Source organism: uncultured Pseudosulfitobacter sp., from assembly GCF_963976325.1.
In the GTDB taxonomy this organism is placed as follows: domain Bacteria; phylum Pseudomonadota; class Alphaproteobacteria; order Rhodobacterales; family Rhodobacteraceae; genus Pseudosulfitobacter.
Genome location: NZ_CAXBJW010000003.1, coordinates 225,453 through 403,219 on the forward strand (window position 1 = coordinate 225,453; position 177,767 = coordinate 403,219).

Consider the following 177,767-nt stretch of genomic DNA (forward strand, 5'->3'; position numbering starts at 1 on the left):
GCAGGCATCGACAAATCCGAAGTCAGCGAGACCATTCTGGGTCAGGTCCTGACCGCAGCCCAGGGGCAGAACCCCGCCCGTCAGGCGCACATCAACGCCGGTCTGCCGATTGAAAGCGCCGCGTGGAGCATCAACCAGGTGTGCGGCTCGGGTCTGCGCGCCATCGCTTTGGCCGCCCAGCACATCCAGCTTGGCGATGCCGACATCGTGGCAGCCGGCGGTCAGGAAAACATGTCGATGAGCCCCCACGCCGCGAACCTGCGCATGGGTCACAAGATGGGTGACATGCAATACATCGACACCATGATCCGCGACGGTCTGTGGGATGCATTCAACGGCTATCACATGGGCCAGACCGCTGAAAACGTTGCCGAAAAATGGCAGATCAGCCGTGACCAGCAGGACGAATTTGCCGTTGCTTCGCAAAACAAGGCGGAAGCCGCGCAGAAGGCTGGCAAATTCCAGGACGAAATCACGCCCTTCACCGTCAAGGGTCGCAAGGCCGACATCGTGGTGGACAGCGATGAATACATCCGCCACGGCGCGACCATCGACGCGATGCAAAAACTGCGCCCCGCCTTTACCAAGGATGGATCGGTCACCGCCGCCAACGCCTCGGGCCTGAACGACGGGGCTGCCGGCGCCCTGCTGATGTCCGCCGACAACGCCGAAAAGCGCGGGATCGAACCGTTGGCGCGAATCGTTTCTTACGCGACCGTCGGTCTGGACCCGTCGATCATGGGCGCGGGTCCGATCTTTGCCTCGCGCAAGGCGCTGGAGAAGGCCGGCTGGAAAGCCGAAGACCTGGACCTGGTCGAAGCCAATGAAGCTTTTGCCGCACAGGCCTGCGCCGTGAACAAGGACATGGGTTGGGACCCGTCGATCGTGAACGTCAACGGCGGCGCCATCGCCATCGGCCACCCCATCGGCGCCTCGGGCGCGCGCATCCTGAACACGCTGGTCTTTGAAATGAAGCGTCGCGGCGCCAAGAAAGGCCTTGCCACGCTGTGCATCGGCGGCGGCATGGGCGTTGCCATGTGTATTGAACGCCCTTAATTTCACCTAAGCCACGTAATATAGTTGCGGGCGCGGTACGAAATTAGTAACAAGATTTCGCGGCACATCAGTGTCGCGGAATCCAAAGGCCGCACACATGTCGATCAATCCATATCAAAACGATCAGATCGACATCACGTCTGCGCGCAGCGTGGCAGGGATGCAGGCCTTTGGCGCCGCATCTGCGCAAATCACAAAACTTGCCTTATCCCACCAAATTTTATGCAATAATCGCAGTGACAAACCCTTGTCATATATAATGCGATAAATGCATGGACGCCGTTGGCGGATACACGCAAAGATAGAATAAAGCCCATCAGGAGGAGAGACCCATGGCCAGAGTTGCACTTGTTACCGGAGGATCGCGCGGAATTGGCGCGGCCATTTCGCAGGCGTTGAAAGATGCAGGTTATAGCGTGGCCGCGACCTATGCGGGCAACGACGAAGCCGCGGCAAAATTCACCGATGAAACCGGCATCAAGACCTACAAATGGAACGTTGCCGACTATGACCAAAGCAAAGCGGGCATCGCGCAGGTCGAAGCCGACCTTGGCCCCGTTGATGTCGTGGTGGCCAACGCAGGCATCACCCGCGACGCGCCGTTCCACAAAATGACCCCCGAGCAATGGAACGAGGTGGTCGGCACCAACCTGACCGGCGTTTTCAACACCGTGCACCCCGTCTGGCCCGGTATGCGGGAACGCAAGTTTGGCCGCGTGATCGTCATCAGCTCGATCAATGGTCAAAAGGGGCAATTCGCCCAAGTGAACTATGCCGCGACCAAAGCCGGCGATCTGGGCATCGTCAAATCGCTGGCGCAAGAGGGCGCGCGCGCGGGCATCACGGCCAACGCCATCTGCCCCGGATACATCGGAACCGATATGGTCATGGCGGTCCCGGAAAAGGTACGCGAATCGATCATCGCGCAGATCCCAACCGGCCGTCTGGGCGAACCCGAAGAAATCGCGCGTTGCGTTGTGTTTCTGGCTTCGGAAGATTCGGGCTTTATCAACGGCTCGACCATCTCGGCCAACGGCGGTCAATTTTTCGTCTGATCCTGTCTTCGCAATTGTGACATCCGGCGCGCCCCCCAACGGCGCGCCGTTTTTCGTTTTGAACCCTTAAAAAAAATCCTGCAGCATCACTAGACGACCGGTCTATTACTTCCTATCTGTCCCCTATGACAGAGCCAACCAAATCAGAAAAAACCCGCAAGCACATCCTGACCAAGGGGCGCGAACTGGTCTTGCACGGCGGTTTCAGCGGCGTGGGACTGTCGCAGATCCTGGCTGCCAGCGGCGTACCAAAGGGGTCGTTCTACTATTACTTCACCTCGAAAGAGCACTTTGGCTGCGCCCTGCTGCAAGACTATGTCGACGACTATCTGGCGCGCATCGACACACTGATCAGCACCCCCGGAACCGCAGGCGCCAAGCTGGACGCGTTCTGGTCTGCTTGGCTGGACTGTGACAACACCTGCGGCATCGCGTCGGGCTGTCTGGTGGTCAAGCTGGCCGCCGAAATCGCGGACCTGTCCGACGACATGCGGATCATTCTGGACCGTGGCGTGGATCAATTGACAACGCGCCTTGCCGCATTGCTGCGTGCCGGGACGACCGACGGTTCGGTCCGTCCGCAACCTGATCCCGATGCGACAGCCCGCGTGTTGTATGCGCAATGGCTGGGCGCCGCGATCCTGTCGAAGCTGTCACAAACCGACACCGCCCTGCGCGACGCCTTGCGCGACACCACACGCAGGCTTTCCCCAGAACACACTGAAACCTAAGGAATACATCATGCAAGCTGCCATCCACGACACCTTTGGCGAACCCGCCGACGTGCTTGAAACCAAAACGACCGACACCCCCGAACCCGCCGCAGGCGAAGTGCGGATCAAAACGTTGCTGTCCCCGATCCACAACCACGATCTGTGGACCATTCGCGGCAATTACGGTTACAAACCGGACCTGCCCGGCGCGATCGGCGGGTCCGAGGCCATCGGCACCATCGACGCGGTTGGTGACGGCGTAGACTCGCAAATGATCGGCCAGCGCGTGACCGTCGCGGGCGTTCACGGCACTTGGGCTGAATATTTCATCGCCTCCGCCGCCAGTGTGCTGCCCCTGCCGGATACAATCCCCGACACGCTGGGCGCACAACTGATCGCCATGCCGTTCAGCGCCATTTCCCTGCTGGAAATGTTGCAGGCGCAAAAAGGCGACTGGATCATTCAGACCGCAGCTAACGGGGCTGTGGGCAAGATCATGACCGTTCTGGCCAAGGCGCGCGGAATTAATCTGGTGAATCTGGTGCGCCGCGACGCCGCCGTGGCCGAGTTGACGGACATGGGCATCGACAATGTGCTGTCCACCTCGGACGACAACTGGAAAGCCAAGGCGCGGGCGCTGGTTGGCAAAGCCGGTGCGGTGTCTGCGATTGATTCTGTCGGTGGCGACCTGGCCGCCGATCTGACCGATCTGCTGGGCGCGAATGGCGAACTGGTCGTCTTTGGCACGGCCACGGGCACACCGCTTGCGCTGTCTTCGGGCACGTTGATCATGAAACAGATCACGGTCAAAGGGTTCTGGGGCGCAAAAGTCAGCGACGATATGGACCCTGCCCTGCGCACCCGCCTGATCACCGAACTGGTCACGCTGGCCGCCCAAGGCACGCTGACGCTGGAGGACGGCGGCGTTTACGGGTTGGACCAAGTGACCGACGCGATGAATGCCGCGTTGACCCCCGGTCGCGCGGGCAAGGTAATGCTGCGTCCCTAAAACGGCGCGACAACTGGCAGGCGGCCCGTTCAGGGCCGCCACCCTCAAGCCGCGCCCCCAACTGTTTGCTTGCCACATTTCGCAAAACCGCTCATTGACGGGTCTCATCCCTGTCTGACGGAGCCACCCGAATGACCACATTGCGCGCCACCGCGATCGGCTTTGTCGCTGTCCTGCTTTGGGCGCTGCTGGCGTTGCTGACAGTCGGGTCAGCCCCCATTCCCCCGCTGCAATTGAACGCCATCTGTTTCGGCATTGGCGGCATTCTGGGTCTGGTCTGGAGCGCATCGACCGGCGGTTTGCACCGGCTGCGCGCGGTGCCGCTGCGGGTCTACCTGTTCGGCACATTCGGGCTGTTCGGCTATCACGCGCTGTATTTCTCGGCGCTGCGTCTGGCCCCCGCAGCCGAGGCCGGGCTGATTGCCTATTTGTGGCCCCTGCTGATCGTGGTGTTTTCAGGATTGTTGCCCGGTGAGCGGTTGCGCGCAGGGCATATCATTGGCGCGGTCACCGGATTTCTGGGCGCGGCGTTGATCATTTCCGGCGGCAGCACAGGGTTTCAGGCCGCCTATCTGCCGGGATACGGGCTGGCGCTGGTCTGTGCGCTGTTCTGGTCGGGGTATTCGATCGGCTCGCGCAGTTTTGGCACCATCCCGACCGACAGCGTGGCCATATTCTGTCTGGCCAGCACCATGCTGTCAGTGCCGCTGCATCTGGCGTTCGAGGTCACCCAATGGCCCGCCGACGCGACTGGCTGGATCAGCACGGTTGCACTGGGCCTGGGCCCTGTGGGGCTGGCATTTTACGTGTGGGACATTGGTGTGAAACGGGGCGACATTCAGATGCTGGGCACCGCGTCTTATGCGGCACCTTTGCTGTCAACGCTGGTTTTGGTGATCGCGGGCGTAACCCAAGCCAGTTGGTCACTGGCAGCGGCGGCCGTTCTGGTCACCGGCGGCGCTGTCATCGCAGCGCGCGCCAGCTTTCGCTAGGGCTATGTCAGACTGACAAGCGCGTGATTTGCTCTTTCAGGCGAAGTTTCTGCTTTTTCAGCTCGGCCACTTTCAACGTGTCCGCCCCCGGTGCGCGCAGTTCCTTTTCCACTGCTTCACTCAGGTTTTCGTGCTTTTTCTTCAACTCAGTCAGGTGTGCGCTCAGGCTCATGCAATCCTCCATTCGTTCAAGTACAACCACAGCAGAACATGATTTTACATTTCTGTCACGCTGCATCCGCATCATAGACTTGTGATGGGTAAACCACTGGTTAAAATTCCAGCGCCGCCCCATCGCGCAGAACCGCTTTTATTTCAGGGGTGTAGCTTTCCGCATCTCGCAAATGGCTTTCGCCGCGGTGCAGAAGTCGTGGAAAATGCAAGCGAAATTCTGCCCGTCCGCCCCTGCGTGCGCGGATTATGCACAATTCGGGGGCGCGTCCGGGGCGTGCTGAAAACGGCAGCACTTCGACGCTGCCCATCACAGGGCGAATCCCGGCCAGAATGTCGGGCAGCCGTGCCATGCGGTGAATGAAATGTGCAAAACCACGATACCGCAGCCGTTTGGCAGCCACCTGCACCCAATCTTCCAGCGCCGTATCCTCGCCCAATGCGCCTTCGCGCCCTGCATAGGGCGACGGGCGGCTGGCGGTGCGGTCAAAAAAGGGCGGATTGGCAATCACATGATCAAAGCTGCGCTCTTTCAGCGGCATCGGCAGGTTTGTCAGATCGGCACAGGTCACGTCCAGCCCGTTGCGCACCGCCAGTTCCGCGTAATAGGGCTGGCGTTCGACCCCGTGCAGGTCAAGCCCGGGCACCCGCGCGCCCAGACACAGCGCCGCAGCCCCCGCGCCACAGCCCAGATCCAGAACCGTTTGCCCGGAACGGGCCGGAACGCTGGCTGCCAGCAACACCGGGTCCAGCCCTGCGCGATAGCCGGTGCGCGGCTGCCACAGCATCACCTGCCCGCCCAAAAAGGCGTCATGGGTCAGCGCAGCCCCTTCGGTCACCGGCCCAGCGGAATGTCGTTGTCGCGCATCACCCGGGTGGCCGCGTCGTGATCATCGGCCCGCACCATCAGACGGCGTGGGAAAATCCCGATGCCGCCTTCAAGCACGCTCATGTTTACGTCCAATTCAAAGCAGTCTATATCCTCGCCCGACAGTAGGGCCGAGGCAAAGGCGATGATCGTCGGGTCGTTGCTGCGCAAAAGTTCTTTCATGATCACGGATGTAAGAGAAGGCGGCCCTTAATGTACAGGGGCCATCGGGGGCAAGATGGACAGCATCGAAAAGACGTTAAAGCCGCATGACCGACTGGCCGCACGGCTGGCCGATGACATGGACGCGGTGAACACGCTGATCCGCACCAAGATGGCGTCGGAACATGCACCGCGCATTCCCGAGGTCACGGCGCACCTGGTGGGGGCTGGTGGCAAGCGTTTGCGCCCCATGCTGACACTCGCGGCGGCGCATTTGTGCGGCTACACGGGGCCGTATCATGTGCACCTTGCCGCCACTGTCGAATTCATCCACACCGCCACGCTGCTGCATGACGACGTGGTCGACGAAAGCGAACAGCGCCGGGGCCGTCCCACGGCCAACTTGTTGTGGGACAACACCTCCAGCGTGCTGGTCGGCGATTACCTGTTCGCGCGGTCCTTCCAGTTGATGACCGAATGCGGCTCGATGGAGGTGATGCGCATCCTGTCCAACGCCGCCGCCACCATCGCCGAAGGCGAAGTGCTGCAACTGACCGCCGCACAGGACCTTGCGACGGACGAGGCAGTCTATCTGCAAGTCGTGCGCGGCAAGACCGCCGCGCTGTTTTCGGCGGCGATGGAAGTGGGCGGCGTGATTGCCGATGCCGACGCCGCAACCGTCAAGGCGCTGTATGACTACGGCGACGCGCTTGGCGTGGCGTTTCAGATCGTTGACGACCTGCTGGACTATCAGGGCCAATCCGAGGCAACCGGCAAGAACATCGGCGACGATTTCCGCGAACGCAAGCTGACCCTGCCGGTGATCAAGGCCGTGGCCAAAGCAACCGCCGACGAACGCGCATTCTGGGAGCGGACCATCGAAAAGGGCAAGCAGGATGACGGTGACCTGGACCACGCGCTGGCGCTGTTGAACAAACACGGCACATTGACCGAAACGCGCGCGGATGCGCTGCACTGGGCCAACCGCGCCAAGGCATCACTGGCCGCCCTGCCCGATCACGACATCAAGGACATGCTGGTTGATCTGGCAGACTTCGTGGTCGACCGGATCAGCTAAGGGGATACGGTGCGGCCTTGGCCTGCATCGTTCCCAACCGTCCCGCCCGCACCCACCACTGGGGCCGCGCCGCCGAGAGCTTTTGCGCGGCATCAACAGCTGCCTGCGCCGTGGCGAACACCCCGAAACAAGTCGCCCCCGAACCCGACATGCGCGCCAGCAGGCAATCAGGCAATGCGGACAGGGCTGCACAGACCTGCGTGATCTGCGGGGCAAGTGCCTCGGCCGCCGATTGCAGATCATTGCGCTGCGTCGCCAGCCAGTCACATAGGGCAGCGGCATCGGCAAAGGCGGGCAAGCGGTCCGGCATCGGCGCATTGTCCTTGCGCGTCAAAGCGCTGAATATCTGCGGCGTGGACACGGCGACGCGCGGATTGGCCAACACAACATGCAATTCGGGCACCCCGTCCAGCGGTAACACCACCTCGCCAATGCCCTGCATCCGCGCGGCCTGCGACGGCACACAGACCGGAATATCAGCCCCCAGTGCAAGCAGTCGCGCCGCGTCCGCGTCCCGCTTGGCCATGTGGCACAAACCACGCCAGACCGCCGCTGCATCCGCCGAGCCGCCACCGATGCCAGAAGCGACAGGCAGTTCTTTGGTCAGGGTCATTGCCGCAGCCATATCAGGGAACAGCCGCGCCACGCGCAGCACAAGATTGTCGTCGCCCGCAGGCACATGATGCCCCTCGGGGCCATCCACCCGCAACGACCACGCCGACGCAGGGCGCATGTGCACCACGTCGCCCACATCGGCAAACATCACCAGAGAGTCCAGCAGATGATAGCCATCGGCCCGCTGGCCGGTCACGTGCAGAGTGAGGTTGATCTTGGCGGGTGCAAATATCCGCAAGCCAGTCATAGAAGCAATCTCAGCGGTCAACGGCCACCTTGAGAGGCGGCGCACCTTCTTCGGCCAGAACCTTGTCCAGCCCGACCTCAAGCTTGCGGCGCATACGGTCGGGGTCGGCCTCGCTGTTCACTTCCTTCGGGTCGACAAAGGACAGCGCGCGGCGCCACTGGAACCGCGCCTCGCGTTTGCGGCCCACGGCCCACAGCGTGTCGCCCAGATGGTCGTTCACCACCGCATCGACCGGCACCAGTTGGGCCGCGCGTTCCATGTGAACGACCGCCTCTTCGTAACGGCCAAGGCGGTACAGAACCCATCCCAGACTGTCGATGATATAGCCGCTGTCAGGGCTGGCGGCGACCGCCTGTTCGATCATCGACAGCGCCTCGTCCAGATTGACCTGCTGTTCCACCATCGAATAACCCAGATAGTTCAGCACCTGCGGCTGACCGGGGTTCAGCGCCAGCGCATGACGAAAATCGGCCTCGGCCTCTGTCCACTGGCCCAGCCGTTCATGTGAAATGGCGCGGGCGTACAACAAAAACCACTCGGCCCGCGCACCTTCGGGCGTCAGCTCAAGCGCGCGGTCATAGGCGGCGATAGACTCAGCAAACTGGTCCTGCTGGCGCAGCACGTCGCCCAAGGTGGAAAAGACCACCGGCAGGTCGGGATAGCTGCGCGCCAGTTGCTCAAGCACCTCGATGGCCGCATCCGGCTTGTCCGCGCGACGCAAGGCTGCGGCGCGGCCCAGTTCAGCGGCGTGAAAGGCCGGATCGCTGGCCGGCACTTCCTTGTAAACCGCGATGGCCAGATCGTATTGGTCCAGCTCTTCCAACAGTTCGGCATTCAGCAGCAACGCATCGACGTGGTTGGGCCGCAGGTAGCGGGCCAGACGGCCATAAAGCAGCGTATAGTCCGCCGATGCCTCGCTGCGCAGGGCGCCCGCCAGCGAATAGAACACCTCGGCCAGACCATCGCGGGCCGATGTGACATGGGTAAACGGCAGGGTCTCACCGGCTTCCAATGCGGTGATGACCTGTTCCAGCTCGGGGTCCAGACTGCCGCCGAATGCCTCTTGCAGGCTGGTCACGGCATCGGCGTTGCGATCCAGCTGGCTTAGCACCTCGGCGCGCGCCATGGCACCGCGCCGGGTGCGCACCATCGTGCCGCTGTCGGTGCCCGCAAAAATCGCCTCGGCCGCCTGATAATCGCCGCTCATCGCCAGCGCCATGGCCTTGTGATACAGCGCAAAGCCTTTCAGCCCCTGTTCGCGCGATACCTTGTCAAAGCTGGCAAGCGCCGCCTTCATGTCGCCTGCGCCCACATGGGCCCATCCCACCAGCAGCCCGTCAACCAGCGGGCCGATCCCCTGGGTGTCCATGTCGCGGTCCAGCAGCGCATCGTAATCCTCGCGCTGCGCCATATCCGCAATCACCGCCATATGCGCGGCCTGACTGCGCAGACCGGCCTGCTCCATGTTCAGGGCGATCGGCAGCGCCTGCAACACATCGCCCAGCATCAGATGCGCCAGCGTCGCGTCTTCCATCAGGGTTGCGTTTTCCGCGTCGTGCAGCAGCGCCATGTCGTAATAGCGCGCCGCCGTACCAAAATCGTTCAGATACGAAGCCTGCCGCGCCGCCAGATAGGGCCCCGCCACATCCTGCGCCGCCAGCGGCCCCGTCAGTGTCCAGATCAGGGCCGTGGCTACGGTGCTTTTCAGAAGGGTACGGATCACGCGACTGCCTCGTCTTATTTCGTTTGCAATAAGGCTAGCAGGTCTGCACGCGGGCGCAATGGGCCTGCCTGTGCGCTGGTAAACAAACCTGTGAGGTCTGGCAGCAATCTGCGCAAGATGGGCGCAACGCAGCAAACACGCTTGTCAAATCGCACGACATCTGAACACTTAGCAAAATGGCTAAGTATGAACCCCATCTCGATCATATTTTCTCGGCGCTGGCCGACCCCACGCGACGTGCCATTCTGGACCGTCTGTCGCGCGGACCTGCCACCACCAGCGAACTGGCAGCACCCCATGACATGGCGATGCCGTCATTTCTGGGGCATCTGGCCAAGCTTGAAACCGCAGGGCTGGTCAACTCGACCAAGTCCGGGCGGGTGCGCACCTATGCCCGCGCGGACACTGCATTTGTACCCGTGCAAAACTGGCTGGGCCGCCAATCCGACCTGTGGACCCGCCGCTTGGACGAACTTGACAGCTATGCAACCCAACTCGCAAAGGACCGCAACAATGGAACTTGATCCCGCCACCGACCTGACCTTTACCCGCAAGATCGACGTGCCCCCCGCCGTGCTGTGGGACTGCTGGACGACGCCCGAACATGTCAAAGCCTTCTTTGTCCCCAGACCGCACACCGTCACCGATTGCGAGATCGACCTGCGCGTGGGCGGGCGGTTCAACACCACCTTTGACGTGGACGGGAACACCATGACCAACACCGGCGTTTACCTTGAGCTGGTACCGCACCGCAAACTGGTGTTCACCGATACCTACAGCGAAGGCTGGAAGCCCAGCGCCGATCCGTTCATGACTGCCATCATTGAATTCGAAGACGACGGCGCGGATGGCACGATCTACACCGCCACCGTGCGCCACAGATCGTCAGAGGCACGCCAGTCGCATGAAAACATGGGGTTCTTTGTCGGCTGGGGCATGGCCGCCGACCAGCTTGCCGCCCATGCCAAAACCCTGTGAACGCAAAAAGGCGGGCCTGCGCCCGCCTTTCCACCTGCCACGAACGGCATCTTACATATTCGGATAGTTCGGCCCGTCCCCGCCCTGCGGCGTGGTCCAGTTGATGTTCTGGCTGGGGTCTTTGATGTCGCAGGTCTTGCAGTGCACGCAGTTCTGGAAGTTGATGACAAAGCGAGGGTCCTTGCCGTCTTCTGTCACGAACTCGTACACACCCGCGGGGCAATACCGCGCCGATGGGCCTGCATAAACCGGCAGGTTGCGGTCCACCGGAATGCTGGGATCTTTCAGCTTCAGGTGCGCAGGCTGGCTTTCCTCGTGGTTGGTAAAGCTGAACGCCACGTTGGTCAGCCGGTCGAACGACAGCTTGCCGTCTGGCTTGGGGTAGCTGATCTCTTTGTGCTTCTCCGCAGGCTCGGTCGCATCCGCATCGGATTTGTCGTGCCCCAGCGTGCCCAGCAACGAAAAGCCCAGCGTGTTGCACCACATATCGAACCCGCCCAGCGCCAGCGACGCGGTCAGGCCGTATTTCGACCACAACGGCTTGACGTTGCGCACTTTTTTCAGGTCCTTGCCAATTGCCCCGCCGCGCACGTCGTCCTCGTAGGCGGTCAGCTCGTCACCGGACCGGTCCGCCTTGATCGCGTCAAACGCAGCCTCGGCCGCCGCCTTGCCTGACAGCATGGCGTTGTGGTTGCCCTTGATGCGCGGCACGTTGACCATGCCCACCGAACAGCCCAGCAGCGCCACACCGGGTGCCACCATCTTGGGCATCGACTGATAGCCGCCTTCGGTGATCGCCCGCGCGCCGTAAGCCACGCGTTTGCCGCCTTTCAGCAGCTCGGCCACCATCGGGTGATGTTTGAACTGCTGGAATTCCATGTAGGGGAACACATAGGGGTTCTTGTAACCCAGGTGGACCACGAACCCGACATAGACCTGATTGTTATCAAGGTGATAGATGAACGAACCGCCACCCGCCTTGCTGCCCAATGGCCAGCCCATCGTATGCGTGACGGTGCCCTCTTTGTGCTTGGCGGGGTCGATTTCCCAGATCTCTTTCATGCCAAGACCGAATTTCTGCGGCTCTTTGCCCGCCGACAGGTCGTATTTCGCAATGACCTCTTTCGACAGCGATCCGCGCACGCCTTCGCCTAAGAACACGTATTTGCCCAGCAGTTCCATGCCCGGCTCGTATCCGTCGCCCTTGGTGCCATCGGCAGAAATGCCGAATTCACCGGCAACCACGCCTTTGACTTCGCCATTCTCGCCGTACACCAGCTCGGAACAGGCCATGCCGGGGAACACTTCCACGCCCAGTTCTTCGGCTTGCTCGGCCATCCAGCGGCAGACGTTGCCCATCGACACGATATAGTTGCCGTGGTTGTTCATCAGCGGCGGCATGGGAAAGTTCGGGATGCGCACCTGGCCCGCTTCGCCCAGCATGTAAAAGTTGTCTTCCTTGACCGGAATGGTGACCGGCGCGCCCTTTTCCTTCCAGTCGGGGATCAGCGCATCCAGCCCGCAGGGGTCCAGAACCGCACCCGACAGGATATGCGCGCCCACTTCCGAACCTTTTTCCAACACGACGACAGTCAGGTCGGCGTCCAGTTGTTTCAGACGGATCGCCGCCGAAAGGCCAGCAGGCCCGGCCCCGACGATGACCACATCATATTCCATCGCTTCGCGTTCTGTATCGGCCATGCTCGGCGGCTCCTTGTATAAAAGCGCGTGCAAACACCGCAACGCGCAACAATCTTTCGCGCTTGGCTAAACCACGGCGGCAGTCAATGCAATGGAAACACCGCGTCAGCAGGGCTGTGAAGCGTCGGTTTTTCGCCCCGCACAGTGCTGCGGCAACACCCCTTAGCCTTCGGGCCGGTCGCCCATCAAATACCGCGGACCGGTGCCGTTTTCGCGCGCACGGTCACCGGGGTTATAAAGCGCACAACTGTCCAGGCTCAGGCATCCGCAGCCGATGCAACTGTCCAGCGTATCACGCATGCGCACCAGCGTGTCGATGCGCGCATCCAGCGCCGCGCGAAACCCGGTGCTGATGCGCGCCCAATCCGCCTTGGTCGGCACGCGGCCCTTGGGCAGCAGGTCCAGCTCGGCCCGAATCTGCGGCAGGGTAAACCCGAACTGCTGGGCGATCATCACGAACGACAACCGCCGGATATCGGCCCGCTCGAACCGGCGCTGCCCGCCCGCATTGCGCCAGGGATCAATCAACCCCTGCGCCTCGTAATAGCGGATCGCAGACACCGCCAGCCCCGTCCGTTCCGCCAGATCACCAATGCTCAAGCCATCTTTTGCCATGTCAAAAATCCCTTGACCTAAAGTTAGGTTTAGCAATTACAGTACAGAAACAGACATCAAATCAAAAGGAAAATCCACACATGCCCGCACACCTCGAACACGCCAATTTCACCGTCTCCGACCCCGCCGCCACCGCTGCATGGATGTGCGACCTGTTTGGCTGGCACATCCGCTGGCAAGGTGACGCCATTTCAGGCGGCCGCAGCATCCATGTCGGCACGGATGCCCACTATCTTGCGCTTTATACCGCCGACGCCGTCGAAAAGCCGCGGCAATCCAACTACACCACCATCGGTGGCCTGAACCACATTGCCGTCACCACCGACGACCTTGATGCGCTGGAAACCCGGATCAAGGCGCACGGTTTTGCCACCAAGAACCACGCCGACTATGAACCGGGCCGCCGCTTTTACTTCCACGACGCCGACGGCATCGAATACGAAGTGGTGCAATACGACTGACCCCTTCATCTTGCCCGATAAACTCCGGGGGAGCGCCGCAAGGCGCGGGGGCAGCGCCCCCAACCACCCCGTTCCAAAGACACAGCATCGGCGACATTCGCCGCCCGCTAAGCCACCCGCCCCTTGCAATCCCCCGCCGCAATAGGTCAGGTAGCATCCAACATTGACCGGCGGCCACTTTGGCCGCCCTAATCTGCTGGACGTGACCTATGGAAAAGATTCCGATGACCCGCAAGGGTCACCAAGCCCTTGAGACCGAACTCAAGCACCTGAAATCCGTCGAGCGTCCCGCCATCATCAAGGCCATCGCCGAAGCACGCGAGCATGGCGACCTGTCGGAAAACGCCGAATACCATTCCGCCAAGGAAAAGCAGTCCTTCATCGAAGGCCGCATCAAAGAGCTGGAAGGCGCGATTTCGCTTGCCGATGTCATCGACCCCACCAAGATGAAAGGCGGCATCAAGTTCGGCGCCACCGTAACCCTGGTCGACGAAGACACCGACGAAGAGAAAACCTATCAGATCGTCGGCGAATACGAGGCCAACATCGAAGCGGGCCTGCTGAACATCAAATCCCCCATCGCCCGCGCCCTGATCGGCAAGGAAGAAGGCGACAGCGTCGAGGTGCACACCCCCGGCGGCGGCAAATCCTATGAAGTGCTGAAAATCGCGTTCATCTGATCGGAATCCCAGACATGTCCGACACGTCGTCCAGCGCAACAAACGCCAATCAGACCAAGGCCGGCCTTGGGTCGTCGTCGCAAGCGCGCCCGACGCCTCTGGGCATCTATGACCGCCCCCGCGCCGAAGGCATCACGGGGATCGAGATCATCGCCATTGCCCTTTCGGTGCTGTGGTTGCTGGGCGCGAGCGTGTTTTTCATGACCACTTCGTCGGGGTCCGAAGGGCAGGACGGTGGCAATCGCGGCCTGATGTTCCTGATGACCATGCTGGCGATCTTCATGCCCGTGGGCATGATCTGGGTCGCCGCCACCGCCGCCAAGGCCAGCCGCGTCATGCGCGAAGAAAGCCAGCGGTTGCAGGCGGCCATCGACGCCATCCGCCAGGCGTATATCGCGCAGCAACAGGGCCGCGACAATTCGATCGAACCGTCGGTCGCACGCAAGCTGGATGAAATCGCCGCCGCCGCCAAGAAGACCGAAACCACGCTGGCCACATTCCACACCCGCCGCGACGCAGTGCAGCCGGCCCGCCACGCGCCGCCACCCATGGCCCCGCAGGCCGCCGACGACCAGCCCAAGCTGGCCCTTGGCACCACGTCAGAGGAAACCGCGCCGCCCCTCGCCCGCGAGGATTTCATCCGCGCCCTGAACTTCCCCGAAACCGCCGAGGACTCTGCCGGATTTTCTGCCCTGCGCCGCGCGCTCAAGGACCGGCCAACCGCCCAGATGATCCAGGCCGCCCAGGACATCCTGACCCTGCTCAGCCAGGACGGAATCTACATGGACGACCTGCGCCCCGACCGCGCCCGTCCCGAAATCTGGCGCAGCTTTGCCCAAGGCGCCCGTGGCCGCAGTGTCGCGGCACTGGGTGGCGTACGGGACCGCTCGTCGCTGGCGTTGACCGCTGGCCGGATGAAACAAGACCCGATTTTCCGCGACACCGCGCACCATTTCCTGCGCCGCTTTGACCGCAGCTTTGCCGCCTTCGAGGCCGAAGCCGACGACGCGGATATTTCGGCACTGGCCGACACCCGAACCGCGCGGGCGTTCATGCTGCTGGGCCGCGTGGCGGGGACGTTTGACTAGGGGTTGCCACCTAATCCCCCCGCAACTGCGCGCCATGCGCCTCGATCACGCTTACCAGATGATCCGCCACCACCCGCACCCGCTGAGACGCCATCAGATCGCTGTGCATCACCAGCCATATGTCCTGATCCACGCCCAGCTCCACCGGCACCCGCTGTAATCCGGCATCTTGTGCCAGAAAATGCGGCAGCACCGCCAACCCCAACCCCGCCTGCGCCGCGCTCAGTTGCGAGGCCAGTGTCGCGGTGACCACCACCGGTGCGGTGTCGCGAAAACTGCGGGCCAGCCATTGCGCAGCGGGCAGATCGCCGAACCGGTCCGCCCAGCCGATATAACTGTCCCCCTCGAACCCCACACCGTCGCCACGCTGCGTCATGTAATCGGCAGACCCGTACAGACCAAACCCCAGCGTCCCGATCCGCCGCACCGTCAGATGCCCCCGCGTGGGCCGCACCATGCGCACCGCAAGGTCCGCATCGCGTTTGTGCAGGTTGACCGAGGCCACATCCGTCGACACCTCGACCGTCAGCCCTGGATGCGCCGCCAGCAGCGGGCCCAGCGACGGGATCAGCAGCGGGTTCGCCAGGTTTTCAGCCGTGGCCACCCGCACATGCCCGCGCACCCCGCGCCCTGCATCAGCGGCGCTGCGAAAACCGTCCATCGCGGCCTCCAACGCTTCGGCGCGGGGCAACAGGGCGGCGCCTTCGTCGGTCAGCTGGTATCCGGTCTGCGCCCGCGCAAACAACGGCACGCCCAGCGCATCCTCCAACCGCTCGATCCGCCGCGAGACTGTCGCCACCCCCGCGCCCAACACCCCCGCAGCACCGGTCAACGTGCCGGTCCGCGCCACCGCCAGAAAGGCGGGCGTGTCGTTCCAGTTCAGCGCATCTTCCATTTTTCGAAAACAGCCTTCTGATCTTCTCTATATTCTTCCAATACCAGAATACGCATCTTGTCCTCATCCCTCAATCAAAAGGACAGATCATGCACCGCCGCCACCTGACCCCCGATTTCTCTGTCTCCGCCCTTGGCCTTGGCTGCATGGGGATGAGCGAATTTTACGGCCCCCGCGACGACACCCAGTCGCTGGCCGTACTGGACCGCGCCGCGGATCTGGGTGTGACGTTTTTCGACACTGCCGACACATATGGCCCCCATCACAACGAGGAACTGCTGGGCCAGTTCCTGCGTACCCGCAAACCGCAGGCCGAGATTGCCACCAAATTCGGCATCGTCCGCAACCCCGGCGAATACCGCCGCGAGATCGACAACAGCCCCGCCTATGTCCGCCGCGCCTGCGAGGCGTCGTTGAAACGGCTGGGAGTTGAGCGGATCGACCTGTATTACGTCCACCGCATCAACCCCGCCCAGCCCATCGAGGACGTGATGCACGCCCTGTCCGATCTGGTGACCGAGGGCAAGATCGCCTATATCGGCCTGTGCGAAGTCAGCGCGCCCACCCTGCGCCGCGCCCATGCGGTGCACCCTGTCACAGCCGTGCAAACCGAATATTCACTGTGGACCCGCGAGGTCGAGGCAGACGTGCTGCCCACCTGCGCCGAACTGGGCATCGGTTTTGTGCCCTATTCACCGCTGGGGCGCGGGTTCCTGACCGGGGCCTTTGACAAACAGACCACATTCGGCGACGGCGACTTTCGCGCCAACTTGCCACGGTTTTCCGCCGACAACATGGCCAGCAACACCAGCATCGTTGACTGTGTCCGCCAGATGGCCGCTGCCAAAGGGTGCACACCTGCGCAAATCGCGCTGGCATGGTTGCTGTCCAAAGGCGACCACATCGTCCCGATCCCCGGCACCAAGCGGCTGAAATACCTGGAAGAAAACGTGGCCGCTGCCGACATCACCCTGACATCGGACGAACAAGACACCCTGAACCGCGCCATCGCCGCACTGGACGTCGCAGGCGACCGCTATACCGCCGAAGGCATGAAAGGACTGAACGCATGACAAACCCGCGCACCGACCGCACCATCGCATTGCTTGAAACGTTGGAAACAGGCGCCGCCGCCAAGGTGCAGGCCAACCTGAACAGCATGGCACCTGACCTCTTCGACACGCTGCTGGGCTTCGGTCTGGCCGACGTGCTGGACCGTCCCGGTATCGACCTGCGCACCCGCGAAATGCTGACCGTTGCCGCGCTGACCGCCATCGGCACGGCCCCCGAACAGCTTGAATTCCACATCCGCGCCGCCCTGAACACCGGTGTCACGCGGGATGAAATCGTGGAAATCCTGTTGCAAATGGCGGTCTATGCCGGTGTGCCCGCCTGCATCAACGGTGTGGCCGCCGCGCGCAAGGCATTCGCGGCGCACGGCATCTGATCACAGCCCGAAGCCACCCCAAGGGATAAACCGCACCGGATCGCCGCGCTTGACCACCAGCGGGCCGTCGGGCAACTCCACCAGCCCCTCGGCCCAGCTTAGCCCGCTGATCCGGCCCGATCCTTCGGACCGGAACACTTCGACCACGCCGTCGCGTATCCGCGCCCGCAGATATTCGCGGCGGCCGGGTTTTTTGGATTTCTCGAACCCTGCGGGCACCGTGAACCCTTGGGGTTTGTGCCAGCCTGCGCCTGCCAGCAGCCCCAGCGCCGGGGCCGCAAAGACCAGCGTGCAGACCATTGCCGCAACCGGATTGCCCGGCAGACCAAACACCGGCGTGCCCTTCCACATGCCCAACGCCAGGGGTCGCCCCGGCTTGACCGCGATCCGCCACAGCGCCATTGCGCCTGCGTCACGCAACAGGGCCGAAACGTGGTCCTCGTCCCCTGCCGATGCGCCACCGCTGGTCAGGATCGCATCCACCTGTGCACCATCCAGCGCCGCCGCCAAGGCCGCACGGTCATCGCCCACACGGCCAAGGTCCACCGCCCGATGCCCCAGCCGCTTTAGCAGCCCCAGCAGCATGGGGCGGTTGGCGTCGTAAATCTGCGTCTCGCCTGCGTCACTGCCCGCCTCGGCCAGCTCGTCACCCGTGGAAAGCACACCGACCCGCAAGGAAGCGAACACGTCGACCGCGCGCACGCCCACCGCTGCCAGCAGCGCCAGATCGGCGGGGGTCAAACGGCGGCCTTGGGGCAGGATCTCATCGCCTGCCGCCACGTCCTCGCCCGCGCGTCGGCTGTTCGCGCCTTGCTTCACCGGCCCGTTGAACGCGATGCGCCCGCCGTCAACGGTCACGTCCTCTTGCAACACCACCGTATCGACGCCCGCAGGCAAGGCCGCGCCCGTCAGCACCCGCACCGCATGGCCCGCAGGCACCGCGCCGTCAAAATCGCCCCCCGCCGCCGCGCGCCCTGCCACCAGCGGCAGCACATGCTCGCCCGTGTCGCGCGCCCCTGCAAAGCCATAGCCGTCGACAGCGGTGTTCGGACGCGGCGGGTTGGACCGCTTTGCCATTACAGGTTCGGCCAGCACGCGCCCTAATACCTGCTGAACCGGCACCGTTTCGACCCGCGCCACCGGCGTCAGACGCTCTTGCAGCAAGGCCAATGCGTCATCCACCGGCGTCCACGCCACGCCCGGAGGAAGTGCAAAACAGTCGTTGGACAACGGCGGCGGCACGGGGCCATTCGTCAGCGCACCCCGCAAGGCATCCTCGTGTCCCAGCCCGAAAATCCAGCCTTCTTCGCTGTCGCCATCGGCCAGCATCGTGGCCAACTGATCCGCAGAAAGCGCCGACAAAGCCTGCGCCAGAACCCGCACCTGCGCGGCATCCTTGATCTCGTCCGGCTGCACCCGCGCCGCGATCTCGGGCGCAATCAGCGATGGCCAGACCTCGACGAGCGCAATCCCTGCGTCCAGCGGCTGAAACGGCCAGACCGCCAGATGGTCACCAAACCGCCGCCGCAACCGCGCCAGCACCGGCAGGCCCATCAGCGCCTGCGACCCAACCGACCCTGCCCCGCTAAGCTGCCAGACAGAGAATGCGCCCTTTGCGCGCTCTTCGGCCTGCCGCCGCTGGGCAAAGGGGTTTTCGTACCCCGCCTTGGTGCGCGGCAAACCGTCAATCTCGCGTTTCAACCCATTGCCCCAGAACGGCCCATTGCCGCCCAGCACCACATTGATCGCCCCCGCCACGTCAAAACGGTTGTTGGCCTTGGGGGCATCTTCGATCCGCTCGGCCAACCAATCCCACAAGGCCAGCGGATCATCCGTGCCCGCCACGGCCCGCGCAAAGCCGCGCGGATAGCCAAAAGGAAAATCGAACCCGACCATCACCCGCCGACCGGCCGCGCGTTCGATTTGCAAAGTGTCGGCAATCCACGCCTCGGCCACCTGACGGTTGCGCAAGTAAACAGGTGTTTCGGTCACCCCCCCCCGCACCACGCAGGCCCATATCGCATCGGCCTTGGGCGTCGCGCCACGGTCGTTGCCCCCAGACCAGTCCACCACGATCACCGTGTCGAACATCACAAGCCCACCTGCGCCAGAATGAAATCGGCAATCGCGCCTGTGTCATCCAGATCGAACACCGGCACGGCCACGTCCACCGCACTGTCACTGGCCACCGCCCGCACCGTGGGATCGTCGGGCGCGATCAGCGGATTGCCCGTCTCGGCCCTGTGCGCCTCGACCTTGGGGTGCGCGTCGCGTTTGTATCCCTCGACCAGCACCAGATCGACCGGCGACAGCTTTTCCAGCAGTGCCGACAGCGGCAATTCATCCGCGCCGCGCATTTCGTGCATCAGGGCGAACCGGTTGCGGGACGCCAACAGCACCTCGGAGGCGCCGGCCACACGGTGCCGGTGGCTGTCCTTGCCCGGATGATCCACATCAAAGGAATGGTGCGCATGTTTCACCGTGCTGACGGTGAACCCGCGCCCGGTGATTTCAGTCACCAGCCGTTCCATCAGCCCGGTCTTGCCCGCATTCTTCCAGCCGACAACGCCAAAAATCCTCATAACATCGCCTCGGCCTGTGCCAGATCATCCGGCGTGTTGACGTTGAAAAACGGATCACCCGCGTCCGGAAACTCCGCCAGCCGCCCGTCGTGGCGGTCTGTCCAGATCACAACCTTGCGCAGCCCGTCCTGCAAAGCGGCGCGCAGGTCATCGCGCAGGGCTACGGGCCACAGCCCGAACGTCGGATGCCGGATCAGCCCGGCGGTCATCGAGCGCGTGTCCGCATCGCCGCGCGGCGTCGCGGCCAGCGCCAGCGGGGCGGCCATGCCTTCGGAGGCCATCAGCAAACGCGGCACCAGATCGCAGGGAAAGAACGGCGTGTCGGCGGCCACGGTCACGATCGCATCGGCCCCCAGTTCCGCCGCCCAGTCCAGCCCGGCGAGTACGCCCGCCAACGGCCCCGCGAACCCTTCCACACTGTCCGCCACCACCGGCAGGCCAAAGCCCGCAAACCGCGACGCATCGCCATTGGCATTCAGCGCCAGCCCCGCCACCTGCGGCTCCAGGCGCGCAATCACCCGCGCCAGCAGGCTCTGCCCGCCCAACGGCAACAGCGCCTTGTCGCCGCCGCCCATCCGCGTGGCCAGACCACCGGCAAGGATGACGCCCAGGGGTTGCTTCATGCCCCGCCCCCCTTGCGGCCCGACTTGCGCGGCTCGTCCTGCACAGCAGCCGGATCAGCATCACGGATCAGACGATCCTCGCCCGCAAGACAGACAAACCGCTGCCCCCGCATCCGACCGATCAGGGTCAGCCCGACCTGCTGCGCGATCTCGACGCCCCAGGCGGTAAAGCCCGAGCGGGACGCCAGCACCGGAATGCCCATCATCGCGGTCTTAATCACCATTTCGGACGTTAAACGCCCCGTTGTGTACAAGATTTTGTCGTCGGGGCTGACGCCCTCGTCCAGCATCCAGCCTGCGATCTTGTCCACCGCGTTGTGCCGCCCCACGTCTTCCATATAGACCAGCGGACGGTCCTGATGGCACAGCACCGTGCCGTGAATCGCACCTGCTTCCAGATACAGCGACGGCGTGCGGTTGATCGCAGCACTCAGCGCATACAGCCAAGAAGTGCGCACCGGCGTTGCAGGCAGCACAACATCGTCCAACCCTTCCATCATGTCGCCAAAGACGGTGCCCACGGCGCAACCGCTGGTGCGGGTTTTCTTTTTCAGCTTGTCCTCGTGGTTGGTCTGGCGCGCCGTGCGCACCACCACCACTTGCAATTCGTCGTCGTAATCGACGCCGGTGATCACATCATCGTCGCCCAGCATCCGCTGGTTGCGCAAAAACCCCAGCGCCAGATATTCGGGATAGTCGCCAATGGTCATGGCAGTGACGATTTCCTGCGCGTTCAGATAGATGGTCAGGGGCCGCTCCTCGACCACCGACAAATCGACCTGCGCGCCGGTCTGGTCCCGCCCCGTCACGCTGCGCGTCAGACCGGCACGTGCGGGCATGGGCGCTATCAGATAGCTGCCTGAATTGTCTTGCGTCGCCAATTGCATCCCCTGTCTTTGCCCGATAACCCTAGACCAACACTAAGGTTTCACAATGTCCACCACCACACCCAAAACGGCCTTTTGGCGCGGCGTCCGCGACAGTGCGCCCTTTACACTTGTTGCGGCTCCCTTTGCGTTGCTCTTTGGCGTGATCGCCACCGAGGCGGGGCTGAACCTGTTCGAGGTCATGACCTTTTCGCTGGCGGTGATTGCGGGGGCGGCGCAGTTCACCGCGCTGCAACTGATGCAGGAAAATGCACCGACGGTTGTCGTCATCATCTCGGCGCTGGCGGTGAACCTGCGGGTGGCGATGTATTCCGCCGCCCTGACCCCCTATCTGGGCCGCGCGCCGATGTGGCAACGGGCGTTTGCCGCCTACCTTCTGGTCGACCAAAGCTATGCGCTGAGCCATCAGAAGTTCGAGGCCGAGCCGGCCATGACCGTGCCCGAACGCATGGGCTATTACATGGGCACCTGCCTGTTGGTGATGTCGGTCTGGTATGGTGCCAGTCTTGCGGGTGCCATCATCGGCAGCGCGCTGCCGCCGCAGATCCCGATTGATTTCGCCCTGCCCATTGCCTTTCTGGCCATGGTGGCCCCCGCCCTGCGCACCCTGCCCCATGTCATCGCGGCGTTTACTGCCGTCGTGGTCAGCCTTTTTGCCGCCGCTGTGCCGTGGTCGCTGGGGCTGATCATCGCGGGGGCGGCCGGCATGATCGCCGGCGCGCAGGCCGAACTGTGGATGGAGCGGCGCAGATGAGCACCCTGACCCTGTGGATCGTCATCATATCGCTGGGCGTGGGCAGCTTCTTGTTGCGCTTTTCGTTTCTGGGGTTGGTCGGTGACCGGCCCCTGCCGCCCTGGCTGCTGCGCCATCTGCGCTATACCGCGGTGGCCATCCTGCCCGCGATGGTGACACCGCTGGTGGCCTTTTCCAACGACGCAGGCACCGGACCCGAGCCGGGGCGGCTGTTGGCGGCGCTGGTGGCTGTGGTGATCGGGGCAAAAACCAAGAACGTGCTGGCGGCCATCGGGTCGGGGGCCGCCGTGCTGACGCTGTATATTCTGATTATGGGCTAAAAGGCGGGCGGCTTTGTCACCGCCCCGCTGCGCGATGCACGGACGTCAGCTTTCAGGTCGGCACGCTGAGCTGACCCGAATCTTGCGCAATAACCATTCAAGTTCCGAAGAGCGCAGGAAACGGGTCGCTCGAAGATACAAGAAAGCCTTAGTCGATCATATTCCAATGATTGAAAGGCAAACCATGGAACTCAATAACAAAACCTTCATCGTCACCGGAGCCAGCAGCGGAATTGGGGCGGCAGCCGCTCTTTTACTCGCCGCCAAAGGGGCCAACGTCGTTCTTGGGGCTCGACGACAAGCTGAACTTGATCAGCTTGCTGGGCAGATCAAGCAAAGCAGCGGAAAGGCTGTTTGTCTTTCCGGCGACGTCAGCGACGAGATGTATGCTCAGGCTCTTGTGAACTGCGCAAAGGACGAATTCGGTGGACTTGACGGAGCGTTCAACAATGCGGGGACGACGGGAGAACTGGGTCCGGTGCCTGATATGCAATCCGACAATTGGCACAAGGTCATCGGTGTAAACCTGAGCAGCGGCTTTTACGCCGCCAAATACCAAATCCCCTTGTTGCGTGAAAACGGTGGTGGTTCCATCGTTTTCACGTCCTCCTTTGTAGGACACACTGTTGGATTGCCTGGCATGGCTGCCTATGCAGCCGCCAAGGCGGGGCTGATTGGTATGACCCAAGTGCTTGCTGTAGAACACGGCGCAGAGAACATTCGGGTCAATGCGCTTCTGCCAGGCGGCACAATGACCGCCATGGCAGGAGATGATCCCGGCTTTCACGAGGTCGTGCGCGGCCTTCATGCGTTAAAACGGATGGCCGAGCCGTCAGAAATTGCGCAAGTCGCAGTATTCTTGCTTTCCGAGAGCGCATCCTTTGTGACCGGTAGCGCCATAGTCGCTGACGGTGGAAACTCGATTAACAAATTTTAGGCATAGCAGAGCGGACGTTGACCGTCTAAGTGTCAAAGGTCCACTTCGCCCCCCTTAGCAGACCTTTGACCCAAACCGCATCGAAGGTCCGGTTTGGGCCAATATTGCGTGACGCGGCCCGTTGATAGGATTCAGAAAACCCGGTGCATCGCGTCAAAGGTACGCGGCGCTCGACACCTGCCAATCAGATCAAAGCTGGATTTTGGCCACGCCGTCGACAATGTCGCCTTCGTCGTTTTCGTAGTATTTGTCAGTCACAACACCGGGCAGCGTGCCGAACTGATCCATCAGGTTGGCGGGAAACCATGTCGACTTGATGCCCTGAAATCCGGGCACCTGCGTCAGAATATCGGTGGTCGCCTGTGCACAGCGCGCGTCACCGACGTTGCCATAGCCCCGCACCAGTTGCAGCACCCGCTCGGCCTGTTCGGCGGTCACGGGGACCGTCTGGCTGACCACGTGATAGGTGCTGCGCGCGTGGGCGCCCTTGTAGCTTTGCAGAACCGCAGGCGTGATGCCGTACAACACATCGCCGTTTTCAGGCACACGCGGGTGTTTGTACGATCCTGCCGGGTCAAAGATCACACGCTGTGACCCGTTGACGACCAGCGCCGAATGCGCGCCACTGCCCGACCGGTTGCTGACCACCGTCAACAGCGTCAGCGAAGGCGCGGAAGGGTCACGGTAGGCCGCAGCGGTGATCACCTCGGCAGGCGAATCGTTGGCTGGTTTCACCGCACAGCCCGCCAGCCCTGCAATCAGCGACAAGGCAATCAGGATCGAACGCATACAGTCAGTCTCCGGTGATCTTCGTCACGAAAGTCAAAGGCTTAGGAAATGAAAATCGCCATCAGAACCAGCACCGCGAGAATCACGATAACGCTCCATTTGGTCCATGCCATGAAGCCGTTAAACGTGGCTTCTTGCACTTTTGTGTCCATCTCACCGTGTTTATGGTCTGCCATCGGTCAGGCTCCTGTTTGTCTGGGTTGATCCACTTTGGCCGCTGGTTACTGCATTTGCGCAGCCCTGTCACGGTGTCAATGACGCGCAGGGCGCATTCACCTCAGCCTTGCTCGGGGCCTTCGTCCAACGCCTGGGCCAGCCGGAAACCGATGCGGTTGGGGGCCTCTTGCTCGACCGCCTTGGGCAAGGCCCGCAGCAGGACGTTCAGTTGGGTCACATGCTGGATCAACTGCGTGCGCGCGCCCGTCGGGTCCGATCCGTAAAAGGTGATGACGTCCGGGTCAAAATACCCCATCCCCTCGATCCGCAGCACACCTGCGTCGCCCCCGGCAAAGCCCATGGCAACCTCGTGTTCGTTGTCCAGTTGTGCCTCGAAATTCTTGATATACAGCGCCAGCCGCTCGTACGCCCATTGCGCCGGGCTTTTCTGGCTGGCCGGTTTTCCGGTCATGCCCTTGGGCACCGGCTGGTCCTTGGCATTGGACGCCTTGGGGTCGCTGTGCACCTCGTACAGACGTGGCATCACGTCGGCCTCGATCGCCTCGGCGGTCGTTCTGATCTGGTCGTCCATTGTCACCCCTTACGCCTTTTGAAAGACCCAAGCCCCGTCGTCGCGCAAGCTGCGCGTGGCCAGTCCCGTCTGGTAAAGGTGCGACAAATGCGCAAAAGCTTCAACCATCGCCAACCCGTATTCGCCCTCACCGATCTTGCGCTTGAACAACGGCGCATAGCATTCGGTGGCCGATTTGGGTGTGTCGATATACTCCAGCAGCCGTTTCAACGCACCGTGGTGGTTGTCGATCAACTGGCGCATCCGTGTGGGCAGGCCGGTAAAAGGCAGCTTGTGCCCGCCCAGAACCAGCTGATCCGCCCGCGCCAGTGGCTCCAGCCGCTCGCAGGCTTCCAGCCATTCGCCAATCGGGTCGGCCATCGGTTCGGTCGCATGAACGCCAACGTTGGGGCTGATCGACGACAGGATCTGATCGCCAGACAGCACCAGATTGTCGTCACGGCTCCAGAATGTCGCGTGTTCCGGCGCGTGGCCGTTGCCCATGTGAATGTCCCATGTGCGCCCGCCGATGCGGATCGTCTGGTCCTGCTGGATGCGGGTATAGCCCAGCGGCATCGGGGCCACGATATCGGCAAAATTGAACGGACGCTCGGCGGCGCGTTTCTCGTACAGCTCCGGGTCCATCCCGGCGCTGCGATAAAACGCCAGCGTTTCGGGCAAGGGCGTTGCCTGTTCGTCCAGAACCAGCATCCGCGCCATCAGCCATGCGGTGCGCGTGGTGACCAGTTCGGCCCCGAATTCCGCCTGAAACCAACCCGCCAGCCCGATATGGTCGGGGTGGTGGTGCGTGACAATCACGCGGCCCACCGGCTTGCCGCCCATCGGCCCTGCCATCATCTCTTGCCACAACCTGCGAGTCTTGCCGGTGTCAAAGCCGGTGTCGATCACCGTCCAGCTATCGCCATCATCCAGCGCATAAATGTTGACGTGGTCCAGCTTCATCGGCAGCGGCAGACGAAACCACAACACGCCCTCGGCCACTTCGACGGCGGTGCCGTGTTCGGGTGGTTCGGGCCAGGGGTATCTCAGCCCTTGGGGTGCACCATCGGCCATCAGGCGGCCAACTCGTCAGCGCTCAACGCCATCAGCGCCTTGGCACCGGCCTGCGCATGTACCAGCAGCCCTTCATGCTCGGGCAGCAGACGCTGGATGTAGAAACGCGCCAGCTTTTCGCGCGGCCCGCCCACGGCGTCCGCCAAAGCGGCTTTCAGATGCAAATGCCCGCCCAGCACCCGCGCAAAGGCGCGCAGGTAAGGGACCGCACCGGCAAATCGGTCTTCCATGTCCTTTTGCTGCACCAGCCATTCGGTCGCCTCGCGCAGGTTCTCAGACGCCTGCCAGACGGCCTCGCCCATGCGCGGGAACCGCTCGCGGGCAGCCTCGGCCTGTTCCTCGATGGCGTCGATCAGGGCGTGCGCCGCTTCGCCGCCGTCCATCATCTTGCGTGCCACAAGGTCCATCGCCTGAATGCCGTTGGTGCCCTCGTAGATCGAGGTCACCCGCACATCGCGGTAAAACTGCGCTGCGCCGGTTTCTTCGATAAAGCCCATGCCGCCGTGCACCTGCACGCCCTGCTGGGCCACGTCGATCCCCACGTCGGTGCCGAATGCCTTGGCGATGGGCGTCAGGAACGCCGCGCGCGCTTTCCATTCAGGTTCGCCCGTGGCGGTGTGCATGTCGATGGCCACGGCGCACGACAGCGCAATGGCCCGCGCGGCGAACACGTCCGCTTTCATCGACGCCAGCATCCGGCGCACATCGGCGTGGTCGACAATGCTGCCCGTCGGGCCTTGGGTCTTGCCCTGCTTGCGGTCCAGCGCATAGGCCAGCGCGTGCTGGAATGCGCCCTCGGCGATGCCGACCCCTTGGGTGCCGACGCCCAGTCGCGCGTTGTTCATCATGGTGAACATCGCCGCCATGCCACCCTGTTCGGGGCCAACCAGCCAACCCCGCGCGCCGTCATATTGCATCACGCAGGTGGGCGAGCCGTGCAGGCCCAGCTTGTGTTCCAGGCTGACCACCTTCAGGCTGTTGGCCTTGCCGGGGTTGCCGTCGGCATCGGGGATGTATTTCGGCACCAGAAACAGGCTGATCCCCTTGGTTCCCGCCGGTGCGCCCGGCAGACGTGCCAGCACCAGATGGCAGACGTTGGCGGCAAAGTCGTTGTCGCCCCAGGTGATGTAGATCTTTTGCCCGGTCACGCTGAACGACCCGTCACCATTGTCCTCGGCCTTGGTCGACAGCGCACCCACGTCCGATCCCGCCTGCGGTTCGGTCAGGTTCATGGTGCCGGTCCATTCGCCGCTGATCAGCTTGGGCAGATAGGTTTCCTTCAGCGCGTCACTGGCATGATGTTCCAGCGCCTCGATCTGGCCCTGCCCCATCAGCGGCGCCAGTTGCAGCGCCAGACAGGACGCGCTCATCATGTCGTTCACGGCTGTGTTCAGCGCCATCGGCAGCCCCATGCCGCCATGCTCGGGGTCTGCGGTGATCCCGATCCAGCCGCCATCGGCAATTGCCTTGAACCCTTCGGCAAACCCGGGCGAGGTCCGCACAACACCGTTTTCCAGATGCGCAGGGGTCAGATCGCCGTTGCGTTGCAGCGGGGCCATGACCTCTTCGCACATCTTGCCCGCCTCGGTCAGGATCGCGGCGGTCACATCACTGCTAGCCTCTTCGAACCGATCGGTGGCACGCACCTGGTCCAGTCCAACCACGTGATCGAACAGAAAAGTGAAATCATCAACAGGGGCGCGGTAGGGCATGGGTAACCTCCTCAGAATAGCGCCACACCCTTGGCAAGGCCCTGAGCAGTCTTTATGCGGGCGACGGGGGCAGCTTTGCGCGGTAACATGGGCTTTCCCGCCCCTCTAAGGCAACACCAACGCGGCGTCACGCACGGATCACATGAACCAGACCGAAACCCTTCATTTGCACCCTGATGCAACAGGTCTAGCCCGGGCTGCCGCCTTGCTGGCCGATGGGGCCCAGGTCGCCTTTCCCACCGAAACGGTCTATGGGCTGGGCGCCGACGCGCGCAACGGGCAGGCGGTGGCAGGGATCTATGCCGCCAAGGGCCGCCCCAGCTTCAACCCGCTGATCGTGCATGTACCGGATGTGGCAACCGCCAAAACCTTTGTGCAGTGGACCGACACCGCCGACCGTCTGGCGGCCGCCTTCTGGCCCGGCGCCCTGACGCTGGTGCTGCCGCTGGCTGCGGGGCACGGCCTGTCGTTGCTGGTCACCGCGGGTCTGGACACCGTGGCGATCCGCGTGCCGCATCATCCAACGGCACAGGCGTTGCTGCGCGCCGCGCAGATGCCTGTCGCCGCGCCATCCGCCAATGTCTCGGGCCGCATCAGCCCCACCATCGCACAACACGTTCTGGACGGCCTGTCGGGCCGCATCGCTGCCGTGCTGGACGACGGCCCCTGCCCCGTCGGCGTGGAAAGCACCATCCTGTCGCTGGCAGGCACCCCCACGCTGTTGCGCCCCGGCGGCCTGCCGGTCGAGGCCATCGAGGCGGCCTTGGGCCACCCCGTCAGCCGCGACGCAGGCGACGCCATCACCGCCCCCGGGCAACTCGCCTCGCACTATGCACCCGGGGCCACGGTCCGCCTGAACGCCACCAGCGCCCACACGGGTGAGGTCCTGCTGGGCTTTGGCAAGATCGCGGGTGATCTGACCCTCAGCGCCGCGGGCGACCTTGCCGAAGCCGCCGCCAGCCTGTTCGATGCGCTGCACCAGCTTGACCGCACCGGCAAACCCATCGCCGTGGCACCGATCCCGCAGACCGGTCTGGGTGCCGCCATCAACGACCGGCTGAAACGCGCCGCCGCCCCGCGCTGACGCACTTCATCTTGCCCGATAAACTCCGGGGGCGCGCCGCAAGGCGCGGGGGCAGAGCCCCTAAAGCACCGCTGCAAACTGGGTGCACACCTGCGTCTCGAACGCCGACGGCGCGTCTTTGTCCCCCGCCAGATAGCGCTGCAAATGGAACCGGAACGCCGCGTCCAGCATCAGATAGCACGCCTGCGCCCTCACCTGATCCGCAGGCTGGTCCAACCGGTCCAGCAAACGCATTACCAGCGCAATCATCGCCGCTTCGATTTCGAAGACCACCTCTTCGAATGCCGGATCGAACATCGCCTGCGACCGCACGTCATACCACAGCCGGTGCGTTTCGGCGTCGCGGCGGATCGACAGGGCCAACCCCTTGATAAACCGCTCGACCAGCTTGTCGGGCGCATCGCCGGTCTGCACGATCGCATCCATCTGCGCCACGAACCCTACTTTGTAGCGGCGCACGCAAAAGCCGATCAGATCGACCTTGTCCTCGAAATAGTAGTGCAGCGTGCCCACCGCGACCCCCGACATCGCCGCGATGTCGCGCAGGCTGGTGCGCGCATAGCCAAGCTGTTTCAGCGCGGTGATCGCGTTGTCGGCCAGCTCTTGCTTCTTGCGCGCCCGCTTGGCGGATTTTGCATCCGCCTGTTGGCTCAGTCGTTCGATTTTATCAAGCTTGGTCAATACCCTGGCCTACCATCCGGTCAGCCCCGCAAGGCGTTTATGAAGATTGCGGGCAGCTTAAACCAGCTTGGCCGGTGTTGAAAGCGGGTCAGCAGCTTGCCCACCACATGTTGACGGCGGTTCGTCACGAACCACGGCGGGCGTGGCAGCAGTGTCATGCCACCCGACAACAGGTTGCGCGGAAAGGGCCGCCATGGCGCACGGATCACCACCCGCTCGGGCTTGTCGAACATGAAGGTATTGTGCACAAATCCGATCCCGCTCGACACGTCCTGCAAGCTATGCCCCGGAAACGCGCCCCACGGGCACGCTGTCGAAAGAAAGGCCAACCCTGTCCACGCGTTGATCGCGATGGTGCCATAGTGCAGCTCGGCGATGATGCTCTCGAACCGCTTGCGCCCGATCTGCCGGATCGTGGCCGGGTGGATCAGGATGTTGGCCCCCAGCGTGCCTGTCAGCGTTTCATTGGCGTAACGCACCGCTTCGATCAGATAGGCCGCCGGATCGCGGCCCGCAATCTCGTGTGTGGACAAGGCAGGGGCAAAAACCTCGTTGCGGGCAAACCAGCCATCCCCATCCGCAGGTGCCACGATGCACGCAGGTGCGCTGCCACGGTCGAACTGCTCGGCCCCGGGCGCATGATCCCCGAACGATTGCATCCGGTCCTCTGCGCCCGGATAATACGCCTGACGCGCGTCCAGTCCCGCCATCACATCGCGCAGATTGCCCAGCAGCTTGCCCTTTTGCGGCCAGTCGGCGGGCAGGATCAGCATCTGGCACGCAACGCAGTTAAAACCCGAGTTGTGCAGTTTCTGCGTCGCCAAATGCTCTGCCTGAAACTGCAAATCCGCATCGCTCCAGTGCCCCGGCACCACAATCGTCGGACACACCGCGCCCAGCTCTGACGTAATCGGTTTGTCGATCTTTGGCGTTCCGGCGCGCTTGTTGTCCGCACCTTCCTGCCCCGCGCCCCAGACGATCATGTCATGCGACGCAGCGGCACCGGTAATGTGAATTTCGTCCACCTGCGGATGCGTGCACAGATAGCCCCCCACCTCGGCCCCGCCGCGCACAATGCGCAGCGCGTCACGGTCGATCAGCGGTTTCAGCGCGGCCTCAAGGTATTCCGTCAGATAGTCGTTCACCGGATTCATCTTCAGGATAACCACCTGATGTTCGACAAACAGCTTTTGAAAGGCATCCAGCGGCGCGATGGAGGCGATGTTGCCCGCACCCAGCACCAGCGCCACCTTGCCCTCCCGCTGCCCAGGCGGGGTGTCATAGGCCTGTGCCGTGTGCTGCGCCAGGTTGGCCGCAGTCACGTCGGGCTGCATCCAGACATCTGCCGTCACACCCGACAACAGCAATCTGTCCCAGATCGAATGCGGCATCACACGCACCGCCAGTTGCCCGTTCGCCGTCTGCCGTGTCGGAAGCGCCGCCAGAAACGCCTTGCCCTCCATCTGCGACAAGGTCTGGATCAACCCGTTGCAGGCCGACATCACCGCATAAGGCCCCGAGGTCCATTCCTCGCCCACCAAGGCCGAACCTGACGGGATCAGTTTGTGCCGCGCCGCCGTTTCGGCCCAGCCTTCGGACACCTCAAGCAGCCGGTCCTTGATCTCGGACAGGATCGCGATGCGCTCGGCGTTGGGGGTGCGCGCCCATGCGTTCCTGGACGTGGACAAAACCCCCAGCGCCGCATCAAGGCCGCTGAAATCGGGGGCAATCTTTTGCGTGATCTGGTTCATGCGCCTGCGCCCTCCAGCAGTCCGGCGTCAAAGCACTTCAGCGACTGGCGCGTCATCGGTCTAAGCATCCTCATCCTTTTCATTGCGCAGCCACCGCGGCGGTCATGTCGCCCTTGATCATCTCGGCCGCGCGTTCCGCGATCATGATGGTGGGGGCATTGGTGTTGCCGCCGATCAGGTCCGGCATCACCGACGCATCAACAACCCGCAACCCGTCAATGCCGTGCACACGCAGTTGCGGATCGACCACCGCCATGTCGTCGATGCCCATCTTGCAGGTGCCGACGGGGTGATAAATCGTATCGGCACGGGCGCGAATGTGGGTTTCCCATTCGGCATCGGTCATGTTGTCGGTCACGCCGAACAGCTCTTTGTGGCAGTAGTTCTTCATCGCCGGCGCTTGCAGGATTTCACGCGCCATCTTGGCGCCCTTGATCAGCAGCTCCAGGTCGCGCCGGTCGGACAGAAACTTGGGGTCGATCCCCGGCGCCGCCATCGGATCGGCGCTTTGCAAAAACACCTCGCCCCGGCCATGCGGGCGCAGCACACAGACGTGCAGGCTGTAGCCATAGCCCAGATGCAGCTTGCGCGCGTGGTCGTCGACGATGGAAATGACAAAATGCAACTGGATGTCGGGCCGGTCCAGCGCCGGATCGGTTTTCAGAAACCCCGCCCCTTCGGCAAAGGGCGTGGCGATCATGCCGGTGCCATCCTTGCGCCATTTCAGGATATGCTTGGTCAGCCCGATGGTGCCCGCCAGACCGATGCCAAAGTTGTCGGTGTCCTTGGATTTGCAAGCAAGGATGAAATCCAGGTGGTCTTGCAGGTTCTTGCCCACGCCGGGCAGGTCGTGCAGCACCGTAATTCCGTGACGGCGGATTTCCTGTTCCGGCCCGATCCCCGACAGCATCAACAACTGCGGCGAGTTGAAGACGCCCCCCGCCAGCAGCACCTCGCGGGTCGCGCGCACCTCGTGATCCTGACCCTTTTGCCGGTACGCAACCCCGACCGCGCGCTTGCCTTCCATCACGATCTTGGTCGCATGGGCGCCGGTGATCACCGTCAGATTGCTGCGGCTTTTCTGGACAGGGTGCAAATATGCCGCCGCCGCTGAACACCGCTCGCCATTGCGGGCCTTGTCGTGGAACTGGGTGACTTGGTACAAGCCCACACCCTCGTTGTCGCCGGTGTTGAAATCGGCCACCTCGCGGTGCTGGCGTTCGGTCGCCGCCTGAACAAAGGCACGGGTGATCGGGCGGGGCGATTTCTGGTTCGACACCTGCAAGGGCCCGGATGCGCCGTGATGGTCATCGGCCCCGTCTTCGTTGTTTTCCGATTTCTGGAAATACGGCAGGCAATCGTCCCAGCCCCAGCCCTCACACCCTTGCGCGGCCCAACCGTCGTAGTCCGACTTGTGCCCGCGAATGTACAGCATCGCGTTGATCGCGCTGGAACCGCCCAGCGCCTTGCCGCGCGGCTGATACCCGCGCCGTCCGTTCAGGCCCGGCTGCGGTGTCGTCTTAAAGGCCCAGTTGGAAATCTTGCCATGCCCCGGCAGCATCCCGACAACCGCCGCAGGGGCGCGGATCAGCATGTGATCGCCCTGCCCGCCTGCCTCAAGCAGACACACGGTAACGTGGCTGTCCTCACTCAATCGCGCGGCAAGTGTCGATCCCGCCGACCCTCCGCCCACAATGACATAGTCGAACGACTTTTGCGTCGGCATGATAATCTCCTCCCTGAAACGGCGCCTCCCAGTGCCGGTCAGAAAATTGGACGATTAATCTGGACATATGTCCAGTAAAATTTTGAGGGTTATTTAAGCCATTGATAATAAACTATATATTTTGAATGAATGGAGCCGACTCTGTTCTCTCTCACAGATCAAGACAGGTGTTTGGCCCGGCAACAGTAAAACCGCGCTTTACCGCCGCCACCACATCCACACCCCCAAAAGCATCAAAACAGCCCCAAGGATGAAGGTCGGCAGAAAAATCTGCAACGCTTCGAAATCGCTCCAGTTCAAGGAAAATCCGCCGCAGCCGGTCGGGTTCATTCCGCAGCCGAACCCGTTCAGGTAAACCCAACCGGCAAAGGTCACGCCAAAGACGACCAAACCTGTGATAAAGACGATCAAAGCTTTCATGGGCACATCAGTGCATCACGGTCAGACCCGTTGCAACGGTTTTGCGCCGCACCCCCCGGATCAGGCCCGTCCCGCCGTCCCCGACAGGCCCAACGGATCAACGCCCAGCGATTTCAGCGCGCTTTGCCATTTCTCGGAACTGTTGCCAAAGACAAGGTCACTACGGGCGTCGCAGGTCAGCCAGCCGTTCGCCAGAATCTCCTGCTCTAGCTGCCCCGGCCCCCAACCGGCATAGCCCAGCATCATCAGCGACTGCGCCGGACCCGCGCCGCGCCCGATGTCTTCCAGAATGTCCTGCGTGGCGGTCATGCCAAAACTGTCGCCGATCTTCAGCGTCTGCAACTGCGAGGTGTAATCCCCCGAATGCAGCACGAACCCGCGCGAGCTTTCGACAGGTCCGCCGAAGTGCACCGGCATCTGGCGCACGTCCGGTGTGACCTCGATGTCAAACTGTTCCAGAACCTCGCCCAGCGCCAGATCCTGCGCAGGCTTGTTCACGATCAGCCCCATTGCGCCCTTGGCGGAATGTTCGCACAGGAAAACCACCGAATGATCGAACCGCATGTCCCCCATACCCGGCATCGCCAGCAGCAGCTTGCCCGTCAGTTCCATGCCTTGATCCGTCATTGCCATCCCGCTGTTGTGCCAAAGTTCAACTCCAGAATGGGCATAGCGCCGCCTGCGTGCAAGGGGCAGCGCCGGCATCGGGCGAAACAAAGGCTGATGAAAACGTGACTTGGCAATGTTGCGCGCACAGGTCAAATAACGGGCATGTTCCACATCCGCGCATTCCTCGCAGCCCTCGTGCTGGCCCCGCTGGTCGCCCTTTTGGGCGTGGCACCTGTTACGGCTGAAGAATCCCCCATCTCGGGTCAGGTTATCCAGGGCTGGACCTTGCCCGACGGACGCATGGTGGCGGGGCTGGACCTGACGCTGAAACCCGGTTGGAAAACCTATTGGCGCGCACCCGGCGACGCGGGCATCCCACCGCAGTTCGACTGGTCGCGCGCGCGCAACGTCGGCAGCGTGTCGATCACATGGCCCACGCCGCATGTGTTCCACCAGAACGGAATGCGCTCGATCGGGTACAAGGATCACGTGGTGATCCCCCTGCACATCCAGCCCAAGGCACCGGGCCGCCCCGTGCGCCTGCGCGGCGAAATGGACCTGGGCGTGTGTTCGGACATCTGCATTCCGCACCGGCTCGACTTTGACACCACTCTGGATGCGGCCCCCGTCAAACCCGTGCCAACCCTTGCCGCCGCATTGGCCCAAGCCCCCTTTTCGCGCCGTGAAGCAGGCGTGATCGCCGCAACGTGCACCCTGCGGCCCCTGGACGACGGCATGGAAGTCACCGTGCGCGTGCAGGTCCCCTCGTCCGGCGGCACCGAGGTCGCAGTGATCGAGCCGAACATCCCCGACGTCTGGACCTCCGAGGCGCAGACCACGAGGAACGGCAACGTCCTAAGCGCCACGGCGCAGATGATGCACAACACGGGCCGCCCCTTTGCCGTCAACCGCAGTGCCATGCGCATCACCATTCTGGGCAGCAAACACGCGGTCGATATTCAAGGGTGCACTGCGGGGTAGCGGCAACGCCCGCACCTCACGCCAACTGTTCACGGTTAGCCGCGGCTTTCGAAACCAATACGCTCGGCGTCCATCGCCCTGCGCCATTCCGTCCTTAGAATATCCATGCGGCGCGGAATTTTCTCTTCCAAAACCTCGGCATCAGTCATCCGCTCGGTTCTGAAGTACCGAAACCCCGCGCGCAGTTCGCACCACGCGGCCACGATCCGACCCTCATCCCGATACCCCAGCAGGATCGGCCAGATGATGCGACGGGTGATGGCCCCATTGGCATCCCTGTACCCAATCCGAACCTTCGACCGGCTTTGGATGGCCCGACGCATTTCACCTGCCCCGAACACTTCTGGTGAACTGGATACGGGCGCGACACTGGTCGGTGGCGCAACGAAAGACATCTGCGCGTGCTCGGGTGACACCGCTGCGATCTTGGCAATCAGCTTTTCAGCCGCGCGGGCAAGCTCGGGTTCCGCACGGGTCTGCACCCATTGCGCTCCAAGAACGGCGGCGGCAATCTCGTTTGGCGTCAACATCAAGGGCGGCATGTGGAAACCCGGCTCCAGAACATAGCCAACACCCGCTTCCCCGTGAATGGGCACCCCTTGTGCAATCAGTGTCGTAACATCCCGATAGACCGTACGCTTCACCACACCCAGTTCGGTGGCAATTCGGGCCGCCGAGATCGGGTTTTGCGAGGATCTGATGATCTCGATGATTTCAAACAGCCGGTCGCCGCGCCTCATGTGTCCCTCCTTCCAGATATCTCCAGCCTACACAGACTATGCTGACAACACGTTGTCAGCATAGGTCCGGTATAGCGATGAAAATCATGTTCAAGACAGGAGATTGATATGAAGATCAAAGGAAGCTGCGTGTGCGGGGCAGTGCAATTTGCAATCGATGGCAGGCCCAGCGCGATGGGCACCTGCCATTGTTCGCGCTGTCGCAAGCTGGGCACATCCACGATCGTTTTCGTTCAACGCGAACAGTTCCACCTGCTGCGCGGCGAAAGCCAGATCAGAACGCTGAAACCGACTGAACAGTTTTCTTATGTTCGGTCATTTTGTGGCCAATGCGGCACGTCGCTGGGCGAACCCATGTCACCCCAAGACAGCTTTCCAATCAACGCCCAATGCCTTGATGACGATCCTGGCGTTCGCAACGAGATGCATGAATTTGTGAGCGACAAACCGTGCTGGGCAGCGAGTCTTCATTCCGAAGACACAGCGTAAGCTAAAAAATGCAACTGTCTCGGCGTCGCCACTGCGTTGCGCCCAGACATCCCCAAACCTCAGCCAACCCGCCGCGCGCGTGCCATCTGATAGCCCACCGCCGCCAGCACATAGACCGCCGCCACGGCCCCCAGCAGCCCCACGACAAACAGCACCAGTGCCGCCGCGCCGGGCGACGCCGCCGCCAGCGACGGCGATAGACCAGCCACCACAGGCCACATCGCGCCCGTCACCAGAACCGGCCCCACGGTCACCGCACCCCAGACCAGCACCGCCAGCCACAGCGGCACCAGCACCAACCGCAGCCCCCGCGCCCGCACCCCACGCCGCATCGCGCGCACTTGCCGTGCCACGTCATGCTGTGCCGCCATCAGCGCAGGCACCACCAGCAGCACCAGAAACATGCCGAAACCCAAACCATAGACCAACGTGATCACCGTGGGCTTCAGAAACTGCGCCTGTTGCGATGTCTCGTACAACAGCGGCGCCATGCCCAGCACCGTGGTCAGGGTGGTCAGCATCACCGGTCGCAACCGGTCTGCGGTGCCGTCGATGATCGACGGGATCAGCCCGCGTTCGGCGGCATATTCGTCGATGGTGGTCACCAGAACGATGGAATCGTTGATGATGATCCCCGTCATCCCCAACAGGCCGACCACGGTGAAAATGCTCATCGGCACGCCCCAGACGTTGTGACCATAGATCACCCCGACCAACCCGAAGGGGATCACCGCCATCACCACGACGGGCCGCGTCCAGCTTGCGAAAATCCAAGCCAGCACCAGATAAATCCCCGTCAGGCACAGGATCAGCCCGGTCAGCGCCTCGCTCAGGAATGTGTCTTCCTGTTCGCTCAGCCCCGCCAGCCGGAAATCGACCTGCCGTTCCGATGCGATGCGCGGCAGGATCTCGGTTTCCAGCGCCCGCCCGATTTCGGCAGCGCGGGCTGGGTCGTCTTCGGAAATGTCGCCGGTGACCGAAATCAGCCGGATGCCGTTTTCGCGGCGCACGGTGGAAAAGCCGGTGCGCCGCTCCACGCTGACAATATCAGCCAACGGCACATAGGTGCCCGCTGTGGTGCGCAATTGCGTCCGCTCCAGAAAATCCGCCGTCAGCTCGTCCTCGGGCAACTCGACCCGGATCGCGGCACTGCGCGGCCCGTCGGGATAGGTCGCCGCCTCGATCCCGTTCAGCCGGTTGCGCAGCACCCGCCCCAACGTGTCGATGGTAAAGCCCAAGACCTGCCCCTGCGCCGTCAGGTCCAGGATCAGCTCTTCCTTGTCATAGGCCAGGTTGTCCTCGACCGCGCTCACCTCGGGGTATTGCAGCATAGCACGTTTCAGATCCTCGGACGCCGCCTTGAGCACATCGGTGCTGGCGCCATAAAACTGCACGTCCAGCGCATCGCCCCCCGGCCCCGACCGCCAACCGCGAAAGCTGACGGTTTCGGCCAGCGGATGCGGCACCACCATATCTTGCAGCTCTGACACAAAGGCAGAGGACGAATAGGGCCGCAGATCGGCGTCGATCAGTTCGATCGAGATACCGCCCAACTGGTCGGCATCCTTGGTGTCAGCCCCCGCCAGCGCCCGCCCTGCGTTGCCGCCGATCTCGGCGATCACATAGGCGATGGGGTTGCGGCCATACCGTTCCTCGTAAGACGCGCCCAAGGCTTCGGTCGCCCGTTGCATTTCGCGCATCATCTCCAGGCTGTCGGCACGGGTGGCCCCTTCGGCCATGGCAAAGTTGCCGGTCACCGACCCTTGCTCGGGCGCGTTGAAGAACCGCCACTGCACTTTGCCGTCGATGAACAAGGCAACCTGGCTGGCCAGCACCACCAGCACCCCCGCCAGCACAACATAGCGGGCAAAGACCACGGCGGCCATGAACGGGCGAAACAACCGGTCGCGCAACCATTCAAAGCCACGGTTGACGATCTTGGACGGCAGGTCGATGCCCGCGCTGCCGATGCGTTGCACAACCGCCGCTTTGGCCCGGCGCGGCAACAGCACGAACACCACCGCACATCCCGCCAGCGTATAGGCCGCGACGCGCAAACCGTCCCAGACGATCGACGCCCACAGCCCGTCTTCGGGCCGCGTGATCCACGCCCACAGCAGGATCGCACCGCCACCGATGAACACCGCGCCGGTCAGCAGACCAACCGCCAGCTTGGCCAGACTGAACCGCGACTGTCCGTCAGGCCGGATGGCATGGGACATATGGTGCGGCAGGATCAGGAAACATTCGATCAGCGACGCCAGCAGCACCACGATCACCGTATAGGGAATGTCGCGGATCAGATCGCCAAAGCGTCCGCCCACGGCCACCAGCCCGAAAAACGCAATCACCGTGGTCAGCGTGGCCGCCACCACCGGCATCGCCATGCGCCGCGCCGCGGTTTCCGCCGCGACCACCGGGGATTCGCCGTAATGGCGGGCCCTGTGGTCCGCATGTTCGCCCACCACAATCGCGTCATCTACCACGATCCCCAACGTGATGATCAACCCGAACAACGAGATCATGTTGACCGTCAGCCCGCCCACATACATCAGCGCAATCGCCGCCATCATCGCCACAGGTATCCCCGCCGCGACCCATATCGCGGTGCGCGCGTTCAGGAACAGGAACAGCAGCGCCACCACCATGCCCAGCCCCATCAGCCCGTTGTCGATCAGAATATCCAGCCGCGCGGAAATCTCCTCGGCGCGGGTGCGGATCAATGTGACGCTGACCGCAGGCGGCAACGTCGCCTCCAGCGCTTCGGCCACGGTCTCGACACTGTGCTGCACTGCGATGGCGTCGCCCGTTTCAGTACGGTCCACGCGGATCGACACGGCCGGATTTGGCCCCACGAAATAACCGCGCGACCGGTCCACGCCGCTTTGCTCGACCCGCGCCACATCGCCCACGGTCAGCTTCGAACCATCAGGATTCGACCGCAGCACAATGCCGCTGATCTGCTGGGCGCTGCGCTTTTCGGTGCCTGTGCGCACCCGCGCATTGGCCCCCGTCACATCGCCCGCCGGATTGGCGTCGACCTCGGCGGCAATGGCCGCAGCGATGTCGGCCATGCTGACATCATAGGCAATCAGCCGTTCCGAGGGCACTTCGACCAGAACCTGCGGTGCGGCCACGCCGCGAATGGTGGTGCGTGTGACCCCTTCGGCAAACAACCGCGCCACCAGCTCGTCCGCAAACAGGCCCAACTGTTGCGGTGACACGGGGCCAGTGATGACCACATCGGTCACCCGATCCCGCCACGCGCCGCGCCGCACAACCGGATCGTCGGCCTCGTCCGGCAAGGTGGTCACGGCGTCCACCGCTGTTTGCACGTCATCCGTCGCGCGGCCCATGTCCCAACCCGGTTCGAACTCCAGCGAGATCGTCCCGCGCCCTTCCGACGACGTGGCGGTTGACCCCGCCACGCCCTCGACCGCCAGCAACACCGGCTCAAGCGGTTGCACGATGCCTGCATCCACATCTTCGGCACCGGCACCGGACCACGTGACGATCACCGTGACATTATCGACAATCACATCGGGCAGCGATTGCGCACGCATGTTCGGCATCGCCACGATCCCCGCCGTCAGCATCAGCACCAGCAGAAGGTTCGCCAGCGTCCGGTGACGGGTGAAATAGCTTAGAATGCCGCCAGCGGCGCGGGGGATCTCGCGGGCCATGCTCAGCCGCCCATCCGGCTTTCGATGCGTTCAACCATCTGCGCGGGCACCTGTGGCTCGGCCAGTTGCGCCAGAACGCGGGCCTTGGCGTCTTGCGGCATCCGGTCGTTGGCCTCGACAAAGGCCACCAGACGCGCGCGGCGCTCTTCGCTCAGCTCCAGCATCTCGGGCACGGCAGGGGCGGCCTGTTCGCGGCCGATACGCAGCGGGGTCACGGCAATGCCCGCGCCCAGCAGGGGTGAACGCGCCTCGACCACCTCGCGGCCTTCCAGCCCGTTGCCACGCACCAGCACCGTATCGCCCTGACGACGCAACAGCGTGACGCTGACGGTGTCCAGCCTGTTGCCCTCGCCCAGCACCAGCACCGTATTGTCCGCGCCCAGCGCCGAAGACGGCAGGCGGATCACGTTTTGCAACTCCGGCTCTTCCACCGCGACCGTCACAAAATCACCTGGCTTGAACCCACGCGCATTGTCCAATCGGGCAAAGACCAGCCGCCCGGTTTGTGCCTCGCCCGCCTCGACGCTGGCGCGGCTGATCACGCCGGTGGCTTGCAAATCAATCCCCGCCACGTCCAGCGTTGCCCGAACCGGCGCATGCAGCAATTCGCCCGCATCGTCCAGCAAACGCACATATTGCGCGGTGGACACGCGAAACGACACTTCCAGCGCGTCGGGATCAATCAGGTCGGCAAGCTTTTCGTTGGCTGACACCAGCCGCCCCAGCGCCACATTGGTCAGGCTCAGCGTGCCATCAAAGGGTGCGCGCAGCGTGGTATCGGCCAGCCGCCGCTGCGCCTCGGCCAGCGCAATCTCGGTGCGCGCCAGCGTGGTGTTGGCCTGATCAATCCGCGCCTCGGCGGATGTGACCGCCTGCCTGCGGGTCAACACGGCCTGACGCGCAGCCGACGCGGCCAGCTCGGCGGTTTCCACCGCCGCCGCCGTGCCCACGCCGCGGGTTTCCAGATCAACCTGCCGTTGGAATGCTTTTTCGCGCAGATCGGCCTGTTCCTGCGCCGCGGCCTGATCGTCGCGGCCCAGTTCCAGCGCCCGCTGCGCATCGCGCAGGTCCGCCTTGGCGTCGGCAATATCAGCCTGCACCCGGTCCAGCGTCGATTGCGCATCCGCCGGATCAAGCTGCACCAGCACATCGCCCGCCGCCACTGATCCGCCGTCCTCAAAGCTGTCGGCCATCTCGGTCACACGCCCCGCCACCGCCGCGCGCAGTTCAAGCGTGCGGCGCGATTGAACCTGGCCGAACGTATCCAGCTCGGGCACCACATCGCCCGCTTCGGCCTTCACCAACGTCACAGCAAAGGTACGCTCGCGCGCCGGCGGTGCCTTGGTTTCACGCGACAGACGGTCCTGCACCGCGCCGCGGACCAGATTCGCGGCATACACCAGCAAAACCAGCGTCAGCGCCGTCAGAACCAGACCAATCAGGCTTTGTCTTAGAAACCGCATGTAATCATACCTATACGCCCCGCATTTACCGTCAGAGACCGGTTATCATAGCACGAATACGCGCCACGGAACCGGTCCCCACGACACTGTTACGCAGGCGCGGATCACTTCCGTCGCAGATGTTCGTCCAGACGCGGCATTATTTCGACAAAGTTGCAGGGGCGGTGGCGGAAATCCAGTTGCTTGACCAGAATTTCATCCCACGCATCCTTGCACGCACCGGGGCTGCCCGGCAGCGCAAACAGATAGGTGCCGCCCGCCACGCCGCCGGTGGCGCGGCTTTGCACGGCGCTGGTGCCGATCTTGTTCATGCTGACGATGGTAAAGACCGTGCCAAAGGCGTCGATTTCCTTTTCATAGACATCGCGGTGCGCCTCGACCGTCACATCGCGGCCCGTCAGGCCGGTGCCGCCGGTGCTGATCACCACGTCAATCTGCGGATCGGCGCACCATGCGCGCAACTGGTCCGCGATCTCGGCGCGTTCGTCCGCAATGATCCTGCGATCGGCCAGCACATGCCCCGCCGCCGCAATCCGGTCCACCAGCACATCGCCCGAGCGGTCATCAGCCAGCGCGCGCGTGTCGCTGACGGTCAGCACAGCGATGCGCACGGGAATAAACGCTTTGCTCTCGTCAATCCGGCTCATGCGCTGCGCTCCAACAGGGCCAGCCGCACCGCGAGGGCCGCGAAAATACCGCTGGTGATATAATCCAGCACCCGGCTGCCCCGCGCCAGCCGCGTCCCCAGCCCCGAGGCAAAGATGCCCACGGCCCCGTTGATCACGAAGCCGCCCAGCGCCATCACCAGCCCCAGTATCAGGAACTGCACCAGCACGGGCAGCCCGTCAGGGCGGATGAACTGCGGCAGGAAGGCCAGCACGAACAGGATCACCTTGGGGTTGGTCAGGTTTACGATCAATCCGGTGCGGAACGCCTGAATGGCACGCAATCCACCCGCCTTGCTGCGCTTGGCATCGCCACCGCGCAGCAGTTGCAGCGCCAGATACAACAGATAGGCCACGCCGGCCCAGCGGATCACCTCGAACGCGCCCGGCACCGTGGCCACCACAGCGCCCAGACCCAGCCCCGCAAGACCGGTGTGTATGAACGCGCCCAGCGAAATGCCGGCACTTGCCGCCACCGCCGCCCGTGGCCCGGACCGCAGCCCCTGGCCCAGACAAAACATCATATCCGCCCCCGGCGTCAGGTTCAGCGCCAGCGCGGCAGGCAGAAACGCCAGCAAGGTGATCCATTCGGTCATTGTCGGTTCCAATCCGATGTCACGGGGTCAGGCCCCAAGGTCAAACCAGTTCACAGTCGGCCCAAGGTTGACCACACGCGTGCCGCCAATCTGCCCCTCCTGCCCCCAGCAATCGTGAATGTGCCCGCAAAACATCAGCTTGGGCTGGATACGCTCGACCGCCGCGCGGATCGCGGTCGATCCCACGGACTCTCCGCCGCTGGTCACGTCCACCATGCCCTTGGGCGGGGAATGGCAGATCAGCAGGTCCGCGCGATCACAGCCCGCCAGCATCGCGGCGGCGGCGTCCTCGTCCAGATCGCAGGACCAGTCCCCAAAGGGCGTCGGCGGCACGCCATAGCCCATGCCGAACAGCCGAAGCCCGCCGACGTCATGCGCATCGCCATGCAGCACCGTGGCGTGCGGGGCGGCGGCGCGCAATTCGTCCACGCTTTCGGCATTTCCCGGCACCAGCACCAGCGGCGCGCGGATCCCGTCCAGCAAGGCCATCGCGCCTTCCAGATCATGACGCATGTTGCAATAATCACCCGCCCCGATCACCAGATCGGCATCGCCACTGGCCGCCACCAGATCGGCGGCCCGCGCGCGGGCGTGGTGCAGGTCGGAAAAGGCCAGTATTTTCATGCGTTCAACCGCGCCTGTATCGCCAAAAGATCCGCCCAGGCCTCGCGCTTGGCCAGCGGATTGCGCAACAGATGCGCAGGCGCAAACATCGGCATTGCAGGCTTGCCGCACACCTCTTTCCACGTGCCGCGCATCCGCGTGATGCCGGGCTTGCCGATCAGCGCCTGTGCCGCCACATTGCCCATGATCACAACCACATCCGGGTCGGCCAGCACGATGTGACGTTCCAGAAACGGGGCCAGCATGGCAATCTCGTCGCCACGCGGCGCGCGATCCTGTGGCGTGCGCCACGGCAGCGCCAGCGTGGCATAGACCGGCACATCGGTGCCCCGCCCCATGCCGATGGCCGCAAACATCGCATCCAGCATCGCGCCCTCGGCCCCGACAAAGGGCTTGCCTGCGCGGTCTTCTTCACGGGTCGGCACATCGCCCACGATCATCACCCGCGCTGCCGGATCGCCATCGGCTAACACCAGATTGCGCGCGCCCTTTTGCAACTCGCAGTGACCAAAGCCGTCCAGCGCCGCCCGCAAGGCATCAATATCGCCCGCCTGCCCCGCAGTCACCCGCGCCAGCGCAGGCACGTCCACCTGCGTTTCAACGAACCGAACCGGCCCGCGCTGCGGCTCTTTCGCCGCCGCCTTAGGCTTGGGGGCTGCGGCAGGGGTTTCATAGCGGTTGACGGGCGCATCCATGATGCATTCGTCCACCCCCAGTTCGACCTGCCAGGCCAACATCGCGGCGGCGTCATGATAGCTGAGTGATTCCATGCCCCCACTCTACGCCGCCCCGCGCCCAGACAAAACGCCTGTTGCACGCACACCGCCACCTGTGCTTGCCGCCCCCCGACGGCCCCCCTATAAAGCCCGCAACTTTGGGAGACGCGCGCATGACCTTCAAACACCGCCATCTGCTGGGTATCGAACCGCTCGCCCCCACAGACATCACGACATTGCTGGATCTGGCCGACGATTACGTCGCCCTGAACCGCAACGCCAAACATTCCGACACGCTGGCGGGCCTGACCCAGATCAACATGTTCTTCGAAAACTCGACCCGCACGCAGGCGTCGTTCGAGATTGCCGGCAAACGGCTGGGCGCAGATGTGATGAACATGGCAATGCAGGCGTCGTCGATCAAAAAGGGCGAAACCCTGATCGACACCGCCATGACCCTGAACGCCATGCATCCCGACCTGCTGGTGGTGCGCCACCCGCAATCGGGCGCGGTCGACCTGTTGGCCCAGAAAGTCAACTGCGCCGTGCTGAACGCCGGAGACGGCCGCCACGAACACCCCACGCAGGCGCTGCTGGACGCGCTGACCATCCGCCGCGCCAAGGGCCGCCTGCACCGCCTGTCCATCGCCATCTGCGGCGACATCGCCCACAGCCGCGTGGCGCGCAGCAACATCATGCTGCTGGGCAAGATGGAAAACCGCATCCGCCTGATTGCCCCGCCAACGCTGATGCCCTCGGGGATCGAAGAGTTTGGCGTCGAAGTCTTTGACGACATGGCCAAAGGGCTGAAAGACGTGGACGTGGTGATGATGTTGCGCTTGCAAAAAGAACGCATGGATGGCGGCTTTATCCCCAGCGAACGCGAATATTACCACCGTTTTGGATTGGATTCCGAAAAGCTTGCACATGCCAAGCCGGACGCCATCGTGATGCACCCCGGCCCGATGAACCGCGGCGTGGAAATCGACGGCACATTGGCCGACGACATCAACCGCAGCGTCATTCAGGAACAGGTGGAAATGGGCGTGGCCGTGCGCATGGCCGCGATGGACCTGCTGGCGCAAAACCTGCGCGCCGAACGCGCTGCCGCCTGACACTGGTCCCGCCGACCGCGCGACATATGTTGAACTGCACCCAGTATAACCCGCAAAGGGCAATCAGATGAGCCTTGCCGAGATACCCCCGATGGAACGTGGCCGCCTGCGCCTGTTCGCCATCAACAAGACCGAAACCGAAGTCCGCGCCATCCTGGACGAAGGCACCCACGGCATTCAGAAACTGCTGGGCGCGAACGACCTGAACCCCGACTATATCGAACTGTTCCGTGTGGCGGATCTGGGTGACCTGGGGCTGGATGACTACCTGCACACCGGCTACGACATCCCCCGCGCCCAGCTTGATCCGCAAGCGGGCCGCCTGCGCGCGCTCGAAGGTTATGTTCTGGTCGTGCTGTCGCTGGCCTTCCGCGATCTGAACGTGACCCTGCCCGACACGCCCAACCTGACGCTGATCGGCACCTTCGGCGCGCCGCCCGTGGAATGGACCACCACCGAAACCGTCACCAGCGCCTCGGCCGATCCGTTCAGCGGCCCGCCCAAGGCCAGCAAACCGGTGTCCGACGCAGCCATGTCGGGCCGCGTGGCAACCGTGGCCCTGTTGGTGATCTTCCTGATCACCGGCCTTGTGATATGGATCGCCTGACCTTTACCCATACCGTCCATCGCCGCGATCTGGCGCTGACAGCGGCACGGGCGCTGGTGCTGTTCTGGATGGCTGTCGCAATGGTCGCGATCATCTGGGCGCTGTCCCTGCCGGTCTGGGTATGGGCGGTGCTGGCGGTGGCATGGGTGGCACAGGCCACGCGACCCTATTGGGAAAACGGGGATACCGTGGTCGCGGTGCTGCGCGTGACCGACGAATTCCTGATCATTCAGGACCGCCGCACCACAGCAGACCAAGCCCGCACGGTTGCCCTGGGCGATATCGTCGAGGTCAACCACATCGGCAGCTTCGTCGCCGTGCGGTGTCAGGACGATCACCGCGACGGAACCTCGGTGGGGTTCAAAGCGGCGGCACCTCTGGTCCGCCGCATCCGCGAAGCCGTGGCAGCGGCAAGGCAGGCCTGATGTCGAATGTCAGGTATACTTGACCCGAACCGGACCTTAGATGTGATATGGGTCAAGGTCGGGTGAGCGAGACATAGCTGCCGCTGCCGACAGACGGCTCTATCATTGTATCGGTGTCTTTAGGCTATAATAATCAAAGATCTCCTTTGCCCGATCTAGGGCTTCAGCACGCTCTGAGTGAAAGAAAACGTTTCCTTCCCAGAATTCAACATAGTCGGAAAATCCTTTCACAAGCAATTTTGCATCCCAGTTCCCGACACTGAGCAACAGACAGAGGGTAATCAAACGCTCGCCTTCAAGATGTTCTAGAGGCGTACCAGAGAGCTGATCCTGCAAATCATCCGACAGCGGTCCTAGGAGAACACCTGGATTCTGAACAAGATAATCGTCTGGCAGATCGGGGCCTAAAACATTGAGGAAATGGCGCGTTTGGGATGGGAAACCATAGGCAAAGTGGTCGATGCAAAGCAGTCTATGTGAGCTTTTTGGTAGCCAGTCTGCTATTGCAAGAAATAACCCCGAAAACTGTATTGGGTCTGGATCAAGAAAACGCCCAATCCGGTCTAACTTAGTCGGCCCGTCGCCTACCATGTATAAGTACCGCCTGTACCATTCCTGCTCTAGGGATACCGCGTACTTATCCTCGCCCAGATACTTGACAGCGTCTGGAATATTAAGCGATTTCATTTCTAGCCGCTCGATCATTTCTGGTTTTTGGGTAGCGATAGGTTAGGTCGGGTTCAGGTGGTAGTCAATTTGGCCTCTTTCCTGCCATTCGCTGCACTCTGCGCGAAGATCCGGTTCGCTGTTTTGGGTCAGTTGATGCCGTGAAGGACAAACGCGCCTGACGTTCAACACTCACGCGCCGGCCCTCTCCCCTTTCACAACCGCCCAATCCCCGCTAAAGCCTGTGTAAACACCGGAATGAGGATGCCCCCTTGACCCTGACCCTCTTTACCAACGCCCGCCTGATCGACCCCGAAGCCGGCACCATCCACGACGGCGGCCTTTTGATCGAGGATGGAAAGGTTAAAGAAGCCTTAACGCAACCCATTGAAAATACAGAAATGTTTCGCGCGCGAAACATTGTGGACTGCGCCGGAAAGTACCTGGCCCCCGGCATCATCGACATCGGCGTCAAGGTCTGCGAACCCGGCGAGCGTCACAAGGAAAGCTTCCGCTCCGCCGGTGCCGCCGCCGCCGCTGGCGGTGTGACCACCATCGTCACCCGCCCCGACACCGATCCGGCCATCGACAATCCCGAAACGCTGGAATTCGTCATCCGCCGCGCCCGCGAAGCCGCCCCTGTGCATGTCCTGCCGATGGCCGCCCTGACCAAGGGCCGCGCGGGGCGTGAAATGACCGAGATCGGGTTTCTGCTGGATGCAGGCGCCGTGGCCTTTACCGATTGCGACCACGTGGTGACCGACACCAAGGTGTTCTCGCGCGCGCTGACCTATGCGCGGTCGCTGGGTGCGCTTGTCATTGCCCACGTGCAGGACCCGGGCCTGAGCAAGGGTGCCTGCGTGACCTCGGGCAAGTTCGCCTCGTTGCGCGGCCTGCCGGGGGTAACGCCGATGGCCGAGCGCATGGCGCTGGACCGCGACATTGCGCTAATCGAGATGACCGGCGCGCGCTATCACGTCGACCAGATCACCACCGCCCGCGCCCTGCCCGCGCTGGCCCGGGCCAAGGCCAACGGGCTGGACATCACCGCAGGCACATCCGTGCACCACCTGACGCTGAACGCACTGGACGTGGCCGACTATCGCACCTTCTTCAAACTGAAACCGCCCCTGCGCGACGAAGACGACCGTGTGGCAGTGGCCGAAGCCGTCGCCTCGGGGCTGATCGACATCATCTCGTCCATGCACACCCCGCAGGACGAAGAAAGCAAACGCCTGCCCTTCGAGGAAGCCGCCAGCGGCGCCGTGGCGCTGGAAACCTTCCTGCCTGCCGCACTGCGACTGGTGCACGCAGGGCTGATCGAACTGCCGCAACTTTGGCGGGCAATGTCACTGAACCCCGCCAACCGGCTGGGCCTGCCCTCGGGCCGGCTGACCGCCGGGGCGCCTGCCGATCTGGTGCTGTTCGACGCCGACGCCCCCTTTGTGATGGACCGTACGTCGCTGCGGTCAAAATCCCGCAACACGCCGTTTGACGGCCAGCGGATGCAGGGTAAGGTGCTGGCAACATATGTGGACGGTGCATGTGTGTTTGAAAGGGGGGCCTGAATGCCGCTGATTGAAAGCGCGACCTTTACGCTGATTCTGTGGGCCCTTATCGGCTATGGACTGGGGTCCATCCCCTTTGGCCTGCTGCTGACGCAACTGCTGGGCCTGGGCAACCTGCGCGAAATCGGCTCGGGCAACATCGGCGCCACCAACGTGCTGCGCACCGGTAACAAGACCGCCGCCGCCCTGACCCTGCTGCTGGACGCGGGCAAAGGCGTGGTCGCCGTGCTGCTGGCCCGCATCTACGCAGGCGAAGACGCGGCACAACTGGCCGCGCTGATGGCGATGCTGGGCCATTGCTATCCTGTCTGGCTGGGCTTCAAGGGCGGCAAGGGCGTGGCCACATTCCTGGGGCTGATGTGGGCGCTGGCCTGGCCTGTGGGCCTGGGCTGTAGCATCGCCTGGGCGCTGGCCGCATTCCTCACGCGCATCTCTTCCATGGGCGGTCTGATGGCGGCGGCGGTATCCACCTTTCTGCTGGTCCTGTCGGGCAATGGGTCCATGCTGCTGCTGGGCATTGCGCTGACCCTGCTGGTGTTCTGGCGCCACCGTGCGAACATCACCCGCATCCGTCAGGGCACCGAACCCAAGATCGGCCAGAAATCCTGACCCGACCCGGCCGCGCCAACCGGCAAACCGGCCCTTCGGGGAGGATTTTTCAAACCAGAGAAACAGGACGGTCCGGCCCCCAACGCGACGCGGGTCGGGGGCCTTCTCCGGTTACAGCCGGTCGCATCCCTGCGCCTGCAGCCCTTTGATCGTGCACCGCACTGGTTAATTCGAAGTAAACGGCGCAGCCCTTCTCTGGTTCAGAAAATCCTCCCCGAAGGGTCGGTCACCAATAGGATCGGCTGGCCTGTTGACGACAGGCCAGCCAACCGTCACCCTGCCCCCGTTAGGAGACCCAACATGCGACTGATCTGTCTGGCTCTTGCCACCGCCGTGATGATCCCCGCCGATGCAGGCGCCCAAGGCGGGCTGGCCCCGCCGCCGCCGCTGGTCGGGCAGGCCGAACAGTTGTTTCTGACCCACTGCGTGCCCCATGCCGATGATCCGGCCCGCGCGCTGGACGGGCTGATGCACAGCGGTGCGTTCGCAAGCCATGAAACCAACGCAGACGGCAGCACGACCCTGCACAGCGCCAACGGGCTGCTTGTTGCGCGGGTTGTTCAGGGCGGTGCCAGCCATGACAGTTGCGCCATCCGCGCGGGCAACATCCCCAATGCCAAGCTGAAAGTCGGCCAGTCCGCCGCACGTCTGGCCACCGGCCTGGACGTGGCGCTGGGCCGCGAACGGCCCAGCCTGACCTATCCTACAGGCGCGCAGATCATGCATATGGATGCATACAACATCCGCGTCGCCCAGCCCGCAGACACGGTGGACGTGGTGGAAATCAGCCTGTCAAAGTCCTGATCCTAGTACGAATATTCGGCAAAGATCCGGTTCAGATCGCCGTTCCAGTCACCGTTATAGTGCGCCAGCAGTTCGTCCGCAGGTGTCTGGCCGGTTTCGACGCTTTCGTGCAGCGCATTCAGGAAATGGGTTTCGTCAGAGATCAAACCGCCTGCTCCGGGACGCGCGCGCGCTTGCAGGCCAGCCTTGGAAATCTCCAGCGACGCGCGTGCGATGTCCATCATCGACACGTCACCGACGCGCGCCTGCAACCCGTCAACCGAGGCCGCAACCCGCAGCCCTTCGCGCGTTTCGGCGTCCCAGTCCTTGACCAGATCCCAAGCCGCATCCAGCGCGCCCTGATCGTACATCAGACCGGTCCAGAAGGCAGGCAGCGCGCACAGACGCCGCCACGGGCCGCCATCGGCCCCGCGCATCTCGATGAATTTCTTGATCCGCGCTTCGGGGAAAGCCGTGGTCAGGTGGTCGGCCCAATCGGACAGGGTCGGCATTTCGCCGGGCAGCGCGGGCAGTTGCCCTTTCAGGAAATCGCGGAACGACATGCCCAGCGCGTCGATGTATTTGCCGTCGCGGTAGACAAAATACATCGGCACATCCAGCGCATATTGCACCCATGCCTCGAACCCGAAGCCGTCCTCGAACACGAACGGCAACATGCCCGTGCGCGCCGGGTCCAGATCACGCCAGACGCGGCTGCGCCATGATTTGTGACCGTTGGGCTTGCCCTCGAAAAACGGCGAATTGGCGAACAGGGCCACCGCCACGGGCTGCAAGGCCAGCGCCACGCGCAGCTTTTGCACCATGTCCGCCTCGGACCCGAAATCAAGGTTCACCTGAACAGTGCAGGTGCGACGCATCATCGTGCGCCCCATGGTGCCGACCTTGCCCATATAGGCATCCATCAGCTTGTAACGCCCCTTGGGCATCAGCGGCATCTCGTCATGCATCCACGTCGGTGCCGCGCCCAGCCCGATGAAGCCGACACCGATCTCGTCCGAGATGTCCTTGACCTGGCGCAGGTGGTCGTTGACCTCGTCACAGGTGCCGTGGATCGTTTCCAGCGGGGCACCCGACAGTTCCAGCGCGCCGCCCGGCTCCAGCGAGACATTTGCGCCGTCCAGTTCCAGGCCGGTCAGATGCCCGCCTTCGCGCACTTCGGACCAACCATAGCGGTCGCGCAGTCCCTCTAGTACAGCCACGATCGACTGTTTGCCCTCGAACGGCAGCGGTTCCAGCGTGTCCTTGATATAGCCGAACTTTTCGTGCTCGGTGCCGATGCGCCAGTCTTCCTTGGGCTTGCAGCCGTCAGCCAGATACTGTGCCAGTTGGTCGTGATGTTCGATCGGCCCGCCGCCGGACTGTGGGATAGACATGCGCAAAGGCCTTTCGTGTACTTTGTTAGACTTGGTGTAGGGCACGGGCAGAAGTGTCAAGGCGCAACGCCGTGAACACGCGTCCTAATGCAATCGCACGGCTTGCGGGCGCAGCGGTGTGCGTTCCCAGATCACCACGGCCGCCCGTCCGTCTTCGCTCAATTCACTCAACATCCGTTCGGTGCGCAGCCCCGGCAAGGTCGCAAAAGCATCAAACAGCGCGTCCGCCCCCGCCGCGTTGACCGGTATCAACAACGCAGGCGACCCGCGCTGGTCCAGCCGCCAGTGCGGCGGGTACATCGCGCGGTCCAGCGTCAGCCGCTCCATCTCGCGCAGGGCCACGGCACCGCCGGTCAGGGGGCCAAAATAGGTGATCTGGCCCTCGTCCACCTGCACAGCGCCCGCGCCGCCGCCGGGGCCGCGAAACCGTCCGCGCTGAATGCCGATCAGGATCAGCCCGCCCGCGATCAACACCAGACCGGCACCGACCAGGGCCAACAAATCCCCCGGCCCCAAAATCCACCACAGCCCCAGCACGGCCAGACCCACACCAACCAGCACCTCGCGCCAGCGCATCACGGCTGCCACAGCCTCGGGGCGGAAAAATCCTACTGCCATGGCGCACCTGTCCAAATTCTTTTGGCCATAAATATCCCGGGGACGGCCGCAGGCCGGGGGCAGCGCCCCGATTGCGCGGTCATTTCCAATCCCCCAACGCCCGCTGCCACAGCGTCATCGCCGCAACCGCGGCCGTATCAGCCCGCAATATCCGTGGCCCCAACGCGACGGGATGCGCAAAGTCCAGCCCGCGCAGGCGTTTGCGTTCACTGTCCGAGAACCCGCCCTCGGGGCCGATCAGGATCGCCCAGGGGCCGGCCCCTGTGGGCAAATCGGGTGCATCCCCCGCCAGCGCCTCGTCGCAAAACAGGATGCGGCGCGCGGGGTCCCAGCCGTCCAGCATCCGGCCCAGTTTTTGCGCCTCGGTCACTTCGGGCACATAGGTGCCGCCGCATTGCTCGGCGGCCTCGACCGCGTGGGCTTGCAGGCGGTCGCGCTGGATGCGGCCTGCGTTGGTAAACTCGGTCATCACCGGCACAATGCGCGCGGCCCCCATCTCGGCGGCCTTTTCGACGATGAAATCGGTGCGTGCCTTTTTGATCGGGGCGAACATCAGCCACAGATCGGGCGGCATCTGCAACGGCAGGGTTTGCGCCACGCAGGTCAGTTCGCCACCGCGCTTGCCCGCCTGCGAAATCTCGGCCCGCCATTCGCCATCACGCCCGTTGAACAGCAGCACGGCACCGCCCACGGCCTGCCGCATCACCCCGAACAGGTAATGCGCCTGATCGCGGTTCAGAGGAACCGTTTGCCCCTGACCCAAGGGTGCGTCTACATAAAGGCGGATTTTCGCGTCACTCATAGGCAGATACATATGCAAGACAATCGCCCCGCACCAGAGGCAGAGGCCGCAGAAAACGCAAGCGCCCGAGGATCGGTCGCCGACGCGGTCAGCGGCAACTGGGTCGACCACTGGGCGCCCGCATGGTCGCGCCCCTATCTGCGGCTGTCGCGCGCCGACCGGCCCATTGGCACGTGGCTGTTGCTGCTGCCCTGCTGGTGGGGTCTGGCGCTGGCTATATTGTATGACCAAAGCCCGCGCTGGTTCGACCTTTGGCTGATCGTGGCCTGTGGCTTGGGGGCGTTCCTGATGCGCGGCGCGGGGTGTACGTGGAACGACATCACCGACCGTCACATTGACGGCTCGGTCGAGCGGACCCGCTCGCGGCCCATTCCGTCGGGTCAGGTCAGTGTGCGCGGCGCGCTGGTGTGGATGTGCATTCAGGCCTTGGTGGCCTTCCTGATCCTGCTGACCTTTAACGCCGCCGCCATACGCATGGGGGTGCTGGCGCTGGTGCCGGTGGCGATTTACCCCTTTGCCAAGCGGTTCACGTGGTGGCCGCAGGTGTTTCTGGGGCTTGCGTTCAACTGGGGCGCGCTGATGATCTGGGTGGCGCACACCGGATCGTTGGCGGCACCCGCCGTGGTGTTGTACCTGGCAGGCATTGCCTGGACGCTGTTCTATGACACGATCTATGCCCATCAGGACACCGAAGACGACGCGCTGATCGGGGTGAAATCCACCGCCCGCCTGTTTGCCGAAAAGTCGCCGCAGTGGCTGCGCCGGTTCCTGATGGCCACCGTGGGGCTGATGGGCATCGCGGTGATCTTTGCCGCATTGCCCAATGCGTCGGGTCTGGCGCTGGGGATTGCGTTGCTCGGACCGTGGGCGATGGGCTGGCACATGACGTGGCTCTTGCGCGGCTTTGATGCCGACGATGCGGGGAAATGTTTGCAACTGTTCCGCCTGAACCGCGACACCGGCATGATTCCGCTGGTGTTTTTTGCCGCCAGCCTGCTGGCGTGATTGAAACAAGGGCATGGGCCGCGTAACAAGTTCCCAGACAGTCACTGCCCTTGGAAAACTCATGCGTCTCAGCTCGGCTCTGATCATCGCCTCTACCTTTGTCGCGGCCGCACTGGTCGCCATCGTGGCGGCAAATTTCTCGGTCAAACTGATCGAGGAGACATCAGAGATCGGGGTACGGGACGCGCTGGACGATGCGGGGACCACCTGGGCCGAAGTGCAGGCCGACGGGCTGACCGTTACGCTGACCGGCATCGCCCCCACCGAGGCCGAACGCTTTGCCGCGCTGACCACCGCAGGCACCATCGTCGACGCCGCCCGCGTGATCGACGGCATGGAAGCCAAGGCCGTCGCCGCCATCCGCCCGCCCCGCTTTTCCGCCGAGATCCTGCGCAACGATGCGGGCATTTCGGTGATTGGCCTGATCCCCAGCAGCACCGACCGCGACACCATCAACGACCGCTTTTCCGCCATGGCCGGAGAGAACACGCCGGTGGCCGACCTGATCGAAACCGCCGACTATCCCGCCCCCGAAGGCTGGGAGGACGCGCTGGCCTTTGCGCTGGTGGCGATGGAACAACTGCCGCGCGCCAAAGTGTCAGTCAGCGCCGGGCGCGTGGCGATCACCGCGATCACCGACAGCGCCAAGGACAAGCTGGCGCTGGAAAAATCGCTCAAGGCCGCCGCACCTCCGGGATTGCGCCTGTCGCTGGACATTGCCGCCCCGCGCCCCGTGATCACGCCCTTTACCCTGCGGTTTCTGATCGACGAGGACGGCGCACGCTTTGACGCGTGCAGCGCCGACACTGAAAAGGCCCGCACCCGCATTCTGAACGCCGCTGTCGCTGCGGGCATGACCGCGTCCGGTCGCTGCACTGTGGGCATGGGCGTGCCGACCCCGAACTGGGCGCAGGCGGTCGAACAATCCATCGCGGCACTGGCCAAGATCGGCGCAGGCTCGGTCACCTTTTCGGACGCTGACGTCACGCTGCTGGCCGCCGAGGGCACCGATCAGGGCACATTCGACACCGTGGTGGGCGAGCTGGAAAACGCGCTGCCCGAGGTTTTCGCGCTTTATGCCAAGCTGCCCGAAACCCAAGCGCCCGATCAGGGCCCGCCTGAATTCGTGGCCACCCTGTCGCCCGAAGGTCAGGTTCAATTGCGCGGCCGTCTCAGCAATGAAAACCTGCGCAACGTTGCGGACAGCTACGCCAAGTCGCGCTTTGGCTCGGACCGGGTCTATACCGCGGCGCGCATCGTCGAAGGGTTGCCAGCCGACTGGTCCACGCGCGTGCTGGCGGGGCTGGAATCGCTGTCGAACCTGTCGAACGGCGCGGTCACCGTCACCCCTGACAAGCTGACCATCTCGGGCAACACCGGCGATGCCGACGCCAGCACCAAGATCGCGTCGTTGCTGGCGGCCAAACTGGGCGAGGCCGAGGATTTCGAGATCAACGTGACCTATCAGGAAAAGCTGGACCCGCAGGCCGCGATCCCCACGCCTGATGAATGCCTGGCGCAGATCAAGGCGATCACCGATGTCAGCAAGATCAACTTTGAACCCAGCAGCGCCACGATTGACGCCAGCACCCTGTCGACGATGGACGAGATTGCCGAGGTGCTGAAAATCTGCGGCGAGTTGCGGTTGGAAATCCAGGGCCACACCGACAGCCAGGGCCGCGAAGAGATGAACCTGTCGCTGTCCCAGGCCCGCGCGCAATCGGTTCTGAACGAATTGCGCGCCCGCCGTGTGCGCACCGCGACCTACGAAGCCAAGGGCTATGGCGAAGAACGCCCGATTCAGGACAACGGCACCGAAGAGGGCCGCGAAGCCAACCGGCGCATCGAATTTTGGCTGATTAAGCCCGAAGCAAGTGCGCCCGCGCCGCAAACAACTCTGGAAAGCCTCGCCGAAAGCGGTGATAACAGCGCCGAAGACACCACCGAAGACGCAGCAGACAGCGACGCGTCAGACGACTCGTCAGGGGACGCGACGGAATGAGCAGAACAGAATTCGTTATCGCGACAGCCATCATCCTATTCGTGGCTTTCTGCCTTGGCTGGTTTGCAAACTGGCTGGTGCACCGGTTCAGCCGCGTGGCACAGGGCGATGTGGCCGAACTGGACCGGATGAGCCAGGAACTGCACGAGGCCGAAGAGACGCGCGATCAGGCGATCACCTATCTGCAACAGCGCGAGGCCGAGCTGACCAACCAGCTGAGCCAGACCGAGGCCGAACTGCGCGCCGCCATGGACGGCCTGCGCGACGCCCGTCACGAGGCGGAAGAAATGCGCGCTTATATCGAGAAGAATCAGGCCGGTTGACTTTCGCGCCTACCAGCGGCTCAGCGCATCCTCGTCGGCATCCTTTGCCTCGACCCACTCGGATGCGCCATTGGCGGTAATCTCGCGTTTCCAGAACGGGGCGCGGGATTTCAGGAAATCCATCAGATATTCCGCCGCCTCGAACGCATCACGACGGTGCGGGGCGGCAGTGGCCACCATCATGATCGCCTCGCCCGGTGCCATCCGGCCAAAGCGGTGGATCACCAGCACATCGCCAAGGCGCCACCGGTCCTGCGCACGCGTGGCAATATCGGTCAGCGCCGCTTCGGTCATGCCGGGGTAATGTTCGATCTCCATCGCCACCAACGGGTCATCGGGCAGATCGCGCACAACGCCGGTAAAGGTCACGATCGCGCCCATATTCTTGTGCCCCGCAGCAAAGGCATTCGCTTCGGCCCCCAGGTCAAAAGGCGCCTCTTGCACGGTGATCCGCATTGTCTAGCCGCCCGTCATCGGTGGAAAAAACGCAACCTCGCGCACGCCGGACAGCGGTGCGTCGAAATCAGACAGTTGCTGGTCCAGCGCAACGCGCAGGGCGCTGAGGTCAGAGAACGCCAGATCATAGCGGTCTTCACGCGCGCGCAGCTCGGTCACCAGATCGTTGACTGTCGCGGCCTGTGTGTCGACGGTTTCGCGCGGCAGGCCGATACGTTCGCGCACCCATGCGAAATACAGCACATCCATCACACGGTCTCCTTCAAATGCGGCAGCGCCTTGCGGAAATAGTCCCAGCCGGTGATCAGCGTCAGCGCGGCCGCAACCCACAGCAGCCACAGGCCGATAAAGCCCGACCATTCCGCCAGCAACAGCTTCCACCCCAGCCCCCCGGCCGACACGCTGTAATGTTCAAACACCCCCTGCGAAAACAGCACCGCAATCGCGATCATCTGCAAGGTGGTCTTCCACTTGGCCAGCTTGGTCACCGCCAAAGTGCCCGCAACATCGCCCAGATATTCACGCAACCCGCTGACAAACACCTCGCGGAACAGGATCATCGTCGCGGGCAGAACCAGCGACGCTTTCCAACTGGAAAAGCCGATGATGACCATCAACGCGATCACCACCATCGCCTTGTCCGCAATCGGGTCCAGCATCGCGCCCAGCTTGGTCTGTTGTTTCCACGCACGCGCCAGATAGCCGTCAAACCAGTCGGTGACCGCCGCACTGACAAACAGCACCAGCGCGAACCAGTCGGCATAGAAACGTGGGAAAAACAGGAACATGACCGCAACCATAGGGGCCGCAAGCAAACGCAGGGTGGTCAGGATGTTGGGCAGGTTCCAGATCATTTCAACGTGGTATCCTTTTGGACGGCTCAGGAAAAGGGTCAGATGGGGATGGCGGCGCGGATACGGGCCACAGCCCCCATCACATGATCCATCCATCCCTGATCGGTGGGCGTGTCTTCGGACGAGAACCACGCGATGGACAATTCGCGCACCGGATCGACAAACAGGTACTGCCCGTGAATGCCCAGCCCGTGGATCAGCGGCGTGTCACCGGGGTGCACATACCACTTGGCGCGATAATGCATATCCTGATTGTCAAACTTGTCCAGAAAATCACCACGCTTCCAGGCGGCGTTGTCACCTTGGGTGATGATGTCGTCGATCCAGGCTTTGGGGATAATCTGCACCCCGTCCCGCGCGCCGCCTTCGATCATCAACTGTCCGATCAGCGCCAGATCGCGGGCCGTCAGACACATGCCCCCGGCCCCGCGCGCGGCCCCGATGCGGTCAACCGTGATATAGCCCGGCGTCTCGGCCCCCAGCGGTGCCAGCAGACGTTCCGAGATAAGGTCGGCAAAGCGAATGCCGGTGGCGCGCTCCATCAGCCATGCCAGCATATCGGTCACGGGCGATGCGTAATAGAACGTTTCGCCATGCGGGCCGGTGCTGTCCGTCAGACGTTCCTGAAAGCTGCGCAAATCGCCCGCCGCGTCGCCCGGTGCCAACGGGTTCCAGTTGGCGGCCTTGCGGTAATCGACGATCACGCCTGACGTCGCGGTATAATCCTCTTCGAACAGCAGCCCCACCTGCATATCCAGCGCGTGGCGGATGGTGGCCCCTGCATAGGCGGTGCCGGACAGTTCGGGCAGGTATCGGGTCAGCAGGTCATCCACCGCCACCTCGCCGCGGTCGACCAGCGTGCCCATGACCAGCCCCAGCACGGATTTGGACACCGACATCAGGATATGCGGATCGCGCCGCGTCATGCCGTTGCGATAGCTTTCGTGCACGACGCGCCCCTTGTGCAGGATCACCAGCGCGTCGTTGGCCATGCCGCCGACCGCCTGTTCCAGATCGGCCGCCGAAAGGTCGGTGTCGCCCTGCGGCAGCACCCGCACATTGCCCGGATCATTGCGAATCTCGGCCGAGGGGACAATTTCGCGCACATGGTGAAACGCCCAAGCATTGAACGGCCGCGTGCGCCAGTTGGCCAGCGTGGCGCGGTCTTCGAGGGCGGGAGGGAAACCTTGCATCAGGGGCATGTCGGAACCTTTGTTTGTGTGAACGCAAGGTCGGAGGAATGCGCGGCAGAGGCAAGATGGAATTGGATGTGAATCGCAAGGTTATTACGGCTGACCCCGATTATTCCGTCTGGAAGTAATCGTAAATCTTCTGCGCCAGCGCCGCCGACACGCCATCCACGGCCTTGAGGTCTGCCAGATTGGCCCGCCCCACCGCCTTGGCCGAGCCGAAATGCGCCAGCAACGCACGTTTTCGCGCGGCCCCCACGCCCGGCACATCGTCCAGCGGCGTGGCCCCTACGGCCTTGGACCGTTTGGCACGGTGGGTGCCGATGGCAAAGCGGTGCGCCTCGTCGCGCATGCGCTGGATGAAATACAGCACCGGATCGTTGTGACGCAGCGCCTTGACCGTCTTGCCGGTGCGGTGGAATTCTTCCTTGCCCGCGTCGCGGTCCAGCCCCTTGGCCACGCCGACCATCGGGATGTCACCGACGCCGTGCTCTTCCATGATCTCGCGAACCGCGCTGACCTGCCCCGCCCCGCCGTCGATCAGCAGCAGGTCGGGCCACATGCCGCGCGCGCGGTCGGGGTCTTCCTTCAGCAGACGCTTGAAACGGCGGTTCAGCACCTCTTTCATCATGCCAAAGTCGTCGCCCGGCGTCAGTTCATCACCACGAATGTTGAACTTGCGGTACTGGTTTTTCAGAAAACCGTCAGCGCCCGCCACAATCATCGCACCCACAGCGTGCGCGCCCTGAATGTGGCTGTTGTCGTAAACCTCGATCCGCGCAGGTGGCTTGGGCAGCTCGAACGCCTCGGCCACGCCCTGCAACAGCCGCGCTTGCGTGGCGGTTTCGGCCATCTTGCGGGCAAGGCTTTCGCGGGCGTTGCGCAGGGCGCTGTCGATCAGTTCCGCCTTTTCGCCACGCTGGGGGACCAGAAGCTCGACCTTGCGGCCCAGCTTCTGGCTGAGCGCGTCGGCCATCAGATCGGGGTTTTCGACCGCATTCGACAGGATCAACTGACGCGGCGGCTCGCGGGTGTCGTAGAACTGGCCCACGAAGGCCTCAAGCACTTCGGCGGCATCCACGTCCGCCCCCACACGCGGGTAATAATCGTGGTTGCCCCAGTTCTGCCCCGCCCGGATAAAGAACACCTGAACGCAGGCCTGTCCGTTCTCCAGATGCAGCGCGATCACATCCGCCTCGTCCACGTTACGGGGGTTGATGCCTTGGGCCGTCTGCACCTGCGTCAGTGCCTTGATCCGGTCGCGCAGGGCGGCGGCGCGCTCGAACTCCATATCCTCGGACGCCTGCGCCATCTCGCGGCCCAGACGCGCCTGAATGTCGGTGGATTTGCCGGACAGAAACTTTTCGGCGTCCTGCACGGTCTGCTGATAGTCCTGCGGGCTGATCTTGCCCACACAGGGCGCACTGCACCGTTTGATCTGGTATTGCAGACAGGGGCGCGTGCGGCTTTCGAACATCGAATTGGAACAGTCACGCAGCAGGAACACCCGCTGCAACTGGTTCAGCGTGCGGTTCACGGCACCCGCACTGGCAAAGGGGCCATAATACGCACCCTTCTCTTTCTTTGCCCCGCGATGCTTCTTGATCTGCGGGTAATCGCTGTCAGCGGTCACCAGAATGTTGGGAAAGCTTTTGTCGTCGCGCAGCAGCACGTTGAACTTGGGTTTAAGCTGCTTGATCAGGTTCTGTTCCAGCAGCAACGCTTCGGTTTCGGTGCGGGTGGTCAGGAACATCATCGACGCGGTGTTGTCGATCATCCGGGCGATCCGGCCGCTGTGACCGGTGGGCCGCGCATAGGACGACACCCGCGCACGCAGGTTGCGCGCCTTGCCCACATACAGCACCCGGCTTTCGCTATCGAGCATCCGGTAGACGCCCGGCGACGAGTCGATGGTTTTCAGATAGGCCTGAATAACCTTGTGGCCCTGCGGCACCGGTTCCTGTGTTTTGCCGTCGTCCTGCGCCATGATCAGACCGAATCTCCCACAGGTTGCCCTGCAACAAATACCGATGACGGTTCAAGCACTTTGATGTCCACCATTCCTGTGGATAAGTCTTTGGACAACTTTGCGGTGTCGGGAATTTTCCGTTGGTTTTGGCAGGCTTCGCTGAACTGCCCGTTTTTTAGGCACACACGAAGGTCATTGACTTTAAAGGGAATTTTCCTGCCCTCAAGGCAAACCACTGAAAACAAAGGTCTTTTCGCAACAGTTTTGTAACGAAGATTAACGCAGTGCAAAACTTTCAGGACCTCGCTGTCAGTTTGGGCGCTACCAGCCCTCGAATCCAATGTGATTCGTGTCATTCCACACCTTGAACGTCCGGCGTCTGCCACGCCAGATGCTGCCCGCCGTCCACGCACAGCAACTGACCTGTGATGGCAGGAGCATCCAGAAAATAGCCCAGCGCCGCCGTAATATCCGCCGCGTTCGCGCCCCGCCCCAGGATGGTGGCGGCCCGCTGCGCCGCGAAATGCCCGTCGCTTTGCCGCGCGCCTTGCAAGGTCGGGCCGGGGCCGATGGCGTTGACCCGGATCGCAGGCGCCAGTGCGCGCGCGGTGGTCTGGGTCAGCGCCCACAGCCCCATCTTGGCCAGCGTATAGGTCATGAACTCGGGCGTCAGCTTGCGCACACGCTGGTCGACCATGTTGACGATCAGACCCGTTGCCACAGGTTCGCCATTGTCATCGGTGTCGGCCTGCAACCCTTGGGCCGCCATGCGCTGCGTCAGCAGAAAGGGCGCGCGCAGGTTGCTGCCCATGTGTTTGTCCCAATGGTCGCGGGTGGCCGAATGGATGGTGTCGTATTCAAAGATCGACGCGTTGTTGACCAGACAGGTGATCGGCCCGCCCAGCCCCTCGACCGCCTGCCCGAACAGCGCCTGCGTGGCGTCCTCGTCCAGCAGATCGGCCTGAATGGCCACCGCATTGCGGCCCATGTCCTTGATCTGTGCCACAACCTCGTCCGCACCCTCGGACGAGGTGGCATAATGCACCGCAACGTCATGCCCGCGCTGCGCCAGATACAGTGCCATGGCGCGGCCCAGACGGTGACCTGCTCCGGTGACAAGGCCTCTTGGATGGGCGCTGCGGGTCATGGGCGGTCCTTTCGCGTGTCAGGTGAAGAACAATACAGCGACAACATAGGCCGCATAAAGAGCCGTCAAGATCACACCCCACAGCCGGGTAATATCACGCCCGAAATAGACAAAGGGCAGCAACAGCAGCGCCGACGCCAGCATGACCCAAAAATCGAACTGCAAAAACTGCGGGTCCACAGGGATGGGACCGACCAAGGTCGCCACACCGATGATGCCCAGCAGGTTGAACAAATTCGACCCGATCACGTTGCCCAGCGCCACATCGGCCTGACGGCGCAGGGCTGCCATCACAGTGGTCGCCAGCTCGGGCAGCGATGTGCCCACAGCCACCAGCGTCAGGCCGATCACCGTGTCGCTGACACCATAGGTCTGCGCGATGATCGTGGCGTTGGTGACCAGCAGTTGCGCGCCCAATGGCAGCCCCACCAGACCCGCCACCAGATAGGCCAGGATCATCCACATCTTCATGTCGGGATCGGCGCCTTCGACGTCTTCATCGTCGTCGCAACAGTCAGCGGCAGCAGCCTGCGCGGCCTTGCCCGCGCGGCGGTGTTTGCGGGTCTGACGGAAAGCATCGTACAGCACACCCGCCATCAGCGTCAGCAGGACGATCCCCGCAATCCAGTCATAAACCCCGCGCAGCCCCAGCGCGATGAACACCAGCGTCGCGATGATCATAAACCGGAATGTCTTGCGCGTATTGCATTCCGATGTGTGCATCGTCGCCAGCAGCGCGGGCAGGCCCAGCACCAACAGCACGTTGGCGGTGTTCGACCCCACAACGTTGCCCAACGCAAGGCTGGGCACGCCGTCCAGAATGGCCTGAATGGAAATCAACAGCTCGGGCGCGGACGTACCAAACGCCACGATCGTCAGGCTGACGATCAACGCAGGCACGCCGAACCGCAGGCTCAGGTTCACGGCCCCTTTGACCAGCGCATCGCCCGCCAACAGCAAAATTACCAGCCCAAGGGCGGACAGTATCCAAGGCAAAATCATTACTCAGCCTTTTTTAAGACAGGGACAGGGGGAACGGCCAATGCGGTAACGGCCACAGCTTGGGCATTTCGACTGGCTCAGTCTTTTGCCGCCCAACCAGTGCATTTTGCCGAAAAACCCCAGCACCGCGATAAACACGAAAAACAGAACGATGATCTTGAACAGCATGGGTTACAGCCCGAAACGGGCATAGGCGGCCCGTTCTTCGATCATGTGCCCCGCGTCGTCGATCACCTGCGCGCCAAAGCGCGACCAGAACGGGCGTTTTACCCCGTAGCGGCGGAATTTGACCTTGTCGCCAAAGCGTTCTTTAAGCACCGGCTTCAGGTGGCCGATACCGTCGATCAACCCCAGCTCGGTGGCGCGTTTGGCCAGCCAGACCTCGCCGGTGAACAGCTCTTCGGTGCTGTCCAGCTTGGCGCCGCGCCGCGCGGTCACGTGGTCGATGAAATTGGTGTGGATGTCGGTCAGCAGCCGGTCCAGCCGCGCCACGTCTTCGGGCTTTTCGGGGCGGAACGGGTCGTTCATCGACTTGGACTTGCCTGCGGTGTGCACGCGCCGTTCAATGCCGTAACGGTCGATCAGCTCGTGCATCCCGAAACCGGCGGAAATGACCCCGATAGAGCCCACAACCGACGACGGGTCGGCGTAAATCTCGTCCGCCGCCGCGGCCAGCCAGTACCCGCCCGAGGCGGCGACATCCTCGACGAAGGCGATGACGGGAATGTTCTTTTCCTCGGCCAGCCGCCGGATGCGCGCGCCGATCAGCGACGACTGCACAGGGCTGCCGCCCGGCGAGCTGACTTCCAGCGCCACCGCAACAGGTTTGCCCCGCGCAAAGGCTTTTTCAAGGATCGGCCCAAGGCTGGCGTCGTTCAACGTACCGCGCGTGCCGCCCGCGATCACACCTTGCAGGCGGACCACGGCGACGGTCGGGTCGGATTTCATAAAGGGGATAAAGCGTTTCATCCCGCTGATGTAGACAGCGCGGGCATGGCAAACAAGGCCAAGCGCCCTTTATTCCCGAATGCGCCAGCCTGTGCGGAAAATCCAGCCGATCACCAGCAGGCACAGACCGGTAAATCCAGCGATTGCCAACAGACTGGTCCCAATCGGCACATCCGCAATGCCAAAGAACGCCCAGCGAAAACCCGAGATCAGGTAGACCACCGGATTGAACATCGAAATCGCCTGCCAGACGGGCGGCAACATCGAGATCGAATAGAATGATCCGCCCAGAAACACCAAGGGGGTGACGATCAGCAGGGGCACCAGTTGCAACTGTTCAAAATTCTTCGCCCAGATGCCGATGATGAAACCGAACAGCGAAAAGCTGACGCAGGTCAGGATCAGAAACAGCACCATCGCACCGGGGTGCATGATGCGGATGTCGACAAAGAAAAACGCGGTGATCAGGATGATGATGCCGATAAACATCGCCTTGGTCGCCGCAGCCCCCACATAGCCCACCACGATTTCCAGAAAATTCACGGGCGCGGACAGCAGCTCATAGATCGTGCCGATGAACTTGGGGAAATAGATGCCGAACGACCCGTTCGAGATCCCTTGGGTCATCACCGACAGCATGATCAGCCCCGGCACGATGAACGCGGCATAGCTGACGCCCTCGACCTCGTTGATGCGGCTGCCAATGGCCGCACCGAACACCACGAAATACAACGAGGTCGACAGCACCGGCGAGATCAGCGATTGCAGGAAGGTGCGGAAAAACCGCGTCATCTCGAAGATGTAGATGGATTTGATCGCCGTCCAGTTCATGCCGCGTCCTCCTTGACCAGTGTCACAAAAATATCCTCAAGCGAGGATTGCCGCGTGACCACGTCGCGCAGGACCAGCCCTTCGGCGGCCACATCGCTTAGCAGTTTGGTGATGCCCGTACGTTCGGCGCGGGTGTCGTAGGTATAGATCAGGCTGTCGCCGTCCGCGCCCAGCCGCACATGTTCCGATTGCAGGCTGGCGGGCAGCGCATCCAGCGGCGCGCTCAGTTGCACCTCTAGCTCTTTCTTGCCCATACGCTGCATCAGCGCATCCTTGTCCTCGACCAACAGGATCTCGCCTTTGGCGATCACGCCAATACGGTCGGCGATGGCTTCGGCCTCTTCGATGTAATGGGTGGTCAGGATGATGGTGACGCCGTCGGCTTTCAGATCGGCCACGATCTCCCACATATCCTTGCGCAATTCCACGTCCACACCGGCGGTCGGCTCGTCCAGGAACAACACGCGCGGCTCGTGCGCCAATGCCTTGGCGATCAGCACGCGGCGTTTCATGCCGCCCGACAGTTCCTTGATCTGGTTGTTGCGCTTGTCCCACAGCGACAGACGTTTCAGGATGCTTTCAATCAGCGCATCATCGCCGCGTTTGCCAAACAGACCGCGCGAAAACCGCACCGTGTTGATGACCTTTTCAAACGGCTCCAGCGCCACCTCTTGCGGGACCAGCCCGATCAGCGCGCGCGCGGCGCGAAAGTCGGTGCCGATGTCGTGGCCCGCCACGGTGACGCTGCCCGAGGTGGGCATGACGATGCCGCAAATCGCCGAGATCAGCGTGGTCTTGCCCGCGCCGTTCGGTCCCAGCAGGGCGATAATCTCGCCTTCCTTGATGGACAGGTTCACGCCCTTCAGCGCCTCGAACCCGCCGTCATAGGATTTCTTCAGATCACGGATTTCTAGGATTGTGGACATGGGGACCTCCCGCAGCTTCGGAGATGCTACTTAATGCGGGAAATGCCGCATGACCAGCGCAGGAACGCACAGACACCTGTGCGTTCCGCCGTGTTACGTGCGTGACGTGTGGTCAGTCCTTGCCGGTCAGCCGACCAAGCCAGCCTTTTTTGGGCGCGTCGCCTTCGGCCTCAGCCTGTTCGGCGGGGGCCTCTTCGGGTGCGGGGCCTTCGACGGCGGCCTTGAAGTTGTCAAAGAACTGATCGGCCATTTTCTTGGCAAAACCGTCGATAATGCGGCTGCCCAATTGCGCCAGCTTGCCGCCGACCTTGGCCTCGACGTCATAGCTCAGCTCGGTGCCGCCGTCCTTTTCGGTCACGCGCACATCGGCGCCGCCCTTGGCAAAGCCTGCGGCGCCGCCCTTGCCTTCGCCGGTGATCGTCAGCGACTGGTTCTCGACCATCTCGGACAGGGTCACCTGTCCCTTGAACGTGGCCTTCACCGGGCCGACCTTTTGCACCACGGTCGCCTCGAACCCTTCTTCGGGCGATCCGGTGACATCCTGTGCGCCGGGCACGCAGGCTTGCAGCACCGCCGGGTCCAGCAAAGCGGCGTAAACGGCGGCGGGCGGGGCGTCGATCTGGCGCGTGTCGGTCATTTTCATCTGGCTGGCTCCCTCTGGGCTGTGATTTTGTCATATCCCATTGCGTCTGATGCGCCAAGAGGGGGTGACAGATGCCGCGATCCTGATAGTGCTATACCGATGACAGCCCTGCCCCAAAACCGTGCCAACATTGGCATTACCTTTATCCTGATCGGCATTTTGTGCATTTCGATCAACGACATGCTGATCAAACAACTGTCGGGCGGCTACCCCCTGCACGAGATCGTCTTTGTCCGCTCGGCCATCGGCGTGATCATTACGCTGTTTATCGTGCAAATCGAAGGCGGCTGGTCGATCCTGCGCACCACAACACCCGGCCTGCACGCGCTGCGTGGCCTGCTGATCGTGGTGTCCAACATGTCCTATTTCGTGGCGCTGGCGGCCCTGCCGCTGGCCGACGCCACGGCGCTGTTTTTCGCAGCCCCGCTGTTCATCACCCTGTTGTCGATCCCGATACTGGGCGAAAAGGTAGGACCGCTGCGCATCGGCGCGGTGCTGGTCGGGTTTATCGGGGTTGTCATCATGCAACGCCCCTGGGCCGATGCGGGTGAACTTGCAGTATCGCGTCTGGTGTTGCTGCTGCCGGTGCTGTCGGCGCTGACCTATGCGCTGAACCAGCTTATGACCCGCAAGCTGGGCGTCACCAGCAAGGCCAGCGCGCTGTCGGTCTATATTCAGGGCATGTTCATTCTGGTGTCCCTGTCGTTCTTTGTCATCGCCGGAGACGGGCGCTTTGCCGAAGGGTCTGACAACGCCTCGGTGCTGTTCCTGCTGCGCGCGTGGATCTGGCCCGCACCCGGCGACATCTGGGCCTTTGTCGGGCTGGGCCTGAATTCGGCGGCGGTGGGCTATTGCCTGTCACAGGCCTATCGCATGGCCGACGCGGCCACGGTCGCACCCTTTGAATATGTCGGCCTGCCGCTGGCGGTGTTCTGGGGCTGGGCGATCTTTTCAGAGCTGCCGGTGCTCGAGGTCTGGATCGGGATCATCCTGATCCTGTCGTCGGGCCTGTTCGTGTTCCTGCGCGAACAGAAAAAGGCGCGCATGGTTGCGCGCGCCAAGGTCAAGCTGCGCTGATTTCGATCACGACCTTGCCCGTCGCTTGCCGTGTGCGCAACAGGTCCAGCCCCGCGTTCGCCTGCTCCAGCGGCAACACATTGCTGACATGGGGGCGCAACTGGCCCGCATCGTACCACGCGATCAATTGGGCAAAGCTGCGGGTCAGCACGTCGGGCGCAAAGCGTTTGTAACCGCCGACGTAAAATCCGATCACCGTCAGGTTCTTGACCAACAGGATGTTCGCCGGAATTTGCGGCACCGTGCCGCTGGCAAAGCCGATGGGCAATATCCGCGCCTCGGGGTTGCAGGCGCGCATGGCGGCGGTGAACAGATCGCCGCCGATGGGATCATAAACCACATCCGCACCGCCCAGCCCCAGCACGATGTCGCGCAGATCATCCGTATCGCTGTCGATCAGGTGATCGGCCCCGGCCTTGCGGGCGATCTCAAGCTTGTCGGCACCACGGGCACAGGCGATCACCTCGGCGCCCATCAGCTTGCCCAACTCGACCGCCGTCAGGCCAACACCGCCCGACGCGCCCAGCACCAGCAACCGCTCGCCCGCCTGCAAATGCGCGCGGTGGTCCAGCGCCATGTGGCTGCTGGCATAGGCCACCAGAAACGCAGCCGCATCCGCGTCAGACATGGTGTCGCTGATCGGAACACAGGCGCTGGCCGGCATCACGGCATAGTCGGCCAGCCCGCCATGCCCCGGATTGGCCGCAACCCGCTGCCCCACGCGCAAGCTGTCCACGCCATCGCCCAGCGCATCGACCACGCCGCACAGCTCCATCCCCGGTGTCACCGGCAGATCAAATTTTTCCTGGTATTTGCCAACCTGCACCAGCGTATCGGCAAAGTTCAGACCACAGGCCAGAACCCTCAGCCGCACCTCGCCTGCACCGGGCTTGGGCATGGCCACGTCATGCAGTTCCAGCGGCGCACCCAGCGCCCTGACCTGCATCGCCCGCATCAGAATGCCTCGGGCCGCGCCTCGCGCGCCATGTGGTCCAGAACCGCGTTCACAAAACTGGGTTCCTTGCCGTCCGGGAAGAACGCGCGCGCCACATCGACGTATTCGACGATGACAACCTTGGGCGGCGTGCCGGTGTCGCGGAACTCGGCCCCCGCCGCGCGGAACAGCGCCCGCAGCGTCGGGTCGATCCGCGCAATCGGCCATTTCGCCACCAGCGCCCGATCGGTCATCTGGTCAATCGACGCCTGATAGTTCACCGCAACTTCCAGCACGCGGCCGAAATGGTCGGGATCGCCCTCTTGCATCTCGTCGCCTTCGTAGATCGCACCGAACCGGTGGTCCAGAAACTCGCGCTGCACCGCCTCGACGGTCATGCTGGAATGTTCCATCTGGAACAGCGCCTGCACGGCATACAGCCGCGACGCCGAGCGCATTTTGCGTTTTTGATTGCCCGAAAGGGTCATGCTGTGGTGGGTCCGTCGTTGTCGCCTGCAAGCAGGATGTTCTCAGAGGCGGGTTTGAACCCGATGCCTTTGCTTTGGCCCCGCCACTTACGGGCGAGCGCGACAAGATGCAAGGCCGCAGCAGCCGCGCCGCCACCCTTGTTCTGCCCCTTGGCATCGGCGCGCACTTCGGCCTGCGTGCGGTTTTCGACCGTCAGGATGCCGTTGCCGATGCACAGGCCCTGCAACCCCAGCAATTGCAACGCACGGCTGCTGTCGTTGCAGACGGTTTCATAGTGCGTGGTTTCACCGCGAATGACACAGCCCAGCGCGACATAACCGTCAAAGTTCGACGCCCGGTCCGAAATGCCGATGGCGGTGGGAATTTCCAGCGCGCCGGGCATTTCAACCAGTTCCCAGGTGCCGCCAGCGGCCTCGATCTCGGCCTTGGCACCGGCGACCAGATTGTCCGCGATGTCCTTGTAATAGGGCGAGACGACAATCAGGATTTTCACCGGCCGGTCAAAGCTGGGGCGCTCCAATACATAGTGTTGTTCGGTTCCGGCCATCAGGCGTCTCCCATGATCGGGCGGGTGCCCGTGATTTCAAGGTTATACGAATCCAGCCCCACATAGCGCGTTTGCGGGTGGTCGGTCAGCAGGATCAGTTGGGTCAGCCCCAGGTTTGACAGGATCTGCGCCCCCAACCCGGTGTTCTTGACCGTGCGCGGGCCTTCTTCTTCGGCCTCGGTCAGGGTCTTGCGCGGCTGGCGGAACAGGCACACAACACCGCGCCCTTCCTTCGCAATGATCTCCATCGCGCGCGGCAACTCGCTGGCAGGGGTCGGCCCAAGGCCCAGAACATCCGTCGACACATCCAGCGCATGGGTGCGCACCAGCACAGGCTCGGACGTGGTGATGTCGCCCTTGATCAGTGCCACGTGCTCAATCCCGAAGGTCTGGTCGGTGAAAATCCGCATGTCCCATTCGCCGCCGAATTCCGATGTGACCATGCGCGCGTCGGTCTGGTCCACAAGGTTGTCGTGGCGGCGGCGATAGGCGATCAGGTCGCTGATGGTGCCGATCTTCAGCCCGTGCTCGGCGGCATAGTCCACCAGATCGGGCAGCCGCGCCATTTCGCCGTCGGGCTTCATGATCTCGCAAATGACCGAGGCCGGGTAATGCCCCGCCAGCCGCGCCACGTCACAGCCGGCTTCGGTATGACCGGCGCGGACCAGCACGCCGCCGGGGCGGGCGCGCAGCGGAAACACGTGCCCCGGCGTGGCAATGTCCGCCTGTCCCGCCTGCGGGTTGATCGCGGTGGCGACGGTCAGTGCGCGGTCGGCGGCGGAAATGCCGGTGCTCACGCCCTCGCGCGCCTCGATGCTGACGGTAAACGCTGTCTCGTGGCGCGACGAATTGTGCATCGCCATCATCGGCAGGCCCAGCTCCTCGATCCGCTCGGTTGGCAGCGTCAGACAGATCAGCCCGCGCCCGTGCGTCGCCATAAAGTTGATCGCGGCCGCATCGGCAAACCCTGCGGGAATCACCAGGTCGCCTTCGTTCTCGCGGTCTTCGTGGTCGACCAGGATAAACATCTGCCCTGCCCGCGCCGCCTCGATAATCTCTTCGATGGGGCTGATTGCGCCCGCAAGGCCGCCTTCGACGGGGCCGGGGGTTTCGTAGGTGCTGCTGTCGGACATCGGGACCTCGTTTGATATGCTGCAAGCCAGATAAGCGCTGCGCAGCCGAAACGCCAGTGCGGGCAACGTCACATCGGCCTGTGCGGCAGCGCGCATGAAAACATGCCGCAAGGTAATTTGCCACAGGTGCGCCTGTCCGCCTACCCTGCGGTTGCAGCCCCAACCGGCTGCAACAATTGGGAGGAACCAACATGAATATGCTGAAAACCGGCTTTGCAGCCGGCGCACTTGCCCTTGCGGGCGTCACAGCGGGCTGGGCCGAGAACCTGCCGCGCGGCGACGCGGCGGCCTTGGGACTGGACCCTGCGCGGGTCGCACGGATGGATGCCACATTTGGCGCGATGGTGGACAAGGGGATGACCCCCGGTGCCGTCATCATGCTGATCCGCGATGGCCAGATCGCGCACCTGTCAACCATGGGCAAGATCACCCCCGATGGTGAACCGATGACCGAGGACGCGATTTTCCGCATCTATTCCATGACGAAACCGATCACCTCCGTCGCCGCGATGATGCTGGTGGAAGAGGGCCGCCTGCTGCTCGAGGCACCGGTGGCGACCTATCTGCCCGCCTTCAAGGACATGACCGTTGTCACCGGCGAAACCGACGCCGAAGGCAAACCCGTTACCCGTCCGGCCAAGGGCGTGATGACCGTCCGCGACCTGATGCGCCACACCTCGGGGCTGACATACGGGTTCTTTGGGGCGGGACCGGCACGCGAGGCCTATAATGCCGCCGATGTCTGGTCGGCCGAGAACACCGGCATCGAACAGGCCAACCTGCTGGCCAGCCTGCCGCTTGAGCATGATCCGGGCACAACATGGGAATATTCGCGTTCGACCGACGTGCTGGGGGCCGTGGTCGAAACCGTCTCGGGCCAAACCCTCGAAGAGTTCATGACCGCGCGCATCTTCGATCCGCTGGGCATGACCGACACCGCGTTCTACGTGGACGACGCAGCGGATTACCCCCGCATCGCCGAAGCCTTCCCCGATCAGGCCCAACTGGGCAGCAGCGACATCTTTGATCCGCGTGTGCGCAAACCCAACCAGTCGGGCGGCGGCGGGCTGATGTCCACCGTGCACGACTATGCCAAGTTCGCGCAGATGATGCTGAACGGCGGCGAGCTGAACGGCACCCGCCTGCTGTCACCGAAAACCGTGCAATTGATGACCTCGAACCAACTCGACGGCATCACGCCCGGCAAATACTACCTGCCCGGCCCCGGTTATGGCTTTGGTCTGGGCTATGGCGTGCGTCTGGAAGACGGCAACGCGCCCTCCTTCGGCACCAAGGGCGATTACAACTGGGGCGGTGCGGCTGGCACAGGCTATTACGCCGATCCCGCCGAGGATATGATCGCGCTGCTGATGATCCAGTCGCCGGCCAACCGCGGCCCGCTGCGCACGATCTTCAAGAATCTGGCCTATGCGACCATCGCGGACAGCCACGCCGACTAAACGACAAAGGCCCCGCACAATCGCGCGGGGCCTTTCTTCATCTTGCCGGATTTACTCCGGGGGACGCGCCGTCAGGCGCGGGGGGCAGCGCCCCCTGAACCCCGTATCAGTTTACTTCAGCCCTTCGGCCTTGGCCCAGTCCAGCGTCCGGTCCAGCGCCTTGCCCAGTTTTTCCAGCAACTCGTCAATCTGCTCTGCCGTGATGATCAGCGGCGGGCAAATGCCGATTGTCTCGTAGATGTTGCGGATGATCAGACCTTCCTCTGCGGCGAACTTGGCCGCCATGGCGCAGATCTTGCCGCCCGGCTCGAACGACGCCTTGGTCTCTTTGTCGCGGACCAGCTCGACGCCCGCAATCAGGCCAACGCCGCGCACTTCGCCCACCAGCGGGTGATCCGAAAACGCCCGCAGACCCGATTGCAGCCGGTCTGCCAGACGGGCGGCGTTGCCCATCAGGTCGTCTTCCTGAATGATGTTCAGGTTCTCGATGCCCACGGCACAGGCCACGGGGTTGCCACCTGCGGTAAAGCCGTGGCCCAGCGTGCCCAGTTCGGCGGTGTAATCCGCAATGACCTGATAGACCGCATCGGTCATCAGGATCGCCGCCAGCGGCATATAGGACGAGGTCAGCTGTTTCGATGTCACCAGAATGTCGGGGGTGAAGCCGTAGGTCTGGCAGCCGAACGGCTGGCCGGTGCGGCCAAAGCCGTTGATGACCTCGTCGGACACCAGCAGGATGTCATATTTGCGGCACAGCGCCTCGATGCCCGGCCAGTAGCCTTCGGGCGGGGTCATGACGCCACCGGCACCCATCACCGGCTCGCCGATGAAGGCCGCGATTGTATCGGGATCTTCGGCCAGAATGGTGTCTTCGGCCTCTTTCAGCAGGCGCGCGGTGAACTCGGTCTCGCTCTCGCCTTCGTTGGCCCAGCGGTAGTGGTGCGGACAGGTCAGGTGCACGACCGGAATCGCCGGCAGGTCAAAGCCGCGCTGGTTGCCCGGCAGGCCGGTCAGCGACCCCGAGGCGATGGTGATGCCGTGGTAGCCCTTGTTGCGGGCCAGGAATTTCTTTTTCTTCGGACGGCCCAGCATGTTGTTCATGAACCAGACGAACTTGACCACCGTGTCGTTCGCCTCGGAGCCTGAGTTGGTGTAAAACACCTTGGTCAGATGCTCGGGCGTCATGTCCACCAGCTTTTCGGCCAGCAGAATGCCGGGCGCGTGCGCCTTGTGGGCAAAGTTCTGGATATAGGGCAGTTCGGACATCTGCTTGGCCGCCGCTTCAACCAGACGCGGCTGCGAAAAGCCGACCGCAACCGACCACAGGCCCGCCAGACCTTCGAGGTATTTCTTGCCCTCGCTGTCATAGACATAGCAGCCCTCGCCCTTGGTGATGATCATGGGCCCCTGCTCTTCGTGCACCCGCGCGTTGGTGTAGGGGTGCAACTGATAGGCGATGTCGGTTTCTTGCAGCGAGTTCGAACGAATGTTCATGTCTATTTCCCGTCGGTCAGAGCGGCGCAAGGGTGCGCCAGTTTCAAAATTGCATGTCCCGTCCGGTGTATCCGGCCAGAAATGCGACAAGCGAGGTGGTCAGGTCGGGTGAAAGATACCCGCCCTCTTGCACCAGAACCGTTGGCAGTCCGGCGGCGGCAATCATGCCCCCCGCACGGGCAAAGCCGTCAAAGGTCACCTGCAACCCCTTGAGGGGGTCGTTTTCATGTGCATCCAGCCCAAGGCTTACAACGAGCGCATCAGGCTTAAAAGAGGCCACGCGGTCAAGCCCTGTCGCCACCGCATCGCACCACCCATCGTCGCCGGTGCTTTGTGCCAGCGGGATGTTCAGGTTGTACCCCTTGCCCGCACCGCGCCCGGTTTCGTGGTCATAGCCCACAAAGAACGGGTAATAGGTTTCGGGCGTGGCATGGACCGAAACGAACAGAATGTCGTCGCGTTCGTAGAAAATATCCTGCGTGCCGTTGCCATGGTGCACGTCGATGTCCAGCACCGCAACGCGGCCATGAGTTTCGCGCAGCGTCTCGGCGGCGACAGCGGCGCAGTTAATCATGCAGTGCCCCGCAACGATGTCCGCCGAACTGTGGTGCCCCGGCGGGCGGCACAGCGCATAGGCCACGTCGTCCCCATCCAGAACCGCCCGCGCCGCATCATGGGCCGCTGCCGCAGCACCCAGCGTGGCCTGCCACGAATTCTTGCCCAGCGGCGCGGATGTGTCCCCCATATGCCAGCCGGCCTTGCCGATGATATGTTTGGGATAGGTGCGTTCAGAATTCAGCGCATGGACGTTCGGCACCACCTCGGGGCCCGAGCCCTCCAGCGCCGTCCACTCGTCCCAGCCGGTTTCCAGAAAGGTCAACAACTCGGGCGTGTGGACCTTTTCCAGCAACGCGCGCGGCACCGCGCCCGGTTCGGTCACCGGCATCTCCAGCCGGTCCAGCCCGGCCAGCAACAGCCGCGCCCGCTCGGCCTGTTCGGCGTTGCGGGCGATCTTGCCCAGAGACAGACGAAACGCAGGGTCGTGCGCTTCGGTCTTTTTGGCGTAGAAACATTTCATTCCGGTGTGCCCTCTTGCTGGTCATGGAAATGTTGCGTGACCAGATCTTTGGCAACGCGAATGTGATAGTCGATGGCGCCAGCCGCACGGTTCGCGTCGTGCAGGCCAATCGCCTCGACGATCGGATCGTGGGTTTCGGCCATATGGCGCGGATCGTCGTACAGCCGTCCGATCACCAGCAGCCCCAGCTTTGTCTCGTTGGCGATCTGGTCGAACAGTTGCAAAAACCGCTGGTTCCCCGAATGCAGGCAGATCAGCCGGTGAAACTGCATATCCGCAGACACATGGGCCATCAGATCGTCGCCCTCGCCCGCCAGCCTGTGCATTTCCGCCACCTGGGCGCGCAGCTCGGGCAAGGCAGTCTCGGCATTTGTTTCGGTCAGCCGCCGGATCGCCGCTGTCTCAAGAAGGATGCGCAGATCGTACAGGTCTGACATCGACGTTACAGACACCACTTTGACAAAGAAACCGCGGTTGGTGCGGTATTCCACCAGCCCCGAGGATTCCAGCAACCGCAGCGCCTCGCGCACCGGCGCACGGCTCAGGTCCATCTGTTTGGCAATGGTTGATTCGGCCAACCGTTCGCCCGGCGCAATACCACCTGCCAAAATCGCATCAACCAAGGTTTTGGCCACCCGGTCCACCAGACCGTCACGATTGAGGGGAACAAATCCGCGATGCTCAGCCAACACCTTTTTCTCCGTATAACAGCACTGCCCAAATCCACAGCTTTGCCTAATTTTGGTAACTGACGATTTGTCGTTTGTCGACAATCTTCTTGACTCAGAGGCATCAAGCCAATCTTCTGTGCCCATAGATGCAACTTCCTGTGGAAAGGCCGACCATGGCGACAACCGCGCAATCCAAGCCCGACGAATCCATTTCCATCGGAGGTGGCGCCCGGACCGGCATCCGCCGTGACCCGAACGACGAGGCGCAGATTCGCGTTGATCTGGCGGCGGCCTATCAGTTGATCGCGCTTAACGGCATGGACGACAGCATCTTTACCCACATCTCGGCCCGTCTGCCCGATGGCGCGGACGGCACCAAGCGGTTCTTGCTGAACCCCTACGGGCTGATGTTCGACGAAGTCACCGCATCGAACCTTGTGACCATCGACGAAACGGGCGCGATCATCGACGATCCTTATGGGGCAGGTGTGAACGCCGCAGGCTTTACCATCCATTCGGCCGTTCACATGGCCCGCCACGATGCCGCCTGTGTGCTGCACACGCACACCGTCGCCGGCGTGGCGATCAGCTCGCTGCAAGAGGGGCTGTTGCCACTGAACCAATGGTCGGCCCAGTTCCACGGGAAAATCGCCTTTCATGATTACGAAGGCATCGCGCTGGATCTGGACGAACGTGAACGGCTGGTCGCCGATCTGGGCGATCTCAACGTGATGCTGCTGCGCAACCACGGCACGCTGATCTGCGGCCGCTCGGTCGCCGAAGCGGTCAAGCTGGCGTTCAATCTGGAACGGTCCTGCAAGGCACAGATTGCGGCGCTGTCCACCGGGCTTACTCCGATCCCGCTGGCCGACGATCTGGCCGCACACACGGCGGCGCAATACGCCCGCGCCTATGACAAGACAGAAGCCGCAGGCATCGACCCCGAATGGGACGCGATGCTGCGCCAACTGGACCGGCAGGCACCTGCCTATGCCGACTGAAACAACACCCCAGACCCGTGCCAAAGCGGGCTAAACCGTCACCCCAAACCAACAGGGACGATCACTATGAAACACCTTAAGATGACAACCTTCCTTGTGGCCGCGATGCTGGCCACGGGCGCTGCCGCACAACAGGATGGCGGCCGCCTTGACCTGATCGTACAGCCCGAACCGCCCGGCCTGATGCTGGGCCTTGTGCAGAACGGTCCGACACAGATGGTCGCGGGCCAGATCTACGAGGGTCTGCTGCGCTACAATACCGATCTGGAACCGCAGCCGTCGCTGGCCAAAAGCTGGGAGATTGCCGAAGACGGCATGACCTACACCTTCAATCTGAACGAAGGTGTCACATGGCATGACGGCGAACCGTTCTCGTCCGCCGACGTGGTGTTCACCACCAAGTTCCTGCAAGACAACCACGCCCGTTTCCGCGCGGCCTTCAGCCACGTCGAAAGCGTCGAGGCCCCGGATGCCAACACCGTCGTTATCAAGATGAAAGAGCCCTATGGCCCCTTCATCAACGCCTTTGAAGCGGGCTCAATGCCCATCGTGCCCGCGCACATCTACGAAGGCACCGATTACGCCACCAACGAAATGAACGCCACGCCCATCGGCACCGGCCCCTACAAGTTCGTCGAGTGGAGCAAGGGCAGCTATATCCACCTGACCAAGAACGACGACTATTACATGGATGGTCTGCCCCACATCGAAGACCTGTATTACCGCGTGGTCCCCGATGCGGCATCGCGCGCCGTGGCCTTCGAGACCGGCGAAGTGTCGGTCCTGCCTGGTGGTGCTGTCGAAAACTGGGACGTGAAACGTCTGACCGAAATGGACGGCGTCTGCTCGACCTCGGACGGCTGGGAATTCTTCGCGCCGCACGCATGGATGTGGCTGAACAACCGCGAAGGGCCAACCTCGGACAAACGCTTCCGTCAGGCGGTCATGTACGCGCTGGACCGAGAGTTCGTCAAAGACGTGGTCTGGAACGGTTTCGGCACCGTGCCCACCGGCCCCGTGTCGTCCAAAACCAACTTCTACACTGACGACGTACCGCAGTACCCGCATGACCCCGACAAGGCCAAGGAACTGCTGGCCGAGATGGGCTATGACGGCACCCCCGTGCGCGTGCTGCCCCTGCCCTACGGCGAGACATGGCAGCGTTGGGCCGAAGCGGTAAAGCAGAACCTCGAAGAAGTCGGCATCACGGTCGACATCGACTCGGCTGACGTCGCGGGCTGGAACGAAAAGACGGCCAACTGGGATTACGACATGGCCTTTACCTATCTCTACCAGTACGGCGACCCGGCCTTGGGTGTGGCGCGGAACTACACCGCCGACCAGATCAAGAAAGGCAGCCCGTGGAACAACGTCGAAGGGTATGAAAACCCCGAACTGGACAAGAAATGGGCCGCCGCCGCGATCGAACCTGACAACGCGAAACGGCAGGAACTGTACACCGAGATTCAGCAACAGATCGTCGAGGATGTCCCCGTCGCCTGGCTGCTGGAGATCGAGTTCCCGACGATCTACCGCTGCAACGTCAAGAACCTGATCACCACGGGGATCGGCCTGAACGACGGTCTGCGCGACGCTTGGATCGAACAATAAGCCTATCTCTGGCGGGGCCTTCGGGCCCCGTCTTCCCCTCTCCCCTCGGGGCGAAAAAACACTGACAGGTGACTGATGGCCATTGCCGGAACGATTCTCGGGCGCTTGCTCAAGGCGGCGCTGACGCTTTTTGCCATTGCGGTGCTGAACTTTTTCCTGATCCACGCGGCCCCGGGCGATCCGGCGGCGGTGCTGGCGGGCGAAGCGGGTGCCGCAGACGAACAGATGATCGCAGATCTGCGCGCGCAGTTCGGTCTGGATCAGCCGCTCTATGTGCAGCTTTACCGCTATGTCGGCAATATCCTGACCCTCGACCTTGGCTATTCCTTCCGACAGGGCGCCCCGGTGCTGGACCTGATCCTGGAACGTCTGCCCGCGACCCTGATCCTGACGCTGACCGCCTTCTGGATCTCGCTGCTGGCCGGTGTGGCGCTGGGCGTTGCCGCATCCGCACGGGTGGGCAAGTTCACCGACAGCCTGATCACCGGAACCGCGCTGCTGTTCTATGCCACGCCGCTGTATTGGGCGGCGCTGATGGCGGTGCTGGTGTTTTCGGTGCAGCTGGGCTGGCTGCCCGGCTTTGGCTATGAAACCGTCGGCAGCGGCTATGGCGGGTTCGACCGCGCCATCGACATCCTCAAACACCTGATCCTGCCGGCGCTGACGCTGGGGCTGTTCTTCATGGCGGTCTACATGCGCATGACCCGCGCCTCGATGCTGGAAGTGGCGCAACAGGATTTCGTGAAAACCGCCCGCGCCAAGGGGCTGGCCCCGTCCGTCATCCGCCGCCGCCACATCCTGCGCAACGCGCTGCTGCCGGTGGTGACACTGGCGGGGCTTCAGGCGGGGCAACTGGTCGGCGGTGCCGTGCTGACCGAAACCGTCTTTGCCTGGCCGGGCATCGGCCGGCTGATGTTCGAAAGCCTGGCCGCCCGCGACTATAACACCATCCTCGGCGTCTTCCTCGTCTCGGCGCTGATGGTCATCATTTTCAACATCATCACCGACATCGTCTACCGGTTGATCGACCCGCGCATCGGGCAAAAGGCATAGGAGAACCCCCATGAGTCTTTGGAGCCGTTTCGCCACCAACCGCGCCGCCGTCGCAGGTCTGATCGTGTTGATCGCGGTCATCGTCATCGCCCTGCTGGCCCCCGTCATGTTCCCCAAAGGACCGTGGGCCATGGTGCAACGCCCGTTCCTGGCCCCCTTCGGCACCGACGGGCTGCCGCTGGGCACCGACACGCTGGGCCGCAATGTGCTGGCCGGTCTGATCTACGGCGCGCGGGTGTCGCTGCTGGTCGGTCTGGTCTCAACCGTGATGGCCCTGCTGATCGGCGTGCCGCTGGGGGCGGTCGCCGGGTTCTACGGCGGCTGGGTCGACGAATGCGCCATGCGCTTTACCGAATTTTTCCAGACCATCCCCAACTTTGCCCTCGCCATCGTGCTGGTGGCGATCCTGGAACCCTCGCTGACCTCGATCACCATATCCATCGCCATCGTCTCATGGCCCCCCGTCGCCCGTCTGGTGCGCGCCGAGGTCATGTCGGTCACCCGCCGCGAATACGTCGATGCGGCGCGGCTGGCAGGGCTGTCGAACCTGCACATCCTGACCCGTCAGGTGCTGCCCAACACCGTCTCGCCCATCATCGTCATGGCCTCGCTGATGGTGGCCACCGCGATCCTGCTGGAAAGCTCGCTGTCGTTCCTTGGTCTGGGTGATCCCAACATCATGTCCTGGGGCTATCAGATCGGGGCGGCGCGCACCGTCATCCGCTCGGCCTGGTGGCTGTCGTTCTTTCCCGGCGTCGCCATCATTCTGACCGTGCTGGCGCTGAACCTGATCGGCGAGGGGCTGAACGACGCCCTGAACCCGCATCTGACACGAAAGGGCAAGTCATGAGCGTTCTGTCCATCACCGACATGTCCATCGCCCTGCCGTCGGGGGCGGACCGTCCCTTTGCGGTCAAGGATTGCAGCTATGAAATCGCCATGGGCGAGATCCTGTGCGTGGTGGGCGAAAGCGGCTCGGGCAAGTCGATGACCGCCAACGCGCTGATGGGTCTGCTGCCCGAAGGCGTGACCGTGGCCAATGGCACCGCCGCGTTCGGCGGCAAGGACATCCTGAAAGTCCCCGAGATAGAACAGCGCGCCCTGCGCGGCGACCGCATCGCGATGATCTTTCAGGAACCGATGACCGCGCTGAACCCGCTGATGCGCATCGGCGACCAGATTGCCGAAGTGTTCGAGGCCCACAAGCGCCACACCCCGTCCGAGCGCAAGGCCCGCGCGCTGGATCTGGTGCGCGAGGTCGGCCTGCCCGACCCCGAAAAGATCATCCGCGCCTATCCCTTTCAGCTGTCGGGCGGCCAGCGCCAGCGGGCGATGATCGCCATGTCGCTTGCGCTGGAACCCGAACTGCTGATTGCGGACGAACCCACCACGGCGCTGGACGTGACGACACAGGCGCAGATCCTCAAGCTGATCCTTGATCTGCGCGAACGACGCGGCATGGCGGTGATGTTCATCACCCACGACTTTGGCGTGGTGGCCGAAATTGCCGACCGCGTGATCGTCATGCGCCACGGCGAAATCGTCGAACGCGGCACCGCGACCGAGGTGCTGGAGAACCCGCAGCACGACTATACCAAACGCCTGCTCGAAGCGATCCCGACGGGCATGGTGCCGCAATCGGTGGCTGTCGAAAAGGCACCGGCACTGGAAGTGCGCCACCTGAAGAAAACCTACTACACCGGCGGCGGCCTGTTCCGCGCGCGCCGCGACGTGCGCGCCATCGACGATGTGTCGCTGACCATCGCCAAGGGCGAGGTGCTGGGGCTGGTGGGGGAATCCGGGTCGGGCAAATCCACGCTGGGCCGCGCGGTTGTACGACTGGTGACACCGGACGCTGGCGAAATTCTGGTCGGCGGCACTGACATGGCCGCCCTGTCGGAAAACGATCTGCGCGCCGCGCGGCACAAGGTGCAGATGGTGTTCCAGGACCCCTATGCCTCGCTGAACCCCCGACAGCGGGTGATGCGCGCGCTGACCGACGGACCGATGGCCAAGGGCGTGCCCAAGGACAAGGCCCGCGCACGCGCACGCGAGCTGATGGAAACCGTAGGACTGGGCGCCGAAGCCGTCGACCGGTTCCCGCACGAGTTTTCCGGCGGCCAGCGTCAGCGCATCGGCATCGCCCGTGCGCTCGCGATGGACCCCGAACTGATCATCGCGGACGAGGCGGTTTCGGCGCTGGACGTGTCCATTCAGGCGCAGGTGCTGGACCTGCTGCGCGACCTGCGCCGGCAGTTCGACCTGTCGATCCTGTTCATCACCCACGACTTGCGCGTGGCCGCGCAATTGTGCGACAGGATCGCTGTCATGCAACGGGGCAAGCTCGTTGAAATCGGGCCCGTCTCTGACGTGTTCCTGAACCCGCAACACGAATACACCCAGAAACTGCTGGCCGCCGTGCCAGGCGGAGGCTGGGGAAAGGCCGCAGAATGACCCGATGGACCGGCGTTGCCACATGCGAGGCAATCGACCTGATGCGCTTTTTCGGACCTGTCTTTGCCAAGGTCGCGCCCGAAATCACCCTGCTGCGCCCCGAAGAGGTCGAAGACCCCGCCGCGATTGATTTCGTGTTTTCCTTTGTGCCCGCCGATGATGCGTTCACGCCCTACCCCAACCTGCGCGCCGTGTTTTCCGCAGGTGCCGGACTGGATGCCATCGCCGCCTGCCCGTCGCTGCCCGATGTGCCCGTATATCGCGTCGAAGACCCCGATCAGGCACAGCAGATGGCCGGCTTTGCCGCCTTCCACGTGGTCTGGCACCAGCGCCGCATGGGCGACTTTATCGCCGCCCAGCGCGCGCACAAATGGGCGCGCCGCGTGGGCGACCAAAGCCCGACGCTCAAGCGGATCGGCGTGATGGGCTACGGCCCGATGGGACGGGCCATTGCCAAGGGTCTGTCGGCACTTGGCTACACCGTCACCACCCTGTCGCGCAGCCAGCCCGATCCCGCCACCCCCGGCATCAACCACATGACCAACGACAACATCGACGCCTTTCTGGGGCAGACCGATATTCTGATCAACGTGCTGCCGCTGACGTCCGAAACCGCGGGCCTGCTGTCGGCCCCGCTGTTCGCAAAACTGCCCGAAGGGGCCGCGCTGATCCATCTGGGCCGCGGCGCGCACCTGAACGAGGCGGACCTGATCGCGGCGCTGGACAGCAAGCAGTTGGCAGGGGCCACTCTGGACGTGTTCGACACCGAACCGCTGCCCAAGGACAGCCCCCTGTGGGATCACCCCGGCATCTTCATCACGCCCCACGTTGCCAGCACCCCGCAATTCAGCGCGGTGGTCGAGAACGTCCAGAAAGGCATGGCAGCGCTAGAGGAATAACCCCTCAGCCCGCTTCGGCCAGCCGCGCGACGTAGCGCGCCAGCGTGTCAATCTCAAGGTTGACCGCATCGCCCACGGCCACGTCGCCCCATGTCGTCATTTCCTTGGTGTGGGGGATAAAGTTGATGCCAAACACATCGCCCTGAACCTCGTTCACCGTCAACGACGTGCCGTTCAGCGCCACCGACCCCTTGGGCGCGATGAACCGCGACAACGCCGCCGGCGCGCGCAACAGCACCCGCGTGCTGTCGCCCTCATCGGTGACGGAAATCACCTCGGCCACGCCGTCCACATGGCCCGACACGATGTGCCCGCCCAATTCGTCACCCACCTTCAGCGCCCGTTCCAGATTGACCCGCTTGCCTTCGGTCCATGCACCAAGGTTGGTCTTGGACAGCGTCTCGGCGCTGATGTCCACGTCGTACCAGTCGTCCCCCAGCGCCACGACGGTCAGACAGACGCCATCCGACGCGATGGACGCGCCCATGTCGATGCCATCCGTGTCATAGCCCGTCTTAATCCGCGCGCGCAGGTCGCCCGCCTGTGTCAGCGCGACGACTTTGCCAATATCGGTGATGATCCCTGTAAACATGGTCGATGCCCCCTGAAACTGTTCCTTCCAGCTAAACGTGCCTGTCCAGACACGCAAGACCCGCAACCATTGCGCAATTGCCCGACGACAGTCATATTTCAGCCGGATTTGAGTGGTCAGTAAATGATAACCCGAACCAAGTATCAGAGGACAGATGACCAGCGCCACCGATCCACATCGCGTTTTCCTGTTTTTGCAGGGCCCGCACGGACCATTTTTCAACCGTCTTGGAAAAATGCTGCGCCGCGCGGATGTGACCGTGTGCCGTGTCGGCTTTAACGCGGGCGACCGTGCGTTCTGGTTCCATCCGTCCAGCTATATCCCCTATCGCGGCAGCGCCGAGGATTGGCCGCAAACCTTTGCCGACCTGTGCACCGCGCGCAAGGTCACCGACATCGTGCTGTACGGCGACACCCGCCCGATCCACGCCGCCGCCGTGGCCGAGGCCAAGCGGCGCGGGATCACGGTGCATGTGTTTGAAGAAGGCTACATGCGCCCCTATTGGGTCACCTACGAACGCGGCGGCACCAACGGCAATTCGCGGCTGATGTCCATGACCATCCCGCAGATGCAAAAGGCGTTGGCCATGTCCGACATGGAGGCCCCGCTGCCCCCCGCCCACTGGGGCGACATGCGCCAGCACGTGTTTTACGGCGCGCTGTACCATTGGTTCGTGATGTTCCGAAACGGCGACTATCGCAATTTCCGCCCGCACCGCAGCATCAGCGTAACCAAGGAATTCCAACTGTACGTGCGCCGCCTGCTGCTGATGCCCGCCCATGCCATCGACCGGCGGATCAGCACGCTGCGGGTGCGCCACGGCGGCTTTCCCTATCATCTAGCGCTGCTGCAACTGGAACACGATTCCAGCTTTCAGCAACATTCGCCCTTTGACACGATGACCGACTTTCTCAAGGTGGTGATCGAAGGGTTTGCCAAGGGCGCGCCGGGCCACCATCACCTTGTATTCAAGGATCACCCGCTGGAAGACGGCCGCGTGCCGGTGCGCCGCGCCGTGCGCAAGCTGGCGCGCGACCACAACGTCGCTGACCGCGTGCATTACGTGCGCGGCGGCAAGCTGGCCGGGCTGATGAACGAAGCGCGCAGCGCCGTCACCGTCAATTCGACCGCAGGCCAACAGGTGCTGTGGCGCGGCATCCCGCTGAAAGTGTTTGGCGATGCGGTCTACAACCAGCCTGAATTTGTGTCGGATCAGGCGCTGCCCGACTTTTTCAAAGGGGCCACGCGCCCCGACAACAAGGCCTACAAGGATTACCGGCGCTACCTGCTGGAAACCTCGCAACTGCCGGGCGGCTTCTATTCGGCGCGCGGGCGGCGGCAACTGCTGCGCCATGTTGTCGACATGATGCTGTCCCCCGAAGACCCCTATGACGCGCTGAAATCGGGAAGCGCGGCACCGAGGCAACAGTTGCGGTTGGTCAACTGAACAACACTACCCCTAGCGGTAGATTTTATGTTTGGTTTCGGCTACCTTGATCCCAAATACCCCGAAACAATCGGGGATTTCGAGGCAGAATAAAATAGGTCGAGGAGACCGCGCAGTGATATTCCATCGTTCCAAGTGGGCGCGCCCTGTCGCGCTGCTGACGGTTTTGGCTGTTGTCAGCTCGTGTGGCTTGCCCCAGGTTGGCCCCAACAAACGGCAGATTTTCGCAGGTTCGGTCCAACGGCAGGGCGACTCGTTCATCGTCGCCGTGAATGACCGTGTGACCCGTGCCACATCCGTGGTGCCCGCGCTGGGCTTTTCCGACAGCTTGAAAAACGCGGCACAACTGGGCTCGGACACGATCCAGCCGGGCGACGTGCTGGGCCTGACCATCTATGAAAACGTCGATGACCCGCTTTTGGGCGTCGAGGGATCACCGGCGACCCAACTGGAAGAAGTGCAGGTCGACGGCTCGGGCTTTATCTTTATTCCTTACGCGGGCCGCATCAAGGCATCGGGCAACACCCCCGAAGCGATCCGCCGCATCATCACCGCCAAGCTGGCCGATCAAACCCCCGATCCCCAGGTCGAAGTGCGCCGCGTCGCCGGTGACGGATCGACCGTGTCGCTGATCGGCGCGGTCGGCGGTCAGGGCGTCTATGCCATCGAACGCCCCACCCGCACGCTGGGGGCCATGCTGGCCCGTGCCGGCGGCGTGACCATCGCCCCCGAGATTGCGCAGATCACCGTGATCCGTGGCACCGCGCGTGGCAAAATCTGGTTGCAGGACCTCTATGACCACCCCGAGCTGGACATCGCCCTGCGCGCCGGTGACCGCATCCTGATCGAGGAAGACACCCGCGCCTTTACCGCCCTGGGTGCCACCGGCGGTCAGGCCCGCGTTCCGTTCGAAAGCCAGAACATGAGCGCGCTGGAAGCCATCGCACGTGTGGGGGGCCTGAACCCCGCCACGGCAGACCCCACCGGCATTTTCGTCATGCGCAACGAAGAGGCGCCGATTGCCAATTCGGTTCTGGGCCGCAACGACCTGCAAGGGGCGCAGCGGCTGGTCTATGTTCTGGACCTGACCCAACCCAACGGCATGTTCGAAGCGCGCGATTTCCTGATCCGCGACGGCGATACCCTGTACGTGACCGAAGCCCCATACACCCAGTTCACCAAGATCCTCTCGGCGCTGACCGGACCTGCGGGCTCCGTCAATTCGCTGGCGAGCCTTGCCGGGAACTGACACTTGATCCCTGCACCGCAGGACATGCACGCCGCCGGACCTGAAAAGGCCCGGCGGCTTTGTGTTTACAACGGTGGTTTTCTGACTCAGCCGCGGCTGCGCCGTATTCTGACGCTGGCGGGGTATCGCATCGCCTTGGGCATCCCGCGCGACGGCGATCTGGTCGGTGTCTGGGGCAACAGCCCCACCGCCCACCGCGGCGCGGCGATGGCGGCCAAACACGGTGCTCCGCTGGTGCGGATCGAGGACGCATGGCTGCGTTCGCTGCATCCGGGGCGGGCGTCGGGCCGGGCGGATGATCCCCCCCTTGGCTTGCTGATCGACCATTCGGGTGCCCATTTCGACCCCGCGCAACCGTCCGATCTGGAACAGATCCTGCGAGATAATCCGCTGGACGACACCGCCCTGCTGAACCGCGCACGCGGCTGTATTGCACGGATGCAAGAGACGCATCTGACCAAGTACACCGCATTCGACACCACCCGCGCAGCCCTGCCGCCGGGCTATGTGGTGGTGATCGACCAAACCTTCGGCGACGCCTCGGTCCGCGCCAGCGGCGCCGACCGCAACCGGTTTCTGGAAATGCTGTTCGTCGCACAAGAGGAACACCCCGGTGCGCCGATCCTGATCAAGACGCATCCCGAAACCGCCCAAGGGTTCCGGCAGGGCTATTTCACCGCTGCCGATTGCAGTGACCGCATCACGATGGTCGACGACGCCATCAGCCCCTGGACCCTGTTCGAGGGGGCCATCGGCGTCTACACCGTGTCGTCGCAACTGGGGTTCGAGGCGATCTACGCAGGCCACAAACCGCGCGTCTTTGGCCAACCGTTCTATGCAGGCTGGGGCCTGACCACGGACGAATTCCCTGTCCAGCGCCGCCAGCGCAGCCTGACCCGTGCGCAACTGTTTGCAGGCGCGATGCTGCTCTATCCGACATGGTACGATCCTTACCGCGACTGCCTGTGCAGTGCGGAAACCGCGATTGAAACGCTGGCCGCACAGACCCGCGCATGGCGGGCCGACCATCAGGGTTGGGTCGCCAGCGGAATGCGCCTGTGGAAACGCAAACCCTTGCAGCAGGTCTTTGGCCGTCACAAACGGATGGTGTTCGTCGATGATCCCGCCCGCGCCCGCGACACCCGCCGCCCGTGGATGGTCTGGGCGGGCAAGGCCACCGCCGCTCACCACGATGCCGTGCGCGTCGAGGACGGCTTTTTGCGGTCACGCGGATTGGGGGCGGAACTGGTGCCGCCCTTGTCGCTGGTGACGGATGATCTGGGCATTTACTACGATCCGACGCAACCCAGCCGTCTGGAACACCTGATCGCAAAGCGCGCCAGCCTGCGCCCCGACCAGCGCACCCGCGCCGAGGCGCTGATGCGCAGGCTGACCGATGCGGGCCTGGGCAAATACAACCTTGGCGGTGCGCTGCCCGACCTGCCGGATGGCCCCCGTGTACTGGTGGTGGGACAGGTCGAAGACGACGCGTCAATTCGTACAGGAGCGGGCGAAATATGTACAAATCTCGCCTTGCTGCAAGCCGCCCGCGCCGCACACCCCGACGCCACGCTGATCTATAAACCCCACCCCGACGTCGAGGCCGGCCTGCGCTCCGGTGCCTTTGACGCCAGCGGCCTAGCCGACGTGATTGCCACCCGCACCGACATCGCGGCCCTTCTGGGACAGGTTGACCGCTTGTGGACCATGACATCGCTGACCGGCTTCGAGGCGTTGATCCGCGGCGTGCCCGTCACCACCACCGGCGCGCCGTTCTATGCGGGCTGGGGCCTGACCGATGATCGCGGCGACGTGCCGCCACGCCGCCGTGCGCTGCCCGATCTGGCCGGACTGGTGCACGCCACGCTGATTGATTACCCGCGCTACTTCGACCCGAAAACCGGCCTGCCCTGTCCTGCCGAGGTTGTCACCGAACGGCTGGCCACAGGCGACGTGCCCCACCCCGGAGCGTTGAACCGGTTGGTGGCGAAAGTGCAGGGTGTGTTTGCCTCATACGCGCATTTGTGGCGTTAAGGCAGTCAGTTAGCCTTCGGCGCGTTCCCAGATGTGCATCACATCCGGCCCCACGGCCCGCGTCTCGACCAGGTCAAAGCGCGGCGCCTCGGACAGCGCGCCCAGGCCCAGCGCACCGACGCCCGGCAGCCCTTCGGCGCCAATGGTCAGGCCCGCGGTAAAGCCCACCAGCCGGTCCACCAGATCATGCGCCAACAGCGATGCGGCCAGCGCGCTGCCGCCTTCGCAATAGACACGGTTCAACCCGTGCGCGCCCAGTTGCGTCAGCACATCATGGGTGTCCAACTGCCCGCTCGCAACCTGACAAGGCAACAACACGGCGCCCAATTCGGTCCATGCCTTTTGCAGGTCGCGGTCGGCGTCCTTGCCGTGGCACAGGATCAGCGGAACCTCCCGCGCCGTGCGCGCCAGATTGCCCAGCTTTGGCAGATCCAACCGGCGCGACACCACCACCCGCGCCGGTTGGCGGGTCACCCCCATATCACGCACCGTCAGCGACGGATCGTCATGGCGCGCAGTGCCGCCACCGACCATCACAGCATCATGCCGCAAGCGCATCGAATGGCCCACCCGCCGCGCCTGCGCGCCTGTGATCCACTGGCTTTCGCCGGTGCCGGTGGCAATACGCCCGTCAAAGCTGTTGGCCAGTTTCAGGGTCACCTCGGGCCGACCTGTGACGATACGGCGAAAAAATCCGGCCATGTCGGCAAAGGCCTTGTTGGCAAGCAGCCCCTCTTCCACAGCGATCCCCGCATCGCGCAGCATCGCAAGGCCACGCCCGTCCACACGCCCGTCGGCATCGGCCACGGCCACCACCACACGGGCCACACCCGCGTCGATCAGCGCCTGCGCGCAGGGCGGGGTCTGGCCGTGATGGGCGCAAGGTTCCAGTGTCACATAAACCGTGGCCCCGCGTGCCGCATCGCCAGCCTGGGCCAGTGCCACAACTTCGGCATGGGGTCGCCCGCCCGGTTGGGTCCAGCCGCGCCCGACAATGCGGTCGCCCGACACGATCACACAGCCCACCGCCGGATTGGGGGCGGTGTTGCCCTGCCCCCGTCGCCCAAGCGACAGGGCCAGCGCCATGTAGCGGCTGTCAGATGCGGCGCTCACTCATCCATGGGCTGGTCGGGACGCAGTTCTTGCACGAACTTGTCAAAGTCATCAGCCGCCTGGAAATTCTTGTAAACGCTGGCAAATCGCACATAGGCCACGGTGTCGATGCGCGCCAGAGCCTCCATCACGATTTCGCCGATGCTTTTCGACGGGATGTCGGTTTCGCCCAGCGATTCCAGCCGCCGCACGATGCCCGAGATCATCTGGTCGATGCGTTCGGGTTCAATGGGGCGTTTCTGCATCGAAATACGAATGGACCGCTCCAGCTTGTCCCGGTCAAAATCCTCGCGTTTGCCGCTGGATTTGATGACCACAAGGTCACGCAATTGCACCCGCTCGTAGGTGGTGAACCGGCCGCCGCATGCCGGACAGAAACGACGGCGCCGGATCGAAACATGATCCTCTGCCGGTCGGCTGTCTTTCACCTGAGTGTCGATATTTCCGCAAAATGGGCAGCGCATTGCCTGTCCCCTTATTCTGTCCCGCCTGTATTGTGGGGTTTGACCCGCACTTATCCACAGTTATAGGGGGTTCCCTAGGTTTTGGGTAGGGGGGAAATGCCACCGCTAGATAAGCCGCCGGTTTTCGCGCCCAACCGCCTAATCCGCCCGAAAATGTGCCGCCACTTTGCGCTGATGGGGGCGGTTGCGGTGTTCAAACAAATAGATGCCCTGCCACGTGCCCAGAACCATGCGCCCCGCCGTCACTGGAACAGACAGCGACACCGGCAGCATTGCCGCCTTGATATGGGCGGGCATATCGTCGGGGCCTTCGTAAGTGTGGGTCAGATAGGCCATCGACGGATCGGTGGTGGGCGGCACCAACCGTGCGAAATAGTTGTGCAGGTCGGTCTGCACTTCGGGGTCGGCGTTTTCCTGTATCAACAGCGATGCCGAGGTGTGTTGCACCAAAAGCGTCAACAGCCCATCGCCCTGTCCGCGCAGCCAGCGCGCGACGGTGTCGGTAAATTCTGTCAGGCCGGGGCCCTGCGTGTCGATGTGGAACTGTGTCTGCATGGGGTCAGGGTGCCGCAGTCCGACAGGGGCTGCAAGCGGTTCCCTGACCGTCTACCTGCCGCCCGGCGAGCGCGCATAAGAGCACAACGTGCGCGCATGGCCCACAGACAGAAAGGACCCCGGCGTATACGTGGACATCAACAAAATGACAGCTGGACGGGGCGCAGTATCTTCTGGGTTCAGCGCATAGGTAACGGCCTTGCGACCCGCGGCAGCCTGACTTTCAGCGCGTGCCGAAACCACGTAAAGCTGTGCATTATCCGGGGCCTGCAACGCCGAATGCGCATATGCGCCCGCGGCGCACCACAGACCCGTGGCACCGATGCCACTGGCCTCGATCACCTCGAACCGGTCGCCGGACATGGCGGCAACGCTCAGGTCGTTCGGCGCAGTAAACCCTTGCGCCGACAGCGGGGCGGCCAGAGCAAGAGCGATCGGCAGGGCAATCATACGCATCATGGCAGCGTGTCTCCGGGTTCGATCAGATAATCGTTGCAGAACTGTTCCGCATGAATGATCAGCAAGTTGGCCCCTGCCACATCCGTGGTCACCGAATAGCCGGTGCTAACCGCAATCCCTGGGTCTTGGGTGGAAAAGGCGACGCCCTTGGCCCCCGCCGCCGTCTGCGCCGGACCACGTGGTGTCACCACATAAATACGCCCACGGTCATCCCCCAAGGTGTTGATCGCGTAATCCGCCGCCGCACACCAGATCTGGCGCGGGCCTGCGCCGTATTTCTCGATCACTTCGAATGTGGTGTTCGACAGGCGGTTAACCGGCAACCGAGGTTCGGAAAAAGCGGACACCACTTGGGCGGCCACGGGCAATGCTGTCACGGCCAGCGCGGCGCCGGCCAGAATGGGAAAGCGAACCATATCAAAACTCCTGTCCTGTCACCCTAACATAGCGCACGTGACGTAAGGCCCAAATCACATGCACGTCACTGAACATATGGCCGGCTGAGGCGTTGGACGCATGAAGCTTATTAAAGGAGACAGATATGACCAGCAAAACACTTTTCATCACCGGCGCGTCCTCGGGTATCGGGGCTGCAACGGCACGTGCGGCAGCGGCGGCAGGCTGGAACGTCGGACTGTTCGCACGGTCTGAGGACAAGCTGAACGCCTTGGCTGATGACATCGGGGATCAGGCGCTGGCCCTGCCCGGCGACGCCACCGATCTGGATCAACAACAGGCCGCCATCGACAAGCTGGCGGACAAGTTTGGCGGGGTGCACGCGGCCTATGCCAACGCGGGCATGGGGCTGAACACGCCCGGCACCGAAAACGGCGACCCGCAGGAATGGCATGACCTGATCCACCTGAACATCATGGCGCTGCTTTACACGGCCAAGGTGGCCCTGCCGCATCTGAAACCGGTCAAAGGGCACATGGTATTGACCGGATCAGCCGCAGGGCGCACCCACATCAAAGGGTCGATTTACGGCGCATCCAAGTGGTTCGTTCACGGCTATGGCGGCAATCTGGCCGACGAGATGAAAGAATGGGGCGGACGTTGCACTGTGATCGCGCCCGGCATGGTGAACACCGCGTTCTTTGACGAAGCCAAGCCCGACAAGCTGCAACCCGAGGACGTGGCCGACGCCGTGGTCCACGCGCTGAACGCCAACCCACGCAACGCGGTGCGCGAAGTGTTCCTGATGCCGGCGAATTAAGCCAAGAGTCAGGGCGCGGTGTCGATGAATCGCGCCCTGACCTCCGGCGCAGGCACCATGCAGGTGTCGTAGCGCCCGAACAGGCGATATCGGTTGCGGGCGATCAGCCGGTACAACGGGTGCTTGATGGGGGCGGGAATAAACCGCGCCACCGCCAGCGCGCGCCACGGCCAGCCCAGCACCGACATCGCCGCCGCAAAAGCATCCAGTTCTTCGTAGATGCGTCCGTTTACGATCACCAGATTGGTCTGAAACGCGGTCGGGTTCAGACCCAGCGCCCGATACAGCGCCTGCCCCAGCGGCGACTGCGCGGTGGCAAAGCTGAACCGTTCCGCGTGATCATGGCGCAGCACAAAGCGGAAGAACCCCGAACACAGCACACATTCGCCGTCAAAAACAATCAGGTCGCGGCCCGCAAGGACCGCGACCTGTGTCTGTGGCAGGACGTCAACCGGACGGGACATCTGCCCTGACGCTTACTGATCCAGGAACGACCGCAGCTTGCGCGACCGGCTGGGGTGTTTCAGCTTGCGCAGCGCCTTGGCTTCGATCTGGCGGATACGTTCGCGGGTCACGCTGAACTGTTGGCCGACTTCTTCCAGCGTGTGGTCGGTGTTCATGCCGATGCCAAAACGCATCCGCAAAACACGTTCCTCGCGCGGGGTCAGCGATGCCAGCACCCGTGTGGTCGTTTCCTTGAGGTTTTCCTGAATGGCGCTGTCCAAGGGCAGCACGGCATTCTTGTCCTCGATGAAATCGCCCAGTTGGCTGTCTTCCTCGTCGCCGATGGGCGTTTCCAGCGAAATCGGCTCTTTGGCGATCTTCATGACCTTGCGGACTTTTTCCAAAGGCATTTGCAGCTTTTCTGCCAATTCCTCGGGCGTCGGTTCGCGGCCGATCTCGTGCAGCATCTGGCGGCCGGTGCGGACCAGCTTGTTGATCGTTTCGATCATGTGCACCGGAATACGGATGGTGCGCGCCTGATCGGCGATCGAGCGCGTGATCGCCTGACGGATCCACCATGTCGCATAGGTCGAGAATTTGTAACCGCGACGGTATTCGAATTTATCAACGGCCTTCATCAGGCCGATGTTGCCTTCCTGGATCAGGTCCAGGAATTGCAGGCCGCGGTTGGTGTATTTCTTGGCGATCGAGATCACCAGACGCAGGTTCGCCTCGACCATTTCCTTCTTGGCTTGGCGGGCTTCTTTTTCGCCCTTCTGAACCTGCTGCACGATGCGGCGGAATTCGGAAATATCCAGACCGACGTATTGGCCGACCTGCGCCATATCGGTGCGCAATTCGTCAACCTTGTCCGCCGAGCGTTCGATGAACATCTGCCAGCCGCGACCGGACTTTTCGCCCATCCGGTCCATCCAGTTGGGGTCAAGCTCGTGACCGCGATAGGCGTCGACGAATTCCTTGCGGTTGATCCGCGCCTGATCCGCCAGTTTCACAATGGCGCTGTCGATCTGCATGATGCGGCGGTTGATGCCGTACAACTGGTCGATCAACGCTTCGATCCGGTTGTTGTGCAGGTGCAGTTCGTTCACCAGCAGCACGATCTCGGACCGCAGCTTTTGATAGGTCGTCTCGTCAACTTCGCTAAAGCTGGAATCTTCGTTCAGCGTGGCCGAGATGCGGCTGTCCTGCATTTGCGACAGTTTGACGTAATCGTCGGCAATGATGTCCAGCGCCTCGAGAACCTGCGGCTTCAGCGCAGCTTCCATCGCGGCCAGGGACATGTTGGCCTGTTCGTCTTCGTCATCATCGTCATCGCTGGCAATCGGGTTGCCGTCGGCATCCAGCTCGGTCTTGGCCCCTTCGCCCGATTTCTGCGTGTCGGAACTGCCGCCGGACACAACCGGTTCGTTCCCGACCTCATCCCCCAACTGGTCGCCGAATGTCGCCTCAAGGTCGATCACATCGCGCAGCAGAATGTCCTCGGACAGAAGTTCGTCGCGCCAGATGGTGATCGCCTGAAAGGTCAGCGGGCTTTCGCACAGGCCCGCGATCATGGTGTTGCGGCCGGCCTCGATGCGTTTGGCGATGGCGATCTCGCCCTCGCGGCTCAGCAATTCCACGCTGCCCATCTCGCGCAGGTACATGCGCACCGGATCGTCGGTGCGGTCCAGTTTTTCAGACGTGCCCGAACCCAGCGTGATTTCGCGGGTGCCTTCGGTCGTCGCCAGCTCGGTCGAGCCTTTGCCCTCTTCGTCCTCGGCTTCTTCGTCCTCGATGATGTTGATGCCCATCTCGGACAGCATCGACATCACGTCTTCGATTTGCTCGGAACTGACCTGATCGGGGGGCAGAACGTGGTTCAGCTGGTCATAGGTGATGTAGCCCTTTTCGCGGGCTTCGGCGATCATCTTCTTGACGGCCGCCTGGCTCATGTCGAGCGAATGACCGGTATCGGAATCGTCGGTCTTGGCGTCGTCGTTTGTATCTTTCGCGGCCATCGGTTGCTCCTGTTCAAGCACTCCTGTCGCGAATCACCCTTAAGTGATTCGGCTAACAGGGAATCATTCACGATTCGGGTGATTCGGCCACCCGTGTAACGGCATTTCCTCAAGGAATCCCAACGAAAACCTTGTTAGTGTTGTTTTCTGCCCCGCTTTGAGAAGTCGATAGCATCGAACATAGCGCGACTGCGGGTCACTTCATCTTTTTCCATCTTCACGCCGTTGTCGGCAGTTACAAAGTCTCCACTGCCCTCCTTCTGGGTGCTGCGGTTGGCGCTGTCTGCGGCCTCGGCGGCCTGGCTCAGCCGCCATGTCACGCCTTCGTCGGCCACGCCGGTCAGGTCTTCGGCGGCGTCGGCGATCTCGGCGTCCAGTCCGCGTGCCGCGGAGAGTTTTGCAAGCTCTTCGGCCACGGTGATGCGGGCCATGTCGGCGTTGCCGGGGGTACGGATGCACGGAACAATTGCCACATGGCTTGCATTCAGAAGGTTTTCAAGGGCTTCGGGGCCGCGTGCGCTGGAAATCTTTTCGCGCAACACCTCGGCGCCCTCGTGCGCGTGGCGCAGAATCAGGTCGCGCAGGGCGGCGTTGTCAGGGTTGATACAACGCAGCCTTTCCAGTGGTGTTTCAAAGCTTTCGACGACTTGCGGGCAGGTGATCAGCGCCGCCAGAATGACCGATTCGCGCAGCATGTGGGTGACGGCATCGCCGGTGCCGGTGGCCAGTGCCGACGATTTGGTCGATTGCAGCGGCACCGGCGCCGGTTGCCATTTGCCAAAGCCGCCACCGGTGCGCTGTCCGCCTGTTCGGCGCTGTCCCGACGCCGCGCGCTGCGGGCGGAACAACTGGAAACGCAGCTCCTTGATCTCCTGACCATAGTGGTTGCGGATCGACGGGTCGGCGATGGTCTTGATCTTGTCGCGCAACGCCTTGTCCAGCGCCGCCTTGCGCTCGGGGCTGTCGAACACGCGGCCCTCGGTCTCGCGTTGCCACAGCAGGCGCACCATCGGCATCGCCTCGTCCAGCAGCTTTTGCAGCGCAGGCGCGCCCGAGGATTTCAGCAAATCGTCGGGGTCCTTGCCCTCGGGCATCATCGCAAACCGCAAGGATTGCCCCGCCTCGACCAGTGGCAGCGACAGGTCAATCAACCGCATCGCTGCGCGCAAACCGGCGGTGTCGCCGTCCAGCGCGATGATCGGTTCGGGTGCGATGCGCCACAGCATTTGCAGCTGGCTTTCGGTGATCGCGGTGCCCAAGGGGGCAACGGCGGCCTCGAACCCGGCCTCGGACAGGGCGATCACGTCCATGTACCCCTCGGCCACGATCAGCGGCTGGCCCTTGCCGGCCGCGGTACGCGCGGGGCCGTGGTTGTACAGGCTGCGGCCCTTGTCGAACAGTTCGGTTTCGGGCGAATTCAGATATTTGGCATTGTCGTTCGGGTCCATCGCGCGGCCCCCGAACGCCGTGCAGCGCCCGCGCGCATCGCGGATCGGGAACATGATACGGCCCCGGAACGTGTCATAGGGCTTGCCACCCTTCTGGCTGGGCTTGGCCAGACCCGCGCCGATGATCAACTCGTCGCTGATGTTCTTCGACTTCAGATGGTCCCACAGCCCCTGCCACGCATCGGGGGCAAAGCCGATCTCCCATCGGTCCAGCGCCTGCTGGCTCAGGCCGCGCCGCTCAAGATAGGCCCGCGCATCCGACGCCACGCCGGTTTTCAGTTGCAGCCGGTAGTATTGCACCGCCTGTTCCATGACCTCGGCCAGTTGCGTGCGGGTGTCGGCCTTTTGCTGGGCCTGCGGATCGCGCTGGGGCATCGGCATCCCGGCCTCGCCTGCCAGAATGCGCACGGCTTCCATGAAATCGACGTTCTCTGTCTCGCGCACGAACGAAATCGCGTCGCCTTTGGCATGGCAGCCAAAGCAATAATAGAACCCCTTGCGGTCATCCACGTGAAAGCTGGCGGATTTTTCCTGATGGAACGGGCATGGCGCCCACAGGTCGCCCTTGGCCTGATTGGATTTGCGGCTGTCCCACATGACTTTCCGGCCCACAACCTGTCCAAGGCTGAGGCGGGTGCGCAGTTCGTCAAGGAATCCGGGGGGCAGGCTCATGCCCTATTATATCGTATCGCTATGCGTCAGAGTCCAGATGCGGCGCGATGTGACCTCAATTCAGGCGTGGTGCCCGGCCGGGACTGCGGGAGCCTCCGGCGGGGATATTTTGGGCCAAAAGAAATGGCGCGTTTATTGCTGAAGGCAAAGCTCGGACCAGGCGGCGGCAAAGTCCTTGGTTTTCAGGTCTTTGCGCTTTTGCTCGTACACCCAAGGGGTGATGATCGGGATCGCGGCGTCGTAGCCTTCGGGCCAACTGTGGTCGGCGGCCAGGATGGTCTCGGAAACCTTCTGTTCCTTGACCCCGTCCGCGCGCGCGGCCTGAACAGCCGACACGATGTCGGCTTGATAGGCACAGCTTTGTTCCTTGGTGTCAGCCGCCAGCGAAGCGGTGGACAGGCTGGTGGCGGCCAGTGTGGCAATCATTAACATACGTTTCATAGCGGGCCTCTTTAGGACTGCGAGTGTTGTTTGGTGCAACTTAGTGCCGTGCGGCCAGGCTTTCCATCGCCGTGACAAGATCGTGAACCAGTGTTGCAGCCATGCTTCGGAAGACAAGGATCAGGAAGGTGTCCGCGCCGGTGCGGGTGATGGATGCATTCATGTGCCCCAGTTGGGTGCGCGCGGTGTGGCCCTGTTTGAAGGTGGCAGGCGACAGGTTGACCGGCACCAGCCGCGACAGCACGGCGCCTGCGTCTTCGCCCGACAGGGTTACGCAGGTCCATGCGTCGGACTGATCGGTCAGCGCGGCCATTTCCGTCAGCGCCGGATCGGGCGCGGGGCCTGCCAGCAGGGCCATGTCGCGGCCAAACCAGATGGCACGCGCGCCCGCCTTGCCCGTGGCGCGGTTCGGCGCGGGGAACGTCATGCCGTGGGCGGCCTTGAGCGCATCAGAGAGGGCCGCGCCCTTGAACGGCGCCACCGAGGTCAGCGTGCCAAGGTCGGTTTCCGTCAGCGTGCAGGTGCCCAGCGTCTTGGGCAGCAGCCCGTAGCAGGGCGTTGTGGCGGTCAGGGTCAGTGTATCAGCCATATCATCACCCGCGCACGCGGCCTCCTTCGGGGTCAATGAACACAGGGGCGCACACCTCGACCACCGTGTCGATGCCGCGCATGGCATCCACCAGACGCAACCGGTCGCCATGCCGCGCCGCACCGCCGCGCACAAAGCCCAGCGCGATGTAGTGGCCAAAGTCGGGCGAGAACGCCGCCGAGGTCACATAGCCCTGATCGGTGTCAGGCACCGCATCGGCCCCTTCGGGATACAGGTGTGCGCCTGCGGTCAGTTTCTTGATCGCGCCCACGGGTTTGAGCCCCACCAATTGCTCGCGGTCGTCGTCCAGCAGCCCGTCGCGGGCGGCCATCGTCTTGCCGATGCAGTCCTTTTTGGCCGAGATCATCCGTTCCATGCCGATGTCAAACGCCGTGGTGCGCCCGTGAATTTCGGAATGGGTGATATGCCCCTTTTCCACCCGCAGCACGTTCAGCGCCTCCATGCCATAGGCCCCGCCGTCCAGCGCCTCGGCCCGTTTGACCAATACGCGGAACAGCGCATCGCCATAGCGGGCGGGCACCGCCAGTTCATAGGCATGTTCCCCCGAGAACGAGATGCGGAACAGCCGCGCGTCGATCCCTGCCACCCGAACCGGACCGCAGGCCATGAACGGCCAGTTGTCATTGTCGATGGGGCTTTCGATCAGCCCGTTCACCAGATCGCGCGATTTGGGGCCGGCGATGGCAAACTGCGCCCATTGTTCGGTCACCGACATGATCCGCACGTCCCATTCGGGGTGGTGCACTTGGGTGATAAACTCAAGATGGCGCATCACCGGCCCCGCCGCAGCCGTCGTCGTGGTCATGACAAAATGCGTCTCGTCCAGCCGCGCGGTGGTGCCGTCGTCCATCACGAACCCGTCTTCGCGCAGCATCAGCCCATAACGCACACGCCCGACCTTGAGCGTGGAAAACATGTTGGTATAGGCAAAATCCAGCAGCTTGGCGGCATCCGGCCCCTGAATGTCGATCTTGCCCAGCGTGGACACGTCGCAAACGCCCACCGTATTGCGGACAAAGCCGACCTCGCGGTCGCAGGACTGTCGCCAGTTGCTCTCTCCCTTGCGGGGGAAGTAGCTGGGGCGATACCACAGCCCTGCCTCGATCATCGGCGCGCCCATGGCGACGCTGGCGGCGTGGGATGTGGTGTGCCGTTCGGGCGCAAACCCCTTGCCGCGTGCCCCTGCGCCCAAGGCGGCCAGTGTGACCGGCGTATAGGGCGGGCGGAAGGTGGTGGTGCCGGTTTCGGGAATGCCGCGCCCCGTCGCATCGGCCAGCACGGCCAACGCGGTGACGTTCGAGTTCTTGCCCTGATCCGTCGCCATCCCTTGCGTGGTATAGCGTTTCATATGCTCGACCGAGCGAAAGTTTTCGGTGGCCGCCTGTTTGACATCCTTGACCGTCACGTCGTTCTGGAAATCCAGCCACGCGCGCCCCTTGCCTGCAACCGCCCACAGCGGGGCAATCGCATAGGCGGCGTCGTCGGCCACCGGCACCTCGACATCTGCCACCGACCGGCCAAGCTCTTTCAGAACCGTCCGCGCCGCATCGGCACCGGATGCCAGGCAGCCCTGAACCGAGAACACGCCCAGCGCCGCGCCTGCGACCGTCATGCCGGGGATCGACCCTGCGGTCGGCACAAAGCTGGCGATGGTTTCGTCCCACGTGGGCCGCCCGTTCATGTGACAGGTCATGTGCACCGTCGGGTTCCAGCCGCCGGACATGGCCAGACAGTCGGTCGCCAGCTTCTCTTGCCCCGAGGTGGTCCGGTAGGTGATCGCATCCAGCCCGGTGCGGCCGGTGCTGTTGCACACCTGCGCGCCACGGATCAGGCGATAGTCACCCTGCGCCTGCGCGTCGGTGCGGCTGTCCAGAACCGCCGTCACGTGTACGCCCGCGTCAATCAGGTCCAACGCGGTGCGGTGGGCCGCGTCGTTGTTGGCGAATACCGTGACGGCCTTGCCCGGTGCCACCCCCCAACGGTTCAGATAGGCGCGCACCGCCCCCGCCGTCATGATCCCGGGGCGGTCGTTGTTCTGGAACGCGATGGGCCGTTCCAACGCCCCCGCCGCCAGAATGCTGCGCTGCGCAACGATGCGCCAGAACGTCTCGCGAGGCAGCCGCCCGTCGGGGCGGGCAATGTGATGCGAGACACGTTCCAGCGCGCCGAAAGTGCCCTGATCATAAGCGCCCGTGACCGTGGTGCGGGTCATCAGGCGCACATTGTCCATACCCGCCAGTTCGGCCAGCACATCGGCGGCCCAGTCGGCCCCCGCCAGCCCGTCCACGGTGTCCGTCTCGGCCAGCAGCCGCCCGCCCATCTGGGCGTCTTCGTCCGCCAGGATCACATCGGCCCCCGACCGCGCCGCGACCAGTGCCGCCATCAGCCCCGCAGGCCCCGCGCCAATCACCAAAAGATCGCAAAAGGCATAGGCCTTTTCGTACCGATCCTGATCCGCCGCACCGCTGAGCGCCCCCAGACCGGCGGCGCGTCGGATCACAGGTTCGTACAGCTTTTCCCAAAAGGCACGCGGCCACATGAATGTCTTGTAGTAGAAGCCCGCCGACAGGAACGGCGCCGCCAGATCGTTGACCGCCATCATGTCGAACGCGAGCGACGGAAACGCGTTCTGCGACCGCACCTCCAGCCCCTCGTACAACTCTTGCACAGTGGCGCGCACGTTGGGTTCGCGCCCCGCACCCACGCCCACGGTCATCAGCGCGTTGGGCTCTTCGCTGCCTGCGGTCAGCACGCCGCGCGGGCGGTGATATTTGAACGACCGTCCCATCAGCCGCACATCGTTTGCCAGCAACGCCGAGGCGACGGTGTCACCGTCGAACCCCTGATATTCGACCCCGTCGAAACGGAAATGCACCGTGGTGTTGCGGTCGATGCGCCCCTTGCCCGAAACCCTCATTGCGCGGCCTCCGACGCCAGCTTCGCGCCCAGGACCGCGTGGGTCACCGTATTGCGTGTCACCACCAGCCAGGCGCCACAGCCTGCGTCATGGCTCCACAACTCGTCCAGATCGCCGGGCTGGTTCTCGCGCAGGTATACATAATCCTGCCACGCATCGGCATCCGCATCGGGTGCGGGCCGGTTCAGCGCCACGGCTGCGCCCTGATAGTAAAATTCGCGTCGGTCCCGTTCTCCGCAGATCGGACAAGGCAAGCGCATGTTCAGTTCCCCTTGATGCGCCACGTGCGCATCTTCTCTGGTTCAAAAATCCGTGGCCCAGGCTCCCGTCAGAAGCCCCGGACGCTAGTGCAGATTGTGCTGAGACCCGGTGGCCTCTTCGTCCAAAATCCCGCGCCCCGTGCGGAACCGGTCCAGCCGCAGCTTGGCCGCAACCGGATGCGGTGTGTCGGTGGCCAGCAAATGCGCGAATGTGTGGCCCGACGCCGGTGTCGCCTTGAACCCGCCATAGCACCAGCCACAGTTCACGTAGAGCCCGTCGATATGCGTCCGGTCGATCACCGGCGAGCCGTCGGGCGTCATGTCCATGATCCCGCCCCAACTGCGCAGCATCTTGGCCTTGCCGATCACCGGCATCAGGGTCATCGCCGCCTCGGCCACGTGTTCGGCGGTGGGCAGGTTGCCGCGGCTGGCATAGCTGGAATACAGGTCCAGATCGCCGCCAAAGACCAGCCCGCCCTTGTCGGACTGACTGATGTAGAAGTGGCCCATGCCATAGGTGATCACATGGTCGATGCAGGGTTTCAGCCCTTCGGTGACAAAGGCCTGCAAGACGTGGCTTTCGATGGGCAGACGCATTCCGGCCATCGCTGCCACCTGGCTGGACCGGCCCGCGACCACCATGCCGACCTTTTTCGCACGGATCGCCCCGCGCGTGGTCTGCACGCCGCGCACTGCGCCGTTTTCGATGTCGATGCCGGTGACCTCGCATTGCTGGATCAGGTCCACGCCACGGCTGTCCGCCCCGCGGGCAAAGCCCCAGGCGACCGCATCGTGCCGCGCGGTGCCGCCGCGTTTGTGATAGAGCCCGCCATAGATCGGGAACCGCGTCTGGTCGAAATCCAGATAGGGCAGCACACGCTGCACGCCCGCGCGGTCCAGCAGGATCGCGTCGTCGCCCTGTGCGATCATCTGGTTGCCGCGCCGCGCAAAGCCGTCGCGCTGGCCGTCGGAATGGAACAGGTTGATGATGCCGCGTTGGGAATGCATGACGTTGTAGTTCAGATCGTCTTCCAGCCCTTCCCACAGCTTCAGCGAATGGCTGTAAAACTCGGAATTTCCGGGCAGCATGTAGTTGGCGCGCACGATGGTGGTGTTGCGGCCCACATTGCCGCCGCCAAGGTATCCCTTTTCCAGAACCGCCACGTTGGTGATGCCGTGTTGCGACGCCAGATAATGCGCCGTGGCCAGCCCGTGACCGCCGCCGCCGATAATGATGATGTCATATTCGGGCTTCGGATCAGGATCGCGCCAGTGCGGCGTCCAGCCTTTGTTGCCTGTAAGGCCTTCTTTCAGAACCCGCAGGCCGGAAAACCCTTTTGTCAGCCGATCAAAGCCCATGGCCTGTTGTCTCCCCGAAGTGCACAGCGGCAGGCTGTCGCATCAAGGCAGAAGTATCAATGGGGCAACGCGACCTTGAACAGATTTCCGACACGGACCGGCCAGCCAGCGACAGGAAATGCGGCAGCAAACCGCCATCTTGAACGCTATGCCCCCGCCAGGGGATGCAGGCAGCGGCGCGATGCCCCTGCCCGCGTCCTGTCACAGACCCTTGGCGCGGTAGCTGGATGCCACGCGGCCGATCGACACCAGATAGGCCGCCGTGCGCAAATCCTTGACGTCATCGCGTGACCGCCAGACTTCGGCCATCGACTGATAGGCCGTGCGCATCGTGTCTTCGAGGCCGGAGCGCACCAGCTCAAGCTCGCCCGCACCTTTCAGGTACTTGTCCTTGAAGTCGGGCGACAGGCTCCAGCCCAGTTCCTTGTCCTTGGACAACCGCTCCAGCTCTTCCACGATCAACAGGTGCCGTGCCTCTTCCTGACGGCGGCCCATGCGGCCGAACCGGATGTGGCTCAGGTTCTTGACCCACTCAAAGTACGACACCGTCACACCACCAGCGTTGGCGTACATATCGGGGATGATAACACAGCCCTTGTCGCGCAGGATTTCGTCCGCGCCCGCCGTTACGGGGCCGTTCGCGGCCTCGATGATCAGCGGGGCCTTGACGCGGTTGGCATTGCCCAGATTGATAACACCCTCGAGCGCGGCGGGGATCATGACGTCACATTCCGCCTCAAGCACGGATGCGCCGTCCTCGATATAGGTGGCATCAGGATAGCCGGTCACGCCGCCATGATCACGAATCCAGTGCGACACAGCCTCGACATTCAGCCCCTTGGGGGAAACCAGCGCGCCGTCCCGCTCGATGATACCGACAATCAGCGCGCCGTCTTCTTCCGACAGGAACTTGGCCGCGTGATAGCCCACGTTGCCCAGACCCTGCACGATCACGCGCTTATCCTTCAGCGTCCCGGTCAGGTTCGCCTTGGCCACGTCCTGCGGATGGCGGAAAAACTCTTGCAGCGCATATTGCACGCCGCGCCCGGTCGCCTCGACACGGCCCTGAATACCGCCCGCGTTGATCGGCTTGCCCGTCACACAGGCTTTCGAGTTAATGTCCGTGGTGTTCATCCGCGCGTATTGGTCCGCGATCCATGCCATCTCGCGTTCGCCGGTCCCCATGTCGGGGGCCGGTACGTTCTGGCTGGGGTGGATCAGGTCACGTTTGGCCAGCTCATAGGCAAAGCGGCGGGTGATCAGCTCAAGCTCGTGTTCCTCGTATTCACGCGGGTCAATGCACAAGCCCCCCTTGGATCCGCCAAAGGGCGCTTCGACCAGTGCGCATTTATACGTCATCAGCGCCGCCAGCGCCTCGACCTCGTTCTGGTTGACGCCAAGGCTGTAGCGGATACCGCCCTTGACCGGCTCCATATGTTCCGAGTGGACCGACCGGTAGCCGGTAAAGGTCTGGATCTTGCCGCGCAGGCGCACGCCAAAGCGGACGGTGTAGGTGGCGTTGCAAACCCTGATTTTCTCCTCAAGGCCGGGCGGAAGGTCCATCAGCGCCACCGCCCTGTTGAACATCAGGTCCACACTTTCGCGGAAACTCGGTTCTTGCACGTTGCTCATGGTACTTCCTTTGATCGCGACTCGATTTCTTCGAGACAACTGACGCAAGCCTATGACGAAGCGGTAAAGACTTGCGACTTTTTTAGGCAGAATTCACAGAATTTTATAGGGAGCAAGTGCACTTTCGCAGGCGGAAACAATCTTTTGCGCTCACGTCAAACTGTCGCCGCTGACGCCCTAACGGTGCCTTAATTGACGCAAAAACAACATAAAACCACAGTGATAGCCCCGTTCCGCCCGAATCTCACCACAATCAACAGTCATTGAAGGCTCTGGTGAACAGGCTCTCGTTGGTCCGTTTGCACATAACAATATTGGACCTGCATCATGACACGCATTTTACGTGACACGACATTCAGATCGGAACCTGCACCATTCAACGGTGCGCGCGCCAGACTGCGCCGTTTCGTCAGCGACGATGACGGGTCGATGACAATTTTCGCCTGTTTCCTTTTGATGATGATGCTGCTGGTTGGTGGCATCGGCGTTGACCTTATGCGCAGCGAGATGGAGCGCACGCGGTTGCAAAACACCGTCGACCGCGCGGTTCTGGCTGCCGCCGACCTGGATCAGGAGAAGCCGCCGAAAGAGGTGGTGACCGACTATTTCAAAAAATCCGGCCTGGGCAGCTATCTGCAAAGCGTCACCGTCGACGAGGGTCTGAACTATCGCACGGTCACCGCGCACGCCGCAACCAAGTCACCGACGCGTTTCATGCGCCTGATGGGCGTGCCCGAAATCAACGTCCCCGCGGTGGGCACCGCAAGCGAACGCATCGCCAATGTGGAAATCTCGCTGGTGCTGGACATCTCGGGTTCGATGCAATCCAACAGCAAGATCGAAAACCTGCGCAACGCCGCCAAAGTCTTTGTCGAAACGGTGATCCGTCCTGAAACCGAAGATCTGGTTTCGCTGTCGCTGGTCCCCTACTCTGAACATGTGAACGTGGGCGAGCCGATCTTTGACGAGCTGAACACCAATCACCGTCACGAATTTTCCTATTGCCTGGAAATCCCGGATTCAGAGTTCAACAACGCCAACTTTAACCGCAGTCTCGTCTACGACCAGATGCAGCATTTTCAATGGAACTATGACGGGCGCAACAACTACCGCGACGACACGGTCTGCCCCCGGTATGACTATGAAACAATTGCACCGCTCAGCCAGAATGCCAGTGCGTTGAAGACCCAGATCGGCAAGCTTCAGCCGCGCGCCGGTACGTCGATCTTCCTGGGGATGAAATGGGCCACGGCCCTGCTTGACCCGTCCTTCCGCCCTATCGTCACCAGCCTGATCGGCAAAAACGATATCGACAATGAATTTTCGGGCCGCCCGGTGGATTATGACGATATCGAAACGCTGAAAACCATCATCCTGATGACCGACGGCAAGAACGACCGTTCGAACCGGATCGCAAGCTGGGCCTACGATTCAGCCAGCGATTACGTCCACTGGAACAACTATAACTTCAACTGGTATCTCAGCCGTTACGTCAGCAGCCGTGACCGCAAGTACTACTACGAAGCCGATTACTACACCGCCACCAAGGGCGACTACTTGCTGGATCAGATCTGCGACGCCGCCAAGGAAAAAGGCATTGTGATCTGGGCCATCGGGTTCGAAGTTGACGATCACGGCGCCGACGAAATGCGCAAATGCGCGTCGACCCCCAGCCACTTTTTCCGGGTCGAGGGCGTCGAGATTACCGAGGCCTTCAAGGCGATTGCACGCACCATCAACCAACTGAGGCTGACACAATGATCCGCTTTGTGATGAAAGGGCTGCGCAAGTTCCGCAAGGATGAAGGCGGGTTCATGGTTGTCGAATTCGCGCTCGCGATCCCGCTGATCTTTACCATGTTCATGACCTCGGTCGAACTGGGCATTTACACCACCCGCCAGATGTTTCTGGACCGCGGCATGGACATGACCATTCGCCAGGTACGCCTGAACACCGCAAAGAAATATACCCACGCACAGCTCAAGGATAAAATCTGCACGTTCTCCGGCTTCCTGCCCGATTGCGCTTCGCAATTGCGGCTGGAGATGAAGGAAGTGGACGTACGTGGCTTTACCGGCTTTGGCGGCCCTGCTGATTGCGTCGACACATCGCAACCGGTCACCCCGCTGCGCACCTTCACCAACGGCGGCGACCATTCGGTCATGCTGATGCGGGCGTGCTATATGTTCGACCCGGTGTTCCGCCTGAACGGCTTGGGCGAAGGGTTTACCAAGGATGGCGCAGGCCATGCCAAAATGGTCAGTGTCGCCGCCTTTGTTCAGGAGCCACGCTAATGTCTATCGCATCCTCCCTGCACTGGTTGCGCCGCTTTGCGCGCGACGAGGACGGCAACGTCGCCATCGAGACGATCATCATCATCCCGATCCTGTTCTGGGCTTACCTTAGCATGTTTTCGATATTCGATGCCTATCGCCAGTATGCGCTGAACGAAAAGGCGGCCTATACCATCGGCGATATGGTCTCGCGGCAGACGACACCGCTGGATGATGCCTATCTGGATGGCGCGCGCGCAGTGTTGAAATACCTGACGCGCAGCCGGAACGATCAAGACCCGTCCATTCGGGTGACGTCGATCAAATATGATGCCAACAACGACATCTACAAACGCGACTGGTCACACACCCGCGGCGCAGGCATCTTGGCGCTGACCAACAACGACGTAAAGAACTGGCACGACCGCCTGCCCATCATGCTGCACAACGAACGTATCGTCGTGGTCGAAACCTTTGTGGACTATGATCCGCCCTTCAACACAGGGCTGAACAACACCACGATCACCAAGTTTGTCTTCACCCGCCCGCGGTATACGCCACAAGTGCTTTGGCAAGGCAGCTAGTCCTCAAGACCCATATCGCGCTGTGCAACCTTGATCGCAATGATTTCGGACACCGACTTTGACTGTGATCCCGGCGTCATGCCGCCCACCCCGATCCGGCGCCCGATGCGCCACCACAGCCCCGGCTGCCATGTGCGCGGTCCGGGGCTTTTGGTCGTCAGCAGAAATCCGTTCGACGGTTTGAATGCGAAAAATCCACGGTCGATGCTTTCGATCTCGTCGATCCTTGCCAGAACCGTGCCCGCCGTGTCGCGCAGTTCGGTTTCGGTCAGCACGACAGTGTGGCGCGTGGCCTGCCACATGCGCATCGACAGCCACAGCGACGCGGCACCGATCAGCAGCAAGAACAACTGCCAGCCCAGCGCAGGCGGTTGGAAAACAGCCAGATAGATCAGCAACAGCCCCAGCATCGCCACCGATGCCACACCAACGATACGCCGCCCAACCGAGGCAGACACGGCCGCCAGAACGTCGTCTGGATTGATCTTTTGCATGTGGGGTCCCCCAAGGTTTCGACCCTTTTGCATGGGCGGGCGTTGCGGGGCAAGCGATCAGTGGCGGCGCACCACCTCGTATCCGCGTTCTTCGGGTTCGTCATCGACCAGTTCCTGCGGAAAGCCGTCAGCCAGGATGGACAGCCCCGTCGCCTCTTCCAGCCGCTCGATCATGCGGTCCGACTGCGCCCGCACCCCATAGCGCGCCTGCCCGTCGGTCATCATCTGGATCATCAGCGGCGAGATTTCCAACGGCACCCCCGCATCGTCCGCCAGCTTTTGAAACAGGCCGATGTCCTTCTGGACCAGGTCCATGGTGAAATTCACATCGCGCGCGCCGGACAGGATCAACTGGCTTTCCGTCTCGTGCACAAAGCTGTTTCCCGACGACATGGCGATCGCCTCGTAGGTCAGCCCCAGATCCACGCCCGAGGCTTTCATCACCGTCAGCGCCTCGCACAGCGTCAGCAGGTTGGCGGTGGCCAGATAGTTCGTCATCACCTTCAGCGTCGAGGCCGTTCCGACCTCGCCGACGTGCAGGATACGTCGCCCCATATAGGTCAGCACCGGCAGCACCCGATCAAACGTGGCACGGTCGCACCCTGCATAGATCGAGATGTTGCCGGTGTCCGCCCGGTGACAGCCCCCCGATACCGGACAGTCCACCGCCTGCCCGCCAGCCTGCGCCACAAGCCCGGCCAGCCGCCTGATCTCGGCGGCATCGGTCGTGGACATCTCGATCCAGATCTTGCCCGCGCCGATTTCCGGCAACATCTGCGCGACCACCGCAGCCGAGGCCGCAGGCGACGGCAGACAGGTGATTACCACATCACAGTCCCGCATCATCTGCGCAGGCCCCTGCCCTGCGACCGCCCCGTCCGCAACCTTTTGCGCCACCAGGGCCGGGTCCAGATCGTGCACCACCACGCTTTGCCCGTTGCGAACAAGGCTGCCCGACAGTTTGCCGCCGACATTGCCCAGCCCGATAAAACCGATTTTCATGTTATGACTCCCCGTTAGGGTTCAAATGTCGTAGGCAAAAAGCGCCAAGTCCGTTCTAAATGCGACAGATGAGCGACACCGCGACGAAACGGCAACGGCCGAATCGCACCGAAGCTGGGTTTTTTCAGCCCAATCGCGCAATCTACCGCGCAGACAATTTTCTGGCGTCTCAACTTCACTGGGCTGAAGGGTAAAGCAAATAAACCAAACGGACATCATAGCCCCCGGCCTTCGGTCAAGGATCGCCAGCCTAACCAGACGCTATACAGCGTCGATGTTCTGGCCCGTATTGGTGTGCGCAGTTGCTGCAAGCATCCTTGGACTGTTGATTTCCGTAAACATGGCGTCGCACGATCACGCAAAGCAAATCGACGTTCTGGCCCGCGTCGGCGGCGCGCAGATCTCGACCCAGATGCAAAACCCGGCAAGGGTGCAGGCCACGCTTGAGGGGCTTGTCGCCTCGGATGATCTGGTCGGTGCGCGGGTCACACGCCCGGGCGGTGCCGATATTGTCACAGGTCAGGTCGATGGTGAAAATCTGGCCGTCGTCGCGTCACTGCCCTTGGGGCGCAGCGTCAACGACAGCGTTGAAACCTTGGGCACGCTGACGCTGTATGGCGTGTTGAACACGGATCGCATCCATACCCTGTTTGTGCCACTTCTGATTGTCTGGGGCACAATCACCTGTCTTCTCCTTATCATGTTGGCGTTGTATTTCTTTCTGAACCGCAGCGTCCTGCGTCCACTGGCCGAAATAGGTCAGGGTCTGAGCAGCGCGGCGGCACAGCCGGATTTTGTGGTCCGCTTTAGCAAAAGCTCGCAAACCCACATGATCGAACCACTGCGCGATGTCGCCAGCGCGCTGGACGCACTGCGCAACAGGCTCAGCACGCTTGAAGGGGGCGCGCAGCAACAGCAAAACCGCGCAGCCCGCACAATCGAGATCGCGCAACTGGGCTATGCAAAGCTGGATCTTGACCAAAGACGATTCACCGAATGCGACCCGACCTATGCGGCGATGTTGGACCGAGAGGTGCACGAGGTTCTGCATTCGGACACGCTTCCGACGCTGGTAAGCAAGCAACTGGTGGACTTCGATGAAGCCGAAAACCAGATCCGCCGCGAGGCGATCCGTCAGGGCAAAACACTTGACGAAACCCATCGCATCATCCGCCGCAATGGCGACATACGCTACATTCGCGTCATTCTGCGCCCGGTGCCTGTGAAGGGCACCTACGGGTCCGTCGTGGAGCTGGTCGGGCAGGACATCACCGATCTGCGGCTGAACGAAATACGCGCAGCACAGACCGACCGCATATCGACCATCGGCAATCTGACCGGTGGCATTGCCCATGACTTTAACAATTTGCTGGCCATCGTCTCAGGCAACATCGAACTGGCCGCACTTGCGACGTCTAAAAACGAACAGGCGGAATATATAGACAACGCGCTGGCGGCTGTCGCGCGCGGGGCATCGCTGACCCAGCAACTGCTGGCCTTTGCGCGCAATCAACCCCTGTCGCCCAAAATCATCGGCGCGCAAAAGCTTGTGACTGATATGCTGCCGCGTATGCGTTCGGCGCTGGGTGCCCGCGTCAGCATCGCCATACAGGACGCCCCGGACCTCTGGCCGATCCATGCGGACGCCGCCAAACTGGATGCTTGCCTGATGAACCTCGTGAGCAACGCCGCCGATGCGATGCCTGACGGTGGAACGCTGACCATTTCACTTGCCAACCGCGAGATTGATGCCTTTCAGGCGCGTCAGATGGCAGGGGCCGAGCCGGGCGAATACGTCTGCATCGAACTGGCCGACACCGGCATCGGCATGAGCCGCGCCGTCGCGGCGAAGGCGTTCGATCCTTTCTTTACCACCAAGAACATCGGCAAGGGCACCGGCATGGGGCTGTCGATGGTTCAGGGTTTTGCACAACAATCGGGCGGCTTCACCGCGCTGCACACGATACACGGGCAAGGTACGGCGGTGCGTGTTTTCATGCCGCGCGCCGATTCAGGGACCGCCTCAAAAGCTTCGGGCCTTGACCAGACGGCTGCAAACAGCGCGCGTCTGAAAGGTTGCCACGTTCTGCTGATCGAGGACGAAGACCAACTGCGCATGCTCTACACCACCAAACTTGAAGCATTTGGTTGCAAGGTCACGCAGGCGGCAACAGGCGAAAAGGCATTGGAACTGGCCCGCAGCATGACAGCCCCGCAGATCATTCTTAGCGATATTATCATGCCCGGCGGCATGAATGGCGTGGAAACAGTCGATGCGCTGGCCAAGTATTTCCCCGATGCAACAGTCGTTTTCATCTCGGGTTTCTCTCAGAATGCCGCCATGCATAACGGACTGTTATCCATTGGTCGGGTATTGCTGCAAAAACCGTTTACACGCGCCAAGCTGGAAGCCACATTAATTGACGCTATCTCGAGCAAGACCACTCACGGTAAAATGCCCGAAGGTCCGAATGACTGATTTTTTTGCACGACCAGTCCGCGCAACTGTTTCTGCTGCGCTGCGCCACGAATTGAACATCCCAGGTCGTCGGTCATGACTGGCACGCATCAGGACAAGGCTTCGGTGGCCGCCGCTGTGTTGCTTGAACGCCTGATTCGCGACACCTATACCGCGCGTCACTCGTCGGAAATCCAACCCTTGCAGTGGTCAATCCTGCGCTATTTGGCCCGCACGCCCGAAGATCAACGCCAATTGCGGCGCAGCGCCCCGTTCCTCAATCTGACGCCCTCACCGGTGGCCCGCGCCATTATCACGCTGGCCCAGCGCGGTCTGGTGACCCAAAGTATAAGCAAGGTCGACAGCCGGATTAAGACAATAACATTGACCCGATTGGGACTTGAAGCTTTAGAGCAAGACCCTATCGTTGCTGTAGCATCTAGAATTGAAGCACTACCCGAACGCGAGCGGCAGGATTTTATTCGGTCCGTTCGAACGCTTGCATTAGATACTGCACATCACCCTAAGCCCGTGGATGAAGACGGTGGCAACACAGATACTTCTCGTTGAAGACGACCCTGCGGTCCGACATTTGATCGTGCAATTCCTGACACGGGATGGCGCGACAGTCCACGAGGCGGAAACGCTTGAGCAAGCACGTGGTATCTTGCGTGACCGATCCGACATCAGCCTTGCGATATTAGATTTCTTTTTGGGCTGTGATAACGCGGTCGGGCTGATGGACGATCTGCGTGCTGATCTTGCCGGGTTGCCGATCCTGATCATCTCGGGCGGAAGCGCGGCCACTGACCTGGAAACCACCCAGGCCATTGCCGATATCAGCGGCGCGGTCGCGTTCCTGCAAAAGCCCTTTCGCAAGAACGACCTGCTGGCTGCCGTGGCAAGCGCCCTAGCCTGATTGTTAGCATTTTTTTAAAACTTTGTATTCGGATTTAAGATGGACTTTGATCGCACAACATTGTATTGTTGCTATTAGCAATAATTTGTTGGGTAAGCCGCACAGAGGTTTGGTATGAGTGGTCTTGCAGAAGACGCCGTTTACGAAGCACGCAAAGTCCTTGAGGATCTTGCAGGGTATCTGCGGGCCGTTGGCTTTGACCTGACAGATGAGTCAGCCGAACAACTTGATGTCATGGCGCAGCGACTGGAACAGATCGCACGCGAAAGCGAACCTGAACAACCAGTCGCCCGGCCAAGGCTGTATTGCGTCAAAGGGTGAGCTAGGCTCCCTCGAATTTTGACAGTTTAACATCGCCGCGGGCGCTGCGATGACACTTTCCTTCATCCCCGAAACCGCATTTTGCCGGCCTTGCTTTGTGTAAGGCTGCGAACATTGCTGTGCAAAATTGCACAAATCCGCCCCTTCTTTTGTACGCATCCGTATAATACATGTCCGTACAAAGGAGAGCCGACCGTGCGCGACATCATGATGCTTCTGCACGAAACCGCCGGCCTGATGCGCCGACGCTTCGAGCAAGCCGCCCGTCCCGAAGGGCTGACATTGATGCAATGGCGCGCGCTGGGCCTGCTCGAGCGTAACGGTCCCATGCGTCAGGTCGAGATCAAAGAGGCGCTCGAAGCCTCGCCCATGACCATCAGCGATCTGGCCGAACGAATGCAGGCGGCGGGCCTTGTGACCCGCCAGACCGACCCCAATGACAGCCGCGCCAAGACGCTGACCCTGACCGCTTCAGGCCATGCCAAATTCGCAATCATGCGCCAGATCAGCGATGCGGTTTTCGACGAAGTTGCACTCGGCATCGACGACGAAACCAAAATGGCCCTGCGCAATGGATTGAACGCGATCAAAGACAATCTTGGGGGCGCGATCAGCCTCCCCGACAAGGACGCAAGACGATGAACGCACGCCCCGACAACATCGAAACCGCCACTGACACGCCCGTGCCCGCACCGGCACCGCAGGCGACCGACGCTGAAACCACCGCCCGCCCGCCACGCGGACGCAGGCGCGCGCTGATGATTTCCGTGCCGCTGCTTCTGGCGCTGGCAGGGGCCGGCGCGTGGCTGTTCGGCGGGCGCTACATCAGCACCGACAACGCCTATATCCACCAGCCGATGACGACGATTTCCGCCGACGTCAGCGGCCGCGTCAGCGATGTTCTGGTGACCGAAAACCAGCAGATCACCGCAGGTACACCGCTGTTCCGTCTGGACCCGACCGATTACGAAATCGCGTTGGCCACCGCCGATGCGCAACTGGCGTCGGCCCGGCTGGCTGTGGAACAACAGCGCGCCACCTATCAGACCGCACAGGCGCAATTGCAGGCATCGCAAAACATCGAAGACGTCAAAAGCCGCGAGCTGAAGCGCCAGCAGGAACTGACCGACCGGGGCATTGGCACGCAGGCGTCGTTGGACGAGGCCATGATCGCCTTCCGCTCGGCCTCGAACGCGGTGACGCTGGCCCAGCGCCAGGTCGACGCCGCCGCCACAGCACTCGGCGGCGACCCGCAAGCCAAAGCCGACACATTGCCATCGGTGCGCGCAGCCCTGGCCGCCCGCCAGTCTGCCGAACGGCATCTTGAACAGACCAATATTACCGCCGCGACAGGCGGCACTGTCAGCCAGATCGAAAGCCTGAATGTCGGCGCGTTCCTGGCCGCAGGCACCGGCATCGCCAAGCTGGTCGACAATTCACAAACCTGGGTCGAGGCGAATTTCAAGGAAACCCAGATCGCGGACCTGACCCCGGGCCAGCCGGTCACCATCGAGGTTGACGCCTATCCCGGCATGGAACTGCACGGCACCGTGGACAGCTTTGCCTCGGCCACCGGATCGCAGTTTTCGCTGATCCCCGCGCAGAACGCGACCGGCAACTGGGTGAAGGTGGTACAGCGGGTGCCCGTGCGCATCCAGATCACCGACACGCCCGACCGCCCCTTGCGTGACGGGATGAGCGTTTCTGTCTCGGTCGACACCGGCCACAACCGTCTGGAAGGTCTGAAGTGACCAGCGCCGCCGCATCCTCGGGCGCGGCCCCCGCCGCACCTGCGTTGACACCGCCCAACGTCAAGGTCGCGTCGCCCGCATTGCTGACCGCGTCGATCATGGTGGCCACGGTGATGCAGGTGCTGGACACCACCATCGCCAACGTCGCCCTGCCGCACATGGCCTCAAGCCTGAACGCCACGCAGGAAGAAATCACATGGGTGCTGACGTCGTATATCGTGGCCTCGGCCATCGCCACACCGATGACCGGCTGGGTCTCCGACCGGGTCGGCCGGCGCATGGTGTTCATCGTGGCCATCGCCGGTTTTGTGCTGTCGTCGATGCTGTGCGGATTTTCCACCAGCCTGCCTGAAATGGTGATCTTTCGCATTGTTCAGGGCGTGTGCGGTGCGTCGTTGATCCCGCTGGCGCAGTCGGTGCTGCTGGACATCAACCCGCGTGAAAAGATCGGTCAGGCCATGGCCATATATGGCGCGGGCATCATGGTCGGGCCAATCATCGGGCCAACACTGGGCGGCTACCTGACCGAAGTGTTCAACTGGCGCTATGTCTTCTTCATCAACCTGCCCGTGGGCATCGTCGCCCTGCTGGGCATCGCCGCCTTCATGCCGCGCGAAGACACCAGACAGCGGCGCTTTGACCTGATGGGCTTTGGCCTGCTGGCGCTGGCGGTCGGTGCGCTGCAACTGATGCTGGACCGGGGCCAGTCCCAGGATTGGTTTTCCTCCATCGAGATCATTCTGTACGCCGGACTGGCCGTATCCGGCCTGTGGGCTTTTGTGATCCATTGCTGGGGGGCCAAAGACCCCTTTGTCGATCTGGGCATGTTCCGCGACCGCAACTTTGCGATGGGTCTGATCTTTATCTTTGTGATCGGCATGACGCTGTTTTCAGGGCTGGCCCTGCTGCCGCCGCTGCTGCAAAAACTGCTGGGCTATCCGGTGATCGAAACCGGTCTGGTGATGGCCCCGCGCGGCGTTGGCACCATGATCTCGATGATCGTAGTGGGCCGTCTGGTCAGCCGCTTTGACCCGCGCGGGCTTGTGCTGTTCGGGCTGGGGCTGACCGCGTGGTCGCTGCACCTGATGACCGGGTTCGAAACCGGAATGGATGCACATCTGATTATCGTCACCGGCGTGATGCAGGGGTTTGGCCTTGGGTTCGTCTTTGTGCCGCTTTCGACACTGACATTCGCCACCATCGCCCAGCGCTATCGTGGCGATGCAACGTCGATGTTCAGCCTTGTGCGCAACGTCGGGTCGGGCGTGGGCATTTCACTGGTGACGGTGGTGCTGTCGCGCATGACCACGGTCAACCACGCCGAGATTGCCAGCACCCTGACCGCGCAAGCGCCGCAAGTGCGCGATGCCATGCCACAATTGCTGGACGGCTCTGCGCTGTATGCGTCGATTGCCGACCAGTTGGTCACGCAACAGGCCGCGATGATCGGCTATATCGACAACTTCTTTCTGATGATGATCCTGACCCTGTGCGTCGTGCCCATCGTGTTCCTGCTTAGAAAACCCGGCTAGGCGGGGACGCTAGGGGCCGTCCTCGGGCGGCTCGTATGCGCCAAGCCATTGCCGAAGAAGCCCGTCCAAAGCCGCGCGTTCCTCTGCACCAAGGGCAGACAGGATCTCGTGCTGGTTGGCCACATGTTCGGTGACCACCCTGTCGATCAGCTCAAACCCCTGCGGGGTCAGCGCCACGACCGACCCGCGCCCGTCCTCGGGGTTCGGCTTGCGTTCAACCAACCCCGCCGCCGCCAGCCGGTCCAGACGGTTGGTCATCGTCCCCGATGTCACCATCGTCCATGCAATCAGTTCGGAAGGGCTCAGCGCATAGGGCGCGCCGGACCGCCGCAAGGTGGCCAGCACGTCAAAGCTGGCCGCTGTCAGCCCGTTGGCTTGATAGACGGCCTCGTGCCGCGCAGCCACCTGATCGTACAGCCGTTTCAACCGGCCCAGCACCCCCATCGGTGCCACCTCAAGATCGGGGCGCTCGGAACGCCATTGCTGCAAAACGCGGTCTACGTGGTCCATGCAGGCAGGGTTAAAGGTTTATATCTTGACGTCAAGGTATATCCATATATCTTGATGTCAAGATAAAGGAATCTCCCATGACCAAATACACCGACCTTGCGCTTGCCGCGCTGGCCCCCGCGATCTGGGGCAGCAGCTATATCGTGACGACGCAAATGCTGCCCGATGGCTATCCGCTGACCGTTGCAATGCTGCGTGCCCTGCCAACAGGGATCTTGCTGATGGTGATCACCCACCGCCTGCCGCCTGTCGCATGGCTGGGCAAACTGGCGGTGCTGGGCGCGCTGAACTTCTCGATCTTCTGGGCGGCCCTGTTTCTGGCCGCCTACCGCCTGCCGGGTGGCGTTGCCGCGACCCTTGGGGCGGTTCAGCCGCTGATCGTACTACTGCTGGCCCACGCGGTGCTGGGCAGTGCGCTGCACAGGCGCGGCCTGATCGCGGCTGTCGCCGGCATTTTCGGCGTGGCCCTGCTGGTGCTGGACCCTGCCGCCACCCCCGACAGTGTCGGCATTCTTGCAGCCTTGGGCGGGGCGGTGTCGATGGCCTGTGGCGTGGTGCTGACGCGCAAATGGCAGCCACCCGTTCCGGCACTGACCTTTACAGCATGGCAATTGACCGCTGGCGGTCTGTTGTTGCTGCCTTTCGCGCTGGCATTTGAGCCGGCGCTGCCACCGTTGACCGCCACCAACATCGCGGGCTTTGCGTGGCTGGGGCTGATCGGTGCCGCCCTGACCTATTTCTTCTGGTTCCGCGGCATCGAACGGCTGGGCCCTGCCGCCATCACGCGCTTTGGCTTTCTCAGCCCGTTGACGGCGGTGATACTGGGCTGGGCCTTGCTGGGCGAAAGCCTTAGCCCGGCGCAACTGTCAGGTGCGGTGATCGTGATCCTTTGTGTCGCTCTGGGCGGCGCGCCAATACAGCGCAGCGCCCACCCCAAGAGACGCCCCGCTTAGAACTGGTTGCGCGCGTGATAGGTCTCCAGAAACGCCTTGATCCGCGTGTCGCTGGGCGTCTTGAAAATTTCTGCGGGCGGCGCGCAACTGACCAGCTCGCCCGCCTCAAGAAACGCCACCTGATCCGCCACATGCGCGGCAAAGCCCATCTCGTGCGTGACGATCACCATGGTCATGCCTTCGCTGGCCAGATCCTTGATCACGGTCAACACCTCGCCCACCAGTTCGGGGTCCAGCGCCGAGGTCGGCTCGTCGAACAGCATCAGCTTTGGCTCCATCGCCACCGCACGGGCAATCGCCACGCGCTGTTGCTGACCGCCGGACAGACGGTTGGGGAACGACGCTGTCTTGTCCCCCAGCCCCACCTTCTCCAGCGCCGCAACCGCCTTGCGCGCGGCATCCGATTTGGACAGCCCTTGCACCTGCACCAACGCCTCGGCCACGTTCTGCTGCGCGGTCATATGCGGCCACAGGTTGAACTGCTGGAACACCATACCGATCGACCGGCGCATCTCGCGCAGGCGGCGCGCTGACATCTTGCGCCCGCCCACCGCTTCCAGCCCGATCACCTGGCCGTCAATTTCGACCGCCCCTTCCTGATATTCCTCAAGAAAGTTGATACAGCGCAGCAGCGTCGACTTGCCCGACCCCGATGGACCAATCAGGCAGGTCACCTTGCCTGCGGGGATCGACAGGTTGATGTTCTTCAGCGCATGGAAATCGTTATAGTGTTTCCCCAAAGCGGTGATTTCGACAGATGAGGCATTTTCAGAGGTCACGCGCGAAGCTCCTTCGACAAAAAGGCGTTGGTCTTCAGTTCCAGCTTGCGGCCCACCCACGAGATGATCTCGACAAAGCCCCAGTAGAACAGCGCCAGCGCGAACATCGCTTCCATGTAAGCGAATGTTTCGGCTGACATGGTTTGCACCTGATACAGCAGTTCGGGCACCGTCACGATGGACAGGATCGCCGTTTCCTTGGTCAGGATGATCGAAAAGTTGGTCAGCGGCGGCACCGAGGACACCATCAGAATAGGCAGCGTAATACGGCGCAGGATTGTCCCTTCGGACATGGCCATGGCACGCCCCGCCTCGGTCATGCCGCGCGGCACGGCTTGCAGCCCAGCGCGGAAAATCTCGGCGTAATAGGGACTGCCATAGATGATCAACCCCAGGATACCCGCAGGCACCGGATCAAGCCGCAGGCCGACATACGGCCCGCCATAATACAGAATGAACAACTGGATCAGGAACGGCGTGCCCCGGATCACCTCGATGTAGGCGCGCAGCACATAGCGCAGCGGGCGCGGACCGTAATACATCGTCACCGCAATGACAAAACCCAGCGCAATGCCCCCCGCGGCCCCCACAACCCAACACAGGACCGTGTTCAAAAGCCCGCGCAGCAGCATCGGGCCGTATTGGACGAACAGATCAATATCCATCAGTAATCCATCCTTCTCTCCAGCGCCTGCCCCAGCCCCGCCAGCGCCAGGTTGATCACCAGATAAATCGCCGCCGCCGCGATGTAGATTTCAAGCGGCCGGAATGTGGCCGCGGCAATCGACTGGCTCATCCGCGTCAGTTCGACAATGCCCACGGCGGACACCAGCGACGACACTTTGACCAGCATGATCAGCTCGTTCACCAGCGACGGCATCGAGATTTTCAGGGCCTGCGGGATCAGAATGCGCTGCCAGATGACAAAGGGATGCATGCCCAGCGCCGCCGCCGATTCCGTCTGGCCCTGCGGCACCGCAATCAGCGCCCCCCGCAGGATTTCCGCGATATAGGCCGCCGCGCACAGCCCGATGCTGCACACAGCCGCCCACAGCGGCGGGATGTCGATGCCGATGGACGGCAGGAAATAGTAAGCCAGCAAAAGCTGCACCAGCAACGGCACGCCGCGAAAGAAACTGACGTACAGGGCGGCGATGCGGCTGATCCACACAATGGGCGACAGCCGCGCCACGCACAGCAACATGCCCATCACCAGCCCCAAGGCCATGCCCAGACCGGACACCAGCAGCGTGAACCGCGTGGCCTGCAACAGATAAGGCAGATTTTCGACAATGGTGGACCAAGAGAACATCGCACGCTCCTTTGACAACAGGAAAACGGGCCCGACCCAATGGCCGGACCCGTCGCGGCGTTACTTGACCGCGGGCATTTCGCGCGGCAGTTCCACCGCCGTGCCCAGCCATTTTTCATGCAGCTTCGCCATGCGGCCGTCGTCCTGCATGTTCAGCAGGATCTCGTTCACGGCGGCGATCATGCTTTCGGTTTCTTCCGACTTCACGGCAACCCATGCGAAATACTTCTTCTCGCCGAATACCGGTGTGACGGTCTCGAAAATCTCGGGACGCTTCGACGCGGCATAGCCCAGCAGCGGGAAAGACCCTGCAACCGCATCCAGACGACCGGCGGCCAGATCGGCATAGGCTTCGTCAACGGACGCGTATTCACGCACGTCGATACCGCCCACGCCCTCGCCAAAGACTTTCAACTGCTCAAGCTGCGCCGACCCTTTTTGCGAGCCAACCACCAGACCGGCAATATCTTCGGGCTTGGTGATACGGTCGTCGCCTGTGCGCTTGATCAAGCCAACCGACGCATCTGCAATCGGCAGCGTAAAGGCATAGCGTTCCATCCGCTCGGCGGTGATCGTAACCGGCGCGTTGACCATCTGGAACTTGCCCGCTTCCAAACCGGGCAGCACCGATGTCCAGGGCAGGTCGTTGTATTTCGGCGTCACGCCCAGATCCTTGGTCACCTCGTCCATCAGATCCTTGCACAGACCTTCATACTGGCCGTTCACCAGCAGATCGAAGGGCGCATAGTGCATTTCGGTGCCAAAGGTCATTTCGCCCGACGCCTTGATGTCCGCCAGCATGTCAGCGGCAGCCGAACCGGCTGCGAACACGGCCAGGCCCAAACCCAGAACCGCGCCTTTGAAGGAATTCATTTTCATGGTTTTTACTCTCTGTTTTCAAGTTACATTGAAGGACGCACACCCGTGCGGCCCACGTCAGGCAGCCGATTGAACTCCGAGCTTTGTCAGCGCCTCGATGAACGCCTTGTTGTCTTGCGGTGTGCCCACGGACACCCGTAAAAATCTGTCATATCCGTCCTCGTGCCAGGCCTTGACCAGAACACCTTCGCCGCGCAATCTTTCAGCAACATCAACGGCATACTCCGAGGTCGCAAAGAACACCGCATTGCTTTTGGACGGGGTCAAGCGAAATCCCATATCACGCAGGTTTTGCGCCAGCGCGTCGCGCGCGTCGATGGTTTTTTGCACAGTTTCCGCCAAAAACGACCGGTCCTCGAACGCCGCCTGCCCCATGGCCTGGGCCACGGCGTTGGCGTTGAAGGGCGGCGTCAGCTTGCGCACCGCATCGCGCAAGCTGGCACTGCTGCACAGCCCATAGCCCACGCGCATCCCCGCCAGCCCGTAAGCCTTTGAGAACGTGCGCAAGCTGATCCAGTTCAGGCCGCTGGCCTTCAGGGCCGACAGGCTGTCGATCGGGTTGTATTCAAAATAAGCCTCGTCCAGCAGAACCAGCGTGTCTTTGTGGATGCTGGCCAGAATCTCGCACAATTCGGGCAGGCTCAGTGCCACGCCCAGCGGGTTTGACGGGCTTGAGATTGCAAACACCTTGGGCTTGCGCGCCAGCGCCGCCTTCAACTTATCCATCGGCAACGTCCAGTCGGTGCCGTACCGCACGGTTTCCACCGGCATCTTCAGCCCCTGTGCCGCCAACACGTGCAAACCAAAGCCCGGCGTGACCGTCAACACATGATCGCCCGGCGCCAGAACCGCGCCGTAAATGGCATAGATCAACTCTTCGGACCCGTTGCCCAACACGATGCAACCGGCATCCACATCTGTGGCCGATTGCAACGCATCACGCAGCCCGGTCCCATTGCCATCAGGATACAGATGCGCCTGCGCCACCGCCGCCCGCCCGGCCTCAAGCGCCTTGGGCGACACGCCAAACGGGGTTTCATTGCTGTCCAGCTTGGCGCGGGGGGCGTGACCGTAAAGGCTGCGAAACTGCGCGATGGGCAGACCGGCGTTGTAGGCGGGCAGTTCAAGAATGTGCGGGTTGATCATTATGTCGGCCCTTTCGATCTGCGCGGGTTTGCCATGAAGCCTGCGCGGATCGCAGCAGCGTCATTGAAAGAACGGCAGATGTCGCGCAAATTACCGTTATGTGCAGACATAAAGAAAATAAAGCGGATGACAGTCAAGAGGGTAAAATGCAAAAATCCGCATTGACCGCACAATCCCGCCCGATGGCAGATGAAAAAGCTGGCACAGTGACCCAGCCGCGCCACCGCGCTGCGACAGAACGGAAAGCAGGCCCATGACCACACCGGCAATCAACTCTTGGCAAAGCGTTCAGGACGAAGTGCTGCGCCGCATCCACAACCGCATCTGGAAGCCGGGCGCACAAATCCCGAACGAAACCGATCTGGCCAAAGAGTTCAATTGCGGCCGCACCACGGTCAACCGCGCCCTGCGCGAACTGGCCGAAAGCGGGATACTCGAACGCAAACGCAAATCCGGCACCCGCGTGGCGCTGCACCCGGTGTCACGCGCGGTGATCGCCGTTCAGATCGTGCGCCGCGAGATCGAGGACCGCGGGGCCAATTACGGATATGCGCTGATCGACAAGACCGTGGACACCCCGCCCCATGCGGTGACCTTTGCCATGGAACTGGCCCAGGCTGAGGACATGCTGCACGTCCGGGCCGTTCATCTGGCCGACGGTGTGCCCTACGCGCTGGAATACCGCTGGATCAGCCTGCGCACGGTCCCGCAAGCCCGCGACTTTGACTTTGTGCGGCAGTCGGCCAACGAATGGCTGCTGGAAAACGTCCCCTACAACCGCGCAACCCTGTCCATATTGGCAACGCCCGCCTCGCCCTTCGAACAGGAATATCTGGCAGTGCCGGAACAAACATCCATCCTGCACGTCGAACGCGCCACATGGCAGGAGACGGGGCCTGTGACCTTTGTCACCATCTCGTACCAGCCCGGTCACCGGATCATCAGCTCGACCACCAGTTGACCATCACGCGCAGCGCCAAGCCACAGAACACACCAAGACTGCGGCTTGCGGTAACGAGACCACTGCCGGTGGTCGCCCGCCAAAACGGTGGATTGCGATCAAAGCGGCCCGGAAAATCAGCACCTCATCGCGGGAATTCCCTTTGAACTGGCATCCACCGCGTGTTTACCCAGCCTACTCCTGGATCGCTTCGAGGTAATCGAGCAGGTTTGCAAAGTCCGTCTCCAGCACCTCACCATCTGCGCCTCCCTCTGGGTAAACATGGCGCAGCCCTACGGTCGAAAAATCGGGCATGGGAGAAGCAGGGTCGTCTTTTTCAAGGCGGCCCATGATGAACCGCCTGACAAACTCCCGCGGAAAGTATCCGTCATTGCGTTGTTTAAGCCCCGTTAGGTCCGGCGGTATGGTCCCCAAGGCCAATGATGCGGACCCCGCGCCTTCGCCGCCCGTGCCATGGCAGGCGGCGCATTCTTTTGCATAGATCCGCTGCCCCGCGCGAACAGCATCAGAATCCCCGACTGGTCCTTCGGTACAAGCTGACAATAGAACGCAGGATAAACCGGCAATGGCAGTCAGACGGTGTCGCATTGCATAAAGCCCCTTTATTGACTGTTCATTGTTATGCCTTGCTGGAAAGCCGGTCACCTGCGGTACAGCACCTGCCCAAAATCGGATTCGGTTAATGACAAAGCAGCACAGGCCGGTCGCGTTGTTCGATCAGGGTTTGGGTGGTGCCCCCGAAGACTGTTTCGCGCAGACGTGAATGGCCGTAGGCCCCCATGACAATCAGGTCTGCGGCAACTTCCCTGGCGCGCTTCAAGATCGCGGTTCCGATTTCATGACCGCTGCTTGGATACTGCTGCACCGCGACGGTGCAACCTTGATGGTTCAGCCATGCAGCCACGTCAGATCCGGGGTTTTCGCCATCTTGCGAAGCCGTCGATACCGGATCGAAAAGGGCAACTGTGACATCCTGCGCGGTGCGCAGCGCAGGAAGCGCCGCGCGGATCGCACGCGCTGCGGGAACACCGGCCTTCCACGCCACAAAGGCTGACTTGGGTTGCAGCGCCTCAGCCGTGCCCAATGTGTTCAGCATCACCCCGGCGGAGGACTCGAAAAGAGCTGTGTGAACGACTTCCTTGAACAGTTGCTCATCCGAGCGCAGATCGTCCCCGATGATAATGGTATCGCAGGTCAGGCCGGCATGGGCCACTGCGCTCCGCAAGCCCGAGACATCGCCGAAGACAGCCCGCACTTCGGCGCTTGCCCCCTGGTCGGCCAGATATTGAGAGATTTCGGCACGTTGCGCTTCCAAAGCGGTGTTTGCTTTATCCACGTCAGCCTGCCAGCCTTCGGGCAGCGAATAGGCGTTGAACTCACCCAGCCCCATGTAAAACACGGGGACAGGGGGCAACTTGCGCAACAACAATACGATCAAATGTATATTGTTTTCCAGCGATTGCTGGCTCAGGGCTTCCAGATCAGCGGGCTGGGCGTCAACTCCAAGAACAACTGATATCGTCGTATTCTTCATGGCCGCGTTCCTTTGTGCGTTTCGCTTAGTATGACGTGGCACAAAAGAAGCGCGTTGATCTGGATCAATAGCGGATGTCACTGCCTGATCGCGGTGCGGCACCTGACGCAGGCAATATGCAGGCCACGCTGAACACGCAGCCTGGCAAACCGGTTTTGGATGTCCCGGTTGGACCCATCATGTCGATCAACACCATGGGTGAAACCCGTCTATTTTCCGGCCTACCTGATTTGGGCGAGCCGACAGGCTGCACCCGTGTTGGCTGAGGATTAACTGCCCGGTCAGGCTCAGTCAAAGCGGTTCACGGGCAGCTTCAGATAATGGTTTCCGTCGTCCTCGGACGCCGGAAGCCGTCCGCCACGCAAGTTGATCTGCAACGCAGCAAGGATGCGGTCCGGCAAAGACAAGGTCGCATCGCGGCTCTGGCGACGCTCGATATAGTCCTCGCGCTTGGTGCCGTCCTTGACGTGGATGTTATTGGCCTTGTGGTCGTCGACGGTGGCTTCCCACATCGGCGCGTCACGCTCTTTCGTGCCATAGTCAGGCTTGCGGGGTCTCGCAATCCACCATGTCGCAGCAGCTCAAAAAGCTGAAAGAAGCCGGGCTGGTCGAGGGCCGACGCGTGCGGCAAACGATTTACTATAGCATTCAGGGGCATGAGGTTGCCGCTGTGCTGGAAACCCTGCACGCCCTTTACTGCGCGCGCGAAGGCTAAGATGCGCACCTGTGACCAGCCAGACGGCAATCTTGGACACCAAGACAGTTCAGCGGACCGCGGACTGCGGACTGCGAGGCCGTGAGTATCGAGGCGCTGTCAGATGTCATCTTCGATGGCCGCGGAAACGGGCATCCCCTTAAATCACCTTTGCCGACCGCAAGGCATCCAGCTTGTCTTGAGAATATCCCGCCGCGCGCAGCACTGCATCGGTGTCGGCCCCAAGCCGTTGGGGCATCAGCTCCGAGGTGCTGTTTTCGCCGTTGGCCTTAAAGCTCATGGTCGGGATGTGAATGCCCCCCTCATGACCGTCGACGTGGATTTCCCGGGTCAGCCCCCGCGCAGCGACCTGCGGCTCTGCCAGCATTTCATCCAGTCCGCGAATACGCCCCGCGGGAACAGCCGCAACGGCAAGGACATCTTCCCAATAGACGGCGGGCTTTGACAGGAACGTCTTTTCCAGCGTTTCGCGCAGGCTTTTCCAGTTCGCATGGCGCTCTGCGACAGTCGCCCATCGGGGATCTTGCAGAATGTCCTCTCGGCCGATGGCCATACACATGTTGCGGAACTGGGCGTCGTGGTTCGCGGCCAGCATCAGAATGCCATCCGCAGTCTCGAATGCACCCGACGAAGGACTGGCGCTCCACGCTTCGTTGCCGTTCTGGACCGGCGTCCAGCCGGTTGTCAGATGTGTGGTCATCAACGACGCCATAAGCGTCATCGCCGTATCCAGCATAGCCACATCCACCTGCACGGCAGTCTTCGTGCGATCAACTTCGCGCAGGGCTGCCATGATCGCCATGGCGGCGTTCATTCCCGTGGCATAGTCGATATAGGGCGCGCCCACCTTGACCGGACCGTCGCCGGGCTTTCCGGTGGTCAGCATGATGCCACACATGCCCTGTATCACGTGGTCATAGGCCGGCCGGTTGCTGAAGGGACCATCCTGACCGAACGCCGAAATTGAACAATAGACCAGCTTTGGGTTGATCGCGCGCAGCGCCTCGAACCCCAGCCCAAGCCGTTCCGCAACACCCGGCTTGAAGTTCTCCACAAAAACATCTGCATCCGCCATCAACTGACGCGCGACCGCCAGGCCCTCGGGTGTTTTCAGGTCCAGCGTGACAGACCTTTTGCCCGCGTTGTGCCCCAGAAACCCCAACGCCATGCGCCGCTCGGCCAATCCGGGCAAAGGGCCGCCCGTGCGTGTCCAGTCGCCTTCGCCGGGCTTTTCGATCTTGATGACCTCTGCGCCCATCAAGGCGAGTTGATAGGTGGCGTAAGGTCCCGCCAGAACCTGGCTGAGATCAATCACGCGAATGCCTTTTAATGGCTGGAACATGGTCTGCTTTACCTTGGTAACAATGTGAAAGAAGGGGCAGCTCGGGTCTTTCAAGCGACCCGAGCCGCGGTCGCGGCTGTACGTCGCTTATTGCGGTTCAATGCCGGCGTTCTGAAAGATCGCCTGGTTCTGCACGTAGCTTTCGCGAACCTCGGCGGCTGCGGCGTCCAGATCTTTATAGAGGATCGGGATATTTGCCGCCGACACGACCTTGGCAAAATCCGCGTCGGTTTCAGCGGCCATCAGGGCGGTGCTCAAACGTTCCAACGCCTCACGCGGGGTGCCTTTGGGCAGGATCAGTGTTGTACGCGAATCCATGCCCAGTGGATAACCTGCCTCGTTGATGGTTTCGACCTGGGGTGCCGACGGGTGACGGAACGTGGTCAGCGCGACGATGGATTTCAACTCGTCTGGATATTTGTAGTGAATGCCGCCGGACATAACCAAGGCCACCTGCTTGCCCAGAAGCGCGTTCATCATATCGCCACCGCCCTTAAGCGGCACGATGTTCACATCCAGCCCTTCCTTTTTGGCGATGACTTCCATGATCATGCGCGCCGTCGGGCTAAGTGATCCATAGCTGAAACCGGGGTTCTCTTTGGCCCAAGCGACGAATTCCGCAAGCGTATCGTAAGGCGCGTCTTTTTGCGTTGCCAACGACACCTGATAGGCGGTGATCATGCCCGCGTATTCGAAATCGTCCGGCGTGAACGTCACCCGCTTCATCATGAAAGGCTCTGTGTTGATCACGCTATTGGAATGAAACAGGATGGTATAGCCGTCCGGTTTTGCCTTCTTAAGCTCGTGCGCTGCCAGAATGCCGCCGCCGCCGGGTTTGTTGACGACATTGACCGGAACGCCAAGCTTGCCGGACAAAACTCTGGCCACGCCGCGGGCCACCAGATCAGTCTGCCCACCCGCTTTGTATCCCACCAGCATGGTCAGCGGGCGATCCGGGTACTCTTGCGCATGGGCCGCGTTTAGCCCGGTCAGCGCCATCAAGGCCACGGCTGCGACCCTTAAGAGTGTTCTTCGTTTGGTTGCGTACATCTGTTTTCCTCCCAGTTTTCAGATTTGCGATTGTTTGGTGGTGCCCCCGTCCAACGCGATCTTTTGCGCGGCAAGACGGCTGTTGGTCCGGTTGATCCAGAACACCGTGACGACGGTCAGCACGGCAAAGCCGATGGCAATCGGATGCGCCGGCAGACGCATGACGTCGTGATCCAGGATTTGCAGGGACTGGCGAAAGGTCAGTTCGAGATTGGGACCAATCACGAAACCGATCAGAAAGGTGACAAAGGAAAAGTCCAGCTTGCGCGCGAAATAGCCCAGCAGCGCAAAACCCAGCATGAGATAGATAGAAAACAGTGTGTTCGTGTCCATGTAGGCCCCGACACAACACAGGAACAGCACAACCGGGATGATCAGCCGGATTGGCACGCGGATAATCTGCGCGAAAATGCGTTGGCCAGTGTAGCCGACAATCAGCAAGATCAGGCTGGCGCAAAGCATCGCGGCATAGAGATCGGCGACCATCTGCGGCTGTTCTATGAACATCATCGGCCCCGGCGTAAGCCCGTGCAGGACCAGCGCAGAAATCAAAATGGCCGCGATCACGCTGCCCGGAATGCCCAGTGCAAACAGCGGCACAAAGCTTGCCGGGACCACCGCGTTGTCCGCGCTTTCGGCTGCGGCGACACCTTCGATCATGCCTGTGCCGAATTTTTCAGGCGTCTTCGAAGCCCGCTGTGTCGCCCCGTAAGACAGGAAGGACCCGACGCTGGCGCCCAAGCCCGGCAGAATGCCGACCACCGACCCGATCAGCGTGCCGCGCCCGATCACCGGCAGGCACCGGCGCCATTCGGCCAGCGTAACCCGCCGGTCATCCGGCGCGGAACTGTCGTTGATCTTTTCGGCCTCGCTGTCGATCCTGCGGGCATTTCCGGCCTGAATGACCATTTCGGAAATCGCCAGCATCCCGATCGCCATCGGCACCAGTGAAATGCCGTCATCCAGCTCCAGCAGGCCAAAGGTCATGCGCGGGATAAACGTTTCTGTTTCGATCCCGATGGTCGCGAAAAAGACGCCAAAGGCGGCAGCGATCAGCCCCTTGAGCATGGAACGCCCGGCAAGCCCTCCGATGAACGTCAACGAAAACAGCAAGATGGCGCACAACTCGACCGGACCGATCAAAAGCGCATAACGCGCCAGGGGTGCAGCCAGGGCGATTAGCACCAGCGTGGAAAGGAAATCACCAATGACCGAGGCGAACAGCCCCATTTTGAGCGCCTTTTGCGCCTTGCCCTGCCGCGCCAACGGATAACCATCAAGGGCCGTGGGCGCCGAGGACGGCTCTCCGGGTGTGTTCAGCAGGATGGCCGATACGGCACTGCCCGCCGCGCTGCCCTTGGCAATCCCGATCAGCAAAGCAATGGCTGCGACCGGCTGTAGGTAGAACGTCATGGGGATCGCCACGGCGACGCCGGTGGCCTTGCCCAACCCCGGCAGAGCGCCAAGGACATAGCCAAGGGTAACGCCGACGGTCACCCAGAACAAAGTGACCGGTGTCAGAACGTTTTGAAAGCCGACAAGAAGATGTTCCATGCCCCGGTCACACGATCGCGGTGCCGAGCACTTTGTAGAAAAGCACCCAGGTCGCCAGCAACAAGCCTGCGGGCATCAGAACCAGGATCAAAGGCCGGTGTTCCCCCAGCAAGACAAGGGTCCCTGCAATCAAAGCGATCCCCGCGCCAAGCGGCGTGCCAAGCCAGAACAAAACCAATGCGACGGCAAAGACCGCTGAAACCTTCAGCAACGCAATCATTTCGCTGCGCGAGAATACAACTTCGGGCAGCACTGTCGGCGCATCCGCCTGGCGCAGGCTTTTCACGATCAGCAGCACCGACAATCCGACGATGACGATCATCGCCAGATTGGGAACCAGCCGAGGCGAAACATATCCTGCCGGAGCCTGCTCGATCTGCATCGGGATCACAAATGCCAGCATCAACAGCCCGAAGACCGCCAGCACCATCCCTGAAATAAGGTCCGCTTTTTTCATCAAAGTCCTCCCGTGTGACAGCCTGCGCGCACAATCGACCGATCTGTCGCGCATCACTGTCATTGTTGCCAGCGCCACCTCCATGGCCCGGGCTCTCCCCTGCTTCTGGGGTAACGAAGCTCAGTTAAAAGGAGTAGCCGGAAGTTTCTTCAATGTGATAGAAATTTCTTATGACCAGCTCAGCCCCCCATCTCGACCGGCTTCGTTTGCGCCAGCTTCGTCTGCTTGAGCTGATCGACACCCATCGCTCCCTACGGGCGGTGGGCGAAGTGATGAACCTGACCCAACCGGCTGTTTCGCAGATGCTGAAGGATCTCGAATTTGCATTTGGTGTCACGCTGGTCGACCGTTCAGTCCGCGGCGCGATGCTCAGCCCGTTGGGACAGATCGCCTTGCAGCGGGCTCGTACGGGGCTGGCCATCTTTGACAACCTTGCGGCGGACCTGCACGCTGATCTGCCAACAGTTGTGCGTGTCGGAACCAATCCCGCCGTCATGCTGGATCTTGTGCCATCTGCCTTGCGCCACATGGAAGCACATCGCGCCAACATCCGCTTCCGCATCGAGGCCGGAACGGTCGGCAACATGATGTCCGGTCTGCTCAATGGTGATCTGGATTGCTATGTCGGGCGCGTAGACTGGACCGCAACGCCTGAGCAGATGGCCGAAACATTGCGGTACGCCCCCCTGACCGAGACCAGCCTTGTCGTGGCCTGCTCGGTTGATCATCCACTTGCGGGCCGCTCCAGTGTCTCTGCGGCAGAGTTGGCGCAATGGCCCTGGGCCTTGCCGTCCGGTGAAACGAACAACCGCCGCAGCATCGAAACAGCCTTTCGAAATTGTGGCATGCAAGCGCCGGTTCCAGTGGTCGAGGTTTCGGCCGATCCCACGTCACTTTTGCGCCTGACCCAAAGGATCGAGCTTCTGACCTGTCTGCCAAAGATCGTTTTGGATACCTATGCTGCCGAGGGTCGGATCGTACCGTTGGTCACCCCCGACCTTGATTTCCCACGCATCCAGACCTGTTTTGTCACCCTGCGGGAAAACGACACCCTGCAATCATTGCAGATGCTGCGCGAGGCATTGGTGCACGTCTGCATGAAAAGCCGAATCTAACGGCACAGCCGAAAGAAACTCAAGCCAAAGCACCACGACCACGAATGCCATGCAAACAAAAGAAAAAGGCCGCCCAAGGCGACCCATTCAAACTGTAGAAAATGTGGTAGTGGCGGACCAAGGAGGATTCGAACCCCCGACCCCTTGATTCGTAGTCAAGTACTCTATCCAGCTGAGCTATTGGTCCACTGGCGCGGGGTTTAGTCGGACTGGCGCGTGGGCGCAAGCCCATATCCGCGATTTATGTCAGGAAAATTACAACCGCCCCGAAACGCCTAAAGCGCACCGTCGCCTTTGGGCAGGCAGATCGAAAACGTCGACCCGTCCGGTCCGCTGTGCAGCAAGCTCAGCGTGCCGCCATGGCCGCGGATCAGTTCGTGGCTGATGGCCAGCCCCAACCCCGAGCCGCCCTTGCGCGTGCCCCCCTGGAAGGCCATGAACAAATGTTCGCGCGCCTTGGGCGGCAGGCCGGGGCCGGTGTCGGCCACTTCGATCCACCAGGCGTCGGCGTCCTCGCGGGCCGACACGGCGATTTCGCCGGGTTTGCCCGAAGCGACAATCGCCTGCCGCGCGTTGCGCACAAGGTTGGACAGCACGCGGTACAGCTGTTCGGGATCGGCGCGCAGGGTCAGCATGGCGGGGATGTCTTCGGCAAAGCTCAGATCATAGCTGTCCACCGCCAGCCGCTCGGCCTCGATCACGTCCGACACGGTCTCGGCCAGTTGCACCCGCGCCAGCGTCGGCCCCGGTTCCTCGGCCTTGCCAAAGGCCAGCGTGCTTTCGCACAGGTGTACGGCGCGGGTGATTGACCCCACCAGCTTGGGCGCCATCCGTTTGACCAGCGGATCGTCCGAGCCTTCGATCCGGTCCACGAACAATTGCGCCGACGTCAGGATATTGCGCAAATCATGGCTGATCTTGCTGACCGCCCCGCCCAGTTGCGCCAATCGCTCTTTCTGGCGCAGCGCCTGGGTCAGCTCGGTTTCCAGCGATTGCAGGGCGGTTTCGGCTTCGCGCAGCTCGCGGATGCCGGCCCCCGGCGTGATGATGCGCCGCGAATCTTCTGGGGCGGCGGCATAGTTCAACATGTGCCCCACCACCCGTTTGATCGGTTTGACCAGAAACACCCGCACCGCCAAAAACAACATCAGCGCCGTGATGACCGAGATCACCGCCGACAAAACCAGAATCCGTGCGCCATAGTCGATCATCGCCGTGCGCAGCGGCACCGCGTCCATCGTCACCTCGATCAGCAGGCCCGCATCGCGCACCGGCGCGCCGATCACCCGGATCACTTCCTGGTCCGCATCCACCAGCCGGACCAGCGCGTCCCGGATCAGCGTCATCGCCGTGGCATCGCGCAGGTCGAACGTGGCCGAGATCGGGTGCGGCATGGGCGACGACAGCATCAACTGGCGCACCTCGTCGCGGCGCAACACCACGTTGAACACGCCCGCGTTCTCCAGCAGTTCCTTTTCCAGATCGGGGTTCAGCATGTCGTCGGCCAGCAGCGCCAGCGACGCAATCTGCGCCCGTTCCAGGTGCGACAGCAGGTAGTCCTCGCGGAACCGCGCAATCGAGGGCACAAAAATCAATACCTCGGCCAGCATCACGAAGATGGTGGTCAGGATCAGAAATCGGCCGGACAGTGAATTCAACATTGTGCAATTACGGTGTCAGGGAATGAAGCGCTGGACAAGTCCGACGACGGTTTTGACCAGTGTACTGTCAAACAAACGTGGACTGAAATAGGCCCCTGCCGCGCGTTTGTTCACCTCGCCAATCGTCGGATAGGGCGACACCATGGCGGCGATCTGGCTCATCTTCATATTGTTGGCCAGCACCAGCGCCCACAGGTTGATATGCTCGCCCGCCTGATGGCCGACGATCGACGCGCCCACGGGCCGTCCCTTGACCACCATCACCTTGATGAACCCGCGCGCCTTGCGTTCGGCAATGGCGCGGTCGTTGTGGTGATAGTCGAACCGCACCACCTCCAGCTTGTCGCCATGGGTGTCGCGGGCCTGCGCTTCGGTCAGGCCGACCTGTGCCAGTTCGGGGTCGGTATATGTGGCCCATGGAATATGCGCGGTCTTGGCCTTGGACGGCAGCGCAAACAGCAGCGACCGGATGATGACGCCCGCATGATAGCCCGCCACATGGGTGAACTGCATCCCCCCCGCCACATCGCCGATGGCATAGACGCGGCGGTTGCTGGTGCGCAGGCTGTCGTCCACCTTGACCCCGCGCTTGGTGGTCTCGACCCCCGCGGCATCAAGGTTCAGCCGGTCGGTGTTGGTCTTGCGCCCCACCGCCATCAACAGATGCGAGCCGTGAAAGCTGCGCCCGTCTTCGGTTTCGATGGTAATATCACCGGCGCTGCCGCTGATGCGCGCCGCCTTGGCGTTTTCGGCAATCTCGACGCCTTCGTCCTTCAGCGTTTGCAGCACCACTTGCGCCAGCTCGGGGTCATCCTTGCCCAGCGCGGTGTCGCCTTCGATCACGGTGACCTTGCAGCCCAGTCGCACATGCGCCTGCGCCATCTCCATCCCGATGGGACCGCCGCCAACAATCAGCAGATGGTCGGGCCGGTCGCGCAGATCAAACAGGGTTTCATTGGTCATGAACGGCACCCCGTCCAGCCCGTCAATCGGCGGCACCAGCGGCGACGACCCCGTGGCGATCACGATCCGGCGCGCGGTGATTTCCACGTCGCCCGCCTGCACCGTGCGCGGGCCGGTAAAGCTGCCCCATTCACGGATCACCCGCACGCCCAGGCCCTCGAACCGCTCGACACTGTCCACCGGCGCGATCTGGGCAATCACATCGGCCACGTGGTCCATCACGGCGGCATAATCCACCGTGCCGGGCGCATCCGCCACCCCGAATTGCGCGCTGTGCCGCTGGCCATGGGCTGCCTTGGCCGCCGCAATCAGCGCCTTGGACGGCACGCAGCCGTAGTTCAGGCAATCCCCGCCCATCTTGTGCCCTTCCAACAGGGTCACATCCGCCCCCATCTGCACAGCCCCAGCCGCCACCGACAGCCCGCCAGAGCCTGCGCCGATAATCAATATGTCGGTTTTGATCTTCTTCATTTCAGGATGTCTTTCTTGCCGGTGACGGCTTTGTACAGAATGGGCAACAGCGCCAGCGCGACCAGCCCCAGCAGCGGAAACAGGATATGCGGTGCAAAGATAATGCCCAAATCCGGCGTTTCACCCCGCGCGAACACTTTGCCCAGACCCGCACCGACAGAGGTATAGACAACCGCACCCGGCATGATGCCGAAAAACGTCGACACAACAAAGCGGTACAGCGGCACCTGCATGAACGCAGGCACCAGGTTGGCCACGAAAAACGGCACCGCCGGCACCAGCCGGATCAGGAACAGCATCGACCACTGGTTCGCGTCGATCCCGTCCTTGATCCGTTTGACCACGCCCTTGCTGTTCTCCAGCTTGGCCCCCAATTGTGCGCCAAGACCGTGACGCGCCGCCAGAAAGATCAACGTGGCCCCGATGGTGGCCGCCGTGATATTGAACGCAGCCCCCAGAACGGTGCCAAACAGAAACCCGCCCGTCAGCGTCGCAATCGTCGCCCCCGGCAGCGAAAACGCCACGACCACCACATAAGCCGCGACAAACCCCAGCGCCGTCAGCACATAATGGTCATCCCGAAACGCCAGCAGCGCCGCGCGGTTGTCGCGCAGGGTGTCAAAGCTGAGGTAATCGCGCAGGGTAAACGCCCCCACCGCCGCCACCAGCAGAATCGCGATCAGCGGCAGGCGGCGCAGCAGCGCGGATGTTTGCGGTTCGGTCTGGTCTTGGGACATGGATCAAGCGGCCTTTGTCATTCGGTTGCGAAAGGTGTACCCTATAGGTACGGATCCGCCGACGGCTGTAACAGCCCGGTCACGCGCGGGTGATCGACGGTGACCACAAGACGTGGTTTTCCGGCACCTTGGCAGGGTTTTGAAACATTAAATCCGCCCCGACCGTGCGAATGTTGCATCTTGGGGCATGTTTTGTCCGTTTGAGGGTTTGACTTGGCCACGCACGGCGGTTAGAGCACGGGCCTTGAACATATTCCGGGCACAGCGATTCCGCGCAGCCCATCCGAAAAGACGGAGACGGAGCGATGAAACGCACCTTTCAACCAAGCAACCTCGTGCGCAAACGGCGCCACGGTTTCCGCTCGCGCATGGCGACAAAAGCAGGTCGCAAGATCCTGAATGCCCGTCGCGCACGCGGCCGGAAGTCGCTGAGCGCGTAAGCGCCCCGCGTCACGGTATCTAAATGACCCCGCCGGAGGCCCCCGCAGACAGCGTTCGCGCTGGATCGGACCAGCCTCGGGCGGGTTTGTCACGTTTGGCGTCCCTCAAAAGCGACCAGATCCTGAAGAACCGCGCCGATTTCCTGCGTGCGTCGCGTGGCCCCCGTGTGGTTACGCCGGGCTTTGTGCTGCAAATCCGCAATCGCGGCGATGATGCGCCCCTGCGCGTCGGCTTCACCTGTTCCAAAAAGGTCGGCAATGCCGTCGCCCGCAACCGGGCCAAGCGTCGCCTGCGCGAGATTGCGCGGCTGGAGCTGCCCGAACATGGGGCCAGCGGCACCGATTACGTGCTGATCGGCCGCCATCAGGTCACTGCCACCCGCGATTTCGAACAGATGCGCGCCGACCTGCGCGCCGCACTGGCCCCGAAATGACCCCGCTGGCCCATCTGGTCGCCCTGCCCGTGCGCGCCTATCGGTTGGTGTTCTCGCCCTGGGTCGGGTTCAACTGCCGCTATCAACCTACATGCAGCGCCTACGCCATGGAAGCGCTGGAAAAACACGGCGCCCTGCGCGGCAGCCTGCTGGCGGCGCGGCGCATCGGGCGGTGCCATCCGTGGGGTGGCGACGGCTATGACCCGGTCCCCGACCACAACCACACCCACGACTGATCCCACTGGCTTTGCCAACGGCATAAGAGTATCCAGAGCCCATGCGAGACGAGATTTCAGAAATTCACGCCCTGTTCGAAGGCGCCCCCGAAACCACCGAGTTTCGCAAGCTGCGCAAGCGCATCGTGCGCTATACCCGCGAGGCGATCGAACAATACGGCATGATCGAGCCGGGCGCGCACGACCCCGGCGCCAAGCGGCAGAAATGGCTGGTGTGCCTGTCGGGCGGCAAGGACAGCTATACCCTGCTGGCGGTCCTGCACGAACTGCAATGGCGCGGGTTGCTGCCCGTGGACCTGCTGGCGTGCAATCTGGATCAGGGGCAGCCGAACTTTCCCGCCACCGTGCTGCCCGAGTTCCTAGAACGCATGGGCGTGCCGCATCGCATCGAATATCAGGACACCTATAGCATTGTCGTTGACAAGGTGCCCGCAGGCCGCACGTTCTGTGCGCTGTGTTCGCGTCTGCGGCGCGGCAACCTGTACCGGATCGCCCGCGAGGAAGGGTGCAGCGCCGTGGTGCTGGGCCACCACCGCGACGATATTCTAGAGACATTTTTCATGAACCTGTTCCACGGCGGGCGTCTGGCGACGATGCCGCCCAAGCTGGTGAACGAAGAGGGCGATCTGTTCCTGTACCGCCCGCTGGCCCATGTGGCCGAGGCGGACTGCGAGAAGTTCGCCCGCGCGATGAACTATCCGATCATCCCCTGCGATCTGTGCGGCAGCCAGGATGGCCTGCAACGTCAACAGGTTAAACAGATTCTCGACGGCTGGGAGGCCAACAGCCCCGGGCGCCGTCAGGTGATGTTCCGCGCGCTGATGAACGCGCGGCCCTCGCATCTGCTGGACCCGAAACTGTTTGATTTCGCGGGCCTGATGCTGAATTCGGAAAAATTTGACGAAAATTCAGACGGCATTCCCGACCTGCGTTAACATCGCAGTCACGATCCCACCGCATTGTGCACATGCGCGGCACCCACTGCGTGTGTTTAGCGAGGGATTGTTATGGCCAACCGCACTTCACGATTTTTGACCCGACTGCGTGAAGACCTGCGTGTGGTGTTCTATGGCCCTCAAGCGCTGGCGTTTCTGTCGGCGGTGATGCTGGCCGCCTATTGGTGGGGCGGCGAAGCCATGTTTATCGGCATCGGGATTCTGGTGCCGATGCTGTTGCTGGCGCTGCATTCTGCGGGCGACAGCGGCGCGTCGGCCATGCGCGACGCCACCACCGGCGTCCTGCAACGCGCCCATTTCGACACGATGGTCGCGCGCATCTGGCAAACCGCCCATGAACAGCAGGTGTCGTCGGCCATGCTGATGCTGGAACTGGACGACTTTGAAAGCCTGATCAACCAACACGGGCAAACCGCGGCCGACACTGTTGCCGCGCGGGTCACGCAACGCATTGTCACCGCCCTGCGCGACGATGATGTGGTGACCCGAACGGGCGACGCCCGCTTTGCCATCTGCTGCGCCCCGTCATCGCGGTTCGACCTTGAAACGTGCATTCAACTGGCCAGCCGCATTCAGGTCGCCATTGAAGAACCGATCGCGGTGGATGGCACCACCGTGTATATGTCCTGTGCCGTGGGCTTTTGCCTGAACGCGCGCGCGCCCGGACCCGACAGCACCGCCTGGATGACCGCTGCGCGCACCGCCCTGGTCGAAGCCCGGCGGCGTGGCCCGTCAACGATCCGCGCCTTTTCTCACGAAATGCAAATGGCCACGACAGCCCGCACCGCCCTGCGCGAGGAAGCCGCCCTTGCCCTGGAAAGCGGCCATATCCAGCCATGGTATCAACCGCAGATTTCCACGAACACCGGCAAGGTTTCCGGCTTTGAGGCGCTGGCGCGCTGGGTGCATCCCGAACGCGGGGTCATTCCGCCGGCTGAATTCCTGCCCGCACTGGAAGCGGGCGGGCTGCTGGAACGGCTGTCCGAGGTGATGATGTATCACACCTTTACCGCGCTCAAGGCATGGGACGCCGCGGGCGAGCACGTACCGCAGGTGGGGGTGAACTTTTCGGGCAGCGAATTGCGCAATCCCCGTCTGGTGGAAAAAATCACGTGGGAGCTGGACCGCTTTGATCTGGCCCCCGACCGTCTCGCGGTCGAGGTGCTGGAAACGGTGGTGACCGCCGCCCCCGATGATGTGGTCTGTCGCAATCTGGGCGGATTGGGCAAATTGGGCTGCCGCATTGATCTGGACGATTTCGGCACCGGCAATGCCTCGATCGCCGCGATCCGGCGGTTTTCGGTGAGCCGGATCAAGATCGACCGCAGCTTTGTGATGAAATCCGACCGCGACCCCGAGCAACAGCGCATGATCAGCGCCATCCTGACCATGGCCGAACGGTTGCAGGTCGAAACGCTGGCTGAAGGGGTTGAAACGGTTGGGGAACACGCGTTGCTGGCGCAGTTGGGTTGCGACCACGTGCAGGGCTTTGGCATCTGCCGGCCCATCCCCTTTGAACAGACCCTGGCGTGGATACGCACCCACAATGCCAAGCTTGCGGATACGCCCGCGATCAGCGGCAGACGGGGCAACGCCTCGTAAGACACGTGCCCGCCTGCGCGGATAAGGCGCGGCAGGCAGGCGCCCGAAACCCCGAATCCGCTTGACCTTTGTGGCCCATCTCTGTTGAACCCTGCGTGATATACAAATTGCGCAGGTGCCTGTCCCTATGGACGATCAGAACAAGAACCTTATTCTTGCAACAGCTCTCAGCTTCGTCGTGATCCTTGTCTGGTTCGTGATGTTCCCGCCGCCGGAACCCGATCCGGCGTTGGACACTCCGACCGAACAGGTGCAGACCACCGACGGCACGGCAACCGTGCCCGCAGGGGCCGCGAACCAGCCCGACGCGGCCGCACCTGTAACCCAGGCGCCCGTCGAAGCCGTGGAAGCACCGCGCATCCAGATCGACACCGCCCGCCTGGACGGCTCGATCTCGCTGGCCGGGGGCCGTATCGACCAACTGCGCCTGAAAGACTATCACGTGACGATCGAGCCTGACTCTGACATCGTCACCATGCTGGCCCCCGTCGGATCGCCCGACGCCTATTACGCGCTACAAGGCTGGGCCCCCGCAGGCGACCTGCCCGCCGATGCGGTCCCCGGCCCGTCAACCGAGTGGACCCAAGTGGGCGCAGGCGCGCTGACCGTCGACACACCGATCACGCTGGAATGGGACAACGGCAACGGCCTGACCTTCCGCCGCGAGATTTCGGTGGATGGCGAATATATGTTCAACATCGTCCAGACCCTGAGCAACAACAGCGACACCGCCGTGCGCGCCGCGCCCTACGGCATGGTCGTGCGCCATGGCGAGCCATCGGGTCTGAAGAAATTCTTCATCCTGCACGAGGGCGCTGTGGCCATGGCCAACGGCGAGCTGTCGGAAACCAAATGGGACGAAATTCCCGATGCCGATGTCGACCCCGCATGGGGCCGCCCCGCCATCGTCACCAAGGACGTCACCGAAGGCTGGATCGGCTTTTCGGATCACTACTGGCAGACCATCCTTGTCCCCGAAGCCGGCACAACCTTTGACCAGGCGCTGACCTACGACCAGGCCGCCAACGTCTACCGCGCGGTCACCCGTTTGCCCACGCGCACGGTCGAGCCGGGCCAGACCATCACCAGTGACACCCAGATGTTCGCAGGCCCCAAGGAATGGGAAGTTCTGCAAGCCTATCAAAAGGCGGGCATCAACGGCTTTGTCGACAGCATCGACTGGGGCTGGTTCTTTTTCCTGACCAAGCCGATCTTCTGGCTGCTGCACGAGTTGCACAAGCTGATCGGCAACATGGGTCTGTCGATCATCACCCTGACCCTGATCATCAAGGCCGTGCTGTTCCCGCTGGCCTACAAATCCTACGTCTCGATGGCGCGCATGAAAGAATTGCAGCCCGAGATGGAGAAGATGAAAGCCGATGCCGGCGACGACCGCCAGAAGGTCCAGCAGGGCATGATGGAGCTGTACAAGAAGAACAAGGTGAACCCCGCCGCGGGCTGTCTGCCGATCCTGATGCAGATCCCGATCTTTTTCTCGCTCTACAAGGTGATTTTCGTCACGATCGAATTGCGCCACGCGCCGTTCTTTGGCCCCTTCCAGGATCTCAGCGCGCCTGACCCCACCTCGATCTATAACCTGTTCGGACTGCTGCCCTGGGCCGCACCCGATGCGGGCACGACGCTGGCGCTGATCTTCATCGGTATCCTGCCGCTGCTGCTGGGCATCTCGATGTTCCTGCAACAGAAACTGAACCCGGCCCCCACAGACGCCACGCAGCAGATGATCTTTGCGTGGATGCCTTGGGTGTTCATGTTCATGCTGGGCGGGTTTGCCAGCGGGCTGGTGGTCTACTGGATCGCGAACAACACGATCACGTTCACGCAACAGTACCTGATCATGCGCTCGCAGGGGTACACGCCCGACATCCTTGGCAACATCAAGGGCGGGTTCAAACGCACGCCCAAGGACGCCAAGAAATGATCACCGTCGCGGCCCTGTGGCGCCATCCCATCAAAAGCCACGGGCGCGAGGCGATCAAGACCGTCACGCTGGCCCCGGGGCAGACGATGCCTTGGGATCGCACCTGGGCCGTGACCCATGACAAGACCAAATTTGATGCGCAGGCCCCCGAATGGGTGGCCTGCCGCAACTTTATGCTGGGCACCCTGACGCCCAAACTGGCGGGCCTGTGGGCCAAGCTGGACGAGGACACGCGCACCGTCACGCTGACCCATGTCGATCTGGGCAGCCTGACGTTCCGCCCCGATGACCCGGACGACGTGCAACGGTTTATCGCCTGGGTCACGCCGCTGTGCCCCGCCGACCGCCCGATGCCCGACGGTATTGCAACCGTGCAGGGCCGTGGCCTGACCGACAGCGCCTTTCCGTCGATTTCCATCATGAACGCCGCGTCCCACGCCGCCGTGCAGGATGTGCTGGGCCAGCCGCTGGAAAAAGAACGCTGGCGCGGCAACATCTGGCTGGACGGGCTGGACACATGGGCCGAATTTGACTGGGTTGACCGCGACATCGCCATTGGCGACACCGTGCTGCACGCGCGCGAGCGGATCAAACGGTGTATGCACACCGCGGCAAACCCGCACAACGGTGTGCGCGATGCCGATACGTTGGGTGCGCTGCGCGGGCAGTTCGGCCATCAGGATTTCGGCATCTACGCCGAGGTGACCAAGGGCGGCGATATTTCTGTGGGCGACAAGGTCGAGGTGCTGTGATGCAAGTCAATTTCAAACTGGCGGAAGAGCCGGACGCACAGACCGCCGAAAAGGGCCGCCTGCTGTTCGCGGGCGAAACCGTATTCGTCAAAGGCGTGGTGGCCATGTCCGGCCTGCCCGATCCCGACCGTATGGAAGTGTGCTTTGCCGGCCGGTCGAACGTGGGCAAATCCAGCCTGATCAACGCGCTGACCGGCACCAAGGCGCTGGCGCGGGCATCGAACACGCCCGGCCGCACGCAAGAGATCAACTTTTTCACCGCCGGGGATGAGCTGTATCTGGTCGACCTTCCCGGCTATGGCTATGCCAACGCGCCCTTGCAGGTGGTCGAAAAATGGCAGCGGCTGCTGAAACAGTACCTTGGCGGGCGGCAGACCCTGCGCCGTGCCTTTGTGCTGGTGGATGCGCGCCACGGCATCAAGAAGGTCGATGACGAGATCATGTCCCTGCTGGACAGTTCCGCCGTGACTTTTCAGGTGATCCTGACCAAGGCCGACAAGGTCAAAGAGGCCGAGCGCGCAGCGATCATCGAACAGGTGCGCGGTGCGCTGGCCAAACACCCGGCCGCCTATCCCGAGATTGTCGTCACCAGCAGCGAAAAGGGCTGGGGCATCCCCACCTTGCGTGCGCTGATTTCCACGCTGGAATAACTTGAAGGTGCCGCAGCCTTTGTCGATAAAAGGGCCCGAGGGACGCATATGAGAAAGCAAGATATGAACCGCGACTGGATCGCCACAGCCCGTACACTCAGCCAGGCCTTGCCCTATATGCAGCGGTATTCCGGCGCGCGCGTGGTGATCAAGCTGGGCGGTCACGCCATGGGCAGCGACGAGGCGATGGCGACATTTGCCGCCGACGTGGTGCTGATGCGGCAGGTGGGCGTGAACCCGGTGATCGTCCACGGTGGCGGGCCGATGATTAACGCCATGCTGGAAAAGCTGGACATCAAGTCCGAATTTGTGAACGGCAAGCGGGTCACCGACAAGGCGACGATGGACGTGGTCGAAATGGTCCTGTCCGGTCTGGTCAACAAACGTATCGTGCAGGCGATCAATGCCCAGGGCGGCCGTGCCGTGGGCCTGTCGGGCAAGGATGCGAACCTGATCGAATGTGTGCCCACCGACCCCGCCCTGGGTCTCGTCGGCACGCCCAGCAAGATGGACCCGCGCATTCTGGAAACCCTGTTCGCACAGGAAATCATTCCGGTCATCGCGCCGCTGGGGTCCGGTGCCAATGGCGAGACGTTCAACATCAACGGCGACACGGCGGCGGGCGCCATTGCCGGCGCGCTCAAGGCCGACCGGCTGCTGTTGCTGACGGACGTGTCGGGCGTGAAGAACGCCGAGGGCGAGGTCGTGACCGAAATGACCGCAGCACAGATCCGCGAGATGACCGCCGACGGCACCATCGCGGGCGGCATGATCCCCAAGACCGAAACCGCGCTGGACGCCATCGCGTCGGGCGTGCGGGCGGTTGTCATTCTGGACGGGCGTGCGCCCAATGCCTGCCTGCTGGAGCTGTTCACTGACCACGGCGCGGGCAGCATCATTCGCCGCTGACCGCCTGCCCTGACGCTGATGTGACGCGCCGCCGCTTGGCAGGCGCGTCTCGGGCGGCTACCTACGTTGCATGGAACATGAAACCACCCTTCGCCTTGGCGTCTTTCTGGGCCTGTTCGCCCTGTTGGCGCTGGCCGAGGTGCTGATCCCCCGCCGTGCGCGCACGCAGGGCCGCGCGCGGCGTTGGGCGACCAACTGGGGTATCATCCTGGCCAGCACCGCCGCCCTGCGCCTGCTGGCGCTGGCCCTGCCCTTGCTGGCCGTGGGCGCGGCGGTGGATGCGACGGCCAATGGCTGGGGGCTGTTCAACATGCTGCACTGGCCCGCGTGGGTCGAGATTACGCTGGCGGTGCTGATCTTTGACCTGGCGATCTGGGCGCAGCATCTGGTGACGCACAAGGTGCCCCTGCTGTGGCGGTTGCACCGTGTGCACCACGCCGATGTCGACATGGACGTGACCACTGCCATCCGCTTTCACCCGCTGGAGATTGCGCTGTCGATGCTGCTGAAAATCGCGCTGGTCTATCTGATCGGCCCCGCAGCCCTGGCCGTGGTGCTGTTCGAGGTGATCCTGAACGGCACCGCCATGTTCAACCATTCCAACATCGCCCTGCCCGCGTGGGCCGACGCTGTGCTGCGCCGCGTGCTGGTGACCCCAGACATGCACCGCGTGCACCATTCGGTGGACCGTGCCGAACATGACAGCAACTACGGCTTTTCGCTGTCGCTCTGGGACCGGCTGTTCGGCACCTATATCGCCCAGCCGCAGGGCGGCCACGACGACATGCAGACCGGCCTGCAATGGCAGGACGACCGCCCGTCCCGCTTTGGCTGGTCGCTGACGCTGCCGTTCCTGCGCAAATGACCCTGCGCGCCATCTCTGACGCCTGTGCGCCGCACGGGATGATGGTCATGGGCGCCAGCGGGGGGCGCGTGCTGGTGGGCTGCGATGCGGGGTTCTGGGCGGTGTTCAGCGCCAGCCCCGAATACAGCGATGGCGCACCGCATCCCGTGGACCGCTGGTCGAAACGCATCATCGGCGCGATGGCAGAAACCTTTGGCGCCGCCACCGCCTTTCCGTCTGACGGGCCACCCTATGCGCCGTTTATCGCTTGGGCCATGGACACGGGTCGCTTTTTCCAAAGCCCTGTGGGCATGATGGTGCACGACACCGCAGGTTTGATGATCTCGATCCGGGGGGCGCTGATCTTTGACGGCATTCCCGACGTGCCACCGCCAGACGCAACCAGCCCCTGCGACACCTGCGCCGGCAAACCCTGCATCACGGCCTGCCCTGTCGGCGCGCTGTCAGACACGCCGCCCTATGACGTTCCGGCCTGCAAGGCGTTTCTGAACACCGATGCAGGCAACGACTGCATGATCAACGGCTGCAAGGTGCGCAATGCCTGCCCTGTCAGCCAACGCTTTGACCGCCCCGCTGCCCAATCACACTTTCATATGAAGGCCTTTCACCCGACATGACCTGCACCCTGATCCTGATGCGCCATGCCAAATCCGACTGGAACCTTGCCACCCTGAACGACCACGACCGCCCGCTGAACGCACGCGGGCGCGACGGGGCGCGGGCCATGGGCCACTGGCTGCGGACAGGGGGGCATGTGCCTGACGCGGCGCTGGTGTCCTCGGCCACGCGCACGGTCGAAACCTATGACAGGCTGGGGTTTGACACACCCGCGACGGTCACGCGCGAACTGTACCTGCAAGACCCCGATGCGATGCTGGGCATCTTGCGCAAGGCAACCGCGCCAACGGTCCTGATGTTGGGCCACAACCCCGGCATCGGAGAAATGGCGTGGCACCTGTGCGCCACGCGGCCCGACCATGTGCGGTTTGCCGACTATCCCACCTGTGCCACGCTGGTGGTGCGGTTTGATGTGGATGGCTGGAACGACATCGGCTGGCACAAAGGCCAGCCGATGGATTTCGCAATTCCCAGCGATGTGATGTAGGCCGCGCCCACAGGCGCGACGCTGTTAGTGACCCAGAATCTGGCTAAGGAACAACTGCGTCCGCGGCGACTGCGGGTTGTTAAAGAACTCTTCGGGTTCGTTCTGTTCGACGATCTGGCCCTGATCCATAAAGATCACGCGGTTCGCCACCTGACGGGCAAAGCCCATCTCGTGGGTGACGCACAGCATGGTCATGCCTTCTTCGGCCAGCTCGATCATGGTGTCCAGAACCTCTTTGATCATCTCGGGGTCCAGCGCCGATGTGGGTTCGTCGAACAGCATGATGCGCGGACGCATGCACAAGCTGCGCGCGATGGCCACACGCTGTTGCTGACCGCCCGACAACTGGCCGGGGTATTTGTCGGCCTGATCGGGGATCTTCACCTTTTCCAGGAAATGCATCGCCGTTTCTTCGGCCTCGCGCTTGGGCGTCTTGCGCACCCAGATCGGGGCCAGCGTGCAGTTTTCCAGAATGGTCAGATGCGGGAACAGGTTAAAGTGCTGAAAGCACATGCCAACCTCGGACCGGATCTTGTCGATGTTTTTCAGATCCGAAGACAACAGCGTGCCGTCGACTTCGATCGTGCCCTTCTGGTGCTCTTCCAGCGCGTTGATGCAGCGAATCAGCGTCGATTTCCCCGAACCTGACGGCCCGCAGATCACGATGCGTTCGCCCCGGTTCACCGTCAGGTCGATGTCGCGCAGCACGTGGAACGTGCCATACCATTTGTTCATCTTGTGGATGGAAATGGCCACCTCGTCCGAGACAGTCATTTGGGTGGGCGATTTTACGGCTTCAGTCATGTCTGAACCTCTCTCTTAACGGTGGTCTGTCGCAAGACGGCGTTCCAGCCACTGCGAATATTGCGAAATGCCGTAGCAGACGACAAAGAACAGCAAGGCGGCAAAGCCCAACAGCTCCCAGTAGACGCCGTTCCAGTCGGTTGAAGCCAGGATCGGCCCGCGGATCATGCCGACCAGGTCGAACAAGGAAATCACCGAAACCAGCGTGGTGTCCTTGAACAGGCCCACCGCGATGTTGACGATGCCGGGGATCGAGATTTTCAAAGCCTGCGGCAGGATGATCAGGCGCATGGCCTGCGCGTAATCCAGCCCCAGACTGTCGGCTGCCTCGTATTGCCCCTTGGGCAGGGCTGCAAGACCACCACGGATCACCTCGGCGATATAGGCCGACGAGAACATGGTCATCATGATGACCACCCGCAGGAACAGATCAACAGTCGATTCAGGCGGGAAGAAATAGGCCAGCATCACGCTTGCCACGAACAGCAGGGTGATCAGCGGCACACCGCGAATGAATTCGATGAACACCACGCTGACCCATTTGATCAGCGGCATCGACGATTGCCGCCCCAGTGCCAGCGCGATGCCGATGGGCACCGACAGCGACACACAGGTCACCCCCAGCATAAAGTTCAGCATGAAGCCGCCCAGATCACGGCTTGCCACCGCGCTCAGCATCGACGTGGGGCCGCTGGTGGCATCCACGATATAGCCGCCCACAAACCACACGACCGCTGCCGCCGCGATACCGCCAAAGAAACCGCCGGCAAAGCTTTGGGTGACCAGACGGGCATAGACAAGATAGCCAACGGCAACGCCCAATAGCGCCACCACGGGAACAAGGATCGGACCGCCCCAGATCAGCCAGTAGGCCAGAAACGGAAAGATCGCGGTAAAGCCCAACAGCTTGCGCGGCAGATCAAAGAACAGCACAGGCGCGATTGCGACAAAGAACAGCACAAAGGCCAGCGTCGGACGCCAGTATTGGTCGGAGGGGTATTTGAAACCGAACAGCAACTGGTTCCAGCGGTCGACAAGAACGGCGAAACAGCCGCCTGTCTGACCGCCCAGAATTTCGCGGCACTCAGAAAGGCTGCCCGCATTCCACACACCATTCAGCAGCCACGGCAGGACCCCCGACAGCACCAGGTAGATCACGTAAAGCGACACCAGCGTCAGGATGGCGTTGGCAGGCGTGGCAAACAGGTTCTCGCGGCCCCATTTGTAGATGCCCCGTTCGGCCACAGGCGGCTCCGCCTGCGGCAAGGTAGTTTCACGCACGAAGCGGATGGATTCTGCATGTGTATCCGACATGGCTCAGCGCTCCTTCAGCTTCATGTTGTTGTTGTAGACGTTCATGAACGCCGAGATCAGCAACGAGATAACCAGATAGAACAGCATCAGCAGCAGCACGCATTCAATCGCGCGGCCCGTCTGGTTCAGGGTGATCCCGCCCAGCGTCGCGGTGATGTCGGCATAGCCCACGGCAATCGCCAGTGACGAGTTCTTGGTGATGTTCAGATATTGCGAAATCAGCGGCGGGATGATCACCCGCAGCGCCTGCGGCAGCACCACAAGGCCCATGACACGGCGCGGACGCAGGCCCAGGGCTGCGGCGGCTTCGGTCTGGCCCTTGGACACGGCCTGAATGCCCGCACGGACGTTTTCCGCGATAAAGGCACCGGTGTAGATCGACAGGGCGAACCACAGCGCGATCAGCGGCGCGCCGACCTTCAGGCCACCACCAAAGTTGAACCCTTTAAGCTCGGGAATGTCCCAGGTCAGGCCCAGTGCGAACAGAACCACGATGATCGGCACAAACCAGATGCCCAGATTCAGCCAAAGCGTTTTGGGACGCACGCCGGTTGCGGCCTGTTTGGCATTGGCCGAGGCCGTCACCATGCGGGTCGCAATCAGCGATCCCACCAACACCGCGATCACCAGCAGCCAGTTCAGCGCACCGTTGCCTTCGGCACCGAAACCGCGTGTGAAATAGGGACCGGGAATATAGACGCCGCGGTTGGTAAAGGCGGCCAGGTTGAACAGCATCGAACTGTCGGGGTCTTCACCACGGAACGCGCTGGGTGCAGGCAGCACCGCCGTCATGATGGTGAAGATGATGATGATCCAGATCAGCACCGGAATGTTGCGGAAAATTTCGACGTAGAACGCCATCAGCTTGCGCACCAGCCAGTTGGGGGACAGGCGCAGCACACCCGCCAGCACACCAAAGACCGTGGCCGTGATACAGGCCAGAAAGGCCACAAGCAGCGTGTTCAGAATGCCAACAATCGCGGCACGCCAGTTGGTCGACTGGCTGGAATAGTCGATCAGCGACTGGTTGATGTCATAGCCGGCGGTGTTTCCCAGGAAGTCATAGGAAATATTCAGACCCGCAGCGCGCAGGTTGGCGGCGACATTTGAATATAGGTACAAAAAGCACAGCGCCAGAACGATGGCCGCAATTGCCTGCAACGTCAGCGAGCGATAGCGCGAATCGTACAGCAGCATAGATGGCCGGAACGCACCCTTGGGGGGGTCGGTGAGTGTTGTCATGAAACTGTTCCCTGTGTCCCGTGCCTGCGCATCTTTTGATGCTTCTTCCGGCCGGTTCATTTTGTCGTCTTTGTCTGGCAATTATGCCGGTCGCGCGAAGGGCGCGGGTGTGTCCCGCGCCCTTCGGCATGTTCAGCTTAACGGAACGGGGGCGAATACAGCAGGCCGCCGTTCGTCCACTGTGCGTTCAGGCCACGGGCCAGACCGATGGGCGTTTCTTCACCGATGTTCTTGGCAAAGATTTCACCGTAGTTGCCGCCAACTGCGATGGCTTTTGCCGCCCAGTCCGCGTTCAGGCCCAACATTTCGCCCAACGTACCTTCGGTGCCCAACAGGCGCTTGACCTCGGGGTTGTTGGTGCTGGTGCCGATTTCGCCAACGTTGGCCGAGGTCACACCCAGCTCTTCCGCAGCGATCAGGGCGTTCAAAGTCCAGCGAACCGCATCAGCCCATTCGTCATCGCCGTGACGGACCAGCGGGCCCAGCGGCTCTTTCGAGATGATTTCGGGCAGCAGGATGTGATCGCCGGGGTTTTCGAACGTCGCGCGTGACGAAGCCAGACCCGATGCGTCGGTTGTGTACACGTCACATGCACCCGCCAGGTACTGCTGTTGCGCTTCGGCGTTGGTTTCGATCGGAACCGGCTCGTAGCTGATGTTGTTGGTGCGGAAGAAATCCGCCAGGTTCAGCTCGGTCGTGGTGCCGGTCTGGATGCAGACGGTCGCGCCGTCCAGATCCTTGGCCGAAGAAACGCCCAACGCTTTGGGCGCCATGAAGCCCTGACCGTCGTAATAGTTGACGCCGACAAAGTTGAACTTCAGGTCAACATCGCGCGAGAAGGTCCATGTGGTGTTGCGGGCCAGCATGTCGATTTCGCCCGAGGCCAACGCGGTAAAGCGTGTTTTGGCAGTCGTCGGAATGAATTCGACAGCGTCGCCGTCACCCAGAACAGCAGCGGCAACAGCACGGCAGACTGCAACGTCAAAACCTTCCCAGCGGCCATCTGCGTTCGGCGCGCCAAAACCGGCAAGACCGGTCACAACGCCGCAGTTCAGCTTGCCGCGTGCCTTGACATCGTCAAGAGTGCCAGCCGCTGCCACACCGGCCGCAAGGCCAGCAACTGTCAACGCACCAAAGAATATTGATTTTTTCATTTTTACCTCTTCCTGATTTTCCACCCCGTTCGGGCGGCACCTCCGTCTTTTGTAGCCGGAAGTCATGCAAACAGGGATTTGCCCTGTCGATAAGGGTCAGTGTGGTCGGATTCATCTTGCTACGTCAAGAGTAGGATCACCGAAAACGATGGATCGGCGGGACCGGACGCCCATGTTTTTGGCGCGCGTTAAATTCAGCCCGCGCGATGCGCATCCACAAAGGATTTTGCGTGTAAAAACGAGGCCTTCTTGATCGCCGCATGGGCGTCTGCTTCGTCGTCATTGCCCCAGAATTCGGCCTGCCATTCCTCGTCCAGACGCGAAAGGTGCCACAAATCAGAGGTTGCCTTAGCGTCATGCAAGGCCGCGAAGCCGATGATCAGCGACCCCGACAGGCTGACAAGATCGTGAAATCCGGTCAGCTCGTACGGGTCCAGCGCATGGGTCTCGCGCACCAAAACCTCTAGCGCTAACGGGTCCTGGGGCACGTGCATCACGCCCCGAAGCGTCACCAGCCGGACCCCCAGCGTGTCCTGCGCCCAGTCCAGCAGCGGGTCCCACCGCTCGGCCTGCCGCGCCACCAGCCCTTCGGGGTTTGCCGCGCGGTAGCACAACAGGTCAGCGTCGCCATAGGCCGCGACCAGATCGGCCACCTCGGCGTGCTGGATACGCACCTTGTCGATGGCCGCATTGGCGCTGCGGGTGAACGGCATGGTCATCGGGTCCACGGTGCCCTCTTGCGCTGCCCATTCGTCGGCAATCGCCTGCGCCATGGCGCGCGACGGCACCACCAGCGGCGCCTTGGCGGGCGTTTTCACGCCCCGCCCGTCCAGTGCAACGCCAAAGCCGCCCTCGGCTTCGGTCACCTCTGACTTGGTCCAGAACTTCTTTTGCTTCCACTCGCTCATACGGGCAGGCTCCATTGTGTCGTGATGATGGTGTGCAGCGCGTCGAACCCCTGCACGATGTGGGTGGCCGCCGCCAGCGCGGCGGGGGCGTGATAGCCCCAGGTGACGCCGATGCCGGTCACCCCGGCGGCCTGCGCCATGTCCATGTCATAGCTGGTGTCGCCGACCATCACCGCATGTGCCGCGTCAACGCCCGCCTCGGCCAGGGCGGTGTGGATCATCGACGGATGCGGCTTAGAGGGATGGAAATCGGCGCATTGGCGGGTGACGAACATGCGTTCCAGCCCGTGCGCCTCGATCAGCGCATCAAGGCCGCGTTTGGATTTGCCGGTGGCGATGCCCAGCAGGATGTCGTCGTGCCGGTGCAGCTTTTGCAAGGTTTCCAACGCGCCGGGATACAGCGGCGACGCCTCGGCGGCGCCATGGGCCAGACGCAGCGTGCGGTAGCTGTCCTTGTAGCCCTGCACCAATGCGGCGTGCTGCGTCGGGGTCAGCGCAGGCGCCAGCACCGGCATGGCCACCTCCAGCGACAGCCCCACAATCCCAAGGATCGCAGCGCGGTCGGGCACGGCCACGCCCAATGCGTTGAACGCCATGGTCATCGAGGCGACGATATGCCCCTGACTGTCGACCAGCGTGCCGTCCACGTCGAATATCACCAGCCGCAGCGGTGATGTCATTGCAACGACTCGAACGGGTCTTCTGCGGCCAGATCTTCGGTCCAGCCGAAGGTGTCCCAACTGTGCGCCATGTGATCGGGCAGTTCCGCCGTCACCGTGATCACCTTGCGGGTGTGCGGATGTTCGAACCGCATCATCCGCGCGTGCAGGTGCAGTTTTTTGGAAATGATCCCACCCAGTTGCGCGCCCCAGCCGTCGCCCATGTTTTCCTGACCCGAGCCGCCGTATTTGCCGTCACCGACAATCGGGTGGCCCACTTCGGCCATGTGCGCGCGCAACTGGTGTGTGCGGCCGGTGATCGGCTCCAGCGCCACCCACGACGCACGCGACCCCACGCGAAACAGCGTGGCATACAACGTGTGCGCGCGTTTCGCGCCCGGCGTGCTGTCCACGTCGCGCGGGTGCACGGCGATCATCTTTTCGCCCTCGCCGCCCTTGCCGTGACCGCCGGCCTTGACCAGCCCGTAACGCACCTCGCCCAGATAGGGCGTGGGCACACCGGCGACGATGGCCCAGTAAATCTTGCGGGTCTCGCGGTGGCGCATCGACGCGGTCAGCGCCTTGGCCGCCAGCCGCGTGCGCGCCAGCAGCAGAACGCCCGACGTGTCACGGTCCAACCGGTGCACAAGGCGCGGTTTTTCCTCGGCATCGAAGATCAGCGCATCCGACAGCGCGTCAACATGGCGATCTGCCTGACCCGAGCCACCTTGCACGGCCAGACCGGGGGGCTTGTTCAGCGCGATGACGTGATCGTCGCGGTAGATCACACAGTTGCGGATCATCTTGGCGTCGGCATCGGAAATGCGCGTGCGCTGGATCACCGGCGCGGCCTCGTCTGGCAGCGGCGGAATGCGCACGGTTTGCCCCGCCTCAAGACGGGTCGCGGATTTCACCCGCCCGCCTTCGACACGGATTTCGCCCTTGCGGCAGAATTTTTCGATCATGCCCTGGCTGACCTGCGGAAACCGCTTTTTCATCCAGCGATCCAGTCGCTGGTCGGCCTCGTCCGGGGCCACGGTGACGGTTTGAACACGGCTCATACAAAAGCTCCTCGGGCAAGTGTCATGCCCAGCATCAGGCCCAGCACCGAACACCCCACGGACAGGGTGACATAGGCCACGGCAAAGCCATACTGGCCCCGCTCGATCAGGCCGACGGTTTCCAGCGAAAAGGCGGAAAATGTGGTGAACCCGCCCAGCAGCCCCGTCATCACCAGGGGCGACAAATGCGTCAGCCCCCGCTGTGCCGCAGCCACCACGAACACGCCCATCAGGATCGACCCGATGACGTTGACCCCGATGATCGCAAGGGGGAACGGGGTGGCACCGAACATGCGCATAACGGCCACGCCAAACAAATAGCGCAGGCTGGCACCGATAGCACCGCCGAGGGCAACAAGGGGTAGGGTCGAGATCATGGCGCGTCCATCGCGCGGCCACGCGGAAGAGTCAAGTTTTCCTCGGCTTTCGCATTGGGTGCGCAGGGGAACCTTTGGCTCTCAGCGCGCCGTGTCAGGCCGATCCGACCCGACACAGACATTTACCCGCCCTGCGTCAAAAGTCCGGCGAACATAGTTGCCGTTCGCAAAGCCGCGCATCGTCGGGCCGTGGTGCGGCGATCCAACCTTAGTGCCTGGCACTTAATGGCGGCCAAACACGTCCTTCCTATCTGTTACCCACCACAGCAGCCAAATCGCCGTGCCGGCGGACGGCCCGGCGATGCGCGGCGGCCTGCGGCCTTGTCCCGCGCGCGGGAAATGCGGATGTGGTCGGTCCTCGCGTTCGCCGAAATCTGCACTGGTGCCGGTCGATGGGACTCGATGACCTTGGATCAGATGCGCGTATCGAACGGTTCGGCTTCTCGCTCAAATGCCAATCCGAAGCAGAATTGTAGCGACGACTGCGCAACCAACACTAAGGAACATCTAAGTTTCAAAGCGCTTGCCAAAAACAAACTCGGATTTACCGCCCGAAAACAACATGAAAAGCCATACGCCAGAACAAATCAAAGAAGCCAGCAAAGCAATCAATCCGAGCATTTTTGGCTCCCTTGATCCATCCGGTTGTGGGTTGAAGACGTCGTCTTCGGCATTTTGAGGACTTTTAGCGTCAGGGCCCTAGAGCCTGCCATGTGACACAACAGTCGGTTTGGCCAGACCCTCACCCTTCCCGCTTGGCCCGCAGCTTCACAAAGTAATCCAGCCGTTTCTTCAAATCCCGCTCAAAGCCACGCTCAACCGGATTGTACAGAACAGGCCGCTTCATCCCGTCGGGGAAATAGTTCTGCCCCGAAAACCCGTCCTCGGCATCGTGGTCATAGGCATAGCCCGACCCGTAGCCCTGATCCTTCATCATGCCGGTGGGCGCGTTCAGGATGTGTTTGGGCGGCATCATCGAGCCGGTCTTTTTCGCCGCCTGCCGCGCCGCCTTGTAGGCGACGTAAGCCGCGTTCGATTTCGGGGCCAGCGCAAGATAGGTCAGCGCCTGCGCCAGTGCCAGCTCGCCCTCGGGGCTGCCAAGACGCTCGTAGGTTTCCCAGCTTTGCAGACAGACCGCCTGCGCATTGGGATCGGCCAGGCCGATGTCCTCGACCGCCATGCGGGTGATGCGGCGCGCCAGATAGCGGGGGTCTTCGCCGCCCTCCAGCATCCGCGCGAACCAGTACAGCGCCGCGTCGGGGTCGGACCCGCGCACCGATTTGTGCAGCGCGCTGATCAGGTTGTAATGATGTTCGCCGCTTTTGTCGTATTGCGCCGCGCGGCGCATCAGGCGGGTGGCCAGCGCGTCGGGGCCAAGCGGCGCGTCGACCTTCCAGCCGCTGACCTGTTCGATCAGGTTCAGCAGCGCCCGCCCGTCGCCATCGGCCATTTCCAGCAACGCCTCGCGGGCGGGGCCGTCCAGCGGCAGGGCGCGGTCCAGTTCCTGTTCGGCGCGTTGGGCCAGCCGCTCAAGGTCCTTCAACTCAAGCCGTTGCAGCACCAGCACCTGCGAGCGGGACATAAGCGCGGCGTTCAGCTCGAAACTGGGGTTCTCGGTGGTCGCCCCCACCAACAGGATGGTGCCGTCTTCCATGTGGGGCAGGAACCCGTCCTGCTGCGCCTTGTTGAAACGGTGAATCTCGTCAACGAACAGCAGCGTCCCCTGCCCGTTCTGGCGGCGGATGCGGGCGGATTCGAACACCTTCTTCAGGTCCTGCACGCCGGTAAAGATCGCGCTGATCTGCACGAAATGCAGGTCGGTTTCGCCCGCCAGCAGCCGCGCGATGGTGGTCTTGCCCACGCCGGGCGGTCCCCAGAAAATCAGGGAGCTCAGGGTGTCCCCTGCCAACATCACGCCCAGCGGCGCGTCAGGGCCAAGGATATGATCCTGCCCGATCACCTCGTCCAGCTTGGCAGGGCGCAAGCGGTCGGCCAGCGGACGGCCCTTGGCGGGCGGCTCCGCGCCGCCGGGGGTGTCAAACAGATCAGCCACCGCGCAACCGCAGCCCTGCACGGCGTCCGTCGCGGATCAGACCGAAGGCATACCAGCGGCCCGAAGCCTGCAATGCTTGGGCAAAGCTGTCGGGATCGGTGATTTGCACATCGTTCAGGGTTTCGATGATGTCCCCGGGGCGCAGGCCGGACCGTGCGGCGGGGCCTTCGAGTTGCGTGACGACAACGCCCTCGGCCTCGATCGGCAGGTTCATTTCGGCAATCACCGCGGGATTGATGCGCGCCACGGTCAGCCCGGGAAAGCGCGACCGCGGGCCAAAGGTCTGCGGATCGCGGGGCGGATCATCGGGGGCGGCCAGCAGCTCCACCGCCACGTCCTGCGATTGCCCGTCGCGCACCCGCGTGATCTGTGAAGTCTTGCCCAGACCCGCAACGGTCATGCGGTAGACCATTTCGGACGGTGTGTTGACGGGCAAGCCATCAACGGCAGCAATCACGTCGCCCACTTTGAACCCTGCGGACAGGAACGGGCTGCTGGGGTGCAGGCCCGACACCACAATGCCGCTGACCGACGGCAGGTTCAGCGACTGCGCCATGTCATAGTCAACCGGTTGCCCCGTCATCCCCGCCCACGGACGGCCAAAGGACGTGGCCCCCGCCTGTGCCTGTTCGACAAAGCTGTGGACCAGCCCCGCAGGGATCGCAAAGCCGATGCCGTTCGACCCGCCCGATTTGCTGACGATGCGGGTGTTGATACCAATTACACGGCCGCCCATGTCCACCAGCGCCCCGCCCGAGTTGCCGGGGTTGATCGGCGCGTCGGTCTGGATGAAATAACCGTGGCCGGCGCCACCTGCCCCGCCGGACCGCGCCAGACCCGACACGATGCCGCTGGACACGGTTTGTCCCACGCCGAACGGGTTGCCGATGGCCAGCACCAGCTCGCCCACCTCGACCGTGGCACTGTCGCGCAGGGTGACAAAGGGCAGGTCATGCGCGTCGACCAGTTGCAGGATCGCCAGATCGCTGTCCTGATCGGCCAGCAGCACGTCGGCGGCGTATTCGGTGCGGTCGGTCAGCACCACGCGGATTTCGGTGGCCATGCCGACCACATGATAGTTGGTGACCATCAGCCCGTCACTGCTGAGGATCACGCCCGAGCCAAGCGAGCTTTGAACGCGGGGTTCGGGACGGCCCATGCCTTCGAAGAACCGCTCGAAGAAGGGGTCGTTCATGAACGGGGTCTGACGCGCCTCGGTCACCCATTTGGCATAGATGTTGACCACGGCGGGCGCGGCCTGACGCACAACAGGGGCGAAGCTGAGCGAGATTTCGCCCTGGCTTTGCGGGACTTTGTCCATGGTCTGTGCCAACGCAAACCGAGATGCGCCCAGAGCTGTGAAAACCAATGTTGCGGCAAGGATGAAACGTCTCATGGCACCTCCGGTTTGCCCTTGGGATATGCCCAGACGGGACGGCAATTGCAAGCGCGGCGCGGAACCACCGGCGTGTCTCAACCGTTTGTCCTTAGATGAACAAAGAGGAGACATCTCATGGCAGAACGTCACCGATCCAACGACGGCAAACAGGAAACCAAAGAGTTTCTCGACGATGCCGACACCCCATCCGATCAAGGCCGTGCAGGCGGCAATCTGGAACGCAAGGTCGGCACGCGCGATACGCTGAAACGCACCGACAAGGGCAATGATGCGGGTGCGACACGTGTCCACAAGTCGGACGAAAAAGGCCAAGGCAATCTTGGCGGACATCATGGAACCGGAGGAGATAGCTGATATGGGCAAGATGGAAAAAGGCACCTGGATCGTTGTCACAGACAGCGAAAAAGCCCTGTTCATGCGCAATTTGACGGACCTTCAGGACCCGAACTTCGAGGTGACTGACACCGAAGAGCAGGACAATCCGTCGGACCGCGAACAATCGGCCAACCGTCCGGGACGGATGCAGGACAATGGCGTTCAGCAACGGTCTGCGATGGACGATACGGATTGGCACGAACTGGCGAAAGAGCGCTTTGCCAAGGACCTTTCAGACCTGTTGTACAAGGAAGCGCACAAGGGTCACTTTGACAAGCTGATCATCGTCGCAAGCCCGCAGGTGCTGGGCGTTCTGCGTGACGAAATGCATTCGGAAGTCACCAGCAAGATCATCGCGGAAATTCCAAAAACGCTGACCAACCATCCGGTCAACGAGATCGAGAAGATCGTCAAGCACGAGCTGGAAACGGCCTAAGCCCCCGATACACGCAAAACGACAAACGCAAAACGCCGCCCCCGTTCAGGGGCGGCGTTTTCGTGATCAGGCCCAAAGGCCCGACCAAAAATCAATCTTCGGCTTCGACTTCGACCAGACGCGCTTTGTCTGCGGCGCCTTTGGCGTCGCGGTCGCGGTCTACGAATTCGATGATCGCCATGGGCGCCATGTCACCGTAACGGAAACCGGCTTTCAACACGCGGACGTAACCACCTTGGCGGTCTTTGTAGCGCGGGCCCAGAACTGTGAACAGTTTCTCGACGAAAGCGTCTTGTTTCAGTTTGCTTGCAGCCTGACGGCGGGCGTGCAGGTCACCGCGTTTCGCCAGCGTGATCATTTTCTCGATGATCGGCTTCAGCTCTTTCGCTTTGGGCAGGGTTGTCTTGATTTGCTCATGTTCGATGAGCGAGCCGGCCATGTTTGCCCACAGCGCCTTGCGGTGCTCATGTGTGCGGTTCAGGCGGCGGTATCCACGTGCGTGACGCATGTTCGTTCTCCTAGATGTGCCCTCTACGGGCTGTTTTGCTTTGTCTGGCCCGCGATGCGTGTCTTGGGCTCTCCTTGGGGCATTTCGCCCAGTCGTGGTCCGGGGCGGGGTCTCCCCCGCCTCGGGGTCGTCTTAGAAGGAATCTTCGAATTTCTTCGCCAGATCCTCGATGTTGTCTGGTGGCCAGTCCTCGACGTCCATGCCAAGGTGCAGACCCATGCCCGACAGCACTTCTTTGATTTCGTTCAAAGATTTGCGGCCAAAGTTCGGGGTGCGCAGCATTTCTGCTTCGGTTTTCTGGATCAGGTCGCCGATGTAAACGATGTTGTCGTTCTTCAGGCAGTTGGCCGAACGCACGGACAGTTCCAGTTCGTCCACTTTCTTCAGCAGAAGCGGGTTGAACTCCAGACCGTCGTCGTCGTCCTGACGCGATGCCGATTCCGGCTCGTCGAAGTTGACGAAAATGCCAAGCTGGTCTTGCAGGATACGCGCGGCAAAGGCCACGGCGTCGTCCGGCGTGATCGACCCGTCTGTTTCGATCTTCATGGTCAGCTTGTCATAGTCCAGAACCTGACCTTCGCGGGTCGGCTGCACGTCATAGCTGACGCGTTTGACAGGCGAATAGATCGCGTCGATCGGGATCAGACCGATGGGCGCATCTTCGGGTTTGTTCTTGTCGGCTGCGACATAGCCCTTGCCGGTGTTGACCGTCAGTTCCATGTACAGATCGGCACCGTCATCCAAGTGGCAGATCACGTGCTCGCGGTTCAGAACGGCAATGCCATTGCTTTCCGAGATGTCGCCGGCAGTCACAACGCCCGGACCTTTTGCCGAAATCGACAGGCGCTTGGGCCCTTCGACTTCCATGCTCAGGCTGACGCCCTTGAGGTTCAGGATGATGTCGGTCACGTCTTCACGCACACCGGCCACGGACGAAAACTCGTGCAGCACGTTGTCGATTTGCACCGATGTGATGGCCGCACCTTGCAGCGAGCTCATCAGCACGCGGCGCAGGGCGTTGCCCATGGTCAGACCAAAGCCGCGTTCCAGCGGTTCGGCGATGACTGTGGCCTGACGGGCCGGGTCATTGCCCGGTTTCACGTCAAGCTGCTGTGGCTTGATCAATTCAGCCCAATTTTTGTGGATCATACGTCCCTCCATTCCTGTCTGTCCCTATGTCCCGAAGGAGCAGACTCCCGAGGTTTCAAAAAAGCGGATTGGGGCCGCGTGAAAACACGCAGCCCCGATAGTAAAAGTCAGCTTAGACGCGGCGGCGTTTCGGCGGACGGCAGCCGTTGTGGGCCATCGGTGTCACGTCACGGATCGACGTGATGTTGAAGCCGACAGCCGCCAGAGCGCGCAATGCGCTCTCACGACCCGAGCCGGGGCCTTGCACTTCGACTTCCAGCGTTTTCACGCCGTGGTCTTGTGCTTTTTTGCCTGCATCTTCGGCGGCCATCTGGGCGGCGTAAGGTGTCGATTTACGCGACCCTTTGAAGCCCATGGTGCCTGCGGACGACCATGCAATCGCGTTGCCTTGAACGTCCGAGATCAGGATTTTGGTGTTGTTGAAGGAAGAGTTCACATGCGCCACACCAGCGGCGATGTTCTTGCGCTCTTTTTTCTTTGTACGTGTCTTATCGCGTGCCATTGATCAGAGCCTCCCTTATTTCTTCTTACCGGCAATGGCCTTTGCGGGGCCTTTGCGAGTACGTGCGTTGGTGTGGGTACGCTGACCACGGACGGGCAGGTTGCGACGGTGACGCAGGCCACGGTAGCAGCCCAGGTCCATCAGACGTTTGATGTTCATCTGCGTGTCACGACGCAGGTCGCCTTCGACGGTGTAGTTTTCGTCGATGTGCTCGCGGATTTTCAGAACTTCGGCGTCGGACAGTTCGTTCACACGACGCGCAGCGTCGATGCCAACTGCTTCGCAGATGGCTTTGGCCGAAGTGTTACCGATACCGGTGATGTAGGTGAGGGCGATTGGGACCCGCTTTGCAGTGGGGATGTTAACGCCGGCGATACGTGCCACGTGTCATATTCCTTTTCGTTGCGAGCCCGTAGTTCCGGGCCCTTTTTTCACAACATAAGCCCGAAGCATTGCTGCAACGGGCCGCCGCTGATCAGGTGATCTGTTCTTGTCGGGTGCGACCCTGGCAGAACTTGCGATTCTCTTTCGAGATAGCGCTAATTATGTGCCTTGTCGCGCAGGGTCAACCCCCCTGTGGATAACAGGGCGCAACCGGACAGTCCTAGCCCTTGAAGCCCCAGCGGCTGCACGGGAAATAGTAGTCCGGCAATCCGGTGCTGCCGTTCATCCCCGCGATGGTCACGCGCCCCTGCCCGTTCACCGCAATCTCAAGCCGCACGGCGTCTGGGCCGTCCTGTCCGTCACATTGCGCGTTGACCTCGGCGACCAGTCCGGGCGCGTAGTCCAACGGTGTTTTCCATGAACAGGCGCGCCAATGCGCCTCGACAGAGGAGCTATACAGATAGGCCACGCCCGCCAGTTCCTGTTCGCCGTCATCGGCAGCGCACAGTCCGGGATTGCTGAGGATGTTTTGGGCCGATGCAGGGAGGGCAGCCAAACCGAAAAGCGTCACCGCGAAAATCTGTTTGAAGCTCATGTGCCCTACCCCTTTGTCTGGCTTAGGAAAGCGCCTTGTCGATGGCGGCTTTAACCTCGTTAATCTCGCCCAGACCGTCGATCTTGGTCAACATGCCCTTGGCGTAATAGTAGCCAATCAGCGGCGAGGTTTTCTTGTAGTATTCCATCAGACGGGTTCTGAGGCTTTCCTCGTTGTCGTCTGCGCGGCGGCGGAAATCGGATGCGCCGCAGTTGCTGCACTTGCCGTCGGCGGGCTGCGGTTTGGTGTTGTCGTTGTACACCTCGCCACAATCACCACAGGTCGACCGCGCGGTGATCCGGGCCACCAGCGCGTCGTCGTCCACTTCCATCTCGACCACCGCATCCAGGCTTTCACCCTCGGCGGCCAGAAGATTGGTCAGCGCGTCGGCCTGCGCCAGCGTGCGCGGGAAGCCATCAAAGATAAACCCGTTTGCGTTGACCGAATTCAACTGCTCGCGGATCAGTCCGATCACGATGTCATCCGTCACCAGCGCACCGCGGGCCATCACATCGGCCACGATCTCGCCCATTTCGGTGCCGCTTTCCTTGGCGGCGCGCAGCATGTCACCGGTGCTAAGCTGCACCATGCCATGCTCTTCGACCAGAATACGCGCTTGCGTTCCTTTGCCCGCTCCTGGCGGTCCAAGCAGAATAATGTTCATCGACGCACGGGGCTCCGTTTCTTGCGGGGTTTGCCCCCTTTACCTTTGCCACGCAGGTTCGATTTTTCAATCAGCCCTTCGTATTGGTGGGCCAGCAGGTGGGATTGGATTTGTTGGATGGTGTCCATGGTCACCGACACAACGATCAGCACCGATGTACCGCCGAAGTAGAACGGAATGGTGAACTGGCTGCGCAGGATTTCCGGCAGCAGACAGACCAGCGCCAGATAGGCAGCCCCCAGCACCAGGATACGGTTGACCACATATTCCAGATATTCGGCGGTTTTCTTGCCGGGACGGATACCGGGCACAAAGCCGTTCTGGTTCTTCAGGTTGTCCGCAACCTCGTCAGGTTTGAAGCTGACGTTGAAGGTGTAGAAATAGGCAAAGAACACGATCATCGCCACGAAGAACAGCAGGTACAGCGGCTGACCGGGGCCAAAGTTGGCCAGCAGCCAGCTCATCACCGGGTTGGTCGAGTTGCCCGAGAAGGTGCTGATGGTCACCGGCAGCAACAGCAGCGACGACGCGAAGATCGCGGGAATAACGCCTGCGGGGTTGACCTTGACCGGCAGGTGCGACGAGCCGCCGTCATAAACCTTCATGCCGACCTGACGGCGCGGGTATTGAATGTGGATCTTGCGCAACGCGCGTTCCATGAACACCACGAACATGATGGTCACGATCACCATGACAATCACGCCGACGATCACGCCGGGGCTGATCGCGCCGCTGCGTCCGCTGGCAAAGAACTGGGCCAGTGCGGCGGGCACTTCGGCGATGATGCCGACAAAGATGATCAGCGAGATGCCGTTGCCGATGCCGCGTGCGGTGATCTGTTCACCCAGCCACATCAGGAACATGGTGCCGCCGACCAGTGTGATCAGACAGGCCACGCGGAAATAGATGCCCGGATCGGTGACCAGATCGCCAGCCTCAAGGCTGACCGCAAGGCCGTACGCCTGCAAGGTCGCCAGCGCCACGGTGCCGTAACGGGTGTACTGGTTGATCTTCTTGCGCCCCTGTTCGCCTTCTTTCTTGAGCTGCTCAAGCGAAGGGACCATCGAGGTCAGAAGCTGGATGATGATCGAGGCCGAGATATAGGGCATGATCCCAAGGGCAAAGATGCCCATCCGCCCCAGCGCGCCGCCGGTGAACATCGACACCATGCCGCCAATGCCCTGCCCTGCGCCTTGCATAAAGTCGCGCAATGCAGCGCCGTCGATTCCCGGAACGGGAATAAACGTGCCCAAGCGGTAGACAATCAGCAGGCCCAAGGTGAACAGGATGCGGTTGCGCAGGTCAGTGGCCTTGCCCAACGCAGCCCAGCTGGTGTTGGCGGCCATGTTTTCGACGGCGGATACCATATATCGGCTCTTTCTGTTGCGAAAACGCCGCCCAGGCCGTTTTCCGGCGGGCGGCGTTAAGGAAAACTCAAGGCTATGTAAGCCAGCCAGCGCTGGCCCACAAGGTTCGAGTACAGTTTACTCGGCCGCTGCCGCTGTTGTGACTGTCAGCGAACCGCCAGCTTTTTCGACCGCTTCAACCGCCGACTTCGACGCGCCGGTGACTTGCAGGTCCAGCTTGGACGTCACTTCGCCCTTGGCCAGAACGCGGATACCGTCCAGTTTGCGACGCACCAGACCCGAGGAGATCAGCACATCTTCGGTGATCGCGGCGGAACCGTCGATTTTCTTGGCGTCGATGAATTTCTGGATCAGGCCCAGGTTCACAACAGCATAGGATTTGCGGTTCGGCTTGGTAAAGCCACGCTTGGGCAGACGTTGGTACAGGGGCATCTGGCCGCCTTCGTAGCCATTGATCGCCACACCCGAACGGGATTTCTGACCTTTGATACCACGGCCACCCATCTTACCGGTGCCCGAACCGGGACCACGGCCAACGCGCTTGCGTTTCTTGGTGGCACCTTCGTTATCGCGCAGTTCATTCAGTTTCATGTCGCTTCTCCTTTTGCCGGATGTGACCCCCAGCGACGGGAGCGGTCAAACGCGGCGTTTCATGATTCTCGTGTGCCAGAGGTCTGGCCACTGGGGGCGTATAAGGGATGGGACGGTGCGGGGCAAGAGGCAGATGGCCCACGCCCACAGGTGGCGACCGGACACGCCAAATGGCTGCCGCGACGGGGTGTCGGGGCAGTTTGGACCAATGTGCATCTGGTAGGGTATTTGGGCCGGTAAAAAGGGCGGCGCCGCCAGATCGGATAATCAGACAGGCTTGGGAGGGCCTGCACCCTGAACCGTTCAGTGTGGCCCTTGTCAGGGGCCTGGTATCCTATGGTGCCTTGGGGGTGTTCGCCCCCTCGGCTGGCTGTTGCAACGGGCAAAGGTTTACGCGGCGGTGGTTAAGGTGTGGTGAGGGGTGCGCACGGTGGTGCGCCAACCTTGGCGCTGTGTGGCTTGACGCAGGTCGTCCGAGCGGCTGGGAATGGGCTGCGCGGCCCATGCGGCTTTGAAGGCTGCGACCAGCTCCCCTGCCCCGCAGCACAGTCGTGACGGCAATACCCTCCTGCGTAAAATGCATGGTTGTGTGTGAGGCCATCAACCACCAAAGCCCGGAGTCAAGGCTCGCAGAGCCGCCGGGCAGCGCCCGACCGCCCCATGGGCGGGCGCTTCTTCACTGTATTTCGATTCATAGGCCACACGCCAAAGCCGACAAATAAAATGCCAGTTACATGGGTTCCGATGCCCACCCGCGGTCGGGCGCTGCCCTTGTGTTGTGTCTGAACAGCAAAACGCCCCGCGGTTTCCCACGGGGCGTCTGGCGTTCCATCTGTCGGGCATCACACCCTGTCAGATGTTCAGCCTTTTTCTTCGATGATCTCGACCATGTGCGGGATCGAGTTGATCATGCCGCGCACGGAAGGTGTGTCTTCCAGTTCGCGCACACGGTGCATCTTGTTCAGGCCCAGGCCGATCAGTGTTGCGCGCTGTTTTGCAGGGCGGCGGATCGGGGAACCGATTTGTTTGATGACGATAGTCTTGGCCATGCTTATGCCTCCTCAGCCACTTGAGCGGACGACTCGACGTTGTCTTCACGCTTGGGCAGAATGTCAGCCACTTTTTTACCACGACGCTGGGCAACCGAACGAGGCGATGCCTCTTTCTTCAGGCCGTCCATGGTGGCGCGGATCATGTTGTACGGGTTTTGCGAACCGATCGACTTGGACACAACGTCCTTGATGCCGAGCATTTCGAAAACGGCACGCATCGGACCACCGGCGATGATACCGGTACCTTCTGGTGCTGTGCGCATCACGACCTTGCCGGCGCCGTGGCGACCTTCCATGTCGTGGTGCAGGGTGCGGCCTTCGCGCAGTTGCACGCGGATCATCTGGCGCTTGGCTTGCTCGGTGGCTTTGCGAATGGCCTCGGGGACCTCTTTCGCCTTGCCTTTGCCGAAGCCGACGCGGCCTTTTTGATCGCCAACAACCACAAGTGCGGCGAAGCCAAAGCGCTTACCACCCTTGACGGTTTTGCTGACGCGGTTGATCGCGACCAGACGGTCTGCGAATTCCGGTGTTTCTTCCCGGTCGCGGCGCGGGCCGCGGCGGTTTTCACGTTCTGCCATGAGAACATCCTTTTCATTGGTGGCTTGCGCCGAATGTATCAATCCTGGTGGGACAAGCGCCCCCGGATCATCGAAGCCGCCCCCTGCACGGGCAAGGGGCGGCTTGCGTTGGTCTTAGATTTTCAAACCACCTTCACGCGCAGCGTCGGCCAGAGCCTTCACCTTGCCATGAAAGAGGAAGCCGCCGCGGTCGAAGTATGCTTCTTCCACGCCTGCCTTCTTCGCGCGCTCTGCGATCAAGGAACCAACCTTGGTAGCCGCGTCGATGTTGTTTTTGCCAACAACGCCGAGATCTTTCTCGAGGCTGGAGGCCGATGCCACTGTGACACCATTCACATCGTCGATCAGCTGAACGCTGATGTTCTTGTTCGAGCGGTGCACCGAAAGGCGCATGCGCCCTGCGTTCACGCGACGCAGTTTGTTCCGGACGCGCAGGCGGCGCTTGAGGAACAGGGTCCGTTTGCTGTTTGCCATCTGTCTGGTCCTTACTTCTTCTTGCCTTCCTTGCGGAAGATATACTCGTCTTTGTATTTGATGCCTTTGCCTTTGTAGGGCTCGGGCTTCCGCCAGGCGCGAATGTTCGCAGCAACCTGACCGACGAGTTGTTCATCAATGCCTTCGACAATGATCTCGGTCTGCTTCGGCGCCGTAACTGTCACCCCTTCGGGCGGCAGATAGTCGACGTCGTGGGACAGGCCGAGGTTCAGGCGCAGGGTGTTGCCCTGCATCTGGGCGCGGTAACCCACACCATTGATCTCAAGCTCTTTTTTAAAGCCTTCGGACACGCCGGTGACCAGGTTTGCGACCATTGTGCGGCTCATGCCCCACTGCTGGCGCGCGCGCTTGGATGTGCCACGGGGCGTGATTTTCACGACGTTGTCTTCGACCGTCAGGGTCACATCATCCGTTGCCTTGAACGAACGTGTGCCTTTGGGGCCTTTGACTTCGATCGACTGGCCGCTGACCGTTGCGGAAACACCGCTGGGCAGGTTGACCGGTTTCTTACCAATACGAGACATGAAACCCTCCTTAGAATACGGTGCAAAGCACTTCGCCGCCAACATTGGCCGCCCGTGCACTTGCATCCGACATCACACCCTTGGGTGTAGAGACAATCGACACGCCCAGGCCCTGACGGACAACGGGGATGTCATTGACGCCCATGTAGACGCGACGACCGGGCTTGGAGACCCGCTTCAGTTCGCGAATAACAGGTTCGCCCTCGTAATACTTGAGGCTGATCTCGATGGCGGGATGGCCATCAACACCAGTTTTTGCTTCGTAGCCACGAATGTAGCCTTCGTCCGCAAGCACGTCCAGAACCCATGCACGCAGCTTGGAAGCAGGTGTCATGACGGTGGATTTGCCGCGCATCGAAGAGTTACGGATGCGTGTCAGCATATCTGCGATAGGATCGTTCATGTGATGCGCTCCTTACCAGCTCGACTTGACCATGCCGGGGATTTGGCCGCTAGAGCCAAGATCCCGCAACGCGATCCGCGAAATTTTCAGTTTACGATAATAAGCGTGTGGACGGCCTGTCAGCTGGCAGCGGTTGTGCAGACGCACAGCGCTGGAGTTGCGAGGCAGTTTTGCCAGCTTCAAGGAAGCGCGGAAACGCTCTTCCATCGGCTTGGATTCGTCGCTTACGATCTCTTTCAAGGCAGCACGCTTAACAGCGTACTTCTTGACCAGTGCTTCGCGCTTCTTTTCGCGCTCGATCATGGATTTCTTAGCCATATCTAAATCCTTCCCGCGCTTATGAGTTGAAGGGCATGTTGAATGCTTTCAACAGTGCCTTCGCTTCAGCGTCGGTTTTCGCCGTGGTGGCGATCACGATGTCCATTCCCCAGTTTTCATCAACTTTATCAAAGTCGATTTCTGGGAACACGATGTGCTCTTTCAGGCCCATGGCATAGTTACCACGCCCATCAAAGCTCTTGCCGCTAATGCCGCGGAAGTCGCGGATACGAGGCATTGCAATCGTGATCAAACGATCCAGGAATTCATACATCCGGTCACCGCGTAGGGTTACTTTCGCACCCAACGGCATTTCTTCCCGGACGCGGAAACCAGCGATGGATTTCTTGGCAATGGTTGTCATGGCCTTTTGACCAGCAATCGTTGTCAGATCTTCCTGAGCGGATTTGGCTTTCTTGCTGTCACGGACAGCTTCGGCACCACAGCCAATGTTCAAAACGATTTTATCCAGACGAGGAATCATCATTTCGTTCTTGTAGCTGAACTCTTCCTTAAGGGCGGCACGGATAGTGTCGTTGTAAACGCCCTTGAGGCGGGGTGTGTATGTTGCGTTATCAAGCATCGATCACGTCCCCCGTGGTTTTTGCGAAGCGGACTTTCTTGTCGCCCTCAACCTTAAAGCCGACGCGCGTTGCTTTGCCATTGGCATCAACTAGCGACAGGTTGCTTAGGTCGATTGGCATCGCCTTGGGAATACGGCCGCCCTGCGACGTCTGAGACTGACGCGTGGCGCGAATTGCCATGTTGATACCGTCTACGATTGCTTTGTTGGATTTTGGATCAACCGACGAGATCGAACCCGTCTTGCCCTTATCCTTGCCGGCAAGCACGATGACTTTGTCACCTTTGCGAAGTTTAGCAGCCATTACAGCACCTCCGGCGCAAGCGAGATAATCTTCATGAAGTTCTTTGCACGCAGTTCGCGAACAACTGGGCCAAAGATACGAGTACCTACGGGCTCGTTGTTGTTGTTCAGGATAACGGCGGCGTTACGATCGAAACGGATGGCTGTACCATCGTCGCGACGAACTTCTTTGGCAGTGCGAACGACGACGGCTTTACGCACGTCACCCTTTTTCACACGACCGCGAGGGATGGCTTCCTTGACCGACACGACAATGATGTCGCCGACGGATGCGTATTTACGCTTGGAACCACCCAGTACCTTGATGCACTGAACACGGCGAGCGCCGCTGTTGTCAGCAACATCCAGGTTGGTTTGCATCTGGATCATTTGGTTTCTCCCGACCTTTGGGGGGCGATGCGTGCCTGATCCCCAGGGTTTCGATTAATGTTGAGAGCGTAACTTAGGCGTCAGCGCCTGCGTACACTTCCCAGCGTTTTGTCTTCGAGCGCGGCGCACATTCGATAATGCGGACTGTGTCACCGACCTTGAAGGCATTCTGTTCATCGTGCGCCCGGTATTTCTTGGACTTACGAATGGTCTTTTTCAAAACCGGGTGCGTAAAGCGACGCTCTACATTCACGGTGATGGTTTGTTCGTTTGCGTCGGAGGTCACGACGCCTTGCAGGATACGCTTGGGCATGTCGGCCGTCCTTATTCAGCTGTGGCTGCGGTGGCAGCTTTTTGGTTCAGGATCGTTTTCACACGCGCGGCGTTGCGGCGTGCGGTGCGGATCTGAGCAGGGTTTTCCAGTTGGCCTGTGGCCTGCTGAAAACGCAGGTTGAAGCTTTCTTTTTTCAGCTCGGCCAGCTTGTCGCGCAGCTGGTCCGGCGTCATGTCGCGCAGTTCTTGGGCGTTCATCCCATTTTCCTTTCAACATCACCAGTAGGCCCCTGAGGGGTGACCATGATTCTGGTGGAGTTCATGATGAAAGGTGCCAATACGCGGGATGCACCCACATGGCAACCCCTATGGGGGATATGACGGGTGGAATGTCGTGTCGCGACCTGTGCGCGATTGATTTCGAAAGCGGCAAGCTGCTATCGCACTGTAAATAGATCCAACCAGCGAGACTGTCATGACCCAGAAAACCGCCCTTGTCACGGGTGCCGCGCGCGGCATCGGCCTTGCCACCACACGTTTGTTCATCGAGCAGGGCTGGCGCGTGGCCATGGTGGACCGCGATGGCGACGAACTGAACGATGTTGCCAAGGGCATCAACGAAGCGTCAGCCTTTGTCTGCGACGTGTCGCAGTCTGATCAGGTGGACCAGATGGTAACAGACGTGCGCGGCACCTTTGGCCGTATCGACGCGGTGGTGAACAACGCCGGTGTGGCCGATTTCGGCCCCATCGAAGGCACCGACTTTGCCCGCTGGCGCCGGGTGATGGAAACAAACCTGGACGGTGTGTTCCTGGTCTCGCAGGCCTGCATCCCGTCGCTGAAAGAAACCCGTGGCGCGCTGCTGAACATCGCGTCGATCTCGGGCCTGCGCGCGTCCACCTTGCGGGTGGCTTACGGCACATCAAAGGCGGCGGTGATCCATCTGACCAAACAACAAGCCGCCGAACTGGGCGAATACAGCATCCGCGCCAATTGCGTCTGCCCCGGCCCCGTGCGCACCAAGCTGGCGATGGCCGTGCATTCCCAAGAGATCATCGACGCCTATCACGACGCGATCCCGCTGAACCGCTATGGATCAGAGAACGAGATTGCCGAGGTGATCACCTTCCTGTGCTCGGACAAGGCCAGCTATGTCACAGGTCAGGTCGTCGCGTCGGACGGTGGATTTGAAAGCACGGGCGTTGGCCTGCCTGCCCTGCGCACCTGATCTTGCCGTAGACGACAAAGGGGCCGGTCGGCAGGCCAGAATTGCAGCCTGCCGACCAACCCCGCCAATCACATGCCAACCGCCATAGCGGGTTCCGGCGCCGTCAGGATGGTGATGTCATCCAGGGTCACGTCCAGGCTGTCGAGCCGAACCGAAAGCTCGACCTGCGGCTGCGTGTCTGTCGCCGCGAAGGTCAGGACCAGGTTGGAATATTCATATGTCTGCCCCCCGGAAGAGTAGGACACCTTATCAATCTCGTATGTCTCAAGCGTCCGGTCCTCTTCGCTGAGATCAACAATCAGGCTGTCTTCTTCGGGATCGAAGTCTTTGAACGAATTGATCGTGTCCTTGACGACATCAGGCGCATCCTCGGCGCCGTAGTCGACAACATCCAGCTTCATCTCGTACACATCGGCCCCTGCGCCGCCGTTCAGAAAAAAGCCGCCCCGCTCGCTGTCATAGATCGTCGGGGCTGCGCCGGTTTCGACATGCCCCACCAGATGATCGTCGCCCTCGCCGCCGTCCAGCACCGCTGGCGTGTCAATCAGCTCCGTATCCCCGCGATAGATCAGTTCGTCGTCACCCTCGCCACCAAACGCGTGGTCAGCCGATGAGGCATAGATGGTATCGTTGCCCGCGTCGCCGTTGATCGTGACACCCAACCCCAGGCTTTCGATCAGATCGTTCCCGTCGCCCGCGTTGATGACCAGATGCGTGTCGTTCAGGATGGTGACGCTGTCATCGCCCCCCAACAGGTCGATCTGCTGGGTCTCGTCAATCATCGCCTGCTCTTCCCGATTTTCGGCAACGGCAACCAGCGTGTCGGCCCCTTCTGTGCCGGTGACAACTTCATCACCGTCCAGCGTCAGCGTGACCCCCTCGACGGGCGTTTCGGGGTCTACCGGCGTTTCAGGGTCGGTGGGCGTTTCAGGATCGACAGGATCTGTCGGCGTCTCTGGTGTTTCCGGTGTTTCAGGCTCGTTGTCGTCCGTGGCGTCGTCAGACCCGTCAATCGCCACCGCGAAAAGCCCGAAACCCATTAGCGCCATCAATGCAAGTGCACCCATCGTGAAGTCCCTTTAACCAAATGTGGCATTTCCAAGCCGGATGCCGTCCAAAAATATGTGATTGATCACGAACGAGAAACAATCATAAGTAGAAAAACGCTAGCTACCCAGTCAGATAGAGTCAACGCAGTTTGCGGGGGCGGGCAATCTGTGATGTGGATGGCCGCGGGTGGCCTGCGGCCCCCGTTCGCCACTGCCAACGTCCTGCGCTAAGGAAAAACCATGTCAAACATCAAATCCCTCTTCGTCACCCGCCTGTATCATGCGCTGCTGTCCGAACACGGACCCGCCGTCGATGCGGACGAAATGAGCGCATCGTGCTATGCCATCGCCGAAGATGACGAAGCCGGACAGGACTGGTGCGAAGAGAACGGATTTCCGGGCTACACCTCTTATGCGTCGCTGACCGACCTGCCGTGGCGGTTCCCGATCTTTGCCGATCTGGTCAAGTCGCTGGACAAGCATGTGATGGCCTTTGCCAAGGACGCGGGCTTTGACCTGGACGGGCGCAAGCTGGTGCTGGAGGATCTGTGGATCAACATCCTGCCCGAGGGCGGCACCCATTCGGGGCACATCCACCCGCATTCGGTGGTGTCTGGCACCACCTATGTCGCCATGCCCGAGGGCGCCAGCGCCATCAAGTTCGAAGACCCGCGCCACGCCATGATGATGGCCGCCCCGCCCCGCGTCAAAGACGTGCGCGAAGAGATGAAACCGTTCATCTACATCGCGCCGGCCGTGGGTGACGTGCTGCTATGGGAAAGCTGGCTGCGCCACGAGGTGCCCATGAACATGAGCGAGGACGAGCGGGTGTCGGTGTCGTTCAACTACCGCTGGGAGTGAGACGCGGCGCGGAATACGTAAAGCTTAGGCCTTCTTCGCCGCCTTGCGCGCCTCTTCCTGCTCTTTCACCAGCGCCTTCTCTTCCTTGGTCATCTTGTTGCCCCACTGGTTGTTGCTAAGCCCCAGGTCGGCGGGCATGGGCTTTGTCTTGCCTTTCTTGACCGCGCCGCCCTTGTTCAGGAACTCGCGGATCAGGTCTTCGTCGGTGGTGGGCTTGGGGACTTGTTTCATCGCAGTGGCCTTTATGTCGAAAGCGGAACGTCGTCTGGGGGCACGGTAAAACGGTTTGACTGGGATGGCCATAGCCGTAGCCACAAAGGGTTGTGGTGGTTGAAGTTGGAAATAGCAAAAGCCCCCGCCGATCACGCGGCGGGGGCTTTTTATCTCTATCGGCTGACTGCGCCCGCGGGCGCAATCTTTACCAGTCCTCGCGGACAACCACGCGGGTTTTGATCGGCAGTTTCATCGCGGCCAGGCGCAGGGCCTCGCGTGCGATGTCTTCGCCGACGCCGTCGATTTCAAACATCACACGGCCGGGTTTCACTTTGGCCGCCCAACGGTCGACCGAACCCTTACCTTTACCCATACGAACTTCGATGGGCTTGGCTGTGACGGGAACGTCCGGGAAAATCCGGATCCAGACACGGCCCTGGCGTTTCATGTGACGTGTCATCGCGCGGCGTGCCGCTTCGATTTGACGTGCTGTAACCCGCTCGGGCTCAATGGCTTTCAGACCATAGGTGCCGAAGTTCAGGTCAGACCCGCCCTTCGCCAGACCCTTGATGGAGCCTTTGAACTGTTTGCGGAACTTCGTGCGTTTTGGTTGAAGCATCTCTCTTCCCCTTTAGCGACGGCCACCAGCGCCACGGGGCGCAGGACCATCCTGGAGTTCTTGTGCTTTACGGTCACGCGCCTGCGGATCGTGCTCCATGATTTCACCTTTGAAGATCCAAGTCTTGATCCCGATGATACCATAGGCAGTTGTCGCTTCGACGTGGGCGTAATCAATGTCGGCCCGCAGGGTGTGCAAAGGCACGCGGCCTTCACGATACCATTCGGTCCGCGCGATTTCGGCGCCGCCCAGACGGCCGGCCACGTTCACGCGGATGCCCAGGGCACCCATACGCATGGCGTTCTGAACCGCACGTTTCATGGCACGACGGAAAGACACCCGGCGTTCCAACTGTTGTGCGATGCTTTCGCCAACCAGTGCCGCGTCCAGTTCCGGCTTGCGCACTTCAACGATGTTCAGGTGCAGTTCGCTGTCGGTCAGGTTCGCCAGCTTCTTGCGCAGAACTTCGATGTCGGCGCCTTTTTTGCCGATGATCACGCCGGGACGTGCTGTGTGGATCGTCACGCGGCACTTTTTGTGCGGACGTTCGATGATCACGCGGGCGATACCGGCCTGCTTGCACTCATCCTTGATGAAATCACGGATTTTCAGGTCTTCCAGCAGAAGGTTCCCGTAATCCTTGGTGTCGGCATACCAGCGGCTGTCCCAGGTGCGGTTCACCTGAAGACGCATACCGATCGGATTGACTTTGTTACCCATCAGGCTTGCTCCTCGACTTGACGCACTTTGATCGTGATTTCGGCAAACGGCTTCATGATCTTGCCAAACCGGCCACGGGCGCGCGGACGACCGCGTTTCAGTGTCAGGTTCTTGCCAACCCACGCTTCAGCGACGATCAGTTCGTCAACATCCAGGTTGTGGTTGTTTTCAGCGTTCGCAATCGCGGACTGAAGGCATTTCTTCACGTCCTGCGCGATCCGTTTCTTCGAGAACGTCAGGTCGGTCAACGCTTTGTCGACTTTCTTGCCGCGGATCATCTGTGCAACCAGGTTCAGCTTCTGAGGGCTGGTGCGCAGCATGCGGGTTTTCGCCATGGCTTCGTTGTCGGCCACGCGGCGCGGATTCTTATCCTTGCTCATTTGCGTTTCGCCTTCTTGTCAGCGGCGTGACCGTAATAGGTACGCGTCGGGGAGAATTCACCGAACTTCTGGCCAATCATGTCTTCGGTGACGTTCACCGGGATATGCTTGTGGCCGTTGTACACGCCAAATGTGAGGCCCACGAACTGGGGCAGAATGGTGGAGCGACGCGACCAGATCTTGATCACTTCGTTGCGGCCGCCTTCACGCGACGCTTCGGCCTTTTTCAGGACGTAGCTGTCGACGAACGGGCCTTTCCATACGGAACGAGACATCTATTAGCGTCCCTTCTTCTTGGCGTGACGCGAGCGGATGATCAGCTTTTGCGACGCTTTGTTTTTGTTGCGAGTGCGAGCACCCTTTGTGGGTTTACCCCAAGGCGATACGGGGTGGCGACCACCCGATGTACGGCCTTCACCACCACCGTGGGGGTGGTCGATCGGGTTCATAACCACACCACGCACAGACGGGCGGATGCCCTTGTGACGCATACGGCCAGCTTTACCAAAGTTCTGGTTGCTGTTGTCGGGGTTCGACACGGCACCGACGGTGGCCATGCATTCCTGACGCACCAGACGCAGTTCGCCGGACGACAGGCGGATCTGCGCGTAGCCACCATCGCGGCCCACGAACTGGGCGTAGGTGCCTGCGGCACGTGCGATCTGACCACCCTTGCCGGGCTTCATTTCGATGTTGTGGACGATTGTACCGATCGGCATGCCGCTGAAGGGCATCGCGTTACCGGGCTTGATGTCAGCCTTTTGGCTCGACACGATCTTGTCCGCCACTGCCAGACGCTGGGGCGCGAGAACATAGGCTTGTTCGCCGTCCTCGTACTGCACCAGTGCGATGAACGCGGTCCGGTTGGGGTCATATTCGATGCGAACGACTGTGGCCGTCACGTCAAATTTGTTACGCTTGAAATCGACGATCCGGTAGAGGCGTTTCGCCCCACCGCCTTTGCGGCGCATCGTGATCCGTCCGGTGTTGTTCCGTCCGCCATTCTTGGTCAGACCCTCTGTGAGGGCTTTGACCGGGCGGCCTTTCCAAAGCTCCGAACGGTCGATCAGTACCAGCCCGCGCTGGCCCGGCGTCGTCGGCTTATACGACTTAAGTGCCATGTTTGCTGTCTTCCGTTTTGCTTGTCAGCGACCGGGGTCGCCGTGGTTGTAGGGCCCCGAAGGTCCCCGTTTGGAGTGCTCAAAGGTCAAGAATAATGTCTGGACCAGGAACAAAGGCAAAGCCCCGGACGAATCCGGGGCTGGTGCCGATGGGGTCGTTTAGGCGAGCACGCGGTTGGGGTCAAGCGGTAAGGCTTGGGAATATGGGGTTTGGGCGTTTCTGTGCGCCTAACGCCGTCCGGGACAAGGCGAAGCCGCCGGACGATCGTCGGCCCACCCCACGGGCCAACGACCGTCCGGCTTGAGTGTTACGGCAGCCCCAGCCCTCAAGCAGACCACTCAAGATAGGCCAGCCAGCACCTGGCGTGGAAAGTGGCCATATTCTAATATCAATTGAAGCTTAAGGTTTCCACTGACACGCGGTCGATAGCGGCCCTATTCTCTCAGACAAACCCGATATGTCAAAAACGAATTCAACCGGCCCCGAATAGGTGTCGTATGCCACCACCATCTTATCCTTTCCCAACAATCTTTTGATAAAGGGGATTGCTCGAGAGCCAGACCAAACACCGATCCCGTCACCGCCCCTCATTGTTTCCATCCACTGCTTTCGTATGGATCCATCATCCAGTTTATATTTTACATTTTGATCATCGGTTGTGTACCTATCAAACCCAATGAACAAGTTCGTGGAATTCTCCATGCATCTCACCCAAAGAGTCGCATGAATTGGCGAACCAATAGAATTACCTTCCGTATTTTGACTAATGACAGAGAGCCAGACATCCTTTCGTTCTTCGAGTGCGCTCTTTTCGTCCGAGTACCGCCATTGCTTTCCAGAAGGGCTTACAACAGGCAATTCTGCCGTCGGCACAGTTTCGACTGTCTTAGATGCCCCTTCCGCGGTGTCGTCAGGCTCCAAAGCAGTGTAACCTGTTACAAGGTCATAGCAGATGAGCCTATTGTCTGAGCCCTTCATGGCATGACAACGATTAATGTCTTTGGTTTGCGCAAATAGCGGCGAAACAGTGCAAAGAATGAAAAATACGGCAAACTTCATGATAGATCCTAGCAATGGAGTTTGCGAATAAACCCAAATTACACCGAAATTTTCAAGCACTTTATACCATTTAGAGACCACTAGGCTCCAACCTGGTATAAGAACAGATACTTATTGATGATCTCAAAACAGAAAAACCCCCGGCCACTTGCGCAGCCGGGGGTTTTCCCAATCAATACCGAACGACTTACAGTCCCGAGGACACGTCGATGGTGTTGCCTTCTTCGAGGGTCACGTAGGCTTTTTTGACGTCCTTGCGACGGCCGGGCTGGCCGCGGAACCGCTTGGTTTTGCCTTTGGTGATGGACGTGTTCACGGCCTTCACCTTGACGCCAAAGACGGCCTCGACGGCCTCTTTGATCATCGGCTTGTTGCTGTCCATCGCCACTTCGAACACAACCGCGTTGGCTTCGGATGCCATGGTTGCTTTCTCGGTGATGATCGGCTTGCGGATCACGTCGTAGTGGTTTGCTTTGGCGCTCATTTCAAACGGGCCTCCAGTGCTTCGACCCCTGCTTTGGTGATCACGAGCGTGTCACTTTTCAGGATGTCATAGACGTTAGCGCCCATCGACGGCAGGATATCCAGACCTTCGATGTTGCGCGATGCGACCAGGAACTCTTCGTTGACCGAAGCCCCATCAACCACCAGTGCGCGTTTCCAGCCCAGGTCCTTGACCTGCTTGGCCAGAGCGGCGGTTTTACCGGCTGCTGTCGCTTGGTCGATGATAACCAGTTCGCCCGCTTTCATCTTGGCGCTGAGTGCGTGACGCAGGCCCAGTTTGCGGAACTTCTTGGTCAGCTCGTGGCCGTGCGAACGCGGGGTCGGACCTTTGTAGATACCACCTTTGCGGAAGATCGGCGCGTTGCGGTCACCGTGGCGTGCGCCGCCGGTGCCTTTTTGGCGATAGATCTTCTTGGTCGAATAGGAGGTTTCCGAGCGGGTCTTGACCTTGTGCGTGCCTTGCTGGGCGTTGTTACGCTGCCAGCGCACGACGCGGTGCAGGATGTCGGCGCGGGGCTCAAGACCGAACAGGGCCTCGTCCAGCTCTACCGATCCGGCTTTGCCGCCGTCCATTTGGATGACATCGAATTTCATGCGTCACCTTCTTTCTTGTCTTCGGCGTCCGAGTTGTCGGCGTCCGAACCTTCGGCTGCGATATCAGCTTCTGCGGCTTTCAACGCTTCGGCTTCGGCTGCGGCTTGCTCTTCGGCCAGACGCTTTGCTTCTGCTTCGGCTTCGGCGGCGGCTGCTGCGGCGGCTTCTTCTGCGGCTTTGGCAGCTTCGTCAGCGGCCGAACGCAGGGCGGCGGGCAGGATAGCCGTGTCGGGGAACGGTTTCTTAACCGCGTCCTTGACTGTCACCCAACCACCTTTGGAACCGGGAACGGCGCCTTTGACCATGATCAGGCCACGGTCGCTGTCGGTGCGGATCACTTGCAGGTTTTGTGTGGTAACACGGGCAGCGCCCATGTGACCGGCCATTTTCTTGCCTTTGAAAACCTTGCCGGGATCCTGACACTGACCTGTCGAACCATGCGAACGGTGCGAGATCGAAACACCGTGCGACGCGCGCAGACCACCGAAGTTGTGACGCTTCATCGCACCGGCAAAACCTTTACCGATGGATGTGCCTGCCACGTCCACGTACTGACCTTCAAAGTAATGGTCGGCGATGATTTCCTCGCCCACGGCCAGCATGGCCTCGGGGTCAACACGGAATTCAGCAACCTTACGCTTGGGCTCAACCGAAGCGGCGGCAAAGTGGCCGCGCATCGCCTGGCTTGTGCGTTTGACTTTGGCTGTGCCCGCGCCGAGCTGAACAGCTGTATAGCCGTCTTTCTCGGGTGTGCGTTGGGCAACAACCTGCAATTTGTCGAGTTGGAGAACGGTTACAGGAATCTGTTTGCCGTCTTCCATGAACAGCCGGGTCATGCCGACTTTTTTCGCGATAACGCCTGAGCGCAACATATGATTACCCTCCTACGCTTACGATTGCAGCTTGATCTCGACGTCCACACCAGCGGCCAGGTCGAGCTTCATCAGCGCGTCCACGGTCTGGGGGGTCGGATCAACGATGTCCAGCAGACGCTTGTGCGTGCGGATCTCGAACTGGTCACGGGATTTCTTGTCAACGTGGGGGCCACGCAGAACGGTGAATTTTTCAATTTTGTTCGGCAGCGGAATGGGGCCGCGAACCGAAGCGCCTGTGCGCTTCGCGGTGTTGACGATTTCCTGTGTGGAAGCATCAAGCACCCGGTAGTCAAACGCCTTAAGGCGAATGCGGATGTTTTGGCTTTGTGCCATGTGCATATCCCTTGACTTGGGATTTCAACGGATTGGAGGAAGGACGCTCATCGCCCGCCCTCATCGCGTGTTGTGTAGAACCAAGAAGGGCACGCATAGGCGCACCCTTCTGATAATCTGGGCCGTTTACGAGGAGTCGTGTGCAAATGCAATGGGCATCTGGCAAAAACTTGCGTGTGTCTTAAACCATTTGTAAGGGTCAAGTTTGCATATTGCTGCCGCTACTCTATATTAAACAAAAAAATCAAGAAGATGTTTGAGCAGGTTCACATGATTGATGCCCTGAGAAAATTTTGGGGGGCCACGTTGGCCCCTATGTTGCAACGCCCGAAGCGTTTGCAAGTCGCTGCCCTGTGCCACCGCGTCAAAGGTGACGACACCGAGGTTTTGCTTGTGACCAGCCGTGACACAGGCCGCTGGATCATCCCCAAGGGCTGGCCGATCCGTGGCCTGAAGTCGTCCGAGGCGGCGTTGCAGGAAGCATGGGAAGAAGCCGGCGTGCGCAACAGCAAGGCAATCGAGGCCCCGATTGGCACCTATACCTATGACAAACGCCAGAACACCGGCTGGGACATGCCGGTGGAAACGCTGGTCTACTCGGTCGCGGTGAACGAGCTGAGCGAGGATTTCCCCGAAGCCCACGAGCGCACACGCCGGTGGGTGTCGCCCAGCGACGCGGCCGACATGGTTGCAGAGCCTGAATTGCAAATGATTTTGCGCCAGTTCTAAGGGCGCGATGGTCTCCCGCGCTTGATCGCGGGCGGTACATGAGGCAAGTACGGTCAACTGCAAAGGGACCGGACAGATGAGCAACACCGAAGGCGATCCGCGCCACCTTGAAACACTCGACCGCGATCTTGCGCGCTTTTCCAATGTTGAACTGGCCGCGCTTTATGTGTCGCGCCCGATGGTCAGCACCGGCATTGCGCTGATTTTCGTGGTGATGGCAGGGCTGGCCGCCGCCCTGTTCTTTGGCCAGGCCAACAATTCGATCATCGTCATCGTCGCCGCCTGTCTGGGCGCCTATATGGCGCTGAACATCGGCGCCAACGACGTGGCCAACAACATGGGGCCGGCGGTCGGGGCCAATGCGCTGACCATGGGCGGCGCGATTGCCATTGCCGTGGTGTTTGAAAGCGCGGGCGCCCTGCTGGCGGGCGGCGATGTGGTGTCGACCATCGCCAAAGGCATCATTGCGCCCGAAAGCATGGGCACCGCCGACACCTTTATCTGGGCGATGATGGCGGCACTGCTGTCTGCGGCGCTTTGGATCAATCTGGCCACCTGGGTCGGCGCGCCGGTGTCCACCACGCATTCGGTCGTGGGCGGGGTCATGGGGGCAGGCATCGCCGCCGTGGGGTTTGGCGCCGTGAACTGGCCCACCATGGGCCAGATCGCCGCAAGCTGGGTGATCTCGCCGGTATTGGGCGGGGCCGTGGCCGCGCTGTTTCTGGCGTTGATCAAATCCCGCATCATCTACCGCGACGACAAGATCGCCGCCGCCCGGACGTGGGTGCCGGTTCTGGTGGGGATTATGGCGGGGACTTTTTCCAGCTACCTGGCGCTGAAAGGGTTGAGCAAGGTCTTTAAGGTCGAGCTGCACACCGCCCTGTTGATCGGGCTGGCCATTGGTGTCCTCACATGGGCCGTGATGATTCCGCTGATCCGCAAACAGTCCGAAGGGCTGGAAAACCGCAACAAATCACTGAAGGTGCTGTTCGGCATCCCCTTGATCGTCTCGGCCGCCCTGCTCAGCTTTGCGCACGGGGCCAATGATGTGGCGAATGCCGTGGGGCCGCTGGCCGCCATCGTGCAGGCCTCGGGCACCGGCAGCTTTACCGCAGCGGTCAGCATCCCGACGTGGGTGATGGTCATGGGGGCCTTTGGCATCTCGTTCGGTCTGTTCCTGTTCGGTCCCAAGCTGATCCGCATGGTCGGTGGCCAAATTACCAAGCTGAACCCGATGCGCGCCTATTGCGTGGCGCTGTCGGCGGCGATCACAGTGATCGTGGCAAGCTGGCTGGGCCTGCCGGTCAGCTCGACCCACATCGCGGTGGGTGGTGTATTCGGCGTCGGATTCTTCCGCGAATGGGACGCAGAACGGCGCATCCGCAAGGCGAAACTGGCAATGCCCGACCGTCCCCGCTATGCGCCCGAGGAACGCCGCCGCCGCAAGCTGGTGCGCCGGTCACATTTCATGACCATCATTGCCGCTTGGGTCATCACCGTGCCTGCCGCCGCGATACTGTCTGCGGTGATCTTCTTTGGCATCCGGACCGTGGCCGGATAGGCCCGCACTGGGCGCGACATGGCAAAGGTGATTCGCCGCCCGTGCCGCGCCCAAAATGTAAAACGTGGACAATTCTGCCGGTTTGCAATGATTGATCCAATGCCAGAAACCGGCCCGCAAATTTAATCTCTGAATTGGCCGATTTCCGGCACTTAAACCGCACGACGCCTCGCTTGGTTATCGCAATACGTGTAAAGTTGTGCAACCGGACCACCGTGGGTAACGCCCTACAGGGGGCACAGCCCACCAACTGCGGTGTCCGGCCCCGGCAGGGCTGCCGATACCGGTTCCCCTTGCCGCAATGACGTGAACACGCATCGCCCGCGGGCAAAATCGCCACGGGCCAGCCTCGCACCAGTGGAGCCATGACGATGAGCCATCCGAGCACCCCGAACCAGACCCAAACCAACACCCGATCGAACGGGCTGGGCACAGACATCAAAATGACCGCCGTTCCCGATCTGGAACGCCGCATGGTCAGCTTTACCCCCGGCACGCAAATCTCGACCCGCAAGGGGTTGGTCGCCATCGAAACCCTTGAAGTGGGCGACGATGTGATCACCCGCGAACGTGGCTATCAGCCGATCCGCTGGATCGGGTCCAGCCGCCTGACCGCTGCCGAACTGGAACAGAACCCGCAACTGCAACCCGTGCTGATCCGCGCCGATGCGCTGGGGAAACAGCAACCGCTGCGCGACACCTTGCTGACCCCCAACCAGCGCATCCTGATCGCCAAACCCGAAGACGACGACACCGACACACCCGAAGCGCTGGTCAAGATCGCCACCCTGCTGGGACAGCCCGGCATCGAGCGGGTCATCGCGTCGGATGTGACCTATATCCATCTGGTTTTTGACCTGCATCCGGTGGTGATGGGCGACGGCATCTGGTCCGACAGCCTGCAACCGGGCAACACCAAGGCCAAGCACGCCGACACACGTGGCGCGGTTGTGGACCTGTTCCCCGAACTCAACCCGACCGCATCGGACAGCGCCACCATCTACGCCCAGGCCGCCGCCGAGAAGGAATACGCGCAGCGTCTGTCAGACCAGCCGCAGAACTAGGATCAAACCCATTCAGTCGGCCCAACCGGGCTGAAATGCAAAAAGGCCGCAGCGGGTGCTGCGGCCTTTTCTATTGCGGCGTCATGCGGGCCGACAGGCCCGCAAAACGGCTTACTCGACGATTTTCGACACCACGCCGGCGCCGACGGTG

General features: G+C 61.9%; 198 protein-coding genes, 1 tRNA gene and 1 pseudogene (1 of these 200 only partly in view). 73 read left to right on the forward strand and 127 right to left on the reverse strand.

The window, feature by feature from the left end; translation table 11 throughout:
- From AAC077_RS12155 to AAC077_RS12175, 5 genes are all read left to right on the forward strand, one after another.
- Window positions 1-1,056, forward strand: partial view of an acetyl-CoA C-acetyltransferase gene (locus AAC077_RS12155; protein WP_339769944.1) — the 3' portion only. The gene continues 120 nt to the left of window position 1, outside the view; 1,056 of the gene's 1,176 nt are visible here — the last part of the coding sequence; its start codon lies beyond the left edge, outside the window; the stop codon is at window positions 1,054-1,056.
- 332 nt (window positions 1,057-1,388) lie between these two features.
- Window positions 1,389-2,111, forward strand: coding sequence for an acetoacetyl-CoA reductase (phbB, locus tag AAC077_RS12160; RefSeq protein ID WP_339769947.1), 723 nt, complete (start codon window positions 1,389-1,391; stop codon window positions 2,109-2,111).
- 125 nt (window positions 2,112-2,236) lie between these two features.
- Window positions 2,237-2,842, forward strand: a complete 606-nt coding sequence (locus AAC077_RS12165; RefSeq protein WP_339769948.1) for a TetR/AcrR family transcriptional regulator — start codon at window positions 2,237-2,239, stop codon at window positions 2,840-2,842.
- Window positions 2,843-2,852: 10 nt separating this feature from the next.
- A complete protein-coding gene (locus AAC077_RS12170) occupies window positions 2,853-3,833 on the forward strand; it encodes a zinc-binding dehydrogenase (RefSeq protein WP_339769949.1) in 981 nt (326 codons plus the stop codon).
- A 131-nt stretch (window positions 3,834-3,964) separates the two neighbouring features.
- Complete coding sequence (locus AAC077_RS12175) at window positions 3,965-4,825, forward strand: EamA family transporter (RefSeq protein ID WP_339769950.1); 861 nt, start codon at window positions 3,965-3,967, stop codon at window positions 4,823-4,825.
- A gap of 7 nt (window positions 4,826-4,832) precedes the next feature.
- Here the strand turns inward: AAC077_RS12175 and AAC077_RS12180 are convergent, their stop codons facing one another.
- From AAC077_RS12180 to AAC077_RS12190, 3 genes are all read right to left on the reverse strand, one after another.
- Window positions 4,833-4,997: a DUF465 domain-containing protein gene (locus tag AAC077_RS12180; RefSeq protein ID WP_339769952.1), complete on the reverse strand. Its 165-nt coding sequence runs from the start codon at window positions 4,995-4,997 to the stop codon at window positions 4,833-4,835.
- 100 nt (window positions 4,998-5,097) lie between these two features.
- Entirely contained in the window at window positions 5,098-5,784 is a 687-nt protein-coding gene (locus AAC077_RS12185) for a methyltransferase (protein ID WP_339770296.1), read from the reverse strand.
- A gap of 47 nt (window positions 5,785-5,831) precedes the next feature.
- Window positions 5,832-6,047 (reverse strand): DUF2007 domain-containing protein, encoded by a 216-nt coding sequence (locus tag AAC077_RS12190; RefSeq protein WP_339769954.1) that lies wholly within the window; start codon window positions 6,045-6,047, stop codon window positions 5,832-5,834.
- A 55-nt stretch (window positions 6,048-6,102) separates the two neighbouring features.
- Here AAC077_RS12190 and AAC077_RS12195 point away from each other — a divergent pair, with 55 nt between their 5' ends.
- A complete protein-coding gene (locus AAC077_RS12195; protein ID WP_339769956.1) occupies window positions 6,103-7,104 on the forward strand; it encodes a polyprenyl synthetase family protein in 1,002 nt (333 codons plus the stop codon).
- On the opposite strand, the gene AAC077_RS12200 is transcribed toward AAC077_RS12195, so the two are convergent.
- Together AAC077_RS12200 and AAC077_RS12205 are read right to left on the reverse strand one after the other, a co-directional pair.
- Window positions 7,097-7,966 carry a 4-(cytidine 5'-diphospho)-2-C-methyl-D-erythritol kinase gene (locus AAC077_RS12200; RefSeq protein WP_339769958.1) on the reverse strand — a complete coding sequence of 290 codons (870 nt, stop codon included), beginning with the start codon at window positions 7,964-7,966 and terminating at the stop codon, window positions 7,097-7,099. The genes AAC077_RS12195 and AAC077_RS12200 overlap by 8 nt on opposite strands.
- A gap of 10 nt (window positions 7,967-7,976) precedes the next feature.
- Window positions 7,977-9,689 carry a tetratricopeptide repeat protein gene (locus AAC077_RS12205; protein ID WP_339769960.1) on the reverse strand — a complete coding sequence of 571 codons (1,713 nt, stop codon included), beginning with the start codon at window positions 9,687-9,689 and terminating at the stop codon, window positions 7,977-7,979.
- A gap of 176 nt (window positions 9,690-9,865) precedes the next feature.
- On the opposite strand from AAC077_RS12205, the gene AAC077_RS12210 reads away from it, so the two are divergent.
- Window positions 9,866-10,213, forward strand: a complete 348-nt coding sequence (locus AAC077_RS12210) for a metalloregulator ArsR/SmtB family transcription factor (protein ID WP_339769962.1) — start codon at window positions 9,866-9,868, stop codon at window positions 10,211-10,213.
- Complete coding sequence (locus AAC077_RS12215) at window positions 10,203-10,667, forward strand: SRPBCC family protein (RefSeq protein ID WP_339769964.1); 465 nt, start codon at window positions 10,203-10,205, stop codon at window positions 10,665-10,667. The genes AAC077_RS12210 and AAC077_RS12215 overlap by 11 nt, the downstream gene beginning before the upstream one ends.
- 51 nt (window positions 10,668-10,718) lie before the next feature.
- On the opposite strand, the gene AAC077_RS12220 is transcribed toward AAC077_RS12215, so the two are convergent.
- On the reverse strand, window positions 10,719-12,368 hold the full coding sequence (locus AAC077_RS12220) for an electron transfer flavoprotein-ubiquinone oxidoreductase (RefSeq protein ID WP_339769966.1): 1,650 nt from the start codon (window positions 12,366-12,368) through the stop codon (window positions 10,719-10,721).
- 162 nt (window positions 12,369-12,530) lie between these two features.
- Window positions 12,531-12,983, reverse strand: a complete 453-nt coding sequence (soxR, locus tag AAC077_RS12225) for a redox-sensitive transcriptional activator SoxR (RefSeq protein ID WP_339769968.1) — start codon at window positions 12,981-12,983, stop codon at window positions 12,531-12,533.
- Between the two features lie 80 nt (window positions 12,984-13,063).
- On the opposite strand from soxR, the gene AAC077_RS12230 reads away from it, so the two are divergent.
- The 3 genes from AAC077_RS12230 (at window position 13,064) to AAC077_RS12240 (ending at window position 15,212) form a co-directional block, all read left to right on the forward strand.
- Entirely contained in the window at window positions 13,064-13,444 is a 381-nt protein-coding gene (locus AAC077_RS12230; protein WP_339769970.1) for a VOC family protein, read from the forward strand.
- A 209-nt stretch (window positions 13,445-13,653) separates the two neighbouring features.
- Window positions 13,654-14,124 carry a transcription elongation factor GreA gene (greA, locus tag AAC077_RS12235; protein ID WP_028958610.1) on the forward strand — a complete coding sequence of 157 codons (471 nt, stop codon included), beginning with the start codon at window positions 13,654-13,656 and terminating at the stop codon, window positions 14,122-14,124.
- A gap of 14 nt (window positions 14,125-14,138) precedes the next feature.
- Window positions 14,139-15,212 (forward strand): hypothetical protein, encoded by a 1,074-nt coding sequence (locus AAC077_RS12240; protein ID WP_339769973.1) that lies wholly within the window; start codon window positions 14,139-14,141, stop codon window positions 15,210-15,212.
- Between the two features lie 10 nt (window positions 15,213-15,222).
- Here the strand turns inward: AAC077_RS12240 and AAC077_RS12245 are convergent, their stop codons facing one another.
- Window positions 15,223-16,107: a LysR family transcriptional regulator gene (locus tag AAC077_RS12245; protein WP_339769975.1), complete on the reverse strand. Its 885-nt coding sequence runs from the start codon at window positions 16,105-16,107 to the stop codon at window positions 15,223-15,225.
- Window positions 16,108-16,196: 89 nt separating this feature from the next.
- Between AAC077_RS12245 and AAC077_RS12250 the strand changes: the two genes are divergently transcribed.
- Both AAC077_RS12250 and AAC077_RS12255 read left to right on the forward strand, forming a co-directional pair.
- Window positions 16,197-17,180 (forward strand): aldo/keto reductase, encoded by a 984-nt coding sequence (locus AAC077_RS12250; protein WP_339769977.1) that lies wholly within the window; start codon window positions 16,197-16,199, stop codon window positions 17,178-17,180.
- Window positions 17,177-17,554, forward strand: coding sequence for a carboxymuconolactone decarboxylase family protein (locus AAC077_RS12255; protein ID WP_339769979.1), 378 nt, complete (start codon window positions 17,177-17,179; stop codon window positions 17,552-17,554). The genes AAC077_RS12250 and AAC077_RS12255 overlap by 4 nt, the downstream gene beginning before the upstream one ends.
- Here AAC077_RS12255 and AAC077_RS12260 read toward each other — a convergent pair whose 3' ends face one another.
- From AAC077_RS12260 to AAC077_RS12275, 4 genes are read right to left on the reverse strand one after another with little or no spacing between them, the layout of a single operon-like run.
- Window positions 17,555-19,645, reverse strand: coding sequence for a molybdopterin-binding protein (locus AAC077_RS12260; protein WP_339769981.1), 2,091 nt, complete (start codon window positions 19,643-19,645; stop codon window positions 17,555-17,557).
- Window positions 19,645-20,136, reverse strand: coding sequence for a molybdopterin-guanine dinucleotide biosynthesis protein B (gene mobB / locus AAC077_RS12265; protein ID WP_339769983.1), 492 nt, complete (start codon window positions 20,134-20,136; stop codon window positions 19,645-19,647). Before mobB ends, AAC077_RS12260 begins: the two co-directional genes overlap by 1 nt.
- Window positions 20,133-20,759, reverse strand: coding sequence for a molybdenum cofactor guanylyltransferase MobA (gene mobA, locus AAC077_RS12270; RefSeq protein ID WP_339769985.1), 627 nt, complete (start codon window positions 20,757-20,759; stop codon window positions 20,133-20,135). Before mobA ends, mobB begins: the two co-directional genes overlap by 4 nt.
- Window positions 20,756-21,646 carry a formate dehydrogenase accessory sulfurtransferase FdhD gene (locus AAC077_RS12275; protein ID WP_339769987.1) on the reverse strand — a complete coding sequence of 297 codons (891 nt, stop codon included), beginning with the start codon at window positions 21,644-21,646 and terminating at the stop codon, window positions 20,756-20,758. The genes mobA and AAC077_RS12275 overlap by 4 nt, the downstream gene beginning before the upstream one ends.
- 46 nt (window positions 21,647-21,692) lie before the next feature.
- Here AAC077_RS12275 and AAC077_RS12280 point away from each other — a divergent pair, with 46 nt between their 5' ends.
- The 3 genes from AAC077_RS12280 (at window position 21,693) to AAC077_RS12290 (ending at window position 23,657) form a co-directional block, all read left to right on the forward strand.
- A complete protein-coding gene (locus AAC077_RS12280) occupies window positions 21,693-22,400 on the forward strand; it encodes an AzlC family ABC transporter permease (protein WP_339769989.1) in 708 nt (235 codons plus the stop codon).
- Window positions 22,397-22,720: an AzlD domain-containing protein gene (locus tag AAC077_RS12285; protein ID WP_339769991.1), complete on the forward strand. Its 324-nt coding sequence runs from the start codon at window positions 22,397-22,399 to the stop codon at window positions 22,718-22,720. Before AAC077_RS12280 ends, AAC077_RS12285 begins: the two co-directional genes overlap by 4 nt.
- Window positions 22,721-22,904: 184 nt before the next feature.
- A complete protein-coding gene (locus AAC077_RS12290; protein ID WP_339769993.1) occupies window positions 22,905-23,657 on the forward strand; it encodes an SDR family oxidoreductase in 753 nt (250 codons plus the stop codon).
- A gap of 189 nt (window positions 23,658-23,846) precedes the next feature.
- Here the strand turns inward: AAC077_RS12290 and AAC077_RS12295 are convergent, their stop codons facing one another.
- The 5 genes from AAC077_RS12295 to AAC077_RS12315 form a co-directional block, all read right to left on the reverse strand.
- Window positions 23,847-24,446 (reverse strand): hypothetical protein, encoded by a 600-nt coding sequence (locus tag AAC077_RS12295; RefSeq protein ID WP_339769995.1) that lies wholly within the window; start codon window positions 24,444-24,446, stop codon window positions 23,847-23,849.
- Window positions 24,447-24,487: 41 nt separating this feature from the next.
- Window positions 24,488-24,622 (reverse strand): aa3-type cytochrome c oxidase subunit IV, encoded by a 135-nt coding sequence (locus AAC077_RS12300; RefSeq protein ID WP_339769997.1) that lies wholly within the window; start codon window positions 24,620-24,622, stop codon window positions 24,488-24,490.
- 101 nt (window positions 24,623-24,723) lie between these two features.
- Window positions 24,724-25,194, reverse strand: a complete 471-nt coding sequence (locus AAC077_RS12305) for a DUF6173 family protein (protein WP_339769999.1) — start codon at window positions 25,192-25,194, stop codon at window positions 24,724-24,726.
- Between the two features lie 9 nt (window positions 25,195-25,203).
- Window positions 25,204-26,247 carry an MBL fold metallo-hydrolase gene (locus AAC077_RS12310; RefSeq protein WP_339770001.1) on the reverse strand — a complete coding sequence of 348 codons (1,044 nt, stop codon included), beginning with the start codon at window positions 26,245-26,247 and terminating at the stop codon, window positions 25,204-25,206.
- A complete protein-coding gene (locus AAC077_RS12315) occupies window positions 26,247-27,959 on the reverse strand; it encodes an acyl-CoA dehydrogenase (RefSeq protein WP_339770003.1) in 1,713 nt (570 codons plus the stop codon). Before AAC077_RS12315 ends, AAC077_RS12310 begins: the two co-directional genes overlap by 1 nt.
- A gap of 142 nt (window positions 27,960-28,101) precedes the next feature.
- Between AAC077_RS12315 and AAC077_RS12320 the strand changes: the two genes are divergently transcribed.
- A complete protein-coding gene (locus AAC077_RS12320; RefSeq protein ID WP_339770005.1) occupies window positions 28,102-29,043 on the forward strand; it encodes an L-threonylcarbamoyladenylate synthase in 942 nt (313 codons plus the stop codon).
- Window positions 29,044-29,103: 60 nt separating this feature from the next.
- On the opposite strand, the gene AAC077_RS12325 is transcribed toward AAC077_RS12320, so the two are convergent.
- The 5 genes from AAC077_RS12325 to AAC077_RS12345 all read right to left on the reverse strand — a co-directional run bounded on the left by AAC077_RS12325 (window position 29,104) and on the right by AAC077_RS12345 (window position 34,254).
- Window positions 29,104-29,724 (reverse strand): TetR/AcrR family transcriptional regulator, encoded by a 621-nt coding sequence (locus AAC077_RS12325; RefSeq protein ID WP_339770007.1) that lies wholly within the window; start codon window positions 29,722-29,724, stop codon window positions 29,104-29,106.
- A gap of 20 nt (window positions 29,725-29,744) precedes the next feature.
- On the reverse strand, window positions 29,745-31,475 hold the full coding sequence (locus AAC077_RS12330) for an aldehyde dehydrogenase family protein (RefSeq protein WP_339770009.1): 1,731 nt from the start codon (window positions 31,473-31,475) through the stop codon (window positions 29,745-29,747).
- Window positions 31,476-31,554: 79 nt separating this feature from the next.
- Complete coding sequence (locus AAC077_RS12335) at window positions 31,555-33,201, reverse strand: GMC family oxidoreductase N-terminal domain-containing protein (RefSeq protein ID WP_339770011.1); 1,647 nt, start codon at window positions 33,199-33,201, stop codon at window positions 31,555-31,557.
- 198 nt (window positions 33,202-33,399) lie between these two features.
- The gene (locus tag AAC077_RS12340; protein WP_339770013.1) at window positions 33,400-33,621 is read right to left on the reverse strand and encodes a hypothetical protein; all 222 of its coding nucleotides are present in this window, start codon (window positions 33,619-33,621) and stop codon (window positions 33,400-33,402) included.
- A 60-nt stretch (window positions 33,622-33,681) separates the two neighbouring features.
- Entirely contained in the window at window positions 33,682-34,254 is a 573-nt protein-coding gene (locus tag AAC077_RS12345) for a YqgE/AlgH family protein (protein WP_339770015.1), read from the reverse strand.
- A 138-nt stretch (window positions 34,255-34,392) separates the two neighbouring features.
- On the opposite strand from AAC077_RS12345, the gene AAC077_RS12350 reads away from it, so the two are divergent.
- Window positions 34,393-35,211 (forward strand): protein-disulfide reductase DsbD domain-containing protein, encoded by an 819-nt coding sequence (locus AAC077_RS12350; protein ID WP_339770016.1) that lies wholly within the window; start codon window positions 34,393-34,395, stop codon window positions 35,209-35,211.
- Window positions 35,212-35,246: 35 nt separating this feature from the next.
- On the opposite strand, the gene AAC077_RS12355 is transcribed toward AAC077_RS12350, so the two are convergent.
- The gene (locus AAC077_RS12355; protein WP_339770018.1) at window positions 35,247-35,951 is read right to left on the reverse strand and encodes a YafY family protein; all 705 of its coding nucleotides are present in this window, start codon (window positions 35,949-35,951) and stop codon (window positions 35,247-35,249) included.
- Between the two features lie 108 nt (window positions 35,952-36,059).
- Here AAC077_RS12355 and AAC077_RS12360 point away from each other — a divergent pair, with 108 nt between their 5' ends.
- Window positions 36,060-36,440: a GFA family protein gene (locus tag AAC077_RS12360; RefSeq protein WP_339770020.1), complete on the forward strand. Its 381-nt coding sequence runs from the start codon at window positions 36,060-36,062 to the stop codon at window positions 36,438-36,440.
- A 59-nt stretch (window positions 36,441-36,499) separates the two neighbouring features.
- On the opposite strand, the gene AAC077_RS12365 is transcribed toward AAC077_RS12360, so the two are convergent.
- The 6 genes from AAC077_RS12365 to AAC077_RS12390 form a co-directional block, all read right to left on the reverse strand.
- Window positions 36,500-40,123, reverse strand: a complete 3,624-nt coding sequence (locus AAC077_RS12365; protein ID WP_339770022.1) for an efflux RND transporter permease subunit — start codon at window positions 40,121-40,123, stop codon at window positions 36,500-36,502.
- Window positions 40,124-40,125: 2 nt separating this feature from the next.
- A complete protein-coding gene (locus tag AAC077_RS12370; RefSeq protein WP_339770023.1) occupies window positions 40,126-41,586 on the reverse strand; it encodes an efflux RND transporter periplasmic adaptor subunit in 1,461 nt (486 codons plus the stop codon).
- A 104-nt stretch (window positions 41,587-41,690) separates the two neighbouring features.
- Entirely contained in the window at window positions 41,691-42,233 is a 543-nt protein-coding gene (gene moaB / locus AAC077_RS12375; protein WP_339770025.1) for a molybdenum cofactor biosynthesis protein B, read from the reverse strand.
- Entirely contained in the window at window positions 42,230-42,847 is a 618-nt protein-coding gene (locus AAC077_RS12380) for a LysE family translocator (protein WP_339770027.1), read from the reverse strand. The genes moaB and AAC077_RS12380 overlap by 4 nt, the downstream gene beginning before the upstream one ends.
- A gap of 27 nt (window positions 42,848-42,874) precedes the next feature.
- Complete coding sequence (locus tag AAC077_RS12385; RefSeq protein WP_339770029.1) at window positions 42,875-43,471, reverse strand: metallophosphoesterase family protein; 597 nt, start codon at window positions 43,469-43,471, stop codon at window positions 42,875-42,877.
- Window positions 43,468-44,241, reverse strand: a complete 774-nt coding sequence (locus tag AAC077_RS12390; RefSeq protein ID WP_339770031.1) for a uracil-DNA glycosylase — start codon at window positions 44,239-44,241, stop codon at window positions 43,468-43,470. The genes AAC077_RS12385 and AAC077_RS12390 overlap by 4 nt, the downstream gene beginning before the upstream one ends.
- Window positions 44,242-44,360: 119 nt before the next feature.
- Between AAC077_RS12390 and AAC077_RS12395 the strand changes: the two genes are divergently transcribed.
- The 3 genes from AAC077_RS12395 to AAC077_RS12405 all read left to right on the forward strand — a co-directional run bounded on the left by AAC077_RS12395 (window position 44,361) and on the right by AAC077_RS12405 (window position 46,334).
- Window positions 44,361-45,302, forward strand: a complete 942-nt coding sequence (locus tag AAC077_RS12395) for an aspartate carbamoyltransferase catalytic subunit (RefSeq protein ID WP_114291911.1) — start codon at window positions 44,361-44,363, stop codon at window positions 45,300-45,302.
- A 67-nt stretch (window positions 45,303-45,369) separates the two neighbouring features.
- Window positions 45,370-45,909 (forward strand): hypothetical protein, encoded by a 540-nt coding sequence (locus AAC077_RS12400; RefSeq protein WP_339770035.1) that lies wholly within the window; start codon window positions 45,370-45,372, stop codon window positions 45,907-45,909.
- The gene (locus tag AAC077_RS12405) at window positions 45,897-46,334 is read left to right on the forward strand and encodes a hypothetical protein (RefSeq protein WP_339770037.1); all 438 of its coding nucleotides are present in this window, start codon (window positions 45,897-45,899) and stop codon (window positions 46,332-46,334) included. Before AAC077_RS12400 ends, AAC077_RS12405 begins: the two co-directional genes overlap by 13 nt.
- 102 nt (window positions 46,335-46,436) lie before the next feature.
- Here AAC077_RS12405 and AAC077_RS12410 read toward each other — a convergent pair whose 3' ends face one another.
- Window positions 46,437-47,021, reverse strand: coding sequence for a hypothetical protein (locus AAC077_RS12410; protein WP_339770039.1), 585 nt, complete (start codon window positions 47,019-47,021; stop codon window positions 46,437-46,439).
- Between the two features lie 251 nt (window positions 47,022-47,272).
- Here AAC077_RS12410 and pyrC point away from each other — a divergent pair, with 251 nt between their 5' ends.
- From pyrC to AAC077_RS12425, 3 genes are all read left to right on the forward strand, one after another.
- On the forward strand, window positions 47,273-48,568 hold the full coding sequence (gene pyrC, locus AAC077_RS12415; protein ID WP_339770041.1) for a dihydroorotase: 1,296 nt from the start codon (window positions 47,273-47,275) through the stop codon (window positions 48,566-48,568).
- Window positions 48,569-49,177, forward strand: a complete 609-nt coding sequence (gene plsY, locus AAC077_RS12420) for a glycerol-3-phosphate 1-O-acyltransferase PlsY (RefSeq protein WP_339770043.1) — start codon at window positions 48,569-48,571, stop codon at window positions 49,175-49,177.
- 300 nt (window positions 49,178-49,477) lie between these two features.
- Window positions 49,478-49,981 carry a hypothetical protein gene (locus AAC077_RS12425; protein ID WP_339770044.1) on the forward strand — a complete coding sequence of 168 codons (504 nt, stop codon included), beginning with the start codon at window positions 49,478-49,480 and terminating at the stop codon, window positions 49,979-49,981.
- 2 nt (window positions 49,982-49,983) lie between these two features.
- Here the strand turns inward: AAC077_RS12425 and AAC077_RS12430 are convergent, their stop codons facing one another.
- From AAC077_RS12430 to AAC077_RS12440, 3 genes are all read right to left on the reverse strand, one after another.
- On the reverse strand, window positions 49,984-51,354 hold the full coding sequence (locus AAC077_RS12430; RefSeq protein ID WP_339770045.1) for a glutamate--cysteine ligase: 1,371 nt from the start codon (window positions 51,352-51,354) through the stop codon (window positions 49,984-49,986).
- 84 nt (window positions 51,355-51,438) lie between these two features.
- On the reverse strand, window positions 51,439-51,972 hold the full coding sequence (locus AAC077_RS12435; protein WP_339770046.1) for a hypothetical protein: 534 nt from the start codon (window positions 51,970-51,972) through the stop codon (window positions 51,439-51,441).
- Between the two features lie 79 nt (window positions 51,973-52,051).
- Complete coding sequence (locus AAC077_RS12440; protein WP_339770048.1) at window positions 52,052-52,774, reverse strand: 16S rRNA (uracil(1498)-N(3))-methyltransferase; 723 nt, start codon at window positions 52,772-52,774, stop codon at window positions 52,052-52,054.
- 12 nt (window positions 52,775-52,786) lie between these two features.
- Between AAC077_RS12440 and ubiA the strand changes: the two genes are divergently transcribed.
- From ubiA to AAC077_RS12455, 3 genes are all read left to right on the forward strand, one after another.
- Window positions 52,787-53,779 (forward strand): 4-hydroxybenzoate octaprenyltransferase, encoded by a 993-nt coding sequence (gene ubiA / locus AAC077_RS12445; RefSeq protein WP_339770050.1) that lies wholly within the window; start codon window positions 52,787-52,789, stop codon window positions 53,777-53,779.
- Between the two features lie 61 nt (window positions 53,780-53,840).
- Window positions 53,841-55,781 carry an OmpA family protein gene (locus AAC077_RS12450; RefSeq protein ID WP_339770052.1) on the forward strand — a complete coding sequence of 647 codons (1,941 nt, stop codon included), beginning with the start codon at window positions 53,841-53,843 and terminating at the stop codon, window positions 55,779-55,781.
- On the forward strand, window positions 55,778-56,104 hold the full coding sequence (locus tag AAC077_RS12455) for a hypothetical protein (protein WP_028958653.1): 327 nt from the start codon (window positions 55,778-55,780) through the stop codon (window positions 56,102-56,104). The genes AAC077_RS12450 and AAC077_RS12455 overlap by 4 nt, the downstream gene beginning before the upstream one ends.
- Before the next feature lie 9 nt (window positions 56,105-56,113).
- On the opposite strand, the gene AAC077_RS12460 is transcribed toward AAC077_RS12455, so the two are convergent.
- The 12 genes from AAC077_RS12460 to AAC077_RS12515 form a co-directional block, all read right to left on the reverse strand.
- Entirely contained in the window at window positions 56,114-56,560 is a 447-nt protein-coding gene (locus tag AAC077_RS12460; RefSeq protein WP_339770054.1) for a molybdenum cofactor biosynthesis protein MoaE, read from the reverse strand.
- 3 nt (window positions 56,561-56,563) lie between these two features.
- Window positions 56,564-56,809, reverse strand: a complete 246-nt coding sequence (gene moaD, locus AAC077_RS12465) for a molybdopterin converting factor subunit 1 (protein WP_339770055.1) — start codon at window positions 56,807-56,809, stop codon at window positions 56,564-56,566.
- Window positions 56,809-57,414 carry a CDP-diacylglycerol--glycerol-3-phosphate 3-phosphatidyltransferase gene (pgsA, locus tag AAC077_RS12470; RefSeq protein ID WP_339770057.1) on the reverse strand — a complete coding sequence of 202 codons (606 nt, stop codon included), beginning with the start codon at window positions 57,412-57,414 and terminating at the stop codon, window positions 56,809-56,811. Before pgsA ends, moaD begins: the two co-directional genes overlap by 1 nt.
- Before the next feature lie 38 nt (window positions 57,415-57,452).
- Window positions 57,453-58,616, reverse strand: coding sequence for a serine hydrolase (locus tag AAC077_RS12475; protein WP_339770059.1), 1,164 nt, complete (start codon window positions 58,614-58,616; stop codon window positions 57,453-57,455).
- Between the two features lie 100 nt (window positions 58,617-58,716).
- Window positions 58,717-60,591 (reverse strand): excinuclease ABC subunit UvrC, encoded by a 1,875-nt coding sequence (uvrC, locus tag AAC077_RS12480; protein ID WP_339770061.1) that lies wholly within the window; start codon window positions 60,589-60,591, stop codon window positions 58,717-58,719.
- 2 nt (window positions 60,592-60,593) lie between these two features.
- Entirely contained in the window at window positions 60,594-60,929 is a 336-nt protein-coding gene (locus tag AAC077_RS12485; RefSeq protein WP_339770062.1) for a hypothetical protein, read from the reverse strand.
- Entirely contained in the window at window positions 60,926-61,720 is a 795-nt protein-coding gene (locus AAC077_RS12490; protein ID WP_339770064.1) for an SDR family oxidoreductase, read from the reverse strand. Before AAC077_RS12490 ends, AAC077_RS12485 begins: the two co-directional genes overlap by 4 nt.
- 18 nt (window positions 61,721-61,738) lie before the next feature.
- Complete coding sequence (locus AAC077_RS12495; RefSeq protein WP_339770066.1) at window positions 61,739-62,722, reverse strand: calcium/sodium antiporter; 984 nt, start codon at window positions 62,720-62,722, stop codon at window positions 61,739-61,741.
- Window positions 62,723-62,893: 171 nt separating this feature from the next.
- Window positions 62,894-63,691: a S49 family peptidase gene (locus AAC077_RS12500; RefSeq protein ID WP_339770068.1), complete on the reverse strand. Its 798-nt coding sequence runs from the start codon at window positions 63,689-63,691 to the stop codon at window positions 62,894-62,896.
- Window positions 63,692-63,739: 48 nt separating this feature from the next.
- On the reverse strand, window positions 63,740-64,501 hold the full coding sequence (locus AAC077_RS12505; protein WP_339770069.1) for an ABC transporter permease: 762 nt from the start codon (window positions 64,499-64,501) through the stop codon (window positions 63,740-63,742).
- Window positions 64,498-65,427: an ABC transporter ATP-binding protein gene (locus AAC077_RS12510; protein WP_339770070.1), complete on the reverse strand. Its 930-nt coding sequence runs from the start codon at window positions 65,425-65,427 to the stop codon at window positions 64,498-64,500. The genes AAC077_RS12505 and AAC077_RS12510 overlap by 4 nt, the downstream gene beginning before the upstream one ends.
- Window positions 65,428-65,539: 112 nt before the next feature.
- Window positions 65,540-66,070: a carbon monoxide dehydrogenase subunit G gene (locus AAC077_RS12515; protein WP_339770072.1), complete on the reverse strand. Its 531-nt coding sequence runs from the start codon at window positions 66,068-66,070 to the stop codon at window positions 65,540-65,542.
- A gap of 99 nt (window positions 66,071-66,169) precedes the next feature.
- On the opposite strand from AAC077_RS12515, the gene AAC077_RS12520 reads away from it, so the two are divergent.
- Window positions 66,170-67,147 carry a DMT family transporter gene (locus AAC077_RS12520; protein ID WP_339770074.1) on the forward strand — a complete coding sequence of 326 codons (978 nt, stop codon included), beginning with the start codon at window positions 66,170-66,172 and terminating at the stop codon, window positions 67,145-67,147.
- On the opposite strand, the gene AAC077_RS12525 is transcribed toward AAC077_RS12520, so the two are convergent.
- Genes AAC077_RS12525 through ribB form a run of 4 tightly spaced genes read right to left on the reverse strand, consistent with a single transcriptional unit; the run spans window position 67,134 to window position 70,250 of the window.
- A complete protein-coding gene (locus tag AAC077_RS12525) occupies window positions 67,134-68,102 on the reverse strand; it encodes an NADPH:quinone oxidoreductase family protein (RefSeq protein WP_339770075.1) in 969 nt (322 codons plus the stop codon). The two genes, AAC077_RS12520 and AAC077_RS12525, sit on opposite strands and share 14 nt — an antisense overlap.
- The gene (gene nusB, locus AAC077_RS12530; RefSeq protein WP_339770076.1) at window positions 68,102-68,569 is read right to left on the reverse strand and encodes a transcription antitermination factor NusB; all 468 of its coding nucleotides are present in this window, start codon (window positions 68,567-68,569) and stop codon (window positions 68,102-68,104) included. Before nusB ends, AAC077_RS12525 begins: the two co-directional genes overlap by 1 nt.
- Window positions 68,566-69,117, reverse strand: coding sequence for a 6,7-dimethyl-8-ribityllumazine synthase (locus tag AAC077_RS12535; protein WP_339770077.1), 552 nt, complete (start codon window positions 69,115-69,117; stop codon window positions 68,566-68,568). Before AAC077_RS12535 ends, nusB begins: the two co-directional genes overlap by 4 nt.
- On the reverse strand, window positions 69,117-70,250 hold the full coding sequence (gene ribB / locus AAC077_RS12540) for a 3,4-dihydroxy-2-butanone-4-phosphate synthase (protein ID WP_339770298.1): 1,134 nt from the start codon (window positions 70,248-70,250) through the stop codon (window positions 69,117-69,119). The genes AAC077_RS12535 and ribB overlap by 1 nt, the downstream gene beginning before the upstream one ends.
- A gap of 191 nt (window positions 70,251-70,441) precedes the next feature.
- Between ribB and AAC077_RS12545 the strand changes: the two genes are divergently transcribed.
- Window positions 70,442-71,710 (forward strand): serine hydrolase domain-containing protein, encoded by a 1,269-nt coding sequence (locus tag AAC077_RS12545; RefSeq protein WP_339770079.1) that lies wholly within the window; start codon window positions 70,442-70,444, stop codon window positions 71,708-71,710.
- Between the two features lie 111 nt (window positions 71,711-71,821).
- Here the strand turns inward: AAC077_RS12545 and AAC077_RS12550 are convergent, their stop codons facing one another.
- Genes AAC077_RS12550 through AAC077_RS12560 form a run of 3 tightly spaced genes read right to left on the reverse strand, consistent with a single transcriptional unit; the run spans window position 71,822 to window position 74,974 of the window.
- Window positions 71,822-73,204 carry an aspartate aminotransferase family protein gene (locus tag AAC077_RS12550; RefSeq protein WP_339770081.1) on the reverse strand — a complete coding sequence of 461 codons (1,383 nt, stop codon included), beginning with the start codon at window positions 73,202-73,204 and terminating at the stop codon, window positions 71,822-71,824.
- Window positions 73,205-73,247: 43 nt separating this feature from the next.
- The gene (locus AAC077_RS12555) at window positions 73,248-74,282 is read right to left on the reverse strand and encodes a histone deacetylase family protein (RefSeq protein ID WP_339770083.1); all 1,035 of its coding nucleotides are present in this window, start codon (window positions 74,280-74,282) and stop codon (window positions 73,248-73,250) included.
- Window positions 74,279-74,974: a GntR family transcriptional regulator gene (locus tag AAC077_RS12560; RefSeq protein ID WP_339770085.1), complete on the reverse strand. Its 696-nt coding sequence runs from the start codon at window positions 74,972-74,974 to the stop codon at window positions 74,279-74,281. The genes AAC077_RS12555 and AAC077_RS12560 overlap by 4 nt, the downstream gene beginning before the upstream one ends.
- Window positions 74,975-75,126: 152 nt before the next feature.
- Here AAC077_RS12560 and AAC077_RS12565 point away from each other — a divergent pair, with 152 nt between their 5' ends.
- The 6 genes from AAC077_RS12565 (at window position 75,127) to AAC077_RS12590 (ending at window position 81,971) form a co-directional block, all read left to right on the forward strand.
- Complete coding sequence (locus AAC077_RS12565; RefSeq protein WP_339770087.1) at window positions 75,127-75,954, forward strand: class II aldolase/adducin family protein; 828 nt, start codon at window positions 75,127-75,129, stop codon at window positions 75,952-75,954.
- Window positions 75,955-76,020: 66 nt separating this feature from the next.
- Window positions 76,021-77,565 carry an ABC transporter substrate-binding protein gene (locus AAC077_RS12570; RefSeq protein WP_339770089.1) on the forward strand — a complete coding sequence of 515 codons (1,545 nt, stop codon included), beginning with the start codon at window positions 76,021-76,023 and terminating at the stop codon, window positions 77,563-77,565.
- A gap of 75 nt (window positions 77,566-77,640) precedes the next feature.
- Complete coding sequence (locus AAC077_RS12575; RefSeq protein WP_037924381.1) at window positions 77,641-78,618, forward strand: ABC transporter permease; 978 nt, start codon at window positions 77,641-77,643, stop codon at window positions 78,616-78,618.
- A 10-nt stretch (window positions 78,619-78,628) separates the two neighbouring features.
- Entirely contained in the window at window positions 78,629-79,468 is an 840-nt protein-coding gene (locus tag AAC077_RS12580; RefSeq protein ID WP_339770091.1) for an ABC transporter permease, read from the forward strand.
- A complete protein-coding gene (locus tag AAC077_RS12585; RefSeq protein ID WP_339770092.1) occupies window positions 79,465-81,072 on the forward strand; it encodes an ABC transporter ATP-binding protein in 1,608 nt (535 codons plus the stop codon). Before AAC077_RS12580 ends, AAC077_RS12585 begins: the two co-directional genes overlap by 4 nt.
- Window positions 81,069-81,971, forward strand: coding sequence for a glyoxylate/hydroxypyruvate reductase A (locus AAC077_RS12590; protein WP_339770094.1), 903 nt, complete (start codon window positions 81,069-81,071; stop codon window positions 81,969-81,971). The genes AAC077_RS12585 and AAC077_RS12590 overlap by 4 nt, the downstream gene beginning before the upstream one ends.
- 4 nt (window positions 81,972-81,975) lie before the next feature.
- Here the strand turns inward: AAC077_RS12590 and AAC077_RS12595 are convergent, their stop codons facing one another.
- Window positions 81,976-82,563: a riboflavin synthase gene (locus AAC077_RS12595; RefSeq protein WP_339770096.1), complete on the reverse strand. Its 588-nt coding sequence runs from the start codon at window positions 82,561-82,563 to the stop codon at window positions 81,976-81,978.
- Between the two features lie 154 nt (window positions 82,564-82,717).
- Between AAC077_RS12595 and AAC077_RS12600 the strand changes: the two genes are divergently transcribed.
- From AAC077_RS12600 to AAC077_RS12610, 3 genes are all read left to right on the forward strand, one after another.
- A complete protein-coding gene (locus AAC077_RS12600) occupies window positions 82,718-84,010 on the forward strand; it encodes a capsular biosynthesis protein (RefSeq protein ID WP_339770098.1) in 1,293 nt (430 codons plus the stop codon).
- Window positions 84,011-84,125: 115 nt separating this feature from the next.
- Window positions 84,126-85,259, forward strand: coding sequence for a polysaccharide biosynthesis/export family protein (locus tag AAC077_RS12605; RefSeq protein ID WP_339770099.1), 1,134 nt, complete (start codon window positions 84,126-84,128; stop codon window positions 85,257-85,259).
- Window positions 85,260-85,283: 24 nt separating this feature from the next.
- Window positions 85,284-87,293, forward strand: a complete 2,010-nt coding sequence (locus AAC077_RS12610; protein ID WP_339770300.1) for a capsular polysaccharide biosynthesis protein — start codon at window positions 85,284-85,286, stop codon at window positions 87,291-87,293.
- Between the two features lie 9 nt (window positions 87,294-87,302).
- On the opposite strand, the gene ribD is transcribed toward AAC077_RS12610, so the two are convergent.
- The 5 genes from ribD to AAC077_RS12635 all read right to left on the reverse strand — a co-directional run bounded on the left by ribD (window position 87,303) and on the right by AAC077_RS12635 (window position 90,300).
- On the reverse strand, window positions 87,303-88,406 hold the full coding sequence (gene ribD / locus AAC077_RS12615; RefSeq protein ID WP_339770101.1) for a bifunctional diaminohydroxyphosphoribosylaminopyrimidine deaminase/5-amino-6-(5-phosphoribosylamino)uracil reductase RibD: 1,104 nt from the start codon (window positions 88,404-88,406) through the stop codon (window positions 87,303-87,305).
- The gene (nrdR, locus tag AAC077_RS12620) at window positions 88,403-88,870 is read right to left on the reverse strand and encodes a transcriptional regulator NrdR (protein ID WP_028958686.1); all 468 of its coding nucleotides are present in this window, start codon (window positions 88,868-88,870) and stop codon (window positions 88,403-88,405) included. The genes ribD and nrdR overlap by 4 nt, the downstream gene beginning before the upstream one ends.
- 138 nt (window positions 88,871-89,008) lie before the next feature.
- Complete coding sequence (locus AAC077_RS12625) at window positions 89,009-89,425, reverse strand: secondary thiamine-phosphate synthase enzyme YjbQ (RefSeq protein ID WP_339770103.1); 417 nt, start codon at window positions 89,423-89,425, stop codon at window positions 89,009-89,011.
- A gap of 51 nt (window positions 89,426-89,476) precedes the next feature.
- Window positions 89,477-89,884 carry a hypothetical protein gene (locus tag AAC077_RS12630; RefSeq protein ID WP_339770105.1) on the reverse strand — a complete coding sequence of 136 codons (408 nt, stop codon included), beginning with the start codon at window positions 89,882-89,884 and terminating at the stop codon, window positions 89,477-89,479.
- Complete coding sequence (locus tag AAC077_RS12635) at window positions 89,881-90,300, reverse strand: hypothetical protein (RefSeq protein ID WP_339770107.1); 420 nt, start codon at window positions 90,298-90,300, stop codon at window positions 89,881-89,883. Before AAC077_RS12635 ends, AAC077_RS12630 begins: the two co-directional genes overlap by 4 nt.
- 125 nt (window positions 90,301-90,425) lie before the next feature.
- Here AAC077_RS12635 and AAC077_RS12640 point away from each other — a divergent pair, with 125 nt between their 5' ends.
- On the forward strand, window positions 90,426-91,100 hold the full coding sequence (locus tag AAC077_RS12640) for an SDR family NAD(P)-dependent oxidoreductase (protein WP_339770109.1): 675 nt from the start codon (window positions 90,426-90,428) through the stop codon (window positions 91,098-91,100).
- 8 nt (window positions 91,101-91,108) lie between these two features.
- On the opposite strand, the gene AAC077_RS12645 is transcribed toward AAC077_RS12640, so the two are convergent.
- The 9 genes from AAC077_RS12645 to AAC077_RS12685 all read right to left on the reverse strand — a co-directional run bounded on the left by AAC077_RS12645 (window position 91,109) and on the right by AAC077_RS12685 (window position 102,901).
- Window positions 91,109-91,564, reverse strand: coding sequence for a DCC1-like thiol-disulfide oxidoreductase family protein (locus AAC077_RS12645; RefSeq protein ID WP_339770111.1), 456 nt, complete (start codon window positions 91,562-91,564; stop codon window positions 91,109-91,111).
- A gap of 12 nt (window positions 91,565-91,576) precedes the next feature.
- Window positions 91,577-93,562, reverse strand: a complete 1,986-nt coding sequence (gene rpoD / locus AAC077_RS12650; protein ID WP_339770113.1) for an RNA polymerase sigma factor RpoD — start codon at window positions 93,560-93,562, stop codon at window positions 91,577-91,579.
- Between the two features lie 134 nt (window positions 93,563-93,696).
- Window positions 93,697-95,682: a DNA primase gene (gene dnaG / locus AAC077_RS12655; protein WP_339770115.1), complete on the reverse strand. Its 1,986-nt coding sequence runs from the start codon at window positions 95,680-95,682 to the stop codon at window positions 93,697-93,699.
- 132 nt (window positions 95,683-95,814) lie between these two features.
- Complete coding sequence (locus AAC077_RS12660) at window positions 95,815-96,123, reverse strand: hypothetical protein (RefSeq protein WP_339770117.1); 309 nt, start codon at window positions 96,121-96,123, stop codon at window positions 95,815-95,817.
- 40 nt (window positions 96,124-96,163) lie between these two features.
- Window positions 96,164-96,712, reverse strand: coding sequence for a sarcosine oxidase subunit gamma (locus AAC077_RS12665; RefSeq protein WP_339770119.1), 549 nt, complete (start codon window positions 96,710-96,712; stop codon window positions 96,164-96,166).
- 4 nt (window positions 96,713-96,716) lie between these two features.
- Window positions 96,717-99,650 (reverse strand): sarcosine oxidase subunit alpha family protein, encoded by a 2,934-nt coding sequence (locus tag AAC077_RS12670; protein ID WP_339770121.1) that lies wholly within the window; start codon window positions 99,648-99,650, stop codon window positions 96,717-96,719.
- Entirely contained in the window at window positions 99,647-99,910 is a 264-nt protein-coding gene (locus tag AAC077_RS12675) for a sarcosine oxidase subunit delta (protein WP_339770123.1), read from the reverse strand. Before AAC077_RS12675 ends, AAC077_RS12670 begins: the two co-directional genes overlap by 4 nt.
- Window positions 99,911-99,994: 84 nt before the next feature.
- Complete coding sequence (locus tag AAC077_RS12680; RefSeq protein WP_339770125.1) at window positions 99,995-101,269, reverse strand: sarcosine oxidase subunit beta family protein; 1,275 nt, start codon at window positions 101,267-101,269, stop codon at window positions 99,995-99,997.
- 201 nt (window positions 101,270-101,470) lie between these two features.
- Window positions 101,471-102,901, reverse strand: coding sequence for a Glu/Leu/Phe/Val dehydrogenase (locus AAC077_RS12685; protein WP_339770127.1), 1,431 nt, complete (start codon window positions 102,899-102,901; stop codon window positions 101,471-101,473).
- A 327-nt stretch (window positions 102,902-103,228) separates the two neighbouring features.
- Here AAC077_RS12685 and AAC077_RS12690 point away from each other — a divergent pair, with 327 nt between their 5' ends.
- The 3 genes from AAC077_RS12690 to AAC077_RS12700 are packed head-to-tail and all read left to right on the forward strand — an operon-like array spanning window position 103,229 to window position 105,758.
- Window positions 103,229-104,662 (forward strand): TadE/TadG family type IV pilus assembly protein, encoded by a 1,434-nt coding sequence (locus AAC077_RS12690; RefSeq protein WP_339770129.1) that lies wholly within the window; start codon window positions 103,229-103,231, stop codon window positions 104,660-104,662.
- Complete coding sequence (locus tag AAC077_RS12695; protein WP_339770131.1) at window positions 104,659-105,195, forward strand: TadE/TadG family type IV pilus assembly protein; 537 nt, start codon at window positions 104,659-104,661, stop codon at window positions 105,193-105,195. Before AAC077_RS12690 ends, AAC077_RS12695 begins: the two co-directional genes overlap by 4 nt.
- Complete coding sequence (locus tag AAC077_RS12700; protein ID WP_339770133.1) at window positions 105,195-105,758, forward strand: hypothetical protein; 564 nt, start codon at window positions 105,195-105,197, stop codon at window positions 105,756-105,758. The genes AAC077_RS12695 and AAC077_RS12700 overlap by 1 nt, the downstream gene beginning before the upstream one ends.
- Here AAC077_RS12700 and AAC077_RS12705 read toward each other — a convergent pair.
- Together AAC077_RS12705 and AAC077_RS12710 are read right to left on the reverse strand one after the other, a co-directional pair.
- On the reverse strand, window positions 105,755-106,252 hold the full coding sequence (locus tag AAC077_RS12705; protein ID WP_339770134.1) for a hypothetical protein: 498 nt from the start codon (window positions 106,250-106,252) through the stop codon (window positions 105,755-105,757). The two genes, AAC077_RS12700 and AAC077_RS12705, sit on opposite strands and share 4 nt — an antisense overlap.
- Window positions 106,253-106,309: 57 nt before the next feature.
- The gene (locus AAC077_RS12710; protein WP_339770136.1) at window positions 106,310-107,254 is read right to left on the reverse strand and encodes an NAD(P)-dependent oxidoreductase; all 945 of its coding nucleotides are present in this window, start codon (window positions 107,252-107,254) and stop codon (window positions 106,310-106,312) included.
- 340 nt (window positions 107,255-107,594) lie between these two features.
- Here AAC077_RS12710 and AAC077_RS12715 point away from each other — a divergent pair, with 340 nt between their 5' ends.
- From AAC077_RS12715 to AAC077_RS12745, 7 genes are all read left to right on the forward strand, one after another.
- Window positions 107,595-109,733, forward strand: a complete 2,139-nt coding sequence (locus AAC077_RS12715; protein WP_339770138.1) for an ATP-binding protein — start codon at window positions 107,595-107,597, stop codon at window positions 109,731-109,733.
- A 75-nt stretch (window positions 109,734-109,808) separates the two neighbouring features.
- Window positions 109,809-110,282, forward strand: a complete 474-nt coding sequence (locus AAC077_RS12720; RefSeq protein WP_339770140.1) for a MarR family winged helix-turn-helix transcriptional regulator — start codon at window positions 109,809-109,811, stop codon at window positions 110,280-110,282.
- Window positions 110,248-110,631: a response regulator gene (locus tag AAC077_RS12725; protein WP_339770142.1), complete on the forward strand. Its 384-nt coding sequence runs from the start codon at window positions 110,248-110,250 to the stop codon at window positions 110,629-110,631. Before AAC077_RS12720 ends, AAC077_RS12725 begins: the two co-directional genes overlap by 35 nt.
- Window positions 110,632-110,745: 114 nt before the next feature.
- On the forward strand, window positions 110,746-110,952 hold the full coding sequence (locus AAC077_RS12730; RefSeq protein WP_339770144.1) for a hypothetical protein: 207 nt from the start codon (window positions 110,746-110,748) through the stop codon (window positions 110,950-110,952).
- Window positions 110,953-111,147: 195 nt separating this feature from the next.
- A complete protein-coding gene (locus AAC077_RS12735; RefSeq protein WP_339770146.1) occupies window positions 111,148-111,594 on the forward strand; it encodes a MarR family transcriptional regulator in 447 nt (148 codons plus the stop codon).
- Window positions 111,591-112,703, forward strand: a complete 1,113-nt coding sequence (locus AAC077_RS12740) for an HlyD family secretion protein (RefSeq protein ID WP_339770148.1) — start codon at window positions 111,591-111,593, stop codon at window positions 112,701-112,703. The genes AAC077_RS12735 and AAC077_RS12740 overlap by 4 nt, the downstream gene beginning before the upstream one ends.
- A complete protein-coding gene (locus AAC077_RS12745; protein WP_339770150.1) occupies window positions 112,700-114,235 on the forward strand; it encodes a DHA2 family efflux MFS transporter permease subunit in 1,536 nt (511 codons plus the stop codon). Before AAC077_RS12740 ends, AAC077_RS12745 begins: the two co-directional genes overlap by 4 nt.
- A gap of 9 nt (window positions 114,236-114,244) precedes the next feature.
- Here the strand turns inward: AAC077_RS12745 and AAC077_RS12750 are convergent, their stop codons facing one another.
- Window positions 114,245-114,745 (reverse strand): MarR family transcriptional regulator, encoded by a 501-nt coding sequence (locus tag AAC077_RS12750; RefSeq protein ID WP_339770152.1) that lies wholly within the window; start codon window positions 114,743-114,745, stop codon window positions 114,245-114,247.
- Window positions 114,746-114,822: 77 nt separating this feature from the next.
- Here AAC077_RS12750 and AAC077_RS12755 point away from each other — a divergent pair, with 77 nt between their 5' ends.
- Window positions 114,823-115,698, forward strand: coding sequence for an EamA family transporter (locus tag AAC077_RS12755; RefSeq protein WP_339770154.1), 876 nt, complete (start codon window positions 114,823-114,825; stop codon window positions 115,696-115,698).
- Here AAC077_RS12755 and AAC077_RS12760 read toward each other — a convergent pair.
- From AAC077_RS12760 to AAC077_RS12780, 5 genes are read right to left on the reverse strand one after another with little or no spacing between them, the layout of a single operon-like run.
- Entirely contained in the window at window positions 115,695-116,477 is a 783-nt protein-coding gene (locus tag AAC077_RS12760) for an amino acid ABC transporter ATP-binding protein (RefSeq protein ID WP_339770156.1), read from the reverse strand. The two genes, AAC077_RS12755 and AAC077_RS12760, sit on opposite strands and share 4 nt — an antisense overlap.
- Window positions 116,474-117,142 (reverse strand): amino acid ABC transporter permease, encoded by a 669-nt coding sequence (locus tag AAC077_RS12765; RefSeq protein WP_339770158.1) that lies wholly within the window; start codon window positions 117,140-117,142, stop codon window positions 116,474-116,476. The genes AAC077_RS12760 and AAC077_RS12765 overlap by 4 nt, the downstream gene beginning before the upstream one ends.
- The gene (locus AAC077_RS12770) at window positions 117,142-117,789 is read right to left on the reverse strand and encodes an amino acid ABC transporter permease (protein ID WP_339770159.1); all 648 of its coding nucleotides are present in this window, start codon (window positions 117,787-117,789) and stop codon (window positions 117,142-117,144) included. The genes AAC077_RS12765 and AAC077_RS12770 overlap by 1 nt, the downstream gene beginning before the upstream one ends.
- 60 nt (window positions 117,790-117,849) lie before the next feature.
- The gene (locus AAC077_RS12775) at window positions 117,850-118,668 is read right to left on the reverse strand and encodes a transporter substrate-binding domain-containing protein (RefSeq protein ID WP_339770161.1); all 819 of its coding nucleotides are present in this window, start codon (window positions 118,666-118,668) and stop codon (window positions 117,850-117,852) included.
- Window positions 118,669-118,725: 57 nt separating this feature from the next.
- Window positions 118,726-119,814 carry an aminotransferase class I/II-fold pyridoxal phosphate-dependent enzyme gene (locus AAC077_RS12780; RefSeq protein WP_339770163.1) on the reverse strand — a complete coding sequence of 363 codons (1,089 nt, stop codon included), beginning with the start codon at window positions 119,812-119,814 and terminating at the stop codon, window positions 118,726-118,728.
- Between the two features lie 253 nt (window positions 119,815-120,067).
- On the opposite strand from AAC077_RS12780, the gene AAC077_RS12785 reads away from it, so the two are divergent.
- A complete protein-coding gene (locus AAC077_RS12785; protein ID WP_339770164.1) occupies window positions 120,068-120,775 on the forward strand; it encodes a GntR family transcriptional regulator in 708 nt (235 codons plus the stop codon).
- 174 nt (window positions 120,776-120,949) lie between these two features.
- Here AAC077_RS12785 and AAC077_RS12790 read toward each other — a convergent pair whose 3' ends face one another.
- The 3 genes from AAC077_RS12790 to AAC077_RS12800 form a co-directional block, all read right to left on the reverse strand.
- Entirely contained in the window at window positions 120,950-121,363 is a 414-nt protein-coding gene (locus tag AAC077_RS12790; protein ID WP_339770165.1) for a c-type cytochrome, read from the reverse strand.
- A gap of 91 nt (window positions 121,364-121,454) precedes the next feature.
- Complete coding sequence (locus tag AAC077_RS12795) at window positions 121,455-122,309, reverse strand: universal stress protein (protein WP_339770167.1); 855 nt, start codon at window positions 122,307-122,309, stop codon at window positions 121,455-121,457.
- A 287-nt stretch (window positions 122,310-122,596) separates the two neighbouring features.
- Window positions 122,597-122,821: a hypothetical protein gene (locus tag AAC077_RS12800; protein ID WP_339770169.1), complete on the reverse strand. Its 225-nt coding sequence runs from the start codon at window positions 122,819-122,821 to the stop codon at window positions 122,597-122,599.
- 40 nt (window positions 122,822-122,861) lie between these two features.
- Between AAC077_RS12800 and AAC077_RS12805 the strand changes: the two are divergent.
- Window positions 122,862-123,024, forward strand: a pseudogene (locus AAC077_RS12805) (ArsR family transcriptional regulator); the annotation flags it as partial.
- A 139-nt stretch (window positions 123,025-123,163) separates the two neighbouring features.
- On the opposite strand, the gene AAC077_RS12810 reads toward AAC077_RS12805, so the two are convergent.
- The 4 genes from AAC077_RS12810 to AAC077_RS12825 all read right to left on the reverse strand — a co-directional run bounded on the left by AAC077_RS12810 (window position 123,164) and on the right by AAC077_RS12825 (window position 127,511).
- Window positions 123,164-124,366 carry a CoA transferase gene (locus tag AAC077_RS12810; RefSeq protein ID WP_339770171.1) on the reverse strand — a complete coding sequence of 401 codons (1,203 nt, stop codon included), beginning with the start codon at window positions 124,364-124,366 and terminating at the stop codon, window positions 123,164-123,166.
- Between the two features lie 87 nt (window positions 124,367-124,453).
- The gene (locus AAC077_RS12815) at window positions 124,454-125,365 is read right to left on the reverse strand and encodes a tripartite tricarboxylate transporter substrate binding protein (RefSeq protein WP_339770302.1); all 912 of its coding nucleotides are present in this window, start codon (window positions 125,363-125,365) and stop codon (window positions 124,454-124,456) included.
- Between the two features lie 69 nt (window positions 125,366-125,434).
- On the reverse strand, window positions 125,435-126,970 hold the full coding sequence (locus tag AAC077_RS12820; RefSeq protein ID WP_339770173.1) for a tripartite tricarboxylate transporter permease: 1,536 nt from the start codon (window positions 126,968-126,970) through the stop codon (window positions 125,435-125,437).
- A 7-nt stretch (window positions 126,971-126,977) separates the two neighbouring features.
- On the reverse strand, window positions 126,978-127,511 hold the full coding sequence (locus AAC077_RS12825) for a tripartite tricarboxylate transporter TctB family protein (RefSeq protein ID WP_339770175.1): 534 nt from the start codon (window positions 127,509-127,511) through the stop codon (window positions 126,978-126,980).
- A gap of 86 nt (window positions 127,512-127,597) precedes the next feature.
- Between AAC077_RS12825 and AAC077_RS12830 the strand changes: the two genes are divergently transcribed.
- Complete coding sequence (locus AAC077_RS12830; protein ID WP_339770177.1) at window positions 127,598-128,542, forward strand: LysR family transcriptional regulator; 945 nt, start codon at window positions 127,598-127,600, stop codon at window positions 128,540-128,542.
- A gap of 110 nt (window positions 128,543-128,652) precedes the next feature.
- Here AAC077_RS12830 and AAC077_RS12835 read toward each other — a convergent pair.
- The 4 genes from AAC077_RS12835 to AAC077_RS12850 all read right to left on the reverse strand — a co-directional run bounded on the left by AAC077_RS12835 (window position 128,653) and on the right by AAC077_RS12850 (window position 132,374).
- A tRNA-Arg gene (locus AAC077_RS12835) sits at window positions 128,653-128,729 on the reverse strand.
- 88 nt (window positions 128,730-128,817) lie between these two features.
- Window positions 128,818-130,203, reverse strand: a complete 1,386-nt coding sequence (locus AAC077_RS12840; RefSeq protein WP_339770179.1) for a HAMP domain-containing sensor histidine kinase — start codon at window positions 130,201-130,203, stop codon at window positions 128,818-128,820.
- A 15-nt stretch (window positions 130,204-130,218) separates the two neighbouring features.
- Complete coding sequence (locus AAC077_RS12845) at window positions 130,219-131,637, reverse strand: FAD-dependent oxidoreductase (protein ID WP_339770181.1); 1,419 nt, start codon at window positions 131,635-131,637, stop codon at window positions 130,219-130,221.
- Complete coding sequence (locus tag AAC077_RS12850) at window positions 131,634-132,374, reverse strand: TVP38/TMEM64 family protein (protein WP_339770183.1); 741 nt, start codon at window positions 132,372-132,374, stop codon at window positions 131,634-131,636. The genes AAC077_RS12845 and AAC077_RS12850 overlap by 4 nt, the downstream gene beginning before the upstream one ends.
- A 305-nt stretch (window positions 132,375-132,679) precedes the next feature.
- Here AAC077_RS12850 and rpmH point away from each other — a divergent pair, with 305 nt between their 5' ends.
- The 12 genes from rpmH to AAC077_RS12910 all read left to right on the forward strand — a co-directional run bounded on the left by rpmH (window position 132,680) and on the right by AAC077_RS12910 (window position 142,265).
- A complete protein-coding gene (gene rpmH / locus AAC077_RS12855) occupies window positions 132,680-132,814 on the forward strand; it encodes a 50S ribosomal protein L34 (protein WP_072775959.1) in 135 nt (44 codons plus the stop codon).
- Window positions 132,815-132,909: 95 nt separating this feature from the next.
- On the forward strand, window positions 132,910-133,248 hold the full coding sequence (gene rnpA / locus AAC077_RS12860) for a ribonuclease P protein component (protein WP_339770189.1): 339 nt from the start codon (window positions 132,910-132,912) through the stop codon (window positions 133,246-133,248).
- Window positions 133,245-133,484, forward strand: a complete 240-nt coding sequence (yidD, locus tag AAC077_RS12865) for a membrane protein insertion efficiency factor YidD (protein WP_339770191.1) — start codon at window positions 133,245-133,247, stop codon at window positions 133,482-133,484. Before rnpA ends, yidD begins: the two co-directional genes overlap by 4 nt.
- Window positions 133,485-133,525: 41 nt before the next feature.
- Window positions 133,526-134,419: a tRNA 2-thiocytidine(32) synthetase TtcA gene (ttcA, locus tag AAC077_RS12870; protein WP_339770193.1), complete on the forward strand. Its 894-nt coding sequence runs from the start codon at window positions 133,526-133,528 to the stop codon at window positions 134,417-134,419.
- A gap of 72 nt (window positions 134,420-134,491) precedes the next feature.
- A complete protein-coding gene (locus tag AAC077_RS12875; protein WP_339770195.1) occupies window positions 134,492-136,042 on the forward strand; it encodes a phosphodiesterase in 1,551 nt (516 codons plus the stop codon).
- A 127-nt stretch (window positions 136,043-136,169) separates the two neighbouring features.
- Window positions 136,170-137,984 carry a membrane protein insertase YidC gene (gene yidC / locus AAC077_RS12880; RefSeq protein WP_339770197.1) on the forward strand — a complete coding sequence of 605 codons (1,815 nt, stop codon included), beginning with the start codon at window positions 136,170-136,172 and terminating at the stop codon, window positions 137,982-137,984.
- Window positions 137,981-138,736, forward strand: coding sequence for an MOSC domain-containing protein (locus AAC077_RS12885; protein WP_339770199.1), 756 nt, complete (start codon window positions 137,981-137,983; stop codon window positions 138,734-138,736). The genes yidC and AAC077_RS12885 overlap by 4 nt, the downstream gene beginning before the upstream one ends.
- Complete coding sequence (gene yihA / locus AAC077_RS12890; RefSeq protein WP_339770200.1) at window positions 138,736-139,386, forward strand: ribosome biogenesis GTP-binding protein YihA/YsxC; 651 nt, start codon at window positions 138,736-138,738, stop codon at window positions 139,384-139,386. Before AAC077_RS12885 ends, yihA begins: the two co-directional genes overlap by 1 nt.
- A gap of 48 nt (window positions 139,387-139,434) precedes the next feature.
- Entirely contained in the window at window positions 139,435-140,295 is an 861-nt protein-coding gene (gene argB / locus AAC077_RS12895; protein ID WP_339770202.1) for an acetylglutamate kinase, read from the forward strand.
- A gap of 70 nt (window positions 140,296-140,365) precedes the next feature.
- A complete protein-coding gene (locus AAC077_RS12900; protein WP_339770204.1) occupies window positions 140,366-141,160 on the forward strand; it encodes a sterol desaturase family protein in 795 nt (264 codons plus the stop codon).
- Window positions 141,157-141,777: a ferredoxin gene (locus tag AAC077_RS12905; protein WP_339770206.1), complete on the forward strand. Its 621-nt coding sequence runs from the start codon at window positions 141,157-141,159 to the stop codon at window positions 141,775-141,777. Before AAC077_RS12900 ends, AAC077_RS12905 begins: the two co-directional genes overlap by 4 nt.
- Window positions 141,774-142,265, forward strand: coding sequence for a histidine phosphatase family protein (locus tag AAC077_RS12910; RefSeq protein WP_339770208.1), 492 nt, complete (start codon window positions 141,774-141,776; stop codon window positions 142,263-142,265). Before AAC077_RS12905 ends, AAC077_RS12910 begins: the two co-directional genes overlap by 4 nt.
- A gap of 24 nt (window positions 142,266-142,289) precedes the next feature.
- Here the strand turns inward: AAC077_RS12910 and AAC077_RS12915 are convergent, their stop codons facing one another.
- The 10 genes from AAC077_RS12915 to AAC077_RS12960 form a co-directional block, all read right to left on the reverse strand.
- The gene (locus AAC077_RS12915) at window positions 142,290-143,069 is read right to left on the reverse strand and encodes an amino acid ABC transporter ATP-binding protein (RefSeq protein ID WP_339770210.1); all 780 of its coding nucleotides are present in this window, start codon (window positions 143,067-143,069) and stop codon (window positions 142,290-142,292) included.
- A gap of 15 nt (window positions 143,070-143,084) precedes the next feature.
- Window positions 143,085-144,383, reverse strand: coding sequence for an amino acid ABC transporter permease (locus AAC077_RS12920; RefSeq protein ID WP_339770213.1), 1,299 nt, complete (start codon window positions 144,381-144,383; stop codon window positions 143,085-143,087).
- A 3-nt stretch (window positions 144,384-144,386) separates the two neighbouring features.
- Complete coding sequence (locus tag AAC077_RS12925) at window positions 144,387-145,625, reverse strand: ABC transporter permease subunit (protein ID WP_339770215.1); 1,239 nt, start codon at window positions 145,623-145,625, stop codon at window positions 144,387-144,389.
- A gap of 137 nt (window positions 145,626-145,762) precedes the next feature.
- Window positions 145,763-146,779 (reverse strand): amino acid ABC transporter substrate-binding protein, encoded by a 1,017-nt coding sequence (locus AAC077_RS12930; protein ID WP_339770217.1) that lies wholly within the window; start codon window positions 146,777-146,779, stop codon window positions 145,763-145,765.
- Window positions 146,780-146,973: 194 nt separating this feature from the next.
- Window positions 146,974-147,687: an ATP12 family protein gene (locus tag AAC077_RS12935; protein WP_339770219.1), complete on the reverse strand. Its 714-nt coding sequence runs from the start codon at window positions 147,685-147,687 to the stop codon at window positions 146,974-146,976.
- Entirely contained in the window at window positions 147,684-148,367 is a 684-nt protein-coding gene (locus AAC077_RS12940; protein ID WP_339770221.1) for an HAD-IA family hydrolase, read from the reverse strand. The genes AAC077_RS12935 and AAC077_RS12940 overlap by 4 nt, the downstream gene beginning before the upstream one ends.
- On the reverse strand, window positions 148,364-149,407 hold the full coding sequence (locus tag AAC077_RS12945; protein WP_339770223.1) for an RluA family pseudouridine synthase: 1,044 nt from the start codon (window positions 149,405-149,407) through the stop codon (window positions 148,364-148,366). Before AAC077_RS12945 ends, AAC077_RS12940 begins: the two co-directional genes overlap by 4 nt.
- Window positions 149,404-149,784 (reverse strand): fluoride efflux transporter CrcB, encoded by a 381-nt coding sequence (gene crcB, locus AAC077_RS12950; RefSeq protein WP_339770225.1) that lies wholly within the window; start codon window positions 149,782-149,784, stop codon window positions 149,404-149,406. Before crcB ends, AAC077_RS12945 begins: the two co-directional genes overlap by 4 nt.
- 742 nt (window positions 149,785-150,526) lie before the next feature.
- Entirely contained in the window at window positions 150,527-151,837 is a 1,311-nt protein-coding gene (locus AAC077_RS12955) for a replication-associated recombination protein A (protein ID WP_339770227.1), read from the reverse strand.
- On the reverse strand, window positions 151,830-153,233 hold the full coding sequence (locus AAC077_RS12960) for a trypsin-like peptidase domain-containing protein (RefSeq protein ID WP_339770229.1): 1,404 nt from the start codon (window positions 153,231-153,233) through the stop codon (window positions 151,830-151,832). The genes AAC077_RS12955 and AAC077_RS12960 overlap by 8 nt, the downstream gene beginning before the upstream one ends.
- 117 nt (window positions 153,234-153,350) lie before the next feature.
- On the opposite strand from AAC077_RS12960, the gene AAC077_RS12965 reads away from it, so the two are divergent.
- Window positions 153,351-153,590, forward strand: coding sequence for a hypothetical protein (locus AAC077_RS12965; protein WP_339770231.1), 240 nt, complete (start codon window positions 153,351-153,353; stop codon window positions 153,588-153,590).
- Window position 153,591: 1 nt separating this feature from the next.
- On the forward strand, window positions 153,592-154,047 hold the full coding sequence (locus AAC077_RS12970) for a host attachment family protein (RefSeq protein ID WP_339770233.1): 456 nt from the start codon (window positions 153,592-153,594) through the stop codon (window positions 154,045-154,047).
- Between the two features lie 91 nt (window positions 154,048-154,138).
- On the opposite strand, the gene rplQ is transcribed toward AAC077_RS12970, so the two are convergent.
- The 19 genes from rplQ to rpmC form a co-directional block, all read right to left on the reverse strand.
- On the reverse strand, window positions 154,139-154,555 hold the full coding sequence (rplQ, locus tag AAC077_RS12975) for a 50S ribosomal protein L17 (protein WP_089421168.1): 417 nt from the start codon (window positions 154,553-154,555) through the stop codon (window positions 154,139-154,141).
- 132 nt (window positions 154,556-154,687) lie between these two features.
- Entirely contained in the window at window positions 154,688-155,704 is a 1,017-nt protein-coding gene (locus tag AAC077_RS12980; RefSeq protein ID WP_339770236.1) for a DNA-directed RNA polymerase subunit alpha, read from the reverse strand.
- Between the two features lie 112 nt (window positions 155,705-155,816).
- On the reverse strand, window positions 155,817-156,206 hold the full coding sequence (gene rpsK / locus AAC077_RS12985; RefSeq protein WP_028957260.1) for a 30S ribosomal protein S11: 390 nt from the start codon (window positions 156,204-156,206) through the stop codon (window positions 155,817-155,819).
- A gap of 15 nt (window positions 156,207-156,221) precedes the next feature.
- Window positions 156,222-156,590, reverse strand: a complete 369-nt coding sequence (gene rpsM, locus AAC077_RS12990) for a 30S ribosomal protein S13 (RefSeq protein WP_339770238.1) — start codon at window positions 156,588-156,590, stop codon at window positions 156,222-156,224.
- 220 nt (window positions 156,591-156,810) lie between these two features.
- Complete coding sequence (locus AAC077_RS12995) at window positions 156,811-157,185, reverse strand: hypothetical protein (protein ID WP_339770240.1); 375 nt, start codon at window positions 157,183-157,185, stop codon at window positions 156,811-156,813.
- Window positions 157,186-157,207: 22 nt separating this feature from the next.
- Complete coding sequence (locus AAC077_RS13000) at window positions 157,208-157,849, reverse strand: adenylate kinase (protein ID WP_339770242.1); 642 nt, start codon at window positions 157,847-157,849, stop codon at window positions 157,208-157,210.
- On the reverse strand, window positions 157,846-159,216 hold the full coding sequence (gene secY, locus AAC077_RS13005) for a preprotein translocase subunit SecY (protein ID WP_339770244.1): 1,371 nt from the start codon (window positions 159,214-159,216) through the stop codon (window positions 157,846-157,848). The genes AAC077_RS13000 and secY overlap by 4 nt, the downstream gene beginning before the upstream one ends.
- Before the next feature lie 117 nt (window positions 159,217-159,333).
- Complete coding sequence (gene rplO / locus AAC077_RS13010) at window positions 159,334-159,807, reverse strand: 50S ribosomal protein L15 (RefSeq protein ID WP_037924529.1); 474 nt, start codon at window positions 159,805-159,807, stop codon at window positions 159,334-159,336.
- 860 nt (window positions 159,808-160,667) lie between these two features.
- Window positions 160,668-160,856: a 50S ribosomal protein L30 gene (rpmD, locus tag AAC077_RS13015; RefSeq protein WP_028957254.1), complete on the reverse strand. Its 189-nt coding sequence runs from the start codon at window positions 160,854-160,856 to the stop codon at window positions 160,668-160,670.
- Between the two features lie 2 nt (window positions 160,857-160,858).
- Window positions 160,859-161,437 carry a 30S ribosomal protein S5 gene (gene rpsE / locus AAC077_RS13020; RefSeq protein ID WP_231035683.1) on the reverse strand — a complete coding sequence of 193 codons (579 nt, stop codon included), beginning with the start codon at window positions 161,435-161,437 and terminating at the stop codon, window positions 160,859-160,861.
- A 114-nt stretch (window positions 161,438-161,551) separates the two neighbouring features.
- Window positions 161,552-161,911, reverse strand: a complete 360-nt coding sequence (gene rplR, locus AAC077_RS13025; protein ID WP_339770250.1) for a 50S ribosomal protein L18 — start codon at window positions 161,909-161,911, stop codon at window positions 161,552-161,554.
- An 11-nt stretch (window positions 161,912-161,922) separates the two neighbouring features.
- On the reverse strand, window positions 161,923-162,456 hold the full coding sequence (gene rplF, locus AAC077_RS13030) for a 50S ribosomal protein L6 (protein WP_339770304.1): 534 nt from the start codon (window positions 162,454-162,456) through the stop codon (window positions 161,923-161,925).
- A 10-nt stretch (window positions 162,457-162,466) separates the two neighbouring features.
- Window positions 162,467-162,859 (reverse strand): 30S ribosomal protein S8, encoded by a 393-nt coding sequence (gene rpsH, locus AAC077_RS13035; RefSeq protein WP_339770252.1) that lies wholly within the window; start codon window positions 162,857-162,859, stop codon window positions 162,467-162,469.
- A gap of 12 nt (window positions 162,860-162,871) precedes the next feature.
- Window positions 162,872-163,177, reverse strand: coding sequence for a 30S ribosomal protein S14 (rpsN, locus tag AAC077_RS13040; RefSeq protein ID WP_093922179.1), 306 nt, complete (start codon window positions 163,175-163,177; stop codon window positions 162,872-162,874).
- A gap of 19 nt (window positions 163,178-163,196) precedes the next feature.
- Window positions 163,197-163,760 carry a 50S ribosomal protein L5 gene (gene rplE / locus AAC077_RS13045; RefSeq protein ID WP_339770256.1) on the reverse strand — a complete coding sequence of 188 codons (564 nt, stop codon included), beginning with the start codon at window positions 163,758-163,760 and terminating at the stop codon, window positions 163,197-163,199.
- Window positions 163,753-164,064, reverse strand: coding sequence for a 50S ribosomal protein L24 (rplX, locus tag AAC077_RS13050; protein WP_339770258.1), 312 nt, complete (start codon window positions 164,062-164,064; stop codon window positions 163,753-163,755). The genes rplE and rplX overlap by 8 nt, the downstream gene beginning before the upstream one ends.
- Window positions 164,064-164,432 (reverse strand): 50S ribosomal protein L14, encoded by a 369-nt coding sequence (rplN, locus tag AAC077_RS13055; RefSeq protein ID WP_007118848.1) that lies wholly within the window; start codon window positions 164,430-164,432, stop codon window positions 164,064-164,066. Before rplN ends, rplX begins: the two co-directional genes overlap by 1 nt.
- A 73-nt stretch (window positions 164,433-164,505) precedes the next feature.
- Window positions 164,506-164,745 carry a 30S ribosomal protein S17 gene (gene rpsQ / locus AAC077_RS13060; protein WP_089421180.1) on the reverse strand — a complete coding sequence of 80 codons (240 nt, stop codon included), beginning with the start codon at window positions 164,743-164,745 and terminating at the stop codon, window positions 164,506-164,508.
- A gap of 11 nt (window positions 164,746-164,756) precedes the next feature.
- The gene (gene rpmC / locus AAC077_RS13065; RefSeq protein WP_028957245.1) at window positions 164,757-164,963 is read right to left on the reverse strand and encodes a 50S ribosomal protein L29; all 207 of its coding nucleotides are present in this window, start codon (window positions 164,961-164,963) and stop codon (window positions 164,757-164,759) included.
- Between the two features lie 217 nt (window positions 164,964-165,180).
- Here rpmC and AAC077_RS13070 point away from each other — a divergent pair, with 217 nt between their 5' ends.
- A complete protein-coding gene (locus AAC077_RS13070; RefSeq protein ID WP_339770265.1) occupies window positions 165,181-165,933 on the forward strand; it encodes an SDR family NAD(P)-dependent oxidoreductase in 753 nt (250 codons plus the stop codon).
- Between the two features lie 68 nt (window positions 165,934-166,001).
- Here AAC077_RS13070 and AAC077_RS13075 read toward each other — a convergent pair whose 3' ends face one another.
- On the reverse strand, window positions 166,002-167,000 hold the full coding sequence (locus AAC077_RS13075; protein WP_339770267.1) for a hypothetical protein: 999 nt from the start codon (window positions 166,998-167,000) through the stop codon (window positions 166,002-166,004).
- A 222-nt stretch (window positions 167,001-167,222) separates the two neighbouring features.
- On the opposite strand from AAC077_RS13075, the gene AAC077_RS13080 reads away from it, so the two are divergent.
- Window positions 167,223-167,843, forward strand: a complete 621-nt coding sequence (locus AAC077_RS13080; protein WP_339770269.1) for a 2OG-Fe(II) oxygenase family protein — start codon at window positions 167,223-167,225, stop codon at window positions 167,841-167,843.
- Between the two features lie 24 nt (window positions 167,844-167,867).
- On the opposite strand, the gene AAC077_RS13085 is transcribed toward AAC077_RS13080, so the two are convergent.
- The 11 genes from AAC077_RS13085 to rpsJ all read right to left on the reverse strand — a co-directional run bounded on the left by AAC077_RS13085 (window position 167,868) and on the right by rpsJ (window position 174,262).
- Window positions 167,868-168,074 (reverse strand): hypothetical protein, encoded by a 207-nt coding sequence (locus tag AAC077_RS13085; protein WP_224557684.1) that lies wholly within the window; start codon window positions 168,072-168,074, stop codon window positions 167,868-167,870.
- Between the two features lie 187 nt (window positions 168,075-168,261).
- Window positions 168,262-168,675: a 50S ribosomal protein L16 gene (gene rplP / locus AAC077_RS13090; protein ID WP_114292531.1), complete on the reverse strand. Its 414-nt coding sequence runs from the start codon at window positions 168,673-168,675 to the stop codon at window positions 168,262-168,264.
- A gap of 12 nt (window positions 168,676-168,687) precedes the next feature.
- Complete coding sequence (gene rpsC, locus AAC077_RS13095; protein WP_028957240.1) at window positions 168,688-169,395, reverse strand: 30S ribosomal protein S3; 708 nt, start codon at window positions 169,393-169,395, stop codon at window positions 168,688-168,690.
- Window positions 169,395-169,775: a 50S ribosomal protein L22 gene (gene rplV / locus AAC077_RS13100; protein ID WP_037915861.1), complete on the reverse strand. Its 381-nt coding sequence runs from the start codon at window positions 169,773-169,775 to the stop codon at window positions 169,395-169,397. Before rplV ends, rpsC begins: the two co-directional genes overlap by 1 nt.
- On the reverse strand, window positions 169,772-170,050 hold the full coding sequence (rpsS, locus tag AAC077_RS13105) for a 30S ribosomal protein S19 (protein ID WP_028957238.1): 279 nt from the start codon (window positions 170,048-170,050) through the stop codon (window positions 169,772-169,774). The genes rplV and rpsS overlap by 4 nt, the downstream gene beginning before the upstream one ends.
- A gap of 3 nt (window positions 170,051-170,053) precedes the next feature.
- Window positions 170,054-170,896, reverse strand: a complete 843-nt coding sequence (gene rplB, locus AAC077_RS13110; protein WP_339770274.1) for a 50S ribosomal protein L2 — start codon at window positions 170,894-170,896, stop codon at window positions 170,054-170,056.
- A 400-nt stretch (window positions 170,897-171,296) separates the two neighbouring features.
- Window positions 171,297-171,956 (reverse strand): type VI secretion system-associated protein TagO, encoded by a 660-nt coding sequence (locus AAC077_RS13115; RefSeq protein WP_339770275.1) that lies wholly within the window; start codon window positions 171,954-171,956, stop codon window positions 171,297-171,299.
- A 187-nt stretch (window positions 171,957-172,143) separates the two neighbouring features.
- Window positions 172,144-172,440: a 50S ribosomal protein L23 gene (locus AAC077_RS13120; RefSeq protein ID WP_028957236.1), complete on the reverse strand. Its 297-nt coding sequence runs from the start codon at window positions 172,438-172,440 to the stop codon at window positions 172,144-172,146.
- Window positions 172,437-173,054 carry a 50S ribosomal protein L4 gene (rplD, locus tag AAC077_RS13125; RefSeq protein WP_339770277.1) on the reverse strand — a complete coding sequence of 206 codons (618 nt, stop codon included), beginning with the start codon at window positions 173,052-173,054 and terminating at the stop codon, window positions 172,437-172,439. The genes AAC077_RS13120 and rplD overlap by 4 nt, the downstream gene beginning before the upstream one ends.
- The gene (gene rplC / locus AAC077_RS13130) at window positions 173,051-173,926 is read right to left on the reverse strand and encodes a 50S ribosomal protein L3 (protein ID WP_114292537.1); all 876 of its coding nucleotides are present in this window, start codon (window positions 173,924-173,926) and stop codon (window positions 173,051-173,053) included. Before rplC ends, rplD begins: the two co-directional genes overlap by 4 nt.
- 18 nt (window positions 173,927-173,944) lie before the next feature.
- Window positions 173,945-174,262 carry a 30S ribosomal protein S10 gene (gene rpsJ / locus AAC077_RS13135; protein ID WP_005849850.1) on the reverse strand — a complete coding sequence of 106 codons (318 nt, stop codon included), beginning with the start codon at window positions 174,260-174,262 and terminating at the stop codon, window positions 173,945-173,947.
- A 270-nt stretch (window positions 174,263-174,532) separates the two neighbouring features.
- Here rpsJ and AAC077_RS13140 point away from each other — a divergent pair, with 270 nt between their 5' ends.
- The 3 genes from AAC077_RS13140 (at window position 174,533) to AAC077_RS13150 (ending at window position 177,616) form a co-directional block, all read left to right on the forward strand.
- Entirely contained in the window at window positions 174,533-174,991 is a 459-nt protein-coding gene (locus tag AAC077_RS13140) for an NUDIX hydrolase (protein ID WP_339770280.1), read from the forward strand.
- 76 nt (window positions 174,992-175,067) lie between these two features.
- Window positions 175,068-176,552, forward strand: coding sequence for an inorganic phosphate transporter (locus AAC077_RS13145; protein ID WP_339770282.1), 1,485 nt, complete (start codon window positions 175,068-175,070; stop codon window positions 176,550-176,552).
- 371 nt (window positions 176,553-176,923) lie between these two features.
- On the forward strand, window positions 176,924-177,616 hold the full coding sequence (locus AAC077_RS13150; RefSeq protein ID WP_339770284.1) for a Hint domain-containing protein: 693 nt from the start codon (window positions 176,924-176,926) through the stop codon (window positions 177,614-177,616).
- The last annotated feature ends 151 nt before the right edge of the window (window positions 177,617-177,767 follow it).

Bases quoted from the DNA above. Each gene is read 5' to 3' on its own strand.
- phbB (WP_339769947.1), top strand. From the start codon at position 1,389: ATGGCCAGAGTTGCACTTGTTACCGGAGGATCGCGCGGAATTGGCGCG.
- AAC077_RS12165 (WP_339769948.1), top strand. From the start codon at position 2,237: ATGACAGAGCCAACCAAATCAGAAAAAACCCGCAAGCACATCCTGACC.
- AAC077_RS12170 (WP_339769949.1), top strand. From the start codon at position 2,853: ATGCAAGCTGCCATCCACGACACCTTTGGCGAACCCGCCGACGTGCTT.
- AAC077_RS12175 (WP_339769950.1), top strand. From the start codon at position 3,965: ATGACCACATTGCGCGCCACCGCGATCGGCTTTGTCGCTGTCCTGCTT.
- AAC077_RS12180 (WP_339769952.1), bottom strand. From the start codon at position 4,997: ATGAGCCTGAGCGCACACCTGACTGAGTTGAAGAAAAAGCACGAAAAC.
- AAC077_RS12185 (WP_339770296.1), bottom strand. From the start codon at position 5,784: ATGCTGTGGCAGCCGCGCACCGGCTATCGCGCAGGGCTGGACCCGGTG.
- AAC077_RS12190 (WP_339769954.1), bottom strand. From the start codon at position 6,047: ATGAAAGAACTTTTGCGCAGCAACGACCCGACGATCATCGCCTTTGCC.
- AAC077_RS12195 (WP_339769956.1), top strand. From the start codon at position 6,103: ATGGACAGCATCGAAAAGACGTTAAAGCCGCATGACCGACTGGCCGCA.
- AAC077_RS12200 (WP_339769958.1), bottom strand. From the start codon at position 7,966: ATGACTGGCTTGCGGATATTTGCACCCGCCAAGATCAACCTCACTCTG.
- AAC077_RS12210 (WP_339769962.1), top strand. From the start codon at position 9,866: ATGGCTAAGTATGAACCCCATCTCGATCATATTTTCTCGGCGCTGGCC.
- AAC077_RS12215 (WP_339769964.1), top strand. From the start codon at position 10,203: ATGGAACTTGATCCCGCCACCGACCTGACCTTTACCCGCAAGATCGAC.
- AAC077_RS12220 (WP_339769966.1), bottom strand. From the start codon at position 12,368: ATGGCCGATACAGAACGCGAAGCGATGGAATATGATGTGGTCATCGTC.
- soxR (WP_339769968.1), bottom strand. From the start codon at position 12,983: ATGGCAAAAGATGGCTTGAGCATTGGTGATCTGGCGGAACGGACGGGG.
- AAC077_RS12230 (WP_339769970.1), top strand. From the start codon at position 13,064: ATGCCCGCACACCTCGAACACGCCAATTTCACCGTCTCCGACCCCGCC.
- greA (WP_028958610.1), top strand. From the start codon at position 13,654: ATGGAAAAGATTCCGATGACCCGCAAGGGTCACCAAGCCCTTGAGACC.
- AAC077_RS12240 (WP_339769973.1), top strand. From the start codon at position 14,139: ATGTCCGACACGTCGTCCAGCGCAACAAACGCCAATCAGACCAAGGCC.
- AAC077_RS12245 (WP_339769975.1), bottom strand. From the start codon at position 16,107: ATGGAAGATGCGCTGAACTGGAACGACACGCCCGCCTTTCTGGCGGTG.
- AAC077_RS12250 (WP_339769977.1), top strand. From the start codon at position 16,197: ATGCACCGCCGCCACCTGACCCCCGATTTCTCTGTCTCCGCCCTTGGC.
- AAC077_RS12255 (WP_339769979.1), top strand. From the start codon at position 17,177: ATGACAAACCCGCGCACCGACCGCACCATCGCATTGCTTGAAACGTTG.
- AAC077_RS12260 (WP_339769981.1), bottom strand. From the start codon at position 19,645: ATGTTCGACACGGTGATCGTGGTGGACTGGTCTGGGGGCAACGACCGT.
- mobB (WP_339769983.1), bottom strand. From the start codon at position 20,136: ATGAGGATTTTTGGCGTTGTCGGCTGGAAGAATGCGGGCAAGACCGGG.
- mobA (WP_339769985.1), bottom strand. From the start codon at position 20,759: ATGAAGCAACCCCTGGGCGTCATCCTTGCCGGTGGTCTGGCCACGCGG.
- AAC077_RS12275 (WP_339769987.1), bottom strand. From the start codon at position 21,646: ATGCAATTGGCGACGCAAGACAATTCAGGCAGCTATCTGATAGCGCCC.
- AAC077_RS12280 (WP_339769989.1), top strand. From the start codon at position 21,693: ATGTCCACCACCACACCCAAAACGGCCTTTTGGCGCGGCGTCCGCGAC.
- AAC077_RS12285 (WP_339769991.1), top strand. From the start codon at position 22,397: ATGAGCACCCTGACCCTGTGGATCGTCATCATATCGCTGGGCGTGGGC.
- AAC077_RS12290 (WP_339769993.1), top strand. From the start codon at position 22,905: ATGGAACTCAATAACAAAACCTTCATCGTCACCGGAGCCAGCAGCGGA.
- AAC077_RS12295 (WP_339769995.1), bottom strand. From the start codon at position 24,446: ATGCGTTCGATCCTGATTGCCTTGTCGCTGATTGCAGGGCTGGCGGGC.
- AAC077_RS12300 (WP_339769997.1), bottom strand. From the start codon at position 24,622: ATGGCAGACCATAAACACGGTGAGATGGACACAAAAGTGCAAGAAGCC.
- AAC077_RS12305 (WP_339769999.1), bottom strand. From the start codon at position 25,194: ATGGACGACCAGATCAGAACGACCGCCGAGGCGATCGAGGCCGACGTG.
- AAC077_RS12310 (WP_339770001.1), bottom strand. From the start codon at position 26,247: ATGGCCGATGGTGCACCCCAAGGGCTGAGATACCCCTGGCCCGAACCA.
- AAC077_RS12315 (WP_339770003.1), bottom strand. From the start codon at position 27,959: ATGCCCTACCGCGCCCCTGTTGATGATTTCACTTTTCTGTTCGATCAC.
- AAC077_RS12320 (WP_339770005.1), top strand. From the start codon at position 28,102: ATGAACCAGACCGAAACCCTTCATTTGCACCCTGATGCAACAGGTCTA.
- AAC077_RS12330 (WP_339770009.1), bottom strand. From the start codon at position 31,475: ATGAACCAGATCACGCAAAAGATTGCCCCCGATTTCAGCGGCCTTGAT.
- AAC077_RS12335 (WP_339770011.1), bottom strand. From the start codon at position 33,201: ATGCCGACGCAAAAGTCGTTCGACTATGTCATTGTGGGCGGAGGGTCG.
- AAC077_RS12340 (WP_339770013.1), bottom strand. From the start codon at position 33,621: ATGAAAGCTTTGATCGTCTTTATCACAGGTTTGGTCGTCTTTGGCGTG.
- AAC077_RS12345 (WP_339770015.1), bottom strand. From the start codon at position 34,254: ATGGCAATGACGGATCAAGGCATGGAACTGACGGGCAAGCTGCTGCTG.
- AAC077_RS12350 (WP_339770016.1), top strand. From the start codon at position 34,393: ATGTTCCACATCCGCGCATTCCTCGCAGCCCTCGTGCTGGCCCCGCTG.
- AAC077_RS12355 (WP_339770018.1), bottom strand. From the start codon at position 35,951: ATGAGGCGCGGCGACCGGCTGTTTGAAATCATCGAGATCATCAGATCC.
- AAC077_RS12360 (WP_339770020.1), top strand. From the start codon at position 36,060: ATGAAGATCAAAGGAAGCTGCGTGTGCGGGGCAGTGCAATTTGCAATC.
- AAC077_RS12365 (WP_339770022.1), bottom strand. From the start codon at position 40,123: ATGGCCCGCGAGATCCCCCGCGCCGCTGGCGGCATTCTAAGCTATTTC.
- AAC077_RS12370 (WP_339770023.1), bottom strand. From the start codon at position 41,586: ATGCGGTTTCTAAGACAAAGCCTGATTGGTCTGGTTCTGACGGCGCTG.
- moaB (WP_339770025.1), bottom strand. From the start codon at position 42,233: ATGAGCCGGATTGACGAGAGCAAAGCGTTTATTCCCGTGCGCATCGCT.
- AAC077_RS12380 (WP_339770027.1), bottom strand. From the start codon at position 42,847: ATGACCGAATGGATCACCTTGCTGGCGTTTCTGCCTGCCGCGCTGGCG.
- AAC077_RS12385 (WP_339770029.1), bottom strand. From the start codon at position 43,471: ATGAAAATACTGGCCTTTTCCGACCTGCACCACGCCCGCGCGCGGGCC.
- AAC077_RS12390 (WP_339770031.1), bottom strand. From the start codon at position 44,241: ATGGAATCACTCAGCTATCATGACGCCGCCGCGATGTTGGCCTGGCAG.
- AAC077_RS12395 (WP_114291911.1), top strand. From the start codon at position 44,361: ATGACCTTCAAACACCGCCATCTGCTGGGTATCGAACCGCTCGCCCCC.
- AAC077_RS12400 (WP_339770035.1), top strand. From the start codon at position 45,370: ATGAGCCTTGCCGAGATACCCCCGATGGAACGTGGCCGCCTGCGCCTG.
- AAC077_RS12405 (WP_339770037.1), top strand. From the start codon at position 45,897: ATGGATCGCCTGACCTTTACCCATACCGTCCATCGCCGCGATCTGGCG.
- AAC077_RS12410 (WP_339770039.1), bottom strand. From the start codon at position 47,021: ATGAAATCGCTTAATATTCCAGACGCTGTCAAGTATCTGGGCGAGGAT.
- plsY (WP_339770043.1), top strand. From the start codon at position 48,569: ATGCCGCTGATTGAAAGCGCGACCTTTACGCTGATTCTGTGGGCCCTT.
- AAC077_RS12425 (WP_339770044.1), top strand. From the start codon at position 49,478: ATGCGACTGATCTGTCTGGCTCTTGCCACCGCCGTGATGATCCCCGCC.
- AAC077_RS12430 (WP_339770045.1), bottom strand. From the start codon at position 51,354: ATGTCTATCCCACAGTCCGGCGGCGGGCCGATCGAACATCACGACCAA.
- AAC077_RS12435 (WP_339770046.1), bottom strand. From the start codon at position 51,972: ATGGCAGTAGGATTTTTCCGCCCCGAGGCTGTGGCAGCCGTGATGCGC.
- AAC077_RS12440 (WP_339770048.1), bottom strand. From the start codon at position 52,774: ATGAGTGACGCGAAAATCCGCCTTTATGTAGACGCACCCTTGGGTCAG.
- ubiA (WP_339770050.1), top strand. From the start codon at position 52,787: ATGCAAGACAATCGCCCCGCACCAGAGGCAGAGGCCGCAGAAAACGCA.
- AAC077_RS12450 (WP_339770052.1), top strand. From the start codon at position 53,841: ATGCGTCTCAGCTCGGCTCTGATCATCGCCTCTACCTTTGTCGCGGCC.
- AAC077_RS12455 (WP_028958653.1), top strand. From the start codon at position 55,778: ATGAGCAGAACAGAATTCGTTATCGCGACAGCCATCATCCTATTCGTG.
- AAC077_RS12460 (WP_339770054.1), bottom strand. From the start codon at position 56,560: ATGCGGATCACCGTGCAAGAGGCGCCTTTTGACCTGGGGGCCGAAGCG.
- moaD (WP_339770055.1), bottom strand. From the start codon at position 56,809: ATGGATGTGCTGTATTTCGCATGGGTGCGCGAACGTATCGGCCTGCCG.
- pgsA (WP_339770057.1), bottom strand. From the start codon at position 57,414: ATGATCTGGAACCTGCCCAACATCCTGACCACCCTGCGTTTGCTTGCG.
- AAC077_RS12475 (WP_339770059.1), bottom strand. From the start codon at position 58,616: ATGCCCCTGATGCAAGGTTTCCCTCCCGCCCTCGAAGACCGCGCCACG.
- uvrC (WP_339770061.1), bottom strand. From the start codon at position 60,591: ATGGCGCAGGACGACGGCAAAACACAGGAACCGGTGCCGCAGGGCCAC.
- AAC077_RS12485 (WP_339770062.1), bottom strand. From the start codon at position 60,929: ATGACACGAATCACATTGGATTCGAGGGCTGGTAGCGCCCAAACTGAC.
- AAC077_RS12490 (WP_339770064.1), bottom strand. From the start codon at position 61,720: ATGACCCGCAGCGCCCATCCAAGAGGCCTTGTCACCGGAGCAGGTCAC.
- AAC077_RS12495 (WP_339770066.1), bottom strand. From the start codon at position 62,722: ATGATTTTGCCTTGGATACTGTCCGCCCTTGGGCTGGTAATTTTGCTG.
- AAC077_RS12500 (WP_339770068.1), bottom strand. From the start codon at position 63,691: ATGAAACGCTTTATCCCCTTTATGAAATCCGACCCGACCGTCGCCGTG.
- AAC077_RS12505 (WP_339770069.1), bottom strand. From the start codon at position 64,501: ATGAACTGGACGGCGATCAAATCCATCTACATCTTCGAGATGACGCGG.
- AAC077_RS12510 (WP_339770070.1), bottom strand. From the start codon at position 65,427: ATGTCCACAATCCTAGAAATCCGTGATCTGAAGAAATCCTATGACGGC.
- AAC077_RS12515 (WP_339770072.1), bottom strand. From the start codon at position 66,070: ATGAAAATGACCGACACGCGCCAGATCGACGCCCCGCCCGCCGCCGTT.
- AAC077_RS12520 (WP_339770074.1), top strand. From the start codon at position 66,170: ATGACAGCCCTGCCCCAAAACCGTGCCAACATTGGCATTACCTTTATC.
- AAC077_RS12525 (WP_339770075.1), bottom strand. From the start codon at position 68,102: ATGCGGGCGATGCAGGTCAGGGCGCTGGGTGCGCCGCTGGAACTGCAT.
- nusB (WP_339770076.1), bottom strand. From the start codon at position 68,569: ATGACCCTTTCGGGCAATCAAAAACGCAAAATGCGCTCGGCGTCGCGG.
- AAC077_RS12535 (WP_339770077.1), bottom strand. From the start codon at position 69,117: ATGGCCGGAACCGAACAACACTATGTATTGGAGCGCCCCAGCTTTGAC.
- ribB (WP_339770298.1), bottom strand. From the start codon at position 70,250: ATGTCCGACAGCAGCACCTACGAAACCCCCGGCCCCGTCGAAGGCGGC.
- AAC077_RS12545 (WP_339770079.1), top strand. From the start codon at position 70,442: ATGAATATGCTGAAAACCGGCTTTGCAGCCGGCGCACTTGCCCTTGCG.
- AAC077_RS12550 (WP_339770081.1), bottom strand. From the start codon at position 73,204: ATGAACATTCGTTCGAACTCGCTGCAAGAAACCGACATCGCCTATCAG.
- AAC077_RS12555 (WP_339770083.1), bottom strand. From the start codon at position 74,282: ATGAAATGTTTCTACGCCAAAAAGACCGAAGCGCACGACCCTGCGTTT.
- AAC077_RS12565 (WP_339770087.1), top strand. From the start codon at position 75,127: ATGGCGACAACCGCGCAATCCAAGCCCGACGAATCCATTTCCATCGGA.
- AAC077_RS12570 (WP_339770089.1), top strand. From the start codon at position 76,021: ATGAAACACCTTAAGATGACAACCTTCCTTGTGGCCGCGATGCTGGCC.
- AAC077_RS12575 (WP_037924381.1), top strand. From the start codon at position 77,641: ATGGCCATTGCCGGAACGATTCTCGGGCGCTTGCTCAAGGCGGCGCTG.
- AAC077_RS12580 (WP_339770091.1), top strand. From the start codon at position 78,629: ATGAGTCTTTGGAGCCGTTTCGCCACCAACCGCGCCGCCGTCGCAGGT.
- AAC077_RS12585 (WP_339770092.1), top strand. From the start codon at position 79,465: ATGAGCGTTCTGTCCATCACCGACATGTCCATCGCCCTGCCGTCGGGG.
- AAC077_RS12590 (WP_339770094.1), top strand. From the start codon at position 81,069: ATGACCCGATGGACCGGCGTTGCCACATGCGAGGCAATCGACCTGATG.
- AAC077_RS12595 (WP_339770096.1), bottom strand. From the start codon at position 82,563: ATGTTTACAGGGATCATCACCGATATTGGCAAAGTCGTCGCGCTGACA.
- AAC077_RS12600 (WP_339770098.1), top strand. From the start codon at position 82,718: ATGACCAGCGCCACCGATCCACATCGCGTTTTCCTGTTTTTGCAGGGC.
- AAC077_RS12610 (WP_339770300.1), top strand. From the start codon at position 85,284: ATGCACGCCGCCGGACCTGAAAAGGCCCGGCGGCTTTGTGTTTACAAC.
- nrdR (WP_028958686.1), bottom strand. From the start codon at position 88,870: ATGCGCTGCCCATTTTGCGGAAATATCGACACTCAGGTGAAAGACAGC.
- AAC077_RS12625 (WP_339770103.1), bottom strand. From the start codon at position 89,425: ATGCAGACACAGTTCCACATCGACACGCAGGGCCCCGGCCTGACAGAA.
- AAC077_RS12630 (WP_339770105.1), bottom strand. From the start codon at position 89,884: ATGATGCGTATGATTGCCCTGCCGATCGCTCTTGCTCTGGCCGCCCCG.
- AAC077_RS12635 (WP_339770107.1), bottom strand. From the start codon at position 90,300: ATGGTTCGCTTTCCCATTCTGGCCGGCGCCGCGCTGGCCGTGACAGCA.
- AAC077_RS12640 (WP_339770109.1), top strand. From the start codon at position 90,426: ATGACCAGCAAAACACTTTTCATCACCGGCGCGTCCTCGGGTATCGGG.
- AAC077_RS12645 (WP_339770111.1), bottom strand. From the start codon at position 91,564: ATGTCCCGTCCGGTTGACGTCCTGCCACAGACACAGGTCGCGGTCCTT.
- rpoD (WP_339770113.1), bottom strand. From the start codon at position 93,562: ATGGCCGCGAAAGATACAAACGACGACGCCAAGACCGACGATTCCGAT.
- dnaG (WP_339770115.1), bottom strand. From the start codon at position 95,682: ATGAGCCTGCCCCCCGGATTCCTTGACGAACTGCGCACCCGCCTCAGC.
- AAC077_RS12660 (WP_339770117.1), bottom strand. From the start codon at position 96,123: ATGAAACGTATGTTAATGATTGCCACACTGGCCGCCACCAGCCTGTCC.
- AAC077_RS12665 (WP_339770119.1), bottom strand. From the start codon at position 96,712: ATGGCTGATACACTGACCCTGACCGCCACAACGCCCTGCTACGGGCTG.
- AAC077_RS12670 (WP_339770121.1), bottom strand. From the start codon at position 99,650: ATGAGGGTTTCGGGCAAGGGGCGCATCGACCGCAACACCACGGTGCAT.
- AAC077_RS12675 (WP_339770123.1), bottom strand. From the start codon at position 99,910: ATGCGCTTGCCTTGTCCGATCTGCGGAGAACGGGACCGACGCGAATTT.
- AAC077_RS12680 (WP_339770125.1), bottom strand. From the start codon at position 101,269: ATGGGCTTTGATCGGCTGACAAAAGGGTTTTCCGGCCTGCGGGTTCTG.
- AAC077_RS12685 (WP_339770127.1), bottom strand. From the start codon at position 102,901: ATGAGCAACGTGCAAGAACCGAGTTTCCGCGAAAGTGTGGACCTGATG.
- AAC077_RS12690 (WP_339770129.1), top strand. From the start codon at position 103,229: ATGACACGCATTTTACGTGACACGACATTCAGATCGGAACCTGCACCA.
- AAC077_RS12695 (WP_339770131.1), top strand. From the start codon at position 104,659: ATGATCCGCTTTGTGATGAAAGGGCTGCGCAAGTTCCGCAAGGATGAA.
- AAC077_RS12700 (WP_339770133.1), top strand. From the start codon at position 105,195: ATGTCTATCGCATCCTCCCTGCACTGGTTGCGCCGCTTTGCGCGCGAC.
- AAC077_RS12705 (WP_339770134.1), bottom strand. From the start codon at position 106,252: ATGCAAAAGATCAATCCAGACGACGTTCTGGCGGCCGTGTCTGCCTCG.
- AAC077_RS12710 (WP_339770136.1), bottom strand. From the start codon at position 107,254: ATGAAAATCGGTTTTATCGGGCTGGGCAATGTCGGCGGCAAACTGTCG.
- AAC077_RS12715 (WP_339770138.1), top strand. From the start codon at position 107,595: ATGGCGTCGCACGATCACGCAAAGCAAATCGACGTTCTGGCCCGCGTC.
- AAC077_RS12720 (WP_339770140.1), top strand. From the start codon at position 109,809: ATGACTGGCACGCATCAGGACAAGGCTTCGGTGGCCGCCGCTGTGTTG.
- AAC077_RS12725 (WP_339770142.1), top strand. From the start codon at position 110,248: ATGAAGACGGTGGCAACACAGATACTTCTCGTTGAAGACGACCCTGCG.
- AAC077_RS12730 (WP_339770144.1), top strand. From the start codon at position 110,746: ATGAGTGGTCTTGCAGAAGACGCCGTTTACGAAGCACGCAAAGTCCTT.
- AAC077_RS12740 (WP_339770148.1), top strand. From the start codon at position 111,591: ATGAACGCACGCCCCGACAACATCGAAACCGCCACTGACACGCCCGTG.
- AAC077_RS12750 (WP_339770152.1), bottom strand. From the start codon at position 114,745: ATGGACCACGTAGACCGCGTTTTGCAGCAATGGCGTTCCGAGCGCCCC.
- AAC077_RS12755 (WP_339770154.1), top strand. From the start codon at position 114,823: ATGACCAAATACACCGACCTTGCGCTTGCCGCGCTGGCCCCCGCGATC.
- AAC077_RS12765 (WP_339770158.1), bottom strand. From the start codon at position 117,142: ATGGATATTGATCTGTTCGTCCAATACGGCCCGATGCTGCTGCGCGGG.
- AAC077_RS12770 (WP_339770159.1), bottom strand. From the start codon at position 117,789: ATGTTCTCTTGGTCCACCATTGTCGAAAATCTGCCTTATCTGTTGCAG.
- AAC077_RS12775 (WP_339770161.1), bottom strand. From the start codon at position 118,668: ATGAAAATGAATTCCTTCAAAGGCGCGGTTCTGGGTTTGGGCCTGGCC.
- AAC077_RS12780 (WP_339770163.1), bottom strand. From the start codon at position 119,814: ATGATCAACCCGCACATTCTTGAACTGCCCGCCTACAACGCCGGTCTG.
- AAC077_RS12785 (WP_339770164.1), top strand. From the start codon at position 120,068: ATGACCACACCGGCAATCAACTCTTGGCAAAGCGTTCAGGACGAAGTG.
- AAC077_RS12790 (WP_339770165.1), bottom strand. From the start codon at position 121,363: ATGCGACACCGTCTGACTGCCATTGCCGGTTTATCCTGCGTTCTATTG.
- AAC077_RS12795 (WP_339770167.1), bottom strand. From the start codon at position 122,309: ATGAAGAATACGACGATATCAGTTGTTCTTGGAGTTGACGCCCAGCCC.
- AAC077_RS12800 (WP_339770169.1), bottom strand. From the start codon at position 122,821: ATGTGGGAAGCCACCGTCGACGACCACAAGGCCAATAACATCCACGTC.
- AAC077_RS12810 (WP_339770171.1), bottom strand. From the start codon at position 124,366: ATGTTCCAGCCATTAAAAGGCATTCGCGTGATTGATCTCAGCCAGGTT.
- AAC077_RS12815 (WP_339770302.1), bottom strand. From the start codon at position 125,365: ATGGCGCTGACCGGGCTAAACGCGGCCCATGCGCAAGAGTACCCGGAT.
- AAC077_RS12820 (WP_339770173.1), bottom strand. From the start codon at position 126,970: ATGGAACATCTTCTTGTCGGCTTTCAAAACGTTCTGACACCGGTCACT.
- AAC077_RS12825 (WP_339770175.1), bottom strand. From the start codon at position 127,511: ATGGAGGTGGCGCTGGCAACAATGACAGTGATGCGCGACAGATCGGTC.
- AAC077_RS12830 (WP_339770177.1), top strand. From the start codon at position 127,598: ATGACCAGCTCAGCCCCCCATCTCGACCGGCTTCGTTTGCGCCAGCTT.
- AAC077_RS12840 (WP_339770179.1), bottom strand. From the start codon at position 130,203: ATGTTGAATTCACTGTCCGGCCGATTTCTGATCCTGACCACCATCTTC.
- AAC077_RS12845 (WP_339770181.1), bottom strand. From the start codon at position 131,637: ATGAAGAAGATCAAAACCGACATATTGATTATCGGCGCAGGCTCTGGC.
- AAC077_RS12850 (WP_339770183.1), bottom strand. From the start codon at position 132,374: ATGTCCCAAGACCAGACCGAACCGCAAACATCCGCGCTGCTGCGCCGC.
- rpmH (WP_072775959.1), top strand. From the start codon at position 132,680: ATGAAACGCACCTTTCAACCAAGCAACCTCGTGCGCAAACGGCGCCAC.
- yidD (WP_339770191.1), top strand. From the start codon at position 133,245: ATGACCCCGCTGGCCCATCTGGTCGCCCTGCCCGTGCGCGCCTATCGG.
- ttcA (WP_339770193.1), top strand. From the start codon at position 133,526: ATGCGAGACGAGATTTCAGAAATTCACGCCCTGTTCGAAGGCGCCCCC.
- AAC077_RS12875 (WP_339770195.1), top strand. From the start codon at position 134,492: ATGGCCAACCGCACTTCACGATTTTTGACCCGACTGCGTGAAGACCTG.
- yidC (WP_339770197.1), top strand. From the start codon at position 136,170: ATGGACGATCAGAACAAGAACCTTATTCTTGCAACAGCTCTCAGCTTC.
- AAC077_RS12885 (WP_339770199.1), top strand. From the start codon at position 137,981: ATGATCACCGTCGCGGCCCTGTGGCGCCATCCCATCAAAAGCCACGGG.
- yihA (WP_339770200.1), top strand. From the start codon at position 138,736: ATGCAAGTCAATTTCAAACTGGCGGAAGAGCCGGACGCACAGACCGCC.
- argB (WP_339770202.1), top strand. From the start codon at position 139,435: ATGAGAAAGCAAGATATGAACCGCGACTGGATCGCCACAGCCCGTACA.
- AAC077_RS12900 (WP_339770204.1), top strand. From the start codon at position 140,366: ATGGAACATGAAACCACCCTTCGCCTTGGCGTCTTTCTGGGCCTGTTC.
- AAC077_RS12905 (WP_339770206.1), top strand. From the start codon at position 141,157: ATGACCCTGCGCGCCATCTCTGACGCCTGTGCGCCGCACGGGATGATG.
- AAC077_RS12910 (WP_339770208.1), top strand. From the start codon at position 141,774: ATGACCTGCACCCTGATCCTGATGCGCCATGCCAAATCCGACTGGAAC.
- AAC077_RS12915 (WP_339770210.1), bottom strand. From the start codon at position 143,069: ATGACTGAAGCCGTAAAATCGCCCACCCAAATGACTGTCTCGGACGAG.
- AAC077_RS12920 (WP_339770213.1), bottom strand. From the start codon at position 144,383: ATGTCGGATACACATGCAGAATCCATCCGCTTCGTGCGTGAAACTACC.
- AAC077_RS12925 (WP_339770215.1), bottom strand. From the start codon at position 145,625: ATGACAACACTCACCGACCCCCCCAAGGGTGCGTTCCGGCCATCTATG.
- AAC077_RS12930 (WP_339770217.1), bottom strand. From the start codon at position 146,779: ATGAAAAAATCAATATTCTTTGGTGCGTTGACAGTTGCTGGCCTTGCG.
- AAC077_RS12935 (WP_339770219.1), bottom strand. From the start codon at position 147,687: ATGAGCGAGTGGAAGCAAAAGAAGTTCTGGACCAAGTCAGAGGTGACC.
- AAC077_RS12940 (WP_339770221.1), bottom strand. From the start codon at position 148,367: ATGACATCACCGCTGCGGCTGGTGATATTCGACGTGGACGGCACGCTG.
- AAC077_RS12945 (WP_339770223.1), bottom strand. From the start codon at position 149,407: ATGAGCCGTGTTCAAACCGTCACCGTGGCCCCGGACGAGGCCGACCAG.
- crcB (WP_339770225.1), bottom strand. From the start codon at position 149,784: ATGATCTCGACCCTACCCCTTGTTGCCCTCGGCGGTGCTATCGGTGCC.
- AAC077_RS12960 (WP_339770229.1), bottom strand. From the start codon at position 153,233: ATGAGACGTTTCATCCTTGCCGCAACATTGGTTTTCACAGCTCTGGGC.
- AAC077_RS12965 (WP_339770231.1), top strand. From the start codon at position 153,351: ATGGCAGAACGTCACCGATCCAACGACGGCAAACAGGAAACCAAAGAG.
- AAC077_RS12970 (WP_339770233.1), top strand. From the start codon at position 153,592: ATGGGCAAGATGGAAAAAGGCACCTGGATCGTTGTCACAGACAGCGAA.
- rplQ (WP_089421168.1), bottom strand. From the start codon at position 154,555: ATGCGTCACGCACGTGGATACCGCCGCCTGAACCGCACACATGAGCAC.
- AAC077_RS12980 (WP_339770236.1), bottom strand. From the start codon at position 155,704: ATGATCCACAAAAATTGGGCTGAATTGATCAAGCCACAGCAGCTTGAC.
- rpsK (WP_028957260.1), bottom strand. From the start codon at position 156,206: ATGGCACGCGATAAGACACGTACAAAGAAAAAAGAGCGCAAGAACATC.
- AAC077_RS12995 (WP_339770240.1), bottom strand. From the start codon at position 157,185: ATGAGCTTCAAACAGATTTTCGCGGTGACGCTTTTCGGTTTGGCTGCC.
- AAC077_RS13000 (WP_339770242.1), bottom strand. From the start codon at position 157,849: ATGAACATTATTCTGCTTGGACCGCCAGGAGCGGGCAAAGGAACGCAA.
- secY (WP_339770244.1), bottom strand. From the start codon at position 159,216: ATGGTATCCGCCGTCGAAAACATGGCCGCCAACACCAGCTGGGCTGCG.
- rplO (WP_037924529.1), bottom strand. From the start codon at position 159,807: ATGAAACTGAATGAACTGCGCGATAACGAAGGTGCCACCAAGAAACGC.
- rpmD (WP_028957254.1), bottom strand. From the start codon at position 160,856: ATGGCCAAGACTATCGTCATCAAACAAATCGGTTCCCCGATCCGCCGC.
- rpsE (WP_231035683.1), bottom strand. From the start codon at position 161,437: ATGGCAGAACGTGAAAACCGCCGCGGCCCGCGCCGCGACCGGGAAGAA.
- rplR (WP_339770250.1), bottom strand. From the start codon at position 161,911: ATGGCAAACAGCAAACGGACCCTGTTCCTCAAGCGCCGCCTGCGCGTC.
- rplF (WP_339770304.1), bottom strand. From the start codon at position 162,456: ATGTCTCGTATTGGTAAGAAACCGGTCAACCTGCCCAGCGGTGTTTCC.
- rpsH (WP_339770252.1), bottom strand. From the start codon at position 162,859: ATGAACGATCCTATCGCAGATATGCTGACACGCATCCGTAACTCTTCG.
- rpsN (WP_093922179.1), bottom strand. From the start codon at position 163,177: ATGGCTAAGAAATCCATGATCGAGCGCGAAAAGAAGCGCGAAGCACTG.
- rplE (WP_339770256.1), bottom strand. From the start codon at position 163,760: ATGCTTGATAACGCAACATACACACCCCGCCTCAAGGGCGTTTACAAC.
- rplX (WP_339770258.1), bottom strand. From the start codon at position 164,064: ATGGCTGCTAAACTTCGCAAAGGTGACAAAGTCATCGTGCTTGCCGGC.
- rplN (WP_007118848.1), bottom strand. From the start codon at position 164,432: ATGATCCAGATGCAAACCAACCTGGATGTTGCTGACAACAGCGGCGCT.
- rpsQ (WP_089421180.1), bottom strand. From the start codon at position 164,745: ATGCCCAAGCGTATCCTGCAAGGCGTCGTGACCTCCGACGCAAACGAA.
- rpmC (WP_028957245.1), bottom strand. From the start codon at position 164,963: ATGAACGCCCAAGAACTGCGCGACATGACGCCGGACCAGCTGCGCGAC.
- AAC077_RS13070 (WP_339770265.1), top strand. From the start codon at position 165,181: ATGACCCAGAAAACCGCCCTTGTCACGGGTGCCGCGCGCGGCATCGGC.
- AAC077_RS13075 (WP_339770267.1), bottom strand. From the start codon at position 167,000: ATGGGTGCACTTGCATTGATGGCGCTAATGGGTTTCGGGCTTTTCGCG.
- AAC077_RS13080 (WP_339770269.1), top strand. From the start codon at position 167,223: ATGTCAAACATCAAATCCCTCTTCGTCACCCGCCTGTATCATGCGCTG.
- AAC077_RS13085 (WP_224557684.1), bottom strand. From the start codon at position 168,074: ATGAAACAAGTCCCCAAGCCCACCACCGACGAAGACCTGATCCGCGAG.
- rplP (WP_114292531.1), bottom strand. From the start codon at position 168,675: ATGCTTCAACCAAAACGCACGAAGTTCCGCAAACAGTTCAAAGGCTCC.
- rpsC (WP_028957240.1), bottom strand. From the start codon at position 169,395: ATGGGTAACAAAGTCAATCCGATCGGTATGCGTCTTCAGGTGAACCGC.
- rplV (WP_037915861.1), bottom strand. From the start codon at position 169,775: ATGAGCAAGGATAAGAATCCGCGCCGCGTGGCCGACAACGAAGCCATG.
- rpsS (WP_028957238.1), bottom strand. From the start codon at position 170,050: ATGTCTCGTTCCGTATGGAAAGGCCCGTTCGTCGACAGCTACGTCCTG.
- rplB (WP_339770274.1), bottom strand. From the start codon at position 170,896: ATGGCACTTAAGTCGTATAAGCCGACGACGCCGGGCCAGCGCGGGCTG.
- AAC077_RS13115 (WP_339770275.1), bottom strand. From the start codon at position 171,956: ATGAAGTTTGCCGTATTTTTCATTCTTTGCACTGTTTCGCCGCTATTT.
- AAC077_RS13120 (WP_028957236.1), bottom strand. From the start codon at position 172,440: ATGAGCGCCAAAGCAAACCACTACGACGTGATCCGCAAGCCGATCATC.
- rplD (WP_339770277.1), bottom strand. From the start codon at position 173,054: ATGAAATTCGATGTCATCCAAATGGACGGCGGCAAAGCCGGATCGGTA.
- rplC (WP_114292537.1), bottom strand. From the start codon at position 173,926: ATGTTGCGCTCAGGCGTTATCGCGAAAAAAGTCGGCATGACCCGGCTG.
- rpsJ (WP_005849850.1), bottom strand. From the start codon at position 174,262: ATGGCACAAAGCCAAAACATCCGCATTCGCCTTAAGGCGTTTGACTAC.
- AAC077_RS13140 (WP_339770280.1), top strand. From the start codon at position 174,533: ATGATTGATGCCCTGAGAAAATTTTGGGGGGCCACGTTGGCCCCTATG.
- AAC077_RS13145 (WP_339770282.1), top strand. From the start codon at position 175,068: ATGAGCAACACCGAAGGCGATCCGCGCCACCTTGAAACACTCGACCGC.
- AAC077_RS13150 (WP_339770284.1), top strand. From the start codon at position 176,924: ATGAGCCATCCGAGCACCCCGAACCAGACCCAAACCAACACCCGATCG.